The sequence below is a fragment of the Natrinema sp. LJW11 genome, assembly GCF_056135975.1.
Window position 1 is genome coordinate 1 of the sequence record NZ_JBWBDM010000004.1, and the last position, 225279, is coordinate 225279.

Here is a 225279-nt window from a genome sequence, read left to right on the forward strand (position 1 = left end):
GGATGAGCGAGAGAACGAAGTGAACGAGCGAATCGGCTGGGGAGGGCGTGGCGATTCCGTGTTGCCACGATAGCAGGACACTTCTCTCACCGTCTATCCATCAGAACTCACTGCTCCATTCACACGTCTACTGGTCACCGAAGTCGAGACGCGCCGGCGGAGCGGTACCGATGAGAGATCGTCTCACCAACCTTAGATATCGCCGCGAAGAGTCACACCGTTTGAATCTCGAGCGACTCGAGCACCGTCCCGTCCGGTTCCCGAATCGAGCCTTCGAGCCCGCCGTCGCGCTCCTCGAGAGTGGCGAACCCCGGCCGATTCCCGCGCGGATCGGCGTGGCTGCCGGGGTTCAACAGGGTGACGTCGTCGGTTTCGACGACCGTCGGCCGGTGGCTGTGCCCGAAGACGACCACGTCGGCACCTCTCGAGCGGCCGAACATCGCGAGCCCCGTCTCGCCGCCGTCCCGTCGGTGCGTGACGGCGAACCGGACGCCGCCCGCCTCGACGACGCGGGCCGTCGGCAGTCGATCGCACACCGCCGGCTCGTCGGCGTTTCCGTGGACGGCGAACAGCTGGTTGCATTCGTCCTGAAAGGCCTCGAGTGCAACCTCGCTCGTGAAATCACCCGCGTGGAGGACGACGTCCGCGTCTCGCACGGCGGTCAGGGCCTCGCCCTCGAGTTCGTGGCCGCGGCGGCTGTGCGTGTCCGAGAGGATCGCGATCATGGCCGCGCTTCGGTCGCCGCTGACAGGTCCCTTTCGGATGCGACCGATCGGACCGTCCCGATCGCGCGCAGAGACGGTGCTACCGCACGTGGTAGCGAGGCACAACCGGCTCTAGAACGGCTTACACTTTTAGGCCCTCTCTCCGTAGTCGTCGCCGATGGCCAGTAGCACCTCCGTCGTGCTCGCCGCACTGTTCGCGAACGGCGCGATCGCGATTCTGAAGTTCGGCGGATATCTGTTGACCGGGAGTCCCGCGATGCTGTCGGAGACGTATCACTCGATCTCGGACACGGGTAACCAGATCTTCCTGCTGGTCGGAATCAAGTACGGCGCGCAGGAAGCCAATCGGTCTCACCCGTTCGGCCACGGCAAAGCGCAGTTCTTCTACAGCCTCTTAGTGAGCGTCATGCTCTTCGGCATCGCCGGCTGGGAGAGCGCCAGACACGGTTACAGCGCGCTGCAGGAGGGCGGGGTCCACCGGGCCAGCGAGGACGTCACACTGCTCGGAGCGACGTTCGATCCGGTCTACGTCAACTACGCCGTGTTGCTCGGCGCGATCGCCTTCGAGTCCTACGCGCTCTGGAAGGCCTATCAGGGAATGAGCCGCCAGATGGACGAGTACGGCTGGTCGAGCTTCCGCGAGGCGTTCAGCAAGACCAGCGACGTGACGACGCTGACCGCGCTCACCGAGGACACCATCGCGCTCTCCGGTGCGGGGATCGCCCTCTTCGGGATCTACCTCACTCGAACCACCGGCAATCCGATGTACGACGCCGGCGCGGCGCTCGTCATCGGGATCATGCTCATGGGCTTCGCCGTCGCGCTCGCCTGGGAGAACAAGCGGCTCATCATCGGCGAGAGTCTCTCGAAAGACGCCGAGGACGACCTCCGACGGATCGTCGCCGACTGGGACGGCGTGACCGAACTGGTCGATCTTCGGACGGTCTACTTCGGTGCCGAGGAACTGCTCGTCACCGCCGACGTTGCGTTCGAGCCCGATCTCGACACCGAAACGATCGAACAGCGCATCACCCAAATCGAGCTAGCCCTGATGGATCACGACAATCAGGTGCAGAAAGTCTACATCGAACCCGAAACCTGACCGAAATCTGATCGAAACCTGACCGGTCACGTATCTCTCGGTCGTGCTATGCAGTCGATTCAGCGGTCGCGTCGTCCCTATCGTCGTAGCCCGCCACCACCGTCGATCCCGGCGGCCGATCGTTCAACACCGCCGTGACCGTCGTTTCCTCCAAGTCCACCGTCGACTCGAGAGGGTCCCACCCATCGTCGGTTTCGACGGCGACCGCGACGTCGGTCGGACTCGCACCGGGGGGCAGTCTCGAGGGGTCGTAGACGAGCGCGATCCGGACGGCTTCGACCGCTTTCAGTCCGTCGAGGGCCACGAGATCGACGGGATCGGCGAGCGCGTCCACCGGCGGCTCGCGCCCGCTCTTCTCGAGGCCGAACTCGTCGGGGACGACGCCCGCGACGAGGGCGACGCTGGCACCCGCGCTCTCGAGCGTGTAGTCGTTGACGCTACTGGCATCGTATCCGGGAATCGCCATACCGGGGGCAGGCACTCGAGACACATGGCCCTGTACCGCGCGTTCGCCGGCCGGTGGTCGCGCGAGCCGCACGCGATCGCCGGGGTTGTTTAAAGGAGCCGATCGAATCGAGACGAATCCTTTTATCGAAGCGCGAACCTATCACGTACTGTGTCCGAGACCGGGTACATGCGCTTTTTCCCGTACGATCGGCCGTACGAGAATCAGCGCGAGGCGATGGACCGCATCCACAACACCCTGGGGCGGGGGCAAAACGTCCTCTTCGAGGGTGCCTGCGGGACCGGCAAGACGCTCTCGTCGCTCGTGCCGGCCCTCGAGGTGGCCCGCGAGCAAGATAAGACGGTCGTCATCACGACGAACGTCCACCAGCAGATGCGCCAGTTCGTCGCCGAAGCCCGCGCGATAACGCGCGAAGAGCAGATTCGCGCCGTCGTGTTCAAAGGGAAATCGTCGATGTGCCACATCGACGTCGGCTACGAGGAGTGTCAGGCCCTGCGGGACAACACCCGCGCCGTCGTCGACACCGAACGCGACCGCGAGCAACTCGAGCGCCGCCAGCGCGAGTTGCTCGCCGAAAGCCAAGACGGCGACGGGTCGGCGGCAGACGCCCGCAGCGCCGTCATGGACGAACTCGCGGACATCGAGGAGCGACTCGACGACCTCGAGGACCAGAACGTCTGTGACTACTACCGGAACAACCTGACCGAAGACACGGACGACTTCTTCGGCTGGCTCTTCGAGGACGTTCGCACCCCCGACGAAATTTACGAACACGCCGAACAACAGCAGTTTTGCGGCTACGAACTGTTGAAGGAGGGGATCGAGGGCGTCGATCTGGTCGTCTGTAACTACCACCACCTGCTGGACTCGACCATTCGCGAGCAGTTCTTCCGCTGGCTGGGCCGCGATCCCGAGGACGTGATCGCCGTCTTCGACGAGGCGCACAACGTCGAGGACGCCGCCCGCGAGCACGCCACCCGGACCTGCTCCGAACGGACGTTCGACTCCGCGCTGGACGAGTTGGCCGACGCCGACGACCCGCGCTCGGAAGACGCCGCGAACGTCCTCTCGGCCTTCCACCGCGCGCTCGTCGAGACCTACGAGGACTCCTTCGGCTTCGGCGACCGCGAGGGGATCGGCGAGAACTGGGAGGACGTCCCTATCGCCAACGAGGACCGCAAGGACGACCTCACCCTCGAGTTCCTCCAGCGCTACTCCGGGCGGGGAATCGACGAGGACCTCGAGGCCGCGACGAAACTCGGCCAGGAACTCGACGAGCAGTACGAGGAGGCCTACCGCGAGGGGGAAACGGCCACGCGCACGGAGTGTCAGACGCTGGGGGCCGCGGCCTTCGTCAGCGCGTGGATGGCGGAGAGTTCGGCGGAGGGCCTCTACCCGGTCGTCTCCGTCACCCGCGACGCCGGCACGGACGAGGTCTACGGCCGCGCGGAACTGTACTCCTGTCTCCCGCGGCAGGTGACCGGCCAGCTATTCGACGAGATCCACGCGACCGTCCTGATGAGCGCGACCCTCCAGCCGTTCGACGTCACCGAGAACGTGCTGGGCCTCGAGGACGCGGTGACGATGGCCTACGGGCTGCAGTTCCCCGAGGCGAACCGTCGAACGTACGCCGTCGAGACGCCGCCGCTGTTCTCCTCGGATCGCGACGACCCCGCGGTCCAGGAGACGGTAACGGAGACGATCCACGACGCCGTCCGGATGACCCCCGGTAACACGCTCGCCTTCTTCCCCAACTACGGCGAGGCGGGCCGGTACGCCGACCGGCTCGAACGCCGCAGCGATCGGACGGTCTACCTGGACGAGCCCGGGGAGTCCGTCGAGGAACTCCGAACGCAGTTCGTCGCGAACGACGACGCGGTGCTCTGTACCTCGCTGTGGGGGACCCTCGCGGAGGGGGTGAGCTTCGACGGCGACGACGCCAACACGGTACTGGTCGTCGGCGTTCCCTACCCGCACCTGGACGATCGGGCCGAGGCGGTCCAGGAGGCCTACGACGTGGCCTTCGACGGCACCGACACGGGCTGGCGCTACGCCGTCGAGATTCCGACGGTCCGCAAGACCAGACAGGCGCTCGGCCGCGTCATCCGTTCGCCGGAGGAGGTCGGCGTCCGCGCGCTGCTCGATCGGCGCTACTCGCGCTCGGCGAAGTCCGATCTGGGCAAGTACAGCGTCAACGGCACCTTCCCGCACGAGGAACGCGAGGAACTGATCGACATCGGCCCGGAGAAGCTCAAGTTCGCGATGCGCAACTTCTACGGCGACCACGAGGCGTACGACGGCGCGCCGCCGGCGCCCTGACCCTCTCGAGTCAGGCGGGGAGCGAGATCCGACTCACCGGCAGCTTGTAGGTTCCGTCCCAGAACTCGAGCGCGCTGACCGTCCACCGGATCGGCTCGATCTCGCGGTCGGCCAGCCGCTTCGCGGTCTCGAGGTCGCCGCCGCGGGCGAGCGTCACGTGCGGGACGTAGTCGCGTCCCTCGAGTCCCTCGACCGTCTCGAAGGCGTCGGTGAGGTCGGCGTGGATCCCCTCGAGGCCCGGACTCTCGACGGCCAGATAGACGACCGGTGCCGACCCCAGCGGCGGGTCCGCAAAGTAGTCGACGCCCGTGATTTCGGCTTCGACGGCGGGTGCGCCCTCGAGCGCGCGGTGGGCGCGGTGCTGGAGCTGTGCGACGTGGTCGGCCTCGCCGAGGCGCTTGAGAAGACACGAGTGGTCCTCGCGGACGGTCTCGAATCCGATCAGATCGGGGTGAAGCCGGTTCGCGAGTTGGCGGACGCGGCCGGGGACCGGGACGTTGACGCTGTACACTTCGGTGGATAATGGGTCGAGACGGCTATCAGTCTGGTGGTCTCGCGGGCTCCAACGGCCGTGTCGCGTCCGCGTTAGATCCGATCGAGCAACCAGAGGACGATCATCACGGCGATCGCGAGTTGGACGACGAGGACGAACGGGCCGAGTAGCCCCGCGATACTACTGATCACCGCCCCGACGATCTCGAGGACGAGCAGTACGGCCACCAGCGCGAGGACGATCTTCAGCAGCGTTTCGACGTCGAGTTCGCCGCGCGAGTCGATCATACACTCACGTACGGCTGACTGTGTGAAAAACCATCGCTCCCGCGGTCGGAAAGACCTATTTAGACGGCCACGGCATGTTCCCATAATGGACGTGAGGGGGCTACGGGCCCTGATTTGCGTGCTCGTGGTGGTGGCGTGTTCGCTCGCGCTCGTCTCGGTCCCGTCCGCTGTGGCGGCTGACGCCGGGGCACAGCGAGCGGCGCTACAGGACGGACCGGACGACGACGAGACGGACTCGAACGAGAGCGTGCAACTCGAGGACGCCGATCGGATCCACATCGACGTCTTCATCGCCGAGAACGGCTCGGCGCGGGTGATCGCCGACTACCAGTTCGATCTCTACGGCGAGAACAGTTCCGCGGCGGAGTGGGAATCCCTGCGCGGGAACGTTTCGAATAATACGGAGTGGTACGTCGAGGAGGAGCGAGACAGTTGGAACGACACACTCGAGAAGGGAGAAAACCAGACGAGCCGGGAGATGAACATTTCTGGCACGTCCGTCACCACGGAGGAGGACGCGCAACCGCGGGAGATCGGCCACGCGAAAGTCTCCTTCGAGTGGGCGGACTTCGCGCTCGTCGAGATGACCCGAATCAAGGCGGGCACCGCGCTGTCGGGATTCACGCTCGATGACGGAACGACGTTGCAGTTCCACTGGCCGGACGGGTACACCGTCTACGAGAGCGAGGGCGAGCCCCAGATCGATCCGTCACCGAGCGAGCTGGCGGAGGAATCCGTCTCGTGGCGCGGCGAGGAAACCTCGTTTACCGACGACCAGCCCCGGATCGAACTCGCCAAGAACAGCGACTCGAACTCGAGCGCGGAGCAGAGCCCCTCCGACGAGGGACCGGCGATGCCGTGGGTGATCGTCCTCCTCGCGCTCGCGTTGCTGGCAACCGTCGGCGTCGTCGGCTGGTTGGTCGGGCGAAACCGTCCCAGCGGCGGCGGGGGGACCGACGGCGGCTCCGACACGGCGTGGCGGACCGACGGCTCGACCGACGTCGACTCGAGCCCGTCCGCTGATCCGCCGGCGGACGGTCCCCCGCCGGAACTGCTGAGCAACGAGGAACGGGTCCTGCGCCTGCTCAAACAACGCGGCGGGCGAGTGAAACAACAGGAGGTCGTCTCGGAACTGGACTGGACCGAAGCCAAGACGAGCCAGGTCGTCGGCGACCTGCGCGAGAACGACGATATCGACGTGTTCCGGATCGGCCGGGAGAACGTGCTGGCGCTGCCCGAGGACGAGTAGCGGCCGTAGCCGACCCGTTTGTAGTAGCCGCTGAAACGGTTTCCGTACCGATCGCAGCGCCGTCGTTCGATCCGGTTCGCAGTGACGGTCAGCGGCTACCGTACTGTCCTCTCATTCGCCTCGAGATCGGCCGTGTGCCGTCGCGCTGACCGTCGGGAGCGCGATGTAGTAGGATTTAAGTCGATGCATCTGCAGTGTTCGACCAATGAGCCACTCCGTCGGCACGGCGCTCGCCGTTCCCGGTACCGACGGGACCCTCGCTCGGCGGCGACCGCGACGGGCCTTTTGAGCCCATTCTTTATTTCACCCCACGTCCCCGGATCGTTCCACCGTTCCCGAAACTGCAGAATTTTCGGTTAGCAGTGCTTCTACCGTTTATTTTCGTAATTGAAACCAACGGGCTTAAGTCCGTCCTGTGGGTTTACTCGAGTACCATATGACCCGCGTGGCACTTGCGTTTTCGGGCGGCCTGGACACGACTGTCTGTGTCCCGCTGCTCGAGGAAGAATACGGATACGATGACGTGATCGGCGTCACGGTCGACGTCGGCCAGCCGGCCGAAGAGTTCGACGAAGCCGAAGAAACCGCCGAGGCGCTCGGCCTGGACCACTACGTCGTCGACGCGCGAGCGGAATTCGCGCAACTCTGTCTCGAGAGCGTTCGCGCGAACGCGACCTATCAGGGCTACCCGCTGGGAACGGCGCTCGCCCGTCCGGTGATCGCGGAGGCGATCCTCGAGGTCGCGGAGGAACAGAACTGTACCGGCATCGCCCACGGCTGTACGGGCAAAGGTAACGACCAACTGCGCTTCGAGGCCGTCTGGCGCAGCTCGGACCTCGAAGTCATCGCCCCCGTGCGCGAACTCGGGCTCACCCGCGAGTGGGAGCAGGAGTACGCCGCCGAGCGCGACCTGCCCGTCGAGGGCGGCAGCGGCGGCGACTGGTCGATCGACACCAACATCTGGAGCCGTTCGGTCGAGGGCGACGACCTCGAGGACCCCAACTACGTCCCGCCGCGGGACATCTACGAGTGGACTGACGAGCCCGGCAGCGAGACCGAGGAGATCGAGATCACCTTCGAGCAGGGCTACCCCGTCGCCGTCGACGGCGAGGAGCACGAGCCGGTCGCACTCATCGAATCCCTGAACGAACTCGCCGGGAGCTACGGCGTCGGCCGCACCGACACGATGGAAGACCGCATGCTCGGGCTGAAGGTTCGCGAGAACTACGAGCATCCGGCGGCGACGACGCTGCTCAACGCCCACGAGGCCCTCGAGGGGCTCGTCCTCACCCAGGAGGAGCGCCAGTTCAAGAAACAGATCGACCAGCAGTGGTCCCAGAAGGGGTACGAGGGCCTGATCGACGCGCCGCTCGTGAGCGCGCTCGAGGGCTTCATCGCCGAGACCCAAACGCGCGTGACGGGGACCGTCACGATCCGCTTCGAGGGCGGCCAGGCCCGTCCGGTCGCTCGCGACAGCAAATTCGCGGCTTACTCCGCGGAACACGCCTCCTTCGACACCGAGACGGTCGGCAAGATCAAACAGGAGGACGCCACCGGCGTCGCGAAGTACCACGGCTTCCAGCGCCGCCTCGCGAACGAGGCGATCGCGGCCAACGCCGAGGACATCGAGAAGCCGGAACTCGCGACCGACGGAAGCGGAGACGACGAGTAATCATGACCGAGGAGAGCGCTCACGACGGGGCCGAATTCGAGTCGGAGATCGCTACCGACGGCGGTTCCGACGACGAGGGGGTCGTCCGCCGGGACCGCTTCAGCGGCGGCCCCGCCCGGAGCTTCCTCTCCTCGCTCGCGGCGGACGAACGCATCTTCGCGGCCGACCTCGAGGTCGACCGCGCGCACACGGTCATGCTCGCCGAGCAGGGCATCATCGCGGACGACGTGGCCGGACAAATTTTGACCGCGCTGGACGCGGTCGAGGTCGACGGCCACGATTCGCTGCCCGACGGCGAGGACGTCCACGAAGCGATCGAGACGGCCGTCATCGAGCGCATCGGCGCTGACGGCGGGAAGATGCACACCGCGCGCTCGCGCAACGACGAGGTCGCGGCCTGCATCCGCTATCGCCTGCGCGAGGACGTCCTCGAGGCGATCGAGACGACGCTCGCGCTGCGCGAATCGCTGGTCGAGGTCGCGGCGGAGCACACCGAGACGATCATGCCCGGCTACACCCACCTCCAGCCCGCCCAGCCGACCACGGTGGCCCACTGGGCGCTGGCCTACGAGGGTGCGGTTCGTCGCGACACCGAACGCTTGCTCGAGGCCTACGGCCGAATCAACGAGTCGCCGCTGGGCGGAGCCGCGTTCGCGGGGACGACGTTCGACATCGACCGCGAGCGCACGGCTGCACTGCTCGGATTCGAGCACGTCGTCGAGAACTCGATGGACGCCGCCTCGAGCCGGGACTTCCTGCTCGAGACGGTGCAGGCGCTGTCGACGCACGCGACGACGCTGTCGGGACTCGCGGAGGACGTGATCATCTTCGCGAACCGCGGCTTCGTCGACCTGGCGGACGACTACTCCTCGACGTCGTCGATCATGCCCCAGAAGAAGAACCCGGACACGCTCGAACTCGTCCGCGCGGTCGCGGGCGACGCGGCCGGCGGCGTCCAGGGGTTGACGACGACGCTGAAGGGGCTGGCGCGCGCGTACAATCGCGACCTCCAGCGGGCGACGACCCACGCGTGGGAGACCGTCGACGCCGTGACGGAAGCCAGCGAGGTCGCGGCCGGTGCGGTCGCGACGGCGGACTGGAACGAGGAGACGCTGGCCGCGGAAGCCGGCGAGGGCTTCTCGACGGCGACCGGCGTCGCGGACCTGCTCGCGGCGAACGGACTGCCGTTCCGGACCGCACACGAGCTGGTCGCCGTCGCTGCCGAAAACGGGGCCGATTACGACGCCCTCGAGGCCGCCGCGCAGGAAGTGCTCGGCGAGTCGCTCGAGGCCCACGTCGACCCCGCTGCCGTCGAGGACGCGCTCGACCCCGTCGAGAGCGTCGCGAGCCGCGACTCGCGGGGTGGTCCCGCGCCCGAGGCGGTCGCACCCCAGCTCGAGTCGGCCCGCGAGGCGCTCGCGGCCGACGAGGAGACGCTCGCGGACGCGGCCGACGCGATCGAGGCGGCCCACGAAGCGCTCCGTTCGGAGGTGAACGGCTATGTCTGAGGCGGTCGCTCGAGCGAGACGGGGCGGTCGCCCCCCGAAATCGCGGGCCGTCGCTCGACCGGGTCGGCGACGGTCCCCGCGGGGGGACAAGTTGCCTACTTCATGATATGTCAAAGTAAACCTGCGGTAACGTAGCCCCCACGGACCGATAGAGTGGCGTGCAGTTAGTATAATTTTGCTGTTAAGTTCGAAGGCTTTAAGGGATCCCGGCCCCCACGTGCGAGTACAATGACCGAATGCGTCGAGTGTGGGGCCGAGGTGTCCCTGCACGACGATCTGGAAGTCGGAGAGATTGTCGACTGCACGACCTGTGGAGCCGAACTCGAAGTCGTCGACACGGAGCCGCCAGTCCTCGAGCGGGCCCCCGAGCTCGAAGAGGACTGGGGTGAGTGACCTTGCAGACGGGCGCGACTTCGCCGTCCGCTGCTCGCCCGGTTCGCGGAGCGCGTAGCGCTGCCACCCGTACGCAGAGGTGTCTCGCGTGAACGTCGGCATACTCTACTCGCGGATTCGCAAAGACGAGAAACTCCTGCTCAGCGAACTTCGCGAGCGCGACCACGAGGTCACGAAGATCGACGTTCGCAAGCAGACCTTCGACATCTCCGAGGCCCCCGCGGCGTTCGACGGCCTCGACATCGTCGTCGACCGCTGTCTCGCCACGAGCCGGAGCCTGTACGCAACGCAGTTCTTCGAAGCGTACGGGATCCCCGTGGTCAACAGCCACGAGACCGCGGACATCTGCGCCGACAAGGTGAAAAACAGCCTCGCGCTCGAGAAGGCGGGCGTGCCCACGCCCGCGACGAAAGTCGCCTTCACGAAGGAGACGGCCATGGAGGCCATCGAGGACTTCGGCTACCCCTGCGTCCTCAAACCCGTCGTGGGTTCGTGGGGTCGGCTGATGGCCAAGATCGACTCCGAGTCGGCCGCCGAGGCCATCCTCGAGCACAAGGCCACGCTGGGCCACTACGAGCACAAGGTGTTCTACGTCCAGGAGTTCGTCGAGAAACCCGGCCGCGATATTCGCGTGGTCGCGATCGACGGCGAACCGATCGCGGCGATGGTTCGCTCCTCGGATCACTGGATCACCAACGCGGCGAAAGGTGCCGAGGTCGATCCGTTCGACGTCGACGACGAAGCGCGCGAACTCGTCGAGACGGCGAGCGACGCCGTCGGCGGCGGCCTGCTCGGCGTCGACCTCATGGAAACCGGTGACTCCTATACGGTCCACGAGGTCAACCACACGGTCGAGTTCAAGGCCCTCGACGGGGCCGTCGAGACCGATATTGCGGGAACCGTCGTCGACTGGCTCGAGGCGAAAGCCGACGCCGCGGCCGACGAGGAACTCGAGGTGAGCGCCTGATGGCGGTCGGCACCGAGACCGGCGCGGACGAAAACGCCGAGGCGGTCACCGCGAGCGTCATCGGCGGCTCCGGATTCACGGGCGGCGAGCTCCTGCGATTGCTCGCCGGCCATCCGAACTTCGAGATTACGGAGGTCACGAGCCGCTCGAAGGCCGGCAAGAGCGTGGGCTCCGTCCATCCGCCGCTGCGCGGCTCGGACCTGCGCTTTACCGAGCCAGACGACCTCGAGTCCGTCGACGTGCTGTTCGCGGCGACGCCACACGGCGTCTCCATGGGCCGGATCGACGATTTTTTCGACATTGCGGACACCGTCGTCGACCTTTCGGCGGACTTCCGCCTCGAGAGCGAGGCCCAGTACGAGGAGTGGTACGACGGCCACGAGGCACCCGAGTACCTCGAGAAGGCCGAATACGCGCTCCCCGAGATCAATCGCGAGAACCTCGAGGGGGCGGACCTCATCGCGGGCGGGGGCTGTAACGCCACCGCGACCATTTTGGGCCTCTACCCGCTGTTCGAACACGGCATTCTCGAGGGCGGCGAGCAGATCGTCGTCGACGTGAAGGTCGGCTCCTCCGAAGGGGGAGCCGGCGGCGGCGAGGCCTCGAGCCACCCCGAGCGCTCGGGCGTCGTCCGCCCCTACGCGCCGACGGGCCACCGCCACGAGGCCGAGATCGAGCAGTTCCTCGACACCTCGGTCGCCTTCACCTGCCACGCCGTGGACATGATCCGCGGCGCGAGCGCGACGAACCACGTCTTCCCGTCGGGGCCGGTCTCGAAGGGCGACCTCTGGCAGGCCTACCGCGGCTGCTACGAGGACGAGCCGTTCGTCCGCATGGCCGCCGGCGGCTCCGGCGTCTACCGCTACCCCGAACCGAAGGCCGTCGCCGGGACGAACCTGGCCGAGGTCGGCTTCGAACTCGACCCCTCGAACGAGCGCATCGTCGTCTTCTCGGCGATCGACAACATGATGAAAGGCTCCGCGGGCCAGGCGGTCCACGCCGCTAACGTCGCGCTGGGCTTAGAGGAGACGGCCGGACTCGAGTTTACGGGGCTCCACCCCGTGGGGGCACCCTGATGACCACGGTCGTCAAGATCGGCGGCGCTCGAGCCGTCGATCCCGAAGGCGCACTCGCCGATGTCGCTTCGCTCGTCGAGGACGGCGAAGACGTCGTCCTCACGCACGGCGGTTCGACCGCCGTCGACGAGACGCTCGAGGAACTCGGCGAGGAACCGACCTACGTCGAGACCCCCGGCGGCGTCGTCGGCCGATTCACCGACGAACGCACTATGGACGTCTTCAAGATGGTCATGCCCGGCAAGCTCAACACCGATCTGGTGGAGAGCCTGCACAACGAGGGCGTCGACGCGATCGGCCTCTCGGGCACCGACGGCAAACTGCTCGAGGGCAAGCGCAAGTCCGCCGTCCGCGTCAAAGAGGACGGCAAGAAGAAGATCAAGCGCGGCGACCACTCGGGGACGATCGAATCGGTCAACGCCGACCTGCTCGAGACGGTGCTCGCAGGCGGCTACACGCCCGTCGTCTCCGTCCCGGTGCTCGGCCGGGAGAAGGAGGGCGGCTACACCGCGGTCAACGCCGACGCCGACCGCGCAGCGGCCGCGATCGCCGGCGCGCTCGAGGCCGACCTCGTGGTGCTGACTGACGTGTCGGGGATCTACGAGGATCCCGACGACGAGTCGACCAAGATCGATTCGGCGTCGACCCCCGAAGAGTTCGCGGCCGTCAAGGACGCTGCGGAAGGGTTCATGACGAAGAAAGTCATGGCCGCCGAGGAGGCCCTCGCGGGCGGCGCGGCCTCGGTGATCGTCGCGACGGCCAACGCCGACGAACCGATCAGTAGCGCGCTCGCGGGCGAGGGGACGACCCTCGAGTCCGGCGCGCTCGCGGACGAAGCCGACGCGGAAACGGAGGCAGCAAAATGAGTGACCTCGACTTCATCTCCGGCGGTAAGCCGATCAGTATCGAGAGCGGCGAGGGGCCGTATCTCCACGCCACCGACGGCACGGAATACGTCGACGCCGGCGCGAGTTTCGCGTGCACGCCGCTGGGACACTCCCATCCCGCGGTCGTCGACGCGGTACAGGAGCAAGTCGGCGAGCTGACGTTCGTCGACTCCTCGTATCCCGTACAGGCTCGCGAGGACGCCTACGCCTCGTTCGTCGCATCGACGCCGGACGAACTGGAGAGTGCCTGGTTCTGTAACTCCGGGACGGAGGCCAACGAGGCCGCGCTGAAGTTCGCCCGGTCCGCCACGGGGAACTCGAAGATCGTCGCCGCGACCCGCTCGTTCCACGGGCGGACGATGGGGGCGCTCGCGGCCACGTGGAAGGACAAGTACAAGGAGCCCTACGAGCCGCTGGCCGGCGACATGGAGTTCGTCCCCTACGGTGACGGCGAGGAACTCGCGGCCGCCGTCAGCGACGAGACCGCGGCCGTCATCCTCGAGCCCATTCAGGGAGAGGGGGGGATCAACGTCCCGCCCGCGGGCTACCTCGAGACCGCCCGCGAACTCACGGCAGACGCTGGCGCGGCGCTCATCCTCGACGAGGTCCAGACCGGCATGGGCCGCACGGGCCGGATGTGGGCCTGCCAGAACGCGGGCGTCACCCCCGACGTGCTCACGACGGCGAAGGGATTGGGCAACGGCCTGCCCGTCGGCGCGGTCGCGGTCCGCGATTGGATCGCCGACGGCGCGGCCTCGCACAACGCCACGTTCAGCGGCGGCCCCGTCGTCGCCGCGGCGGTCCACGCGACCGTCTCGACGCTGGTCGAAGAGGAGCGGCCCGCCCACGCCGCCGAGGTCGGCGACTATCTCGTCACCGAACTCGAGGCGGCACTGGGCGACGAGATCCGCGAGGTCCGCGGCGAGGGACTGCTCGTCGGCATCGAGTTGAAACGCGGCGCGAACCGCGTCGCCCGCGATCTAGCGATGAACCAGCAGGTACTGGCGCTGCCCGCGGGTCGAACCGTGTTGCGCCTGCTACCGCCGCTCGTAATCGACGAGGCGGAGGCGGACCAACTCGTGGACGCGCTGACCGCGGTCGTCGCATCAGACACCGACTCATAATCATGAACGCGAGCTCGAGCGAATCGGCGGACGTGACCGCGGCGGCTGCCCGGGAGCTGTTGATCGATCTCGTTTCGATTCCCTCGCCCACCCGCGAGGAACGGGAGGCGGCCAAGCGCCTCGTGGACTTCTTCGAGGCCCACGACCGAGAGGTCTGGATCGACGCGGTCGGGAACGTCCGCGCCCCGGCGGACGACGCCGTACTGTTGACCTCGCACATCGACACCGTCCCGGGGGACATCCCCGTCGAGGTCGAGGAGACCGGCGACGACGAGATCCTCTGGGGCCGCGGCAGCGTCGACGCGACGGGACCGCTTGCAGCGATGGCGGCCGCCGCCGTCCGCACCGGCGTCTCCTTCGTCGGCGTCGTCGGCGAGGAGATCGACTCGAAGGGGTCGCGTTACCTGGTCGACGACCGCGAGGAGCCGCCGCAGGCCGTCGTCAACGGCGAGCCCTCCGGCGCCGACGGGATCACGCTGGGATATCGCGGACTGATCGCCGGCACGTACGTCGCGACCAGCGAGTCCGGGCACACCTCCCGGCCGGACCCGAACGCGATCCAACACGCCGTCCGCTGGTGGTCGGCCGTCGAGGACCGCTTCGAAGGCGACGAGTACGAACCGGTCTTCGAGCAGGTGACGACCAAGCCGGTCGACATCGAAGGCGGCGTCAGCGAGGACGGCCTCTCCGTCGAGGCGACGATGGACGTCCAGTTGCGCGTGCCGCCGGCCCTCGACGTCGGAACCGTCCGCGAAGCCGCGGAAGCCGAACTCGAGGTCGGGACCGTGACCTGGAAGGACAAGGTTCCGCCGGTGATGATGAGTTCGCGAACGGAAGTCGCACGAGCGTTTCGCGTCGCGATCCGGAAGGAAGGCGGCGATCCCCGCCTGGTGCGAAAGACCGGAACGAGCGACATGAACATCTACGCCGGGGCCTGGGACTGTCCGATGGTCACCTACGGGCCGGGCAACTCGGACCTCGATCACGCGCCCGACGAACGGCTTCCACTGTCGGAGTTCGACCAGTCGGTATCGGTTCTCGAGCGCGTCGCGCGGACGCTCAGTGAGCAATAGAATGTTCAGACGAGCTATCAGATCATGACAACAGCAACGAACGAGACGCAGCCGAGGCACTTCCTCGACGTCGACGATCTCTCCGAGGAGGAACTGTTCGCGGTTCTCGACAGAGCCGCCGAGTACAAACGCGCGGTCGAAACCGGCGAGGACCACGCGGACCTGTCCGGACGGACCCTGGGGATGCTCTTCCAGAAGGCGAGCACCCGTACCCGAGTCTCCTTCGAGACGGGCATGACCCAACTCGGCGGGCACGCGATCTTCCTCGGAGAAGACGACATCCAGCTCGGGCGGGGCGAACCGCTGAAAGATACCTCGCGTGCGCTCTCGCGGTACGTCGACGCCGTGATGGCTCGCGTCTTCAAACACGAGAACATCGAAGTGCTCGCGGAGTACTCCTCGGTTCCGATCGTCAACGGGCTCACGGATGACGCCCATCCGTGTCAGACGCTCGCGGATCTGCTGACGGTCCGCGAACACGAGGACGGCTTCGAGGACGTCTCCGCGGCCTGGATCGGCGACGGCAACAACGTCGCCCAGTCGTTCGCGCTCGGCTGTGCGCTGACGGACGTCGATCTGACGATCGCGACGCCCGAAGGCTACGAGGTCGACGACCCCGTCCTCGAGCGGGCCCGCGACCTCGGCGGCGATCCGACGACCACGACCGATCCCGTCGAGGCGGTCACCGACGCCGACATCATCTATACGGACGTCTGGATCAGCATGGGCCAGGAGGACGAACGCGACGTCCGCATGGACGATTTCGCGGGCTTTCAGGTCAGTTCGGACCTCCTCGAGCACGCCCCCGAGGCGTCGGTCATGCACTGTCTCCCGGCCCACCGCGGCGAGGAGATCACCGACGACGTCATCGAAGGCGAGCGCTCGATCGTCTTCGATCAGGCCGAAAACCGACTCCACGCCCAGAAGGCGTTGTTGAGCTGGCTGCTCGAGTAGTCGGGCGATCACGAACGGAGCGAGTGATCGGATTTTTCGGTCCAGATTTTTTGCGTGAGTGGTCAGCGCAGCTGACCCGAACGGAAAAAAGGTGGCCACGAAGGCGTTGTTGAGCTGGCTGCTCGAGTAAATCGATTGCTTCCCCGGTTAACCACGTATTGGTTAGCGAAAACTCATGTTCTACCGATTGAACTATCTAGTGTAGTTATATTCAGCTTCGTCAACGCTCCGATCGAATCATGTCGTTCAGACTGATACTCGCCACGCTCCTCATGCTGTTGGGACCGGCGGCACTGATCGCGCTCTACATCCTGTAGAGCGGGGACTGGGTAATCGCCTACCGATCACGGGAGCGGGGCGATCCGTTTCGCGACTCGAGCGACGGACTCACTCGAGCAGCGCGTACACTACGCCGAGGACGAGTCCGTACGCGGCGTGACCGACGAGACTTTCCACGGCGACGTTCGGGACAGTGGGAGCCATCTCGAACCCAACCGTGGAGAGCCAGATCGGCATCACGACGACGGCAAGAACCGCCCAGACGGCGACACCGTAGCCGACTCCGAGAGCGCTACCGGTGCCGAGACCGGGGCTGGCACGTCCCGTTGCGCGCAGCAACGTCGCGAAGACGACGCCGAGAACGGCCCCGTGTGAGACGTGTACGACCATCCCCGCGAGGCCACCCTCGAGGCCGTACATCGCGGGGATCGCAGCCTCGAGGACGCCGGGCGTCTGCATCGCCATCATCGCACCGAACACGAGCGCGCCGACGATGCCGCCGACGGTCCCCGCCTGCCAGGGCTCGAGTACGGTTTCGCTTCGTTCGGGTCGCTGGGTCACCGTTTCTGATGCCATGTGCTATCGTATACCTCGAGCCAGTGTAGCGGTATCCCGGTTCGGTAGCGGCCGCGCACAACCGGTTCCCGGCGCTCGATTCGATCTGTCGGACCGTCCGTCGACCGATCATTCGAGGGGAGTCAGACGCGAAGGTTCTTTGAACCGGCACACCCAGTCTCACTCGATGGCGAACCCGCTCCGTATCTCGGCCGGCGAACTCGAGACGGACGCGATCATGGCCGCGATTCAGGAGGGCCGACGGGTCGTGATTACGACGACGGCGGCGCACAAAGAGTACGAGGTGACGCTGCGTTACGACGGCTCGGTGTACTACTGCGATACGCCGACGCGACTCCACCGCCACGAGAACGAAGGCGAAATGCGAACCTGTATCCGGAAGATGGGCTACGGGACGGCGGCCGAGGACGCCTGACGACGGCGAACGGCCACATCGGCCGACTGCGGCGGATATTTTTACGATCTCGCCCGTACGGGCCGGTATGGCCGATACCCCCCAGCACCGCCTCGGGGAACTGATGGAGGAATCGAATCCGTCGTTCGAGGAGGTGATGAGTTGCGTGTTCGGCATCGAGAATCACGAGACTCGTACCTACCTCGCGCTGTGCGACCAGCCCGGCAGTACGATCGAGGAGCTGGCCGCGACCCTCGAGCGAGACCGGAGTACGGTCAACCGCTCGCTGTCGACGCTGCACGAGCGGGGCCTCGTCCGCCGGGACCGGCGGTTGCTAGACGGTGGCGGCTACATCTACCAGTACACCGCTATCGCGCTGCCGGAGGCAAAGGAGCTGTTACACGAAGCGCTGGACGCTTGGACGGCCACGGTTCACGACGTGATCGACGAGTTCGACGACCGGGCCGACTGAGCTGTCCCACCGGCGAATCCACTCACTTTTTCCCCCTCGCCGCCCTCTCGCCCGACAATGAGTCTCAGTCTCTCGGCCGACCAGCCGGAAGCGCCCGCCGACGCCGACGAGGGCGTCTGGCTCGAGTGCATCGACTGCGGCGAGACGTTCGCCCCCTTCGACGACGTCCGATACACGTGCGACGACTGCGATAGTCTGCTCGAGGTCCGCTACGCCGAACTCCCCACCTTCGACGACTTCGAGGGAGAGGGCGTCTGGCGATACGCCGACGCGCTGCCGTTCGAATCGGGCGTCTCGATTCAGGAAGGGGCGACGCCGCTGTACGAGGTCCCCCGTCTCGAGGACGATATCGGCGTCGAAACGCTGCGGATCAAACACGAGGGGATGAACCCGACCGGCTCGTTCAAGGACCGCGGGATGACCGTCGGCGTGCGAGTCGCGAAAGAACTCGGCGTCGGCCGACTGGCGTGTGCCTCGACGGGCAACACCAGCGCCGCGCTGGCCGCCTACGGCTCCCGCGGCGGGATGCAGACGCTCGTGCTCCTCCCCGCCGGGAAGGTCGCCGCCGGCAAGATCGCTCAGGCGAGCCTCCACGGCGCGCGCATCCTCGAGGTCGACGGCAACTTCGACGCCTGCCTCGACATCGTCCAAGAGCTCGCGGGGCAGGGCGAGGCCTACCTCCTGAACTCGCTGAACCCCTTCCGGCTCGAGGGCCAGAAGACGATCGGCCTCGAGATCCTCGAGGGATTCCTCGCCGATTACGACACCGTCCCGGACCGGATCGTCCTTCCGGTCGGCAACGCGGGTAACACGTCGGCGCTGTACAAGGCCTTCCGCGAACTCGTCCAGGCGGGCGAACTCGAGGAGGACGAGGTCCCGAAACTGACCGGCGTCCAGGCCGAGGGTGCCGCGCCGATGGTCGAGGCGATCGAGAACGGTGCCGACGAGGTGCGACGCTGGGAGGACGTCGAGACGCGCGCGACCGCGATCCGAATCGGGAACCCGGTCAACGCGCCCAAGGCGCTGCCCGGCATCCGCGAGACCGGGGGCACCGCCGTCGCGGTCTCCGACGAAGCGATCACCGAGGCTCAGCGCGATCTCGCCGGCGAAGGGATCGGCGTCGAACCGGCTTCCGCCGCGTCCGTCGCCGGCCTCCGAAAACTCCGCGCCGAGGGGGTCGTCGACGACGACGAGCGCGTCGCCTGCCTCACCACCGGCCACCTGCTCAAGGATCCCGACGCCGCGGCTGCGGCGGGCAGCGAACCCGAGCCCGTGCCGGCCGAGACGCGGGGAGTGCTCGAGCACCTGCAGGGGTAGCGTCGTTCGGACGGACGACCCGCGTCAGACGCGTCTGACGCCCGACTGACTGACCTTTTTCCGGAACGGTATGGTAGGCGTTGGCGAGCCATGTCCGCCGAGCAACGAGGTCCAACGCCCGTCCGCATCAGTGCCGAACGAACCGAACACAGTCACCCGAACCGACCCGCCGGATCGGACCGCCGAGACGGTCGCCCGCTGCAACGGCCCTCCCCGACCTCGGATCGGCGGGAACCGCGCCTCGCCTACGAGATCGAACGCGCGCGGCTTCACGCCCGGATCGCCGCCCTCGAGCAACTGGTCGAAACCAGCGAACGACGCCGACAGGCGGTCATCGATCAGTACGAACGACTGTTGGCCGATCGAGCGGACGACGAGACGGCGACCCGCGAGTCGGAATCGCAGTTACGGTCCCTGCTGGCGCGATTAGTCGACCGATAGCCTCCCCCGTTCTTTCCCGCCGCCCTCCCGATTTCCTTTAGACAATCCAACAGTTTAAATATCAAGCGGAAGCCAGTGGTAGATAGGGAATGAAATAACCAATGGCGAATGCTGATACGTCTGTGGTCTGTCCCGAATGTGACGGCAGATTGCGAAAGAGGGATACTGAAATAGTCTGTGAGGAGTGTGGGCTCGTTTCGGCAGAGGACGCGATCGATCACGGCCCCGAGTGGCGGTCGTTCGACGACGAGGACACCGACCCGAGACGTACCGGAGCCCCGCTGACCCGCTCGAGACACGATCGCGGGCTCTCGACGGAGATCGGATACGGCTCCGGCTCGAGTTCGGGGTACAGTTCTCGGTTGACCGGCAGAAAACGACGGCAGATCGCTCGATTGCGCCGAGAGCACAACCGCGCTCGAATCTCCTCCAAGGCAGAACGAAATCAAGTGTACGGATTCGCAGAGATCAGGCGAATCACCGCCTTACTCTCATTACCGGACTCCGCTCGAGAACAGTCGTGCGCACTCTTCGAGTCCGCCCAGTCCGAAAACCTCCTGCAGGGCCGGTCGCTGGAAGGCTTCGCCGCCGCCGCGATCTACGCGACCTGTCGGACGCGCTCGATCGCCCGGACGACCGACGAAATCGCCGCCGTCGCGCGCGCCGACGGCGACGAACTCACCGTCGCCTACGACGCCTTGAACCGTGAACTCGGTCTGCCGACGGGGCCGATCGATCCCACGCAGTATCTCCCCCGGTACGCGTCGAAACTCGACCTCGGACAGGCGGTCGAACGGCGTGCGCGAGAGCACGTCGACGCCCTGCTCGAGGCCGGGCTGATCGGCGGGCGTAATCCGAGCGGGGTCGCCGCGGGCTGTCTCTACAAGGCCACCGGCGAACGCGACGAGTGGCCCTCGCTAACCCAGACCGCTGCAGCCGAGGTGGCCGATGTCGCTGCCGTCACGATCCGATCGACCGTCATGAATCTCAGAGAACTCTAGCGTCGACTCCAAGCATTTCGATCCGCTACTCGTCCTACGTCGTCCGAAGCGTATCCGTACTCGGCTCGTAGACCTCGCCTTTCTGTTTGAGCTTGTCGATCTCGTGTTCGGCTTTGGACTGCTCCATGCCGACTTCCTCGGCTCGCTCGAGGACGATGTCGACCGGCGCGCCGTCGTCGTACTCCTCCTCGATGTCGCCGATCAGCTGTTTGAGGTTCTTGATCCGGTCGCGCTGGGACTTCGAGGTGCCGGCCTCGACGATGTCCGCGTCGAACTCGCCGGTCTCGGGATCGACGCCGATGTCTTGCAGACACGATCGGACGATCTCGATAACCCGTTCGGCGTCGGCCTGCTCGACCGTATCCGAGAGCCGCACGCGAGCGCTGGCCTCCGACAGTCGAACGAGGGCTTCGAGTTTTCGCGCCGTCACGGGGACCGGCGCGTCCTCGTCGGACCCCTTCGCACGCAGGTCGACGTAGAAGTCTCGGATCGAGTTGCGAGCGCTCTCGGTCATCCGCGGATGGCAGTTCTGTTTCGCGTAGGCGATGTACTTGCGCAGGAGTTCGGCGTCGATCTCCGGATCGACCTGCTCGGTCATCTCGTCGATCTCGCTCTGACTGACGTCCATCGACGTCATCTCCTCGCGCTGCGTGGTCAACTCGCCCGCGTAGTTCGTGGTGATGATGTGTTCCGCGAGGTTGCGATCTTTCTCCTCGTCGGGCTGGTCCGTCACGGTGAAGATCAGGTCGAACCGCGAGATCAGCGCCGGCTCGAGGTCGATCTGCTCGCCGATCGGCTCGTACTGGTCGAAGCGGCCGTACTTGGGATTGGCCGCGCCGAGCAGGGAACAGCGGGACTTGAGCGTCGCGTTGATCCCCGCCTTCGAGACCGATATCTTCTGTTGCTCTAAGGCCTCGTGCATGGCACTCCTGTCTTCCGATCGCATTTTATCTAGCTCGTCAATGGCGGCGATCCCCTGATCGGCGAGGACGAGCGCGCCGGCCTCGAGGGTCCACTGCTGGCCGTCGCCGAAGTCGTCGCGAACGGCGGCGGCGGTGAGACCCGCCGAGGACGAGCCTTTCCCGGAGGTATAGACGGCTCGAGGGGCGATGTTCTGGATGTAGCTCAGCATCTGGCTCTTGCCTGTACCAGGATCACCGATAAGCAGCATGTGCAGGTCTCCCCGAATCCGCGAGCCGTCGGGCAACTGCTTCGTCACGCCGGAAAACAGCTGGAGGATCATCGAGAGCTTCTCCTGATCGTAGCCGTAGATCGAGGGCGCGATGGAGGCGACCATCTGCTCGTAGATGCCCTCGGAGCTCGAGAGCCGGACGATCTCCTCTTTGTCCTCGTCGGTGATGTCCATGTCCTCGAACTGCTCTTCGTCGACCTCGACGGACATCCCCTCCATGTAGAAGTCGAAGACGGGCGACTTCTCCTGCTGGTCGCCCTGTTGCTCGAGCCGGAGGACGCCCGTCGCGGAGACGTGGTCGCCGGGCGTGACCTCGCCGGTGATGTCGTCCTCGATGTGGATGTCGAGCGACTGCGGGGTCTCCCCGCCGCGCAGCCCTTCGGGACTCTCCTGGATGCGCAGCTTCTGTGAGTCGACGAACTCGGACTGGTCGAAGTTGACGCGGAACGGGCCCTGCCGCTCACAGCCCTGGCACTCGTGAGGTTCCTGAAAATCGCCGCTGGACTGGGGGACGCGGGTGAGGGTGCCACAGAGCTGGCACTCGAAGGCGGATTCCTCGATCTTGGGTCGGACGTCGGTAGCCTTGCGGACGATCCCCCGGACCTGGACGAGAGAGTTCATCTCTCGAGCGCGGATCTCCCGGATCTCTGGGGACTCCGTCTCGGGGAGGTTTCGGATTCGGACGTGGGCCTGCCCGAGGCTCACGTCGATCGGGAGGTCGTAGAGGCGCAGCGCCTCTTCGGCGTAGCGCTGGAGCTGTTCGGGCTGGTTCAAAAAATCGTCCGCGAGGTCGGGATCGAACTTGTAGAGGTCCTGCCAGTCGACGTGGAGCGACCGCTGCTCGTTGGGATACTGCTGGGCAAGCTGTTTGATCTCGTTGTCGTAGTAGTTGCGAAAGAACTGCTCGAAAGAGTCGACGAGTTCGGAATTTCCCGCTTGCGCCATTGCACCGTTCTAGGACCGCCATCGGGTATAAATGGTCGTATACCGGGGCGAAACTGAACGGGGGCGAGCCGCGGCCGGTCCCAGCCCTCGAGCCCCTATCGCTCCGTCGGTCGGATGCGAGACGAAGCCGCGTCCGCGCCCTCGAGAAATCGGAAAACCGATTCGGTCCACGTCCAACCCGTCGACCCTGTTTTTGTGACGGGCCGACGCGGACCACACGCCGTGTACTATCTTCCCCTCGGCCGGTTGGCCGCGCGGCCACAGTCGTTCGTTCGACCCCGACAGTATGTAATTACGGCCAATCTGTTTTGGCTATCCGGAGACCGAGAAAGAGAGTAGGCGGCCCCAACGGGGTCGGACGGACTGCTGGCAGTCAGTTCCGGCGCACTCGCGACCCGCCACGCGGGTGCGGCGGGCCACGGTGACAGCGGACCGTCTCAGTCGGCACCGCTTGGGGCCTCTCCGAGGCTATCAGCGGCGACGCCGAGCGTCGCGATCGATCGGAACGCTTCCTCGATGGTCAGATCGACTTCGTGGACTTTCTTGGTGGGCATGTGGATGACGTAGCCGTTCGTCGCCGGGTTCGGCGCGAGCGGGACCATGATAGTCACCAGCTCCGTTTCGTCCGCGCTCGCCTCGACCACGGCGGGCGTCTCCGCGGTGAGAAAGCCGAGCATGTACGCGCCTTTGTGGGAAAACTCCACGAGTTTCACGTCCTGGAACTGGTCCGTGTCGTCATCGACCAGCAGCCGACTGGCCCGACGAACGCTCCCGTAGACGGTGCTTGACGCCGGGGATCGTCTCCATCACCGCGTGCACCCGCTTCGAGATGCATTTGCCGGGGGTGTGCTCCGCGGCGAGGCCGACTAACAGGAAGACCTCGAGCAGCGAGAGCAGCGTCACGAACTCGATCGCCGGAGCCGCGCGGTTCGTCGGCCAAGAGATAGGTGACGCCGGCGGTCACCGGCGAGCTGGCGTTTCGAATGAAGTTGAGAACGACTAACACCACCAGCAGCGTCGCAACCAGCGGAATCGTGATCACGATCCCGTTGACGAGCCAGCGTCGGAACCGCGAGCCGGGAGATGCCATGTCTCCTCACAGCCGAACTGACGCCGAAACCGTGAGGCTTGCGGGCGGTCGCAGCCGTCCGCACGGTCGGTCGGTATCTCTCGCGTTCGCCGGAACTCGAGTGCGACTCACAATCCGGAGCTCCAGTACGGTCGCGAGATGGCCACTACTCTTAATTGATCGCGGTTGGACCGACAGCCATGTCTCGAGAAACACCGACCGAAACGACTGCTGACTCGACTCCCAGACGGGAACCACACGAGCAACGGAACCGTTCCGTCTCGGACGTTCTCTCCGACGATCGAAATAAGGGGTATCTCACCTATACGACATCGATTTTCGCCATCGTCGGTGCCGGGTTCGGACTGACCGGTGCGCTCGGCACCCGGATGCTGTTCGACGGCTCTGAGGAGGGCGGATTCATCGTCGCGTTCTTCACGATCGTCCTGTTCGGCGTCATGGTATTCACCGGGCCGATACTCGGCGCGATCAGCGGGCTTCAGCTCGATCGGCACATCGACGACACGCGCGAAGCGATGATCACCGCCTTCACCAGCGGGACGCTCGGCTACGTCGTGATGACGATCGTCGGCGTCCTCGTCACCGTCGTCTTCTCACCCAGCACCGATAGCGCGGACACCGGCAGCACCGGTGGGGGCGGCGGGACCGATCTCTTCGATCTCGGCGACGTGCTCGTCCCCCTGATCGCGATGGCGATTCCCGTCGGTCTCGTCGCGGCAGGAGTGGTCTACGTCGGGGATCGATTCCTCGAGTAGTCGGGGTGAGAGATCGAGGCGAGGTCGCCTCGGTTCGTCGTTCTACCGACGATCTCGAATCCCGTCTCGAATCGGCTCTGTACGGGCGGTTTCGCCACCTGCTCCGGTCGATACCGAATCGGGGCCTGCCGAACACCTTCGTACGTTGGGGCCGCACTGATAGCGATGTAGCCGCTTCGTCTCATTCCATGGCGACACGATCCACCCAAACGCGAGCCGCGGTCCGCTGTGAGAACTGTGAAGCGATTCTCGTCGCCGAGGTCACGCCGGCGGGTTCGCTCCGCCCGCTGGGCACGAGCGAGGACTGTATCTGCGGTGACGGATCGTTCACTCGGCTCGAGCAGCCAACCCCGTCTCCCTGATCGGTATTGTGCGCTCCGTGGGGGCGGCGATCGAACGGCCGAGGCTGCTCCGCGGCGAGGGCGGATTTGGAAGGCGATCACAAACGCCCCGTGACGACCCGTTTCGAACGTTTGAAATCGAATAAATTTCGATGTTTGGCCCCCATTTGACCACTTCATCTGGCATATTCGATATGATTGCTCCAACAAGAAGCTTTATTATTGAACGTACGCTATGTGGTAGTGAGGTGATGACGACGAATACCAAACCGATCACTACGGCTGTACGAAACTCCTGTGGCCATTGTGACCATACTCCGTGTGGGCCCCGCCACCGGCTAGCACCGGAGAGCGTCACGCCCCGAACCCATATGCCTCGATCCTCGGCACTCAGTTTTCACGACACGTTTTGACACCCCAGCGGAATCACCAGTATTCGAATTAGAAACTGACTGTTCGTCCCAGGTTTATTCGAACGAATGATTCGCATCCTCGAGACCCTCGCGGACACCGATCTGATCCGTTCCCCTCGCGTTCTGGAGGCGAATATCGACTACTCGCGACACTATCAGAGTACGCGGCTCGGAACGCTTCGCGATGCTGGACTCGTCGATCGCGTCGACGAGGGACTGTACCGGATCATCGACCGCGGCCGTGAGTATCTCGAGGGAGAACTCGAGGCCGAAGAGTTGGAAAATAGCGTCCGAAACCGCTCACTCCGCTTCGTCGGGCGAGAGACGGTGTTCGGGTAGGTGACCGAGCGAGCGAGTTGCGTCCGCCGAGATCGTCACCGATTCGTCGCCGGCCGTAACGGGTTCGCCGGCAACCGATTGAATCAACGCTGCCAGCTCTTCGCGGTAGGACTGTGACCGTTCTTCGATAATCTGCATTGATTCGCTCGACGGGTCCGTATACGCACAGTTCACCAGATAGCAGTAGACGAACGTCTCACGGACATCTATGGGCGCATCCTCGAGATGCCACGGAAGTGAAAAACCCTCGAGTTCCGATTTTTCCCGATCGGCGTACCGAGTACGTGGAGTACCCGACCGAGGACCGCGCCATCCTCGACAGGCCGGACGACAGGGCCGCGTATCTCGTCGGCATCCTCGTGAACCGTGTAACCGACACCCGCGAGCTCGAGCACATCGAAACAGTGCGAATTGAAGCCGCGCTCGTTCAGCACGAATAGCGGCTGCCAGTTCTCGCTGTTGATCGAACCGCCCGAATACACGTTCGCGAAGAGCGCGTTGAGCGCGCTAAACTAATCGTCTTCGTCGGTGAGATCGATCCACCCGCGCTCGCGGGCTGCCCGAAGGCCGGCCACCACGTTCGGGGTGCGCTCGTAGTCGATCCACGAGCGGACGTGACCGAGCGAGATCTCGAGTCGGTTCGAGATCGCCGTATACCTGTGTCAGAATGATCGATCCGGCAGGCGGCGACCCGTCGATACTGTTGCACCGCCGTCCATGCGTCGTCGTAGGCCCACCGTCGTCGGTGCGCGCGAAGTCGGCCTCGGTGACGAGCGGTCCGTCAGGTGGCATACCCCCACCGTGTGCTCGAGCCGACAAATTCGCATCGTCTCGGTCGGAAATTATAAAATCGCAAGACTGCGTGGCTTCAAGGACCCACTGGAACCGAGATAGTACCCGCTGATTCTCAGTTCTGAAAGTCTTTTCAGTGGGAATGAGCTTCACTATCCCTTAAACATATATAGGGCTGGTTGACTCGTGGCTATTAGGCATCGGACGACGGCGGCTCGAGAAAGTAAGGCGAGGATGGTTCCAATCCCCCTAACTGCGATCCTCGGTTCCACGAGGTGGTAGATAAGACTTCTCACCGTTCACGGCCGGTGCGTGATTCAAATGATAGATGGGAAATCAGTGCGGCAGAAGCTAATTGGATCGGACGATGAACGTGCAGTGAGCCCAGTTATCGGGGTTATTCTCATGGTTGCGATTACCGTCATTCTGGCGGCAGTGATCGCAGCGTTCGTGCTGGACATGGGTTCGAATCAGAGTGCACCGGCCCAAGCAGGGCTCGACATCAGTAACGATACTAGCGGAAGTTTTGACTACAATGTGACGGTCACTTCGATGGGAGATAACACCCAAACTGTCAAATGTTCGGACAGCAGCCTGAGTGGCCAAGAGACGAGTGAAGTAGGTGGGGAGTTCCACTGCTCTGAAGGTTCGAATATCATCGGTGTGAACGATGAGGGTAAAGAAAACGTCCTTCAGACGGATATCTAACGATGGATCTGAAAAATTACCGTAACAAGCTGGTTGGGAACGACGAGGAGCGAGCCGTTTCACCCGTCATTGGAGTGATATTGATGGTGGCGATAACTGTAATTCTCGCTGCTGTGATCGCGGCGTTCGTGCTAGACATGGGTTCGAATCAGAGCGCACCAGCACAGGCAGGCCTCGATCTTTCAAACAACACTAGTGCCGGAAGTACTAGTAGTTATAATGTGACGGTTACCTCGATGGGAGATAACACTGCAACTGTCAAGTGTTCGGATCCAAATGGTCAAAGTACGGACACAGTTGGCGGAGAGTTCTATTGTAATAAGGGCTCGAATATCATCGGTATCAATGATGATGGCGAAGAGAATGTCCTTCAGACAGATATCTAACTAACTAGTTGATTCTGAGGGGATTATTTTGTCTTCAAACGCTCAGAGCTAAGAACCCCATCCACAGCCTCACTCATCGATTAGCCTTCGTCTCGTCGAGCCTGGCGAGTGCCTAGCGTTGCTCTCGTCTGGCCTCCTCGAGTAAATCATTCATCACGCGTCAATTCCTTCGACGAACTCAACAGTCCACTCACCGTCACCGATGTGGCGGATATGCAGGTAATGCTCTCCCTTGAGACCACCATCTTCGTCAAGTATCCCCTCAACCCGGAGACTGTCTTTCGGCAGGATGATTCCGAGCGAATTCTGGTCCAAGCGTCTGGGTTCGTTCAGCGCCATGCATCGGCGGCAACCCGCCTTGGTACAAACGTTGGTGAACCTTGGTTTTCCGACCTTTTCGACGGGAGGGGGTGACAACCGGTCGGATGGCACTTAGCCTCCCATCAAACGCTGTCCCATCGGCGGTACGGCGCGAAGACGGCATAGATCTGATTGACAGCGTGCTCGCGCCGCTGTTCGTTCCCGCGACGATCTCCGTCGCGGCGGTCGGCACGTTCAGCCTGGGCGCGCCGTTCAACACCGGGTTCGACGGCGTTCTGTACGGTTCGCAGGCCACAGAGATCACCTGCGGGTTCCTCGATGATCACCGTGATCACCGCGTGGGTCACGAACGGCCAAACGACCATCGAGGACTACACGGACATGGAGACGGTCACGCCCCTGCTGAGTTCGGTCTCGAGCGGGCGAGCTGGTACGACGCGAGATTCGGGAACGGGACGCCCGTCGAGGGTAAGAGCACGATGCACGAGCATTCCGACGGCCAGCCCGGTAACTGGAAGATCTATCGGGAGTACCACGAGAAACTCCGGCGTCACGACGGCTGGTACTGTTTCGTCGTCTACCGACCACATGGGCGCTCAGGTTGTACGATCCTCCGTGAGAAGATGGGCTGCTCGAGCGATCGCCCGCTGCTCCGGTGGCACGGTGGCGGTGATCACCGTGGGACCGAACAGGCGAAGATTACACTCGATACCATTTCTTGACAAAACGGCGGGTGGGGGGTGCCTCCGAATGGTGAGGGGAAAGGGGCGGAGGCAATTGGTAATTTTTGGTTATTACTATTGGTTGTTTCGGTAGGTGGCATATTATCAACAAGACTATCTCTGCGTAGCTCGAAGAGGTAGGTGGCGGGGATGAGGATTCGGTCGTCCGACTGAATCCGTCCGACTGCGAGACAGACGGAACCTCGCCGCCCTGAGATCGTTCCGGCTTGAAAGTCACTGGCCAAATCGTCAAAAACGATCTCAAACCTCCCACAACATATCACCTATGGGGTGGGGCTCCGGCGCTGGCCCCTGGCCGGCGCTTCTCGAGACGAGAATTCACTCCGTAGTGGCGGCGATCTCGGTATCCGCTTCGAACGCCACCGCTCGAGTCGAGAGGGGCTCGGCGATCTCCCGGCGCTGCTCGAGCGTGAGGTCGTCGCGCTCGAGGACCTGGCGGGACGCCTGGACGGGCTTCGGCACGTCGTCGCAAGCGCTTACCACAGCTTTCGTCTCGTTACAGTCGTAGAAGTCGGCTGCCTGCTCGATCGCGTCCTGTCGGTTCGCATAGTCGCCGTCGGTTCTGATTCGCATACTCGTACACACGACCCCCGAAATCCTCGTTTTTTCGGCTCACTGGACGGCTCATTTCGGCCCAAAACCAGTGGAACGTGTCGGTCATCCAGAGAAGAACGCGGTCTCGAACGACCGAGCGACTCGAGATATGCACGCGAGGATTCGCGTCTCGTGTGCATATTCGCGGAACGGGATTTGTCGACGTGCGACCCCACGCGGTCACACCGACACGGTATTTCGCGGGGTTCTATTCAGCCACAACTCGTTTGAACGACTCGGTAAGTGCATGTGCGAACGTATCGATGAACGTTCCGTCCGGTTACGTTTTCAATCCATGTCCCGTGAGTGGCATCACCACGTCTGCATCTGGCCCAAGCGTTTCCCGTTCTCGATATACCGAAAGTGCCGCAGGTGCAATCGCTGACGTCGGTTCTACGTAGAATCCGTGATCGTGGAGTCGATCTAACTCCGTTTGCACCGCATCTTCCGTAATCGCAATCGCATCACCGTCGGTCTCAGCAATCGCATCCAGAAGTTGTCGTTTTCGCGTTGGCTCCCGAATCTGGATGCCATCTGCGACATCGTTCTCACCCTCGGGGACCACCTGGAGTTCGCTCGCGATCGGCGCATATCCCGCGGCTTGCGCGCCGAGCAGACGTGGAACCGAATCAATCCACCCCGCATCATACAACGCCTTGAATCCACGGTACACCCCCAGGAACAGGGTTCCATGGCCGAGCGGCATCACGACCGCATCAGGGGCGTTCCAGTCACGTTGGAGTGCGACTTCATACGCGGCCGTCGCCGTCCCTGCAAAGAACGCTGGACTCCACGAATGACTCGCGTACCACGCATCGCCCGATTCAACAGCCTCGATGCATGCATCGGTCACGGCTTGACGTCCGCCTCCGATTCGAACAGGCGTTGCACCGGCCCGTTCGATTGCTCGGAGCTTCGCGTCTTTTACAGAGGCTGGAACGTAAATCTCTGCGTCGAGTCCAGCGCAAGCCGCGTAGGTTGCGATTGCAGCCCCTGCGTTCCCTGATGAATCTTCGACGACTCGATCTGCGCCACACGCGATCGCATGGCTGATCGTCGTGGTTGCACCTCGATCCTTGAAGCTACCCGTTGGCGAGACGTATTCGAGTTTAAACTGAGCATCCCATGTCGATGACGAAATCAGCGGCGTCATCCCTTCGCCGAGAGAGGGACCTTTCTCAACAGGAATGAACATATCGAACGACCAGAGTCCGTCTCGCGTATCGAACTGACCGGGATCTGGCCGGTCGGACGCCGGAAGCGGTTGGTGAGTAAAGTCAAGGACGCCGCCACACTCACACCGCCACTGACCGGTATACGTCCGCCCACACGAAGAACAGACAAGTTCGGGAGTATCCATGCGCTCCCTTAGCTACGTCTCATGGAATAAACTTCGGTGGTAGCAACGTAGCTATCACTGCGCGACGGCAGATAAGTATCCTATATTGAACGCTGACTCGCACTCTGATAGTACAGAACCACTGACCATCGTTTCGTGTGCTACAACTGGAGTTCTGCGTGCGGGGGTGGGGACGGGGCGCTGTGATTTTTTGGCGCTGTCGCACTGGCGACACCCGCCAAGGGTGGTTTTCGCGCGAAGCGCGAAACGACCCCGAAGGCGTTGCGGCGCTGTCGCGGCGATCGCCGCGGCTACCCCGACCGAAAACAACCCAGCTTGTGAAAATCAGTCGATAACGAAAGTGAGGTTGCGCAAACGAAACGAAGGGGTGACGTTACCACTATCCGGGCCGGTTCAGCGATCGGCGACAGCGCCGACGAATCCGGTCTCGGTTCCGCCGGGAGTCTTCCAGGTCAGCTCGATCCCGCGGAGCGCCGTCGGATCGTTGCCCGACTTCGACCACTTCTCGAGGGTCTCACTGGTGATCGTGACGTGATCCTCGAAGCTGTCGGCCTTCAGCCGGGAAAGAGTCGTATCGATCCGCATCCGGCGGGGTTCGCCAGTTCGGTCTCGAGATCACGATCGTCGCTCTCGATATCGACGCTCATAGCGGGCCCTCTCGTGCGTCGCGAATCGTTCGCGTACAGTCCGATTCGAGATAATCGATAAATACCTCGACTCGATCGCACAGAGAGATCCGATTCATTCGCACCAGCAGCGCCCGTTCCAACGTTAGAAACACCGTCATAGCGCTGATGGGTATCGCTCGAGGACTGTCCACCGTCGGCACGAATCTCTCGGTCCTCGAGCGCTCGCCGAACCTCCTCGTCAGTCGCTTGCTGGGCCGGATGGGCTATGGGCGTCCGGCTCCCGACATCGTACAACTGGTTCGCCGGAACGAACCAGCGACACCTCGGTCTCCGCTCCGTGACGACCGGGCGATGTCTCCGGATCCGGAATCGAAACGCCGACGCCAGCAGCGGAGCCGCGGCTCAGTCCCGCGTACGTATCGCAGTCACCGCAGCGGTGGGCTCGGTTGCAGTTGTCACCGAAAACCCGCGAGAAGTGGTCAGTAACGTGGGCTCCGCAGTTACGACAGGTCGAGTTGTCGACCGACGGCCAGGGCGCGACCGTCACGCCGACCTCCACCAGAAAGCGGCTGCTACGTGATGTGAGAACGACTGAAGTAAAGCGGCAAAGACGGCCGCTTTACTTGTATGCAGTATGGGATCGCCCGGATTTGAACCGGGGTCACGGGCACCCAAGGCCCGAAGTATACCAAGCTAACCCACGATCCCGTATTTACTCCAATCGCGCCCACGTCATAAAGCGTTTCGTTCCGGTCCGAACGATTTTGCCCGATGCCGTAATAGCGCCGGTCATGACCGGACTCGAGATGCTGCTGCTGATTCTCGTGTTGGTACTCGTCCTCGTGGCGGCACAACTTATCGAGGTCGCGAGACCCTTCATCGTCAACGCGGTGGGCGGACTCGTGGTGTTGTACCTCGCCCAGGTCGTCTTCGGCGTCGGAGTAGCGGTGACGCCCCTGACAGTGGCGATCGTCGCGATCGGCGGCGTTCCGGGCTCGTTGCTCGTGCTCGCGCTCTCGCTGTTCGGTATCGCCTTCGTTCCGTGAGTCGCGCTGATCGGCGTCGAGCCGTCGACGCAGACGGTCTGGCGTCCCGATACATCGGCGCACCCGTCTGGCGGGTCCCAGGTGCGCCGAAACTGACGGAGCGGAGTCCGTCTCAGTTTCCGAGAAGACGCGCGATGTCCTCGTCGGTCGCTTCGGAGACCGCATCGGATCCGGTGTCGACCGTCGACGCCTCGTCCCACTCGGCCAGTAGTGCGGCGACATCCTCGTCCGTCGCTTCCGGGAGCGACTCGTCGGCGTCGTCGTCTGCGACGACGGCGTCGAAAATCGTCCCGAACGTCGAGACGATCCGGTCCTCGTGGCGCGTCGGATCGAAGTGAAAGTGGGCGTAGGCGTCGACGCTCGAGAGCCGGTTCGTAAGGACGTGCCCGAACTGGAAGACCTCCTTCGGCGAGGTGTGGCGAAGCAGGGCGTCGAGCGAGTCGAAACAGACCGTGATCTCCCCGCCGGTTTCGTCCCAGTGTTTGCAAAACCGACTGATCGAGACGCCGATCGCGGAGAGGTCGGTCGGATCGGTCACTGCATCGGTGACGATCGACCGGGAGAAATCAGGCTCCGATTCGTCGTCGGCGTCGGTCAGGACGTTCCCGATCGTGAGCTGCCCGAGCGGGCCGTCGATCGCATCCTCGTCTGGACAGTCGGGCACCTCGTCGGCGAATGTGACCGCGAGATGTGCCGTGTCGCTATCGTCGTAACACAGCTCCTCGCAGGCGTCCGGCCCCGTCCGTCCCGAGTGGATGAGCAACACGTTCGCGGGCGGATCGATAGCGGCTGGCGTCGTCGTGTCCATAGTGACAGCACCGGGATGAGCCCCGTGTTGGACATCGATTGGGCCCTCCCGTCCTTTACCGTTCCGGCCACCAAGGAGGAGCGAAACCGATTTCGGCCGCGTTCCAGCGCCGTCGACTGGGTATCGCTCGCACTGCGAGCCCGATCAGAGATCCGCGTCGCGGAGTTCGATGTCCGCGACGAGTTCGTAGGGATGGGCGTCCTTCCGGATCCCGTCGAGAAGGGTGAACGCCTGGCCGGGCTCGAGGAAGTGTTCGGTCACGACGCGACCGAGCGGCGTGGGTTCGAAGCCGTCGATGAACTCGTACTGCAGCAGTTTGCCGATAGCGTGTTTCGTGGGAACGTCGCCGAGCATGCGGTCGTTGAGCGCCTTTGCGGCCTTGCCGCCGACCGTGACGTTCGCGAGCGTCTCCTCGACGGCCGCGGCCTCGTCGTAGTGGGTCATCACCGACTCCATCTCGCCTTTGAGGAGTTTGAAGGCGACCTCGTCCTCGCTCATCTCCATCGAGTTGTGGTAGACGGTGTCGGGCTCGACGAGGACGTACACCGTCCCCGCGTCGTGGTAGTCTGGCCGGCCCGCGCGGCCGAGCATCTGGTGGAACTCCTGGACCGAGAGCCACTCGATGCCCATCGCCAGCGAATCGAAGATGACCTGCGAGGCGGGGAAGTCGACTCCGGCGGCCAGCGCGGCGGTCGTGACGACCGCCGAGAGCTCCTGATCGCCGAACTTGCGTTCGACCGTCTTCCGGCGCTTGTAGTCCAGACCGGCGTGGTAGGGGGCGGCCGAGTAGTCGAGCTTCCGCGAAATCTCGTGACAGCGCCGGCGGGAGTTGGTGAAGATGATCGTCTGCCCGCGATACCCCTTCGAGGATTCGGTGTCGAACTCGCGTTTGACGAGTTTGTTCTCGACTCGCACTTTCTCCTGGCCGTCCGCGAAGGTGACGTGGCGCTCGATCGGGATCGGCCGCTCCTCGAACTCGATGAGCGTGGCCTCGAGCGCTTCCGTGAGCTGCGTCGGGTTGCCGACGGTCGCCGAGAGGTAGATCCACTGCGCCCCCTGATAGTCGTCGCGGCGCTTCGCGCGCCGTTCGCACGTGTACTTGAGCCGCGAGATGAGGCCGTCGAGGCGGTGGCCCCGATCCTCCTCTTTGAGGGTGTGGACCTCGTCGATGACGACGGTCCCGATGTCGCCCATCTCCTTGCCCGTCCGCAGGGCGTGGTCGATCCCCTCGTAGGTGCCGACGATGACGTCGGCGTTCGGATCGAACTGGTTGCCGTTGTCGGCGATTCGGCTCGCGCCGACGCGGATGGAGACGTCGACGAGGTGGCCGTACTCGTCCTGAAAGTCCTCGTACTTCTGGTTGGCCAGCGCCACCAGCGGCACCAGAAAGAGCATCGTCCCCTGTCCTTCGAGGACGCGGTCGATGCCGGACATCTCGCCGACGAGGGTCTTCCCGGTCGCCGTCGCGGAGACGACGAGCTGGTCCTCGCCGTCGAAGAGGCCGTTCTCGACCGCGAGGCTCTGGACCGGGAGCAGGGTCTCGAATCGGTCCTCGAGCAAGTTCTGTATGCCCGGGTGAAGGTTCAACGAGTCCGTCCGAACGGGGTCGACCTCCTCGGTCGTCGCCGAGATGGTATCGAACTTCGTCAGATCGGGATCGAGCTGTCCCTTGAGCAGGTTGACGATCCGTTCTAGGTCCTGGACCTCCAGCATGAGGTCTTCGAGGCGTTCCTTGGCGGCACCCGAGACCTCGCCGCCGCCGGAAAAGGAAAGCTGGCGCTCGAGCTCCCGTTTCGCACAGTCCGTACAGATCCAGTCGGTGTCGTCTTTGACGGCGGTCTCGGTCGTGATCGGCGAGTACCGGCCCGCACCGGCGCAGTAGCGGCAAGTGCGGACGGTCTTGACCTTGTCCTCGAGCTGGTAGCCCGCGAGCATTTCCTGAAGGTCACGGCGACCCGCGCTCGAGGTCTGTTCGGAGATGCGGATGCGCTTGGATCGGCGGGCGAGTTCGACGAACTCGTCGGGTTGCCGGGGCTCCTCGCTCGAGCCGTCTTTGAGTCGGAACTTCGCGGGGCGGGGCCCGGCCGAGGTTTCCGAGAGCTCGAGTTTCGCGCGGAACAGTCGCTTCCCGTCACGCTGGACGACGACGAGATAGTCGCCACCAGTTTCGTGACAGAAGATGGTATCGACCTGCTGGACCTGCTTCGACACGAGACAGAATAGTAGCGTGGCGTACTTGAGCGATTCGGACTCGAGCGCGTCGGTCCCGGGCCGATCCGAACGCGCGCCGCCTCGCGGAGTTCGACCGAGCGCTCGCCTAGAAGTCGCCGTTGACGATGTCGCTGACTTCCTGCGGGTCGAACAGGTCGTCCTCGATACCGTAGAGCTGCTGGGCCAACCGCTGCGTGGCGACGAGGTTGATGATCGGGCCCTGATAGAACGGGACGGTCTTGTAGACGTTGTCGTTCTGGACGGCCGTCAGTTTCTGCCCGGCGTTGTGGCTTTGCATCGGTTCGACGAAGTTCTGCTGGAAGTCCGCCTCGCTGAGGTATTGTTCGGTGCGAAGCAGGATGTACTCCGGATCGACGTCGAGGAGCGTCTCGTAGTCGATCGATCCGCGGGTTTCGTGGAAGTTCGCGACGTCGGAGTTTGCGAGCGCATCCTCGACTCCGAGGTCCCGCAGGTGTTTGTAACTCGTCGACTCGTCGATGATGTAGGGGAGGAACGAGTCCTCCGATATCTGCGGGTACAGGACCGCGGCCTCAGGTGGGTCGCTCGAGGGTACGACGGTCTCGAGTTCCGACTTGAACTCCTCGTGTAGCGTCTCGAACTCGTCGTAGCGTTCCTGTTCCTGGAAGACTTCGGCGAGTTTCTCGAAGGCCTCGTACATCGTGAGGTAGTCGTAGTCATCGTGCCACGAGTAGCCCCGAGAGGTGATACTGTTCCCGAAGAACGGCGTCCCCGTCGATTCGATCCGCTCGATGGCGTCGCCGCTCCAGTCGGCCCGTCCCGTGAGGAAGTTCGGATCCATGACGAGGACGTCTACATTCTCGGCAAGGTCGATGAACTTCTCGGGGCCGAAATCGTCGTCCCAAAGCTTTTCGATATCGTCCGGGTCGACGTTCACGTCGGGAATGTCGTCGTAGTACCCCGTATGTAACCGCCCCGCGACATAGAGTCCCACCGGCGGCTCCTGACCCAGTGCGATCCCCATGTCTGCCCAATCCGCGGTGCCGGCGGCCCACGTCTCGGGGATCGACTCGAACTCGACGTCGCCGACCGGCGGCATCGAGACCGTGTACGGATCGACATCGTCCTCGTCGTCCGATCCGTCACCGCTGATACAGCCGGCCAACGCGCTCACGCCCGCGATGGTCCCGCTCGTTCGAAGCACGTTGCGCCGCGTCCACATCCCTTTCTCATTCATCAACCTTTAGGTCAACCTAAAACAGTAAAAGTGTTCCGAAGCCGCCTGACTGATCGGTGTCAGCTGTCGCCGGTAACGATGTCGGCGACGGCCTGCCTGTCGAACAGTTCTTCGTCGCCGAACTCATCGGGGTAGAGCCCCTGTGCTGCCCGCTCGAGCTGGAACAAGTGAATGATCGGCCCCTGGTAGGTCATGCCGCCGTAGACGACGCGGTCGTTCCGGACCGCCCGGAGTTGGCTCGCAACGTCGTGATCGCGCATGAACGAGACGATCCCCTGCTCGAAGTCCGATTCGGTGACCTCCCCCTGCTGTCTGACCGCGATGACGTCGGGATCGATCTCGAGCAACGTCTCGTAGTCGATGGTGCCACTCGCCGCCTGCGCGTCGCCGACGCCGTTCGCGGCGAGCGCGCCGTCGACCTGCAGATCGGCCCAGTGTTTGGACTGGGTATCGTCCTCGATGTGGTACGGGTAGAACGCGTCCGGCTCGGCCGAGGCGGGGACGAGGACCGCGACCTCGGGCCGCTCGTCGGGGAGTCGGGACTGCACGTCGGCCAGCACGTCATCGTGGAGCCGTTCGAACGCCTCGTAGCGCTCTCGCTCCTGAAAGACCTCCGCTACCTTCTCGAAGGCCTCGTAGAGAGTGTAGCGGGGGTAGTCGTGCCACTCGTAACTGGCCGAGAAGACGGTGTTGCCGACGAACGGCGCGACGTTGTCGGCGATTTCGTCGACCTCTTCCTGGCTCCAGCCAAGCCGGTTGATCATGAAATTCGGATCGATGAGGTGGACGTCGGCCTCGAGTTCGTAGAACACCTCCTGCCCGGTCCCGTCGTCCCAGAGTTCGGTCAGGTCGTCCGGGTCGACCGAGACGCCCGGCAGTTCGTCGTAGTAGTGGGTCCCGTACCGGCTCTGCAAGCCGATTCCGACCAGCCCGTCGGCTCGTCCGAGTGCAACGCCCATGTCCGCGTAATCCCCCGTATAGGGGAGCCACGTCTCGGGCACGGAGTCGAACTCGACGGAACCGACGGGCTCCATCGTGACGGAGTACTCGCTCTCGCCGTCTCCCGTCCCCTGCGTGCCGAGACAGCCGGCGGTCACACCGAGCCCGGTGATCGCTGCTCCCGTTTTCATCAGGCGTCGTCTCGTCCGTTTCGATTCGGCGGCCATCGATCTTTAGGTCGGCCTAAAAATACAAAAACGTTCCGGCTGGCGGCGTCACGTCCGGCTGTCCGGAAGCGCCCGCTTCGGCAGTACTTGCAGTTCGGGCTCGTACTCGACGGTGGCCTCGACGCCGAAGACGTCGGCGAGCAACTGTTCCGTCACGACCTCCTCGGGCGGCCCCCAGTCGTAGAGTTCGCCATCGCACATCGCGACCAGATAGTCCGCGAACCGGGCCGCCTGCGAGATATCGTGGAGGATGACGGCAACGGTGACGCCCTTCTCCTCGTTGAGCTGTCGGATCGTCTCGAGGACGCGGAACTGGTGGTGAATGTCCAGAAACGTGGTCGGTTCGTCGAGCAACAGGACGTCGGTATCCTGTGCCAGCACCATGGCGATCCAGGCCAGTTGCTTCTGCCCGCCGCTCAGCTGACCCAGTTCCGACTCCCGGAGGTGGTCGATCCCCGCCAGCTCGATCGCGCGTTCGACCGCTCGATGGTCCTCCTCGGTGACGCCGTCGAAAAAGCCTCGATGCGGGTAGCGGCCGTGATAGATGAGGTCCTCGACCGGGATCGAGCCGAGCGAGTCGTTCTCCTGCGAGAGGACCCCCATTTCGCGCGCCAGCTCCTTGCGACTGAACGTATCGAGGTCCTCGCCGTGTATCTGTACGGATCCCGCGTTCGGCTCGAGGTGCTTCGAGAGCGCCTTCAGAAGCGTACTCTTCCCGCTGCCGTTGGGTCCGACGAGCGCGGTCACCGCTTCCTCGGGGATGTCGAGGCGCGCGCAGTCGACGATGGTCTCCTCGCTCGTCGGATAACTGAGTTCGAGGTCGTCGCCGACCAGTGCGCTCTCGACCGTGTTGCCGTTGTCGTCGGTGATCCGCTCCTGTTCTCGATCCGCGTTCTGCTGTGTGCGTGACATTATAGCTCACCCATCGATTGCTGCTTCCGCATCAGATAGAGGAAATACGGGCCGCCGATCAGTCCGGTGACGACGCCGACGGGCATCTGGGTGCCCCCCAGCGCGAGTCGCGCACCGACGTCGGCGGAAACCATCAGTGCGGGTCCGGCGAAGAGACACCCGATCATCAGGCGTCGGTAGTCCCCACCGACCGTGTTCCGGACGATGTGAGGGACGACGAGGCCGAAGAAGCTGACGATACCGGCGACGGCGATCGCGGCACTCGCGGCCAGAATCGCGACGGCCGAGAGGGAAAACCGGACCCGTTCGACGCGCATCCCGAGCGAGCGAGCGGTGCTCTCGCCCAACATGAGGACGTTCAACTGCCGCGCACCGGCGAGCGCGATCGCGATCGCGACGGCCGCCGGCAGGATCGCGATCCGGACTTCTTCCCAGCCGGTGCCCGTGAGCGATCCCGTCAGCCAGGCGATCGCCGTCTGGACGACGCCCAGATCGTCCGCGAAGAAGAACAGCCCCTGCTGGAGCGACTGAAAGACCATGTTCACGACGACGCCCGCGAGCACGAGCCGGACGGGGCTCGTCCCGCCCTTCCAGGCGATCGTGTAGACGATCACGAACGCGACCGTCCCGCCCAGGGCGGCGATCAGCGGCAGGAACGGCGTGAGGCCGCTAAAGACGACTAACGTCGCCAGCACGGCGAACCCAGCGCCGGAGCTGACCCCGAGCACGAACGGACTCGCCAGTTCGTTCCGCGTCACGGCCTGGAAGATCGCACCGGATATCGCGAGCGTCGCGCCGGCGATGATCGCGACGAATACCCGCGGCATTCGGAGAGTCCAGACGACGATGCTCGCGGTGCTCATCTCCGGCAGATCCGTCCCGAAGAGGAACGCCGACCAGGCGTGGAGGTTGAATATCACGCTGGGTTTGAATACCGCCTGCCAGGCCTCGAGGAACGTCATCGAGTACTCCCCGAAGCTCACCTGTACGAGTCCGGCGACGACGGTGATGACCGTACTCGCCAGACAAAAGAGGACGAGCCGCCCGGTAACCCATCCCTCCCGCTCTCGGGCGGATCTGTGCCCCTCGACCGACTGCGCTTCTCCCATCGTATTTAGGTGTGCCTAAAAGACGTTTAGTAGTTGCGGTTGCAGAACGGTATGACAACCGCTGGCACCAGTCGCAGTCGGATCGATTCTCTCGTCTCGATCCGCCCGACGGGCCGTGTCGTTACTCAAGCAGGTCGATCTCGTCGTCGCCGTTCGGAACCGCACAGATGAACGCGCCGGGTTCGTCGCCCTCGTTGCGATACCAGTGGACCGCCCCGGCTGGGATCAGCAGGGAGTCGCCGGCTTCGACCTCGTGTTCGTCGTCGTCGAGGCCAACCGTGTACTCGCCCTCGAGGACGTACTGCTCGTGTTCGACGTCGTTGGTGTGTTTCGGCACCGCCGCGCCGGGCTCGAGGACGAACCGCCGAATCGCGAAGTTCGGCGCGCCGTGGTCGTCGGCGATCAGGACGCCCTTCGAGAGTCCGTCCGCCGCGTCGACCGACTCGTACTCGATCTCGTCGCCGCGGCGCAGTACCGGGTCCGCCACACCCTCGAGTCCGTGGCGGATCCATAAAACGGTCCGGGTTGACGGCGTCATCGTTCTCGAGCGGCCAGCGCGAGGAATCCGACCCCGAAGCAGCCGGCTATCAGTGCGACGTAGGTGAAGAGGACGAGCGCATCGCCGCCCCGCTCGAGTCCGAAGAACGCAGCGCCGGTCGCACCGACGAGCGCGCCGACGCCGAGGACGACGAGGACGACGCGTTCGGTCCGGCTCCCCCGGGTCGTCCGCTCGGTCTCGCTCGCGGCTGCCTCGAGCAGCGGTCGGGCCTCCTCGTAGACGTCACGGGGCAGCGTGACGTACCCCGGTGCAGTCACCCCCGGCGTCTTGGTCGCGTACGACGGACGGAGAACGACGGTCTCCGTCCCGGGCACGCGGCGGACGCCGACGGCCGCGAGTTCCGCGAGCGCGAACGATTGACCGCCCACGCGCACCGTTCCCCCTTCGGGATCGATCTCTCCGCGGGAGTTCACCAACTGCGTACCGATCGACGTCCCGAACGTGACCACGAGGAACAGCGCGAGCGGCGCCAGCGGAGACACCGCGACCGAGCCGACGGTCGCGATGGCACCGACGAGGACGCTCACCGCCGCGGGGAGCGGACTGAGCCGATCGTAACCGGTGCGGTCCGCCCACGCCCGCACCGAGGAGCGAGTCGTCTCATCGTCGACCAGCGGGAGCACGTAGAGCAACGAGAACGGCCCGCCGATCAGCAGGAACACGACGAGCAGTGCGAGTTGTCCGTACGCGCCGTTTACGGCGGAGAGAACGAGCACTGCGATTCCGACTGTCACCACCAGTAACGCCACCCCACCGAAGAAACCGACCTGAAGGTACAGGCAAAGCCGACCGACCCTCGACGCCGACGCGCGACGCGACCACGTGACAGCGTCGGGACGATCCGTCATCGCCGCACGTACGTGTCACTGGCGGATTAATTTTTCCAAATGTACGTTCCGCGCTTGACGGCGCTGGCGCTCAGTGGGAGTGAAATACTGCAGTCAAGTGCCGATACCAGTTCGAATTCGCCTTACAGGCGCTCGACGTTCGTCGCGCGCGGGCCCTTGGGGGCCTGCTCGATGTCGAACTCGAGCTCCTGTCCTTCCTCAAGGTCCGGGCCGCCGATGTCTTCCATGTGGAAGAACACGTCGTCGTCCGCGTCCTCAGTCTCGATGAATCCGTAGCCGCCAGTGTCGTTGAAGAAATCAACGGTTCCTTTCGCCATTGCTTCTAAAGAGAAGCGCCGGGAAGTAATAAAGGCACCGACTCGTTCCGATCGAGAAATTCGGGGGAACAGGGCCGTTCGCACCGGTATATGCGGGTTCAGCCGCGGCTCGCTCGTTCCGTATTCTCCGGGTACTGCACCGAGATCTGGCTGAAAGAGACGAGGGTGAACGCGAGCGATCCGCACGGAGACTGACGAGTCCGACCGGCCGGACGACGGCGGGATCGATCACGGCGATCGTGCTCAGTCCGAGAACGAATATCGCCATCGGGAGGCCCCCGAACGCGGAGGTGATCGTCGGTGTAACGGTGTTCGCGTGCAGCCGATCAGGACGGCGGTCCCTATTCGGACCGGGTTCCGGGAGCCCAATATTGACTTGGGGGCGCGATCATGAAGGGGTATGGCAGAAACCAGGCAGTGGCAACTCGCTAGTCGTCCGGTCGGCGAACCGACCGCGGAGAACTTCGAACTCGTCACCGTCGATCGGCCCGAACCGGGCGACGGCGAGGTACTGGTCGAGACGCTGTATCAGTCGGTCGATCCCTACATGCGCGGGCGGATGCGCGACGTGGAATCCTACGCCGAGCCGTGGAACGTCGGCGAACCCATGCAGGCCGGCGTCGTCGGCGAAGTCCTCGAGTCCGAGGCCGACGGGTTCGCGGAAGGCGACGTGGTAACCGGCGACCTCCTCTGGGCTGAGCACGCGGTCGCCGACGCGGACGAACTCCAGCCGGTGAATCCGGACCTCGGGCCGGTCTCGACGGCGCTGGGCGTGCTCGGGATGCCCGGCGTGACGGCCTTCTGGGGCCTGCTCGACGTCGGCGACCCGAACCCCGGCGACACCGTCGTCGTCTCCGCCGCCGCGGGGGCGGTCGGCTCCGTCGTCGGCCAACTCGCCCGGATCAACGGCGCGCGCGTGGTCGGCACCGCCGGCAGCGACGAGAAGGTCGACTGGCTCACCGACGAACTCGGCTTCGACGCCGCGATCAACTACAAGACGACCGAGGACCTCGGCAGCGCGATGGACGAGGCCTGTCCCGACGGGATCGACGTCTACTTCGACAACGTCGGCGGCCCGATCACCGACGCCGTCTGGCCCCGCCTGAACGTCCACGCGAGAGTCGCCGTCTGCGGCCAGATCGCGCTGTACAACGAGACGGAGGTGCCGACCGGTCCGCGGAAGCTCGCACAGCTCATCCAGACCCGCGCGACGGTCGAGGGACTGCTCGTCAGCGACTACGAGGACCGCTGGGGCGAGGCGCTCGAGCGCCTCTCGAGGTTCATCGCGGAAGACGAGATCCGCTACCGCGAGAACGTCGTCGAGGGCTTCGAAAATGCGCCGGACGCGTTCCTCGGCCTGTTCGAGGGCGAGAACATCGGCAAGCAACTGGTCAAGGTCGGCGAGCGCGGCGACTGATACGGTCTGCTGGAACGGTTTAGCGGTGCATCCGCAGAACGGTTCGCGGTCGCGCCGGAACCGACTGACAGCAGTCCGTCTGAACGGGGAGCGTCGCGGCTCAGTTCTCCGCTTCGGGACGCGAGTCCGACGACTCGGTCGTCCGCCCCGCTAGAGCGGCGACCGATGCAGTACGCGACGGAAAAGCGGCGCAGGGCGAGCGCGTGCTGTCAGCGGGGACCCGAAAGGGATGTCAGAGGGGCCGGCCGCCCGCAGTCTCCGAGCTGTCAGACGGGAGGCGGCGGACGGCCGGTCGCGGTCGCAGGGGACGGGCGACAGGCCCCGATCTCGAGGACGTGCCTCGGACGGTGGAGGGCCGGCGATCGAGGCCTAATCGAACGGAGGAACTGCCACACGTTATACTCAGCGCAAGCTGAAATATCGGTTTTAGTAATCGATTCTAGCGAGCGGATTCAACCGATCGAGGTCGAAACGGTTAACCACGCTGACAGTGTAGCGGCCGACTATGCTGGATACGCTTACCGGCCTCGTCCCCGACGATCCCGTCATCATCGCGGTCGTCCTGATCCTCCTCTCGCTCGTCTTCTTCGCGTATCTCCTCCTCCGACGGACCGTCCTCGAGTTCCGCGACGGAATGCGCGGCGATCGCTGATTCGAGGCGGGCGCAGGTCGCCGGCCGATCGATCCCCATCACGAACCGTTTTTTCCTCCCCCCGTCAATACCGGGGTATGGACCCGCGAATCCGCGAACACGCCGAGATTATCGCCAATCACTCGGTCGATCTCCAGGACGGTGACAACGTCGTCATCGACGCCCATCCGGTCGCCGAGGACCTCGTTGTCGCCCTCCACGAGGTGATCGGCGATCGAGGGGCGAACCCGATTACGACCAGCCAGCGAACCGGAAAGCGACAGCAGCGCGCGTATCTGCGGGCCGCCGACGACGAGTTCGATACGCCCGAGCACGAACTCGCGCTCGTGAAGAATACGGACGTCTACATCGCCATTCGAGCGACGGACAACGCCACCCAGACCAGCGACGTCGACCCCGAGATCAGCGCGGCCCACCAGCAGGCCCATCGCCCGATTCTCGAGGAGCGCCTCTCCAAGCGCTGGTGTCTCACGCAGTTCCCCGCGCCGGCCAACGCCCAGCTCGCGGAGATGAGCACGGACGGCTACGAGAACTTCGTCTGGGACGCCGTCAACAAGGACTGGGAGGCCCAGCGCGCCCACCAGGAGCACATGGTCGAGATCATGGATCCCGCCGAGGAGATCCGGATCAAGAGCGGCGACGCGACCGACGTGACGATGTCCGTCGCGGGCAACCCGACGCTGAACGATCACGGCGAGCACAACCTCCCGGGAGGCGAGGTCTTCACCGCGCCCCAGCCCGACAGCGTCGAGGGCGAGGTCCTCTTCGACATGCCGCTCTATCATCAGGGCCGGGAGATCACGGACGTCTTCCTCGAGTTCGAGGGCGGCGAGGTCGTCTCCCACTCGGCGGCGAAGAACGAGGACGTGCTGACCGAAGTGCTGAACACCGACGACGGCGCGCGCCGACTCGGCGAACTGGGCATCGGGATGAACCGCGACATCGACCGGTTCACCTATAACATGCTCTTCGACGAGAAGATGGGCGACACCGTCCACATGGCCGTCGGCCGGGCCTACGACGATACCGTCGGCGAGGGCAACGAGGCCAACGACTCCGCGGTCCACGTCGACATGATCGTCGACATGAGCGAGGATTCGGTCATCGAAGTGGACGGGGAGGTCGTGCAGCGAAACGGTACCTTCCGATTCGAGGACGGCTTCGAGGGATAACGACTGTTCGGTTCACTCGATTCAGCTTTTGCAGCGAATCGGGAGTCGAAAACCACGGTTTAGCGAACTGAACGTCCACATGTGGTGGCGCGCGCTGGGCCGCGGTGAACGACAGTGAACCGCGGCACGACCTGTGCGAGGGATGAGCGAACGGAGTGAGCGAATCGGTTGGGGAGGGCGTGGCGACTCCCTGCTGCCAGCGGAGGCAGGACACTCGTCTCCATCTGCGGTCGCTGCTCAGACAGGTTCAACGGAGAGTGCAGTTCGAAGCCGCTCGAACAGTCATAGATCACACCCACTCGAGCCTCGGTTACGGGCCGGCCCCCCGCCGTCGACGCGGTGGTTTCGGTGGTGGCGTCCGGCGACGGGAGACCGGCTGTCCGCCGGGGATCGAGTCCGACGGAGAGCGTAGGTGCCCAGCGGAGATATCACTCACGCTCGAGCAGGCCTGGCGGGACCGAACAGCCACAGGGGGAGGCGAAGCCGGCGTGGGGTCCGGTGACGACCGAGAACAGGACCGGGTCGCCACAGCGCGGACAGGCGGGGAACGGCGAGTCCTCGTCGTCGCTCTCGTCATTCGCGTCCGGACTGGCGGTCATTCCGACCACCGAGAACGGAGTCCGTCGAAACCGGATCCCGGAGCCGGCGCTAGTCGTGGCAGGCGATTCTGCGGTCGTACGGGACGTTTATATCCCGCGAGAATATACGCAATCATGGCTTTCGAACCCTCGTGGGTTGGAAGCCACGTCTCGGGTGGCTCTAGCACCCGGGGCATTTCGGCGCATGCCCCTCGCGACGAATGGAGTGTGGCTTCCGTTCTAATTGTTGTTCTAAATTGGCTTATAACTACTGCAAGATGTATGGAATAGAGTGGGCGAGACCTCGAGCGTGTTCGAAATCGCTTGCTAACGGGCGATCAGTTCGGTTTGATCTGTAGCGTGAGGAGAGCAGCGGGAAGTGCCCTAGTGACACTGGCAACAGGGAGACGCCACGCCCTCCCCAGCCGATTCGCTCACGCCTCCGGCGTTCGCTCATCCCTCGCGCAGCGTCGTGCCGCGGTTCGCTGTCCACTCACCGCGGCCCAGCGCGCGCCACCGCATGTCGGTCGGACAGTCCGAACTGAGACAGCGGTCGCCGGCCCGGAACGATACCGGGGATCGGCGCTCCAATTCGCGAACTGTTGAAGACAGGACAATCGCTCGGTCGGTCGAGTAGACCGGTTGCTATCGACCGGGTTTATACTCTCGCGAGAGCTATCAGACGTATGGACGTACTCGTCGCGTACGACGGCTCGAAGCCCGCGCGGAAGGCGGTCGAACACGCGTTTGCGACGTATCCCGACGCGGAGATCGTGTTGCTGCGCGTCATCGAGGCTGCGGACGGTTCGACCGAGGCGGGGATCAGCATCATCCAGGAGATGCTGCGGGAGCGAGAGGAGGAGATATCCGCGGAGTTCCCCGACGAAATCGACGCGATCACCAGCGATCTCGACGTCGAGTTTCGGACCGAGACCGTCGTCGGGCGGCCCGCACGCGAGATCGTCTCGTTCGCAGAAGAGCACGACATCGATCACATCGTTATCGGCAGCCACGGACGGGCCGGTCTCTCCCGCATCTTGCTCGGCAGCGTCGCCGAGAAAATCGTCCGGCGCGCCCCCATGCCGGTCACCGTTATCCGCTGAGCCGACCCTCGAGCGAAGCGGGACGCAGTTGAGGAGGCCGGGCTCGGTCGACGAGGCCCGCGATCGATCGTCGACGGCGCCCCGATCAGTCGTCGACCAGATCCGCGACCATTTTCGAAACGAACTCGAGTTCGTCCTCGTTGACGCCGTGGCCCATTCCCTCGTAGAGCCGCTCGGTCACGTCGGCGTGCATCGACTCGAGCACGTCGGCCGTCTCGTGGACGCGCTCCTCGGGGATGTGGGGATCGACGTCGCTACAGCCCAGAAAGACGGGGGTCCCCTCGAGGTCCGGATCGTCCGCGAGGTAGTCGTCGGGATCGACGTCTTCGCCGATGAGGCCGCCGCTCAGGGCTGCGAGACCGCCGTACCGGCGCGGATTTCGCGCGACGAACTCGCTGGCGAGGCAGGCCCCCTGCGAGAAGCCGATCAGCATGATCCGCTCGGTCGGAATCCCGGCGTCGTTCGCCGCACCGATCGCGTCGCTGATTGCCTGTAGCCCCGAGCTCCGGCCGGGCTCGTTCCGCTCGACGGGCGCGAGGAAGGAGTTCGGATACCACGTCTGGCGGGCCGCCTGCGGGGCGAGGGCGGCGACCCCCTTCTCGAGGACCTCGTCGGCCAACTGGATCATTCCTCGAGCCGTGGCCCCACGGCCGTGGGTGAGGACGAGCGCCGCGTCGGCGTCCTCGAGGGCGGTTCCGCCCGTCGCGAGTTGCTGATCCTGATGTGGGCCGTCGACGCGGTCGCCCGCGCTCATTCGACACCACCGACGCCGGCGCTGGCCTCGGGCAGGTCGTGTTCGATTAGCTCGAGGCCGAGCGCCTCGATCGCACCGCGGAGGTGTTCGTCCTTGGCGTAGTCTGCGCCGTCGGCCTCGCGGAGTTCCTGCGCTTTCGCCAGGACTTCGCCGCGGCGGTCGTCGGGCACCTCGTACTTGTCCGTCGAGAGCTCGATGACGAGGCCGTTGTTGTCCGTGGTGTAGATCGAGTGGAAGATGCCGCGATCGAAGACGTTGTACTGGTGGCCCGCGTCCTCGAGGGCGTCCATCGTGTCCTCGTACTCGTCGGGATCGATGCTGAAACAGAGGTGGTGGACGGCACCGGTCCCGCCGCGCTGGCCGCGCTGGTTCGAGGGCCGGTCGTCGCTGACGAAGAAGGTCAGGATGCGACCGTCACCGGTATCGAAGAAGAGGTGCGTCTGCGAGGGGTCGTCGAGATTCGGCTGGCGGAGCACGAGCGGCATGCCGAGGAGGTCCTGGTAGAACTCGATCGTCTCGGCCTCGTTGCTCCCCCAGATGGTGATGTGGTCGGTTCCCGTCGTGTGGACGGGGCTGTCGGGCAGTTCCGGCGTGACTGGGTTGGTGGGTTCGGTAGGCATGGTGGGTGAATCGAATCGGTCGTGAATCCGACCGAGGTGTGTTCGAAGGCGATCCGCTCGGTTACGAGTCCGGCGTCTCCGCAGCGACTCCGCGACGACCCGGCGTCGACGCGACTACTCCGCGACGTGTTCGCCGAAGACGCGCGCGGCGTCGTCGGGAACGTCGAAGTCGTGGTAGTGTTCGCCCTTGACGCTCGAGAGGATGTTGAGTGCTGCGGCGGCCCCGTCGCCGACGGCGATGGCGGCCTGCCACTCCTCGGGACGGACCATCGCGCCGGTCGCGTACGCGCCCGAGACGCTCGTCTCCATCTCGACGCCGACGTCGACGGTGTCATCGTCGGTGAACACGACGCCGAGATCCTCGGCCAGTTCGCGGTTCGCACCGGTCGCGAGGACGACGAAATCGGCCTCGTAGCTCCCGTCTTCGGTCTCGACGGTGAAGCCGTCGCCGGCTTCGCTAACGCCGGTCACTTCCTCGCCCTGTCGTCGGTCGGCGCCGAAGTCGTCGACCTGCTGGCGAGCCGTCGCCATGAATTCGCTGCCGCCGACCGAGCCGATGCCGAGGTAGTTGAACAGGTGGGCCTTGTGCATCCACGTCCCGTCACCGTCGAACACCGTCGTCTCGAGCCCGTTCTTCGCGGCGAAGAGGGCCGCACTCAGTCCGGCGGGACCGCCGCCGACAACGATCACTGTCGCATCGTCCGTAGTCGTCTCGTCGCTCATCGTAGTTACATAGTGTTACTGCAGGGGTATCAATCCCCAGCAACCCCGAAGCCACCACGTAACACCGGTGTCAGTGTCGCGAGTTCCCACGGATCGCCGTCGGAACGGTCTCGTGAGCGCTGCCAACGGACGGCACGACCTGCGCACGCAGGCTCAATTCATTCGCGTAACTCGTTCATACTACCATATCCGACGGGAGAACTGTCGGTGGACGGCCCGGTCGACGCGAACTCCCCCGCCCGTCTCGGCCCGCCGCGACGGGCGCTCGCCGACCGCCGTCCGCCAACCGCGGCCCGGTGACGGCTTGCTCGAGGGCCGGATATCGCGCTCCAATAGACACATCCATGAACACCAGCCTCGAGGTGGAGTACTGGGTCGTCGACGACGACGGCGATCTGGTCGCACCCGACACACTGCTCGACGTCTCGGAACAGGTCGATCCCGAATTCGTCGAGCCGATGCTCGAGATCAAGACAACCCCGTGCGGATCGATGGCCGAACTCCGCGAGGAGCTGCACGGTCGGATCGGACGCGTCGTCGACGCGGCACGCGAACGGGACAAGCGGCTCGTCCCGCTGGCGACGCCGCTGTCCGCCTCCCCCGCGGACGTCCCATACCGGGACAAGGAGGGGACCGACCTCCAGCGTCGGATCGTCGGACCGGCGTTCGACGACGCTCGCGTCTGTGCCGGCACGCACGTCCACTTCGAGCGATCGAACGTCGCCGACCAACTCAACGCCCTGACCGCGATCGATCCGGCGTTCGCGCTGGTCACCAGTTCGGCCCACTACCGCGGCGAACGCATCCTCGAGTGTGCCCGCCCGTTCCTCTACCGTCGCTCGTGTTACGAGACCTGCCCGGAACAGGGCCAGCTCCGGTCTTACGTCGACAGCGTCGCCGAGTGGGAGCAGCGTCTCGATGACGCTTACGACTCGTTCCGCGAGCGGGCGGTCGAGCGCGGCGTCGACCCGGCCGCCTTCGAGAACGAATTCGGTCCCTACGACGCGGTCTGGAACCCGGTCCGGTTGCGCAAAGCGATGCCAACGGTCGAGTGGCGCTCGCCGGACGCGGCCCTCCCGAGCCAGGTGCTCCGGCTCGCGGCCGAGGTGCGATCGATCGTCGCCCGCGCGGACGAGCACGGGACGGTCGTCGGCGGCTCGGAGCGGAGTACCTGGCCGGATACAGCCACCGACGGACCGCTCCGCCTCCCCGAGTTCGACACCGTCGAGTCGGTGACGGACGTAGCCATCCACGATGGACTCGAGGGGGCGGGAGTCAGGGACTACCTTCGACGGCTCGGATTCACGCCCGCGGAGTACGATCCGTTCGCGGACCGGATGACCGACTCGCGAATCACCGAGCGGCGCGCGAAGAAACTGCGGCTCCGAGCCGCCGATCGGCTCGAGGCCGACCTGGAACGCCGCCGCGTTCGAGCCTGACGGGAGTCCCTGTTTCCGTAGTAGACGCCGTCCTCGTTTCTCGGAGTGAGTCGCCGATCGCGCAAAAACGGCTGTCCACTACTCGCGCCCGGCAACTATGTCTGGCGAATGATTAACATGGCCATGCGGCTGTTGAGTCGTGTTATCACGATCCCCGCAAACCGTTTAATTGAGCCCCGTATAGACAGTGCACCGACTTTGAAACAGCCACATAATATGAAAATATGATATGACAAAGGCAGAAGACACGTTGTTGTTTGGCGCGCTCGCGTTCGTCTGGGGGACCGCCTTCACCGCGATCGAAATCGGACTGAAAACCCTGCCGCCGCTCCTCTTCGCAGCGGCCCGATTAGACATCGCTGCGTTCATCTTCATCGGAGCGGTTCTACTGAGTCGGCTCCGGTGGCTCCCTCGGACCAAAGCGGACGTGGCGCTCATCCTCTCGAACGGTATCCTCGTCATCGGAGCGCACTTCGCGTTCTCCTTCATCGGCCAGAGCTACGTCACGAGTGGAGTCGCCGCAATCGTCCTGAGTGTCTCACCGATCATCACCCCCATCATCGCTATCCGGATCCTCCCGACGGAACGCATCTACAGTACGGACGTCATCGGACTGGGCGCAGGGCTCGCCGGCGTAATCGCTATCGCAATCGCCGGAGGATCCGTCGGCGGGCAACTTACCGGCGTCGCACTCATCTTGGCGTCCGCGGTCGTCTTCGCGCTCGGCTCCGTGCTGACGGAACGCTGGACGGCGGTTCTCCCGACGATGTCCCTCCACGCGTGGTCGATGATCGCCGGCGCGGTATTCCTCCACGCCATCGCCTACGCCTATTCGGGCGCGTCGTTCCGGAGCGTGACGTGGACGCCGTCAGCCGTCGCCGCACTCGCATACCTCGGCATCTTCGCGACGGCGGGCGGGTTCCTCCTCTACTTCACCTTGCTGAATCGAATCGGTGCAACGAACGTCAGCCTCATCAACTACGCATCGCCCGTTGTGGCGACGATCTTCGGTGCAACCCTCCTCGGTGAACAAATCACCGTCGCGACCGTCGCCGGATTTGCGCTCATCGTTATCGGGTTCGTCTTTTGCAGCCTCCGGCCGCTCTGGCGGCTTACCCGGTCTACCCGGAACACGGCCGGACGCGATCGGCCGCTCGAGCGCGATGAAGTCCGCGTCCGAAGTAACGTCTACAAGACGACGACCAACTCGCGGAATCGCGTGCAGCCGGGAGACTGACTGCCCCTCGCAGGCTGTCTGGACGCCCACAGAGAGCAACGCCATTTCGTGGGCGAGCGACTCGGCTTCAGCCGCCGTTCTGCCTGCGGAAATCGTATTCCCGGTTCCGCTATCGGAGCCGCGTAAGCCACTGACCGCCCGTCCGCAGAGCGGTCGCGGACTCGTCGCCGAACGAACACCGCACCGGCTCGGTCTCGCAGGGGTTGCCCATCACGAGTTCGACCGTCGGCGACCCGCCCTCGAAGACGGCCGCGCTCGCGGTCGTCAACTGACCGAACGCGTGGGCGTCCGTCTCGGCTTCGGGATGCCGGCAGATCGACTCGTTTCCCGGCCCGTGCTCGTGATCCGCCGCGATCCGCCAGAGGGAATCGCGATCGATTTCGTCGCCTCCCGCCTCGAGCAGCGCCGTCGCTCGCTCCCGGCGGCGGCGAGAGCTCTCGGTCGACGCCGAGTGCGACAGCACGAAGTGATTCGTCCGGGCGACGGCCCCGTCGTCGGCGACCGCGATCCGCTCCTCGAGGGGGTTCACCTCGAGCAAGACGGCGTCGCTCCCGTCGGCCAGAAACAGCGTCTGGGCCATCAGCTGTCGCGTCGGGATCGACTCGAGGAGTTCCCGGGCCGCCTCGACGGTGGCGCACTCCTCGAGCACGCGCCGGACGACGGTACCGTTGCGGAACTGCGCCTCGGGCTCGATATCGTCCCGGTTCGCGTCGATGTAGGTGTTCGCCGCGACCAGCCCCCGATCGTTGACGCCCTTGTAGAGCATGACCGTCCCGCAGGTGTCGACGGTCAGAAAGCCGTGGTAGCCGTCGATCGCCGGCTGTTCGACGAGCGATTTGGGGCGGGCACCCCGACCCGCGATGTCGCGGTTCTTGAGCACGAGCGAGCCGTCTCGTCCGGTCCGCGACGGAGACACGAGCGCGTTCGTACAGCCCCGCGAGGGATCGGCCGCCGGCTCGTCGGCCAGTTCGTCACAGAGATCGCTGTACGCGAAGGCGTAGACCTCGTAGATATCGGGATCGACATCGAGCGTCTCGGCCATCGCTTCGCCGGCCCGTACGTGCCGGTCGGGCATGCTCTGCCGACTGCGACGCGAGTACTCGAGCAGAGGCTCGAGGTCGACGTCACGGGCGTCGATCAACGACTCGAGTTCGGCGACGGCCCACTCGATGGCCTCGCGTTCGGTGTCGGCGCGTCGGCGGGCCTGGTCGGCGAACGTGCTCGGTTCGGACGGCGCGTCCGGGCCGGTGAACGCGATCGACTCGCGGTCGGTGTCGTCCATAGCGTCGGAAGGTGATCCAGCGGGTTGTATCGTGGGCCTGAACGCGAAGCCCGGGTCCGGATGAGAGCGGTGATCGTCGGCTCGAGCGGCGAAGAGAGCGAGCACCAGCGGCCGAACGTGGCGGCGGCTACCGAGCGCGGGCGACGGCGAGGGCTATCGGGCAGGTATCGGAGTTCGAAAGGGTGTACACGTGTCGGCAGCGGGGATGGCGATCGTCGTGCGTGCGTCGCGATGATCGGTGCGTCCCCCGTATCCCCTGTGATGCCACGGCTGGCCCTGCCGACATCCTATATAACGTTGGTGGCCGACATTAGTGTATCGGAACAAATCAATTTTCAGACAATGCGGCGCAGAAGTATGTCCCTTCGATCGGTCGTCGTGCTCGAGTGACCGCCGGGAGTCGCGACCGGTCCCGGTTCCCGTCTCGAGCCCGGTCCGTATCCATCGTCGGGCGGCGACCGGGCCGAGAAAAAACGGCTCAGTCGTGTCGGTATCCGAGCGCCAGCACGGCGACGAGTAATCCGACGAGGGAGGCACCGACTCCGAAGCCGGGGACACCGTCATCATCGGTGGAGTCGGACGCCGTGTCGGACCCCGTCTCGGACTCCACGGACAGGACGTTCGGGCTCTCTTCGTGGAGGTGCCACGTGGCGGTGTTTCCATCGACCGACAGCGCGTTCGAGTCCGTTACCGCCCCGGGCATCTCGATGACGTACGTCATCTCGCTAAACGTATCGTCCGCTTCGGGATCTTCGACGTTACCGATTTGCAGGGAGACCGTTCCGTTCTCCGCCGTGAGTTCCGTGTCATCGAAATTCTCCTGATTGAACTCCGTGAATTCCATTTCCATCGCATACCCGTCGTCGAGTTCGGTATCGTCGGCGTTCTCGTAGCCAGCGTACCCGTTCTCTTCGGGCAGCAGTTCCTCCTCGGCGAACCACGCGGCTACGGTATCGTATCCCTGCTCGGATGCAGTCGACTCCAGAGAACTGTAGGTCTGTGCGTCCGTTTCCCACACCATTCGGAGGCTCTCAAATTCGCCGTCTTCCGTTATCGTGGCCTCCACCTCCATCGAATCGCCGTCTTCTTGCGCCACTGCCGACAGTGGCATCGTGGCGAGTCCCAGCGCCACGACGAGCGTCACCGCGAGAATCGTATTCGTTCGTTCCATATGTCGTGATTCACTCGTTATCTGTCATATATAGGAGTTTCTCTCGAGAGTCCCCCTCATCGATCGAGTCCCCCTCGGTGCGTTCGCTATCGCTCGGCGATCGGCTGACCGGGACGGTCGCTCGAGCGGATCGACGCCGTCGAGGTGATCTGCATCCGCGAGACGAACGACGGGGACCCCGAACCGATCAAGGCGAGCGAACGACTTCGGGACCGCCATCGAGAAACGAGCGGCAGAGAAACGGGTTCGATCTCGAGCGGGCGGGACGGGACGACGCGAGATTCGAGAACGGGCCGTCTCTCGAGATCAAATCGACAATGCACGAGCACGCCGACGGTCAGCCCGGTAACTGGATGGTTTGTCGGGAATATCACGAGAAGTTCCGGCGTCACGACGGCTGATACTGGTTCGTGGTCTACCAGCCACGCGGGCGATCGGTCTGCACGATTCTTTGCGGTAAGATGGTCCGCTCGAGCGAGTTCCCGCTGCTCCGGTGGCACGGTGGCGGCGATCACCGCGGGACCGAACAGGCGAAGATCCCAATTAATTCGATTCTTTAGGTTAGAACGGCATATTTTTACCGCCTTCAGCTATTGTAATTTCAATAGAAGAGCGCAATATGGTATCGATATAGCTAATTTCTGGTGTTTTCTAATTGTTATTTTCGTAGTTACGACCAGATATTGCGGACGGTAATTCTATATCGGAGTACCTCAAAATGAGGCCTGTATGCTCAACAATATCAAGCATCTAACCGAAAACGAGCAAGTTTCAGAGACGGTTCTATTTGATGTCCTTTCGCATGAACGACGACAGTATACTCTCTACTGTCTCAACAAATATCAAACGTCGATACCGCTCGAAGACTTAACTGATGAAGTTGTCCAGTTAGAATTTGACGTACAGGATGTCGGAGAAGTACCAGAAGAAGATGTCAAAAAAGTACGCGTCGATTTACACCACTGTCACATTCCAAAGATGGAGAATGCAGGTATCCTCGAATATTCCCAAGAACAGAATTCAGTAGTTTCTCAATGCGATATACCAGAACCTGATTCGATGAAATAATCTGAAAGGGGGCGGGAAAGGGGCTCCGTATAGTATACACTCGTCGAGTGGAAACCAATTCGCATGTAGTTATTGGAGAGTGATCCTTCCGAATCTGTACTGACGACGATACTCGACTTCGAACGTCACTGCTCTCGTCGAGAGCGTCTCGGAGCTCTCCCGGCGCTGCTCGGGCGTGAGGTCGTCGCGCTCGAGGACTTGGCGTGATGCTTAGACGAACTTGGGTACGTCATCGCAAGCGCTTACGACCGCTTTCGTCTTGTTACGGTCATAGAAGTCGGCTGCGCGTTCGATTGCGTCTCGGCGGTACGCATAGTCGCCGTCGGTTCTAATTCGCGTACTCGTACACACGACCCCCCGAGATCCTCGTTTTTTCGGCTCACTGGGCGGCTCATTTCGGCCCAAATCAGGCGGAACGTGTCGGTCATCCAAAGAAGAACGCAGTCTCGAGCGACCGACCGACTCGAGATATGGGGTCGAGGCGATCGCCGCGGCTACCCCCGACCGAAAAACAGCTCAACTTGTGAAAATCAGCTGCTAATGAAAGTATGATTGTACAAACGAAACGAAGGGGGAGCATTGCCACTATACAGGCCCGTTCAGCGATCGGCGACAGTACCGACGAATCCGGTCTCAGTCCCGCCACCGGGAGTCTTCCAGGTCAACTCGATCCCGCGGAGTGCCGTCGGATCGTTCTCTGACTTCGACCACATCTCGAGGGCTTCGCTCGCGATCGTTGCGAGATCCGCGAAGCTGTCGGCCTCACCCGGGGGAGAATCGTATCGATCCGCATCCGACGAGGCTCGTCGTTCTCGTCGAACGCTCGAGGTGGGGGCCAGGTTTCTCGAGTCAGAGTCGATCTCAGCGAGTGCTGTCGCTCACGAATGGGTCGTGACCGTAAGTGGGCACGATGGGATTATGAACTACGCCCGAGAACCTGCGCTTCGCGCAGAACCTCGGTCTCGTTCAAATCCCATCTCGTTGTACTGCTGTCGCTCACGGAGTGTTCGCGACAGCAACGGGCACGATGGGATTTGAACCCACGACCGTCGGATTAGAAGTCCGACGCTCTTTCCGGACTGAGCTACGTGCCCTCGAGTCGGAATCCTCGACGGAACGGCATAAGCGGTTGGGATTCTCGTCGCAATCGCTCGCTCGCTGCGCTATCGGACGGGAAACAGAATTCGACCGCCGTACCCGACGGGAGCCGGGAATTCGCGCGAAAAAGTGAGTGCGTCCTCGTGAGTAGCCGCGTCGCCACCGGCCGGCGTCAGAACTCGACCTCCGCATCGTCGTCGCTCGAGTTCTCGGTGTCGTTGCCGTCGGATTCGTTGGTGGACTCGTTCCCCAGTCCGCCGTCGTCGGACTCGTTATCGGTTTCGTTGCCCGCTCCGCCGTCATCCGACTCGTTGCCGAGCCCGTCGTCGGACTCGTTGCCTTCCTCGTCGGAACCGGGGTTCCCGGAACCGTCCGTTCCGTCCGACTCGTCGTCCGGCGAGTCCTCGTTGGATTCGCCGTCGTCCGAACAACCCGCGACTGCAGCGATCAGTCCCGCGCCGGCTCCGGCCGTGAATCGACGCCTGGTGAGTATCTTGTCTGTCATAGTACGCACCCGTCTCCGCAACGGACTGCCACATAACGGCGTGTCTCCGTTTCAGCGATCAGTCAGGGTTTGATCGAATTACCTCGAATTGGAACGGTTGAGTGCCGTACGACCGTCGAGCGCGTCGGTTCGATGCGAGCGAACTCATCGATAGCGGGCGTATAAGCCGCGCCGGCTCGAGCGAGCCCGAATATCGAGTTCGACCCGGCTCGTGGGGGGGCCCAGCCGGAGTACAACGCGGCAATTGTCGATCCTACAACCGTTGTGCCGGACCGATAGGCGGCCCGCTCGCCGAGCGGAGACGGTGCAGTCCGGACCGAACGGCGAACACAGCGTTTATGCACGTCTCGCCGGTACGTAGTCTCGATGCACGTCATCGGAACGGTCGGACTCCCCGGAAGCGGCAAGGGCGAGGCCGCGACCGTCGCACGCGAGGACGGAATCCCGGTGGTCACGATGGGCGACGTCGTCCGCCAGGAGACGGCCGACCGCGGGCTCGACCCCGCGACGGATCACGGCACGGTCGCGCAGGCGCTGCGCGAGGAAAACGGCCCGGCGGCCATCGCCGAACGATCGCTGCCGATGATCGAGGATCGCCTCGAGGCCCACGAGACGGTGCTGGTCGACGGCATCCGCTCGGGCACCGAGGTCGACGTCTTCGAGGACGAGTTCGCCGACGCGTTCACGCTGGTCAGTATCGAAGCCCCCTTCGAGTTGCGAGCCGAGCGGATCGACGAGCGCGGCCGGGACGCGAGCGAGGCCGACGGCGGCGAGGGGCTGGCCGCCCGCGACGAGCGCGAGCGCGGCTTCGGGATGGACGACGCGATGGAGCGCGCCGACGTGGTCGTCGAGAACACCGGCTCGCTCGAAGCCTTTCACGAGCGGATCCGGTCGATCGTCCGGGGAACCGACGACGAGAAACGTGCCGAGGCCGAAGCGGACCCATGAGCGAGATTTACCGCGTCGACGTGGAGATCACGGCACCGGTCTACGACACCGAGGTCACGAGTCGCGTGATCGATGCCGTTTCGAACGTCTTTCCCACCGCCGAACTCGAGGAGGAGTTCGGCGAGGTCAGGGGCGAGGCGCACGCGCTCGATCACTTCTCGGAGCAGTTACACCGCCAGGAGATCCTCGACACCGCCCGCGGCGAGTTCTTCGCCAACCGCGAGGGACAGACGTTCACCTTCGCGTTGAAAAAGCAGGCGGCCTTCGAGGACTACGTCAACTTCTCGGTCGGCAAACCCGACGAGCTCGGCGAGATCGCCGTCCGGGTCCGGGTCGACGAACCGAGCCTCGAGGAGTACGTCGACCATATCGCCCCGCCGACGGAAGACGGGCGGCCGGTCGACGCCTGAGTCGGTTCGGTTTCGCCGTCCCGTCGATCCGCCGTCACAGGTCGCCTCGAGTCGCTGGCCTCACCGGTCGTACTCGCTGACGCAGAAGCCGTTGCCGGCTGGGTCTTCCAGTATCGTCCAGACGGCCGTGTGCGTCTCGTGGGTCTCGGTCTTCGTGTCGCGTACGGACGCACCGAGCTCGCGGAGCCGGTCGACGGTCGCCTCCCGATCCGCCGTCGACAGGTCGAGATGGATCGGGAGGTCTCGCTCGGTTCCCCTCGGCTGGCGTTTAAATAGCAGGTCCGGCCCCGAACCGGGCCGATCGACGACTTCCGACTCGACCGACGGCGGGAGGTCGCGGCGCTCGCCGTCGATAGCCCGTTCCCAGAACGACGCCAATCGATCCGGATCCGTACAAGCGAAGGTAATAAATTCTATCTCTGCCATGCTTGTGGTGCATACACCAGCACAGAGAAGCCGCTAGCGGCGACGGCAATTGTTGCTATCCCAACCGGAACCGCGTTCGATCGAATCGACTCGCCGGCCGTGTACCGCTCCACGACAGAATCGTCGACCACCCAACGACTGATACCGGCAGACAGTGTATGGCCGTCAGATGCACGACACGATACCCGTCGCGGAAATCATGGTCGAGGACGTCGTCACCGCCCCGCCGAACGCGACCGTCACCGAAGCGGCGACGCTACTACGCGACGAAGCAGTCAGTTCGGTGGTCGTCGTTCGCGACGACGAACCGATCGGCATCGTCACCGAGGGTGACTTCATCACGCAGCTCTGCGAACGACGGGATCTCGGCCACCTCGAGCTGTCAGCGGTCATGTCGACACCGCTGACGACGATCGAGCCGACGGCCTCGATCGTCGACGCCGTGGCGCTGTTGCGGGCGACGGACATCGAACACCTGCCGGTCGTCTCGCGTAGCGAGCGGCCGAGCGAGACGGAGGCGGACGACGCCACCGGCGAGCTCGCGGGAATCGTCACGACGACCGAACTCACCTACTACGTGCCACAGCTCGTCCACCGCGCGACGGAGTCGCACGAGCAACCGCCTCAGCAACGGGTGCGAACCGACACCCTCTACGAGCGCGACGACTGGGAGTTCGAGTACCGCGGCGCGGACGAGACGACCGTCTCGGTCGGCGACGTCGCACGGTTCTCGAAGCCGATCTCCGAAGACGACGTCGAGGGCTTCGCGTCGGTGACCGGCGACACCAACCGGGTCCACCTCGACGCGGCCTACGCCGCCGAAACGCGCTTCGGCGAGCGGATCGTCCACGGCGTCCTCGCGAACGGGATCGTCAGCGCGGCGCTGGCCCGGCTCCCGGGACTGACGATCTATCTCTCACAGGAGAGCAGCTTCCGCGCCCCGCTCTCGATCGGCACCCGCGCCACCGCCGTCTGCGAGGTCGTCGAGGATCTCGGCCGGTCGAAGTACCGGATCGAAACCGACGTGGTCGACGGCGACGGCACGACGGTCCTCGAGGGGGACGCGGTCGTGCTGATCGACGAACTCCCGCCGGCGGCCGCCCGCGAGCGCGACGCCGCGGCGACCGGGTCGTCCGACTAATCGGCACAGGAGCCGACCGCATCGAGCGACGCTTCGCCCTGATCCCTGTGGCTCTCGGCAGCGATCGGGTCTCTGGACGCCGCGGCGGCCGCCGCATCGCCGAACGCCGCCGCCGCGTCTCGCAGGTGGCCGTTCTGACACGACGCCGTCTCGAAGTAGTCGGCGTACCCCTCCGGGGACTCCGACTGCCCGGTTTCGAGCCGGTCCACCGACGCCACGAACGTCGCTTCGGCGGTCTCGAACTCGTCCTGCGCGGATTCGTACTCGTCGTTTTCCAGGTGGTCCCGCCCGCGCTCGAGCGCGCCGAATCCGTCCTCTTCGCTCAGCGTCGCATCGTACGTCTCGGTGAGCGTCTCGAGCGACGTCACCGCATCGCCGAGCGCAACCGCACCGTCCGCGAGATCCGCGAGATCGATGCCGGACAGTTCGGCGAGCCGATCGCCGTCCAGGGCTTCGATCGTCGCCGTCGATTCCTCGTGGCGCTCGCGGGCACCGGTGACGGTCTCGTTGCGTTCGTCGACGGTGTCGTTCGCCGCCTCGAGGTCCCCGTCCTCCTCGAGCGCCGCGTTGACGGTCTCGATATCGTCGGCGATCGTATCGTCGGTAACCGCAACCGTCACCGCGATGAGGCCGTCGAGTGCGTCCGCGTACGAGCGAAGCGTCTCGACGTCGCTCGTCCGGTCGTCGCCCAGTTCCGATTCCGCGGTCTCGAGGTAGTCCCGAGCCGCCGAGAGGTGGTCGCGCGGCACCGTCGGATCGAACTCGACCGCCTCGGGGTTCTCGAGGTCGTCGAGTTCGTTCAGCGACTGGGCGGCCTCGTTCAGGCTCCCCGCCGCGCGGGCGATCGCGCGTTCGCCGGTCCGATCGCTGACCGCGACGTCGTCCGCGTCCGACGAGCCGGTGAGTCCACCGAGACAGCCGGCCATCGCTGCCAGGGTTCCTGTGCTCGCACCGGCCATACCGGTGCGGGCGAGATACTGCCGACGATTCATTTGTACTCGAGGATTCGTCTAGAAGGGCATTAACGTAGTGGCAGTTTGAAAGTCTCTACAATTGACAGTATCGGAGATTTCGTGAGGCGGGTATCGGCGAAACGCGGGCGGGATCTACCCGAACGGTCCCATTCCGCCCATCCCGCCGCCACCGCCACCGCCGCCCTGTTGCATCTGTTTCATCATGCGCTGCATCTCCTGTTCGGAGCCCATACCCTGGAACTGCTTGATGGTGCGTTCCATCATCTTGTACTGCTGGAGCAGTTCCCGGACCTGCTCCTCGCTGGTCCCCGAACCGCGGGCGATGCGCTTGATCTGACTCGCGCCGATGGCCTTGGGGTACTCCTTTTCGGCGTCGGTCATCGAGTCCATGATGACGGAAAACGCCCGCATCCGGTCCTGGGTGACGTCCATCGCGTCGTCGGGCAGCTGATCCTTGATCCCGCCGCCGAGACCGGGGATCATGTCCATCACCTGATCGAGCGGCCCCATGTTGTTCATCGCCTCCATCTGTTTTTGCATGTCGTTCAGGGTGAACTGCCCCTGCAACATGTCCTCGGGGTCCCAGTCCTCCTCCTCCATCTCGGTCTGCTCCATCGCGCGCTCGACGCGCTCGGCGAGCTGACTGAGGTCGCCCATCCCGAGCAGCCGCGAGATGAAGCCGTCGGGCTCGAAGCGCTCGACGTCCTGGACCTCCTCGCCGGTCCCGAGGAAGGCGATCGAGGAGTCGGTCTGGTCCACCGCGGTGAGGGCACCGCCACCCTTCGCCGTCCCGTCTAACTTCGTGATGACGACGCCGTCGATCCCGATCGACTCGTCGAACTGCTGGGCCTGCTCCTTCGCGCCCTGTCCGATCGCCGCGTCGAGGACGAGCAGGGACGTGTCGGGCTCGACGACGCCCTCGATCTGCTCGATCTCGGCGATCAGGTCGTCCTCGAGCGCGTGGCGACCCGCCGTGTCCACGATGTGAACGTCGGCCTCGCTCGTCGCCTCGAGGCCCTCGCGGGCGATTTCGACGGGATCCTCGCCGTCGGGATCGCCGTAGAAGTCGACCTCCGCGCGCTCGGCCATCTCCTGAGCCTGGTCGTACGCGCCGGGCCGAAAGGTGTCCGTCTGAATGACGGCCGGTCGGAGCCCCTTCGTGGAGAACCACCAGGCCATCTTCGCGGCGGACGTGGTTTTACCGGATCCCTGCAAGCCGGCCAGCAAGATGGTCTGTTCCTCGAGGGGCAACTCGGTGGAGTCGCCGATGAGATCGACCAGTTCCTCGTAGACGATGCGGAGGACGAAATCCCGCGCCGGGGTGCCGGCCGGGGGCTCCTCCTCCAAGGCGCGCTCTTTGATGTTGTCCGACAGCGCCATCACGAGCGAGACGTCGACGTCAGCGGAGAGCAGCGAGCGCTGGATCTCCTTGACGATCTCCTCGATGTCTTCCTCGCTGAGTCGCGACTTCCCGCGGAGCTTGTCGAGGGTGCCCCGCAGAGAACTCCCGAGATCGTCGAGTACCATTTGCTGGGTCTACGGGGCGATGGCGTTAAAGGCTTTTTCTACGACCGACGCGACAGAGCCGGTTCGAACGCTCGAGCGCTCATCGCCCGGCGTCGGAGAGTATTTCACTCGACCGCGACAATCCCCACGTATGAGTTCCGACGCAGACGTGGATCCCTCGGAGTACGAGGCCCTCGCCGATGCGAACGTGACCATGCGACAAAACGAGCACGGCCTCCACATCGCCGACGACGAGGAGACCGGCGTCTCGAGCCAGGGACAGACGCCCGAGGAGGCCCTCGCGAACCTCGCGGCGGCGGTCGAGGGGTACGCGGACGCGACGGACGACGATCCGGGCGACGACTGGCTCTGAGATCTGCGTTCGATACTGCGAGCGTCGGTATCAGTACATGTTTTTTCGAGAGGGAGACCAGATCGGATATTACCAGCGGCGATGGATCCGTAAGCGTCGCATGGCAGACACACCGCACGAGCCGTCACGACAGGTGGAATCGACGAAAACGAACGACGCGTTCGGTCGGCGACGCGTTCTCCGAGTCGGAACGGGACTGGTTGCGACGACGCTCGGGATCGCAGCGTTCGGCGGACAGGCCGCCGCACACTTCCCGGCCGACCTCGAGATCGAGATCCGACCGGGCTGCGATCGCGCGCCGATCAATCCGGACAGTCGCGGCGTGATCCCCGTTGCCGTCCGACAGACCGACGAGTTCGATCCGACGAGCGAGCCGGTTCGGTACCGATTCGGTGCGCCCGACGTCGTCGGTGACGGCGGCGGTGCCCGACCGGTCGGCGACGGTCACGTCATCGGCGCGGATCGGGACGGCCGATCGACTCTCCTCCTGTTCTTCCGAGCCGACGAGACCGGGTTCGACGGCGACGAATCGACGGGCAGACTCGAGTGGGAACGCGACGACGAAGGGAATCACGGGCTCGCCGGGACGGCGCAGGTGACGATCGTCGGCCGGCGCGGCAGGGGCTAATCGGAGTTCGCATAGCAGGCCCCCATTTTACGCGGCCGTTCGTAGTTTCGGACGGTATGGACACGTACGACATCGTCGTCCTCGGCGGCGGATCGGGGAGTCAGGTCGCGACCGCGGCGGCCGACCGGGGGCTCGAGGCCGCTGTTGTCGAACCCGGGCCGCTCGGCGGGGCCTGTATCACGCGGGGCTGTGTCCCCTCGAAGGCGCTCATCCACCGAGCGGACGTCGCGGAAGCGGTTCGCGGAGCCGAGGGGGTCGGCGTTCCAGCGCAGTTGGAAGAGATCGACTACGGCGAGATCACGGAATCGGTTCACGACACGGTCTACGAGAAGGCGGACAATCAGGAGTCCAGCCTTCGGGACAGCGAAAACGTCACGCTATACCGCGGCGAGGGCCGGTTCGTCGACGACCGGACGATAGAGATCGAACTGAACGGCGAGGGGAACGAAACGGCGGAGGTCAGCGGCGACACCGTCGTCATCGCCGTGGGGGGGCGACCGATGGTCCCGCCGATCGACGGCCTCGAGGACGTCGACTATCTCACGAGCGACGACGCGCTCTTCCTCGAGGAGCGCCCCGGCGACCTCGTGATCGTCGGCGGCGGCTACATCGGGGCCGAACTGGGCTACTTCTTCGGCGCGCTGGGAGCGGACGTCTCGATCGTCGGCCGGAGCGACCAGTTGGTCCCGCGGGAGGACGACGACGTGAGCAGGGTCGTGACCGAGTCGCTCGAGACCTACTGCGACGTATACACCGGCTACGAGGCTGGATCGGTCGCCGAGACTGACGGCGGCCGCGTCACCGTGACGGCCGAGCCCGCGGGCGAGGATGAGAGCGGCGACGATACCGTCGAACTCACCGCCGACGACCTCCTGCTCGCGACCGGGCGGCGACCGAACACCGACGCGCTCGACCTCGAGGCCACGGGTGTCGAGACGGACGACAAGGGGTACGTCGAGACGGACGATCGGCTCGAGACCGCCGTGGACGGGGTCTGGGCGCTCGGCGACGTCCTCGGCGAGCAGCCGTTCAAGCACGCGGCCGACGACGAGTCGAAAGTCGTCGCGGCGAACGTGCTGGACGATGCCGGGAAGACGATCGACTACGAGGCGATGCCCCACGCGGTCTTCACCGGCCCGCGGGTCGCGAGCGTCGGGCGAACGGAGGGCGAGCTCGAGGACGCGGACCGCGAGTACGAGGCCGTAACCGTTCCCTACGGGGCCGCGCCGCTGGGGATGATCCTCGAGGCCGACGACGGCTTCGTCAAAGCCATCGCGGGGCCGGACGGCGAAATTCTGGGCTGTCACATCGTCGGCCCGCAGGCCCCGACGCTGGTCCACGAGGTGGTCGTCGCGATGGACGGCGGCGGCACGGTCGACGACGTCGCGGAGCCGGTCCACGTCCACCCCGCACTGAACGAAGTGGTCTACGCGGCGTTCGACAAGCTATCGGACGCGAAGTACTCGACGGCACCCGATTGGCGGGACGTCAGTAGGGGGAACTGAGGCGTTCACCGGCGAACAGTACGGCTGGAAACGAGTTCGGTGCGCGCGAAAAAAGCGCGGCCGCAGCGACCAGCGCTGCGCCGGAGTCGACCGCGGCCGCTACTCGACGATGAACCCGCTTGCGAGCTCCAGCACTTCCGAGCGCGACCGCGGCTGATCGAACGCCATCGGGAACCCGATTTCGCCGTTCAGCTCCCGCAGGAACGAGGCGTGTCGCGCCTCGACGCTGTGGATGCTGAGCGCCGGCGCGACGAGTTCGAACGTCTCGATGTACGGCGCTGCACCCGCGTACGCCGAGACGCCGACGTCCTCGAGCGTGGCGGCAGTGGCGATGAACTCCGCCGGGTCCTGAACGGCCGATCCGAAATCGAACTCCGGCGGCTGGACCGGTTCGCCGCCCACCGCTTCCACCGTCTGTCCGAGGACTTCCGCGTGCGTTATCTCGTGGTCTCGAACGACGCGGAGTCGATTGACGACGCCGTCCTGAATCGGCCCCCAGCCCTCGAACTGCTGTTCGAGGGCCGCTTCGTCGATGTTTCGGATCCCGCGGGTGTAGAACGTCGCCTCGAGGTACTCGAGAGTGAGCGCGTAGTTGAGGATGTCGACGTCGTTCTCGAATTCGTTCGGAACCGCTTCTGGCGGTCGATCCGCCTGTTCTTCTTGCGTCGATTCGTCAGGGGTTTCGTCGTGATCGTCCCCTCCAGTCGCCCCAGCACTGCCGACGGCGCCCGTCGTCAGGACGCCGGCGACACCGCCGAGAACCGGCCGTCGGCCGATGTCGAATCGATCTGAATTGTCGTTAGTCATATTGTGGGACGTACCCGGACGGACCCAGTGAGACCAGTCGGTAAGTACCGAGTCATCGTTCCTGCGTCCAACGTACAGTTCCGCCGAATATCTTCGCGATCGCAACAGAGAACGCCGACGGCAATTCACGCGTACGTGAACCCTGTCGATTCGGAGTCGGTGAGAGTCACGCGATCGAGGCGGAGAGGAAACCGATACCCAGTCGGCCGCGAAACGCCATACGGTCTGCTGTACCGATGGACCGGTGCGACCGCAGGCCGTCTCGCGGTCGCACCGGAACTGACTGACAGCAGTCCGTCTCAGTCGTCGTCGGCCGTCGAAACTGGACCCGACTCCACCTCGCCGTCGTTGGCGAGCCACTCCGTCAGACTTCCCTCGTAGAAGGCGACGTTCTCGTAGCCCAGCGCTTTGAGGACGACGTAGGTGTGGCTGATCCGCCGCGCGGTGTTGCAGTAGAGGACGATCTCCCGGTCGGGGGTGATCCCGTGCTCGGCGAGCAGGTCCTCGAGGTCCCCTTCGGGTTTCAACCGCCGGGTTTCGTCGTCGACGACCTCGCGCCAGTCGAAGCGCACCGCGCCGGGCAACCGGGCCTCCTCGAACTCCTCGAGTTCGCGCGTGTCGACGAAGACGGCGTCGCGCTCGCGGGCGTCCGCGACGGCGTCGTAGTCCACCAGCGGGCTCGCCGAGGGCTCGAGCGGATCGGGCTCGTAGTCGGTCGCCTCGATCTCGGGCGCCTCGCTCGTGGTCTCGTACGCCTGGTTCCAGGCGCTGTAATCGCCGTCGAGCAGGCGCACGTCGTCGTGGCCGTACTCGAGGGCGGTGAGCACGAACCGGGCGGCGAAGACGCCGTGGGTGTCGTCGTAGGCGACGATCGTGTCCTCGGGGTCGATCCCCGCATCGCCGAGCAGGTCGGCGAAGGCCTCGGCACCGGGCAAGGTACCGCGGTCGACGTCGCTCTCGTCGCGGTAGCTATCGAAGGGAACGTTCACCGCACCGGGAAGGTGACCGATCCCGTCGTACTCCCAGGCGTCTCTGACGTCGACGATGCGTACGGTCGGATCGTCCAGACGCGCTGCGAGCCAGTCGGGGGAGACGACGACGGATTCGTCCATTAGCGGGCTAGTAGGAACCGCATATCCGAGTACGCACCGATTTCGGCACGATTTCGGCTACCGGGACAGTGGCAACTCTTGCTTGTTTTTGGTGGATCGCCTGACCTGTCCCTCGCACGATGTATAGAGAACACCGCGAATCCGAGGAATACAGCCGGTGTACGAACGGTGATGAGGATTGGCGATCCGAATGGCGGCAATTGTTTCCGCCAGAGTCGACTGGTGTCCGAATTGACCGGTTAAGTAGTCCCTTTGTGTGTCGCCGTTCAAGGAACGGACATGGCAAACGACTACGCCAAAGACGTACTCGTCACGGCTGATTGGGTCGAGGAGAACCTCGACGACTTCCAGAACGACGACTCTGACCGCCGACTGGTCGAGGTCGACGTCGACACGGAAGCCTACGAAGACGCACACGCGCCCGGCGCAATCGGGTTCAACTGGGAGACGCAACTCCAGGACCAGACCCAGCGAGACATCCTCGACAAGGAGGACTTCGAGGAACTGCTCGGCAGCCACGGTATCAGCGAGGACGACACGGTCGTCCTCTACGGCGACAACTCCAACTGGTTCGCCGCCTACACCTACTGGCAGTTCAAGTACTACGGCCACGACGAGGTCTATCTGCTCGACGGCGGCCGCGAATACTGGCTCGAGAACGACTATCCGACCACGGACGAGGAGCCCGACTTCTCCGAAGCCGAGTACGAGGCGGCCGGCCCGCGCGAGAGCATCCGCGCCTACCGCGAGGACGTCGAGAACGCGATCGATCGCGGCGTTCCCCTCGTCGACGTTCGCTCGCCCGAGGAGTACTCCGGCGAAATCCTCGCGCCCCCGGGACTCCAGGAGACCGCCCAGCGCGGCGGTCACATCCCCGGCGCGAAGAACATCTCGTGGGCCGCCGTGACCAACGACGACGGCACCTTCAAGGATCCCGAGGATCTCGAGGAGCTCTACGCCGACGAGGGCATCGACGGCGACGAGACGACCGTCGCCTACTGCCGCATCGGCGAGCGTTCCTCCGTCGCCTGGTTCGCCCTGCACGAACTGCTCGGCTACGAGGACACCGTCAACTACGACGGCTCCTGGACCGAGTGGGGCAACCTCGTCAACGCGCCGATCGAGAAAGGCAACTGAGCAGCGAGACGGCGGATAACCTAGCGGTTCCACCGCATCCATTTCTGTCGCATCCGCAAAAATAGCGTCAGCCACGCTGACGGACGACCGCTCGCCTGAGCGTCTACTCCTCGTAAATGTGGTTCGACGCGATGTCGTCCGGCCCGACGACCTCGATGTCGCCGGCGGACTCGAGGTCGCTGAGATGGGAGAGCGTCTCCTCGAGCGCCGTCCCCGTCGCGCCGGAGAGATCGGCGTAGCTGAGCGTGGTGATCGTCCGGAACTGCGCCGTCCGGTCGAGCAACTGTTTCGCCTCGTCGGCGGACGGGCCGACCGTCCGCGGGGCGGTCGCCGGGTTCAACAGGTCGGCGTGACCGCCGTAGCCGCCGACGAAGCCGACGTCGTGGTGCTCCTCGACGAGGGACATCGTCGTCTCGTCGTAGCGATTGAGCGGATAGGCGAAGTAGCCGGCACCGTCTTCGAACCCGTTGCTCTCGAGCCACTCGATCGCGCCCTCGATGCGGTCTCGCTGTGTCGATTCGGGCCGGCCGGCGAGACTGCCACTGGACGTCCCCTGGCTGGCGATCGTCCACCCCTCGCTCTGGAGGGTCTCGAGTTGCCCCTGACTGACGTAGCCGGAGCCGCCGACGTAGTCGGTGGGAACGAACGCGGTCGCGGGGAAGTCGTACTCCGACAGCGCCGAGCGAGCCCGCGTCGCGGTGGATGCGCGGCCGCCGTCGAACTGGAGGAGGACTTTGCCGGTGTCCGGGCGAGAGACGAAGTGGAGGTCGTCACACCACAGCGTCACCGACTCGCCGTCGCCCGCCAGCGCCGAGATCTTGATGTGGGCGATCGAGCTCAGATCCGGGTCGCCGTCGGTCCCGATGACCCCGAGATCGTAGCGGGCGAACGGCAGTCCCGGCGGGACGTCACACTGGAGGAGGAGCCGGTTGCCGTCCGTATCGGAGAGCTGGACGATCGGGTCGACGTCCTGCTCGGTCGCGAACGCCATCGCGGGGAACTCGTCGGAGAGATCCCGCGGCTGGTCGAACCGCCGTTTGATCATCACTCGTTTCTCGGACTCCGTCGCCTCCATGCGGCCGGACTGCTCGCCGACGTATGCGCGTTCGGCGTCGAGTTCCAGCGAGCCTTCCATCACCGTCCACATCGAGAGGTCGTCGAACTGATCGAACGACCCGGGATCCTCGTCGACCGGATCCGGCGAATCGGAATCGCCGTTGCCGTCGTCATCGTCCGGTTCGTCCGACGTTTCGGAATCGCTCAGGGCGGAACAGCCACCGAGCGTCGCTGCGGCGGCCGTCACGAGATACGCTCGTCGTTTCATTCCGATCGAGGAAATTCCGGACAGGGTAATTGTTATGCCGCCGTTGGCGTTCGGTTCGCGACGGGTAACCGGCGCCTATCGACGGACAACGCGGGGCCGAGGGTGAGCGAGCGGGAGCCGTCTCAACGGCCAGCGCGGACGCCCGCGGCCGGCGTCGCGGGTCGCTGACGACAGACATAACTCGAGCCCGCTCGAAGCACTCCGCATGACCGATCCGGACGCGTTCGTCGAGGCCGTCAGCGAGGACAACCAGACCGCGCTCTCGCGACTCGGCTCCTCGAAGTCGCTGTACGCCGACACCGGCGGGGAGATCGACACCGAGCCCGTCCTCGAGGCGACCGCCGACGCCGAGTACGCCGCCTGGCAGACGTTTCGCGAGTGGGCCGACGACGAGGCCGACGACGAGGCGCGCGCGGCCTTCGAGACGACGGCCGAAGAGGAGCAAAGCCACTACGAGACCGTCGACGGCAAACTCGCCGACGACGAGTACGAGCCGAGCGAGGTGCCCCAGCTTCACGAGTACCTTCGAAGTCGCGAGGATACCGTGGAACGGGCCGGCGCACTCGTCGGCCGGGTTCTCGCGAGCCAACGCTCGAAGGATCAGATCGTCGGCTACTTCGTCGGCGACGCGGACCCCCAGACGGCCAGCCTGTTCCGGGGCTTCGGCGAGGACCTGGACGACCAACTCGAGCGCGCGACCGGGCTGCTCGAGACGGTCTGTGACAGCGACGAGGACTGGGACCGCGCTCGAGATGCCGCGAGCGGCGCGATTCAGGCCGCCTACGACGAGTACGTCGAGACGCTCGAGGGGATGGGCGCGAATCCGAAGCCGGTCTGTTAGGCGGCAGTAGTCGCCGACGGGAGTGTGACTCGCAGTCGGACGAGAGCGAACTCGATCGATCGCCCCGATACTCGTCGACGGGGACCACCCGTCGGCCGAGACCGGGATTCCCACGACGATACTGGAGCGGCGACGCCCCTTCGTCTCGGAGCGTCTCGTCCCAGGACTGTTCCGTCGATCGGTTCCCGAACGGCTACCGTCTGGTTCGCCATAAAAGTTCGCCAGTGTAAATATTTGAAAATATATAAATAGTGAAACCTAGCAGAGAGATTATATCTATGTGTAAGAGGCGAATTATCCGTGAGGCGCTGTCTAGTTTAGCGCTTCCGCAGGCATCTATCCGCGGAGTGACTGATGAGGTCGTTGTGTGTTGTAGTAGTGTGCAAGCTGTTCAAGATTTTCTCTGACGCTCGCCAGACTACCCACCCGCGAGTTATGGAAGCGCTCAACCCGAACCTCGAGGGTGAGAAACCACTTTCCGGTCAGGTTTTGTTCGACGTAGTCGAGTTGCTCTCTCAATCCTGATCGTGAGACGGTAGTCAGATGTCCATAGCCATCGACGAGAAACGCCGTGTCGTCAAGATCGTGTTTCTCGGTCAATTGATGCAGGAATACAGCGGCTGGATCAGCGCCTCGCCGTCCGAACACTGCGACGTCAAGAATGAGCCATGAGTCCAGTGATATTGTATTTCATACCCAATATCAGTCACCGTTAATTTTGACAGCAGTCTCACCAATCACGACCCGCGACGGCTTCGCCGTCCGCAGAACGCGAAGCGTTGTGCTGTCGAGGCGAATCAAAGATTCGCCGACCATTGGAGCGCTTTGCGCTCCAAGAGGCCGCACGAGAGTTTCCCTCTCGTGGATGTCCGCGGGTCTGGCACGCTGTCAGACAGCCGATGTGCCCAGTTCCAGGTTGCTTGATGAGTGCGTTCTACGCCGATCAGGCGAAGAATTGCTCGTCTCTCTCGGGGCGAACAACCGGTCGCGTGGAGCCGGACTGATGCTCGACCGTAACGCGAAACGCCAGCGTGGCCGCCGAGAGAGCGGGTCCCCGCACCTTCTCGAGGGACTCGCTTTCGAAATCCCAGACGGTCGGTGGTGAACGCGCTCTGTCGATCCCTCGCGAGGGACACGAAACCCCGAGAAGATTCGACGATGAGGGCCCGGCTGTCGGCCGTCCGGGTCCGTATCGGGGTCTCGTCGGCGGCGGTACGCTTGCGCGACCGCACCTATCGACGAGACGGGCCCGATTGCACGACCGACATCGAAACGGTGCAAACGCGTCTTCCGAACGAGACGAATTCGAATATATCAGTATTGGTAGTTGTATTTGAAATAGGTACTTTTCCAATTTCGGTGCCGGTGCCAGCGTGTCGATTCGACGGCCGTCCAGACGGTCCCGACGCCGGTCGTAGGCGTCGCGAGCCGCAACGGAATCGAACGGTTCGAAACGCCACCGCCCTCTCGCCCGCCATCGCTCGGGGGGCGAGTCGAACGCAGACACGTTCCGATCTCAACGGATATCGCGACGGTATACGGTGGTGACCGTGTCCGGCGCGGTCATCCGTCGATGGTACGAATCGCTACGGCGGCGCCCTCGTCGGTCCACGGCTCGGCCGGGAGAGGCGACATCCCGTTGCAAGCCGGCTACCATGAGGTGACAGTGACCTCGCGGAGCGGCTGTGAGAGGGGGACGTCGATCGTCCCGTTCGCGTGGTGTGAGAGGTAGAACGCGACGATAATCTCCAGCGATCGGATCGCCTCGCGACCCGGTGATCGATTCTCGGTCTCGCCGTTCAGCAGGGCCTCGACGTGTTCTGCGGCGTTCGCGAACGACTCCTCGTAGTCGTCCTCCCACGTCCACGACCCGTCGATCCCCGGCAGGTCGGTCTCGACGTGCTCACCGTCCTCGAGCGTCCAGTACCGCCACTCCCCGTCGTCGTTGTTCATGTAGAGTTTGCCCTCCGTCCCGACGAACTGGAGCGTCATCGACGAGATGTCGCGAGGGATCGTACAGTCGACGGTGACGAAGGTATCGTCGTCCATCACGACGTAGCCGCCACCCCCGGCGTCGGCGATGTCCTGCGAGACATCGAGGGAGTCGACTGCCTCGTTCTCTCCGGTGATGTAGCCGCTGACCCGCTCCGCGCGCGCGTCGAGCAAGTACACGAGCGTATCGAGCACGTGCGTCGAGTTCCGCAGGAGTTCCATGCGATACTGTGTGCTCACGGAGGCGACGTCGCCGAGGAGGCCCTCCTCTCGAACGAGGGACCGAAGCTTCCGGAGTTTGTCGGTAAATCGGAAGGAGTGATTGACGACGAGTTCGGTATCCGTCTCCGCGCAGACGTCGACCATTCGCTCGGCCGCACTGACTTGCGAGGCGATCGGCTTCTCACACCAGACGACCGCGGGATCCGCGGCGGATCGAGCGGCGTCGATGGTGTGTTGGTCGTGGAGATACGAGGGGGTACAGATCGAGACGACGTCGAGGGACTCGGCGTCGAGCATCGCCTCGTGGCCGGTATATCGGCGATCCGACGGAACGTCCCACGCATCGCCGAACTGTTCGAGCGCCGACTCGTCGACGTCCGCGACGGCGACGAGTTCGATCTCGTCAGTAGCGGCGTATCCGCCGGCGTGGCTGGCCCGAATCTTCTCCGTTCCGATGACGTCCTCGTCGTGCATGCCGAGGATTCCCATTCCTGCGATACCACCGGTGCCGATGATGCCTGCGGTGTATGTCATTCGTGTCTCCGACCGGCAATAATCGTGTCGTTGGGACGCGAGACGCGAATCGAGTGTTCGGCGACTGGTGAGTTCACACCCTGTCGATCGCGATCAGTACGCATATATCTTCTACATTCTTACCTGAACGATCGCTCGTCGTCCGAGGCGGACCGACCGCCGAGGATGCCGCCGTGGGATGTCCGCGCGGGATACCCCAGGGCCGGAGCCGTGGGAGTGCGGCGTCCCGTCGTGGCGTGTTGGACACGGGGTTCGAGCCCAATCACACGGTAATCGTTAGCATGAAACCGTTCGGTAATACCGGAAACCTATCTCGCGGCCGTTCGGCATTTCTTTGGCACCCACACGGGTGTAAACCAAAGGAAGCGAGTACTCGTCTCGCGAGGAGAGCAAGCGATCTGCGCGTCTCGACCGCGGAATATTACATGGGTACGAATGTAATATAACGAGGTCACCGGCTCAGGAGCGGCCTCGGATCGACGAAGAATGCAGTTTTCGAGCGACGCACCTTCGGATACCGACCCACCAGTGTTATCCGGTCACGCCGGACGATCTACGAATAGGTCATATTCACTTCGATGACGTTTGCAGTACTCAGAACGGCTTTCGGAATCTCGGTCGCGAATATCTCATCGTCGAATCGATTCGTCGGCCCCGAGACGCTGATCGCGCCGATCGGATTCGAATCGTCGTCACAGATCGGCGCAGCGACACACCGCATTCCGGACACCCGTTCTTCGTCGTCGATTGCATACCCCTGTTCACGGATCGTCGCCAGTTGGCGCTTCAATTCACCGACGTCGGTGATCGTCTTCTCGGTCACGGCGGGTAGCCCGTGTCGATCGATGATCTCGTCGACGGCCGGTTCGGAGAGTTTCGACAGGATCCCCTTTCCCAGAGCGGTCGTATGGAGATGAACGCGCTTGCCGATGTGGGTATCGAGGTTCACTGCGTCCTGCCCTTTCGCCTTGTTTAGAAAGATCCCCTTGCCGTGTTCTTCGATCATGAGGTTCGCGTGTTCGCCGGTTTCTGCCGCCAGCTTCTTGATCTCCGGAGAGGCGATCTGGTAGAGTTTCATCTGGCTTCGAGCGAACCCGCCTAACTCGAGAAACCGTGCACCGACGTGGTAGGTCCCACCCTCGTTGACGAGATATTCGGTCTCGGTCAGCGTCTGGAGGTGATCGTGAACCGTACTCTTTGGCATCTCGAGTTCGTCTGCGAGGTCGGACACGCCGGCCCCGTCGAGTTCGTGAAGCGTCTCGATGATCCGGAACGTCGTCGCAGCGGCCTGGACCGGATATCGTGATTCGTTCGACATCTACGCCACAGTTGGGACGGGGCCTATTTAATAGTTGTCCGGTGTCGCCGGACGTTTTCCGTCGTCCACTCGGCGCATCGTGACGACCCTCGTGAGACCGGGACTTATCCGAAAGGATCGAACGACGAGTCACAGAGCCGGAACCGTCGCGGGACCGTTTGACGTGAAATCCCGTCCGGCGAAGCGTCAACCCGCTCTTCTCGCCTTTCTGAAAGCGAACGACAGATAAGGAGACTGGTGAATAGATATATTTATATAAGGGCCTACTTATTGGACAACTATGGCAGGTAGACCCAACCATAGGTTAACGAGTAGAGTGCAAACCACGAGTGCGGTTTCCCGTCGACGGTTCCTCGCAGTGGCCGGTGCCACTGGAGCCGTCGGAACCGCCGGTTGTCTCGGCGGCAACAGCGACGACGAAATCGACATCTCGGAGTACGACGGCGAGCCGGCGACGGTCGAGTACAGTACCGCGCCGCTTTTCGGGGACATCGAAGACCAGCTAAAGGAGTCGATGCGAAATGCCGGCCTTCACGAGAACATCGACGTCGAGTTCTCGACCGGCGTCTGGGGTGCGGACGATCAAGAGGACCGGTACAATCAGATCCTACAAGCCGGCCGAAGTACCCCGGACATCATGTTAACCAACTTCTCGTACACGTCCTCGTTCGCGCCGCGGGGATGGCTGGTCGACCTGAACGAGGCGCTCCCGCAGGAGAAACTCGACGAGATCGAGAACGACTACCACCAGGTGATGGTCGATTCGATGCGGTGGGACGGCGGCCTCTACGGCGTACCGCAGTTCGTCGACATCCCCGCGATCCTCTACCGCAAGGACTACGTCGAGAACGCCGGCTACGATCCCGAAGGCGAAAACTGGGCGACGGAGCCGATGGAGTGGGAGCGGTTCGCCGACATCGTCAGCGAGTCGGTGGCGGCAAACGACGTCGATCACGGCTATACGACGACGCTCAACCAGCGGACGATCGGACATCAGACCGGCTACGAGAAGATCGTCACGATGGGCGGCAACTACTTCGGCGACATGGAAAACCAGCACGGCCCCATCGGCGATCGGCCGATCACGATCGACGACGAGGCGGTAATCGAGGGGCTCCGATTGATGCGGACGTTCATGCACGGCTCCGGCGACGAGCACGCGCTGGACGGGATGACCGGTGACATCCTCCCGGCCGAAGCGCTCGGCTGGGACACGCAGCCGTCCCAGGAATCGTTCGCCGCCGGCCAGGCGGTCTTCCATCGGAACTGGTCGTACGCGATCGCACAGTTCGCGGGCGAGGACGCGTTCGGCGACGACATCGGGCTCATGCCGTTCCCCTACGGCGTGACCGAAGACGAAGCGGAGTACGAGGGCACCGGCGGAACGAAGTCGACGCTCGGCGGCTGGCATCTCTCGTTGAATCCCAACTCCGAGACGCTCCCGGCAGCCGTCGAAGTGCTGAAGGCGATGACGTCCGACGAGTTCTACCTCGATATCTTCGAACTCGCCGGATCGACACCACCGAAACCCGAACTGTACGAGTCGGACCAAGCACAGAACGTCCCGGTGATGAACCGGTATCTCGACACGTTGCAGCTCCAGTCGGAAAACCAGTGGGTTCACCCGATCAACCAGATCTGGAGCTCGCAGAAGGACGCGATCGCCGACGAGTTCCACGCCTGTCTCAACCAGGAGCAGTCGCCCGAAGAGGCCGCTGCGAACGCACAGGAGGCCGTCGAGAAAATCGAAAACTCCGACCTCTAGTCGAGATTCGGCGCTCACCCTCGAAACCGGAATAACGAAACTTACAAGATTGTTCGCGAATCTCATGCGAAGTAGGCCACCACAATGTTAGAGAAGGTATCCCGCGCGGCATCGCCCATCCTGTACAGGATTGAACGGTTAGACGAGGACAAATACGGCTATCTCCTCATCGGCCCCATGCTCTTCGTCCTCTCGGTTCTCGCGTTCTATCCGCTCCTTAGAACGCTGTGGGTCTCGCTTCACAGCGACGACCTCTACGGCGAGTACCCGGTCGGCGAGTTCGTCGGGCTCGACACGTACGTCGCGATACTCAACGGCGACATGAACATCATCCTCAGTGATCCGTTCATCAGCCTGAGCGATCCGCTTTCGAGCGCGCTCGTGATCACGCTGCTCATCACGGCGGTGAGCGTCAGCATGGGAACCGGGCTCGGTCTCGGGATGGCGCTTCTCCTCAACAAGGAGTTCCGCGGGCGTGCGGTCGCACGCATGATCGTCCTCCTGCCGTGGTCGATCCCGATCGTCATTCAGGGGATGATCTTCTACCTGATGTTCCAGCCCTCGATCAGTTTCCTCGTCGAGCCGCTGCACAACCTCGGGTTATTGTCGGCGAACCCGCTGGTCAGTACGCGCGATTCGATGCTCGTGATCATGCTGGTCGACGTCTGGCGACGAGTGCCGTTTATGGCGCTCATCATCCTCGCCGGACTCGCCAGCGTGGACCAGAGCCTCTACGACGTTGCCAAAGTCGCCGGCGCATCGAAGTGGCAACAGTTCAAGCTGATCACGTTCCCGCTGATCAAACCGGTCGTGTTCATCGGCATGATCTTCTACACGATCAGTTCTATGAAGGTCTACGGCGTCGTCGAGGCCTCCGCGGGCTGTAGCACGGTTCCGACGCTGACCTGCCTCGTCATCGACACGTTCCGCATGCAGCGGTGGGCGACCGCGTCCGCGATCGCCTTCCTGACGGCGCTCATCATCGCGGGCATCGTGATGGTGTATCTCATCCAGTTCCGCAACGAGGTGACTACCAATGAGTAACGTTCAAGACGAATCGCGGAGTCGCGTGGGTCGGGTTGTCGACCTGCTGATCAACAACCCCCACGACACCTACAGGATACTCTTTTACGTGGGCCTGACGTCGTTCATCACCGTCACGCTGTTCCCGTTTTACTGGCTGTTCGTCCTCGCGATCACGCCGAGCAATCGGCTATACGGGATGGGGATCCTCCCCGAGGGGACCAATATCGGGGTGTTCGTCGAAATCTTCCAGCAGTACCCAATTCACCATTACATTTTCAACAGTATCATCATCGCGCTGCTCACGGTGGTCATCTGCCTGCTGATCGGCAGTCTCGCGGGATACGCGTTCGGGCGCGTCGACTTCCGCGGCAAGGCGCCGCTCATGTTGCTGTTGCTCGTCGTCTCGTATTTCCCCGGGATCGCGTACCTGATCCCGCTGTACGAGATGCTGACGGGGACGCTAACCGTCGGTCCGTTCATGACGCCGGACCTCTACAACACGCCGTGGTCGATGGCATTCCCGTTCACGATGTTGACCCTTCCGCTTACGATATTCATCCTGACGACGTTCTTCAGCCAGATCCCGGACGGGCTGGAAGACGCCGCCAGAGTCGAGGGGACGACGCGGCTCGGGGCGCTATTCCGCGTCATCCTTCCGCTGTCGGCCCCCGGCGTCACGACGGCGGCGATCATCGTCTTCATCAGCGTCTATCGGGAGTTCTTCTTCTCGTTCATGATGACCGACGGTGAAGCCGACAACTGGGCGGTCCTCGTGTACGGGATCCTCGAGTTCGAGCAACAGGGCGGACAGCTGTACAACATGATGGCGGCGGCGAGCATCGCGGGGATCATCCCCGTCGCGCTGCTCGTCGTCTTCGCACAGAAACATATCGTTAGAGGCTTAACTCAAGGCGGACTAAAGGAGTGACAACATGGGACACGTTAACCTAAGAGATACGACAAAGCGATACGACGCCGTCGTCGCGGTCGAGGAGATGAACATCGAGATCGAAGAGGGCGAGTTCCTCTGTCTCGTCGGCCCGTCTGGCTGCGGAAAGTCGACGACGCTGGAAATGGTCTCGGGACTAACGCTGCCGTCGAGCGGCACGGTCGAGATCGCCGGCAAGGACGTAACGAACGAGCCGCCCAAGGACAGGGACATCTCGATGGTCTTCCAGAACATCGCCCTGTTCCCCCACATGGACATCTACGAGAACATCAGTTTCGGGCTTCGGCTGCGGGACTTCGACAAGGACGAGATCGACCGCCGGGTCGAGAAGGCGGCGAAGACCGTCCAGCTCCGAGGGATGCTCGATCGAAGCCCGAGCGAACTCTCCGGCGGTCAACAGCAACGCGTCGGGATCGCCCGCGCGATCGTCCGCGAACCGGAAGTGTTCCTCATGGACGAGCCGCTGGCCAACCTCGACGCGAAGCTGCGGGTCCACATGCGGACGGAGATCCAGCGACTACAAAAGAACCTGGGGATCACGACCGTGTACGTGACCCACGACCAGGAGGAGGCGATGACGATGGCCGACCGCATCGCCATCATCAACCAGGGAACGCTCCAGCAGTGTGCACCGCCCCTCGAGTGCTACAACCGACCGACAAACGAGTTCGTCGCGAGTTTCATCGGCAGCCCGTCGATGAACATCTTCGACGGCAGTATGAACGGGGACGCCATCGATCTCGAGCACTTCCACCTCCGACACGCGCTCGGGGCCGAACACGACGGCAGCGACGTCAGGGTCGGCATCCGGCCGGAAGACGTCTACCTCGCCAAGAGCGACGACGAACCCGCGACGGCCAGCGCCTCGTTCGAGACGGTCGTCGACGTGCTCGAGCCGGTGGGCGATCAGACGTACGCCTATCTGGTTCCCCGGAACGCCACGTCGGATGACGACGACGGCGAACTCATGGGCACGGACGAGGCGGAGTTGCTCGTGACCATCGATCCGGACACCGAGATCGAGGAGGACGAGTTGGTCGAGGTCGTCTTCGATCGGGACAAGGTCCACCTCTTCGAGGAGGCGACGGGCGACGCGATCGCCCACTCGCTCGTCGAGCAGATCGCGATGGATACCGAAGCGAGCTCCTCCGAAGAGATTCAGGGGTGAGAGACCGATGGTGACGACTACCGGCGTCCTGTTCATCGTCGCCGCAGTAGCGCTGTTTTTCTTCTGGATCTACGGAATCGTCTCGTTCTACGTCGATCTGCGGTACCAGTTCATTCCGGCCGCACGGCGGTACCTGCGCGACGACGAGCAAGACGACCGCCCCGATCCGGAAGACTACATCTAGCGGACCCCGGTTTTCGTCGCCGTTTCGCTCCGTTCGTCATCAAAACGTCGCGGTCCCACAGCACGCGCCAGCTCTCGATACGTCACTTCTCAAGTGAGTCGCGTAGATCGCGAAAAAGAGCGTCGACCGTCGGTGGTCGGAAATCGATCTCCAGCTGCCAGCTACAGCCGTTCGAATCGCCAGATCTGGTTGGCTTTGCCCTCCCAGTCGCCGGCGCGGACCGGTGCGCCCGAGGCCGTCGAGGCGTCCGCGACCTCGAGCCGGCCCCCCGGAACGTCGATCTGGAAGCCGGTCTCGTATCGCTCCATCCGGTACTCCGCGACGTTTCCCTGTACCGCTCGCTCGCCGGAGAAGCTGATTCCCTTGTCGCTGTGTGCCGCGGCGAGCGTGAAGGTGCCCTGTCGACCGTCCATGCCGCCGTCGACCACCCATCGCTGATGGGGTTCGTCAGCCCACTCGCCCTGCTGGATCGGCGCGCCCGCGGCCGTCGAGCCGTCCGCGACCTCGAGGACCTTGTCGCTGTGTTCGGCGACGATCCGGTAGGTCCCGGATTCGATCGACTGAACGGCCTCTTCCCAGAGGGCGTCTCGGTCGATCGATCGGCCGATCGTCGCGCGCGGCCGGTCGACGACGTAATCGAGATCGACGTCCGCGCCGGGATCGGTCCGCCACTCGAAGACGAGGTCCCACGAGTCGCCGTTCCACTCGGGGTACTGCTCCCACGCGACCGCCGCGCCCGCCTCGCCGGCGGGCGTCGTGCGGGCCTCGATCGTCGAACGATAGTGCCCGGAGACGTCCGTGACGCGGGCGGCCGGCGAGAAACCGGACTCGAGGGTGACGGTCCCCTGATCGATGCCGCCGCCGACGTTGCCGTGGACGACGGTCGTCTCGGAGGCGACCCGGATGGACCCCTCGGTCCCGCCGCCGCGGACGTCGTTATTGATGAACTGGTTGTGGAGACAGGCGCCGTCCTCCCTGATCGCCCACGGCTGGGCGGGATCGTCGCGGTCGTCGGTGATCCGCAGGTTTGCGAGGGTGATCCCTTCGTTGATCTCCGAGGCGGAGCCCTGCAGCCCGAGCGACCAGAAGTTGACGCCGGGGCCGTCGAAGTTCTTGATAGTGCCCCCGAGGATCTTGACGTTCCTGACGTCGACCAGCAGGATACCAGCTTTCGAACCGCCCCGAATGTTGACCTCGCCGACGGTGACATCCCGCGTCCCGGTGATGATCGACAGCCCGCGGACGCCGCCGCGGCTGACGACGCGGCCGACCGACACGCTCCGACAGCCGTTCGCGAGGCGGAACGTCGCATAGTCGAACGACGGGTTCTGGCCGACGACCTGCCCGACGGTCGCGTCGAACGTTTCGTTCAACAGCAACACGCAACTCCCCGGATCGACGCCGGTCACCTGCCCGATCTGAATCCGCTCGACGTCGTAGGTCTCGATCCCGTGGTGGCCGGTGTTGGTCACGTACGCGGTGTCGATCTGAATATCGGAGCTACCGCCCTGAATCCGGACTCCTTGCACGGTGACGCCGTCGATCCACAGGCGACCGATCGTCAGGTCCGAGCAATCGTCGGCGAAGATCGCCTGACTCGCCGCGCCCGTCACGGTGAGACGCGGAATATCGACGTTCTCGACGCTCTGCAGCGAGAGAACTGCGCCGGTCTCGCCGTCGATTGTCACCGCGCCCGCGATGTCGAGTCGGGTGTGGCTCGGCACGTCGACGCTCGTTCGCTCGTGGTCCTCGCTCACCGCGAGGTCCGCTGCGACGTGAACCGTGGCTTTCGTCGTCCGATCGGCCTCGAGTCCGTCGACGGCCGACTGGACGACCGACATCGGCTCCTCGCCGCTCGCGATCGTCTCGTCCCCGCCGTCCGCGTAGTAGACGCCGTCGTCGTCGCGCCAGACGAGGACATCCGCCTCGCCGGCGTCCGTATACGTGTGCGATACGTCGAGGGCCTCCAGTCCGTAGAGGCCGTTCCCGCCGGCGTGGACATCGGCGTCCCACTCGTACCACGGCTGGTTGCCCGTCTCCGAGCCCTCCCTTTCGTTTGTGCTCCGTGCGCTCGTCGTGCCGGTCAGGGCCGTTCCGAGTCCGGCGGCACCGAGCACCGCCATCGCTCCGCGTCGCCCCATCGAAGTCGAGGCGTTGGTCTCCGCTCGAGACGGCCGTTCCGTTCGCCGCTGATCGCTCTCGTTGCTCATAGCAAACACCGTCGCGCCATTGCGACACGATGACAGTCATCATTCGTGAACTTAGTTCTTTACCATCAGCTATAGCGGAAGTCGATCACCGGCCAAACGGAGTGGCGCCGAGCGGAGGGATTTAGACAGTTCGTACCGATGACTCGGACGAGATGACCGATCGTACCGAGTCGACCCCGCCGTTCCGGATCGAACCCCTCGCCAAATCGAGCGGCGACGCGAAGGCGACGACCCCCCTCGCGACCGAGCGCGTCCAGCACGCGATCGACGCCTGCAACGCCGCTGGCGGCGGGACCGTCACCGTTTCGAGCGGGGAGTACGTCCTCGGGACCGTCCACCTCCGCAGTGACGTGACGCTCCGCCTGGAGGCGGGGGCCCGGCTGTTCCCCGCCGAGTCGAAGTCAGCGTTCGTCGACCGCCACGTCGGCCCCGACGGCGAGCGGCCGTTCGTGCTCGCGGAGGGCGTCGAGAACGTCGCGCTCGTCGGCGAGGGAACGATCGACGGCCGCGGAAGCGAAATCGCGGACACGGCGGAACCGATCCGCCAGCACTCCGGCGAGAGCGAGGGTCACCCGCTCGTGTCGAACGCGCCCCACCGCGCTCGGCAGGGCGACGGCTACCTCGATCGATCGGGAGCGACCGAGGAGTGGCCGGTCGCGAAGCCGTCGTTCCGACCGGGACCGATGGTTCACCTCGTCGACTGCGACGGAGTCTCGATCCGCGACGTCACGCTGCGGGACATGCCCGCATGGACGCTCAGCCTCGACGACTGCGTCGACGTCAACGTCCGCGGCGTGACGATCCGCAACCACATGCGGATCCCGAACTGCGACGGGGTCGCGATCGGCAACTCCCGGAACGTCCGCGTCTCCGATTGCGCGATCGAGGCCTGCGACGACGCGATCACGATCGTTTCCCACGACGACCGCGACCGGCCCTGCGAGCACGTGACCGTTACCAACTGCACGCTGGCCTCGAGCGCGTGCGCGATCAAACTCGGCTCCGAGACGAGCGGCGACATCCGCCACTGTACGATCGACAACTGCGTCGTCTACGGCTCGAATCGGGGGCTGGGGATCCAACACCGCGACGGCGGCTCCATCGAGCACGTCCTGTTCTCGAACGTCACCCTCGAGACGCGCCTGCTGCCGGGGCCGTGGTGGGGGAAGGCCGAACCGATCTACGTAACGTCCGTCCCGCGCGACGGGGAGACCGACCTCGGCGCGGTCAGGGACGTCCGGTTCTCGAACGTCGTCGCCGACGCCGAGAACGGCGCGCTCGTCTACGGCCACGCGGACGCGACGCTCGAGAACGTTCGCCTCGACTCCGTCTCGCTGTCGATCGAGGCGGGCCGTCACGCCGACGCGGTCGGCGGGAACGTCGATCTGCAACCGACCGCGGTCACGGCCCCGATTTACGCGACCGATATCTCGGGGGTTCACTGCGAGCGCGTCGCCGGTCTCGAACTGGCCGACGTCGCGCTCGAGTGGGGCGACGACCTTCCGGACTACTTCGCACACGGCGTTCGCTGCGTCGACGTCGACGGGGTCACGATCGACGGCTTCGAGGGACGGCAGGCGCGGCCGGCGGGGGACGGGGGGACGGCCGCCGCGATCTCCCTCGAGGGAACGACGGCGAGTACGATCAGGAACTGTCGAGCGGGTTCGGACACCGGGACCTTCCTCGCAACGGCGGCCTGCGACGACGCGCGCCTGTTCGCGATCAACGACTGCACCGCCGCCGAGACTGTGATCGACGGCGACTGCGGATACCGGACCGCGGGCAACGTCCCGCCGCTCTGATTCCGGCGCCGAAGCGGATCGCGACTCGAGCCGGTGGCAACGGCTTCCGACGACCGAAATCGTTATGCATCAGTTCGAGTACTATTCGATGATGGCTGTCGAGCAACGCAATTACGTCGACGGAGAGTGGATCGAATCCGAAACTGGCGACACCGTTGCGGTCGAGAACCCGGCCGCGCCGGACGAAGTCGTCGCGCGCTACCAGCAATCGAGTGCGGCCGACGCGGAACGGGCCATCGAGGCCGCGGCGGCGGCGGCGGACGAGTGGGGCGCGACACCGGGGCCCGAGCGAGGACGGATCCTCGCGGAGACGGGTCGTATCCTCGCCGATCGGAAAGACGAACTGACGGAGCTGCTGGTCCGCGAGGAGGGGAAGACGAGGGGCGAGGCCGCTGGCGAGGTACAACGCGCGATCGACATCTTCCGCTACTACGGCTCGAAGACGCACGACCTCGGCGGGACGGTCAAGAGCCCGAGCAGTCGGGACACGACCCTGTATACGGTCAAAGAGCCCCTCGGAGTCGTCGGCCTGATCACGCCGTGGAACTACCCGATCGCCATTCCGGCGTGGAAGCTCGCACCCGCGCTCGCTGCCGGTAACGCCGCCGTTCTCAAGCCGGCATCGATCGCCCCCGGCGTCGCACACGCGATCTTCGAGGCGCTCGACGAAGCGGGGCTCCCCGACGGCGCCGCCAACTTCGTGACCGGCCCCGGCAGCAGCGTCGGCGGAGAACTCGTTACCAGCGACTCGGTCGACGCGATCTCCTTCACCGGCTCCACCGCGGTCGGTACGAGTGTCTACGACCAGGCGACCGAGGACGGCAAGCGCGTCCAGCTCGAGATGGGCGGCAAGAACCCGACGATCGTTTCGGACAGCGCCGACGTCGAGGAGGCCGCCGACATCGTCGCCGCGGGCGCCTTCGGCGTGACCGGCCAGGCCTGTACCGCCTGCTCACGCGCGATCGTCCACGCGGACGTCTACGACGAGTTCGTCGAGGCGGTCGTCGACCGCGCCGCGGCGATCGAGTCCGGTCCGGGACTCGAGGAGTCCGACATGGGCCCCCACGTCAGCGAGTCCGAACTCGAGGGCACCCTCGAGTACGTCGACATCGCCCGGGATGAAGGCGCGACCCTCAAGACCGGCGGGTCGGCGCTCGACCGCGACGGCTATTACGTCGAGCCGACGGTCTTCTCCGACGTCGAGCCGTCGATGCGCCTCGCACAGGAGGAAGTGTTCGGTCCCGTCCTCGCCGTCCTCGCAGTCGAGGACTTCGACGACGCGCTCGCGGTCGCCAACGGCGTCGACTACGGCCTCTCCGCGAGCGTCGTCACGGACGACCACACCGAGGCCAACCGCTTCGTCGACGAGATCGAGGCCGGCGTCGCCAAGGTCAACGCGAAGACGACCGGCCTCGAACTCCATGTCCCCTTCGGCGGGATGAAGGACTCCTCGAGCGAGACCTGGCGAGAACAGGGCGACGAGGGTCTGGAGTTCTACACGATCGAGAAGACCGTCTACGACAACTACTGAGGACCGAAGAGACGCCGTCCCATAGCGATCGCCGCCGCCGACCGCTGCCGAGCGATCGACGGCCGGCACAGCGGTTCTTTTAGCCACCGACGGCACCGACGAGCGCACTGGTTTCGTCCGCGACGACGTGGTGGTCAATGACAAGATCCAAATCCGTGGCACGAGTCAGTGACGACCACGCAATGGCAACACAGCTAGAGACGTTCGAAACGAACCTCGAGAGCGTCCGGACCGCCGTCACTCGGACCTCGCCGGCCGCGTTTCAGGAAACGCTCGCCGACGTCGTCGACCGGCCCGCCGTCGGTGCGCCCCTCCCCTTCGAGGACGCGTCGCTCGCAGGGTCGGACGTCGTCCTCGAGCCGAGGCCCGACCAGCTCCGCGAAGCGGCCTGCGGCGTGACGGCCGCCGCGCTCGGCGTCGCCGACTACGGCTCGGTCGTCCTCGAGTCGACGCCGGAGGGGGCCGAACTCGCCGGCCTCTTTCCCGATCGCCACGTGATCGTCGTGCGCGAACGGGACCTCGTCCCCGACATGGCCGCGGCGTTCGAGCGGCTGGGCGAGCGGTTCCGCGCCGGGAGCGACGACGCCGTGATCGCCACCGGCCCGAGCGCGACCGCCGACATGGGCGAACTCGTCTACGGCGTCCACGGCCCGCGAGAGACCCACGCGATCGTTCTGGAGGCGTAATGGCGAGCGAACGATCCCGGACGGCCAAGGCCGAACGGATCCGCCACATCATGGAGACCGAAGGCGACAGCGTCGAGCGCAACGCCCGCGGGTTCAACGAGGGACGCTACGAGTCCGTCGCCCGACTCGAGGACTACGACGCGTACAAGGACCGAGCGCGCGCGATCAAGGAGGACGCGATCGAACGCCTCCCCGAGCTGATCGAGGGGGTCCGGGAGGCGGTCGAGGAAAACGGCGGGACCGTCTACGTCGCCGACAACGCCGTCGACGCGAACCGATACGTCCGCGAGGTCGCCCGCGAGCGGGCGGCCGAGACCGTCGTCAAGTCGAAATCGATGACGACCGAGGAGATCGACCTCAACGAGGCCCTCGCGGCCGAGGGCTGTGACGTCTGGGAGACCGACCTCGGCGAGTTCGTCCTGCAGGTGGCCGACGAAGCGCCCAGTCACCTCGTCGCGCCGGCGATCCACCAGTCCCGCGAGGAGATCGCCGCCCTGTTCAACGAGTACTTCGAGCCCGAGGAAGAACTCGAGACGGCGGAAGAGCTGACCGCGTTCGCGCGGGAGTACCTCGGCGAGCGGATCGAGGACGCGGACGTCGGCGTGACCGGCGCGAACTTCGTGACGGCGGACACGGGGACGATGGCGCTCGTCACGAGCGAGGGAAACGCTCGCAAGACCGTCGCCGTGCCCGACACGCACGTCGCGGTGGCGGGCGTCGAGAAGATCGTCCCGACGTTCGAGGACCTCCAGCCGTTCGTCGAACTGATCGCGCGCTCGGGAACGGGACAGGACATCACCTCCTACGTCTCGCTGTTCTCGCCGCCGGTCGCGACGCCGACGGTCGATTTCGACGACGACGAACCGATCGCAGACGACCCGGACGACCGGGAGTTCCACCTCGTCTTGCTCGACAACGGCCGGATGGACATGCGCGACGACGACCAGCTTCGGGAGACGCTGTACTGCATCCGGTGTTCGGCCTGCGCGAACTCGTGTGCGAACTTCCAGTCCGTCGGCGGCCACGTCTTCGGCGGCGAGACCTACTCGGGCGGGATCGCGACCGGCTGGGAGGCCGGCGTCCACGGCCAGGAGTCCGCCGACGAGTTCAACGACCTCTGTACCGGCTGCTCGCGGTGCGTCAACCAGTGTCCGGTGAAGATAGACATCCCGTGGATCAATACTGTCGTCCGCGACCGGCGCAATCGCGGGGCTGACGAGGGCGACCTCGACTTCCTCGTCGAGGGGCTCACGCCGGACGAGGAGCCCGCCGGACTCGACCTGCAGAAGCGCTTCTTCGGCAACTTCTCGACGCTGGCGAAACTCGGATCCGCGACCGCGCCCGTGTCGAACTGGGCCGCCGACACGCTCCCATCGCGGCTGCTCATGGAACGGGTCATCGGCGTCGACCGCCGCCGCGACCTGCCCCGATTCGAGCGCGAGACGTTCGTCGAGTGGTTCCGAAGCCGGGACGAGCCCCGACCCGTCGACGCCGACTACCACGCCGTCGTCTACCCCGACCTCTACACGAACTACATCCGGACCGACCGCGGGAAGGCCGCCGTCCGAACGCTCGAGGCGCTGGGGGTCGCAGTCGAGGTTCCCGACGTCGCCTCCTCCGGCCGCGCGCCGCTCTCCCAGGGGATGATCGCCACCGCGGAGAGTCATGCCCGCGACGTCGCCGCCGACCTCGAGTCCCACCTCGAGGCGGGGTACGACGTCGTCGTAATCGAACCCAGCGATCTCGCGATGTTCCGCGGCGAGTACGAGCGCCTCCTCGAGACGGAGCGCTACGAGGCGCTCTCCGAGCGCAGCTACGAGGTCTTCGAGTACGTCTACGGCCTGCTCGAGAACGGGGCCGATCCCGCGCCGCTGCGGGGCGTCGACGGTACCGACGCCGGCGGATCGGACGTCGCCTACCACTCCCACTGCCAGCAGCGCACGCTCGAACTCGAGGCCTACACGACGGACGTCCTCGAGCGACTGGGGTACGACGTCCTCACCTCCGACGTCGAGTGCTGTGGCATGGCGGGGAGCTTCGGCTACAAGAGCGAGTACTACGAACTCAGCGTAGACGTCGGGGACCGGCTCAGGGAACAGTTCGAGGCACCCGAGGCCGCCGATCGAACGGTCGTCGCGAGCGGGACCTCGTGCCTCGAGCAACTGGACGGGCTCCTCGCCCGTCGGCCGCGCCATCCGATCTCGCTCGTCGCACCCGACGAGTCCTGGTGATCGGGGCGAGTGCGGTCCGTCTCCACGATCCGAGAGAAAGATTCAAGACCCAGGACAGGAATCCTGAGATGATGCAATTCGTTCGATTCGCGACCAGCGGTGGCGTCCGCTGGGGCGTTACCGTCGACGACCAGTCGTACGCGCTGGACCGTTTCGGAGAACCGACGATCGAAGACCTCGCGACGCCGGGCTACCGTCGGCGGGTCCGCCGCGCCGTCGAGACGGGGGAACTGCCGGAAATCGACGAGCCCGAGGACCGGCTGGCACCGATCCCGTCGGTCGAACAGATCATTTGTGTCGGGCTGAACTACTACGACCACGCCGAAGAGCAAGACGAGGAGATCCCGGACAAGCCGATGCTCTTCGCGAAGTCGCCCGGGAGCGTCACCGATCCCGACGCGCCGATCGTCCATCCCGAGGACGTCGAGCAGGTCGACTACGAGGTCGAACTCGGCGTCGTCATCGGTCGGACCGCCTGCGACGTCTCGGCCGACGAGGCCGAGGAGTACGTCGCGGGCTACACGGTCGTCAACGACGTCAGCGCGCGCGACGCCCAGTTCGAGGACGGGCAGTTCTTCCGGGGGAAGAGCTACGACACGTTCGCACCGATGGGACCAGCTCTGACCGCACCCGAAGCGATCGATGCCGACGACGTCGACGTCGAACTTCGGGTCAACGGCGAGGTGAAACAGGCGTCCTCGACGGCGGAGTTCATCTTCGACGTCGGCGACGCCATCGAGTACCTCAGTCACAGAATGACGCTGCAGCCGGGCACCGTGATCTCGACCGGCACGCCGGGCGGGGTCGGTATCTTCCGCGATCCGCCGGAGCTGCTCTCGCCGGGCGACACGGTCGAAGCCGAGGTCGAGGGCATCGGGACGCTCGAGAATCACGTCGTCAGCGAGTAGGGCTCAGCGTCCACACAGCCTCCGCATCGAGCGTTCGGTGATCCACTCTCGGTCTTTCTTCGAAAGACAGTCGACGTGCTCGAGCCACCGCAGACTCTCCTCGTAGGTCGCTTCGTCGCTGACGTTCGGAAAGTCCGACCCCCAGACGACGCGCTCGCGGCCGAACGTGTCGAGCAGCCAGCGGACGTGGTCGTGCATGTCGCGGTAGGGAAACGCTTCCTCGGAGCGGTGGACGACTTCGGAGAGTTTCACGGCGACGTCGTACTCGTCGCCGGCGAGGGGCTCGAGCGCGGCGAGCGCTTCTTCGGGCGGGACGTCGGGGCCGGCGTGACAGAAGTGATCGAGCGCATAGGACGGGTCAGGGTGGGTCTCGACGAGGTCGATCACCTGCTCGAGCTGGTCGACGTCGGCGAGGATCTGGACCAGCGCGTCGGTCTCGCGGGCGGCCGCCCAGAACGCCGTCTCGTCGATCGCCTCGCGGAGCCAGTCCGCGTCGGGATCGAACGCCTCCCACATTCGATCGTACGGACAGATCGCCCCGAGGCGAACGCCGAGCACGCCGTCGACGGCCATCGCCTCGCGCAACCGGTCGGCCGCGCCGTCGGCGAAGGGATCGAGCATGACGATCCCCGAGAGCCTGTCGTGATCCGTTACACAGCGGACCGTGTACCGATTGTCGGTCCACTCGCAGATCGGATACCCGACGACGATCGCCTCGTCGACGCCGACGGCGTCCATGTCCGCGAGGAGCTTCTCGGCGGTGTAAACGGTATCGACGTCGAACTCGTCGACGGTCTCGACGAGCGGGCCGTTGACCCACGGCTGGTCTCGCGTCGACCGCGTCCACGCGTGCGTGTGAGTGTCCAGCACCATCGTGTGCGAAACCCGACGCGTCGGGCGATACTAAACGTTGCGTTGCACGCGAGCGGAGCGCAGCGATCGTCCGATCGTGCCAACGGGAATCCGCGCAGCCAGGGGATCACGGCCGCGAGCGGGAAACGGGGGTTGCTATGGGACCCGCCGGTTCGATCCGTTCCCGCGCGAAACCGCGACCTCGAGCGCATCGGTGACCGATCGGTGGACACGCGGCGACGCGCGTTCAGCGGAACCGCACGTTGTCGAGGGCGCCGGTGCTGCGGACGCCGATGCCGCCCTCGGTGAACGTCTCGTCCGTGGCGGCGACCGAGCCGATCGCGTCGCCGGACGGGCCGCGAACCTCGACGTCGATCTCGCCGAACTCGCCCCAGTCGATGACGAAGTCGTACAGCGCGCCCCGTTCGACCGAGACGTTCGCCTTGGCGAGTTCGGTGTACGCGCCGTCGACGCGCTTGTACAGTTGGAGGCGATCGCCCTCGCTCTCCGGATAGATCCGTGCGAAGTAAAAGTTCTCCGTATCCTGTGCGCCGAAGGCGATCCCGAGGTTGTCGTTCGTTCCGGTCCGGGCCGCCTGCGCGGCGAACGCGTCTCCGGCTCGCGGGTACCGTGCCAGCCCGCTCGTCGAGACGACGACCGCGGCGTCACCCGAGGTGTTCTTGAGGCTGTTGTCGCCATGACCGACCGGGTCGGCGTCGTCGACGACGTAGGCGTCCGTCGCGCCCTCGTATGCGTCGAGATCACCGTCCTCGAAGCTCTCGATGATCCCCGTGCGGTCGCCGCCGTCTTTTACCTCCTCGGTGAGAAGGGTCCCCTCGTTGTCGATCCGAACGCGATATCGGCGCTGGCCGTCCGGCGTCGTGAGGACGGCCCCGTCGCCGGCACCGGCGATCCGCACGTCGTCCTCGCCGACGGCGAGCGTGGGTGACCCGCCGGCGTGGAACTCGTGGGACCTGTGCGTCTCGTGTTTCTGCACGCCGTCGTCGAACCAGCGCGTCGACCCGGCCGCGTCGTCGCTCACCTTCGGCGCGGGGCGCAGGTTCTGCTGATCGAAGTACGACGCGTACTCGACGTCGGTGCTGTACTCGGCGTGGAACAGGTCGACGTTCTCGACGAAGATCCCGTTGTGCCGGGGGCCCTCGCCGTCGGTCACGTCGGCGACCCTGACGCCGCTGTGGTAGTCCATCGCGTTGTGGCGCTCGTGGACGTTCGAGATCGACACGCTCCGGGTCTCGTTGACCGAGTTCTCGAGCCTGACGATATCCTCGCTGACCGACTGGAGCGGGTGACCGCCGACCTGAATCGAGTCCAGCGTGATCGACGCGCCGCCGTCGATCCGGATGCTGTGCTCACCCCCGCCGCCGCGCCAGTTGGAGATGTCCAGATCGAACGAGGGACCGTAGGGCACGTCGTCGCTCCCGTACTCGGCGCGGAAGCCGTCGCGACAGCCGGTCACTTCGGTGTCTTTGATCGTCAGTTCGCTCGAGCCGTGGTAGTCCGCGAGCCTGATCCCGGCCGGCACCGCGTTTCGATCCGTCAGGCTCTGGAGATACAGTCGGGAGACGTGCATGTGGCCGACGCCCTGGATGTCGACGAACGACCGCTCCACGTTCCCCTTGGCGTAGAACATCCCACCGTAGAGGTTGATGTTCTCGGTCTTCTCGTCCGGACCGATGACGAAGAAGCTCTCGATCGACTCCGTAGCGTAGATCAGAGTCCATCCCATCTCGAACACCAGTTTGCCGGTGTTGTTCCCGATCTCGACCGGGGACTCGAACCGCCAGGCCGGGAGGCCGTCGGCCGCAGCCGGATCGTCCGGATCGGGCGCGGGAATCACGATTTTGTGTCCCGGCTGCTGGGTCGGGATGCCGTCGCCCTCGGGGAGCGCCTCGAGGACGTTCGCTATCTTCTGATCGAGCGTGTCGCCGGGGTACTCAGTGACGACGTGGACCGAGTCGGGGGAGCTCTCGGCGTTGAGCACCCCGTCGTCGTCGACGCGAAGGTTCTGCCCGGCGAAGTCAGAGATCGGCGCGTCGGTTGCAACCGTCGCGAGCGCGCCGAGTTCGGTCAGATCGTGGCCGCCGGCGTCGACGTCGGCGTCCCACTCGTCCCACGGCTGATCGCCGTTGCCGTTCCCCTGAGCCGATGCGGTACCGGCGAGTACGGCCCCGAGACCGGCGGTACCGAGCAATCCGAGCGCCCCGCGCCGGGGCATCGTCCAGTTCGATTCGTCTCCGTCTGACGGAGTCTCGTCTCCTGTCATGGGTAATTACCACCGCGTGTGGCAATCACACTGTTACAGGAGCAGCTATATATTAGTTAGTGATAAATCCGTTATCGGTCTTACTGGCAAAGCGAACGAACGGAACGGTCGGATACCGCTCGCCTCGTTCTCTCGCGGAGTCGTCGTCCGGTAGTCGTCGTCCGGTCGGCAGCGCTCGCGTCATCGGACCGTACTGCGAACCGAGCGGTCACCGCCGCCTCGCCTCACTCGGAAAACGAGAAGACCGGCTTGCAGGTCTCCGACTCGAGGAACGCCTCGAACGCGGCGGTCGGATCGTCGACGCTGAACGAGCGGTCAATGATCGCGTCGGCGTCGATCGCGCCGGCCGAGAGGAGTCGGATGGCCTGTTCGAAATTCTGCCACGTCGAGCCGTAGGAGGTATTCACGTCGACCTCGCCGCGGACGACCGGCGTCATGAACACTTCGCTGGGCGAGCCGGGAAGACCGACGACGGCGACCTGCCCGCCCTTGCGGACGTTGTCAATGGCCATCTCGACGCCGCTGGAGTGGCCGGTCGTATCGAACACCGTATCGAAACCGATGCCGTCGGTTCGGGCCTCGACGACGTCCGAGAGATCTGTCGTCTCGATGTCGACCGTCTCGATTCCGAGCCGTTCGACGAGCGGTAGCCGATACTCGGTGTCTTTGCCCAGGCCGGAGACGACGACGTTCGCGCCCATCGAGTCCGCGACGGCCGCGACGAGGACGCCGATCGGGCCGGGCCCTTCGACGAGGACGGTGTCGCCGGGCGTCACGGTGGACTGGTCGAACACTGCGCGCGTCGCGATGCTGAGCGGTTCGGTGATGCTCGCGTGTCCGAGCGGGACGTCGTCCGGAATCAGGTGTAGATCTCGCGGTCGGACCGTCGTATACTCGGTGTACGCGCCGTCGTTGTGCATGCCGGTGATCTCGAAGTTCTGGCAGACGTTGGGCTGTCCGTTCTTGCACTGGAAACACGAACCGCAGTCGTGGATCGGCTCCTCGACGACGTGGTCGCCGACCGCGAAGTCGGTGACGTCGTCGCCGACCGCGACGACCTCGCCGGAGTACTCGTGGCCCATGATCCGCGGGATCGGGATCCACTCGTAGCCGTCTTCGTAGGTGTACGCGTGCGCGTCGCTGCCGCATAGCCCCGCCGAATGAACGCGAACGAGCACCTCGTCGACGTCGGGAACTGGCTTCTCACGTTCGCGAATCTCGATGGATCTGGGGCCGGTATGTACTATAGCCTTCATCTAGGGTTACCTCGCTCTGATCGAGCTATCAGTAGGTGGGTGACTCACCTACATATAACTTTAGGTGTGAAATACGGTCGGTCGGGCGGAAACGAGCCGCTCGAGTCCGGCTGGCGATCGCCGGCGGTCGTACACGGCGTCGATGGGCTCGAGACGGGCGGAACGGCGCGAGAGACGATCCAGCGCGGTCGTCTCGCGGTCGGGACACCATAAACACTTATGTGGCTGTTAGACACACGTCGGACTGAGTTCGTCGGAAGTGAATTCAAACTTATGGAGATAACGAATATCACCGTCACGAAGGTCAGCACCGATTCCTGGGGCGAGTTCGTCGAGTTCCCGCTCGTCACCGTTATGAGCAAGTTCGACGAGTACAACAACGCCGACGGCGACAACCCGGAGGCCCGTCGGAAGTGGATGGGACCGGTCGGCGACGTCGTCGTGGAAGTCGAGACCGACGCGGGTACTACCGGCATCGGCGTCGGCAACTGGGCGACGGGCTCGATCGAGACGATCGTCAACGAGACGCTCTCCAAGCTCGTCGTCGGCGAGGACCCCCACCAGCGCGAACGACTGTGGGACATGATGTACCGGGCGACGATCCCCTTCGGTCGGAAGGGCGCGGCCATCGAGGCCATCAGCGCCGTCGACCTCGCGCTCTGGGACATCGCCGGCAAGGAAGCCGGGAAGCCGGTTTACGAACTGCTGGGCGGCCCGGTCACGGACGACATCCCCTGTTACGCGAGCAACCTCCACCCGGTCGACCACGAAACGCTCGCGCGCGAGGCGCAGGACTACGCGGAGCAGGGCTTCGACGCGATGAAGCTACGGTTCCGGTACGGCCCGGAGGCGGGCCGGCAGGGCATGAAGGAAAACGAGAAGATAGTCGAGACGGTTCGCGACGCCGTCGGCGACGAGATCGCGATCGCCGGCGACGCGTACATGGGCTGGAACGTCCGATACGCCAAGAAGATGCTCAAGCGCCTCGAGCGCTACGACATGGAGTGGGTCGAGGAGCCGGTTATCCCCGACGACATCGACGGCTACGCGGAGGTCCGCGAGGCCTCGAACGTTCCCATCTCCGGCGGCGAACACGAGTTTACCCGCTGGGGCCACAAGGAACTGCTCGAGCGCGAGGCAGTCGACATCCTCCAACCCGACATCCACCGCTGTGGCGGCCTGACGGAACTCCGGCGGATCGACGCCATGGCGAGCGCTCGCGACGTGCCGGTGATCCCCCACTCCGGGACGAACCCGACCCTGCATTTCATCGCCGCCTCGACCAACGCGCCGATGGCGGAGTACTTCCCCATCCCGGAGTGGTATCAGGAACGGCAGGGCGAGCAGGAGTCGACCTACGCCGACGCGATCTACGCGAATCCGCCCCAGGCCGAAAACGGGACCGTCCCCCTGCCCGACACCGTCGGGCTGAGTTCGGCGACCAACCCCGAGGCCCTCGAGCACTACAGCGTGGAGTGATCCATGAGCGATATCACGTTCGAATACAACGTCCCGGTGTTCGCGGGAGCGCCGGAGTCGGGAACCGATCCCGTCCACCGCGACACGCCGTGTTACGAGCGACTCGACTGGGAGACGACGAAGGAAGGCGTTCTGAAAGCCGAGGAACTCGGCTTCGACGCCGCGTGGGCACCGGACCACCTCATGCTCGGCCGGGATCACGCCGAGTACGAGTGCTGGACGCTGCTGTCCGCACTGGCCGGCCTCACCGACGACATCAATCTCGGCTCGCTCGTTCTCTGTAACGACTACCGCAGCCCCGCGCTCGTCGCGAAGATGGCCGCGACGCTGGACGTCATCTCCGACGGTCGCCTCGAGCTCGGACTCGGTGCCGGCTGGCACGAACCCGAGTACGAGGCCTACGGCTGGGAGTACCGCGACGGCTTCGAGCGGCTGATGCGGTTAGACGAGGGAATCCGGCTCATGAAGGAACTGTGGGCCACCGAGCCCGGCGAGGCCGCCTCGTTCGCGGGCGAGCGCTACGAGATCGACGGCGCACACTGCGAGCCCGGGCCGGTTCAGGACCCGCACCCGCCGATCCTGGTCGGCGGGCAGGGCGAAGACGTGACGCTGAAACTCGTCGCGAAACACGCCGACGTCTGGAACACGGACGTGTTCAACGGGACGCCGGAGACCCTCGAACACAAGATCGGCGTCATCGAAGACCACTGCGAGACGGTCGGTCGCGATCCCGACGAGATCGAGTACTCCTGGGACGGACACGTCATCTGTACGCGCGATCCCGAGAAATACGAGCGCCTGCTCGAGCTCATGATCCCGATCCAGTTCGAAGAGGAGTACGTCGATCAGGCTGACATCACGACCGAGGAGATCGCGAGCGACTACTTCATCATGGGAACGCCCGAAGAGTGCGCCGAAGCGATCGAGCGGCGGATCGACGCCGGCGTCACGAAGTTTCAGGGTTGGTTCGTCGACTTCCCCGACACCGGCGGCATGGAACTGTTCGCGGACGAAGTCATGCCGCAGTTTCGGTAGTCGGACGGGTGGTCGCTTTCTCGGTATCGTCGTTCTCGATCCGTCCTCTCCGTGCGCCGTCTCCCGCCAGTCAGCCCTCGAGCAGCGCCTCGAGTTCGGCGGCGAGGCGCTCGCCGATCGAGATCATGGCGTCGTCGCCGGGGTGGACCAGATCGGTTGTGAGCCCCGCGACGGTCGGCAGTAGTTCCGGCCCCTCGAGGAGGTGGACGTTCTCGTGGGGCGTCTCGGCGACGACCGCGCGGAGTTCCTCGCGGAACCGCTCGGACGGCCCCTCCGGATCGGCGCTCCGGCGGACGTCTCGGGCGTTGCGGAAGATCGTAATCGCGACGACCGGTTTGTCGGGGTTGGCGCTCGCGATCCGATCGATCATCCGCGCGGCGCGGCCGCGAAATTCGTCGGGAGCGAAGGTCCCGATCATGTTCACCGAGATCGAGAGCGTCGCGATATCCCAGTCGTCGCGCTCGGCGATGTGGTCGGCCATCGCGGCGTCGCAGTAGGCGGTGCCACAGGAGCCGAGATTGATCGGATCGGCGTCGAGCCGTCGGGCCGTCTGACTGACGTAGGTGAGGTGCTCGCCCAGCGGTGCCTCGCCCTCGGTGATCGAGGTCCCGTAGGCGAGATAGCGCCGGTCGGGTAGTTCGTCCGCGCGCGGCGGGCGAACGTCACCCTCGACACCGTGGTAGACCATCGGCCCCCCGCGGTGCTCGCCCGGCAGGCGGAGCCGGCAGACCTGTGGATCGAACGCGAGTGAGTCGCTCACCGCCGGCTCGAGGTCGATCAGTTCGCTCGGCGGCGAGAGCTCGAGCGTCACCGGATCGGTTCCGACGGCCTCGCTCGCTCCTTGAATCGGCCCCCAGAAGACCCGGACGGTCCCGGTTCCGGCGCTCCCGCCGGGTACCGTCGAGAGGGTGACCCGCGCGGGCCCGTCGGGGACGAACCGGAGTTCGACGCCCGCGGGGTGGCGCATCCGCGACTGCGCGCCGTCGTTAAGCTCGGTCCGAACGGCCTCGGGAACGCGTTGCAGTAGCGCTCCGTCCCGCCCGTCGGCCGGCAGAACCTCGCCGACGTTGTGGAACTGGATCCCGTCTCGTTGCATGGCGGCTATCTGCACCGCCCTCCCGTATCAGCCGTTCGGTATCCGGGCCTCGGACGAACCCCTGGCCGAGCCGGGTGCGCTCGAGCGGACGCCGTCGTTCGACCCAGTAGCCCATCTCGAGGCGCAGTCGTCGCGGACCGGCGGCGGGGGCGGTGACGCGAGACGGAGAAGGTATTTCAGGGCGCCCGAAATGGGTACACGTGTCATGGAGATCACTGACCTCGCGGCGATTCCGCTGTCACACGAGCTGGAAGACGGGCGTGCGTTCGGCGGCTCGCGCGGGATGACCGAGTCGCGATCGACGACGCTCGTCCGCCTCGAGACGGACGACGGAACGGTCGGCTGGGGCGAAGCGTTCGCCTCGCCGCGGGCGGTCGCGGCGCTGATCGAGGACGAGTTCGCCGACGCCGTACTCGGGAGTTCGCCGATCGCGGCCGAATCCCTGGCCGACCGCGTCTACACCGGCGACATCGGCGGCTACCACGCCGCTCGCGAGGCCCTCGCACAGTCCGCGCTCTCGGGGATCGAGGTCGCGATGTGGGACCTCCGGGGCAAGGCAGTCGGGAAACCGATCCACGAACTGCTCGGCGGCCGTCGGGTCGAGTCGGTCGTCCCGTACGCGTCGACGATGTACCTCACCGAGTGGGGGGAGGACCCGGCCGACCCCATGGAAGACGCCGTCGCGGAGGGGTTTACCGCGGCGAAGATCAAGCTCGGCGGCGGCCGCGAGGACGACCGCCGGCGCGTCGAGATCGCCCGCGAGATCCTCGGCGACGACGCGCACCTGATGGTCGATTTCAACGGCAACTATACGCCGCGAGGGGCGATCGCGTCGATCCGCGAACTCGAGCCATACGATCTGACGTGGGTCGAAGAGCCGGTCCCGCCTGAGAACTACGAGGGGTACCGCGAGATCGGGTCGCGCGTCGATGTCCCGCTTGCCGCCGGCGAAGCCCACTACGGCCGCTTCGAGTTCGCGCGACTGCTCGAGGAGGAACTGATCGACGTCGTCCAGCCGAACCTCGGGCGCTGTGGCGGCTTCGCCGAGGCCCGGTTCCTCGCGAAGTTGGCGACGACGGCGAACGCGGTCGTTCGACCCCACGTCTGGAACAGCGCGGTCGGGACCGCGGCCGCGCTGCAGTTCGCCGCGAGCCTGTCGACGTACCCCCACGCCGAGGGGATGGAGCCAGATCCCGTCCTCTTCGAGTTCGACCGCAGCGAGAATCCGCTCCGAGACGACCTGCTCGAGTCCCCGCTGGATCCGACCGGCGGCGAACTCGCGGTGCCCCAGGGCCCCGGCCTCGGGATCGACGTCGACGAATCGGTCGTCGACCGCTACCGCCTCGTGTGAACGCTCGAGCGGGAGACGGGGGAATAGCTATGAGGGAGGCGTTCGATGCGATATCCGTATGGCACGCATTGCGTTCCACCTGAAAATCGCTGACGGACAGCGCGAGGCGTATCGCCAGGCGCACGAAAACGTTCCCCAGTGGCTCGAGGACGCCTACCTCGAGTCCGACGCCGGGCTCGAGACCTACAGCGTCTTCGAGTCCGACGGCCACGTCTTCGGCTTCCTCGAACTCGAGGAGCCGGACGCGATTCAAGAAGTAATGGACGAGAGCGACGCGCAGGCCCGCTGGGCCGAGGAGATGGAGGGAATCACCGTCGACGACGACTCAGATCAGTGGATGGACGAAGTGTACCGAATGATCTAACGGGGCCATCGGCGTTCGCCGACTCGAGTCAGCGGGTCGTGGACCGGGTTTTGCGTTCGTTCGATGGGGCAGCGGCGGCGCTATCGCACTGGAAATCCAGTCGGTTTCGGCGACGGATCGTGCCAGAGAACCGCATATTTCGTTCGGCATCACCGGATGCGAGACGGAACGGAACGAAACGGGCCGTTCTCCGCTGAAACCGGTCGTTTCGACCGGTCATATACGGAGTGTCGCTCTAAATTACATCCATAGGAGTGTAACTCTGGGGCAGGAATCAATCGGCGGTCGTGTCTTGGTGTCCGGTGGGACCGGACGCTGGTTCGTCGCTCGCTGCAGAATCGAACCGAACGCGCCCCTGAGAGTCGATGTTCGCCCGCCTCGGGCACCGAAATACGGGCTTCCGACGATGACGGACGACCGCGGAGAGCGAGGACGCGACAACGCGTTCGGTCGTGTGGCGAAACGGACGGTTCGAAGAAATCGCGTCGGAAAAACGGACGGCAGTCGCAGCCCGGCTTCAGAGAAGCCGGTCGAGATCGGACTGGAGTTCCTCGTAAAGCGTTTCGGCTCGTCGCTGGTCGGCCGCCGACAGACCGACGATCGGTTCGCGGACGGCGCCGCCATCGTAGCCCGCGAGCTCGAGCCCGTACTTGACCGCCGGGACGCTGATCGCGTCCGCGAGCGTGTTTTCCTCGCCGGTGCCGTTCCGGAACTGCTGGTACGGGACCGCTGCGTTCTGGAGGTCGCGTGCCCGTTCCCACTCTTCGTCGCGCAGCGCCGTCAGCAACGCCCGCCCGAGCCGCGGTTCGAAGTTCGTCACGCCCGCGGTGAATCCCTCGGCACCCTGTACCCAGAGCGATAGCGCGTGAGGTTCTGCCATGCCGTCGACCCAGACGACATCGTCGTCGCCGGCTGCGACCGCCTGCCCGAACTTGACCGCGTCCGGGATGGCGTACTTGATCCCGGCCACGCCCTCGATCTCGGTCAGCGACGCGAGAAACGAGACGGACGGCTCGAAGCCGCGGATATAGGGGACGATGCCGACCGCTGCCGCGTCAGCGAGCGCCTCGTAGTACTCGAGGAGCCCCTGTTCGTGGACGTACGTGTGATCCGGCGGCATGATCATCATCGCGTCGACGCCGATCTCGTCGTAGGCGGCGATGAGATCGCGTGCGGTCTTCGTGCTGCCTCCGACGCCGGCGAGGACGCACGCGTCGTCGGGCAGCGCCGATACGCCCGTTTCGGTGATGTCGATCCGCTCTTGGTGGGACAGCGAGTGGTACTCGCTGATGTTCGCACACGCGAGGAACGTACTGAGTCCGTCCCTCGAGAGGGCCTCGGCGTTGTCGGCCAGTTGGTCGTGATTGATCGCTCCGTCGTCGTCGAACGGTGTCAGCAGTCCGGCTGCGACGCTTCGCAGACCGTCCTGTAGCTTCTCGGACGCCATGGATGCGAGATCGGAGGGCTGACTCATAAACGTATCGTCATTCTCGCTCTCGACGATCCGACGAATCAGCGAATCACCGATGCGGCGGCGACGCTGCGTGTGACCCGTCAGCAAGATTTATCACCGGTCCAGCGGAGGATTAGCTACCGTCATGACTCCGTCCCTCGACGAGACGATCTCGACTGTCGCAGCGTATACCATCGACAAGGACATGGAAAACGAGGTCTGGCAGAAAGGCATCGCCATCAACGGGCTGCTCGCCGCCGACCGCGACGACTGTACCGAGGCCGCGCGGGCACTGGTCGACCGCGCCGTCGAAACCCAGGACAGCAACGGCCAGCTCTCCTACGGCCCGAGCTACCCGATCGAGGTCTTCCAGCACGGGAAGGAGTACGACGCCCACTGGGAGATCGACGAACGGAAGGCGATGAACACGAACAACACGACCTCGATCGGCCACGGCGTCCTCGAGTTCTATCGCCGGACCGGCAACGAGCGCTACCTCGAGGCCGCGCGCGGCGAGTACGAGAACCTCCAGTCGGTCGAGCGGACCGAAGACGGCGGTATCCCCCACCACGTCCCTGAGCTGTCGGGCGTGAAGGGGCTCTGGATCGACTCGGTCTACATGATGTGTCCGTTCTTCGCCCGGTACGGGGCGGCCGCAGACGAGCCCGAGGCCTTCGACGAGGCCGCCAGACAACTCATCGTTCACGCGAAACACCTCCAGGATCCACACACCGGTCTGTTCCGCCACATCTGGCACGAACAGCCCAACAGCTATCCCCAGAGCACCTTCTGGGCCCGCGGCAACGGCTGGATACAGGCGGCGATCGTCGACGTTCTCGAGTTCCTCCCCGACGGCCATCCCGATCGCGAGGAACTCGTCGAAATCTTCCGGGACGTCGCCTCGGCGGTCGTGGAGCGACAGGACGACAGCGGCATGTGGTACAACATCGTCGACGATCCCCACACCCCCCTCGAGAGTTCGGGCACGCTCATGTACACCTACGCGTTCAAGCGCGCACTCGAACTGGGTATCGTCGAGGACGAGAAATACGAACGGGCGGCGCAAGACGCGATGGACGTGGCGATCGGCCTCGTCGACGACGAGGGGGCCGTCCGCCGCGTCGCCGGGCCGCCGGGCGGTCCCGGCGCACCGCTGACGTCGACGTCGTACGGACAGGGCTTTTTCCTGCTGGCCGCGTCGCAGTTTGCTGACGGTCAGTAACGTCGACCCGTCACGGGACTTCCTCGGATACCACGGTCGCGGCCCCGGATCCCGGTGCGTGATCCGAACAATTATATCACACGCGGCAGACCCAACACCTGTGAACGTCCTACTGACTGGTGCGTACGGACGGTGTGGAACCGCCATCATCGACCACCTTCACGACGACCCCGACTACGACTTCACCTATCTCGACCGGAACGATCCGGACGACGGGGACGAATACGGGGAGTACGAAACCGTCGTCGGCGACGTCGCCGATGCGACCGCCGTTCGGAGCGCGGCCGCCGATCAAGACGCGATGATCCACCTCGCGGGCTATCCCTTCACCGACGGCACGTGGGACGACGTCCACCAGCCCAACGTCATCGGGGTACTAAACGCCCTCGAGGCCGCACGGACTGCGGAACTCGAGACGGTCGTGTTCGCCTCCTCGAATCACGTGATGGGCATGTACGAGTCCGAGAACGCCCCCGAACTCTACTTCGGATCCGAGGCTCCCTTCCAGCTCTCCCACGAGGATCCGGTCCGACCGGACTCGTACTACGGCGTCTCGAAGAGTTTCGGCGAAGACCTCTGTCGGTACTACGTCGAGAACTACGAGTACCCGAAACGAGCCCACGCGATCCGGATCTGTAGCGTGCGGATGCCCGAGTACGACCATCCCTACGGTGACGCCGAACACGACGTCGACGACGGCGAATGCGAACGCGGAAGCGACCAGTACGAACGGCAGGTCGCACGGATGAAAGCCATGTGGCAGTCCCGCCGGGACTTCGCGCACATGATGGATTGCTGTCTCCAGACCGACGACCCCGGCTTCGAAATCTTCAGCGGCGTCAGCGATAACGATCGCCGCTGGTACAGCATCGAAAACGCCCGGGAGACGATCGATTACGAGCCCCAGGACAACGGCGAGACGTGGGACTCCCCGCCGGCGTAATGCGGCGCGGTCCGTGCGACCAGCATCGATCGACATCGATGACACCCCATCACCCCGCCCGCTCGAGATCCGTCGATAAACCGTCCCGCGAGTCCTCGGCGAGTGACGTGGTCGGACCACGACGAGTATCCGACCGGTCCGCGCCCGCGCCACGTTCGCCGAGCCGAAGCTGATTTATACGTGGGCCGACCTCTTTCGGGTGAAATGCAGTCCCACCACTCGGTTTCGTTAGACGAATCGAAAGAGATCCTGGACGCTGCCGAAGCCAAGGCGAACGAACTCGGCGTCCCGATGAACCTCGCCGTAACGAACCACGAGGGAAACCTCCTCGCGTTTCGCCGACAGGACGGCGCGAAGCTCGTCGCGGCGAGTATCGCGCGTGACAAGGCCTACACCGCGGCGGCCGTAAAGAAGCCGACGGAAGACCTGAAGGAGGGGTCCGAACCGGGCGGTGACGTATACGGGCTCCAGTCGACGGACGACAATCGCGTCGTCACGTTCGGCGGCGGCATCCCCCTCGAGTACGACGGGGAGGTCGTCGGTGCGGTCGGTGCCAGCGGCGGTGACGTTTCGGAAGACGTCGCGATCGCGGGTGCGGGGGCCGAAGCGTTCACGCCGTCGGAATGACTGACCGCCCCAGCAGTCGTTGAAACTGACCGGAACAACCGGCCGTCTCGAGGCGGCGACGGACGTATCGCTCGGACGGGACCCCGCTCGAAAGCGAGCGGACTCCGTCGGATCGGTTGTGCCGCGCGAGCGACGAGTAGACGGCTAGTGGTCCCGTGCAACCGACGAAGCGAGCGGCGGTCCGGTCACCGCGCTCCGCAAACCGTCCGGCTACCGCCAGCGGGGGGGAGTTCGACAGACTGCGGTCCTCGTCGGAGCCCCCATCCGACGGCGGTACGGAACGCTGGCTCGCTCGACTGAGACCCGTCCGACACCCTCACGCCACACCGCGCCAGACATATATTTTAAATGATGTATGTAGATGGTACGCGCCGTAGTAGTGTGCAATATCATCAAAATATCCGATTCCGCCCGACCAACTCGCGTTGCTCGAGGAACGAGGGCAATACGCCGTATTCCCGGGCCAAAGAGGACTTTCTGCTCAGATATCTCTCGGCAGGTCCGAACGGTAGTGGAGACGAACCGCGAGAGGAATTAAGTAGCTGCCATCGAGTTTTTCCCGGATAAATGGCGTTATGATCTATTTATGCAGTTTCTATCGTTTATTTGGGAATGAAATCCGGCAATATACTGGTCAAACGGAAATTCGATCCGACATCGATAGTATTCCACCATATATGCAATATATAGTTTCGAGTAAAGTGGTAATTTATCAGAGCGGTTTGCAAATATACGACTCGAGCGATAGCCACCTGTCCGGACGCGAGACGGCCGACCCACTGGTTCGGCTGCCTCGCAACGCTGCAACGTGGGACGCCAATTGAGACATGTCTCGACTCCGCCGCGGGTATGGGAACGCGACGATGGATCCATCGAAGCCGCGGGCTCGTGGCGGCGGTGTCCAGCGAGGGCGTCGAGGCCGTCGCGGTCGGTGTACGTCCACGGAGCGTGGAAAACGGACGCCGGCTCTCGAAAACGACTGTTTTCGAGCCCTACACGCCCTCGAGGTCCGATCGGAACTCGGAGATCGATGCGAGCGCGTCCTCGAGATTCGACGCGACGTCGCCGCCCTCGTCGTCGGCGATCTCGTTGAGAATGTGTTCGTGGCGCGCGAGCTGGCCGTGATCCGGGCCGTGATCGGCCGTCGCGTAGTCCTCGAACTTCGCCGCCTGCGTCTGAAGTCGCTCCTGTACCTCGTCGTCGGCCGTCGCGTCGGCCGCTCGTTCGATCGAGTCGGCCGTACTCTGGAGTTCGTCTCGAGCCATACGCTCCTGTTCACCAGTGGGGACTAAAACGGTTTCAATACAGTTCGGGTATCGGAACGGTGACCGGCGCAATTCGGCCGGGTCAGCGCAACCTGTTCGAGCGTGAGTCGGCGCACCTCTTCGAGCGTGATTCAGTTCACTCGCTCGAGTCGGTCCGCGAGGGGGAGATCCGCGACGGAATCGCCCGTCACGCTGGCGACGGCGTCGCGAAAGTTCGTCCGGTAGCTGCCCGGACCAGCGTACCCCATGTCGGCTGCGCGTTCGCCGGCGAGACCGAACGCGAGCGTGCCGTGGACGGCGGCTTCGGAGTCGTCCTCGAGCGCGCCGCAGAAGGTCGCGACGGTCACGCCGAGCATACAGCCGGTGCCGACGACCTCGCCGAGCATCTCGTGGCCGGCGGTGAGCCGGACCGCGCCGTCGGCGTCCGCGACGACGTCGTCGACGCCCGAAGCGACGACGGTCGCACCGGTCGACTCGGCGAGGGAGCCGGCCGTCCGCTCGATGGCCTCGTAGTCGCCGATGGATTCGACGCCCTTGACCTCGGCCTCGACGCCCGCGAGCGCGCTGATTTCACCGTAGTTGCCGTTGATCACGGTGAAGTCGATCTGCGAAAGCAGGCTCTCGGTGACCGCCTCTCTCGAGGGCGTCGAGCCGACGCCGACGGGATCGAGGACGACCGGAATGCCCCGTTCGTTCGCCTTCTTCCCGGCCTCGTGCATCGCCTCGACGCGGCCGTCCGGCACCTGGCCCGTATTGATCAGGACCGCTCGCGCGAGATCGGCCATCTCGCCGGCGTCGCCGAACGAGTCGGCCATCACCGGGAGCCCGCCCCAGTGGAGGGTCACGTTCGCGACGTCGTTGATCGTCACCGTGTTGGTCAGCGACTGGACGAGCGGCTCCGTCTCCCGAACCGTCCGGACCGATTCCGCGAGGTCGGCGGCGTCGATGTCGGTTACGCTCATTCGCCTCGTCCTCCGGTATCGATCGCCTTCGGCGTTTCGACGGCGGCGGTCAGCGACTCGGTCGCGGCCGCCGGATCCGGAGCCGCCGTGATCGCGCTGATCACGGCCACGCCGGCCGCGCCCGCTTCGACGACCGGCCGAGCGTTGTCGGCCGCGATGCCGCCGATCCCGACGATCGGGATCGAGACCGCGTCGGCGATCGCAGCGATTCGCTCCGGACCGATACCGTCCTCGTCCGCGTCGACGTCCTTCGAGGAAGTCCCGTACACGGCTCCGACGCCGAGGTAGTCCGCCCCCTCGGCTTCCGCCGCCCGCGCCTCCGCGACCGTCGACGCCGAACAGCCGACGATCGCATCCGAACCGAGCAGGTCGCGGGCGACCCCGACCGGCAGGTCCGACTGGCCGACGTGGACGCCGTCGGCGTCGATCGCCCGCGCGATGTCGACGCGGTCGTTGACGAGTAGGTCGACGCCCGCCTCGGCCGTGAGCTCGCGTAACTCGAGCCCCAGTTCGTACCGCGAGCGGGCGCTCGTTTCCTTCTCGCGCAACTGCACGGCGTCGATGCCGCCGTCGACGGCCGCGCGAACGATCTCGGGCGTCGTCCGATCGCCCGACAACGACGCCTGCGTGACGAGGTAGGTCCGCCAGTTCGAGGGATTCACGGGAGATATTAGTCGGTATTCGCACTAAGCGGCTTCGGTCGATTGCTCGTCTCGGACCGGTGTTCGACCGGTCCATCGACGGAACGAACGGTCCACGTTCTTTGCCCGTCGTATCGTAGGGGAGGCATGGCGTTCGACCCCGACCGCGTGACGACGGTCACGTTCGACTCCTACAGCACGCTCGTCGACGTCGACGCGACCGCGGCCGCACTCGCGGAGCACGCGGACGTCGACGATCCCACCCCCATCTCGCAGACCTGGCGGGAACGATCGATGCAGTACACGCTCGTCGCGAACCACCTCGAGGCCTACGAGACGTTCTACGAGATCAACCGGGACGCGCTCGCGTACGCCCTCGCGGCCCACGGAATCGACCTCTCCGCCGACGAGCGAGAGGAAATCCTCGAAGTCTACCACGAACTCGAGGTCTTCGACGACGTCCGGGAGAGCGTCGAGCGATTACACGAGGCCGGCTACGACGCGTACGTCCTCTCGAACGGCAATCCGGCGATGCTCGAGTCGATGGTCGAGCACGCCGGAATCGACGACCTCCTCGTCGATACCATCAGCGCGGACGAACTCGAGACGTTCAAACCCGATTCGGAACTCTACCGCCACGCCGCCGGGCGGACGGGGACGCCGATCGACGAACTCGTCCACGTCTCGGCGCTCTGGTTCGACGTGCAGGGCGCGATCCACGCGGGAATGCAGGGCGTCTGGCTCGACCGGAAGGGAAACCCCTGGGAACCCTTCGGCGCGGAGCCGGACCTGATCACCGAGGGGCTCGAGGAGCTGGCGGATCGACTGGGCTGTTGAGTCGTAGGACGGCTGAATCGGGTCGACCGGAATCAAGACAGCTCGAGCGCGTCCTCGCCCGTCCGAACGAGTGACTCCCAATCGTCGTCCTCGCGGACCGCCGGGAACGGGCGCGGTCGCTCGGGCGTCGCGGATTTCTCGGCGAGCGGCCGCCGCCACCAGGCCACGTCCTGCCACTCCTCCTGCGTGTAACCGATCCCCGGGAAGTCGACCAGTCGCTCGAACCCCAGCCGCTCGTGGAACCGCTCCGTTTCGGGATTGGGGACCGTCGTCACGGCGTAGGCGTCGCGGATTCCCTGTCGCTCGAGGACGGCGAACAGCGACTCGTAGAGCGCGCGGCCGACCCCCGTCCGGCGGGCCGAGTCGGCGACGTATACCGAGAGTTCGACCGTCCACTGGTAGGCCCGACGCTTCCGGAGTCGGCCCGCGTAGGCGTAGCCGACGACCGCGCCGTCGACCTCGCAGACGAGCCAGGGATACGTCTCGAGGGTGGATTCGATCCGATCGGTTATCTCGGCCGTCGACGGGACGGTCTCTTCGAAGGTGACCGCCGTCGACTCGCAGAAGGGCGCGTAGATGTCGCGGACCGCGGTCGCGTTCGCCGGGGTCGCAACGCGAATCAGCGCGTCGGATGCCATGGTCGAGGTTGCCGCGTCCCCGAAATAAGTCCGCTGAAGCGACTCGAGCGGGAGCCGATGACCGAGCCATCGTCAGCGAGAATCGAGAACGCCAGTTCTCCCGATCGTTTGTCGGCGTGGACGCGGTCGCCGTCGCTGAATCGCAACTCCCATATCAGGCGCGGGGAGTAGCTGGCTGCGAATGCAACACGCGACCGTTGCCCGGCCGTTGAATCCCTCGAGTCGCCAGCCCACTGCGAGGTCGAGCGCCGACTGATGGCCGATCTCCTCGGTATCTTCGGCTCCGCGATCGGCCCGATCGTCGCCATCGCGGCCGTCGGCTACGTGCTGGCGACCGTCAAGGAGATCGATCCGGAGCCGCTGAACACGGCCGTCGTCTACGTGTTAGCGCCCGCGCTGGTCTTCCACAGCCTCGCCGTCACCGAACTCGAGGCGGCGACGCTCCTGCGAGTCACCGCCGGGATCGGTCTGTTCACCGCGGCGATGTGGGGGATCGCCGAAATCGCCGGTCGCGCCATCAGCGAGGAAGAGCCGGCGTTGAGCGGACTCGTCCTCGTCGCGATCTTCTGTAACTCGGGGAACCTCGGCATCCCCGTCTCCGACTTCGCGTTCGGCGAGGTCGGCCGCCAGACGGCCGTCCTCTTCCTCTCGGTCCAGTCCGTGCTGATGTACACCGTCGGCGTCTACGTCGCTTCCCGGAGCAGCGGCTCCGCCGGCCTCGAGGGCGTTCGCCGCGTGTTCTACATCCCGCTGGCGTACGCCGTTATCGCCGCGCTGGGCGCGCGAGCGCTGGATATCGTCCCGCCGGCCGACACGGCGGCGATGGAGACGCTGCAACTCGTCGGCGACGCCTCGATCCCGCTCATGCTTTTGATTCTCGGCATTCAGCTCGCGAGAGCCGATACCGCATCCGCAGTCTCTCGGGCCTGGCCCGCGACGGCGCTCAAGATGGGCGTCGCGCCCGTCGTCGGCCTCGGGATCGCGCTTCTGATCGGCTTCGAGAACCCGACCGTCGCGCGCGTGTTCGTGCTCGAGACTGCGATGCCGGCCGCCGTGACGCCGCTGATCCTCGTCATCGAGTTCGCCGGCAGCGCCCGCTCGGAGGGCGTGCTCGTCACCGAATACGTCTCGACGGGCGTATTCGTGACGACGCTGCTCGCGATTCCGGTGCTGACCGTCCTGATCGCGATACTACAGTCCGGTGTGATACTCTGAGGGACCCGATTAGCGCTCGTCAACGGCTCCTGCTCGGCGGGAAACGGCCCGTCACACCCGGACGGTGATTCGAGAAATGGGAGGGGTGGATACACTTGCGGGGTCGCCGTACACCGTCGATGCACCGCAGCGGGACCGTTGCATCCGGGAGCTCATTCACGCTATGCGACCCCGCAAGTGTGATAATATCTAGCACGATACGACATAAATAAGTTAGCCCGAAACGGTTGTGGACCGGAGATCTCGAGAGAGAGTAGTGTGGGTATCGTCCGTATGTATAGGTCGGCCCAAAGCCTCTTCGAACGTTCCGCGCACGTTCGACCGCTCCGCTTCCGGCGTCTACTACCGCCCCGGGGGCGGATCGGGTCGACCCACCGTTTCCGAATCCGCTACCGAGACGAACTGAGGCAGCGAACCGGTGCTTCCCACCCCTTTTCGCGAGTCGTTCCCGGACGAGACCGCGAGCAGCGGCTGGCTCGAGAAGGCGATGGAGAACGAACGCAACAGCGGAGAACGGCGGCTGGAGGCGACGTCGGTCAGTGCCCCTGGTCGTGGGGGTTGAGCGCCGTCCCGTAGTTCTCGGCGTGGTCGGTGTACTCGATGAATCGCGGCGCGTCGGGATCGAACGGCCGCTCGAGGCTCTCGAAGGCCTTCTTCTTGTCCCAGCCCTGGAGTTTGCCGACCGCGGACTTGTCCTCTAAGTCGTGGTAGTCCAGGTTCGGCTCGGTCAGCTCCCAGGCCTTCATCCCCTGCTCGGTCCGGATGATGACGCTCGAGTACTCGTCGCTCGAGCCGACGGAGCCGACGGTGATGTCCGAACAGAAGCCGGTGAAGTCGGCACACTCGTCGCAGCCCTTGAGCGCGGCGTCGTGGAAGTTCTCGATGTCCTCCTCGACGATCATCTCGCCGTCGTGATCGTAGACCATCATCTTGCCGTTGAGGACGTCCATCTTACCGATCTCCGACGGGGAGATGCCGCGTTGTTCCTCCAACTGCTCGCCCATGAGGCTGTGGTAGTTGAAGTTCTTCGTACACATCAGCGCGATCGTGTAGTCGACCGCGCGGATGCCCTCGTCGTGGCCCTGGTAGTCCCACTCGAAGTCCTGCAGGGCGCGGATGCCCTCGATCTCACACGGCGTGCCGACGATCGCGATGCTGAGTTCGTCCCAGGACTTGTCGGGGAGCTTGTGCTCCCACTGTCCGAGATCGAGGTTGCCGAGCGCCATCGTCTGGTTGTAGACGGTGCCGGCGTTCTCGATGAGTTCCTCGGTCGTGGTCGCGAGGTAGCTCTCGGCTTTCCACTCTTCTTCCTCGCTCTCGGTCGCGACGAGCGCGCCGTCGATCTCGCCCGCCTCGAGCAGCGTGGCGAGGACGCCGGTGACGACGCCGCCGTCCTGGGCCTGATCGGTCCAGTCGTCCTCGACCTTCGCCGAGAACTCCGTGATCGGGTCGCCCGCGCCCTTGACGTTGTCCTCGCCGCCAGTGATCTTCCACTGGCGCTCGTAGCGCAGGCCGCCGCGGGGACAGAAGTCCCAACACATCGAACAGCCGGTACACATCTTGACGAGTTCCGGGTGGCCGTCGTCGCCGATGCCGATCGAGTCCGACGGGCAGGCGGCGACGCAGGTCCCACACTGAATACACCGGCCCTCGTCGATGACGGCCTCGTCCAGTTCCATGAACCAGGTCTTCTCGTCCGGCGTCTCGATGTCGTTCATCCGCGAGCGGATCGAGTACTCCGGCGTCTCGAGGTCGACGCCCTCGGGGATCCCGACGCGCGCGTCGGGCGAGCCGTTGTCGACGTCCTGGCTGACGTTCTCGGCCGGCTCGGTGAACTCGAGGTCGCCGAGTTCTCCCATCTCGTCGACGTTTGCCACACCTGCGCCGTCGGTCGCGACCGGCTGCGTCTCCGGCTCGGCGTCGGCAGCCGTCTTCTCGCCGCAGGTGCAGGTGTTCGGCGAGCAGCTCTCGCCGTCACTCCCTACGTCGGAGCTGCGCTCCGACGAGGATCGGGAACCGTCGGTTCCCTCACCGCCGTCGGTGCGAATTGCTCCCTCTCGAGCGTGATCCGTGTTCTCGCGGGAACGGGACGCACCGCCGCTGGCTTCGGGGACCATGACGGCGTCGTCATCGTCGTTCGAGTCGGGAACGCGGGGGAAGCGCTGCTCGTCTTCGTTGCGGCTCGCGGCTTCGCCGCTCGCTCGATCCGAGGACTCACTGCGTTCGTCCTCGCCGTTAGTCCCCATGAGCGACACCTCGTGCGACCGGCGCATCTGCGTCTTGCATGATCGTCCGCAGTTCGCCGTTATCGACGCCGCGACACCACTCGTAGAACTTCTCGCCCTCGTCGCGGTCCGCCGAGTAGGCCTCGAACAGCTGCTCGAGGGCGGGGATCACGGAGTCGGCGGGCACGGCGTTCTCGACCCAATCGAGGAACTCGTTGTCGGCACCCAGCGAGCCGCCGAGGCCGAAGTCCATCCCTTCGACGATGTTGTCGCCCTCGGCGTTGGTACTGTTCTCGTCCTCGAGTTTGACGGTCTCGCCGCGGAAGCCGATGTCGGCGATCTGGGGCTGGGCGCAGGAGGCCGAGCAGCCGGACATGTGCATCCGGATGGCCTCGATGTCGTCGGGCACGTCGATTCGATCGTCGAGTTCGCGGGCCCAGCGCTTGGTGCGCTTTTTGGTTTCGATGATGGCGTAGTTACAGAACTCGCTACCCGTACAGCCGACCGCGCCCCGCGAGAACGGCCCCGGATCGGGGCTGTACTCCTGGGCGAACGGCTCGGCGAGGAGGTCGTCGACGTTCTCCTCGGGGATGTGCGTGATGAGGAAGTTCTGGTCGGTCGCGAGGCGCACGGAGGCGTCCTCGGTCCCGTACTTCTCGGCGGCGCGGGCGGCAGCGGCGAACTCGTCGCCGCCCATGCGGCCGGCGATGACGTTGAAGCCGACGTAGTTGAGCCCGTCCTGTTTCTGCTCGTTGACGCCGACGTGGTCGCCCTGGTAGCCGACGGTTAGGTTCTGGCCGCCGGTGGGCAGATCGATCGTACAGCGGTCGCGGACGGCCTCCTCGAACTTCTCGGGGCCGAGCTGTTCGACGAGGTATCGCATGCGGCAGACGCCGCGGTTGTTCCGGTCGCCGATCTCCTTGAACGTCTGGGCGACGGCGCGGCAGAACTCGACGGCGTCCTCGGGCTGGATGAAGACGTCGAGTTCGGATCCCATCCGGGGACCGTCGGAGAGGCCGCCGCCGACGCGAGCGTGGAAGCCGTAGAGGTGCTCACCGTCGATCTCCTTTTTGGCGGGGACGAGTCCGACGTCGTTGATCTGGGACTGCGCGCAGTCGTGGGCGCAGCCGGTGATCGTGATCTTGAACTTCCGCGGGAGGTTGGCGTACTCGCGGTTCTCGGTGAAGAAGTCCGAGACGGCCTCGATGACCGGCTGTGCGTTGAAGCACTCGTGGTCGTCGAGTCCGGCAGCGGGGCAGCCCAGAACGTTCCGGGCGGAGTCACCGCAGCCCTGAACGGTCGTCAGGCCGACCTCGTCGTAGCGGTCCCACATCTCGGGGACGTCCTCGACGCGGATCCAGTGTTTCTGGATGTCCTGTCGGGTCGTGATGTCGAGATAGGCGTCTCCCCAGAGTTCGTTTTGCTCCTCGCCGCCGTACTCCTCGGGAGCGACCGCGAGGTCATCGGTAACCTCGCCGATCACTTCGGCCTGCTCGGGCGTGAGCTTCCCGCCCGGCACTTTGGTCCGGATCATGAAGTAGCCCTCCTGCTTCTGGGCGTACATCCCGGCCCACTTCAGGCGCTCCCACTCGCCGCCGCCGGCGCGCTCCTCGATTTCCTCGAAGGAGAGATCGTCCTCGGCGTACTCGTAGACGTCGTCGATGACGTCGAGCGGGTGTTTGTTCTGTTTGTATTGTTCCGTCGTATTCACGCGAACCACCGCCGCTGAGGGACCTCGGCAACTACTCGACCTTGCATACTATCGTGAAGGACCATTGGGTAGCGGGTAATAACACCCCACACCTATACACCCCCGCAACTCGGCGAATCATGACGTGGGTCGGCCACTCCAGTAAATATTGCCTCAACGTGCGGCGATGGATGATCGGATCTGTCGGAGTCGGACGGCCAACAGTTCGATACGAACCGACTCGAGCCGAGGCCGGCGACGGTCCCGCCGGTTATACCGGCAATTATATCCGATAACGCGTGATCGCGGCGTCGGGCCGATTCGACCAGCGCGCTGACGAGACGCCCCCGCCGACCGGACTACAAACAGGCGACGAGATCCCCCTGCCGTCGCGGGTCGGGATCGAGCGACAGGTTCTCGGCGACGCCGTCGTATCGCGCCCGGAGAACGATGTTCTGGTCGACGTAGTACGTGACGCGGATATCCCACTCGTCGCGCGGATCGGCGATCGACTGCTGGGTTCCGAGGGTCAGGTCGTAGCGAAGCGCCACCATGACCGCGTCCGCGTTCGTGGACGATCCGATCGCAGCCGTTCGATGGTCACTACGGCGAAGGTCGAACGTCCGCGTCATGTTTCCGAACTGGGCGATAAACGCGTTCCGTCGGTACGCTCGCTCGAACTCGGTCACGTACCCGGCCGCGTTGTTCACCAGCGACGGCGATCGGTCCGACGACTCGCTCGCCTCCTCGGAACTGCTCCCCGACGGCGGTGACGGATACGGCCGAGGCTCGAGCGCGCCGTCATCCGGTGGCGCGACCGGCTCGGGACGCGTCACTGACCGACAGTCGTACCAGTCGGCGGGGACGGTTCCCGACTCGAGCGGCGGTCTGTTCGCGGCGTTCGATACGTGCTCGAAACCGCCCGTCGCGACCGCCGCCGTGGTCACAACCGACGCGAGGAGCGCACGTCGAGACCGAGGGCGGTTCATACGCAAAGATCTCAGACGGTCAATAAGTGTCTTCTGAAATAGTACCGAACTGGAGAGTCGATGATCGCAGGCCGGCGGCCTATTCGTCGGCCAGTAACCGATCGACCATCTCGTCGGGATCGAACCGTTCCAGATCGTCGTACCCCTGTCCGACCCCGAGGAACAGGATCGGTTTCCCGGTGACGTTCGCGACCGAGATGGCCGCGCCGCCGTTGGAGTCGGCGTCGGCTTTCGTCAGAATCGCGCCGTCGATCTCTGCCGCGTCGTTGAACTCGCGGGCCCGGTTGACCGCGTCCTGCCCGGCGACGGCCTCGTCGACGAACAGCGTCATATCGGGATCGACGACGCGACCGATCTTCTCGAGTTGGTCCATCAGGCCCTCGTCGGTGTGGAGTCGGCCCGCGGTGTCACCCAGCACGACGTCGACGTCGTTGGCCTCGGCGTACTCGACGGCGTCGTACAGCACCGCGGCGGGATCGCCGCCCTGTTCGTGGCTGATGCACTTCGTGCCCAGGGCGTCGGCGTGTTCCTGAATCTGCTCGTTCGCTCCCGCACGATAGGTGTCGCCGTTCGCCATCACCGACGAGTAGCCCCGCTCCTCGAAGTAGCGACTCAGTTTGGCGATCGATGTCGTCTTTCCGACGCCGTTGACGCCGGTGAAGATTATGGTGATCGGCTTGTCCGCAACGGCGATCCGCTCGTCGAAGTCGAACTGGCCGACGCTGATCACGTCGTAGATCGCGTTGCGCAGGGCCTCCTCGACGACCGCGCCCGTCGAGGTCGTGAAGGTCCGCGTCTCGCCGACCAGTTCGTCGCGGATGTTATCGAGGATCTCCTCGGCGACGCCCATCTCGACGTCGCTCGAGAGCAGCGCCATCTCGAGTTCGTGGAGCGGTCCCTCGAGGTCCTCTTCCTCGATGACGAACTTTCCCTTGACGAGGGATTTTGCCTTCGTGCCGAACCCGGTCGAGTTGTCGCCATCATCGGTTTCGGTATCCTCAGTCTCGTCGTCGACGGCCGGTTCGTCCTCGTCGACGGCCGATACCTCGTCACCGGCCGCCCCGTCGACCGAGTCCGCCTCGACGACCGACTCCCCGGCGGGCGACGCCGTCTCGGTCGGCTCCTCGTCCGGCGTCGCCCCAGCGGCCTGCTCCGCCTCGGGAGCCGCCTCGTCCGATTCCGGTTCCGGTTCGGCGTCGTCAGACGACCCCGCAAAGAGGGACCTCGCTCTGGCACTGAGGCCGGTCCGTCCGCCGTCGTCGTCGGTATCCCCGTCCTCGTCGGCTTCCTCGGCCTCGTTGGCTTCCTCAGCCTCGTTGGCGGCTCCGCCCTCGTCGACGGCCGGTTCCTCGACGGCAGTCACCGTCTCGGCCGGCTCCGCATCGGGAGCCGACTCGTCGGCGGCCGAATCGGAGTCGTCGGACTCGAGGAAATCGGGGTCGGAATCGGTCGCCGGCTCCTGCCCGGCGGACTCGGCCGCGTCCGCAGTGGCGGATTCGGTCGTCGCGTCCGGCTCCGATTGCGCTTCGGCGTCCGGTTCGACGGCCGCCGACTCGGGCTCGGTCGTCGCAGTCGTCGACGGCTCGGTCGTCTCCGGGGTGGTTTCGGTAGCTTCCGCTGCCGCCTGGTCCGTCGATTCCGCCGACGCCGCGTCGGCGTCGGCCGCCTCGACGTTCTCTTCGTCGACGTCTTCCTCGTCGACCGCCTCGACGTTCTCCTCGGCGGCTTCTTCGGCGTCTTCGCGGAAGCTCCCGAGCTTGTCCTTCAGGTTGTCGAACATGGGTGATGAAAGTCCCTACGGCGCGTTACTCGTCGGGCTGGCCCTGACCCTGGCCCATCCCCTGCATCTGCTGTTGCATCGCCTGCTGCTGGAGCTGCTGGGCCTGCTGCTCGAGTTCGTCGCTCTCGGTCTCGAGCTCGGCGAGTTGCTCGTTGAGCTCCTCGATCTGGTCGTCGAGGTGGTCTTTCTTGTTCTCGAGGGCGTCGACGGCGTCGTCCTCCTCGAACTCCGCGGCGTAGTCGGCGCCGAGTTCGACGATCACTTCGTCGATGTTCTCGATCGTCGTTCGGAGGTACGCGCCGCCGCCGAGGGGCATCTGTACGGTCGAGTCGGTCTCGAGCGTCTCGATGGCTTCGATGGCCTCGTCGACCTCGGTCTTCTCCTGCTGGACGGCCTCGATGTTCGCCTGCAGGCCCTCGATCTGTTCGTCGATCTCCTGGAGTTCCTGGGACAGCTGCTGGAGTTGCTGCTGACTCATTGTTCGGACACCTCGTCCAGTTCGATTTCGCTCCGCTTGAGTCCGTGTTGGCTCCCGAACTGGGAGAGCGTGTGTTCGCGGGCGACGTTCTCGTTCTGGGCGTCGATGGTCGTCTCGAACTCCGCGAAGCCGTCGCGGCTCTTGAACCGACCACTGACCGTAAATTGACTCATACATCACCATCCGGCAGGGAGTCGGAAGAATCTTCCCTTCCCGTTCGACCCCTCGCAACCGACAGGACGGGCCGAGAGACCCATCGTGTGCCGCCGATCTCCCGACGAGCGACGGGTCACCAATTTTTACCGGGTCGCACCGAACCAGCACGCATGAGCGAACGCGACCCCGGCGACCTGTTGCCCAGTGACCGAATGCAACGTCAGGCCCTCGAGGGCGAGGTCACCCAGATCCACCGCGGTCACCGGTACGCCGAGGAAGGGGATACGTTCACGATCGACGGGACGACCTTCGACGTGACCGCGGTCCGGGAACGCACCCTCGGCGAGTTGACCGACGAGGACGCCCGGGCAGAAGGAATGGAAGACCTCGAGGCGTACGAACGCCTCCTCGAGCGCGCCCACGAGAACTTCGAGTGGGACGACGACAGCGAGGTCGTGTTACACCGGTTCGAACGGCGGTAGTCGGCCCGATCGGCCGGTGGACGTAGACCTATACCGCCGCCGATCGATGGGACGATGTATGCGAGTCGCAGCCTTCACCAGCGACGATAGCTCGACGGAACTCGAGGTTCGAGACCGTCCCGACCCGACGCCCGGCCGCGGCGAGGCGGTCGTGCGCGTCGAAGCGGCGGCGCTCAACCACCGAGACCTCTGGAAGATCGAAGACGGCGACAGACTCGACGACGAGGAGTTTCCGTTCGTCCCGGGCGGCGACCTCGCCGGAAGCGTCCTCGAGACGGGATCCGACGTCTCGGCCGTCGAGACAGGCGATCGCGTCGTTCTCTGCCCGCTCGAGAGCTGTGGCGAGTGTCGGTACTGCCGCGAGGGTCCCGAGAACATGTGCGAGCAATACAGCAGCTACGACGGGGCGTTCGCCGAACGGGCGCTGGTCGACGCCAGTCGGCTCATCGTCCTCCCGAACGCCGTCGACGTCGTCGACGCGGCGGCGCTGCCCATCGCATACACGACCGCCTACCGGATGCTCGAGCGCGGCACGGTTCGTGCGGGCGACCGCGTGTTCGTTCCCGGCGCGACCGGCGGCGTCGGACTCGCCGCGGTGCAACTCGCGGGGCTGCTCGGTGCGGAGACGATCGGTACCTCCACGTCCGCGGAGAAGCTCGCTCGCGTCGAGCGAGCGGGAGTCGATCACGCGATCCACTCCGGCGATCCGGACGAGATCCGAGCGGCCGTCGCGGCCATCGGCGACGTCGACGTCACGATCAACCACCTGAGCGGACCCTACACCCGAATCGGCGTCGACGTCCTCCGGACCGACGGCGCGATGGTCGTCTGCGGGCGCACTGCGGGCCGATACACCGAGTTCGACGCTCGAGACCTCTACTTCGGACACAAGCGCATTCTGGGGAGTACGCTCGGCACGCAACCCGACCTCGAGCGACTGGTCTCGTTCGTCGCCGACGGCCGACTGAAGCCGGTCGTCGCGGCTGAGTATCCGCTCGAGGAAACGACGCGGGCGTTCCGGGACATGGACGCTCGGAAGCGAGTCGGAAAACTCGTGATCAGGCCACAGCAGTAACGTCGAATCGACGGTCGACGCGCCGACTAGGTCGCTCGAGAACCGTCACGAACCGAACGGAAAGAGAGGTCGAAGCGATCGGATGGCCGCCGATCAGTCCAGGTAGCCCAGCGCGTCCTCGATCCGACCCAGTTCGGGGCCGGTCGTGTCCTCGCCGATGACGTACCCGGCCTCGTTGGCGATCAGGCCGGAGCCGACCAGCGGCGCGCCGTAGTTGATCGTCCCGACGTCGGCCCGGACGTCCAGGGCGTCCTCGAGGCGATCGAGTTCGTCGTCGGTCGCCTTCGGGTGACAGAGCACGCCGGTGTCGTTCGCCACCGCGGCCGTCCCGACGGTGCGAACGCCCGCGAGGTCGCCGCGTTCGACGGGCACCTCGAGGGTGTCCGCGACGATCTGGACCGCCTCGCGGGGCAGGTCCGGATGGACGTAGGCCCCGTAGTCGTTCGCGAGAACGACGTTGCCGGCGGCGTTGATACTGCCCGGGAGTTCGGCGACGGGCAGGTCGATCTCCTCCTCGAGCGTCTCGCGTTCGTACTCGAGGACGCGCGAACTGACGAGGAGGCCGTTTTCGTTACCGGTCGCTAACGCACCGACCGTCGAGGAGCCGCCGACGGTCGTCCGGACGGCGGGCACCTCGAGTTCGTCGGTCAGGTCGGCGACGACATCGTCGTCGACGTCGGGGCGAACGAGCACGCACGAGTCGGTCGCACGGGCGAAGACGCCGACGTACGCCGACCCGGCGAAGGCGAGGCGTTGCAAGTTTAGTCGGCGACCTCGGCTTCGACGACGGCGTCACCCTCTTCGTCGAAGCGGGCTGCGCGGACGCGCAGCTTTCGCGGCGGGTTGGAGCGACCGTTCTCCCAGACCGTCTCGTTGATCGAGGGATCCAGTCGGATGGCGTCCTCGTCGACCGCGAAGTGTTTCGCGAGGTGTTCGCGGACGAGTCGCATCGCGTAGTCGGCGGCCTCGTGGTTGGGACCCTTCTTGACGTCGCGCAGCGGAACGGTAACGACGCGTTCCTCGAAATCAGTTGCGCTCATCGTTATTCGTCGGTGTCGTTACGCCGCCAGTTGCGTCGCTTCGGGTTGCGCTGGACGTCCATGTCCGTCTTCATCATAACCCAGGCCGGCACGCGGCTGTTCTGGTTCTCGAGTTTGGCAAGACGCTTCTTCTTGCCCTTCGTTTTCTTACCCATAGTAGCCGGACGTAGCCCGCGGTGGCTTAAAATCTTGTCCATCTTGCAGGGATACCCGGACAACGGCTCGCGAGACGACCGATCACCGCGAATCGCCACACGATCGCAACCGAACCCGCCGCGAGGGGTCCGCAACGAGAGGTGGAGGAGGTATCGGGCCGTCCCTCGACGTTACCAGTGGTTCCGAGCGAGCGATGCTCACTCGAGCGGGAACGACTCGACCGTCGAGTAGACCGGTCCCTCGTCCGTGAGTGTGCTCTCTGTCAGTCGAATCTCGTCGACTCGAGCCTCGCCGACCGTCGGTTCGCGCTCCCGGACGAGGTCTTGCACCAGTTCCTTGCCGCCGGCGTGTTCCATCCGCGCGAGCGTGACGTGGGGCGTGAAGTCGTGGTCCTCGGCGTCGAATCCTATCGCTGTCGTCCGGTTCTCGATGGCCTCGTGCAGTTGCGCGAGCCGCTCACCGCCCCGTTCGACGCCCAGCCAGACGACGCTGATGTACTCGAGGCTCGGAAAGACCCCCAGCCCGCCGTAGCGGACGGTGAAGGGGTCGACACCGGCGTCCGCGACGGCCGCGGAGAGCGCTCGCTCGAGGGCGGGCAGCCGATCCTCCTCAACCTCGCCGAGAAACTTCATCGTGATGTGGGCCCGCTCGGGGTCCGTGAAATCGAGCCCGCTCGCGTCCGCGAACTCGTCCTGTAGATCGGCGACCGGTTCGGCGAGGTCGTCGGGCAGGTCGACGCTGACGAACAGTCGCATACGCAGTGCTTCGACCGACCGAATATTGAACGTGTGGCTTCGGTCGACGACGGGGTGGCACGTGCCCGGCAACGGACTCATCACGTTCGGCGTGTGGAACGGACCGAACTGAGAGTACCGCTGTCGACCGAACGGTATCGAACCCTACGGTTCGGCGCGCTCGGGTAGATTCAGGTGGTTGTTCTCCTCGATGGCGCTGGTGAGGAGCTTCGACTGCGCTTTGCGGAGGTGTTCGAGCGCCGTCGTCCGGCTGATGTCCAGTTCGTCGGCGAGTTCCTCGCTGCTGATTCGCCGTGGCCACTCGAAGTATCCCTCCTCGAGGGCGCAGGTGACGACCTCGAGTTGCCGGTCGGTGAGCATCGATTTCGACTTGTTGAACTCCGTGAGCTTGCCCAGCGTGACGGTGCCGATCCGATTGAAATCGTCGATCATGGCCCGCAGGTCCTCCCGGCGGAAGAACAGAACCGTGTAGACGCGGCGGTTCGCGAGAACGCGACTCTGCCGTCGGAGGACGCCGTGGTTGCGGTCGATGGCGGAGTACGCACCGCACGACGTCTTCGTGATCAGGTAGTTCGCTTCGTCGAGTCGCTCGACGTGCTCGACCTGCTCGGAGTCCGTGAAGAACTCGACGTACTCGTCGCGGGGCTCTTCCATCCGAATCGTAAACGTCACGAGGTGGTCGTGGAGCTCCTCGATGTCGACGTCGAACGACGTGTCGAAGTACTCCGCGAAGTCGTTGAGCACGCACGCTTTCTCCTGTTGGAGGTGGATCTCGGCTTGAAACATCGGTGCCGGTCGGTGTCCGTATGGTATCCGTTCGCACGACATAACCCTTGCCGAAATACGACCGACCGGCGGAGGGCCGAGTAACGGCTCGAGCGGCGGACCGATCGTCTCTCAGTCCCCGAACTCCCGCGTCGCGAGGGCAAGCGCCTCGTCCAGATCGAACGGGCCGCGCTCGGCCAACGCCGATTTGAACGACGAAAGGGTCTCGTCGTCGGTCTCGACACCCGCGCGTTCGAGGAGTTTGCGCGCGCCGTCGTTCCCCGTCGCCGTGCCGAACACGAGCCGGCGCTCACCGCCGAACGCGGCGGGATCGAACGGCTCGAGCGTGGCGGGATCGCTGAGCATCGCCGCGGTGTGGATCCCCGACTCGTGTTCCGAGATCGCCTCGCCGAGGATCGCCTTCCGATCGCCGTACTCCTCCCCGAGCGTCTCGAGGACGGTTCGACAGACCGGAACGAGTTCGTCCGTCTCGATGCCGAGGTCGTCGCCGAGATCGACGGCACAGGCGACGACCACTTCCTCGAGCGAACTGTTCCCCGCCCGTTCGCCCAGCGACGCGACGCTCACGTCGGCCTTCTGGACGCCGGCGTGGTACGCCGTCAGCGCGTTCGCCGTGCCACAGCCCATATCGTCGTGGAAGTGGACGCCGACGCGCGAGAAGTCGACGTCGTCCGAGAGCCGTTCGAGGGTCGACGAGACGGTCGCGGGCGTCCGTGCGCCGACGGAGTCCGCGAGCGTGACGAACGGGACGTTCGGGATCGTTTCGAAGACCTCGATCAGCGCTTCGCGATCCGTTCGGAAGGCGTCCGCGAGCGTGACGTGCGGCGTGACGCCGCGATCGGAAATATAGTCGACCGCCTCGGCCAGCATCGATAGCATCTCCTCCCGGGACATCCCGAGGAGGTGCTCGAGGTGTCTGTCCGAAACCGAGACGAACGTTTCGACGACGTCGGCACCGGCGTCGACCGCCGCGTCGATGTCGCCCTCGAGCGCCCGCGCCAGCGCGATGATCTCCGCGTCGGTCGTGCCGCTGAGTTCCGCGACGACGGTCCTGTCCTTCTCGCCCGTAGCCGGAAACGCCGGTTGAACGAACGGAACGCCGAGGTCGTCGAGCGCGCGGACGCACTCGATCTTTTGCTCGGCGGTGTACTCCCGTCCGGGCATCTGGTCGCCTTCCCGGAGCGTCACGTCGTTCAGTTGCATCTAGATGATTCCCTCCGCTTCCAGTTCCGTGTACTCCTCGGCCGTCATCCCGAGTTCGTCCCGGTAAACGTCCTCGTTGTGCTCGCCGTGTTGCGGGCCGAGGAACTCCACCTCGCCCGGCGTTCTGGAGAACTTCGGGACGGGGGCGAACGTCTTGATCGACCCGACGTCCGGGTCGTCGACCTCGACGAAGCTATCGCGGGCCCGAAACTGCTCGTCCGCGAAGATATCCGCCATGTCGTAAACGGGGCCGACGATGGCGTCGTGGGCCTCGAGCGTCTCAGTCGCCTCGGCGGTCGTCCGCTGTTTCGTCCACGCCTCGATCGCCGCGTTGAGCGGTTCGTTGTTCTCGACGCGGGCCGAGTTGTCTTCGAATCGGGGATCGTCGACGAGTTCGGGCTTGTCGATGGCCTCGGCGACGCGCTCGAAGATCTTCTGATTCGAAGCTGACATGGTGATGTGCCCGTCGGCGGTCTCGTAGATGTTCCGGGGGGCCGTACTCGGGTGCTGGTTGCCGGTCCGTTCGCGGACGTGTTCCATCCGGTCGTAGGCCTCGACCTCGCCGAAGAACAGCCGCCAGAGGGGTTCCGTCAGCGACACGTCGATGACCTGTCCCTCGCCGCTTCCGCCGCGGCCGACGTCGCGCTCGAAGATCGCCATCATGGTCGCCTGCAGGGCGAACTGCGCGGCCGTCAGGTCCGCGAGACTGATCGGCGGTAAGAGGGGTTCGCGGTCGGGGAAGCCGTTCGCGTGCGCCCAGCCGGAGATACCCTCCGCGATCGTCCCGAATCCGGGTTTCTGGGACTTCGGGCCCGTTTGTCCGTAGCCGGAGAGCCGAACCATGATCGCCTCCTCGTTGACGTCGCGAACGTCGTCGGGGCCGAGTCCCCAGCGCTCCATCGTCCCCGGACGGAAGTTCTCGAAGACGACGTCGGCGTCTTCGATCAGGACGAGGGCGATCTCGCGACCGCGTTCGGAGCCGAGATCGAGCGTGATACACCGCTTGTTTCGACCCAGCGATTTCCAGGCGAGCGATTCCCCGCTCTCGGTCTTCTGGGGCCACTCGCGGATGGGGTCACCGGTCTGGGGATGTTCGATCATCACGACGTCCGCGCCGAAATCGCCCATCATCGTCGTCGCGAACGCGCCGCTTATCATCCCGGACATGTCGACGACCCGGAGCCCGTCGAGCGGACCCGTTCGTTCTCGTGCTGTCATTTCCGTGTGCTACGACGCGTCGACGAAAGACAGTTGGTCCACCCAGTGTTGGCTGTTTATATACCCCGCCGGACCAGTCGGGGCGGAACGTGTCGGAACAACGGAACCCGAAAATCCCGAAATCACCGCTCCCAGACGAATCAAACGACACCCTCGGCCGGGACCATCAGTCGGAACCGCAACCGGTTCTCGTCGCGATATCGCTCGAGAGCGAGGGACGTATATAAACAGCCACCACTGGTTGGGAGAACGTTTACTCGAGGTGCTGTGGTCGTGATACACGTACGATAACAAATGCCACACAATCTAGGAGTGGACGTGGGTGGGACGTTCACCGACGTCATCGTCTTCGACGAGGACACCCACGAACTCACGATCGACAAGGTGCTATCCACGCCGTCGAACCCGTCGGAGGGCGTCATCAACGGGATCGGAGAAGCCGTCGACAAAGCCGGCACGACCGTCGGCGACCTGAACCTGTTGTTCCACGGCACGACCGTCGTAACGAACATGCTGCTCGAGGAGACCGGCTCGCGAGTCGGTCTGATCACCAGCGAGGGCCACGAGGACGTCCTCCACCTGGCTCGAGCGTGGACGCCGGGGCCGCTCTACGGGTGGATGGACATGGAGAAACCGGCTCCGCTGGCCGATCTCGTCGACACGCGGAGCGTCGGCGGGCGAATCGACTCGCCCGAAGGGAGCGAGCGGGAGCCGATCGACGAGGACGAGGTACGTGCCGCCGTGCGGGAGCTCGCCGATTCGGGCGTCGAGTCGCTGACCGTCGCCCTCCTGAACTCGTACCTGAATCCGACGCACGAACGGCGGGTTCGGGACATCATTCGGGACGAGTGTCCGGCGCTTCCGGTCTCGATCTCCGCCGAAATCGTCCCGGAGTACGGCGAGTACGAACGGACGCTGACGACGGTCATCAACGACTACGCGCGACCGCAGGTCATCGACTATCTCGACGACCTCGACGCCTCGCTCGAGGACGCCGGCTCGACGGCGAAGATGAACGTCGTCCGCTCCGACGGGGGGCTGATGAGTTCCGGCGCCGCGAAACACCGGCCGGTCGAGCTCGCCCTGTCGGGGCCGTCGGGCGGCGTCGTCGGTGCGGCGACCATCGCCGAGAAGAAGGGGGTTCCCGACGTGCTCACGCTGGACATGGGCGGCACCTCGACGGACGTCTCGCTGGTGGAGGACGGCAAGCCGGGGACGACTCGCCAGACGAAGGTCGGCTACAGAGAGTTCAAATCCCGAGCCGTGGACGTGAACACGGTCGGTGCGGGCGGCGGCTCCATCGCTCGAGTGCAGCTGTCCGGTTCGCTCCAGGTCGGCCCCGAGAGCGCCGGGGCGGATCCGGGGCCGGCCTGTTACGGGCAGGGGGGCGACGAGCCCACCGTGACCGACGCGAACGTCGTCCTCGGTCGCATTCCCTCGAACGTCCAGCTCGGCGGTCGAATGGACCTCGACCGCGATGCGGCCCGCGACGCGATCCGGACGGTCGCAGACGAACGCGGCAGTACCGTGGCGGAAGCCGCCCAGGCGATCCTCGACATCGTCAACGAGAACATGTACAGCGCGCTCCGCGTCGTCTCCGTCGAGCGCGGCTACGACCCGCGCGACTTCGGGATCGTCGCCTTCGGCGGTGCCGGTCCGATGCACGCCAACGCGCTGGCGGACGTGATGGACGCGTACCCGCTGATCGTCCCGCCGGGGCCGGGCGTCATGAGCGCCTTCGGTTTCCTGACGAGCGACGTTCAGAACGAGTTCTCCGAAACCTACCTGAAGACGGATCGGGACGTCGAGGGGGAGGCAGTGTACGACGCGTACCAGGAACTGAACGACGAGGCGACCGACTGGCTCGCGTCCGAGGGCGTCGCCGAGGAGAACCACGCCTTCGAGTACTACGCCGACTGCCGGTACTACCGGCAGGACGTGCAGATGTCCATCCCGATCGACCTGTCGACCCTCCGGACGGAGGACGGCATCGCGGCGATCAAAGACGACTTCGAGGCGCGACACGAGCAGCGCTTTGGCTTCTCATTAGACGCGCCACTCGAGATCGCGAACCTCCGCGTCATCGGCAAGGGAACGATGCAGGGGGTAACGCTCGAAGCGAGCGAGCTCGGCGACGAGGACGCCAGCGAGGCTCGAGTCGGGACGCAGGACGTCTTCTTCGACGATGCCTCCCACGACACGCCGATCTACGACCGCGAACGGATGCGGCCCGGGAACGTGATCGGCGGGCCGGCGATCGTCACCGACGACGACTCGACCGTCGTCGTCCAGCCCGATCACGCGGCGACGGTCGATCGGTACGCGAACCTCGAGATAACGCGGAGTGATTCCACATGAGCCAGCACGCAAACGCCACGCCCGACTTCGTGGGGGACCACGATATCGACACGACGACCCTCGATATTATCGAGAACACGCTCTCGAACACGCGCTACGAGATGGATCGCGTCCTCGAGACGACGGCCATCAGCCCGGTCATTCGGGAGCAGTCGGATCAGTTTCCGCTCATCGCCGACCGGAACGGCCGGATGGTGATGGGGCAGTTCGGCAGCGCGATCGACACGATAATCGAGAACGCGCCGTTCGGCTGGGGCGAACTGAACGACGGCGACGTCATCGCCACCAACGATCCTTACATGTGCGCCGGTGCGGTCTCGCATACGCCGGACATGCTGTTGCTCCGACCGATCTTCTACGAGGGCGATCTCGTCGGCTTCGGCAGCCAGTGGGGTAACCTGATGGACGTCGGTGGGAAAACGCCCGGCAGCATGCCCGTCCAGGCCACCACTATCTTCGAAGAGGGCATGCGTCTCCCGCCGGTCAAACTCTACAAGGAAGGCGAGTTCGACGGCGAACTCCTCGAGACGTTCGCGCACAATACGCGCCTTCCCGAACACGCGGAGGCGGACATCAAAGCGCTCGCGGCCGGGACGGCCGCCGCCGAAGCCCGGGTGCAGGAACTCTGTGACCGCTTCGGGAAGGAGACCTACCTGGACGGGTGCGACGCCATCCTCGATCGGACCCGCGACGGAATGATCGATCTCATCCGGGAATTCGTGCCCGAGGGCGAACGCTACACCTTCGAGGATTACGTCGACGACGACGGCATGGGCAACGGCCCGATCAAGCTCCACCTCGAGATCTACCGCGAGGGCGATACGGTCCACCTCGACTGGGAGGGGACCGACGCGCAGGTTCCGGGGACGGTGAACTTCCTGCTGAACGAGAAGATGTTCAAGATGTTCACCGGCGTCTTCCTCATCATGGCGTTCGATCCGCTGCTGACGTTCAACGACGGCTACTACGATCTCTTCGAGGTCAACCTGCCCGAGGGGACCGTCGTCCAACCGGAGTTCCCGGCCGCACTGGGCAACCGCCTGCCACTGATGGCCCGCCAGTTCGACGTCCTGCAGGCGACGTTCTCGAAGCTCATCGACGACTTCAGCGTCGCCGGCAGCTACGGGACCTCCCCGAACCTGGTGTACGCCGGGACGGATTCGGAGGGCAACGACTTCCAGATGCTGGAGATCCTCTACGGCGGCATCCCCGCGCGGCCGGGCGGCGACGGCCTCGACGGCCACTCCTGGTGGCCGCTGTTCCGAACCGTTCCCGCCGAGTATCAGGAGGCCTACTACCCGCTCACCATCGACGAGTACAGCACGCGCGCCGACACCGGCGGTGCGGGAGAGTTCCGCGGCGGCCACGGCATCACGAAGGTATACACCTTCGAGGAGGACGGCGCGATCACGTTCCAGGACGACCGCGCACACACCTATCCGTGGGGCGTCGACGGCGGGAACCACGCACAGACCAGCGAGAAAAACCTCGTCCGAACGGACGGGACCGAGGAGGAACTTCCCTCCAAGGTCGAGAACGTCGCCGTGTCAGCTGGCGACAAGTTGGTCTTCCGGACCGCCGGCGGCGGCGGACTGGGCGATCCGCTCGAGCGGGATCCCGAACTGGTCGCCGAGGAAGTCCGGCAGGGACTCGTCTCCACCGATGCCGCGCGCGAGGAATACGGCGTCATCGTCGGCGACGACGGAACGGTGGATCGGGCCGCGACCGAGGAGGCCCGCGAAACCGGACGCGACGAACGGGACGATCTCGAGGAGTTCGACTACGGCCCCCTCCCGGAGGAGGCCGAACTCGCCGATCGGATCGCCGCCGAACGCCGCGAGTTCGACGACCGTCACAACTGAACTGGCCACCGACTGCTCTCGGAACCATCAGACAGCCCGGGAACCATCGGACGGGAACGCATCCGACAGACTCAGAACGCATCTGACAGACACAATTCATGGACTGGATCGAAGCCACCGAAGACCGCTACGACGAACGAGAATTCGGCGAGACCGTCGGTATGGGAGAGCGGCCGGCACTGGTCGTCATCGACCTGATCAACGCGTTCACCGACCCGGACTCGAATCTCGGGTCGGACGTCGACGACGTCCTCGAGCAGACCGAACGCCTCCTCGAGGCGTTCCGCGAGTACGACCTGCCGCGGTACTTCACCACCGTCGCGTTCGAGGAGTCCTACGGCGATGCGGGAGTGTTCATCGAGAAGGTACCCGCGCTCAGGGAACTCCGACTCGGCACCGAACGCGTCGAGGTGGACGACCGAATCGCACCGCTCGACGACGAGCGCGTCGTCCTCAAAAAGTACGCCAGCGCCTTCTTCGGCACCGACTTGCAATCGGAACTGACCACCAACCGCGTCGACACACTCGTCATCGCGGGCGTGACCACCAGCGGCTGCGTCCGCGCGACTGCGGTCGACAGCCTCCAGCACGGCTATCGAACGATCGTCCCCGCCGACGCCGTCGGCGACAGAGCGGAGGGACCCCACCGTGCGAACCTCTTCGACATCGACGCGAAATACGGCGACGTCGTGACGGCCGACGCCGTCCTCGAGCACCTCGAGACTAGCATCGAGAGCTGCTGAGGGCCGCGAGCGGACCCGCCGCGGTTCGTGGTTAGGGACGGCGGTTATATCGGTCGATCCCGCAGACGGCATAATGACCGACGTTGCCGTACTCGGCGGCGGAATCGGCGGCCTCACCGCGGCACACGAACTCGCCGAGCGCGGGTACGACGTGACCGTCTTCGAGGCGAACGACCGATTCGGCGGGAAAGCACGATCGATGCCGATCGCTGACGGGCCGGCGGCGCTCCACGGCGAGCACGGCTTTCGCTTTTTCCCGGCGTTCTACCGGCACGTCATCGATACGATGAAACGGATCCCCGACGGCGACGGCACCGTCGCGGACAACCTCGTCGAGACCGAAGCGACGCTGATCGCGAGTGCCGACGGACCGGGCCGGATCGCCGAGACCCGCACCCCCGACACGATCCGCAGTTGGCTCGAAGCCCTTCGCCCGGCGTTCGCCGAGGACCTGCCCCGCGAGGACGTTCGCTTCCTGCTCGAGCGGTTGCTGTACCTGTTGACCGCCTGCGAGTCCCGGCGCGATGGCGAACTCGACGACGTCTCCTGGTGGGAGTTCATCGACGCGGAGAACCGCTCGCAGGCGTTTCGCGACCGGGTCGCGTACACCACGCAGGCGCTCGTCGCGCTCCGGCCGCAGGTCGGGAGCGCCCGGACGGTCGGGACGATCTACCTGCAGTTGCTGTTCGGCCAGCTCGATCCGACCCGGCCGACCGAGCGGGTGCTAAACGCTCCGACGAACCAGGCGTGGATCGATCCGTGGGTCCGCCACCTCGAGACGCTGGGCGTCGAGTTCCGACCGACCACCCCTGTCCGGAGTCTCGAGTTCGATGGGCGACGCGTTACCGGCGTCGAGGTAGGGGGAGAAGAGACGGTCACCGCCGACGAGTTCGTGCTGGCCGTGCCGGTCGAAGTCGCGCCTCGAGTTCTCACGCCGGAGCTGCGCCGAGCGGCACCGGAACTGGGACGGATCGGATGGCTCGACACGGCCTGGATGAACGGGATCCAGTTCTACCTCGCCGAGGACGTCGACCTCAGCCGCGGCCACCAGGTCTACGCCGACGCACCGTGGGCGCTGACCTCGATCTCCCAGCGCCAGTTCTGGACGGACTACGACCTCGAGGGGCGCGGACCGGACGAGGTCGAGGGCGTGCTCTCGGTGATCGCCTCGGACTGGGACACGCCGGGGATCGTTCACGAGAAGCCGGCCAGGGACTGTACGCGCGAGGAGATCGCCGAAGAGATCTGGGCGCAGCTGAAAACGCACCTGAACGGGGCCGACGAGCGGTTGACCGACGAGACGCTCGTCGACTGGTTCCTCGATCCGTCGCTCGTCGAGAGCGTTGCGTCTCCGACGCAACGAACAGACGGCGAAGCCGTCGACGCTGGCGGCGTGGAAAACCGCTCGCCGCTGTTGATCAACACCGTGGGATCGCTCCGGAACCGGCCACCGGCGGACGTGGCCGTCGAGAATCTCACGCTGGCGAGTGATTACGTGCGAACGAACTCCGATCTGGCCTCGATGGAGTCGGCCAACGAGGCCGGCCGCCGCGCGGCGAACGCGATCTTCGACCGACGCGGGGCCCGAGGCCGCGCGGATATCTGGGACCTCGAAGAACCGACGGTGTTCGAGCCGTTCAAGCGGCACGACCGGGTCCGATACCGTCTCGGATTGCCCCACCCGGCGGAAGTGACGCAGTCCCTCCGAGGGCTCACCAGTCGCCTCGGCGAGCGGGGCTGAGAAACGCGGCTCGACCGCCGCTCTACTGCCACCGCCGCTACCCGGGTCGCAGGTCTTAACAGTCGTCGCCGCCAATTTACAGTAATGACTGACCGAGACGACGACCGCGATCATCGCTTCTCCGAGGGAGAGGGGTTCGGCGATCCGTACGAGGAGTTCGACCTGGACCCGCCGGAACTCGGCGTCGACCCGTCGAAGGTCGACCCCGTCGACTCCCGCGTCGTCACCGACACGTTAGACCAGCACAACATCGATCAGGACGACGTCGACGCGAACGAACTGCTCGACGTCGGCCTGAACTACATGCAGATCAACCGCTACGAGCAGGCCACCGAGGCCTTCGATCGAACCGCTCACTTCGCCGAGGACGACGGGGTCGCACAGGAAGCGTGGGTGAACAAGGGCGTCGCCCACGGCGAACTCGAGGAGTGGGACGAGGCGATCGGGGCCCACCGCGAGGCCCTGCGGATCGACGACTCGAGCGAGCACGCCGCGACCGCCGAGACGAACCTCGCCTACGCGCTCTGGGAGTTCGGCCGGACGAGCGAAGCGTTAGAGCACGCCGAACGCGCCATCGAGATCGACGAGCGCTTCGCCGCGGGCTGGTTCAACCGCGCGTTTTTCCTCTCGGAGCGCGGGCTCTCCGAGGAGGCGCTCAACTGCGTCGACAACGCGATTCGGCTCGGCCTGCGCAACGCCAAGGTGCTCGAGACGAAAGCCGAGATCCTCGAAGAGCTCGGCGAGTTCGACGAGGCCGAGGAGATCGCCGAGGAGGCAAACCGGATGCGCGAAGACGCCGAACAGGAGATGATGGACGACCGCGAGGAGATGCTCGGACAGGGGCGGGGCGGAGCGGGCGGCCGTCCGGGAGCCGGTCGCGGTGGTGGCGGCGCCGGCGGTCGCGGAATGGGCGGTCAGTCGCCGCCCCGGCGACGGGACGATATCGGTCTGGACGATCTCGGCGTCGCCGATCTCGGTCTCGACGACGGAGCGGCGGACGACGAGGACGAGCGCGAGTGGGAACTCGAGTAATCGAATGATCGTCAACGAACGAGAAACGAAGGAAGGGGTGTTGGTCGCCGTCTGCGACGAGGACGTCCTCGGCGAGACGTTCGAGGAGGGCGAGCTCTCCCTAACCGTCACCGAGGAGTTCTACGGCGGCGACGAGGTCGACGAGAACGCGGTCGTGGAGAGTCTCGCACGGGCGGCCGTCGCCAACATCGTCGGCACCCGCGCCGTCGAACTCGCCGTCGAGGAGGGGTTCGTCGACGAGGCGAACGTCCTCGAGGTTGGAACGACGCTGCACGCGCAGTTACTGCGGATGCAGTAGGCGAGCGAACTACGAGAAGGGTGGCGTTTCTGCGAGCGCTGCGATAGCGCGACAGAGCGACCGGTCCGGCCAGCAGACGGAGTACGCTTCGTCAGTTCCGGCGCACCCGCGACCCGCCGGACAGTCGTTAGGAGAGTTGCTCGCCGACGAGTTCGTCGGCGCGTTCGACGAACGCCTCTTCTTCCCCTTTCGGGACCGTCGCCCCCGCTGCGACGTCGTGTCCGCCGCCGTCGCCGCCGAGGGCTCGAGACGCCTCGCCCATCACGGCCGAGAGATCGAGCCCCTGCCGGACGAGCGAGTGGGTGCCCCGCGAGGAGACCTTGACCTCCTCCGCGTTCTTGTCCGCGAAGGCGATGATCGGCTTCGAGCGGCTGATCCCCGCGTTGCCCATCGCCATTCCCGCGACGATGCCGACGATGGTCTCGCGGATCTCGTCGCTCGCGTGGAACCACTGCACGTGTTCCTCCTGAGTCGCTCCCGCTCGAGTGACCAGATCGATACCGTTCGAGAGGTTCCGACGGTGCTCGCACAAGAGCTGCCGGGCGCGCTCGAGCGCGCTGTCCCGATTACCGAGACAGACGCCGAGTCCCACGTCCGCCCGCTCGTAGCGGGCGGTCGCGTTGAGCAGCGTCGAGAACTCGCTGGCGTCCCGGAGTTCGGTGCCGACGGGCTCCTCGCTGAGGACGTAGGCCGTGCTCACGAGCCCGTCGATCTTTGTCGCGGGGACGCCGCTCGAGACGGCCCGCCGGACGAGCGCGCTGGCGACGGTCCGTTTCTCCTCGTTCGTGAGTCCGGCCCAGCGCCGCCAGTCGCCGTCGCGTTTCAACTCGAGGTCGAGGCCGTCGAGGAACCGCAGCGCGCCGTTCGCGTCGTTCGAGATGCCCGGAATGTGGACGTCGGTCGCGTACTCGAGCAGCTTGGGGAGTGGACGGGTCTGTTTCCCGTAGAGCGCGAGGTCCTTGCCGGTCTCGAGGACGCCGGCGTCGACGCCCTCTTCGACGATCGCCGCGTTCGCGCCGTGGAGTTCGCCGCCGGCGGCCTGCATGTCGCCGACGGCGCCGACGACCGCGAGGGCGGCGAGGTCGCAGTTGTCGGCGCGGGCGTTCGCGGCCCCCGACGCGGTGACCGTTCCGCCGTCAGAGCAAGCCTCTGACGAGGATCGCAGTCCGTCGGACCGCTCACCGCCGTCGGAGCGCGGCTCCGACGTAGATCGCAAACCCGCGGTTTGCTCACCCCCGTCCGCCGCAACCGACGGATCCGGATCGCGGTCCGAAACGTCCGCTAACGCCCGAGCGAGAACGTAACTCGCGCCGGCACCGGAGAGTTCGGAGGCGCCGTTGATTCCGAACAACAGCGGATTGAGATGATACTCGGTCTCCCGGTCGGCGGGCTGGTGGTGATCCGCGATCACCGGGGTGAAGTCGCCGGCGTCCTCGCGGTCGCCGATGATATCGAGCTGGCCGCTCCCGAAGTCCGTAAAGCAGACGGTGTCGTAGTCGGTCGCCGCGATGTCGGCGATCGCGTCCTCGTCGAGTTGCTTCTCGAAGACCGTCTCGAACGGGATTCCGGCCCGCTCGAGGGCTTGCGCGGCGATCGCCGCGCTGGTGAGTCCGTCGGCGTCGATGTGCGAGGCGAGCAGTACTCGGTCGGCCTCGCACAGCCGCTCGGCGCACGCTACCGCACGATCCTCGAGTTCGGGAACCGGCCCTGCCATCGAGGAATGGTGGGTCGGCTTCGCCCATAAACCCGCGGATCGTCCCGTTCGCTCGTCCGCCCGAGAACGGAACGACTCACAGCGAGACCACGAGCCCGTCGCCGTCCCGTTCGTACGTCGTCTCGAACGGAGCGGACCGAGCGCGCATCGTCCCCCGGAGCCACGCCGCGGCCCCCTTGCCGGCCCGGGAGACGCCGTCGTCGATTTCGATCGGAACGAGCCGGACCGCCTCGAGACGCCCCTCCTCGAGCGTGACCTCGAAGAGGTAGCTTCGATCGTTGCCCAGATCGCCTTTGATCCCGAAATCGTCGACGAAGTCGCCGGTGTCGTGGAGGACGACCCCGTCGCCGTAGCGCTCGATCGCCTGAACGACGTGAGCGCTGTGGCCGTGCACGAGGTCGACGCCCCGATCGACGAGCCAGTGACCGAACTCGACGAGCAGCCCGCTGGGGCGCTCGACCCAGTTCGGCCCCCAGTGGACCGACGCGACGAGCAGATCCGGATCGTGCGCTTGCGCGCGCTCGATCGCGTCTCCGACGACCCGTTGAGTGTCGGAATCGGTCGGATCGGGCGTGATGTGGGCGATTCCGGGCCGATCGTCGGTGGCGGCGTAGCCCGCGTAGCGATCCGCAACGGAGACGACGGCGACGTCGACGGCGCCGACGGAAAACGCGGCCGGCTCGCGGGCCGCCGCCGGCGACTCACCGGCGCCCGCGGTGTCGATGTCCGCCGCCTCGAGCGCGTCGATCGTGTCCGTTAGTGCCACCGCTCCGTAATCCATCGCGTGATTGTTCGCCAGCGACGCGAACTGGACGTTCCCGGCGTCGAGTGCCGGCACGGCCCACTCGGGATCGCCACGGAAGTGGTACGTCCGGCCGGGGAACGGCTCGCCCCGCGTCGACAGGCAGCACTCGAGGTTACAGCAGACGCCGTCGAGGGACGCGAGCCGGGGACGGAGGTCGCCCCAGACGGTCGCGGGATCGACGTCGTCTCGCCCGTAGTGTCCGTTGAGGCTCCGTCCGAGCATCGTATCGCCGGCGAACCCGATCGTCGTTTCGGTGCGCTCGCGGTCGGCGGACGCGTCGCGATCGTCGGGAGAGATCGGGTCGGCTCCGGGAACGGTACAGCCACCGACCACTGCCGTTCCCGAGACGGCCAGAAACCGCCGACGGCTCCCGTTCATAGATCCGATATCCTGACTCGCGTATCCCCGCGAGTAGCTCGGTTCGCGATCGCTCGAGTCCGTTCGGGTCGGCGCATCGATTCCCAGTTCGAATTCCAGGTTCAAATAGCCCGTCGGGCCGTCGTTCCTCGGTCCGTCGTACCGCTCACCGTCTCTGTTCGACGAACCGTACAAGTTACAACCCCGTGATAGAAAGAGATCGGTATGGACGTCCTGGTCGCCGGTGGCTCGGGATTCGTCGGTCGGGCGCTGTGTCGCGTCCTGCTCGAGCGCGGGCACGCGGTGACGGTCGCCTCGCGGACGCCCGGCACGGCCGGGTTGCCGGCAGCCGTCGACACGGTCGCCGTCGACGTGACCGTCCCGGGACTCGACGCCGTCTTCGGCGACCGCGATGCGGTCGTGAATCTCGTCGCGCTTCCCTCGCACGTCCAGCCGCGAGGACGGAGCCACGAAGCGGTTCATTTCGAGGGGACCCGTCACCTCGTGGCGGCCGCCGAGCGAACCGGTGTCGAGCGGTTCGTCCAGCTGAGCGGACTGGGAGTCGAGTCGGGTGTCGATACGGCCTACTTCCGCGCGAAGCGGCGGGCCGAACGCGTCGTCCGCGACGCCGACCTCGAGTGGGTGATCTATCGCCCGTCGGTCGTCTTCGGCGACGGCTGTGCGTTCATCTCGTTCGTCGAACGGCTATCACCGCCGTTGGTCACCCCGTTGCCGGGCGGCGAACGGACGCGGCTCCAGCCGATCTGGGTCGACGACCTCGCGCCGATGCTCGCGGACGGCCTCGAGGACGACCGCCACGTCGGCCAGTGCTACGAGATCGGTGGCCCCGAACGGCTCACGCTCGCCGAGACGGTCGGACGGATCCGCGGCGGCGGAGCCGTCGTGCCGATCCCGATGGGGCTGGCCGCGATCGGGGCGATCCTCGTCGACCCCGTCCCCTGGATTCCGTTCGGCCGCGACCAGTATCGCGTGCTGGGGCTGGACAACACGACCGCGGACAACGACATCACGGCATTCGGCGTGTCACCGGATTCGCTCCGGACGCTGTCGGCGTATCTGGCCGACGAGAACCGATAGCGACACGGCACCGATCGAGACATGATTCCGAAACGTACTGAGACCCACCGACTGACGGCGTTCACCGGCGGAACGGAGGGACAGCCGTGACCGGGCTGTTCGAGCGCGAGGTCGGCGACGCGTGGCGGACGCTCCACCCCCGCGTCCGCGATCGGTACGGCCTCGAGTCGGGCGAAGGCCGCGAGGCGGTGGGCGTCGGTCGCATGCACGAACTCGACCGGAGCCCCCTCGCGGTGCCGGCCCTCTGGCTCGGAACGCTCGACGACTTCCTCTTCCCGGAGCGGGGGACCGACGTCCCGTTCGCGATCGTCACGGAGCCGTTCGTCGACGATGCGGGCAACGAAGCGCTCGTTCTTCGCCGGCGCTTCGAGACGTCGCCGCCCCGGACGTTCGTGGATACGCTCCGGTGGAACCCGGCTCGAGGGTGTCTCACCGATCTGTTCGGTCGGCACGGACACGTCGCGGCCGACCTCCACATCACTGCCGAGGACGGCGCGCTGGCGCTCTCGATCGGCACGCAGTGGCTCCGGGTCGGCGGACGGTACCTCGAAATTCCCGCTCCGGTCTCGGCCGGCGGCCACCTTCGTGACTGGTACGACGACGGCGAAGACCGGTTTCGCGTTTCGGCCGCGATCACCAATCCCGTCCTCGGGACCGTCTTCGAATACGAGGGCGCGTTCGAGACCGAGTTTCGACCGCTCGAGGACGACGCAGCGCCGCCGGCGGCCCTCGGCGGAATCGACCTGCCGGGTGAGAGCGCGTGAGTGATATCGAGACGACCGCTGGTCGAGAGCCAGCCCCGTCGACGAGTGCCTGCCCCCGCCCTCGACTCGCCGGTCGGCGCGTTACCGACCTGAGCGCGGTGGCGGGTTGTGTCGTCTGGCTGGGGCTCGTCGCCGGGACGATCGGTGGGGCGATCCCGATCGCTCCCGTCGCGCTGTACGCGGCGCTCGCCGCGCTCGTTCTCGTACCGCTCGGCTTCGGGGTGGTCGAGATTCCTCGAGACGTGACCGCCGTGACGATCCCGTATCGAGTCGCCGGCTTCGGACAGGGGCCGGCCGCGCTGGCACTCGTCGCCGCGCTCACCGCACCGCAGGGGTCGCTCATTGCGGTCGCACTCACCCTTCCGTGGCTCTGCGTTACCGGTGCGATCGCGCTCTGTGGACTCGGGCGGCTCGCCGCCCGCGGCGGCGGTCCGCTGCCCGAACTCGCGATCGACGCCGGCCTGTTGTACGTGCCGGTCGCAGCCGCGTTTCTCTGCATGCACGCGGCCGGCGTCAGTCTCCGGTTCGCGCCGATAATCGTCCTTCTGACGGGCGTCCACTTCCACTACGCCGGATTCGCGCTGCCGCTCGTCGTCGGCCTGGCGGGTCGAACGCTGGCGGGAGACGACGGGAGGTTCCCGGCGACGATCGCGGGACGAGCGACGGCCACGGCGACGGTCGTCATCGTCGTCGGCATCCTCCTGATCGCGGTCGGCATCACGTTCTCCCCGCCGCTCGAGGTCGTCGCCGTCGTCGCCTTCGCGATCGCCGTTACCGGGTTCGCGATCCGTATACTCCGTGACGTCGTTCCCGCCGTGGCGCGACTGCCGGGACTGTTGCTCGCCGTCGCCGCGCTGTCGATCTGCTGGACGATGGCGCTGGCGCTCGCCTTCGCGTTCTCCTCGTTTCCCGGAACGTCGGCGCTCGTCACGATCCCCGAGATGATCCGCTGGCACGGGAGCGTCAACGCCTTCGGGTTCGCGCTCCCCTCCCTACTCGCCGTCAGATTACTCGAGGACGAGCTGTGAAACGCGGCGAAAAAGCGATTGTCGAGGTATCGTTACGGCTCGCGCGCCGACGTTACCGCCACCGTCTCCCGGGCGAGCGCGTCGAACGTCGCATCCTCGGGCACCACGTCGACGTCGATCCCCCGCTCCTCGGCGGTCTCCGCCGTCGGCTGGCCGATGACGCCGACGGTCGCGTCCGCGAGTCCCGCCAGTGCGTCCTCCCGAACGCCCGCCTCCGCGGCCGCCTCGAGGAAGTGATCGACGGTCAGCGACGACGTGAAACAGACGGCGTCGAGCCCGCCCTCGGCAGCCAGCTCGGCCGACTCGCCGCTCCCGTTGGGCCGAACTAACCGGTAGAGGACCGTTTCGTGGACGTACGCGCCCGCGTCCTCGAGCCCCTCGAGCAACACCGGGCTGCCGTGATCGCTGCGGGCGACCTCGACGCGCGCGCCGTCGATCTCTCGCTCCAGTGCGGCGACCAGCCCGCTCGAGGTGAACTCCTCGGGAACGATATCGACCGCGTACCCTTCCGCTCGGAGCGCGTCCGCCGTCGCGGGGCCGATCGCGCAGACGGTCTCGCCGTCCGGCACCCACCCCGCTTCGGAGACGAGTTCGGCCCCGGTCTTGCTCGTGAAAATCACGTACTCGGCGTCGGTTCGCGGCGTCGCGTCGGTCGCTTCCACCGCGAGCATCGGATCCGCGACCGGCTCGGCTCCGAGCGCCTCGAGCAGGGCGACGGCTCGCTCGAGGCGGTCGTCGTCGGGCCGGAAAACGGCCACTGTCGGTGCGTCGCTCATCGGCTCATTCCCCACTCTCGGCCGTTTCGCCGTCATTTGCCACACCATAGTCATTTTGCAGAAAGTCGACGACCGTCTCGCGGGTCCCCGCCACGTCGCCGATCACCGTCACCGCGGGCGGCGAGATGCCCGCCTCATCGCGGGCGTCAACGATAGTCTCGAGGGTGCCCGTCGCGACCTGCTGGCCGGGCCAGGTCCCTCGTTCGACGAGCGCGACCGGCGTCTCGGGAGCCAGTCCGGCCTCGAGCAGTGCTCTCGTGTAGTCCGGTAATCGACCCACACCCATCAGGACGACGAGCGTGCCGCCGGTCGCTGCCAGCGCGTCCCAGTCGACGGCCGACTCCTCCTTGGTCGGATCCTCGTGGCCCGTGACGAAGCTCACCGAGGAGGCGTGATCGCGGTGCGTGACCGGGATGCCGGCGACGGCGGGAGCGGCGATCGCCGACGTGACCGCGGGGACGACTTCGAAGGGGACCTCGCGAGCGGCGAGATACTCCGCTTCCTCGCCGCCGCGGCCGAAGACGAACGAGTCGCCGCCCTTGAGCCGGACGACGGAGTTGCCCTCCCGGGCGAGTTCGACCAGTCGCTCGTTGATCTCGGACTGGGGCGTGCGCTCGCCGCCCGCTCGCTTCCCGACGTCTTCGCGGCGGTCCTCGGGGAGCGTGTCGATGATTTCGGGACCGGGAAGCTTGTCGTGGAGGACCACGTCCGCGGCCTCGAGCAGGCGTTTCGCCTTGACGGTGAGGAGGTCGGGATCGCCGGGGCCGCTGCCGACGAGGTAGACGGTGCCGGGGTCGGCCTCGATATCGGTTCCTGACATTCGGTACTCGCTAGCTACTTCCCCTCGGGTTTATCTTCCTCGGAGACACCGCCGTCGTCACTCTCGGCGTCGTCGCGGGCCGCCTCGATCAGTTCGGCTGCGCCGCGGTCCGCGAGATCGCGCGCGAACTCGCGAGCGGCCTCCACGTGGGTTTCGACCGGCATATCTCGGCTGCCGGTCACCGATTCCTCGCCGTCGCGGTCGAAGACGCTCACGGTCGCGTGAACGTGCTCGCCCTGGACGATCGCGTAGATGCCGACCGGAGCGATACACCCCCCGCCGAGCTCCGCCAGAATCGTCCGCTCGACGGTCGTCTCGACGCGGCTCCGCGGGTAGTCGATCGCGGTCTGGATATCGCGCGCCGTCTCGCCGTCCCGCGCGGTCACCGCGAGCGCTCCCTGTCCAGGCGCGGGAACGAACGTCGCCGTCGGCAGCTCCTGATAGTCGATGGAGTGGGCGAGCCCGCTGCGCTCGAGGCCCGCCTCTGCGAGGACGATCGCATCGTACGCCGTCTCGACCTCGCGGCCGAGCGCGCCCTTCTCGAGTTCCGAGAGGTCGTCGAACCACTCGTCGGTGGTGCGGTCGTACTCGGGCTCGAAGTCCTCGTCCCCGGTATTTCCCTTCCGCTCCTTGTCCGCTTCCGACCGCTCTTGATGTTCTTCCTGGAGCGCGGGCGCGAGCAGTTTCTCGAGGCGCGTGTCGACGTTTCCGCGCAGGGGCTCGACCGCGAGGTCCGGTCGCTCCGAGAGGAGTTGCGCGCGCCGGCGCAGGCTCGAGGTGCCGACGGTCGCGCCGTCGGGCAGTTCCTCGAGCGTCGCCCCGTCGGGCGTGACGAGCGCGTCGCCCGGTCGCCCTCGTTCGGGAACCGCGGCGGTCACGAGTTCCGCGGGCTGTTCGGTCGGCATATCCTTCATCGAGTGGACCGCGCCGTCGAGATCGCCCTCGAGGACGCGCTCGTCGAGTTCGCGGACGAACGCGCCGGTCTTCCCGAGCCGGTGGATCAACTCGTCTCTGATCTGGTCGCCCGTCGTCTCCACGGTGACGAGTTCGACCTCGTACCGGCGGTCTTCCAGGGCTTCCTGTACCAAGGCGGCCTGTCGCCGGGCGAGTGCGGACCCCCTCGTCGCCAGTCGTAGCGTCCCGCGCGTTCTCATGAGAGTCAGTCGGTGCCTCGAGTTGAAAAGCGCACGCTTGTCCGACGCGAGAGGAGCGTGGACCGCCGACACCGAGGGCTATTGTCACGAACATCGTTCCGTGGCGAGTCAGGCCGAACCCGACGCGAAATTTCGATTGTGTGGGTATCACACACAATATTTTTGCGGCACACGTTCGGCATGCTATTTATACTACTTGGGTCGGATAGATCCGATCGAATGGCGACAACCCTCTACGAGCGACTCGGTGGCGAAGACGCGATTACGGCCGTCGTAGACGAATTCTACGACCGCGTCACGGCGGACGAACAGGTCGCAGGCTACTTCGACGATGTCGATATGCAGAAACAGCGCGCACACCAGGCCCAGTTCATCAGCTCGGTCACCGGCGGCCCGGTCGAGTACTCCGGCGGAGAGATGGAAGCCGTCCACGCGGACATGGGCATCACCCCGTCGGACTTTCGAGCGATCGCGACCCACCTCGACGACGCGCTCGCCGAGTTCGACGTCGGCGAGGGCGATCGTGAGGCGGTGCTCGAGGAAATCGCGAGCTACCAGGGCGCGATCGTCACGGCTGCGGACTGAGACGGGTTACTGTGACCTTGTCGCGGTGCGACCGCGGGCCGGATCGCGCTCGCGCCGGAACTGACTGACAGCGGACCGTCTGAGCGCGCCGGCGGATCGGTCCGTGACGGCGAGACGCGACGCTCTTCTTTCGTCGTGAGAGGTAACGGGTATGCGACGGCTACGAGTTCCGGCCCCCTAATCGCCGTCGCGAATCCGTTCGCCCTTTTTTCCAGATTGTTGGAATTCACGGGTCGCTTGAGGGGGCTTTCGGCTCGAACTGTAGTCGTCATGCAGCTATCCAGAAAGCAACTCGCCACGTTCCTCGCGACGATTTTCGTCGTGAATCTCGTCGTCATGGGCGGCGGGGCGTGGCTCTCATACGCGAACGAACCGGAGATTCCGGACACCATCGTCGGCCCGGACGGCGAAACGGTCGCGACGAGCGACGACGTTCGTTCCGGGAAGGCGGTCTTTCAGGAGAACGGATTGATGAACCAGGGCTCGATTCTGGGCCACGGCAGTTACTACGACACCGATTACACCGCCGACGCGCTCGAGTCCAAGACCGAGCACATGCGCGAGTACTACGCGCGCGAGCGCCACGACGAGAACTACACGGCGCTGAACGCGTCGGTCCAGGCCGGAATCGACCGGGAGGTCCGCGACGAGCTCCAGTCGAGCCGGTACGAACCCGACCGGGTCGAGTACTCGGACGCGGAAGTCTACGCCCACCAGCAGGTTCGGGAGGAGTACGTCGAGCGCTACTACGAAGGCGACCGCGAACGCGGGATCCCCGAGGGACAGGTCCCCAGCGCCGAGGAGGCCGAGGAGTTCGCCGACTTCGCGCTGTGGACCGCCTGGATCTCCCACACCGACCGCCCCGGATCCGAGGCGTCGTTCACCAACGACTGGCCGTACTCGCCCGCCGCAGGGAACGCGGCCGGCGGGCCGGTGATGACCTGGAGCGTCATCGCGATGGTCCTGCTGGTCGGCGGTGCGGGGGTCGCGATCTGGCTCTACCAGTCCGTCGAGATCCCCGAGCCCGACGCGGCCGGCGTCTCGATCCCGCATCCCTCCGAGATCGAGCTGACCCCGAGCCAGCTGTTGAGCACGCGTTTCGTCCTGATCGGCGCGCTCCTGTTCGCCGCCCAGACGTTCCTCGGCGGCTTGCTCGCCCACTACTACGTCGAGCGCGACGGCTTCTTCGGCCTCCGCGAACTGATCGGATTCGACATCCTCCAGTGGCTGCCCTGGTCGATCGCCCGGACCTGGCACGTCGACCTCGGAATCCTCTGGATCGCGACGATGTGGCTCGGTGCGGGGCTGTTCCTCGCGCCGTTACTCACCGGTCGTGAACCTCCCGACCAGGCCCGCTACGTGAAGGGGCTGATCGGCGCGTTGCTGGTCATCGTCGTCGGCGGGCTGGCCGGCATCTGGCTCGGGACGAACAACGTCTTCGACGGCCAACTGTGGTGGCTGCTGGGCAACGAGGGCCTCGAGTACCTCGAGATCGGTCGCGTCTGGCAGTTCGGCCTGCTGGTCGGCTTCCTCGGCTGGACCGCACTCGTGGCCCGCGGGTTCAAGCCGCTGTTGGACCGCGAGCCCCGCTTCGGGCTGGCCCACATGATCGTCTACGCGGGCGGTTCGATCGGACTGCTGTTCGTCGCGGGCTTCCTCTACACGCCCCGGACCAACATCGTCACCACCGAGTTCTGGCGCTGGTGGGTCGTCCACATGTGGGTCGAAGGCGTCTTCGAGTTCTTCATCGTCGTCGTCATCGCCCTGACCTTGGTCTCGATGAACCTCCTCTCGAAGAAGTCCGCCGAGAAAGCCGTCATTTTCCAGGCCGCACTCGTCATGGGCAGCGGGATCATCGGCGTCTCGCACCACTACTGGTGGGTCGGCCTCCCGGAAGCCTGGCTCCCGATCGGCAGCGTCTTCTCCACGCTCGAGTTCATTCCCCTCCTCTTCATCCTCTACGAGGCGCTCGGCCAGTACCGCGCGATGGACACCGCGGGGACGGACTTCCCCTACCGGATGGCCTTCTACTTCATCGTCGCCTCGAGCGTCTGGAACTTCTTCGGCGCGGGGGTCATCGGCTTCTTCATCAACCTCCCGCTGATCAGCTACTACCAGACCGGGACCTACCTCACCGTCGCCCACGCCCACGGCGCGATGTTCGGCGCCTTCGGCCTGCTCGCGATGGGGATGGCCGTCTACATCCTCCGGCTCACGACCCGCGACACCCACTGGACGAACCGGCGGCTGCGCTGGTCGTTCTGGCTCTGTAACGTCGGGCTGGCGCTGATGATCTTCCTCTCTTTGCTCCCCATCGGCTTCCTCCAGCTCGAGACCGCGTTCACCCAGGGGTACGCCGCCTCGCGCAGTCTCGAGTTCTACGAGGGCGGGCTGATCCAGACGCTGTTCTGGCTACGCATGCCCGGCGATACGCTCCTGATCGCCGGCGCCGTTCTCTTCGCCTGGGACGTCGCCGCGAAGCTCCTCTTCCAGCGGAAGGCGACCGCGACGGAGACGAGCGGTCACGTCATCGCCGACCGGCTCATCGCGGATCGCGAGTCGCTCGAATCGGTCAGCGACGACGACTGAGACGGTCTGTTGTACCGATGTCCCGGAGCAACCGCGAACCGTCCTGCGGGTGCTCCGGAAACGACTGACAACAGTCCGTATACGGCGAATCGGTTTTCTTTTCGGGTCACGAACGGCCGTTGACGGTCCGTTAGAGGGGGAATGGCCGGAACTACTAACCGATCCGGTGGGTAGTAACGGGGTATGCAATGGGCCGAGAACGCCAGAACGATCGCCGCGGATCGACTGCCGGCGTCCCTGACGGGATTCGGAATGGCACTGGCGTTCGTGTTACTCGCCGAAATCGCGCTCCGAGTGACGTTCCTCTCGGCCGCAGTCACTGAGGGCGGGTTTCTGATCGGGGTCGTAACGACGATTCCGTTTCTCGTGGGAATCGCGTACGCGGGCCGCTGGCTCCGGTCGTCCTCGCTCTCGCCGGCTCGATACCCCCGCATCGCGTGGTGGTTTCTCGGCGCTCTCACCGTGTTTCTGAGCGTCAATGTCGCGCTCATGTTCGTCCTTCCGACCGACTCGTGGGCCCTGATCGGGGCGTGGGTTCGGTGGGCCGTGGCGTTCGGTGCCGGGACCGGATTGCTCATCGGCTGCATCGAAGGCCGCGCCGTCGAACGCGCCTTGCACGCCGAGCGCGCCGTCCTCCACTCAGAACATCTCGAGGAGCAACGCGATTACCTCGATTACCTCAACGGGATCCTCCGCCACGAGGTGTTGAACACGGCGACGATCATCAACGGCTACGCGTCGCAGGTTCTCGAGACGGAGTCGGCGCTGGACGATCGCAGCCGTCGCTGGCTCGAGATCGTCATCGACGAGTCCGAGGAGATGTCGACGGTGATCGACGACGTCCGCGTACTGCTGCAGACGACCGAAGGGAGCTACCGGCCCGAACGCGTCGACGCCGCTCGAGTGCTGGCCGACGAAGTCCGAAAGCTGGAGCACAAGTGGGGCCCGATCGACGTGGAGACCTCGATCCCGGATCACGTCTTCGTCCGCGCGGACGACTTACTCGCCCGTATCTTCGCCAATCTCCTCTCGAACGCGATCGAGCACAACGACGCCGCGACGCCGCGCGTCGAGGTGACGGTCGAACCGGGCCCCGAAACCGTCCGGTTCGAAATCGCGGACAACGGCCCCGGGATCCCCGAATCGAAGGTCGACTCCCTCTTCGAGCGCGTCGAGAGCTACGGGAGCACGCACGGACTCGGCCTCTATCTGGTCTCCCAACTGGTCGCCCGCTACGACGGACGCGTCGAACTCACCGAAACCGGACCCGAAGGAAGTCGCTTCGCGATCGAACTCCCGACGGCCTCGAGCGGACGGGACGACGAATCCCTCGCGGACGCGACGACGACGGCGCTCGTCCTGGAGTAGTGGGTGGAGTCCGCCACCCGCGAGTTACCCGCTCACAGCGCTTCCTTGTACGCCTCGAGCGTTCGCTCGACGTCTTCCTCGGTGTGGCCGTAGCTGACGAACTGGCACTCGAACTGGTTCTGCGAGAGGAAGACGTCCTGGTCCTTCATCTTCCCCCAGAAGATTCGCCGCCAGCGCTCGGTCTCGGCGTTTTTCACGTCGCCGGCGTTCTTCGGGGAGTAGTCGTAGCGCGGACAGGTCGGGTCCTGCCGACAGCCGGCCGGGCACTGCTCCTCGAGCGAGTCCGGACCGGGTCCTTCGCGGGTGAATATCACTTTGAACATGCTGTCGGTGCCGGTGACCGTGTAGCTGGGGGCCTGATCGGCGACGATGTCGGTCAGTCCGCGGCGCAGTCGGTCTCCGAGCCCGTTAACGTGGTCGTAGACGTCGTTTTCCGCGGCGAATTTGAGGGTCTCGAGGCCGGCGGCCATCGTGACGGGGTGGCCCGAAAAGGTGCCGGCCTGGAAGACGTCGCCCGTCGGTGCGAACTGTTCGATGATTTCTGCGCGGCCGCCGATGGCGCCGACAGGGAAGCCGCCGCCGATGATCTTCCCGAATGTCGTCAGATCGGGGGTGACGCCGAACTCGCTTTGCGCGCAGCCGAGGCCGCCGACGCGGAAGCCGGTGATGACCTCGTCGAAGATCAGCAAGGAGCCGTGGTCGTCGGTGATCTCGCGGAGAAACTCGTGGTAGCCCTCTTCGGGGTAGACGATGCCGTAGTTGCCCAGAATCGGTTCGGTGAGGACGGCCGCGATGTCGTCACCGTGTTCCTCGAACACCTCGCGGATCGCGTCCTCGTCGTTAAACGGTACGGGGAGCGTGTGGTCGGCGAACGACTGCGGAATGCCGGCCGAGGAGGGCTTCGGATTCTCGGCGTCGCCCTCGACCAGCGTCGACTCCTGTGCGCCGTGGTAGCCGCCCTGCATGACGACGATCTTGTTCCGGCCGGTGTATCCCCGCGCGAGTCGGACGGCGGAGGTCGTGGCTTCGGTGCCCGAGTTGACGAACCGGATTTTCTCGACGCTGGGGACGTGGCGGACGACGAACTCCGCGAGGTCGACCTCGACCTCCGTCGGGGTGCCGTACATCGGCCCCTCGCTGGCTTTCTGCTGGATACCGGCCCGCACGGGCTCGGGGAGGTCGTGGCCCAGCAACAGCGGGCCGAGTCCCATCACCCAGTCGATGTAGCGGTTGCCGTCGGCGTCGATGACGTGGCCGCCCTCGCCCTTCCGGACGAAGAACGGATACGGCTCGATCGCCGCGCGGACCGCGGAGTTGACGCCCCCGGGCAGCACGGATAGCGCCCGATCGTACAGTTCGCGTGAGTTGTCCTCGGTCATGGGCGGAGGTTGGATTTCGGGCGGGAAAGTTGTACCGAGGTCGATCGCCGAACCGTTGCGGCCAGCCGCCGAACAGCTGGCCGGCCGCGCCGAATCGGCGGTCCCGCGTCGAACGGATTCGGCTCGAGTCCCCTCGATCGCGTGCGAGATTCCGTCAACTATCGGTGAGTAGCGGGTCGCGAGAAAAGCGTCGAACGCCGCGTGAGTTCGGGACGGCGATGCCCGATCGAAACCACAGCGGACTGCACTGTGTCGGCCGCGAGCCGGGAGTGGCCACAGCCGACGTGACGCCCGGTTCGGACGGGCCTCGAGTCGCCGAACCCAGCCCGCGAGACACCGTGGAACGCGGGTCGCGTGAGACGGTTCGCTGTACCGATGTCCCGGCGCGACCGCGATCTGGCATGCGCCGCGCCGGAACTGACTGACAGCAGACCGTCTCAGTCAGCTTCCGTCGCGGTCCGTCGGCGTGCGGACCGCGATCGGTCGACCGCGTGACCCGAACTCAGACGGCATCACGACCGGTTTTGCCGGTGCGGATCTGGGTCGCGCCCTCGACGGGCATAACGAAGATCTTGCCGTCGCCGGGTTCGCCGGTCTCCGCGCCGTCGCGGATGGCATCGACGACCTCCTGGGCCGGGATGTCCGCGACGACGCACTCGATCTTGACCTTCTGGTGGAGGTCGACCGTGTACTCCTCGCCGCGCCACTGCCCCTTCTTCGCGGGTTGGGAGCCGCGGCCGGAGACGTTGGTGACGGTCAGCGACGGCGCGCCGGATTCGGCCAGCGATTGCTTGATCGCGCCGAGACGGTCGGGACGGACGATCGCGGTGACCATCTTGATCTCGCCGTCGTTCGGCTCGCCGCCGTCGGAACGGAGGTTCGACGAGGATCGCGATTCGGTGGATCGCTCACCGCCGTCGGCGCGGATGATCTCATCGCTGCCGCCGTCGGTCGCGACGTCGGGCTGTCCGAACTCGGGGTAGGTGTCGACGCCGTGTTCGGAGACGTCGAGGCCGTCACGCTCGTGTTCGGGCGTGACGCGAGCCTGTCCCATGGCCTTCAACGCGCCGAAGACTGCGGCGGTTGCGACGACCGTCCAGAGGGTGATGACGACGACGCCAGCGAGCTGTGCGATGAACGCATTGGCGATGTTATCGACCACGCCCGGAGCGGCCACGAACGGGAACAGTAGCGTTCCCAGAACGCCCGCGGATCCGTGGACGGGGAAGACCGCACAGACGTCGTCGATCTTGAGTCGCTGTTCGACGAAACTGAAGACGATCGGCAGTTGTGCGCCGGCGAGCAGGCCAACGACCAGTGCACCCCACCACGCGGTGACGTCGGGGATCGCCGTGATGCCGACGAGCCCGGCCAGCAGGCCGTTCGCAACGTAGAGCGTGTCGACTTTGCCGGTTTTCAGGAGGGCGACTGAGCCGGAACCGATGGCACCCATCGCCATCGCTAGCGTCGTCGTCAGCACAACGCGGCCGAGGACGGCTGCGTTGAACACCATCTCGCCGTCGGCGTTCTCGACGAAGATCGAGGCCGTCCCGACGTTGAACCCGTACCAGCCGAAGGCGAGCAAGAGCGTTCCCAGAACCGCGAACGTCATCGAGTGACCGGGAATGACGTTGACGCTCCCGTCGCTGTTGTACCGGTCCATGCGCGGACCGAGTACCCACGCCGCGGTGAGCCCGGCGATGCCGCCCATGCCGTGGACGATCATCCCGCCGGCGAAGTCCTGGAAGCCGGTTCCGACGTACTCGAGAATGTACCCACCGGACCACGTGATCCCGGTAACGACCGGGTAGATGACCGCCGCTAGCAGGACGGTATACGTTACGTACGCGCGGAGCTTCGCGCGTCCGGCGACGGCACCGGAAACGATCGTCGCCGCCGTCATTGCGAAGACGGCCCCGTAAAACCAACCGCTGGCCCAGGAGCCGGGATCCTCACCGGCGATCCAAGTGAAGCCGCCTCCGCCGACGAGACTGCTCACACCGGCTCCGACGAGGAAGAACGCGACGACTCCGACCGACCAGGTCAGCAGGTTCTTCGTCAGCTGGTTGGCGACGTTCTTCGAGCGAACCTGACCGGCCTCCAGCATCGCGAAGCCCGCGTGCATGAAGAAGATCAGGAAACACACCACCAGGATCCACGTGTAATTGAGCGCATCGACGAGGACGCCAACGTCGGCGACCTCTCCGGATTGCAAGAGCGTCGGCTCCATCAGACGGCCACCCCCGTTTCGGTCGTTTCGCTACCGATACATTGTAGACGTATGTCCATGTATGAGTTGCTCGAGCGCATGGTTGTCTTCTGAATCACGTCTGATGCCGATGGACTTGCTGCATATAATGGTTAGTGTTGACGATTGGTCGATATTTCTCGAGTAATAGGGGCAACCGAACAAATCTAAAGGTGATCTAAGGTGTATAAGGCAATTCGATCTTGCGAATTTTTCGAGCCGTGGTTATATATTCTCTCTTTGTAAACCCGGAAAAACTCGAGTCGATGCGGGTCTCCGCCGTAGGGACCCATTACACCCCCTCGAACGGCCCGACGCGCCTCGCGCGCGGCAGATGTTGCCAGTTGTCCGACATTGCTGGGTACGGTGTGGACGTTCGTCCGAATGCAACCGCCCGTTCGCGCGGAGTCGGTCGGTTCGACGGTGCTCTCACCGATTCTCCCGCGGCTCGGTTAGGGATTTCCGGCCATCAATCGCCGGTCAGCCCCTCGGCGACATCCTCGGCGAAGTACGTCAGAATCAGATCCGCACCTGCCCGTTTGATCGAAAGCAACGACTCGAGCGCCGCATCCTCGAGATCCAACCAGCCTTTCTCGGCGGCGGCGTGGAGCATGGCGTACTCGCCGGAGACGTTGTAGGCCGCGACCGGGTGGTCGAACTCCCGACGAACGGCGCTGACGATGTCGAGGTACGGGAGAGCGGGTTTGACCAGCATCACGTCCGCGCCCTGCTCGGCGTCGAGTCGGACTTCCCGCATGGCCTCCCGCGAGTTCGCGGGGTCCATCTGGTAGTGACGGCGGTTGCCGAATGACGGCGCACCGTCAGCGGCGTCCCGGAAGGGGCCGTAGAAGGCGCTCTCGTACTTCGCCGCGTAGCTCATGATCGGGACCTGCTCGTAGCCCGCATCGTCCAGCGCCGATCGGATGACGCCGACCATCCCGTCCATCATCCCGCTCGGCGCGACCATGTCCGCGCCCGCGCGAGCGTGTGAGGTGACGATGCGCTCGAGCGCCTCGAGCGTCGCGTCGTTGTCGACGGTCATCGTCGGTTCGCAGGCCGGTCCGTCCGCCTCGACGACGCTCCCCTCCGCTCGGAGCTCCTCCTCGAGGGGGCCGCAGTGGCCGTGGTCGGTGTACTCGCAGAGACAGACGTCGGTGATGACGTAGGCGTCGGTCTCGCTCGTGACCCTGCGGAGGGCTTCCTGAATGACGCCGTTCTCGGCCCAGGCGCGGCTCCCTTCGGGGTCCTTCGACTCCGGAATCCCAAACAGCATGATCGCCTCGACGCCCGTCTCGAGAACCGCCTCGACGCGAGCGACGATCTCGTCGATCGGGACCCGCTCGTGACCGGGCATCGACTCGATCGGAACGCGTTCGTCGGTCGTCGCGTCGACGAAGACCGGCGCGATGAGATCGGACGGCTCGAGGCTCGTCTCGCTGACGAGGCCGCGAACCCGGTCCTGTCGGAGCCGCCGGGGGCGATGAGTGAGATCCATAGCCGTCTATTCGACGGGAGTCGCAAAAGCGATGCGTTCGCGGACGCGGTGTCCGAGTCGTGACTTCGTCGTTCGAACCGCCTCGCGTCGGCTCGTCGCGCTCGAGGTCCCCCGGTTTCCGGCTGGTACTTCGTCACACCTTCGCTTTCGTTCGGAGCGGCGGCTGCCGGTAGCAGTGTTCTCATCCGTCGGGGCCGGTGACTGTCGAGTGAGTTTTCGCACCGATCGCCGAGCAACGATCCGATGATGAATTTCGACTAATGCGCTGGCGATACGAGGAGACCGTCCTCGCGATGTGTACGCTCGCCTTCCTGGCGACGATGGCCGCCAGGCTGGTGATCAGCCCGGTCGTCCCCCGGATCACCGCCGAGTTCGGCGTCTCGAACTCGGTGATCGGGCTCGCGCTGACGGGGATGTGGACGGCGTACTTTTGCTCGCAGTTCCCCAGCGGCGTCTTCGGCGACCGGTTCGGCGAGCGCCGCGTCATTCTGGTCGCCGTCGGCGGGACGGCAGTCGCGAGTGCGTTCCTCGCGATCGCACCGCTGTTCCCCGTCTTCGTAGTCGGTACCATCGCGCTCGGGGCCGTCGCCGGCCTCCACTACAGCGTCGCCACGTCGCTGCTGACCCGGACCTACGACGAGATCGGAGCCGCGATCGGCGTCCACAACAGCGGCGGTCCCCTCGCTGGACTCGTCGCGCCGCCGATCGCCGCCTGGGTTGCGGTCCGGTACGGCTGGCGGGCCGCGATCGCGGTCGGTGCGGTGGTCGCCGTTCCCATCTTCGTCCTGTTCGCCCGATCGGTCCGGCCGACCGCACCCCAGCGGCCCGACCAGCCGATGGCCGAACGGTTCGAACTCGAGCCGGTCGTCGAACTGCTCTCCCGGCCGGAGATCGCCTTCACGTGCGCGCTCGCGATTCTGGGCGACTTCGTCTGGCAGGCGACGTCCTCGTTTCTGCCGACCTTCCTCGTCGCCCACCGCGGCCAGTCCGCGACGACGGCGAGCCTCGTCTTCGGGGGCTACTTCGTCGTCCAGGGGATCACGCAGGTCGGCGTGGGTGCGGTCTCGGACCGCTACGGTCGCGACGTGACGACGGCGGCCTGTATGGTTCTCTCGGTCGCCGGCTTCGCGCTGTTCGTCGCGGTCCCGGGGACAGTCGCCGTCGCGGCCGGCGTCGTGCTCCTCGGGATCGGTCTCGGCTGGGGTGCGGCGCTGTTGCCCCGTTTCATGGACCACCTCTCGGCGGCCGAACGCGGCGCGGGGTTCGGTCTCGTGCGGACCGTCTACGGCGTCGTCGGCGCGCTGGGCTCGGTCGTCACCGGAACCTTGGCGGATCTGTTCGGCTGGGGCGTCTCCTTCGGATTCCTCGCGGCGTTGCTGGCCCTCGTCTTCGTCGCGCTGGCCGTCAACTGGGCCTTCTCGCTGGGTTACTGATCCGAACTCCGCGGGTCGAACATCGTTGTTACGGCTGGAGCACACGACTCTGCATTCCCGTCGAACTCACGACCGGCTTATATGTTCTCAGGGGGTAGCTCGCTCCATGGCAGCAGAGTCACGGCGGAAGGGCGCGGCACGATGCACGGACTGCGGAAGAGCGTTGGCAGTCTGGCTCTCTCCCGGCGAGATCCGGCCGATCGGGAGCACCGGCGGCTGTCCCTGCGGCGGGGACTCGTTCCGCGCGTTTTCCTGACCGTCGTATAACGGCGTGGCGGTAGAAAGCCGCGTCCTTTCGTCCGCTCTGGCTGTGTGTCAACCGTGTCGAACGCCGAGGAAGCAGTTACAACCCTCGAGGAACTCGGGCTGACGGAGTACGAGGCCCGCTGTCTCGTGGCCCTGGTCCGCGTCTCGAAGGGGACCGCCAAGGAGATCAGTCAGGTCGCGGACGTCCCTCGCTCGCGGGTGTACGACACTATCGAGCGCCTCGACCGGAAGGCCCTGGTCAGCGTCCAGCAGACCGAACCCCGACAGTACAAGGCCGTGCCCGTCGACACGGCCTGTCGGCGACTTCGCGAGGATTTCGACTCCCGGATCAACGCCGCCGAGAACGCGCTCGGCCAACTCGAGGAACCCGAGTCGCGAGACGACGAGGGAATGTGGGAAATCACGCAGAAGGAACACGTCACCGAGCGCGTCGTCCTCTTCCTCGAGGACGCCGACGACACCGTCCACTACCTCGTTCCGGCGACCGAAGTCGTCGATCGGGAGATCCTCTCGGCCCTCGGGTCGACCGCCGATCGCGGCGTCGACGTGTACGTCGAAGTCCCGACCGAGGACGATCGCGAGACGTTCTCGGAGGCGGCTCCCGACGCGAAAATCGTCGTTGCACCCGACCTCCAGACGACCAACAACGTCCAGGACGAGTGGCCGGCGCAGTTGCTCATGGTCGATCAGGAGGCGATCGTCGCGGCCGGAATCAAGGAGAGCAATCTCCCCGACGTGGTCGACGAGATGGCGGTCTGGACCTACGGCCGCGATCACGGCTTCGCCGTCTGGACGCGCGAACTCCTCGACGATCGACTCGAGGGCCGCGAGGGGGGCCGGTCGACGAACGAGTGAGGGTCCCCCTTCGACGGAGTCGGCTGCCCCCAGGAGAACGCTCGTCCCGATCTTCTCCTCCGAGTCCGAAGTGCCGGCGTTGCAGCGAGTACGCACTTTTAAGTACGCGTCTCTCATTTAATCTGCTAGCAATGGCCATAGACCCACAGTTCCACGAGAATCGCGACCAGGTCGACGAACACGAGGGGCACTCGGTCTGGGGTCCCGTCGACGAGCCCGAAGAACTGGGCATTCACGGCACGCACGTGGCAGTCGACTTCGACATCTGCATCGCGGACGGAGCCTGCGTCGAGGACTGTCCGGTCGACGTCTTCGAGTGGATCGACACGCCCGGCCATCCGGAGAGCGAAGAAAAGGCCGATCCAGCCAAGGAAGCACAGTGTATCGATTGTATGCTCTGCGTCGACGTTTGCCCGGTCGACGCCATCGACGTCGACGCCGGACGAACCGCATAACGGTACGCGAGACTATCCTATTCGGCGCGATCGACGTCGACTTTCTCCTTCAGGCTCTCGAGACCGTCCGCTTCGGCGAGCTCCTGTAACCGGGTCCGGAAGTGCTCCTCGCACAGGCCGACTTTGAGTCCGTCGGACTCCGCGGCGAACGCAGCCTCGCGGTCACAGTAGTGGCAGTTCATACTCGTTCGTTAGGACTACGATGCATTGAACCCTCCGCTAGCGGTCAACGTTCGGAGCACTCGGCCGTCAACTCGAGTCGGTCGTAGGCCCGCCGAGAGAGCCCGTCGACGCCGAGGCGCTCGTCGTGGGCGTCGCTGCCACCGGTCGCGAGCAGGCCGTTTCGCTCGATCGCTCGCTCGACTGATTCGCGGTCGACCTCGCGGCCGTAGGGGTAGTGCAGTTCGACCGCGTCGAGCTCGGCCGCGTGTGCGAGGGCATCCTCGGGATCGCGGTACCGAAGCGGATGAGCCAGCGACACGAGCCGACAGGACTCGGCCAGCGCCGCCTGCCCCCGTTCGAACGACGGGACCTCTCGGGGCACGTAGCAGGGACAGTCGGAACCGATGACGTGATCGAACGCGCCCTGATAGTCGTAGTCGGCCTCGGGATGGGCCTCGATCGCCCGCGCGATGTGGGGCCGTCCGAACCCGCCGTCGACCGTCACGTCGAGATCGATGCTCAGCCGCGATTCCACGCAGTCGACGATCGCTCGCCCGCGTTCGATTCGGTTTTCCTGAATCCGCTCGAGGACGGCCTCGAGATCCGCGCTCGGCTCGAGACCGTACCCCAGCAGATCGATCCGTTGCCCGCCCGTCGTCTCGACGCGAAGCTCGATTCCGTGGACGAGCGTCACGCCGTCGCGTTCGACGACCGGCCCGTCGAACGGCTGTACTCGATCGTGATCCGTCACCGCGACGACGTCGACGCCGCCGCGTCGAGCGGCGTCGGGGACCGCCTCGAGCGCGAGGCTGCCGTCCGAGCGCATCGTATGGACGTGCAAATCGGCATATGGCATACGGTATTCGAACGCCCCCGCTCTGAAAGGCGTTTCTCCGGACCGGCTCCCCGGGTCCACGATCTCTAGGGTGATACTAGGAATATTAGGAGTACAGTGCTACTAGGAAACATAGATGGACAATGTTTATAATTATCGTTCACGGAGGATAGGGCGTAATGCTGCTCAATGGCACCGGCGAGGTCATCGACGACCACGAGTACCCAGCGACGACCGAGGAACTGATCGAGGAGTACGGCGATCGAACCCTCGAACTCCCCAACGGCAGTGAGACGGTCGGCGATGTACTCGCCCGCCTCGAGTCCGAAACCTTCGAGAATCCGGAAGAGGCGCGTTTCGCCGTCTACTCCGCCGTCAGCGACAAGGCCGTCGGCCGCGTCGGCTACAGCGACCGCGATCCGACCCCGGTCGGCAGCCCGTACGCGCCCGACGCCGTTTCCTTCTAACCAAACTTTTTACGCGGGGTCCTCCCTCGCTTCGCTCGGTCGAACCCCGCGCAAAAACTTTGATGAAAAAGGCCGAGCGCGCCGACGGCGCGCTCGGTACAGCCACTTGCACTCCACGGGCGGAGTCCACTAATACACCCGTGAGCGACCGTAGGGAGCGAGCGGGCCGACGACTGATGTGAGCGAGAGCGCGGCACGTAGTGCCGCGAAAGCGAGCGGCTTCGCCGCGAGCAGCGCGAGCGAACGGAAGGAGGAGTGCTTTTGAACTAAATTTTGCCGAGGGTGCGGCGAAGCCGCGCCCGCAGAGCAAAATTTAGTTGAAGGTGTCGATGACCGGAATCCCGACGGTCTCGAAGTCCGTCATGGAGTCGAGTTTGTCACTGACGTCCTCGAGGCCGATCGTCTCGGAGACGACCTTCTCGGGCTCGAGTTTCCCGGTCGAAACCATTCGGAAGATCTCGTCGTAGCGGGTCGGCGGCATCCCGAGCGAGCCGATGAACTCGATCTCCTGCATGACCATCGCGTCGGACGGAAGGGGGATCACGCCCTGTTCGTCCTGGGTCGTGAGACCGACCTGGATGTGCTGGCCGCGAGCGTCGAGACTCGAGACGGAGTTCTGACTGGTCGTCGCAATGCCGAGCGCGTCCATCGAGACGTGAGCGCCGCCGTCCGTAATCGACTGGACTTCGCCGGGGACGTCTTCGGCGTCCTCCGCGTTGACCGTCTCGACCGCGCCGAGTCCCTCGGCCTTCTCGAGTTTCTCGTCTTTGAGGTCGACGGCGACGACGTTCGCGCCCAGCGCGTCGGCGATGTGGACCGCCGAGAGGCCGACGCCCCCGCAGCCGTGGATCGACACCCAGTCGCCCGCGCCGACGTCCGCGCGGTGGGCCAGCGCGTGGAACGAGGTCATGAATCGGCAGCCGAGACCGGCCATGTCGACCGACGAGACCCCGTCTGGGAGCGTCACGAGGTTGTGGTCGGCGACGGGGACGTGGACCTGTTCGGCGAACGCACCTTGGGCTTGCTCGATGAATCCGAGCGGCATCACGTTCTCGCAGATGTTGGAGTGGCCGCGCTGACACCGCGGACAGGTTCCGTCGCCGAGGTTGAACGGGACGGCGACGTGATCGCCCTCCGCGACGCCCTCTACCTCGTCGCCGACGGCCGCCACGCGCCCGGCGGGTTCGTGGCCGAGGATCTGTCCGGGCTGGGTCTCGAGGCCGAGCCACCCCCAGTCACCCTGCCAGCCGTGCCAGTCGCTCCGACAGACGCCGCACGCTTCCAGTTCGACGACGGCCCCGTCCGGTGCCGGCTCCGGCGCGTCGACGTCTTCGATCGATAGCGGTTCGCCGTGCTCTTCGAGGACAGCTGCGCGCATGTGTGTGTGTTGCACTATGGCACGGTACAAATAGCTCGTACTCCGTTGCAGCGACTGATCGAGAGGGGAAGCGGGACGGTCGTCGTCGCGTCGGCCGCGCTACTCCAGAAATTCGATCGCGTCGCCCAACTCGAGGGGCACTGCACCTTTCCTGTAGCCCTCGGCGTGCCCGTTCGGCCGGACGCGGTAGACGACCGCGGGGCGGTGGCGAACGTCGGGCTGTTCCCCCCGAACGGCGGACCAGGCGTCGTCCCGGAAGCTCGAGCAGTCGACGAAGAGGACGGCACCGCCGCCGTGTTCGGCCAACTGGCCGTTGGTCTTGGTCTCGGCGGTGTCGCGAACGGCGGCCACGGGACCGGCCGCGGCGCGGTTCTGAGGCGGCTGGGGTCGCGTGACTTCGACGAGGACGTTGGTCTCGTCGTTTTCGGCCCGGAAGTCGAGCGAGTGGCCGGTCGTGACCTCGATCTCCGGCACCACGTCGTAGCCCGCGTCGGTGAGGAGCTTCGCGGCGATGAACTCCGCCATCGCGGCGCTCATTCGGACGCGGTCGACGTGGTTGCTGGTGCCGAGTTTGCCCGACATGACGTGTCGGTACTCGTCGAGCACGCCGGTCTCGAGGAACTCCTCGAAGAAGCGGGTCGTCTCCCGGCGGCCCGCGTCGGGGAAGCCGGCGGCGTGCTCGCGGAAGAACGCGCGCGTCGAGTCGCGGCCGTCTTTGGACATGAACACCGGCAGGAAAAACCACGAGAGGTGCGGGTAGTCGGCGAGCCAGGGATCCTCCTCGTGGAGCGTCGCGGTCAGTTCGCGCTGGGCCCACCGCGAGACGCGATGGGGGACCTCCCGCCAGCCGAACTTGTCGGTTTTCCACAGCGCGGAGGGCGTCTCCGTGTTGCCCATCCAGTAGGCGTCGCCGTCGGTGCGTGCGAAGAGGGCGACGTCCCCGTTTTGCATCTCGAAGCGGTGCGTCTGCCAGTCGCCGCCGATCTTGAACCACGGCGTGACGGACTGCGCGCCGATGTTCGACTGCAGCGGCTGCAGAATCTCGTGTTGTACTCGCCCGTCGCTCCAGGACTGGGGCGAGTAACGGAAGCGAAGCGGCCGTGCCACGGATCGATCTAGGGCACGGGGATGCATATACTGTTCGTTGTCCGCTGTCAACGCGCCGGACGTGAGTCTCCGTCCCGGCCCGATGCGGTCGACGAACTCGATGGCTCCCGACATCGGTGACGGTTCAACGGCTGCAACGTGACGGGTTGTCTCGGTTACACGGACGCAGCTGACCGATAGGTGTGTGCAACCGTTACATTCATAATTGCGCCGCCCCTATCGTGTTCACACTTACCATGTCAATGGGTGCCTATGACGAGGACGAACACGAGCGCCGCGAACAACAGGCCTCGAAGGTCGACACCGATTTCGACGACGAGCGGACGATTTACCACGGCGAAGTCGAGTACGACTCCGGAGACTCCGCCGAAGCGTTGCTAGACACGTTCGAACAGATCAAGTCGGAATAGCGGACACGAGTCGGCCGTTCTTCCTCCATTCGGAGAGCCGATCGAGCCATCGCTATCGGTACTCACTCGAGGGCGTCCCAGCCCGGCGTTTCGGGCGCACCGCGATCGGTCTCGATAGCGTCGGCGACGGCCGGTGACGGTACCGCCTCGCCGGCCGCCCGGCGGCGCCGGTGCCACTCGCGGATCGCTGGCCCGACCCACGACGCGTCGTTTTCGGACTTCGATTCCGCCTCTTCGCCCCCGAGCAGCCGCGCTTTCGCCCGGTCGTAGTGGTGGTCCGAGATCGCGAGCGTCCCCGGGCTCGAGGCCGCGGCGACCGCGATCGCCTCGGCGCGGTCCGGTCGCGTGAGCTCGTCGCTCGCCGCTCGGTCGACCACACCCTCGAGATCGGCCGGCCGCGGATGACAGAAGAGCTTCGCCCCGATCGCCTGCGGGCCCAGGAGCATGCCGTCGGGATCGTCGTGATCGGCCTCGAGCAGGCGGTCGCCGCCGAACGCGGACTCGACGCGTTCGCACTCGGTTTCCCGTGCGAGCGCCAGGGTGTATTCGGGGTACGCGCCGCACTCGTCGGGGTACAGCTCGCTCTCGTGGATCCGACACTGCAGCGTCGTCGGATCGAGGAAGACGCAGGTCGGCAGCCACGTCGGCTCCTCGCGGCCGAACGGGGCGACCGGCTTCGGCGGCTTCCGGAGACCCACGAAGAAGACCGGTCGACCCGCGACGGCGGCGACGCTCACCCCGTCGATCCCGACGCCCTCGGCTTCGTCTCGAGCGTGCCAGAACCGCGGCGTCAGGGCGTCGGCCATCCCCGCCTCGAGGAACCCTCGAACCTCGTCGCGAGTCAGCGGGACGAAGGTGACGTCGTCGTCGAGGGGCTCTCGAGACGATGGCGCCGCGTCCTCGCCGCCGAACGGATCGCGCTGTCGGCGGTGTCGATGTTTGGGATCGGTCTCGGGCTGGCCCTCATCGTCTCGAGCGGCGGTCGGTCCCGTTTCGTCCTCGAGCAGCGATCGCCAGTCCATGCAACAGCCGGCACAGCCCTCGCAGTTCACCTCCATAGCCGGCGGTACGACGCTCGGTCGTATAACCGCTGTGCGGACTTTCGCCGTTCGAGCACTCGCCGTTGACCCGGACGTTTGTCTCCCTCGCGTCGAGCAACCGATCGCCCGGGAGAACGACTTTCATCGTCCGGCACCCACTGGCGCGTATGTCGAAGACTTCCTGTGACGGCTGCGGTCGGACGGTCACGGTCTCCGGCGGGATCGCCAACCTCTGGTCCTTTGGCAGCGACGCCGGGACCGTCGGAACCGCGATCACGCTGGAGCTCGAGGACGGCTCGTCGCATCTGCTCTGTTATCCGTGTCTCGAAGCGATCCCCGACTATCCGACGACCGAGGACGTCGAGCGACTCGAACGGGTGGACGACGAGACCTCGCGGATCGGGGCGCTATAACCGAGGCCGCGTCGCTCTCCTGGCACTCCAGTTCGGGTCGGGACGAGCGCGAAAAATGGGGGTCTCGAGTGGAGGCGATGTGACAGAGACGGTGGCGGTACCGGCCGTGAAACGCGCGAGCACGAGCGACGATCACGGCGCGACCGCAACCGCGAGCGGAAGGGGTGGGATTTGAACGCCACGGGGCGAGATGCCGCCGCGGAACCAGGTGGCACCGCGGTGCTCTACCGCTGAGCGACCCTTCCGCGTCTCCGACCGATGGCGGATATCGTATTTGTAATCGGCCGGCTACCGAGCCGCCGTCCCGCTGGGGGCTCTCGTAGGGCGTCGATACTGACCGATAGCGGGCGATTTCGGTGTCGATCGCGATCGCACACGTGTCGGCGGATTCGCATCGGGAGCGACGGTCCGCAGCCTTTAGGACGCGGCCGCGCCGTGAGTCGAACGGTGAATACCGAGCGGATCTTCGAGGAGTTCCCCGCGCCGAGTTACCGCGGGACCCAACAGCAGGCCCTCCGCGACGTTCGCGACGCCTTCGCGGCCGGCAACGACGTCGTGCTCGTTCGCGCGCCGACGGGCAGCGGCAAGTCCCTGCTCGCCCGCGCTATCGCGGGGTGTGCCCGCCGCGCGGACGAGGGCGACCCCAGCGATGCGACGGGCGCGTACTACACGACCCCGCAGGTCTCCCAGCTCGACGACGTGGCGGCCGACGACCTGCTGGCCGATCTCAACGTCATCCGGGGCAAATCCAACTACTCCTGTATCCTGCCCAACGAGCGAAACACGCCGGTCAATCAGGCACCCTGCGTTCGCGAGCGCGGCTACGATTGTTCCGTCAAACACCGGTGTCCGTACTTCTCCGACCGCGCGATCGCGTCGAATCGGGAGATCGCGGCGATGACGCTCGCCTACTTCATGCAGACCGCCGGCAGCGAGGTCTTCCGCAAACGCGACGTCGTGGTCGTCGACGAGGCCCACGGCCTCGCCGAGTGGGCCGAGATGTACGCGACCATTCAACTGGGGCCCCGAACCGTCCCGTTCTGGGACGAGCTGCGCGTCCCCGAGACGGACTCCATCGAGCGAGCCGTCCGCTACGCCGAGAGCCTCGCACAGACCTGTACGCGCCGCAAGGACGACCTGCTCGAGCAGGACCCGCTCTCCCCCGCCGAGGTGCGCGAACGCGACCGCCTGCAGGAACTCATCGGCGAACTCGAGTGGTTCGTCTCGGACTACCGCGACCCGCAGAGCCCGACGACGTGGCTGGTCGACCAGTCCGAGTCGCGCGGTCGCGACGCCGGTTCCGACGCCAGCGACGCCGACGGCGACGAACCGCAGGGCGGCCCGCTGACGATCAAGCCGATGAACCCCGAGAAGTACCTCCAGCACACCGTCTGGGACCGGGGGAACAAGTTCGCCCTGCTTTCTGCGACGATCCTCAACAAGGCGGCCTTTTGTCGACAGGTCGGACTCGATCCCGACGACGTCGCGCTGGTCGACGTCGACCACACCTTCCCCGTCGAGAACCGGCCGCTGTACGACGTCACGCAGGGGAAGATGACCTACGAGGAGCGCGACGAGACGACGCCGAAGATCGCCCGAACGATCGTCCGGCTGATGCAACACCACCCCGACGAGAAGGGGCTGATCCACGCCCACTCCTACGATATTCAGGAACGGCTGGCCGACCTCCTCGCCGACTTCGGCGTCGACGACCGGATTCGAACGCACGACCGCGACGGCCGCGACGCCGAACTCGAGGCCTGGAAGGCCGGCGACGAGCCCGACGTCTTCCTCTCGGTGAAGATGGAGGAGGCGCTGGATCTCAAGGGCGACCTCTGTCGCTGGCAGGTCCTCTGCAAAGCGCCGTTTCTCAACACCGGCGACTCGCGGGTGGCACATCGCTTGGAGGAGGGGCAGTGGGCGTGGTACTACCGGACGACGCTCCGGACCGTCATTCAGGCCTGCGGTCGCGTCGTTCGCGCGCCCGACGATTACGGGGCGACGTATCTGGCGGACTCGAGTCTGGTCGACTGCTTCGAGCGCGCCCGGACGGACATGCCGGAGTGGTTCGAGGCGCAGGTCGATCGCATGGCCACGCCCGAGCTTCCGGCGTTCGAGCCGCGGGCGGCCCTCGGCGGGACGGCGTCGGGCGGCGGGGCCAGTGCCGCTGACGGATCCTCGCGAACGAGACGAGGCGGGACGACGGGCACCCGGGGCGGCGACGGAACCGATCGGGAATCGTCGCAGTCGCGGCGGTCGCGGCGGTCGTCCCGCTCGAGTCCACTGGCGGACGTCTGGGACACGGACGAGTAGAAATCGGGTACGCGGGAGTGTGACGAAATTCTCGGAAACGGCAAATATGAGTATCGCCAGCGGTGGTTCGAAACCCGCGCGAGCACCTCGAGCGTCTTCACGTTCGCTCGACCGACCGTCCCTAAAAGAGGGACATCGCGCTCCACGCGACCATCGAGGACATCATGAGGAACGCGAAGATGAGCGCGATGATCTGATTCCTGTTCATGGTCGATGTCAGACGGCCCGCAACTATCAATGTCACGACCGGAGTCGGCCGGCCGACGCGGATCGCGTTACAACGCGAGTCTCCCCGTCTCGCTACTCGAACCGCGCGTCGACGACGACGTGGTCGACGCCCGCACTGTGGCTCTTCACCCGCCGTTTCTCGAGCACCTCTAGCTCGCGTCCGGCCTCGTCGGCGGCCGCCGCGAGGCGCTCGAGCGGGCGGTCCCAGAGCCGCGACTCGGGCGTCGCCTCGTGGTAGTGGACGACGCCGCCGAGGACGAGCGCCTCGAGGGCGTCGGGGAGGAAGTCGCGAGCCTCGTCGGTTCGCGTTCCGTGGTCCACCTCGTCGGTTCCGTCGGCGTCCACGGCGTCCGAACTCCCGTAGTAGCCCATGACGACGCGATCGGCGTCGATCTCGCTCGCCAGGTCGCGACAGTCGGTCATGTAGGCGTCGACCCGATCGCTGACGTCGTTGAGGACGGCGTTCTCGAGCAGGTATCGGAACGCGGTCGGGTTGATCTCGGTGGCGGTCACCCGAGCGCCGGCGCGGGCCATCGGGAGGGTGAAGTAGCCGATGCCGGCGAACATGTCGAAGACGTGCTCGTCCGGATCGCCGAGGTCGCCCATTCGGGCGCGCTCGGCCTGGTTTCCCGGAGAGAACATCACGTTTGCCGGATCGAGTCCGTACTCGGTTCCGTGTTCCGTGTGGATCGTCTCCGTCTCACTCTCCCCGGCGATCAGCCGGGTCCGCGGCTCGCGGTAGGTGCCCGCCGCACCCTCGTTTTCGATCCCCTCGTCGGCCAGCACGCTGTCCGCCTCGCCGTGTAACTCGAGCAGGGCCTCCCCGAGCGCGGCCTCGTCAGGGCAGTCTTCGGGCACCGTCACGAGGATCACCGAACCGATCACCGCCCACGAGCCCGGAACCGACTCGAGGTCTGCGTCGCTCCAGCCCCGCTCGGCAAGCAGGTCCTCGAGGTCCGGGTTTCGGGGCTCGGGCTCGAGTTGGCGGACCACCTCTCGCACCCGCGTCTCGGTCGGCGGCTCCGTGATCGGGAGCGCGACCCGCTCGGACCCGTCCTCCCGGTCGCCTCCGGCTCGCGTTGCGGTGGGGTCCTCCCGGTCGCCTCCGGCTCGCGTTGCGGTGGGGTCCTCCCGGTCGCCTCCGGCTCGCGTTGCGGTGGGGTCCTCCCGGTCGCCTCCGGCTCGCGTTGCGGTGGGGTCCTCCCGGTCGCCTCCGGCTCGCGTTGCGGTGGGGTCCTCCCGGTCGCCTCCGGCTCGCGTTGCGGTGGGGTTCGAGGGCGTCGCTTCGCTCCGCCCTCGGGCTTCCCGCACGCGCCTCGAGTCGTCGTAGACGCCCTCGGCGCGCAGCGATTCGATGGCGGTCTCCGCGCGGGGTTTGTCGACGACCGCGGCCAGCGGGGCCTCGGCCCCCGCTCGCTCGAGGACGTCGTCGGCCGCGGGCTCGAGGGCACGGGACTCCCCGTCCGCAGCCCGGTCGTCCCCGTCTGCGCCGTCCGCGTCCTCAGTCATCGCTCTCGTCCGGTAGCACGTGCAATCCGGCGCGGCTCTTCAACACGGGCACGGTCTCGGCCTCGGCGTCGAAGTAGTCCGGCCGCGCGACGGTCGTGGCCCGAAAGGTCTCGGGGTCGAGGACCTGCACGGCGTTGTCGTCCTCGACGGTGACGACCGTCGCCTCGGTCGCGTCCTCGAGCGACCCGAGCCTGCGCGCGTCGGGCGAGTTCCCCTCCTCGTAGCTCGCCTCGTAGCGCTCGCCGGTCGTCACGCGGACGCCCTTGAGGTTGCCGCGGGCGCTGCGGACGAGCACGGGACCGCTGTCGTCCTCGGCGAGGTCGATGACGTCGCCGGGCGTGTACGGCGGCAGGCGGACGGCGAAGGTCACCCGATAGACCTCGTTGCCGTCCTCGTCTTCCGTGACGAGGGTTTCGGCGTCGTTGACGGTGCCGCCGAACTCCTCGATCATCTTGTTCGAGATCTTCTTGCCGATCTTGTTGGTCGAGACCCTGATGTTCAGTCCGTCGTCGGTCTCGCTCGTCTCCGTGACGAAGGCGTTGCGGTCGCCCGTCGCCTCCATGTCGGCGACGATCGCGTTCGCGATCTCCTTCGCCCGTTCGATCTCCTCGCTCGTCGGGGTGCGCTCCTCGGCGCGGATCTGGACGATGCTGGCGTAGTAGTCGCCGGCGATCCGCCCGCAGCGGGTGCAGGTCTGGCGGGCGATCTTGACGGGGACGGTCACCTGTTCGTCAACCGGCGTTCCGCGCACTACGCCCGTGAAGTAACAGTGCATCCGGATCGTGTTCTGATCGACCTGTTCGGGGTCGATCTGCCAGGCGACGTCCTCGACGTCGACGTGGACGCCCAGCGCCTCGCTGACCTCCTCGATGGCGATGTCGGTGTAGTCGTCCGCGCCGACGTCGACCCACCGGTTCCCCCGGTAAACCGCACCGCAGCGGGCGCAGACGCGAACGTCGATCCGATCCGGCGCGTCCACGAAGTCGAAGTCCTCGAAGTAACACGAATCGCAGAGTTCGACCTCCGCGCCGGGCCGCAACGGGCTATTCGCGTCGCTCGCCGACCGCTCGGGCACCGCGTCCCCGCAGCGGGGACAGAACGCACGCGACTCACTCATAGGCCCCGTTTTGGTGCTCACGGAGTTAAGGGACGCGTTCCGACGTTTCGCCGCGGTCGCTCGAGGCGTTCTCCATCGGTCGCTCACGATCCACGACCGGATCCGTTTCCCGGCGTTCGGGTCGTTCTACCCGAAACGAAGGGGTGCCGAATCGAAGTCGTCAGACGCGCGTCAGACATCGTCTCAGAGTCCTGTTGTCAGACGTGACCACGTCACGCGGTCTCCAGCCGAAACGAAGGGGTTCGGCGGGCCGGCCGCCGCGATCACTGACCGGTCAGCGAACGCGGACCGTATTGTCTCGATCTGATACGTCCAGTGTCGGCTGCGGTATCACTATCGCGTCCGCTCTCGAGCGTCCCGTCAGGGCACTTATCTCGCCGGAGCCCCTCGTTTCGGGTATGAACTGGCAGGCGGACTGGGGACTGCGCGCGCGGATGTTCGTGACGATGTTCCTGCTGTTCGCGTTGTACATCGTCTTCGCCGGCGCGCTCGCCCTCTACATCGGTGGTGGGCTGTGGCTGTTCGCGTTGCTGTTCGCGAGCTTTTCGCTCGTCCAGTACTACTTCAGCGACACGCTCACGCTCAAGAGCATGGGCGCGAAAACTGTCTCGGCCGAGGAGTACCCGCAGCTACACGCCTCGATCGAACGGCTCTCACAGCAGGCCGACCTCCCGAAGCCGAAGGTGGCGGTCGTCGATTCGAAGGTCCCGAACGCCTTCGCGACCGGGCGCAACCAGAAAAACGCCGCGGTCTGCGTGACGACCGGAATCATGGACACGCTCGAGCGGGACGAACTCGACGGCGTCCTGGCCCACGAACTCGCCCACGTCAAGAACCGCGACATGATGGTGATGACCATCGCCTCCTTCCTCTCGACGATCGCGTTCATGATCGTCCGCTGGGGGGCCTTTTTCGGCGGGGGACACAGCCGCGGCGGCGGCCGTCAGGGCGGCGGGGGTATCGTCGTCGCGATCCTCGTCTCGCTGGTCGTCTGGATCATCAGCTATCTGCTCATTCGGGCGCTCTCCCGCTACCGCGAGTACGCCGCCGACCGCGGCGCGGCCGCCATCACCGGGAACCCGTCGGCGCTCGCCTCGGCGCTGCTGAAGATCTCCGGCGAGATGGACAAGGTCCCGAAAGACGACATGCGCGAGGAGGCCGAGATGAACGCCTTCTTCATCATCCCGATCAAGTCCGGCATCGTCGGTCGGCTCTTCTCGACGCACCCGCCGACGGAGAAGCGCGTCGAGCAGCTTCGGGGGCTCGAGCGCGAGATGCAATCCTTCTAAGGAACCGGCCCCGTCACTCCACCCATGGGACTGCTGGACGGACTCCGCTCCATCCTCGGCTCGCGCGCCGAGGCCGACGCCGGACGCGACGCCGACCCCGACGACCTCTTCGGGATGAGCACCGCCTACCTCACGATGCAGGCTGATCTGGGCTACGAGTCGCTGGACGTCGGCGCGCTCTGTTTCTCCGGCGTCGACTCGAGCGACTTCCGGGACGCCGTCGACGAGGTCGAAGCGATCCTCGAGGCCGGCCGGGAGGAAACGGGAACCGGGTTCTCGGTCACCGCGGACGATCACGGCTATCACTGGGTGATCCTCGCGGACGACGACCCCGAGGATCTGATTACGAGCATGCACTTCGCCGCTGACACGTTCATCGAACACGGCTACGGTTCGCGGTTGCTGGCCGCCGTGTTCGCCTACGAGGATCGCGACGGGACCGCCTACTGGATCTACTCCTTCCGTCGCGGGCGCTTCTATCCGTTCGTCCCGCGCGACGGTCGGGAGCGCGACTCGAGTTCGGAGTTCACCCTCGAGTCGGCGTTAGACGGGGAACTCGAGATCGAACGCGAGAAGGAGTACTGGTATCCGCTCTGGCCCAGCGAGCGCGGGACCCATCCCTGGGAGTGAGCGTAGCGGCCCTTACCGGCCGGTTATTGGTAGCGTCGTCCGTTGTGCTGTCGCTTCGCGATTCCGTTTTCGTCGCTCGTTCGACGGACTCCCAAACTGTGTAGGAGTCACCGGTATTGCAGTTCTCCGGGTATACAGAAGCACGCGGCAGGAAGCCACATCATCACCACTTCACAACTGCGCCATACACCAGTTGCTTCCTCTTCCTGTCGCTCCCCTCTCTCATCGACGAGCCGTCGGCTCGGTACCGGAGTACGCCGTCAGTTCCGGTACTGGAACGTGTGTGAAACGGTTGTCTACTCCAGTTGTTTGTGTAACAGGTACTTCTGATTGAGTCGTCACGAAAAAGCGTCCTGCTATCGCGGCAACAGTGAATCGCCACGCCCTCCCCAGCCGATTTCTGCTCACGGGCGCTGCGCGCCCGTCTGCTCACGGCGGCGGAGCCGCCGTTCGCATGGTCTGCGAGACCGGAAGTCTCGCACTAATCGCGCCTCGCCGACAGCGCGCGCCACCGCACGTCGGTCGGCCGGGCTGAGTAACACGTTGCTCCCTGCTACTGATCTCGTTTTTCCAGCCAAAGCCGGTGCATCCACCCACTATTATAGCGGTTCGATCGGTATCCGGAGGCAGTGACCGACTGGAACCAGTACAAGGGCGATCCGCACAACTCGGGGCTCCGGCGCGGTCTCGAGGGGCCGTCGTACCCCGCGGAGGCGTGGACGGCCGAGCTCGCCGGGTCGCCGGGCTCGCCGGTGCTCGATCGCGACACCGTCTACGTCGGAACGAGCCGCGGGAACTGCTACGCGGTCGAGCGGGCGACGGGTCGCCGTCGCTGGGTGTTCGAGACGGCGGCGGCGACCGACGCGACGCCGGTCGTCACCCGCGACCGACTCTACGCGGGAACGGCCGAGGGGGTCGTCCGCGCGCTCGATCCCGCGACCGGCGAGGTGGAGTGGCGAGTCGAGCTTCCGGCCGCCCTCGAGACCGCGCTCGCGCTCTCCGACGGTCGGCTCTACGCCGGCCATTCGGACGGGCTGTCCGCGCTCGCAGCCGAGACGGGCGCGGAGCTGTGGACCCACGAAACCGACTCGGCCGCGGTCGGCTGTCCGGCGGTCGCCGACGGGCGGGACGTGGATCGACGTCGATCGTCGCGAAACCCGCTCTCGGAGGCGGACGATCCGGCCCTGCTCGAGGACGAACGGCTGCGAGAGCCGGAGCGGCGGTGGACGGACGAGCGGGTGTTCGCCGGGACCGCGGACGGGACGGTGCTCGCGCTCGCGGCCGAAACGGGCGAAGAAGTCTGGACGGCGCCGACCGGCGGGGCTGTCGCGGCCGGCCCGACGGTTGCCGAGAGCCGGGTCTACGTCGCCGACGACGCCGGGACGATGCTCGCGCTGGACGCCGCCACCGGCCAGTCGTGGTTCACGTACGAGATCCGAGACGGGTTCACCACCTCCCCGACCGTGCTCGCGGACGCGGAGACGACGTTCGCCGGGGCCGCGGACGGCTACGTCCACGTCACCGACACGACCGTCGGCCGGCGAAAACTGCGCGGCTGGCTGTTCTCGCGGAAGGGCGTCGAACTCGACGGTCCCGTCCGTTCGTGCCCCGTCGTCGTCGGGAACGTCCTCTGCGTCGGCGACGCCAGCGGCTCCCTCTACGGAATCGACGTCGACGACCACGAACCGCGCTGGCACGTCGCGCTCAGCGGCGCCGTCACCGGTACTCCGGCGGTCGCTCCCGGCAGATTGTACGTCGGCTCCGAGAACGAACGGCTCTACTCCATCGAGTGGGACGCGGACGAAACCGGGTTTTGAACCGGGGTCGCAGTTCGCCGGCGCTCGGCGTTCGTCGGCGATCGCAGCTCGTCGTTCGGCTCCGTCGACGCGCGCCTTTTCTTCTAAACCCGTCGCTCTCGTGTCGAACTACCCCATCGCCTTCTCCCACTTTCACTTCCACTCCCCTGTTAACGAGGGTTTATGGTGGGTCCGGCACAACGAGGGAGTATGCCCGAAGCAGATCTCGAGGAACTTCCCGGCGTTGGACCGGCAACTGCGGACAAACTTCACGATTCAGGGTTCGACTCCTATCAGAGCCTCGCCGTCGCCGCGCCGTCGGAGCTCTCGAACACGGCGGACGTCGGCGAGTCCACCGCCGCGGACATCGTCAGTGCGGCCCGCGACGCCGCCGACATCGGCGGCTTCGAAACCGGCTCGACGGTGCTCGAGCGACGAAACGAGATCGGGAAACTGAGCTGGCACAACGACGAGGTCGACGACCTGCTCGGCGGCGGAATCGAGACCCAGTCGATCACCGAAGTCTACGGCGAGTTCGGTGCCGGCAAGTCCCAGGTCACCCACCAGATGGCCGTCAACGTCCAGCTTCCGAAGGAGGTCGGCGGCCTCCACGGCTGTGCGATCTTCGTGGACTCCGAGGACACGTTCCGCCCCGAGCGGATCGACGACATGGTCCGCGGACTGCCGGACGACGCCATCAACGCGACGCTCGAGGACCGCGAGATCGAGGGAACGGCCGACGACGAGGCGGCGGTCGACGAACTCGTCGAAGACGTCCTCGAGAAGATCCACGTCGCGAAGGCATTCAACTCCAACCACCAGATGCTGCTCGCCGAGAAGGCGAAGGAACTCGCCAGCGAACACGAGGACTCGGAGTACCCCGTCCGACTGCTCTGCATCGACTCGCTGACCGCGCACTTCCGCGCGGAGTACGTCGGCCGCGGCGAGCTCGCGAACCGCCAGCAGAAGCTCAACAAGCACCTCCACGACATCGACAAGGTCGGCAACCTCTACAACTGCGCCGTCATCGTCACGAATCAGGTCGCGTCGAACCCCGACTCGTTCTTCGGCGATCCGACCCAGCCGATCGGTGGCAACATCCTCGGCCACAAGTCGACGTTCCGGATCTACCTCCGCAAGTCCAAGGGCGACAAGCGGATCGTCCGACTGGTCGACGCGCCGAACCTCGCCGACGGCGAGGCCGTCATGCGCGTCCAGGACGGCGGCCTGAAGCCGGAGTAGAACGCAAACGCCGTACGGTCTCCGATTTCGTTTTCCCGGATCGGTCTCGTCGTTTCATCGAGCGCGAGTAGCCCGCGCTCCCGAACGAGTGCGCGCTGCGTCAGCCACCTCTCGTTTTCCATTCTCGAATCGGCTCTCGAGTCCCTTCCGTACCACCCGAACGCCGTCAGTCAGCCGTTTCGCTGGCTGTCACCGATCGGTGCGTCTCCCGATCGTGCGATCACCCTCGGTGCGTAGCCTCGCTACGCACCAAATTTGTTTCTTTCAGCGACGCGGTTATAAGCTTTAGGTTGGCCTAAAAACCGATACGCTTTTCAAGGTTTAGGTTGGCCTAAAACATGCATGCCGAAGGAACAATTACCATTGGATTCGATCGATGATCGGTCGTCGGAGAGAGGTGTACGGTCGTGACCGACGACGATTCGTCGGCCCGGCGACTCCTCGCACAGCAGGCGCGTCGCGAGTCAAATGCGCGAACCTATCCTCGCTCGCTGCCGCTCGCGATCGAACGCGCACGGGGGGCGATCCTCGAGGACGTCGACGGCAACGAGTACGTGGACTGTTTGGCGGGGGCGGGAACGCTCGCGCTCGGGCACAACCATCCGGCCGTCGTCGAGCGGATGGAAGAACTGCTCGAGCGCGACCGGCCGATTCACACGCTGGATCTGACGACGCCGGTCAAGGAACGGTTCGTCGATCGCTTGCTCGAGAGCCTCCCCGACGAGTTCGCCGAGACCGCGAACGTACAGTTTTGTAGTCCCGCCGGCACGGACGCCGTCGAGGCCGCGCTGAAGCTCGTCAAGACGGCCACGGGCAACCGATCGATGCTGGCGTTCCAGGGGGCCTACCACGGGATGACCCGAGGCGCCCTCGAGCTGATGGGCGACACGGCGCCGCGGGAAGCGGTCGCGGGGACTGAGTCCGACGTCCACCATCTCCCCTACCCCCACGCCTACCGCTGTCCGTTCGGACTCGGCGGCGAGGACTGCTGGCGGACGAGCGCCGAGTACGTCGAACGGACCCTCTCCGATCCAGCCAACGGGATCGTCGACCCCGCGGGGATGATCCTCGAGCCGGTACAGGGTGAGGGCGGCGCGGTGCCGGCACCCGACGAGTGGCTCCGCGAGATGCGACGAGTCACCCGCGAACGGGACATTCCGCTGATCGTCGACGAGATCCAGACCGGGCTCGGCCGTACCGGCGAACTGTACGCGTTCGAGCGCGCCGATATCGTCCCGGACGTGCTGACGCTCTCGAAGGCCGTCGGCGGCGGGCTCCCCCTGTCGGTCGTCGTCTACGACGAGTCGCTGGACGTCTGGGAGCCCGGCGCGCACGCCGGCACGTTCCGCGGGAATCAGCTGGCGATGGCCGCCGGGACCGCGACGATCGAACACGTCCTCGAACACGACCTCGCGGACCGCGCGGCGGCGATGGGCGATCGACTGCGGAGCCGGCTCGAGGAGACGGCGGCGACGTTCGATGCGGTCGGCGACGTCCGCGGCCGCGGCCTGCTGCTCGGGATGGAACTCGTCGATCCCGAGGGCGAGCCCGACTCGCTCGGGCACCACCCCGCGGACGGCGACCTCGCCTCGGCCGTTCAGTCGGCGGCGTTCGATCGCGGGCTCGTCGTCGAGACCGGCGGCCGCCACGGGAGCGTCGTCCGGTTCCTCCCGCCGCTGACGATTTCCGCGTCGCGGATCGACGACGTCGGCGAAATCGTTCACGAGAGCGTTCGGTCGGTCGTCGCGGGCGATCGAAAACGGGCGGAGGCGCCGGCATGACGGGCAACGAACTGGCCGGTCAGTACCGTTCTGAAATCAACGGGTCAACACCGCCCGAGGAGCCGACGCCGCCGGACGCCTCGAGCGCCTTCCTCGGCGATCCGGACGGAAACGCCGCCTACACGGACGCGATCGATCGGGCGCGCGAGTGTCTCCTCGAGTCGTTCGCGACGGCCAACGGTCCCTATGCGGGGACCGATCACGAGACGCTCCGCGAGCGGATGGACGACCTGCCCGTCTTCCCCGACGAGGGCGAGTCGCTCGAGGCGGTCCTCGAGACGGTTGCCGACGAGGTGCTCGCCGATTCGGTTCGCGTCCACGATCCGGGTTGTGTCGCCCACCTTCACTGTCCGCCGGCGATCCCGGCGCTGGCCGCGGAGTTACTGGTGTCGGGGACGAACCAGTCGATGGACTCGTTCGATCAGGCTCCCGCGGCGTCCGTCCTCGAAGAGCGCGTGGTCGACGCTTGCTGTGACTTGTTCGACTATCCGACCGGCGCGGACGGCGTCTTCACGGGCGGCGGCACGGAGTCGAACGTCCTCGGCCTGTTGCTGGCTCGCGACTGGTACTGCGAGACGCGATTCGACCGAGACGTGCAGACTGCGGGACTGCCACCCGAGGCGACGGATCTCCGCCTGCTCTGTTCGGACGCCGCCCATTTCACGGCCAAGCAGGCCGCTCACCACCTCGGGCTCGGCGAGGACGCGGTCGTCACGGTCCGGAGCGACGGGAACCATCGGATCGACCTCGAGGCGCTGGATTCGACCCTCGAGCGCCTCGAGGCCGAGGGCCGCCACCCGTTCGCGATCGTCGGCACCGCCGGCACGACGGACTTCGGGAGCATCGACCCGCTCGAGGCCCTGGCGGATCGCGCCACCGAGCGCGACCTATGGTTCCACGCGGACGCCGCCTACGGCGGGGCGTGTGCGATCAGCGACCGCCTCCGCCCGAAACTTGCGGGGATCGATCGCGCCGACTCGATCGCCGTCGACTTCCACAAGCTGTTCTACCAGCCGATCGGCTGCGGGGCCTTCCTGTTGCGCGACGGCGACCGCTATCGGTTTCTCGAGCGCAACGCGTCCTATCTCAACCCCGAACGGGACGACGCGGCGGGGGTCCCGAACCTCGTCTCGAAGTCCACGCGAACGACCCGCCGGTTCGACGCGCTGAAGCCGTTCGTGACGTTCAACGCGTTGGGCCGGACCGGCGTGGCCGACTGCGTCGAGTACGTCTGCGAGCTGGCCGACGCGGTCGCCGCCGAGATCCGGGCCGAACCGGCGCTGGAACTGTGCTGCGAGCCCGAACTGAGCGCGGTCGTCTTCCGGTATCGGCCGGACCGCCTCGAGCGATCGAACCGACCGACCGAGCGGGTCGACTCCGACGCGTCGGCCGGCGTCGATCGCGTCAATCGTGCGATCCGCGACGAGTTACTGGCCGACGGCGAGGTCGTCCTCGCTCGGACGGAAGTCGACGGCACCGCCGCGCTGAAGGTCACCCTTCTGAATCCTCGAACGACGCTTTCGGACCTCCGGGAGGCCCTCGAGGCGGTTATCGACCGCGGCGAGGCCCTCGAACGCGAACCTGGTGATTCCGCATGACTCCACAACCCACGACACCGACGGCGACGACCGACGAGCGTCGCGTCGATCCGACGCGGATCGCACGCGATGCGACGGTGCACAGCTTCCTGAACTGCTACTGCCACGAGACCGGTGCCGGCGAGTTCGTCGCGACCGCGGACGCGCCCGTCCCCGGCGACCGCGCTCCGGCGACCGGGCTCGTGTTCTCCTGCTCGCTGCCGAATCAGGGGATCGACCTGTTCGCTCCCGTGGACTACCGCTCCCCGACCGGTCGCCACCTGTTCGACCTGCCAGCGTACTTTCGGGCCGGAAGCGACGACGATCCGGTCGAACTGGACTACACCACGCTCGCGACGCTCCTCACGAAGGAACTCGAGATCGAGCGCGGCGCGGACGGGAACCGCGACGACCTCCTCGAGCGGGTCGTCCGCTCGTGCCGAAACGTCGAGCGGTACGTCGATGCCCGCGCGGACGACGAAGAAACGTTGTACGGTCCGGAGTTCACCTTCCGCGAAGCCGAACAATCGCTCGTCTTCGGTCACCTCCGACATCCGACGCCGAAGAGCCGACGGGGGATGGAGCGCGACGCCGAGCGCTACGCGCCCGAACTCGAGGGCTCGTTCCGGCTCCACTACGTCCGTGCCGATCCGGACATCGTCGAGAGCGAGTCCGCTCGCGAGGATTCCGCCGAGGAGTGGGTTCGCGAGGCGCTGCGCGACGATCCGACCGTCGACGAGTCGGCCCTCGAGGGCCACCTCGCGAACGGCGACGAAGACGACGTCCTCCTGCCGGTTCACCCGTGGCAGGCCGATCGGCTGCTCGAGCGCCCCGACGTACAGGCTCTCGTCTCGGCGGGGAAACTCGAGTCGCTCGGCCCGCTGGGCCGCGAGTTCCACCCGACGACGTCCGTTCGGACGCTGTACGCGCCCGAGTCGCCGTTCATGGTCAAGGGATCGCTCGCCGTCGAGATCACCAACTCGCTGCGGACGAACAAGCGCCCCGAACTCGAGCGCGGGGTCGCGATTTCGGACCTGTTGGCGACCGAACTCGGCGACGACCTGCGCGAGCGATTCCCCGCGTTCGACGTGATCCGGGATCCGGCTTACCTGACGATCGACCCGGACGCGCTGGGCGTCGAGGGCGACGAGTCCGGCTTCGAGGTCGTCCTCCGGGAGAACCCGTTCCGGGGCGCGGACGCCCGGCGGACGACGCCCGTCGCGGCGCTCTGTCAGGACGCGATCGGCGACGGGACCTCCCGTCTGGGCCGCATCGTCGGCTCGATCGCCGAGCGCGAGGGCCGCGACGCCGCCGCCGTCAGCGAGGAGTGGTTCCGCCGCTATCTCGCGGTCTCGGTCCGGCCGCTCCTGTGGCTCTACCTCGAGCGGGGGATCGGGCTCGAGGCCCACCAGCAAAACAGCGTGCTCGCACTGGACGAGGCGGGCTACCCCGACGAGTTCCGCTATCGGGACAACCAGGGCTACTACTTCCCCGAGAACGCGTACGACCGAATCGAGGCCGTCCTCCCCGGCGTCGGCGAACGGGCCGGCAGCGTCTGTCCCGACGCGGTCGCCGACGAACGGATCCGCTACTACGTCGTGCTCAACAACGCTCTCGGCGTGATCAACGCCTTCGGAACCGCGGGGCTGGTCGACGAGGATCGGCTGCTCGCCGTCCTCCGCGACGAACTCGAGTCACTCCGGGAGTTCGACCGTCCCGGCACGGCGATCTTAGAGCCGCTCCTCGAGTCGGCGACCGTCCCCTGCAAGGCGAATCTTCTGACTCGGTTCCGCGGGCTGGACGAACTCGAGGCTCCCTCGATCGACGAGCAGTCGGTCTACGCCGACGTGCGGAATCCGCTCGTCGACGCGCCGGAGTCGGTCGATCGAGTCGATTCGGTCGGTTCGGCCGACCCGTCCGAGACGGTGGAGTCGGAGGTGAACCGATGACGGCGTGGGAGCCGTCCCGTGGCCCACACGCCACGGTCGTTTCGGACTACGACTTCGAGTACTACGACGAGACGATCGATCGCCACATCGGCTTCCGGCCGGTCTCGCTCGAGCGCGACCTCGGCCGCCTGCACACGTGGCTCGGCTCGGATCACGTCAAGCCCTACTGGGATCTCGACCAGCCGATGCCGGAGTTTCGGGAGACGCTTCGGGAGAAACTCGCGGACGATCACCAGACGCTGTATATCGGCTGTCTGGATCACGTCCCGATGAGCTACTGGGAACGCTACTGGGTCGCCGAGGACGACCTGGCGGCGTACTACGACGCCGACCCGGCCGATCAGGGAATCCATCTCCTGATCGGACCCGAGGAGTACCTCGCCGAAGGCTATGCGGTGCCGTTGTTTCGAGCGATGATGGCACTCCAGTTCAGCCACCCGGAAACCGATCGGGTCGTCGGCGAACCCGACGCCCGTAACGACGCGGTCCTCGCAGTGACCGAGCGGTGCGGTCTGGAGCCTCGCCGCGAGTTCGCGTTCGAAGAGGAGGGGAAAACGGCACAGCTCGCCATCTGTGAGCGCGACCGGTTCGAACGCGAGATCTGGCCGCCGACTGCCGACGAAACGGCCGCGCTCTCGGCCGAGGTGAACGACGATGACTGAGGACAACATCGGCACCGATCTCGATAGCGGTGACGGCGGTGGCGGCACCGACGGCGTCGACGACACTGCCGTCCTCGATGGCGACGACGCCGATTCCATCATCGACCGCGGCTCGTACGACGTGCTCGGCGTCGGCCTCGGCCCGTTCAACCTCGGGCTCGCGGCGCTGCTCGACGGGGCCGACCCCGACCTCGAGTGCGATGCCGTCTTCCTCGAGCGCGAGCCCGAGTTCGCCTGGCACGAGGGGATGCTGATCGAGGGCGTCACGCTCGAGGTGCCGTTCCTCGCCGATCTGGTGACGATGGCCGACCCCACCAATCCCTACAGCTTCCTCAACTACGTCCGCGAGCGCGACCGCATCTACGAGTTCTACTTCTACGAGACGTTCCAGCTCCCCCGCCGCGAGTACGACGAGTACCTGCGCTGGGTCGCCGAGACCGTCCCGACGACGCAGTTCGGACGGGAAGTGACGAGCGTCGAGTACGTCGAGGCGGACGCGGGCGGTGGGCGTGACGAGTCCGACGAGACGGGCACCGACGGAACGGACGCCGGGAGGTTCGTCGTCGAAGCTATCGACCCCGAGACGGGCCAGCGCTACCGCTATCGCGCCGACGACCTCGTCATGGGCGTCGGCTCCCGGCCCGCGCTGCCGGAGTTCGCCCGCGACCGCGCCGACGGGGAGGAGCCGTTGTTCCACACCGCCGACTACCTCGAGCGCCGCGACGACGCCCTCGCGGCCGACGCGATCACCGTCGTCGGCTCCGGACAGAGCGCCGCCGAGGTCGTGTTGGACCTGCTCGAGCGCCAGTCCGTCCACGACTACCGACTCGACTGGCTCACCCGCTCGGACGGCTTCTTCCCGATGGAGTACTCGAAGCTCGGCCTCCAGCACTTCACGCCCGAGTACGCGCGGTACTTCTACGACCTGCCGCAGTCGCGCAAGGACGACCTGCTGGCCGAGCAGGATCTGCTCTACAAGGGGATCGACCCCGAGACCAGCGAGCGGATCTACGATACCCTCTACGAGCGCTCCATCGGCGACCGCGAGCCCGACTTCGGCATGCTCGCGACGACCGCGGTCCGCGACCTCGAGCGCCTCGAGGGGAGTTACTGGCTCGAGTGCGAGCAGCGCCAGCAGGAAACGGCGTTCGCGCTCGAGACGGACGCCGTGATCTTCGGGACGGGGTATCAGCGGCCGACGCCGACGTTCCTCGAACCGATCGCCGATCGGATCGCGTTCGACGACCGGGGCCGGTTCCGCGTGAGCGAGGACTACCGCCTCGAAGGGGAGTTCGGGAGTCCGGACGACGACGGCGGCCGCGCGTTCGTCCAGAACGCCGAGGTGCACACCCACGGCGTCGGCGCGCCGGACCTCGGCCTGGGCTGTTACCGGAACACGGTGATCATCGACCGACTCGTCGGCCGCGAGGTGTACCCCATCGATCGCGACACCGTCTTCCAGCATTTCGACGTCGAATCGTTCGCCGACCACGCGCCGGTTCGGACCGGTGCGGCGCAATCGCCGTCACTCACCACGGAGTAATTCATGCAAAACGCACGACACACGACGGAGACGGAGTACGGACTCGACGGAATCGACGCGCTAGACGACGTGCTGACCGAAGACCGCTGGAACGACGCGGGGCAGGAGTTGCTCGCGAAGATCCTGCAGGAGTTCACCTACGAGGACGTCATCGAACCCGAACCGGTCGACGACGACCGATCCGGTGACGGATCGAACGGCGAGTGGACAACCTACGAGATCGATCTCGAGGGGACTCGCTACCGCTTCGACGCCGTCGAGCGGTTCTGGGATAGCCTCAGCGTTCGCGTCGAGTCGATCGAACGCGACGCGGGCGACGGGTTCGGGCCCGCCGACGACCCCTTGCAGTTCGTCGTCGACCTCGAGCAGGCGGTCGAGATGGACTCGATCACGGCCGGCCACCTCGTCCGCGAGTACACGAACACGCTGCTCGCGGACGCCCACATCGACTCGGCCGACGCCGACCGGTCCGTGCTCGACATGTCATACGGCGAAATCGAAGGCGAGATGACCGGCCACCCGTGGCTCACGTTCAACAAGGGCCGGGTCGGCTGGGGGTACGACGACTACCGGGACTACGCGCCCGAGCGCGCCGAGCCGATCCGGCTCTCGTGGTGTGCCGTCTCCCGGGCGGCGGCCGAGTTCGTCAGCGTCGAGGACCTCGAGCACGAGGCGCTGCTCGAGTCGGAGCTCGGGAGTCACGCCGAGGAGTTCCGCGCGGAACTCGAGGAGCGCGGGCTCGACCCCGACGACTATCTCTTCGTGCCGGTCCACGACTGGCAGTGGGAGAACGCGATCGTCCCCATGTTCGGCAAACAGCTCGCGACGGACGAGATCGTGCCGCTGGGGGCGGGGCCGGACGAGTACCTGCCCATGCAGTCGGTCCGGACGTTCGTCAACGCCGACGAGCCCGCCAAACGCAACGTGAAGCTCCCGATGATGATCACCAACACGCTCGTCTGGCGCGGCCTCCCCGGCGAGCGCACCGAGGCCGCACCGCTCGTCACGGAGTACGTGAAGGACGTTCGCGACTCGGACCCGTTCCTGCGCGACGACTGCGAGGTCGTCCTGCCCGGCGAAATCGCCGGCGTGAACTTCGATCACCCGACGTTTGACGCGCTCGAGGGCCCGGCCTACCAGTACAACGAACTGCTGGGCTGCGTCTGGCGCGAGAGCGTCACGGACCTCATCGACGACGGCGAGCGGGCGATGACCCTCTCCGCACTGTTGCACGTCGAAGACGGCGAGCCAGTGATCTCGAAGCTGGTCGAGCGCTCCGACCTCGCGCTCTCCGAGTGGCTCGACGAGCTGTTCGCCGCGATGCTCCCGCCGCTGCTACACTACCTCTACCGGTACGGAACCGCGTTCTCGCCACACGGGGAGAACACGATCCTCGTCCTCGAGGACGACCGGCCGTCCCGGCTCGCCGTCAAGGACTTCGTCGACGACGTCAACGTCGCCGAGGCGCCGCTCGAGGAGCTGCAGGGACTGCCCGACGACCTCGATGACGTGTTGCTGTCCGTGCCGCCCGAAGAGCTGCGACTGTTCGTCGTCTACGGCCTGTTCGTCGGCGTCTATCGCTACCTCGCGGACCTGCTGGTCCGCCACCACGACTACTCGGAGGACCGCTTCTGGGGACAGGTTCGGACTGCGATCGAGGACTATCAGGCGCGCTTCCCCGACCTCGAGGAGCGGTTCGAGCTGTTCGACCTGCTCGAGCCGACGGTCCCGAAGCTGACGCTGAACCGCAACCGGATACTCGATATCGGCTACGGCGACCTCCCGGAGCGACCGCACGCGGTCGAGCACGGAACCGTGCCGAACCCGCTCTCCGAGGTCGAACCCGAGCGGTAACGGCGACGCTCGAGGGATTCATCGACGAGCGGTAGCAGAGAACGCGGCTCCTGCGTTTCGGGGTTCGTCGGAGGTGAAGCGGCCTCGGTCGTCCTCAGTCGTCCTCGGTCGTCGTCTTGTCGACGTCGAGTTCGCCCTGATAGATCTCCGCGCCGTCCTGTGCGACCTTCTCGGCGAGAACGGCGCACTTGACTCGCATCGGAGAGATGTCGACGCCGAGCATGTCGATCACGTCGTCGCGATCCATCTCGTGTAGTTCCTCGAGGCTCTTGCCGGCGAGTTCGCCCGAGAGCATGCTGGCGGAAGCCTGACTGATCGCACAGCCGTCGCCGGAGAAGGCGACCCGCTCGATCGTCTCGTCGTCGTCCGCGAGCGTGACGTCCATCCGGATCTCGTCGCCGCACATCGGGTTCTCGCCGACGTGGGTGAACGTCGGATCCTCGAGTTTCCCGTAGTTGCGGGGGTTCTTGTAGTGGTCGAGGATCTGCTGTCGGTACATATCGGAGCCCAGTCCCATCGTTGGATACGGATAGGCCAGTGAGTTGTAAAAGGGTTCCGGGGGCGAAACGGCCGCTCCGGTCCGGTTTCAACGGGTTCTGTGCTATCGTCGGGCACTCCCACGCATCGAGCCGGCGCTCGGATTCCGTACTCGTCACGCGTCGCCCGCCACCTCGCCGTCGAAGCGCTCGAGGAACTCCCGAACGAACGCCGCGCGGTCGACGGCGAGGTCGCGACCCGCGTCGGTGTACATCCGCTCCGGCAGGTCGAGAATCTTCGCGAAGAAGTGGTTGTACTGGGTCGCGCCGGCCTCGGTGTCGTCCTCGGCGGCGGGCCGGGCGGGATCGTGGATCGGCGACCCCGTCTCGCCGCCGTGAGCGAACGTCCGAGCGATGCCGACCGCGCCGAGTGCGTCGAGGTCGTCCGCGTCGGAGACGAGTTTCGCCTCGAGCGTCGCGGGCTCGATGTCGTTCGAATACCGGTGTGCGCGGATAGAGTGTTGAACGCGCTCGATCGTGTCCGCCTTCGCGCCGAGTTCGCGCAGAATTTTCCCGGCTTCCCGCGCGCCCCACGCCGCGTGATCGTCGACCTCGCCGCGGTCCTCCCGAGCCCGACCGATGTCGTGGAGGACGACGGCGAGTCGGACCACGCGCTCGTCGACCGGTTTCGGCTGCCGTTCGACGAGCGTCTCGGCGAGCGCCTCGACCCGCTGGACGTGGTGCCAGTCGTGGGCCGGCGGCGCGTCCGCGAAGTACGGCCGCGCACGGTCCCGAACTGCATCGAGCATTGTCACTCTCGTTTCGACGGTGGAGTAATAAGCGCCGTCCTCGAGCGATTACGTGCGCAGTCGAGACGGATTCGAGAGCGCGGTCACTGCGACTGCTTCTCGACGATCGCGAACCAGAAGTCCTCGATCGATTGCACGAACTCGACGAAGTCCTCGGGTTCGATCGGTTTCTGGATGTAGGTGTCCGCCTCGAGCCCGTGGGACTGGACGATTCGCTCTCCGGCGTCCGAACTCGTGAGGACGACGACCGAGATATCGTCCAGTTCCGGTTCGTTTTTCAGTTCCGAGAGAACGTCGATTCCGCTCTTGCCGGGTAACTGCGGCTCGAGCAGGACGATATCCGGCTGCGGTTCGCTCGAGTACTCGTTGCGCTGGTGGACGAAATCGAGCGCTGACTGGCCGTCACCGACGGTGTGAACTGTGTTCAGGAGCTTCGCGTCTCTGAAATTTTCTTCGAAGAGACGACTATCGCCGGGGTTCGGCTCGACTAATAGAATATCGATCGGTTCGTTCAACTCCTCGCCTTCCGTGGCCATCTATACCACGTTTCGTGTGCGCCGGTAAAACACCGTGGATCTCCGCATTGAACAGTCTCTTCCGTTGGCCACTGTCGCAGCGTCGGCCCCGGCAGTCAGTATCCGCTCACGCGAACAGCCGACGCGCATCATCGATCGCAGCGACTAGCTCGTCGACCTCTTCTCTCGTGTTGTAGACGTAGAACGAGGCGCGAGCGGACGCTGCGACCCCCAGCTTGTCGTGGAGCGGCTGGGTACAGTGGTCGCCGGCGCGGATCGCGACCGCGTGGTCGTTCATGATCGAGGCCAGGTCGTGAGCGTGGACGCTCTCGAGGTTGAAGCCGACGAGGCCGCCGCGTTCGGGGCCGGGTTCGGGGCCGTAGATCTCCACGTCCGGCTCCGCCGCGAGTTGCTCGTAGGCGTAGCGCGCCAGCTCCTCCTCGTGGGCCTCGATTCGCTCCATCCCGAGCTCCTCGAGCCAGTCGATCGCGGCGACGAGGCCGACGGCCTCGGCGATCGGCGGCGTGCCGGGTTCGAACTTCCAGGGGAGGTCGTCCCAGGTGGAGTCCTCGAAGGTGACCTTGCGGATCATGCCGCCGCCGTAGAGGTAGGGCTCCATCGACTCGAGCAGCTCTTTTTTGCCGTAGAGGACGCCGATACCGGTGGGCCCGGCCATCTTGTGGCCGGAGAAGGCGTAGAAGTCGGCGTCGATTGCCTCGACGTCGACGGGGCGGTTGGGGACGGCCTGCGCGCCGTCGATGAAGGCCAGCGCGTCGTGGTCGTGGGCGATATCCACCAGCTCGGAGACGGGGTTGACGGTGCCGAGCGTGTTCGAGACGTGGACCGCCGAGAGCATCGCGGTGTCGTCCGTAACGAGTTCGCGGGCGTGATCCATATCGAGGGTGCCGTCGTCCGTAATTCGGATGTACTTGACGTCGGCGCCGGTGCGCTTGCCGATCTGTTGCCACGTGACCAGCGAAGCGTGGTGTTCCATCTCCGTCAGCACGATCTCGTCTTCGGGACCGAGTTCGTTCAGGCCCCACGAGTAGGCGACCAGGTTCTCGGCTTCGGTCGTGTGCTTCGTGAAAATCACTTCCTCGCGGCCGCCGCTCGCGCCGACGAACTCGGCGACGCGGTCGTGGGCTTCCTCGTAGAGGATGGAAGCCTCCTGGCTCAGGTGGTGGATCCCGCGGTGGACGTTGGCGTTGGACTCGCGGTAGTAGTCGCTCATCGCGTCGACGACCGGATCGGGCGTCTGGGTCGTCGCCGCGTTGTCGAGATAGACGACCTGCTGGTCGTCGAACTCCCGCTGGAGGATCGGGAACTCCTCCCGGATCGCCTCGACGTCGAGCGACTCGAGGTTCTGTTGACTCATTGGTGACTAGGACGGACCGCACACAAAACACTCCTTCGGTCCGACCGTGGCCGATCTTTCCGGGATCGCTGCGAACCGGCCCGTATTGCCTGTTCGGGCCTGACCGAGCGCCGGCTCGGGTCCGAAATTCGGTGGTAACGTGCCGATCTGACGGGACAGGCGGAAAGAGGGGTGGGGTCGGGAAGGGGGGTCGGGAAGGGGGGTCGGGAAGGGGGAGATGGGGTGGAGACGAGGTTGGGGAGTGAACGGCAGGGGGGGGAGAGTGGTGGGGTGCCCTGGTGGGTGCCCCTGCCGCAATAATTGCTTCGAGCGCTTCCCGGAAACCGGTATCCCCAAACTGTGTTGGTATCGACGAGGAGCTGAGAGCGATGCGGTCAGCGCGTCAATCGCGTCGGCGACTACTGTCCCGTCCCGGCGGTTCGCTGAAGATCGACGGCTGTGTGTTCCGTAAGATGAGTTCCGTGTATCGCACGAAGAGCCACGCGACGGCGTTGAACAGGTGCAAGACGACGAGTCCGACGAGGACGCCGACCGCCGAAACGGCCAGCGCCGCCGCCAGCGAGTCGACGTACAGCGAGAGCAATTCGCCGTCGGCGATCGAGAGCGTGATCGGGGAGATGTCGACGGTCCAGCCATCGTGCTGGTACGTGAACTCCGGAACGAACTCGATCGGATCGCCGATGTGGATACCGACCGTCTCGTTCCGGTAATGAAGCGGTGCGGCGACCAGCGCGTACGTGAACGTGATTCCGAGGACGAGGAGGACGAACGAAACGGTCCCGAGCACGAACTTGCTGAACAGGTAGCCGACCCCTTTCCACGTCCCGCGATCGAAGGCGAGCCGTCGCGCCCGCTCGCGGACGGTTGCGGCGGGTTCGGACGTCGGAATCTCCGCGTCGAGCAACCGACCGGCGAGGAGTCGCTCGAGCGCGCTCAACTCGATCGAGGCGAACAGGGCGCAGAGCGCGCTCGGGAGCCCGATACACGCCATGACGAGAACCAACGGGATCACGACGATCGGGAGCGCACCCGGTTCAGTTCTGGCGATATCGACCAGCGCGAACGGGAGGCCGACCGGTATCGCGAAGCCGGTAACGAGGACCGTGAAGTAGCCGATACCGAGGGGAAACGCGAGGAAGAGATACGCGACGTTGGCGTAGGTTTGCCGCCGAGTGGCGACGCCGAAGAACCAGCGACACCAGGTTCGAATGCGCTCGAGTGCGGTTCCAGCCGTGGATCGTGGGGAAGGCATGGGTGTAGCTCTCATTTCGAATCGGGTCTCTTGAACGAGCGAACGATCGCGAGCAGTCCGAGCAGGTGACAGACGGTGACGACGAGCAACACCGCCGCGTCCGTCGCGTCGGTCGTCCAGTCGATCAGGTGTGCGAGCACGAACGGGACGGCGGTGAGGAAGGCGACCCCGACGGCCAGGAACAGCATCGGTTGGCTGTCGTTGCGGGCGTAACCCCGATACGCCGTCCACGTGACGACCGAGCCGAGCGCGGCGCTCGCCATTCCGACGAAGAAAATCGTCGTCGCCTCGTCGAGGCCCAGCGCCGTCGTCTCGAGGAGGAGCGTGACGACGCGGTCGGCCTCGAGGTGCGCACCGCTGCTCGCGCTCATCGATCCCACCTCGGGCGGTCGGCGTACGCGGCGTCGAACGGAACGGGTCTCATCTGTGTCGTCGTTGTCGGAGTCGGCATAATCGGTACTCTCGCACCCGGCGTGATCGGTGTACTCGACGCGTTCGATTCGATCGGTGCGATCGTGTCACGGTCGACCGTAGACGGTGTAGAGGATCGCGGCGAGTCCGGCGATTTCGCTCGCGGTCGCGAGGACGGTCGTCGTCAGCGACGACGCGCCGAGCAGCGTCGGGAGGAGGAATCGGACGACCGTCGGTACCGCTGCCAGCAGCGCGATGCCGAGCGCGAGCCAGAGCAACGGCGATCGGCGGGCGTCCCGGTAGCCGTCGTAGGACCGCTTTGCGATCCAGCAGGCGATCACGAACGCGACCGCCTGTCCGACGAGGACGGCGATCGCGATCGTGGTTCCGCCACCCGTACCGGTCTGGAGTGAGGTCCCGAGCATCGCGATCACAGATCTTCGAAGAGCCGGGTGAACCGGTCGGCGGGATCTTCGTCGAGGCGGTACACGTCCAGCTCCATGGAGCCCTCGGCGATCTCGATCGCGACGCGCTCGAGTCGCGTGCTGTAGGTCTTGTAGTGGTGTCCATCGGGATCGAACTCCTGATATTCGTCGAGGTAGCCCGCCGCTGTGAGCCGGTCGATCCGCCGGTAGACCGTCGGCGGCGACGCGTCACAGCGCTCGGTGAGGCGTTCGACGGACATCGGTTCCTCGCTGGCCGCGATGAGGATGCGGCGCGCGTACTCGTCATCGAGCAACGCGAGCAGTTCTCGCTCCTCATCGTCGGTCATTCGATCGTTCGTACGAACGGATGATATAAAAGATCCCACAGTTTCTGACCGTGAAATCGTGATTGTTGCATTATGTGCACCCGCCGTGTAGTAGCCACCGAGATGACCGCGATCGATACGTCAGGCTTGACGAAGGAGTACGGCGACCTCACCGCCGTCGACGACCTCGATCTCACCGTCGACGACGGCGAGGTGTTCGGCTTTCTGGGCCCGAACGGGGCGGGGAAGTCGACGACGATCAACATGCTACTGGATTTCGCGCGCCCGACGGCGGGGTCGGCGACGGTGCTGGGCTACGACGCACAGACCGAGGCCGACGAGATCAGTCCCCGCGTGGGCGTCCTCCCCGAGGGGTTCGACATCTACCCGCGCCTCTCGGGTCGGCGCCACATCGAGTTCGCCAGCAAGACGAAGGCCGCCGGCGACGATCCGGACGAAATCCTCGAGCGGGTCGGTCTCTCGGCCGAGGACGCCGGCCGGCCGGCCGGCGACTACTCGAAGGGGATGCGCCAGCGGCTCGCGACCGGCATGGCGCTGGTCGGCGACCCCGACCTGCTGATCATGGACGAGCCCTCGAGCGGGCTCGACCCCCACGGGATACGCGAGATGCAGGAACTCGTCCGCAGCGAGGCAGAACGGGGGACGACCGTCTTCTTCTCGAGTCACATCTTGGAGCACGTCGAGGCGGTCTGTGACCGGATCGGCGTGTTGAACGAGGGGGAACTCGTCGCCGTCGACACGATCGAAGGACTCCGCGACGAGATCGGCGGCGGCGCCACGATGACGCTCGCGCTCTCGGGTCCCGCCGCCGAGTTGCGAGCGGTGGCCGCCGACGTTCGAGGCCTCACCGACGTCACCGCGTCCGGGCGAACCCTCGAGTGTACGATCACCGATCCGACCGCGAAGGCCGGCGTCGTGACCGCGCTCGACGACGCGGGCGCGACGATCGAGGATCTCCGGATCGAGGAAGTCTCGCTCGAGTCGCTGTTCACGGCGCTGACGAACGGCGAGGGGAGCGAAACCGGGAACGGAGCCGATACGCGGTCCGGGACGGCCGATGAGGGTGCGCTCGAGACGAAAACGGAGGCGGCGCGATGACCTCGCACATCACCACCGTCGCCCGCAAGGAGTTCGACGACGCCGGCCGGTCGAAGCTCCTCTGGTCGCTGATCGGGCTGCTCGTCGGACTCGTCGCGATCGGCTACGTCGCGATCTGGTACACGATGGACGACGTCAGCGCGGCCGAGGTGCTCAGCTTCCTCGGCACGCCGCTGCAGGTGATCCTCCCGGTCGCGGCGCTAATCGCCGGCTACATGGCCGTCGTGGGAGAGCGCCGGTCGGGCAGCATCAAGCTCCTGCTCGGCCTGCCGCCGAACCGAACCGATATCATCTTCGGCAAGTTGCTCGGTCGAACGGGTGTCGTCGGCCTCGCCGTCGCCCTCGCGTTCCTCGTCTCGCTGATCCTCGGTGGCCTCCTCTTCGGCTCGATTCCGTTCGTCGACTGGCTGGGATTCGCCGCGGTGTCGCTGCTCTTCGGGACGACCTTCGCCGGCCTGGCCGTCGGTGTTTCCGCCGCCGTCTCCACGCGTGGGAAGGCGATGGCCATCGTCGTCGGCCTCTACATGGTGTTCATCGCATTGTGGGAACTGCTCACCGCAGGCCCCTACTACCTCCTCTACGACGAAGGGCCGCCGGTCGCGGCCGAAACGTGGTATCTCTTCCTCCAACAGCTCAATCCGATCTTCGCGTACGCGAACCTCTCGAGCGTGGTCGTCGATGGACTGGTCTATCCCTTCCAGTTCCAGTACGGGCTCCAGTCGATGGAGGCGTACGGAATGACGCCGGCCGAACGCTACCCCGGCGACGTGCCGTTCTATCTGCAGGAGTGGTTCGGCGTCGTCGTCCTGCTGTTCTGGCTGGCCGTCCCCGTCGCGATCGGCTACTACCGGTTCGGACGAACCGATCTCTGAGACGGCCTGCCGTACCGACGTCCCGGCGCACTCGTCTGCCGGGTCGCGGGTGCGCCGGAGCCGACGGAGCGGAGTCAGTCTGAGTCGTCGGGGAGGACTCGGCGCACCCTTCGCCGGCCTGAGCAGGCGCTCGGCGGGTACTACGGACGTGATACGACGGTCAAGCGGACCGTCCGTCGATTCAGGTCGATCTGTCCATCGATGCCGGCACCGTCGGCACCAGCGGCGCGCGCGAGGTGAACATGTACGCCGTCTTGCGCACCGCTCCCTTCCCGTACTGGACGGCGCTCTTGCGAATCGGCGTGCGCTTGCCGCGGATCTGGGTTCGCCCCTCGAGGATGGCCTCGATGAGTTCGTCGCCGTCGATATCCGCCTTCGTCGGGGCCGCCGTGTCGGGCGTCACGATGACCTCGGTGAAGGCTTTACCCACGTTGGGGAGGTAGTGAGCGTCGCTGGCACCGATCTGGGGATAGTCCCGGCGGCTGGCGAACGTGCGGGCCCGCCGGTTGCGGTAGCCCGTAAAGACCATCGAGTTGTAGGTCTCGATCGCGTCGGCGTCGTCGATGTGGCGTTTCCGGACGCCGTGGCGACTGCGCTGGAAGGGATGGGGAACGATCGCCACCCCGCCCAGGTCGCGGACGGTCTCGACGGTCTCCATGAACGGCTGCCCCGGATCGGGGCGCTTCTCGACGCCGATCGCCAGCAGGTGGCCGTGTCGCGTCGACACTTCGACGCCGGGGATGCCGATCAGTCCGTACTTGGGCGCGAGGTCGGCGGCGCGCCGCGATTCGTCGATCTCGTCGTGGTCGGTGATGACCACCCCGTCGAGTCCGATATCCGCGGCGTGCTCGAGAATGAGTTCGATCGGTTCGTGCCCGTCGTAGGAGTCGTCGGAGTGGACGTGAAAGTCGATCGCGAACGGAATCTGCGTGGTCATAGAGGGTTCCAGGGTCGGGGTATCGGAGTCGCTACCACCAATACCTCGTTGGCGCGCTTAAAGACTATGCTACCGGTCGCACCCGGATCGCAGTTCGCCGGTCGACACCGCTCAGAACGCAGTACACTGGGGTCGCTGACGGTAAGCGTGTACTACTTCGGGAGAACCGCCCGCAGTTACGGCCGTCTCGAGGGACGAACGCGATCGGCTCTCTCGGCGACCGTACATTCCCTCTCTCGGCGAGTACCGGCCACGGAATCGCCGTAATCGGCATATCGGCGCGTAGTGGTTCCCGCAATAGACGACTGCGAAAGCGGACGGCGAGACGAACGGTAGCTGACCTGCGGAACCGATACGTTGGTATACGCTCTCACCCTGTCACGTCACAGGGAGAATATGTACAGTTACGTGACGTTCTCGGTTCTGTTATCGGCGACCGTCGGCACGAGCGTCGCCGTCTGGTTGCTCGTCCGGAACGAGTCGGGTCGACCGGCCTTCGCGTTCGGCCTGTTCATGCTCACGATGGCGGTCTGGTCGGCCACCCACGTCGGAACGCTCATGTCGGAAACGGTGCGCTGGCAACTGCGATTCACCCAACTATCGTACGTGTGCGTCGTCTTCGCGCCGATCACCTGGCTCGTATTCTCGCTTCGATACACCGACCGAAGCGGATGGGGTTCCGGACGGCGCATCGCGTTGCTCTCAGTCGTTCCCGTTCTAACGCTCGGATTCGTCTTCACCGCACGGCATCACTCGCTGTTTTACAGTTCGATTTCGCTCACCGAGGTCGGCGGCCGGCCGTTCCTCGAGACGGAGCCCGGCCCGTGGCACGTCGTCAACGTCGCCTACTCGTATACGCTGCTACTGATCGGGACGGGGCTTCTGGTCGATGCGGCGCTCACGAACAACCGGCTCTACAGACGCCAATCCGCCGTCCTTCTGACCTGCGCGCTCACACCGTGGCTCGTCAACGGTGCCTACCACATCGGTGTCAGGCCGGTGCCCGAAATCGATCCGACGCCGCTCGCGTTCACGCTCGTCGGGATCCCGCTCGCGGCCCTCGTCTTGCGGACGGACCTGACGACGTTCGTGCCGATCGCACACGAGCGCGTGTTCCGAACGCTCGACGACCCCGTTCTCGTCATCAGCCCGGACGACCGGGTCCTCGAGGCCAACGCCAGCGCACAATCGGTCCTCGGCGCGGATCGACCGCTCGAGGGAGTGGCTGCCGAAGCCGTCCTTCCCGCCGAACTCTCCGACGGTGAACCGTTTCACCTCCCCCTCGAGGCCACCGTCTCGTGCTCGATTCCGGTCGAGGGCGAGACGCGGCGGTTTCTCGCGCAGTGTCGAGCTATCGATCCGGAGCGAGCGGCCGGCTCTCGTGGGGCTATCGTCTCGCTGACCGATGTCACCGTACAGCTGAACCAGCGGGACGCACTCGCCGCCAAGAACGACGCGCTCGAGACGCAGACGGCGAAACTGGAGCTGAAAAACGAACAGCTCGAACGGCTCGCGAGCGTCGTCTCCCACGATCTCGCGACCCCGCTGGCCACCGGCGAGAGCCTGTTGCAACTCGTTCGCGCGGACCTCGAGGGGACGGATCCGGAACTCGAGCAGTCTCTCGACGAACTCGAAACGGTCCACGACCGCCTCCGAGAGTTCTCGGCGGCGCTCCCCGAACTCGCCAGGGAGAGCACCGACGTCGAATCGCCCATCGAGTGCGACCTCGAGACCGTCGCCGAGGCCGCGTGGAGCGTCGTGGACACCCGCGATCTCACCCTCGTCGTCGAATCGACGCGCGCGGTGAGAGCCGATCCGCGTCGGCTCCAGCAGGCGTTCGAGAACCTGTTTCAGAACTGTGTAGAGCACGGTTCCGCGAGCAGTCGATCTCGGGTCGACGACGGTATCGAACGCGGTTCGACGAGCGGTCAGCGCGGGGAAGCAACGGGGAACGGCGTGACGACGGTCCGCGTCGGGACGCTCGAAGCGGACGACGCTCCCCGGGCGACCGCGAGACCGGACACCGCGAGCCCGCCGCCCGACCGAGTCGGCTTCTACGTCGAAGACGACGGACCGGGGATTCCGTTCGAGCGGCGGGAGTACGTCCTCCGTTTCGGCGTCAGTACCGGCTCCGGTTCCGGATACGGACTCGCGATCGTGCGGACGATCGTCGAAGCCCACGGCTGGTCGCTCGCAGTCGCCGATTCATCGCAGGGCGGGGCGCGGTTCGAGGTGCTCGATGTCGAGTGAACGAGCCGGGGCGGTTCGCGGAACTGTTGGTCGACCTTATCGCAGAGAGGACTGACAAGACGGAGTCGCGTACACCCGAAAACCGGCGGCGCGGCCGCCCGTTGCGTTCAGTCCGCAGCCGTACCCGCTCGAGTGATTCGATATAGCCACAAATGGTTTATCCAACGGCGAGTCGTGTGGACGCGAGGATGGGTGCAACAGGGATCGAAACGCAGCTGAGCGGCCGATTGACGCGTGATTCGTACCCGAAACCCAGTCGCGATCGGACGGACCGGTCGGTTGGGGACTCTCCCCACGGGAGTTCGTGATCGGACTCCAGAACGGCACGTTCACGGAACGACTGCCGTCCGTTGCGTGTCCAACTTCACGCTGAGATAGCTCGTCGGTTGACAGAGAGGGACGGCCACCGTCCGCGAGAGCATTCACGGAGTCGGATTTTCGACCAGATCCACGGTTCGGGTTCGAGCGCGACGGTCCAAGCGCTGATCGACTCGAGGGGAGGGATGGCCTGCGAATAGCCGAGCGGATCCGTACGAACTGGGGTACTCGGCGACGCTACCGCAGGGTCGACCGAGAGCCCGCCCGTTTCTATCATCGTACACACGCGTTCGGCGCGAGGCACGTTCGGCGGTAAACCCACAGGTAGCGGTGAAATAGCGGGTATAGCACTGAGTACTCCGATTCAGTACCATCGATCGGTCCGCGCGTTGCGGCGACGCGCTCCCGCGTAGTCGGCACAGACAGGACCGCCGTCGAGAGGTGCTACATCATACGTTCCGACCCTAATTGACGACACTCAAGGTCGACGCGGCCTGCCGGTTCGCTGCGTGGACAGCGAAGCACAGACGGTTTCGTCTCCGAGTCGCCGACTCGGAGAGGGTGAAACGGAGTACGTCCGGTTTAGATAATGGAGCTTCGATGAACGATCACGGAGTGACGAGAACGCGGCTGGCTACGGTAACCGATGAATCCCCCCACATCGACTGCGATGGGAACAAGTTCAGCGGCGGGAAGGCACCTTCTTCGCGTAGTTGCGCACCCACCCTTAAAAGGTGAATTCTATAGTGCTATATCGAATGGCGAGATTCCTCTCAAACGCCGGTCCACGGTGGCAAAAGGATGTCGAGACTCCGATGGGCTTATTGTGTTTTAGGCTAGCCTAAACAATGACGCGTCCGTCTGCGATACCGCGGAGACGAACCGTTCGACGGCGACTGCTCGGCCTCGCGCGCCGGTTCGCAAACGGAGATCCGCAGTCCCACGACGGACCAGTGGAGAAACCCATGGTCGGAACGACACTCAGAGAGATTCGCCAGCACATCGAACGACTGGCCAGTGACGACGGTACGTACTACGTCGTTTGCGCCCGCTCCGGCGAACGGCCCGTCCCGGTCGCCGGCCAGCGGTTTGCGACCCGCCCGGACGCGGCGGACGCCGCGCAGGCGACCGAACAGTATCGCGCCGCGCTCAGGCGGTACGATCCGCGACTCCCGTTTTACGACCCGATCGCCTGTCAGGCTCGAGCGGCGGATGCGAATTCCACCGCGAACGGTGATCGGCGGCGCTCGAGCCGACGGGTCGCGAACACGGGGGCGCAGTCGCAGAATGGTCGTGCGAAACCGGGCCAGGACGGATCCCCGCTGATCAGCTTCTGCCACGACGTCTCCGGTGCCGTCTTCGAGGCCCTCTCGGCCCGCGACCACGACGACGCCGAGGGCGCGATCATGGAGACGTATCTGGCCGCGGCCGAAGCGACGACCGACCGGGACACGCTCTGTCTGGTATTGCTCGAGACGATGACGTCGGAGCTCGAGCGCCACCTCGACGCGGTCGAACGAATGCGGGTACTGCAAGCGGCTGCGGCGAATCTCTCGCCGGTCGACTCGGCAGCCGATCCGGTCGCGGCGAGTCTCGAGTTCCTGGACTCGCTCTCGCTGATCCGGACGTACGGCGTTACGCGCGACTCGAGCGACGCGACCGGCGGCGACACCTGGACCGTCTCCCTGCGGGGATACGCCATCGAGTGCGGGGAGCGGCGGTTTCCGACGCTACCGATCGGGATCGACATCCTGCGTCGGACGGCAACGTCGACCGACGAACTCGGCGTGACGGACGTCACCGCGCTCGGCGACGGCGACTGGCGGTTCGTCCTGACGAACGACGAGGAGGCGACGGGTGGACTCGTCTGTGCGCGAGGTGAGCCGTGACGATCGTCGACTGGCTGCGGGCGACGGCCGACGAATCGCTCCTGCAGTGTGACTTCGACGCGTTGCGGGCGACACGAGCGGCTCGAGGCGTACCGGGAGCGACTCGAGACGAGCGTCGAACGGCGGCAATCGCAGCTTACCGAGTCGACCGATCGCTACGGCCCGGGCGGAAGCCGATACCGTTCGGTAGTCACATCGATTTATTCGAATCTCTCGGTTCGATATCCGCTGCTGTCGACCGTAGCGCGACTGTACGGCATCTGCGAGGAGTGTCAACGGGACGGTGCGCTCGCAGCTGACGCGCGCGTTTAGACGGGAAACTGCGAGGTGTTACGGCGACGCTGACGGCCGGGAGAGCCCGTCCGGGATGAGACCGGCGAGGGAGACGTTCTCGAGGACCTGTCCGACCGCAACCGGGTCGTCGGCCGCCGAGACGGTCTCGTGGATACTGCGCATGCACTCGAGCAGGCCATCGACGGCGGCTCGGCGGGTCGAGACGCGGCCGATCGATCGGCAAATCGTGCGATCCGTGAGAAAGTACCGGTAGCGAAGCTCCCAGCACCGACAGAGGCCGAGTCCCGGATGGGATCGATCGGCGAGGGTGCAATCCGCGATCAGTTCGATCGGCGGCCGGCTGTGCCGGTAAACGAACTGATCGTCACAGAGTTCCGCCAGTCCCCACCTCGGTGGCAACGCCTCGGGGGGAATGGGGTCCTTGTCAGTGACCATATTCTCGGAGTCGCCGAGAACGAGAGTGTCCGTTCCGCTTGCGCAAGCCGGCTCCTATATAGGGCACCCCTACAGTATCAGCTAGCTGGCATACGGTCTCGCTACCGGGTTCCAATGGGTCGAAGACGGCTCGAGCTACGGCCTCTCCGATGAACCAGTTCGAGCGGAGCAGTGCGCCGGAGACGGCCCCGGGGCGACGGACAGTCTCCAAAGGGGATGATCGTCCGACTTTTGTCGTCGCTTCCCCTCGGTTCGGATATGGCCGATTTCGATCCCGAGAAGTTCGAGGACAAGTACGCCAACTACTTCCCCGAGCTCCAGCAGGCGTACAAGAACGCGTTCAACCGGATGAACGACCGCTACGACTCCCAGCTCGTCCACGCGATCGACCAGCAGGTGTTGAACGAGAGCGAACCGTTCTACGAGGGCGACGGCGAGTTCCGTATCGAACTCCCCGACGATCCTCACGGGCGACTCTCCGACGTGCTCGTCGACGAGGAGCGCTTCGAGACCGTGCTCGAGGCCCACATCGAGGAGATCGAAACGGAACTGCAGCGCGTCTTCGGGTTCGCCTGATCGGGGAGAGAGCCGTCACCGACGCCGGCGGCCGAACGTGAAGGACGGAAGGTTTAGGGGGGCTGATACCCAAGGGAGTTTCATGAGCACCGAGACCCAGAACGACGGGGACGACCTCGAGGAGCGCGTGACGAACTTCCTGCGACGGAACTTCCCGCAGATTCAGATGCACGGCGGCAGCGCGGCGATTCAGGACATCGATCGCGAGAGCGGCGAAGTCAGCATCGCCCTCGGTGGCGCCTGCAGCGGCTGCGGGATCTCGCCGATGACGATTCAGGCGATCAAGAGCCGGATGGTCAAGGAAATTCCCGAGATCGAGAAGGTCAACGCCTCCACCGGTATGGACGGCGGCGAAGAAGAGATGGGCGGCATGAGTCCGTCCTTCCCCGGCGAGACCGTCGACGACGACGGTGAAGCCGACGAAGGTCCGGAAGCACCGTTCTGAGCCGTCTCCCCACGAATTCGAACTGGTATTTTGCAATTTTCGACGCGCGAGCCAGCCGACGGTCTCGGAACCGCGTCGGACTCGTTCGCACGCCGGTCGACGCCAAGGTCCGCATCGGTCGGCACGCACGACCGATGACCTCACCGAAGGTCGCGCCCGCGTTCCCACGTTCGAACCAGCGCCGTGAGCGTCCGGTTCGTCGGCACCTCGAGTCCGGTGTGGGCGGCGCGGTCGACGACGTAGCCGTTGATCGCATCGACTTCGGTGCGCCGCTCGCTCCGGATATCCTGGCGCATCGAGGACGTGTTCGCGGCCGTATCGGTCGCGACGGACTCGAGTGCGGCCAGTGCCGCGCGGTTCGACAGGTCGACATCGCGAGCGCGGGCGACCCGCGCCGTCTCGCGAGCGGCCGCCCGGGCGAGGTCGTCGGCCGGCGCCTCGAGGACGGCCCCGTTGTCGACGTCCGCCAGCGCCGTGACGGGGTTAATCCCGGCGTTGACGGCGAGCTTCTCCCATAGACGACGGGGCATGTCCTCGGCGACGGTCGTCTCGAGACCGGCCGCGGCGACGGCCTCGCCGACCCGGTCCGCGAGCGCGGAGGTCCCGCCGGTTCGAGCGCCCAGAACGACGTCGCCACGGCCCGTGCACTCGACGACGCCCGGCTCCCGCAGGATCGCGCCGTATGTCGCCGTGCCGGCGAGGACCGGGACCTCGAGTCGCGACGCGAGCGTCGCTTCGTTTCCCACGCCGTTTTGCAGCGAGAGTATCGCGTCGACGGTGCCCGTCGCGAGCGTTTCGGCGGCTGATTCGGTGTCGAAGGATTTGACAGTCACGACGACGAGATCGGCCTCGAGGCCGGCCCCGTCGGTCGTCACGGTGGGGAAGACGCGGGAGGGACCGCCGTCTATCTCCCCCTCGAGCCACAGTCCCGCCTCACGGACGGCGCGAGCGTGCTCTTCGCGCGCGACGAGAGTCACGTCGTGCTCGCGTGCGAGCAGCCCGCCGACGAGGCTGCCGAGGCTGCCGGCCCCGAAGACGACGATTTCCATGACTCGAGGTGGAACGAGCGGGGTGAAAACGGTTATCGTCCGATGATCGGCCGCGGCTCGCGGTTCCGGAAGCCGCGCTCAGTCCTCCGTCCAGTAGTACAGGTCCTCGCGGTCTGCCCCGCAGTTCGGGCATTCGTCGGGAACGTCGCGATCGAGTCGCCCCAGTTCGCCACACTCCCAGCAGCGCCACATGAGCTCGGCTTCGCCGAATTTCTGGCCCGAGCGGACGTGTTCGACGCTCAGTCCCTCGATCCCCTCTCGAAGCGTGATGTAGGCTCCGTTCTCGTCGACCCCGCGAATTCGACCGATTTCCGTCCCGTCTTCGGTGTAGACCGTCGTTCCGAACCCCAGTCGTGGTCGTTCTTTCGCCATGCTAAGTACCCACACACCCATACGCCGCGAGTGGTGATAAATCCCCATATGCTATATAGAATGGGGCGAGTCTGCTACATCTAGAGTTTCGGAGGATGAGGGAGTTTTAGATTCGTTTTATCCTGATCGCCGATATCATTCACCAGTAAGGAACAATTTTGAACGTCTAGAGGCGTGTTGGAGCGACAAATATGAGAAAAGGATCGGATTATGACGCTGCTGAATAGCGTTTCCACTCCTGTACAGCTAACTCAGCGAGAGCGCAGCCGATCAGTCAGGCGGAATCAACGCCGAGGCGATTAGTTCTACACACTCTCCGGCAGTCGAGATCGGTGCGTAGTCCACCCCTCCGTCAACACCAGCTTTCAGCGGAAAGTCGGTGAGCCGCCAGATATCGTATAAGAGCACGGCGACCGAGAAACGAGTCCCCGAGCGGTGTCACTCTGGGGAGCTATCATTGAGAGATTCGGTTCGAATCGTACTGTTAGCGATGCTCAATGGCAGCGAGTTGCCTATTTGAAGCTGTTGAATGGGTTCGATGGCCGTGTGGGTCTCAGTCATTCGGCAGGTACAGTCCGAGAGCGGGTCCAGCGAGTCCGTCATTTATTCTCGGATGTCCCGTCAGGAAACACAACATATACAACCTAGGTTTCACTAAGTAAATTCAAATTGATGTCGACACACACCGATCCCGAATCCCCGTGTGCACCGCGCTCCGTCGAGACGCCCGAAACGAGTCGGCTGCGAGCGATCTCGCACAACCGATCGAGCGGTCGCGGAGCGGCGACAGCCGATCGACGTCAGTTCCGCCCCTCGAGTCCCGAACGGTCCGGCGATTCCAACGGTGGTGAAGACGGCTGACGGCGCTGCCATGATACGAACGCTCCTCGCTCGACTCGGTTCACTGACGGCCGTCATGACGTTCGTGTCGCTGATCACGTACGGGTTCGTCATCCTCACGCCTGGCGATCCGGCCCGTACGATCCTGCGAGAGCAGCGACGGAGCCCGCCGTCGGAGCGCGAAGTCGAGGCCTTTCGGGCCGAACACGGGCTCGACGAACCGTTCGTTACCCAGTATCTCTCGTGGCTCGGCGACGCCCTCCGCGGTGATCTCGGGACGTCGTACTACCGGTCCGAACCCGTCACGTCGCTGTTGCTCGAGTACCTGCCGAACACGCTCGAACTCGCGCTGGCGGCGATCGCCGTCTCGTTGCTGCTTGCCGTCCCGACGGGCGTTTTGAGCGCCGTCTACCAGGGCACCTGGATCGACCGTACCAGCCAATGCGCCGCGCTCATCGGTGTCTCGATGCCGAACTTCTGGCTCGGGTACGTGCTGATCCTCGTGTGTTCGCTCTGGCTCGGGCTGACGCCGGTCTCCGGCGTCGGCACGCTCGGCCATCTCGTACTCCCCGCGATCACCCTCGGCACCGGCATGGCCGCGATACTCACTCGCCTCGTCCGCGCGTCGATGCTCGACGTTCTCGAGGCCGACTACGTCGCGACCGCGCGCTCGAAGGGGGTCCGCGAGCGTCTCGTCGTCTCCAAGCACGCGCTGCGAAACGCGTTGGTCCCCGTCGTGACGATGGTCGGCCTCCAGTTCGGCTTCGTGCTCAACGGGGCCGTCGTGGTCGAGGTCGTCTTCCAGCGACCCGGCCTCGGCACGCTGCTGGTCGACTCCGTCTTCGCACGCGATTACCCGATCGTTCAGGGAATCGTACTCGTGACCGCCTTCGCCTTCGTCGTGACGAATCACCTCGTCGACCTCGCGTACGTCGCGCTCGACCCGCGGATCGAACGCGGACGGGGTGAGCGGCGATGAGCGACCGCGAGAGCGGACACGCCGACTCGAGTCACCACTTGCGGACGATCCTCGAGTACAGTCGCCGACTGTTCCGCCGTCGGTTCGTTTCCGGCCGCGGACTCCGGACGAACGCGCAACTCCGCCTCGGCGGCGGGGTCGTCTGCCTGCTGGCGCTCGCCGCGCTCGTCGGACCGGTGTTCTCGCCGTACGATCCGACCACTCAGGCTCTCGGCGCTCGCCTCGAGGGGCCGTCGCTCGCCCACCCGCTGGGAACCGACGCGCTCGGTCGAGACGTCGCGACTCGACTCGTCTACGGGGCGCGGATCTCGCTCGGACTGGCGGTCGTCGCGACGCTCCTCCGGCTCACCGTCGGAACGACGATCGGGTTGCTCGCGGCGACAGGGAGCCGACTGGTCGACGCCGCCCTGATGCGGTTGGCCGACGCCCAACTCGCGTTTCCGGGACTCGTCCTGGCCCTCGTGATCGCCGGCGTGCTCGGGCCGAGCCTGACGAACGTCGTCATCGCGCTCTCGGTCGTCGGCTGGGCGACGTACGCGCGAGTCGTTCGAGGAAGCGCCCTCGCCGTCACAAACCGCCCGTACGTCGAGTTGGCCCGGCTCTACGGCACGCCGCGGCGACGGATCGTCACTCGACACCTGCTGCCAAACATCGCCGGTCCCGTCGTCGTCCTCGCGACGCTTAACCTCGGGACCGTCGTCCTCGCGGCCGCGGGGCTGTCTTTCCTCGGTCTCGGCGCACAGCCGCCGACGGCGGAGTGGGGAACGATGATCGCCGACGGCCGAAACTACCTGCGGTCGGCTCCGTGGCTTATCACCGCCCCGGGCGTCGCGATCGCGCTGACCGTCGTCGGCTTCAACGTTCTCGGCGACGGTCTGCGAGACGTCTTGGATCCGGATCACATAGACGACGGCGAACGGAGGCGAACCTGAGTGACGGGATCGCTCGAGGTCGAGAATCTCCGCGTGCGCTTCAGAACGGAGTCGGAGCCGGTCCACGCGGTCAACGGCGCGTCGTTCCGGATCGAGTCGGGCGAGATCGTCGGCCTCGTCGGCGAGAGCGGCTGTGGCAAGTCCGTCACCGCGAGATCGATCGTCCGGCTCGAGGATCCGGGCGAGATCGTCGGCGGGAGCGTCCGGTACGACGGGCGGGAACTGACGACCGCCGACGACCGGACGTTGCGACGGCTCCGTGGCCGAGAGCTCGCGATGGTGTTTCAGGACCCGTCGACGACGCTCAATCCCGTCTACACCGTCGGCGAGCAGATCGCCGAAGCCCGTCGAGTCCACCGCGATCCGGACCGCCAGCCGTTTTTCAGGGAGCTCGCACTCGGCGCGAGTTCGCGGTTGCGATCGCGGGCGCGACGCGGGGAGGTTCTGGATCTGATGGAGACGGTCGGTATCCCCCAGCCGGAGGCGCGAATCGACGCCTACCCCCACCAGTTCAGCGGCGGGATGCGCCAGCGGGCGATGCTCGCGATCGCACTCGCCAGACGGCCGTCGATGTTGATCGCAGACGAGCCGACGACCGCACTGGACACGACGACTCAGGCGGCGATCCTCGAGCGGCTCGCCGAACTCAACGACGAGCGCGACATGTGCGTGTTGCTGATCAGCCACGATCTGGCCGTCGTCTCGGCGGTGTGCGACCGGATCGTCGTCATGTACGACGGCGTAGTCGTCGAGCAGGGGCCGGCCGACCGGATCCGTTCGAACCCGGCTCATCCCTACACGAAAGCGCTGGTGGGCTGTCTCCCCCGTCGGTCGGAGCCGCAGTCACGGCTACCGACGGTGGCTGGGACGCCATCCGGTGGCTCCCCGCCGTCTACGGGCTGTGTGTTCGCCGATCGCTGTCCGTCGGCGACGCCCGACTGTCACACCGCAGCCCAGCCGATCGTCTCGGTCGGCGACGACCACACGGCCCGGTGTGGCATTCCCGCCGCCCGCGAACGTTCGCTCGAGTCGGTGATGGGCGCGACAGAGCGAGCCTCGACGGACGACGAACCGATGGCCGTCGACGGTGGAGCGGACACGACCGCTCACACGACGAACGACGCCGCGGGCACCGCGACGACCGACCGACCGATCGTCTCCCTCGAAGCCGTCGATAAGTCGTTCCGACGGTCGGATGCGCTCGTGGATCGACTCCTCGGGAACGACGACCGCGTCCCGGCCGTCGACGGCGTCTCCCTCGAGCTTCGACCCGGGGAGACCCTCGGCCTCGTCGGCGAGAGCGGCTGTGGCAAGTCGACGCTCGCGCGAGTAATCGCCGGCCTCGAGGAACCCACTGCGGGGACGGTCCGTCTCCGGGATCGTTCCGTCGGGGAAATAGAGACGCGAACGGGCGACCAACTGTCCGAAATCGGCGTCGTCTTCCAGAACCCCGGCGCGAGCCTCAATCCGAAACGGACGGTTCGCGAGTCGATCGCCGAGCCGTTGCTCGAGGCCGGCTGGGACTCGAATCGCCGCGAGGACCGCATCGACGACCTGTGCTCGCTCGTCGGGCTCTCACTCGCATCCGCCGACCGGTACCCACACCAGCTATCGGGCGGCCAGCGCCAGCGGGTCGCGCTCGCTCGGGCGCTGGCGCTCGAGCCGTCCGTACTCGTTCTGGACGAACCGACGGCCGGCCTCGACGTCTCGACGCAGGCGACGATTTGCAACCTGCTCGCCGACCTGCAGGCCGACCTCGGCCTCGCGTACCTGTTCGTCTCCCACGACCTCGACGTCGTTCGCCACGTTGCGGACCGGGTTGCGGTGATGTACCTCGGGAAACTCGTCGAGGTCGGCCCCGCGGATCGGACGCTGTCGACGCCGACGCATCCGTACACGCAAACGCTGCTCGACTCGTCACCGGCCGAGCGGTTCGACACCGATCGGACCGAGATCGCGGATCGAGACGCCCTCGCCGGCGAACCGCCGAGCCCGACCGACCCGCCGTCGGGCTGTGTCTTTCACCCGCGCTGTCCCGTCGCCACGGACGAGTGTGCCCGTCGCGAACCGGCACTCGAGTCCGTGGGCGAAACACACTCGCGGTGTCTGTACGCCGACGAATTCGCGGACGCGGGGGAGACGGGGGTCGAGGGGACTGTGGAGACCGAAGCCGACGGGTCCGAGTCCGACGGCCGCGACGAATCGACCGATCGACTGACCGACTCACGACGCTGATCGAAACATGACTCACGACTCGCGAGACGCTATGAACCGACGCACCGCGCTGAAAACGACGTTCGGAGCCGCGACGCTGGCCGTCGCCGGCTGCCTCTCGAACGAACCGACGACGGCCGATTTCCGGATCGGTGGCCCGTGGAAGCCGGCTCGAGATCCACTCGACGGCGGCACGATGCTACGCCGGATCGGGATCACCGAGGCGCTGGTCACCGTCGGCTATGACGCGACTCCGGCACCGGGGCTCGCGACCGACTGGGAGCGACTCGACGACCGACGGTGGCAGTTCGACCTGCGCGAGGACGTGACGTTTCACGACGGCGCGTCGTTCGACGCGTCGGCGGCCGTCGAGTCGCTCCGGCGGACCGCCGACGCCTCGGCGTTTGCGCCCATCCCGATCGAAACCGTCGAGGCCGTCGACGAGTCGACCGTCGCCGTCGAGACCGAGACGCCGTTCTCGCCGCTTCTGGCCCATCTCTCGCGCAATGAGGCAGTCATCATCAGTCCGGACGCAATTGACGACAGCTCGGTTACCGATCCGGTCAGCACCGGCCCGTTCGCACTCGACTCGTTCCGGTCCGGGTCGCGGGTCAGAGGCGAGCGCCACGACGAGTACCACGGCGAGACGCCGTCGTTCGAGTCCGTCCGCTACGAAGTCGTCGAGGACGACCAGACCCGCCGGATGAAACTCGAGAACGACGAACTGGAGATGGCGACCGTTCTCCCTCACGAGACGGTCGGCGACCTCGAGTCTCAGGACGATATCGAGGTGTACACGCCAGAAATTCCCCGGATCAGGTTCCTCACGTTCGATACGACCGCCGAGCCGTTCGACGACCAGCGCGTTCGGCGGGCCGTCCACCACGCCGTCGACCGCGAGGCGATCACCGAGTCGATCCTCGACGGCATCGACGACCCCGCAGTCGGCCCGTTCTCGTCCGACGTGACCGAGTGGGCGAACCCGGACCTCGAGGTCACCGGGGCCGACCCCGACCGCGCTCGATCGCTGCTCTCGGATGCCGGGTGGACGGCCGACGCCGACGTTCGGACGCGCGACGGCGAGGAACTGTCCGTCGAGTTCCTCACGTTCGACGCCAGAAGCCTTCCGCTGATCGCTCAGGCGATCCAGAACCAACTCGCCGCGGTCGGGGTCGACGTCGAGGTGACGACGATGGGGTACAGCGCGATGAGCGACCGCGTCAGCCAGCACTCGTTCGACGGCTATTTCACCTCCTGGGGGACGCTCTGGTATCCAGATCCGGACCGGCTCACCGAGATGTTTCACTCGACGGACGCGACGCTTCATCACGGCTACGAGAACGACCGGGTCGACGAATTGCTCGAGGAAGCCCGCGAACTCGCCGACCGCGAGGAGCGATTGGAACGCTACTACGAAGTTCAGGAGATCGTCGTCGAGGAAGCGCCGATCGCCGTTATCACCGACTACGCGAACGTGTACGCGACGGCAACTGGCGTGAGCGGCTTCGAGCCCCACCCGACCGAACTGCGGTTCGGTCTCGAATCGATCGAAGTCGACTCGTAGGAGGACTCACACAGCAGTCGGTCGTCGGTTGGCCCGATCCAGAAACGAACAGAGCGCGTCGACGGCCGTTTCGAATACCCGTTCGCCCTGTTCGGCGGATGCCGCCGTCGCATCACCGACCGCACCGTTCTCGCTGAACGCTTCCGTGAACCGGTGGACGACCCCGCCGTCGACAGTGTCTTCCCACGCCGCGGCGTCGCCGTCGACCGGCTCGCCGACATCGTCGGGACGGAGGAAAAGGAGCACGGACATCTCGAGTTCGCCCGCGTGACCGACGTTGTCGTCGACGGCGCGCATCCACTCCCAGAGGAACGCGTCGAGGCCGACCGTCGAGTCATCGGCAATATCGCGGGCCAAGTTGCCAAGCGTCCCGCCGTTCCCGCCGTGGCCGTTGACGAACACGACCGTCTCGACGCTCGAATCCGACAACGAGTCGAGAACGTCCCGGATGTACCGTCGAAGCGTCTCCGCGGAGACCGATAGCGTTCCCGGGAAGTGACCGTGATACGGCGCGATGCCAACCGGAAGCGTCGGTAGGACGATCGAATCGTGCTCGCTGCACTGGTCGGCTTCCGCAGCCATCGCCCGCGCGATGATCGTGTCTGTACCGACGGGTGCGTGTGGCCCGTGTTGCTCCGTGCTTCCGACGGGAAGCAGTGCTACCGTCGGTTTCGCGTCTTCGACATCGGTCCAGGAACTCGTCTCGAGATGCATCGTCGTTCGGTACTCGCGACGCTACATAATGGATAGCGATCCGGACGCTCGGAGAAATATCGAGTCGGCCCCAGGCTAATACCGTAGTGGCGTAATCAAACACGGCGTTCAGTCCGCACGCATACTGGCGGGTGATACATATATGGCTGCGATGGAACAAAGGAGCGCATCAAAATTATCCTCCGAGGTTGTGACTACGATCGATCCTCCCGACGATTCAATCTTCGGTCCAGTACATCAGATCCTCGCGTTCGGTGCCGCAGTTCGGACACTCGTCGGGGAGCCCGCCCTCGATATCGCCCATTTCGCCACACTCCATGCAGCGCCACATGAGTTCCGCCTCGCCGAACGACTGCCCCGACCGGGCGTGCTCGACGCTCATCGCCTCGGCACCCTCGCGAGTGGTGACGAAGAAGCCGCTTCGTTCGAAGCCCCGAATGCGGCCGATTTCGTTGCCGTCCTCGTCGTATACCGTCTGCCCGAAGTTGAGTTCCCGTACCTCTTCGAGGGCCTCCTCGTCGCCTTCCGTCGTCGGTGTCTCGCCAGTTTCGACCATAAACGATGCTTCCCGGCGACGGAGATAAAGTCACAGCGCGCATTGTGCGAGCGGCCGCTCGAGGGAGCGGAACGGACGATATCGGGAAGCCAGATCGCAGCGATCCATGCGAGACGTATCCACGGTAATAGAAAACAATATACACCGTCCGGATAGAGACACGTGATATGATAGTTCGTCTCACATCTGGTTTCCCTAACGGTGCCGTCGCCGTCGGGTCACGCGACCTCGAGTCGCGCGACTCGAGGAAAACGCCGGGTACTATCGCAGCAATCGACGACGGAAGCCCTGGCCGGCCGGTCGCTCCGAATCCGGCGCGGTCGGCGGACGCACCCCTCAGGTGCAATGCGATCCCTCATACGGTCGCGAGCCCTGAAACGGATACCGTGATCCGATCATGAGCGGGACCGGCGTCGCGACGATCGGTGACTGTCGGATCGCCTACCGGCGCGCGGGGACGAGCGGCCCGCCCGTCGTCCTCTGCCACGGCGCGGGAATCGACGACGCGACCGTCTCGTGGCGACACGCGATCGACGCGCTGGCCGACGACTACCGCGTCTACGCGATCGACTGGCCGGAGTACGGGAACAGCTCCGGGGACGTCGAGCACACCGTCGAAACGTACGTCGATATCCTCGCGGGCTTCCTCGAGACGCTCCCCTTCGAGCGCGTCTCGCTCGCCGGGATCTCGATGGGCGGCGGCGTCGCGCTCGGCTACGCGCTCGACAACCCCGACCGAGTCGACCGCCTCGCGCTCGTCGACAGCTACGGGCTCGGTGGCCGACTCCCCAGCGCCCTCCAGTGGAAGTTCCTCTCGCAGATCCCCGGGATGACCGAGTTCGGGAAAATCGCCGCCAGTACGAGTACGCGGAGCGTTCGCAGAGTCCTCGGCTCGCTCGTCGCGGATGCCGACGCACTGCCCGAGCCCTTCGTCGACGACGTCAGGGAGAAACTGATGGAGCCGGGCTCGATTCGGGCGTTCACGGAGTTCCAGAACAACGAACTCTCCTTCAGCGGCCGCGTCGCGACGAACTTCGTCGACGACCTCGAGTCGCTGTCGGTCCCGACGCTGCTCGTCCACGGCGAGGATGACCCGCTGGTGCCCCTCGAGTGGTCGGAGCGAGCGGCGGAACTGATTCCGAACGCGGAACTCGACGTGATCGAGGACTGCGGTCACTGGACGCCTCGAGAGCGACCCGATCGGTTCAACGAGCGCCTTCGAAACTGGCTGCCCGACCCACAGCGGGTGCCGACCCCACAATATACCAAGGCGGGGATGCCCGGCGTCACTCGAGTCAGCGGCGATTAGGGCCGTCTCGTTCGTTCTCCACTTTTCATTCACCATCTGGCCGGGAGTACGGCTCGAGCGACGCGAGAGTCGTACGACCCGGGGGAGGGCAGGCCGTTGCCCGAACACCGACCGCGAGCGAAGCCGTGCGCGGCGCTACGCGCCGCGAGAAGTCGAACGGCCGGAGGCTGTGAGACCGGGTGAGCGAGCGGGCCGACGACTGACGTGAACGAACGACCAACGGGAGTGAGAGAACGGAAGGAGGAGTGCTTTTGATCGAAATTTTGCCGAGGGCCGCCGAAGGCGGCCCGCAGAGGAAAATTTCGTTACATGAAATCCTCGATCCCGCTCTGCTTGTTCTTGTCGTTCTCGAAGACGCTCTCGAGGGATTTCTCGAGCACCTCGAGTCGCTGTTTCGTGTAGGGGCGACAGTCGTACTCGTCGGCGACCTGGATGGCCGTCTGCATGTACTTGTTCACCGACCCCTTGTGGACGGTGAGGTTGACGCGGCCACCGCACTCCCGGCAGTCGCCGGTCAGGGGCATCCGGCGGAACTTCTCGCCGCAGTCGAGGCAGCGGGTTTCCTGCCGGGAGAACGCTCGGAGGTTCCCGATGAGGTCCGGCAGGAAGTGATACTCGATGACCCGCTCGGCGACGTCGGTCTCGTCGACGGCCGCGAGCTTGCGCGAGAGCTCGAGCTGGGCGTCCATCTTGTCCATCATCGAGCCCAGCGTCTTGTACGCCGAGAGGTCCGGCCCCATCGCGATGTTGGTGGTGTCGTGGGTGTGGTCGAAGCCGGTGTACTCGGTATCCGTGCCGAGCGTGTCCTCGGCGATCTCGACGTCGACGTCCTCCGGGTCGGCCTGCTCGCGGGTGGCGAGGTAGAAGTCTCGAGGGTACTGCCTGACGACGTCCATGTTGTGGGCCTCGTCGTCGATCTCGGAGGGATCGATGCGGGAGGACATGACGAGGGGTGCGTCCATCTTCCCGCCGCGCTGATCGGGCAAGAACGATTTGCTAAAGTTGAGAAGTCCGTCGAGAAGGAGCATAACGCAATCTTCGTCACCGTCACAATTGCGACGCTTAGCCGCATGAAAGTACGGATGGGCGTATCCGACGGCGGCGCTCGTGAACCCTATCACCCTCCCGACAGTTGCCGCGGAGGTGTGGGGTGCCATGCCGAAGACGAGTTCCCCCACGAGATCCTGGCGGTCCTCGAACTCGTAGTAGGGCTCGAGGCCGTAGTACTGCTCGAGCAGGTCGTCGATGAAGTCCGCGGTCTGGAGCATGTGCTCGGCCGCGCCGTTCGAGAGGACGATGTCCTGCACGCGGAGTTCGACCAGCTGGTCCTCGTGGGTGAGCGGTTCACCGTGGATGTCCGCCTCGTAGTCCAGCGCCTGCAGCTGGCCGACGTCGACGTCGAGTTCGCTCGCGCGGACGGACGTCACCGGCAGGTCGGTCATGTCGTAGCGGACGGTGCCGTCCTTGAACGTGGAGACGTCGTGTTTCGCGCGCAGGATCCCCTTCTCGATCGGTTCGGGGACCTTGGTCTGCGAGGAGAGCCCCTTGACGCCTTTGAGGATCTCGAAGGCGTTCTCGCGCTCGCCGACCGACTCGAGGGCGTCGCGATACTCCTCGTGAATGTCGATCTCGCGGGTGTCCACGCAGGTCGCCTGGCGCTCGCAGCGGGGACACTCGACGCGGCCGGCCTCGTCGGGGTCGACCTGGATATCGCAGTCGTAACAGCGGTAGTCCGGCGTCGTGCGGGCGTTGCAGTCGGGACAGCGGTTCTTGAACGTCTCCGTCCCGCAGGACTCACAGCGCTGGCGACCGATCTGGACGTCGACGACGCCGGGCGTGTCCGACATCGTCTCGGCGTGTTTGGCGGCGTCGGCGACGTTGCGCTGCGTGCCGCCCGCCTCGCCGATCGGGAACAGGGTGTGGACCGCCGGGCTCAGATCGCGACTCTCGGATTTCTCCGGCCGACCCATCCGGTTGCCGATCCGGGTCGGGGCCCGCTCGCGGACCCGAAAGGGAGCGACTTCGTTGACCGCCTCGATGGCGTTGTCGCCCTCGGTCTCGTGGCCCCACGTTCGCGCCCGCTCCGAGAGGTCGTCGTCGGACCACGTTCGCTCGAGTTCGACGGTCGACAGCCGTTCTCGTTCCTCGGCCTCGAGCGCGGAGCCGTCGGCGACCGCCCGTCGCGGCTCGCAGCCCAGCGTGCGGACGAACGGTCGCCAGCCGTCGATCTCGAGGCGGTCCTCGTCCGGCCGCTGGCGGTGCTCGATGACGACCGTCTCGAGGGCCTCCCGGACGGGCTCCGCGTACTCGAGCACGAGCGTCGCGTCACCGTCGACATCGCCCTCGATCCGTCCGTCCGCGACGGCGTCGGCGAGCGTACGGAAGGCGTCGACCGAGATGTCGTGCCAGAGGACGGTGTACTCGGGATGGAGCGGCGCGTCGTACTCGACGGCCCACTCCAGCGCGTCCTCGGCGTCGGGGAACTCGAGGTCGATTCGAGGGTCGTCCTCGAGCGCCTGTACGTCCGCGCCGGCGGCTTCGAGATCCTGGACCCACCACTCGTAGGTGTAGGAGGCGGGGGCGAGCGGGTGGTTGTTCTCGACGAACTCGCCGTAGTTGACCAGGTACTCGCCGAGGTCGAGGATCGCCTCGACGCCGTTTCTGATCTCGAGGGCGTCCTCGGGGTCGTCGATCCGGCGGACGTCGCCGTTGGCGAGTTTGACCGTCGGTCCCTCCAGCGAGTCGACGGGGACGACGCCGGCGGCCTTGCCGGGCCGTTCGGTCTTGATCTGGGTCCCAGTCGCGAGGAAGTCGTCGACGAGGTGCATCGCGGCGGGGTGGACGCCGGCGGTCGCGAAGCCGTGGTTGCGCGCCCGGCCGTATCGGAGGCGAAAACCGCCCTTCGCACACGGGTGGGAGAAGACGGGGCGGCCGGCGATCAGGTCCCGGAGGAACTTCTCGGAGGTTTCCACGCGCGGGGGCCCCTCGGAGTCGGCGTCGGGAGCGCCGCCGTCGTCCGGTTCGTTCGCGTCGGTTTCGGCCGACGCATCGCCGTCCTCGTCGCCCTCGCCGGATTCGACGGCTTCGTCGCCCGCGGCGTCCGCCTCCGCGCCATCGTCGTCGTAGTAGTTGCCGTCGATGAGGTCCTGCAGCCACGGCCAGTCGACCTCGTCGAGGTTGCGGGTGTAGCGCTGGATCTTCGGCGCTTTCAGCGCGATCCCCTCGGCCATGACGAGACACATCCCGCCGCGGGCGCTGTTGGTGTCGACTCGCTCGAGGTCGCGAAAACCCGAAACCTCCTCGTCGCCGGTGGCCTCCCCGTCGAGCATGATCGGGAGGTTCTTCGCGATGAATTTGGCCTCCGAGTCCTTCGGGGAGTACTGCAGTCCCGTCTCCTTGTCGTAGAGGCCGAGCTCCTCGGCGTAGCGTTCGACCTCCTCCTGGCGGGCGTCGTACTGTTCGATGCCCACGAGTGCGCGCGTGTAGTCGGCGACGAGCACCGAGAGGGCCTGCGCCGTCCCGCCCGCGGAGCGAATCGGACCGGCGTAGTAAACGTTGACGAACTCCGTCCCGTCGTCGTTCGTGAGAATCTCGACCCTGTCGATCCCCTCGATGGGCGCGGCGACGACACCTTCCGTCAGGAGCGCGACCGCGGTGCGGACCGCTCCCTCGATCTTGCCGGCGTTCGTCTCGTAGTCGCCCACGCGTCCCTCGGCGAAGTCCTCGGCGAGTTCGAGGGCGGCCTCCTCCCTGCTCATCTGCCCCTCGAGTTCGCGGACCCGCTCGGCGACGCCGTCGATGCCGAGAATGTTCTCGACGCGGTCTGCCATGTCCTTGGCGACCGGAATCTCGACCTCGGGTTTCGGATCGCCGCCCCGTTCCTTGGCCCGCTCGGCGACGTCGAGAGCGTCCTCGAGCTGGTCCTCGAGCCCCTGAAAGTACCGTTCGTCTTCCGTGCGCATCTTACAGCCAGAGGTCGAGTTCGGTGGTGTCGTCGTACTCGCGCTCGAGGGGCTCCTCGAAGACGCGCAGGTGAACCTCGCCGGCCCAGACGGTCGCCTCGTTCAGGTGGCCGGCGTAGGCGGTTCCCTCGTCGTCCGAGAGGACCGCGTGGGTGTGGGCGAACCGTTCGCCATCCAACCGAGAGACGTTCCCGACGCAGCTGGCGACCTCGAGCGGCTCGTCGAACTCGATCGGGTAGTACTCGCACTCGTCCTGATCGTAGAACCAGAGTTCCGCGTCCTGGACCGCGCCGAGCGCGCTAAACCAGGCGGCGTCGGCGTCGACCGCATCCGCGAGCGACTCGATCTCGGCCCGCCAGTCGGCACCCGTCTCGAGGCGGGCGACGAACTCGTCCGTGGTCTCGACGGCGCGATAGTTCATACGCAACTACTGTGACGGCCGAGAGAAAAAACGCACCGGTCCCGCCCGGCTACACCTGCGGTCGTTCACCGGGCGGAATGATGTAAGTTAATTGGGAGATGTGGAAGCGGACAGGAGGAGCAATAATATAAATTAGTTGTCTGGGAAGGATCGGCAGTAATGGACACTGAGGAGCAATAATGTACAGGTGACGTGGTCTATAGAACTGGTATTGTGCGTGTTCTTCGCGGTAACAACCGATTTGGACGCATTAGACTGATGATACTAAAATGGGTGGGTTGGTACCATTCAGCAAGATGGTGCGAGACCAGACTGGCCTCACGCGACGGCGGCTCCTCGCTTCGGGTGCCGCCGTCTCCGCGGCAACGATCGCAGGGTGCATCGGTGGTGGTGGTAGCGGTGATGGGGAACGCTTCCACTTCACCCAAGAGCAATCGCGCGAAGAGCAGTACGATCCCGTCGTCTCGAACGACGCCTACAGCTTTCAGGTGATTCAGCTCGTCTTCGACGGGCTCTACGAGTACGACGAGGGACTCGAGTTGCAGCCGAAACTCGCGACGGGCGAACCGACCGTCGAACGCGACGGGACGCGGTACATCTTCGAGATCGAGGAGGCGGCCGAGTTCCACAACGGCGACGACGTGACGGCGTCGGACGTCGCCCACTCCTTTACCGCGCCGGTCGAGGAGGAGACGGAGAACGCCTCGGAGTACGACATGATCGAGAGCACCGAGGTCATCGACGACTACCAGCTGCAGGTCGACCTCGGGGACGATCCGTACGGACCGTTCGAACTCGCGACGATGGGCGTGACGGTGGTGCCCGAGAGCGTCCGGACCGACGACCGCGATGCGTTCAACAGCGATCCGGTCGGCTCCGGACCGTTCACCTTCGCGGAACTACAGGAGAACGAGTACGTCGAGATCGAACGGTGGGACGACTACTGGGACGACCTCGAGCCGAACCTCGAGCAGATCCGCTTCGAGGCGCACGAGGACCCGGCGGGTCGCGTCTCCGACATTCGGGCGTCGAACACGGACGTCATCGCGGGCATCCCCAACGACGACTGGGACGTCCTCGAGAACGAGGACGGCGTGAATCTGCACTCGGCGGAGAGTCCGACGTTCATGTACATGGCCTTTAACTGTAACGAGGGGCCGACGACCACCCCCGAAGTGCGACGGGGCATCGCCCACTCGTTTTCGATGCAGGACTTCATCGAGTCCAACGGCGCGAACGTGACGTCGCCGATGTACAGTCCGATTCCGCCGGTCGTCAACGAAGTCTGGGAGTTCCCCGAAGACGAGTATCAGGAGCTGTTACCGTCGTACGATCCCGATCAGGCCCAGTCGCTGCTCGACGAGCACGCGCCCGACGACTTCGCGCCGACGATCATCACGCCGGAGGGGATCCGAGCCCAACTCGCCGAACGGATCGCCACTCGGCTGGACGAGATCGGCTACGGGGCCGACGTGCAGGTGCTCGACTTCGCGACGCTCGTCGACACGTACACCAGCGGGAACGCCGACGACTACCAGATGTACCTGCTGGGCTGGACCGGCGGTCCGGACCCCGATTACTACCTCTACCCGCTCTTCCACGAGAGTCAGGCGGGGACGAATCAGGGCCACTATTACGGGGGAAGCGACGGCTTCCACGACGCGATCGCCGAGGGGCGAAACTCGGCCGGTCAGGAGGAGCGCTACGACCTCTACGAGCCCGTCATCCGGGAGATCGTCGAGCAGCTCCCCGCGCTGCCCGCGTTCACGCAGGACAACACGATGGCCTCTCGCGACTACGTTCAGGACCTCCAGGCCCACCCGGAGGTGACGAGAAACCCGACCCTCGTCGCGGACTACACGAACGTGTCGATGGAGTGAGCCGGCGGACGGCGATAGCTGGATCGGCGGGAAACGAATTCCCGCCGGTTCAGGGACAGCGGCATCGAATCGGGATGGATCGACGAGCGAACGGACTGACTCGCGGACCAATGAAGCTACTCAAGTACACCATACACAGGCTCTTGCAGGCGATCCCCGTCCTGATCGGGATCTCCGTCATCACGTTCCTGCTCGCGAACCTCGGTCCGGGCGATCCGGTCAGCCTCATGCTGCAGGGGCAGGAACACAGCGAGGAACTGGTCAGAACGATCGAACGGCGATACGGGCTCGACAGACCGCTACACGAACGGTACGTGACGTACATGGCCGGCCTTCTGCAGGGCGATCTCGGCCAGAGCATCCACTACCAGCGACCGGTCGCCGCGCTGATGATGGAGCGGCTCGGTCCGACGCTCCTGTTGGTCCTCTCGGCGTACGCGTTCGCGCTGGTGACGGCGATTCCGCTCGGCATCGTGGCCGCCGACCGACGCAACGAATCCGCCGATCACGCCTCGCGGATCGCCGCGCTCGTCGGCGTCAGCACCCCGTCGTTCTGGATCGGGATCGTCCTGATCCTGATCTTCGCGGTCCAGCTGGGGTGGCTCCCCTCGAGCGGGCTCTACTACCCCTGGCGACCGCCCAGCGCCTATCCGGGCATCGACGGTCACCTCGAGCTGTACTACGAGTCGGCGAGACACCTGCTGTTGCCGATGGTCGCGTTGGGAACGTTGCAGATGGCGACGATCATGCGCGTCGAGCGCACGCAGATGATCGAGTCGCTGCAGGGCGAGTACGTCAAACTGGCTCGCGCGTACGGCGTGCCCGAGCGGACGATCCTGCGAAAGCACGCTTTCCAGGTGGCCCAGCTGCCGATCATCACGATCGTCGGACTCAACCTTTCGACGGCACTCGGCGGCGCGGTCCTCATCGAGACGGTGTTCAATATCAACGGCATGGGACGACTGTTCATCAACGCGATTTCGACCAACGACTACCAGCTCGTGATGGGAATTACGATGATGCTCGGTTTCCTGTTCGTGATCGGCGTCATCATCACCGACATCTCGTACGCGTACGTCGACCCGCGAGTCACCTACGGAGAGAGGGAGTAATTCATGGCAGTCAGTGAATCACAGTACGAGAGCGGACGGGAACCGGCGTCCGAGGACGAGGAGTCGGTCGAGGCCCGCGTCGGCTGGCGCTACACCGTGGCGCGGATCAAACGAGACACGACGGCCCGCTGGGGACTGTACATCGTAACGGTCGTGCTGTTCGTCGCGGTGTACGCCGCGGTGGACAGCAACCTCTCGCGACTCACTTTCGGAGTCGCGTCGGATTACACGTTCGCACAGTTGCTTCCCATCTTCGACCACCCCACGCACATCCCGCCGCCGGGCGAGGGGACACAGCACATGCCGCCCTACTTCCCGCTGGCCGAGCAGTCGTGGAACCCGCTTCCGGCGGGCGGTACCATCGAGCACCCGCTCGGGACCGACCACACCGGCCGGGATTACTTCACCAGGATCGTCTACGGGACGCAAGTGTCGGTGTTCGTCGGGCTCGTCTCGACGTTCATCGGGCTGACCGGTGGGACGCTCATCGGTGCCGTCGCCGGCTACTACGGCGGCCGGATCGACGACGGGCTGATGCGGCTGGTGGAGACGGTCTACTCGATTCCGCCGCTGATCCTCATCATCGTCTTCACCGTCTTCGTCGGCGGTGCGAACATCTGGTACGCCGTCCTCGGCGTCGGAATCGCGTTCATTCCCGTCTTCGCCCGAATCATCCGGAGCCGGGTGCTGAGCATCCGCGAAATGGATTACATCGAAGCCGCGCGGGCGGCCGGCGTCAAGGATCGCAACATCATCATGCGACACGTCGTACCGAACAGCTTCGCGCCGGTGTTAGTGTACGCGACGCTCCAGATCGGCGTGACGATCCTCATCGTCGCCGGCCTCTCCTTTCTGGGGTACGGCGCACAGCCGCCGACCCCCGACTGGGGCCAGATGCTCAACATCGCACACGGCTACATGCACTCGAACGTCTGGCTCTCGATCTGGCCGGGAATCGCGATCATGATCACCATCATGGGCTTCAACCTGTTCGGCGACGGCTTGCAAGACGCCCTCGACCCCAGAATCGACGACTAACAATGAACTCGGAACCACTCCTTCGCGTCGAGAACCTCGAGACGCAGTTCTTCACGGAAACTGGTACAGTACGCGCCGTCGACGGCATCTCCTTCGAGGTCCGCGAGGGCGAAATCGTCGGCCTCGTCGGCGAGAGCGGCGCCGGCAAATCGGTCGCCTCGATGAGCCTGCTCCGGCTCGTCGAGAGCCCCGGCGAGATCGTCGCCGGCGAAATTACCTATAGGGGCGAAACGATCGTCGGCTTCGAAGAGGGGCCCGACGGCGAGCGTCGAGAGCGCGACGACGTGCTCTCGAACGAGGAGATCCGGACCCGGATCCGGGGCAACGAGATCGCGGTGATCTTCCAGGATCCGATGGAGTCGCTCAACCCCGTCTTCACCGTCGGCGGCCAACTGCGGGAGTTCATCGAACTCAACCGCGGGCTCTCCGAAGGCGAGGCGAAAGCCGAGGCGATCGACATGCTCCGGGAGGTCGGCATCCCCGATCCCGAGCAGCGCTACGGGGAGTATCCCCACCAGTTCTCCGGCGGGATGCGCCAGCGCGTGCTGATCGCGATGGCGCTGGCCTGCGAACCCAGCCTCATCATCGCCGACGAACCGACGACCGCCCTGGACGTCACCGTCGAGGGACAGATCATCGACCTCGTCGACGAGCTCCAGGCGAAGTACGGGACGAGCTTCCTCTGGGTCACCCACGACCTCGGCGTCGTCGCCGAGATCTGCGACCGGGTGAACGTCATGTACCTCGGCGAGATCGTCGAGCAAGCGCCGGTGGACGAGCTGTTCTACGACACGAAACACCCGTATACGAACGCGCTGCTGAACTCGATCCCCCGGCCCGATCGAACCGTCACGGAACTCGAGGCGATCGAGGGGGTGATGCCCGAAGCGATCGACCCGCCCTCCGGCTGTCGGTTCCACCCCCGCTGTCCCGACGCGCGGGCGGTCTGCAAGCGGGTTCATCCCGACGCGAGGAGAGTCGCCGACGCCGACGGCGAACCGCATCGGGCGGCCTGCGTGAAACACGACGTCTTCGACGTCGGCTACGACGAGAGCCCGCCGCTCGAGGGGGCGGCGGCCGAAGATGTCGACGAGCCGGAATCGATCGCACCGAACCCGGTCAGCGACGAGAGCGGAGGTGATGGTCGTGAGTAGCGGTATTCGGATGGACGAGGAGAGCGGCTACGACGGCGACGAAACGCTGCTCGAACTCGAGGGCGTCTCGAAGTACTTCGCACAGGAGTCGGGGCTGTTCGCGGGCGTGCAGTTCGATCCGAGTCAGTTTCCGCCGATCAGCGTCGACCGGGAGACCGTCGAGGCGGTCGACGACGTCTCCCTCGAGATCCAGCCCGGCGAGACGCTCGGACTCGTCGGCGAGTCCGGCTGCGGCAAGAGCACGCTCGGGCGGACGATCCTGCGCCTGCTCGAGCCCACGGATGGAAACATCTACTTCAAAGGGGAAAACCTGGCCGACCTCGGCGGCGAGGAACTCCGGCGGACGCGTTCGGACATGCAGATGATCTTCCAGGATCCCCAGTCCTCGCTCGATCCCCGGATGAAGGTCGGCCAGATCATCGAGGAACCGATGCGGGCCCACGGGATGCTCGACGACGAGGGCCGCGAGGCGCGGGCGAAGGAACTCCTCGAGAAGGTGGGGCTCGATCCGCGCCACTACAACCGCTTCCCCCACGCGTTCTCGGGCGGGCAGCGCCAGCGCATCAACCTCGCGCGAGCGCTGTCGGTCGACCCCGATTTCGTCGTCTGCGACGAACCCGTCTCGGCGCTGGACGTTTCGATCCAGGCGCAGGTGCTGAACACGATGGAAAAGCTTCAGGAGGAGTTCGGCCTCACCTACCTCTTCATCGCCCACGACCTCTCGGTAATTCGCCACATCAGCGACCGCGTGGCGGTGATGTACCTCGGTCACGTCGTCGAGTTGGCGGAGAAAGAGGAACTGTTCGAGAATCCCCAACATCCCTACACCCGCGCGTTGCTCGAGTCGATCCCCGTCCCCGACCCGCGGGAAAACGGCGCGCGCGGCGTGCTCGAGGGCGAGGTGCCGAGCCCGGCCAATCCGCCTTCCGGCTGCCGATTTCGAACGCGGTGTCCGCGGCTAATCGCCCCCGACGCATACGACTGGACCGACGAAAAGTGGGCGCAGACGCGGGCGTTCATGCGGGCGGTCAAACGGCGGACGTTCGAACCGATGCCGGCCGACCGGATCGAGGCCGAGTTCTTCGGCGGGACTCCCCCGCGTGGCGAAGCGGGAGCGATCGTCAGTGACGCAATCGAACTCGTCGCCACCGATGGTAAACGGAGTGCGGGAGGCGAAGCGGGTGACGATGGTGACGACCAATCCGATCGATGGGCGGCGGCGACGGACCTGTTGCTCGAGTCCGTCGCCGAACGGAGCATCTGTGCGCGCGAGCGGCCGGCGTACGAGTTCGAGGCCGAGTACGGCGACGGGGAGCACCTGGCGGCCTGTCACCTGCATCGGTGACGGCCGAGACGCGCTCGAGTCGTCCCTCCGAACGGGTCTATCGGCCGTTCGGGGACGAGTGTCGAGACGCGACGCATCTGTGAGAGTCGTTCACTAATAGATCGAGCGGCGATCATCCAACACGGTCGATCATCGCAATAATCCTTAAAGGGTTGTCGGGACTATTAACTCGTGTATGAGTAAGATACTCGCCATTCTGGCAACGCACACGAAAGCCGGCGCGAAGGTACAGCGAACGATCGAACACTCGCCCTCGTTCTCGGGCGTCCAGACGAGCGAGAACGGCCGTCCCGAGACGCAGGTCTCTCCGGGCGGGTTCCTGACGGGGTAGTCCCGGTAACCCGATAGTGACCACTCAGTACGGCTACCGGTGCGCGGATCCGGCACCGAAACGATCGGGAGTTTTCTCCGAGACCGACGCTGCGAGCGATTATCCGACTCAGTCGAACGCCGACGAGGACTGCTTGAAGTACAACTCCTGGTCGGTCACCCGCTGGTAGAGTTCGTAGAGCGTCTCGACCGCCGCATCGTCGGGGTCGAACCGAAGGTGGGGGGCGGCGTAATAGCCGCGGCAACTGACGAGGAAGAAGTACAGCGTCCGATGGTGGTCCGGCGTCGCGTCGACGACGCCGATCGATCGACCGCCGAGATCGTCCGAAAAGTCGTTGAGCATCGCCGCGATATCGTCTTGCAACTGCTCGTCCGGCCGATACTGCGGCAGTCCGAACGTCCGTTGCATGTACGTCGTCGCCGCCTCGAGAACCGAGTTCGAGTCCCAGCCGGTCGGATCGACGCCCTGGAAGGTTTCGTACAGCGCGAGCGTTCGCGAGAGTTCCTCCCGGGTAATCGCGATCGGCATGACCGGCTCGCCGCGCGAGAGCGAGTAGTCGGGGAACGTATGCGAACTCGGAGCCGGAAGCTGCGCGAACACCTGCTCGAGTGACATATGCTATCGTATATCACGGGCGGTGAAACAGTTATCGGTGCGCAACTGTTCGCCAATGAGATCTGTATCGAATCGCGGAGATGACCGGCAGGCGCTGGGTCGAACGCCCGCTGTCCCGCCGTGAATCGGACGGTTTGCTGTACCGATGGACCGACGCGACCGCAACCGGCCTGCGGTCGCGCCGAGACTGACGGACAGCAGACCCTATCAGACGATTCGAGACGTCCCTAGATCTCCCTGTCGGCGGCCCACTCGAGCAGCGGTCGGAGTCGGCGACAGAGTTCGTCGCCGTCGTCGGTGAGCGCGTACTCGACGCGCGGTGGGATCTCGGCGTACTGCTCCCGAGAGAGGTAGCCGGCCTCGACGAGTTCGTCGAGTCGACTCGAGAGCGTCGAACTGCTCACGTCCGCGAAGGCGTCCTCGATCTCGCCGTAGCGGGCCGGTCCGAGCGCGCCGACGACGCAGATCAGTTGCATCGCGTACCGTCGGCTGAGTAGTTCCATCAGTCCATCGAGTCGGCAGTAACAGTCGATGTCACAGGGCGAATCGAACGGCTCGGATCGGTCGTCGGTAGTCTCTGCCATAGCTTTGGTTCACCGCAGTTACTCCGATACTTCGGACTCAACAGCATAAGTACTTCGTGGGTCGAAGTAACGGTGTATGACGGACGAAGCCTGCGCGTGCTGCGGAACAGTTGACAGCCAATCGGTAGAGACGGAGCGCGAGAACGAGCCGTCAGTCGATCGGTGGCTCGGCGAGACGGCCGTGATGGAGACACCCCTCCCCGACGACGTCCGGGCGGCGATGGAGCAGTTCTTCGGCGACGCGTCGATTGCGACGCTCGAGGACTGGGTTAGCGTGCTCCGAGAGCGAACCGGCGGCGGCTCGATCGGCGTCGACGACCTCTGTCACGCCGACGGGGAGACGGCTCACTGGGGCGAACTCGACGACGAGCGCTCTCACTTCCAGTGTTTCTACGACGCGGTCGCGCTCGCCGAGTTAGTGTCGGAACCGGTTGAGCTCCACACCGAGAGCCCGAACGGGACGATCATCGAGGCTCGAGCGACGGGTGACGGCGACGTGATCGCGACGCCGTCGACGGCGGTCGTCTCGTTCGGCATCGTGACTGACGAGTCGGTATCCGACGGAGACCCGACGCTCGAGGATGTGTACGCTGCGATCTGTCCGTCGGTCAGAGCCTTTCCGACGCGGAACGCGTACGAACAGTGGGCGGCGCGGACGGCAGCAGCGACCGTTGGCGTGCCGTTGTCGGCCGCGACAGGGGTTGCGACCGGACTCGCGACGGAATGATTCCATTTCCCACCCCCAGTTATCGCCAGGCCGGCAGCGTCGGTGCGTCGTCCGCCTGCATCGAAAGCCAGGCGCCGTCCGCGGAAATATCCGCGATAACGTACTCGTCGCTCGCGGCCGTCGAATCGATCGAACCGACGATGGTATCGTCGGACGTCATGGCGTGGGGGTTCGTCGCCATGTTAGTGAGTGACAACCACCGATATATAAACTCATCGAATCCGACTGTCCGCTCACGATACTAATCTGAAACTGAACGACGGCCGGCGATCGAAACACTGGGTTTATACTCATTTTCGCCGTATCGGGGAGATATGAACGTAGCCGACGCGATGACGCCCCGCGAGGACGTGGTGACCGTCGACCTGCCGGGCACCCGAACCGACGTGCTCGAGTATCTGCAAGAACGATCGTTCTCGTCCGTGCCGGTCGTCGAGGAGACCGACGACGGGCCCGGGTACCGGGGGCTGATCTCGCGGGAAACGCTGATCGAACGGCCGGACGAGGACCAGCTGGTCATCCTGATGGACGAGGACGTGCCGACGACGACCGCCGGGACGAGCCTCGCGGACGTCGCGCGAACGATGGTCGAGGCGGGCGCGCGTCGCGTCCCGGTCGTCGATGGGGAATTCGAGGGGATCGTGACCGTGACGGACGTCATTCACGCGATCGCGACGGGCGATCAGGCGACCGACGGCACCGTCGAGTCCCACGCCAGCGAGAACGTGAACACGACCTACGAGGGCGCACCCCTCCCCGTCGCCGAGCGGGAACTCTCCTACGCGAACGTCCCCTACACGATCGCGCTGGACGACGAGGGCCGGATGAACGGCGTCCTCACGGAAGTCGACATCATCGACGTCGCCCGGATCGTCGAGGGCGAGGAGGAGACGGGCGACAACTTCGGCGATCAGGACGACGACTGGTCCTGGGAGGGAATCAAGGCCGTCGGCAGCCGCTATCTCCCCACGCGGGACATCGAGATTCCGACGGGGCCGGTCCGAGGGTTCATGAGCGACGACGTCGTGACGGTCTCGAGCCAGACGACGATTCAGGAGGCCGCACAGCGGATGATCAGCAACGATATCGAACAGATTCCGCTGGTCTCGGGCGAGGATCTCGCCGGCGTCGTCTGCGACGTCGATCTCCTGGAGGCGCTGTATGAGTGACCGCGACGGCGCGGACGAAAGCGCCGACGAGCCGACGAGCGAGAAACTGGTCGAACTGGCCAAACGGCGGGGCTACTTCTTCCAGTCCTCCGGCGCGTACGGCGGCGTCGGCGGCTTCTACACGTTCGGTCCGCAGGGCGCGGCCCTGAAGGGCAACGTCGAGGACGCCTGGCGCGACCGCTTCGCGCTCGCCGAGGGTAACATGGAGATCGACGCGCCGACGATCATGCCCGAACCCGTCTTCGAGGCGTCGGGCCACCTCGAGGGGTTCGACGACATGCTCGTCGAGTGTCCCGACTGTGGCGAAAGTCACCGCGCGGATCACGTCGTCGAGGACAGTACCGAGTACGAGGACGCCGAGAGCCTCCCCATTCCCGAAGTCGAGGACGTCATCGCCGAGTACGAACTCGTCTGCCCGAACTGCGGCGCGGGGCTGGCGGGGCAAGCCGTCGACTCGTTCAACCTCATGTTCGCGACGAACATCGGCCCCGGCGACTCCGATCCCGGCTACCTGCGACCCGAGACCGCACAGGGCATCTTCGTCGAGTTCCCCCGGCTCAAGGAGTACGCGCGCAACCAGCTCCCCTTCGGCGTGACCCAGATCGGCCGCGCCTACCGCAACGAGATCAGCCCTCGGCGCTCGATCATCCGCACGCGGGAGTTCACGCAGGCCGAGCTCGAGTACTTCGTCGATCCCGAGGCCGACGAGCCGGACCTCTCGAGCGTCGGAGACATCGAGGTCACGCTCTACCCGGCCAGCGAGCAGAACGAAGACGGCGGGGAGGCGTTCGAGACGACGATCGGCGACGCCGTCGAGCAAGGTATCATCACCGACCGGTGGGTGGCGTACTTCCTCGGCGTCGCGAAGCCGTGGTACGAATCGGTCGGCGTCGACATGGACCGGTTCCGGTTCCGTCAGCACCTCGCGGGCGAACGGGCCCACTACGCCAGCGACTGCTGGGACGCCGAGAGCGAAATAGACGGAAACTGGATCGAGATGGCCGGCTTCGCCCACCGGGGCAACTACGACCTCTCGAAACACGCCGAACACTCCGGCGACCGATTCACGGTCTTCCGACAGTACGACGAACCGAAGACCGTCGAACGAGCGACGGTCGATCCCGACATGAGCTATCTCGGACCGGAGTTCGGCGGCGACGCGCAGGCCGTGGTCCAGAAACTCGAGGACTTGGCGGCTCGCGATCGATCGGCGTTCGAGAGCGCGGCGCAACGCGCCGCGGAAGAGTCGAGTAGCGCGGAACGAAGTTCCGCGGACAGTCGAGCGGCAGAGCCGCGAGACGACGGCGACGACGGGGAGCCGCGAGACGGGGAGAGCGTCGAGATCGATCTCGAGGGCGAAACCCGCGAAATCCCGGTCGACAAGACTGGCTTCGCGGTCGAGGAACAGACGGAGGCGGGCGAGCACGTCACGCCCCACGTCGTCGAGCCCTCCTTCGGCGTCGACCGGACGGTTTACACCGTCCTCCACCACGCCTATCGCGAGGACGAGGTCGCCGACGAGGAGCGCACCTTCCTCGAACTTGAGCCGGAGGTCGCGCCCACGTTCGTCGGCGTCTTCCCGCTGCAAAACGACGACGCGCTCGAGGCGCAGGCGGGCGAAATCGTCGACGACCTGCGCGAAGTCGGTCTCTCGGTCACCTACGACGACTCGGGGAACATCGGCCGGCGCTACCGGCGGCAGGACGAGGTCGGCACGCCGTTCTGCGTGACCGTCGACTACGAGACCGTCGAGGACGAAGAGACGACCGTAACGGTTCGAGAGCGGGACACGACCGACCAGAAACGGCTACCCGTCGACGATCTGGCCGAGGCGCTGTCGGCGCTGCGTGCCGGCGACCTCGCGTTCGACGAGTTGTAAGCGGGCGCGCTGGTGTCGATCGGACGACCGGCTCGAGGTGGGAGACCGCGTTCGAGAGCTCCCGCGCGATTCGATGGCTCGAGCCGCCAAGCGAGGTCTGACGGCCACTTCCGGGCGGATCCGCCCACAAGCTTTATTCCCTATACATCACTTGGCTGTCATGTGTCATTGCAAGATGCAAACACGACATCGAAGGGGACCAGTCAGCCGATAAAAGAGGGGTTCCGACCCATTGGTGGGTTAATTTACGGTGTCATCTCGTTCGTGTCAGTGTTCATAATTACGACCGGATATTTTATTTGCCGGATTTATGATACGGTCGACGGGAACGTCGACCTCGAGGAGATGTTCCCGGTTCCGGAGTTCGTCGGCTTCCCGTTCTACAACTCGCATCGGGTCGATACGCCCATCGAGATCAGTTCGGGCGGGGATTTCGTCTCCGAGACGGTCGTTACCGGCTACTTCGAGCTGTTCAACGAGTTCCCCGGTGTCAGCGGCCCCGAGTTCAACCCGCTCGTGTTCAACGCGATCGCCGCCGGGATCCTGTGTTGTACCGGCTACGTGATCGCCAGTCGAGCGTCGGCGCTGGCGTCGCCCGAGAGCAGCGCCGCCGCCGGCGCTAGCGTCGCCGTCGGCTATCTCCCGCTGTTCGTGCTCGGTACGTTCCTGTTCTCCGTCGACGACCAGAACATCGTCGCGGGACCGGAACTCGGAGTCGGGCTCCTGTTTTTCGGTGCGCTGTTTACCGTCGGGTTCGGCGGGCTCGGCGGCTACGTACGCGGGAAACGGTAAAACGAACCCGACAGCCATCGCACCGATCCCGACGGTGGATTCCCCGCCGTCGAGAGCGCGTTCCGACGGCGGGAGACAGCGGCGGGAGTCGGTGGTGACGCGGGAGTTGCCGCCGTCATTTATATAATATATAGTAGTAGGGAGAACTAACCGACGGACTGAAGGTCACCTCCCCCGAGGCACGAAGTGATGGCCGACGAACTGAAGCGGCGACTCGTCCACGCCAGTGGCTCCGGGTTGGTCGCCCTCTATCTGCTCGCCGACTATCTCGAGGCCGGGCTCACGTGGCCCCGATTTAAGGTTCTCATGATCGCCATCGCGACCGGCGCGCTCGTCCTCGAGTTCCTGCGGCTTCGGGTCGGACTCGACTGGCGACTCTACGACGTGCTGACTCGCGAGTACGAACAGGACAACCCCGCCGGCTACGCCCTGTACATGATCAGCATGGCTATCGTCGTGGTGGTCTTCGAGCCGGATATCGCCCTCCCCGCGATGTTGATGCTCTCGCTCGGCGATCCGATCAGCGGGGCCGTCTCGGACAACAGCCTCCAGCGGGTCAAGCCGCCGAAGGTGCTCATCACGATGTTCCTCGTCTCGACGGTGATCGCGATCCCGTTCCTCCCGATCGGCGTGGCGCTGGTCGCCGCCCTGGGCGCGACGCTGGCCGACGGCGTCACGCTCGAGATCCGCACCTACATCATCGACGACAACCTGACGATTCCGATCTACGCCGCCTGTCTGGCGTGGCTGGTGCTCGAGTTCGCGCCGTTGTGACCGCGCGAACCGTCGACGGCGACGATGGCGGCAGCGACCGGTTCCGATATCGGCAAGACCGTTTCGTTCTGGGCCGCTCAAGACCGTCGCCGACGAATGGACGAGCCGACACGTGTCTCCCCCGGAAACGAGGAATCGACCGTCGACCTTGCGGTCCTTCCTGACGGACGGCCGCGGCGAGATTCTGGTCGCCGTCGCCGCCGGCTGGTTCCTCTCGATCGGCGTCCGACTGGCCTACCCCGTCCTGTTACCCTATCTCCGAGAATCGTACGGGCTCGACCTGACCACGGCCGGGCTCCTGTTGACCGCGCTCTGGCTCTGTTACGCGCTGGGGCAACTCCCGGGCGGTCTGCTCGCCGACCGCTTCGGCGAGGGAAACGTACTCGTCGCGAGTACCCTGATCTCGGCGGTGACGCTCGGGCTCGTCGCCGTCGCCGGCTCCGCGCCGGTCGTCTACCTCGCAACCGGGGCGTTCGGCTTCGGAACGGCGCTGTACGGCGTCGCCCGTTTCACGGCGCTCTCGGACGTCTACCCGGACAACGACGGCACCGCGATCGGCGTGACGATGGCGGCGGGACAGGTCGGAAACACGCTCTTGCCGCTCGCGGCCGGCGGGATCGCCTCGGCGTTCGCCTGGCAGTACGGCTTCGGACTCGCCGTCCCCGCCTTCGCACTCGTGGCGATCGGTCTCCGGTTCGTCGTTCCCGCACGAACCTCGGGCGCGACCAGCGCCGTCGACAGCGTCTCCCTCGAGACGGTCCGGTACGTTCTCTCGGAGCTTCGCCGACCCGAGATCGTCACCGTGACCGCGATCCAGATCCTGACCTACTGCGTCTGGCAGGCGTTCACGGGCTTCTATCCGACCTATCTGATCCAGATTAAGGGATTTTCCCAAGGTGTCGCCACCGGGCTCTTCAGCGCGTTCTTCGCGATGGGGATCCTCGTCCAGCCGCTGACGGGCCAGCTCTACGACCGGTTCGGGATCCGGAAATCGCTCCCGCCCGTACTGGGCGTCGTCGTGGTCTCGCTGGTCGCGCTGCCCGTCCTCGAGGGGTTCTGGCCGATCGTCGTCGGCACGGTCTTCCTCTCGAGCATCCTGGGCTACGGCACGATCACCCTGCCGTACATGACCTCGGCGTTCCCGGCAGATATGCAGGGGACCGGGTTGGGCTTCCTGCGGACCGTCTACATGACCGTCGGCGCGATCAGTCCGGTCCTGTTCGGGGCGCTCGCCGACCGGGGATTCTTCGACGAGGCCTACCTCATGCTCGCCGGGTTCGTCGCCGTCGCGGTAGTGTTGACCTGGTGGCTGCCCGAACTGTCGGAGGGGTGATCGCTCGCGTCGGCCTCGAGGCACATCGTTTTCACGCCCTCACGCGTTCAACCGCCAGAGTTCGAAATTGAGCGCGGCCGCGAACGTTACCCACGCGAGATACGGCACCAGCAACGCCGCGGCGCGGCGGTCGACCCGCCGAAACGCGAGAATCGTCCCGGCGACGAGCACCCAGAGCACGACGATGATCCCCAGCGCGACCAGCGGTGCCTCGAGCGTGAAAAAAGCGGGCGTCCAGGCGACGTTAAACAGCATCTGACCGACGAACAACCCGAGCGCGAAGCGGCGGCCGTCGGCGTCGCTTCGCCAGACGAGCCACAGCGCGACGCCCAGCAGGGTAAAGAGGAGCGTCCAGACGACCGGAAACGCGATTCCCGGCGGGTAGAACCACGGCTTCTCGAGCGCGCGAAACCACGGCGTGTCGGGCGAGGAAAATACGCCCGGAAGCCCGCCGACGAGATTGACCAGCAGGACGAAGGCGACGGCGGTCAGAATCGCCTTTCCGTCCGGGAGGCGCTGGGATATCGATCGGGTTGCCATACGCGCTCTACGTCAGCAGCGGGTTTATATCGCCGACCTGCCGGAACCCGGCGACGCCGCCGTCGCGGTCGTGAGACCACTTTCACCGCGGTACGGGAACCCTTATTCGCGGCGGCGATGAACGGCCGGTAATGGCAACGACGGACGAGGAGATCGCGTCTATCGAGCACCCGCTGCTCGAGCCCGAGTTCCTCGAGCGCCGACTCTATCAGCTGAAACTCGCGGGCACGGCCGCGAACCACCACACGCTCGTCTGTCTCCCGACGGGACTCGGGAAGACGACGGTCAGCCTGCTCGTGACGGCGCGGCGACTCGAGGAGGTCGGCGGAACGTCGCTGATGCTCGCGCCGACGAAACCCCTCGTCCAACAGCACGCGGATTTTTACCGGGAAGCGCTCCAGATACCCGACGACGAGATCGTCGTCTTCACCGGCGACGTGAGTCCGGACGACCGCGCCGAGCTGTGGGAGTCGGCGACGGTCGTGATGGCGACTCCCCAGGTGATCGAGAACGACCTCGTCGGGAGTCGGATTTCGCTCGCGGACGTGACCCACATCACCTTCGACGAGTGCCACCGCGCGACCGGCGACTACGCCTACAACTACATCGCCGAGCGCTACCACGCCGACGCGAAGCGGCCGCTCGTCACCGGGATGAGCGCCTCGCCCGGCGGCGACGAGGAGGCTATCCTCGAGGTCTGTGAGAACCTCGGGCTGGACGAAGTCGAGGTGATGACGGAGGAGGACGCCGACGTCGAGGAGTTCACCCACGACACTGACGTCGAGTGGGAGCGCATCGACCTCCCCGAGGAAGTCCTCGAGATCCGGGACGCGTTAAACGAGGTGATCAAGGAACGCCTCGAGAAGCTCAAGGAACTGGGCGTCGCGAGTTCGACCCAACCCGATCAGTCCCAGAAGGACCTGAATCGGATGCGGGCCGAACTCCAGGAGCTGATCAACAACGACCAGTCGGAGGGGTTCGAGGGGATGTCGATCCACGCCGAGGTGATGAAACTCCGGCAGGCCGTCACCCTCGTGGAGACCCAGAGCGTCGAGGCCCTCTGTCGGTATTTCGAACGGCAGCGCAATCAGGCCCGCTCGTCGGGCGCGTCGAAGGCGAGCCAGCGAATGGTCTCGGACCCGCGTGTGCGCGAGGCCATGCGGAAGGCCGAGAGCTTCGACGAGATCCACCCCAAGTACAGCAAGACTCGGATGCTGCTCGCCGAGACGCTGGGCCTCGAGGGCGGCGAGCGGGTGATCGTCTTCACCGAGTCCCGCGACACGGCCGAGGCGCTCACCGAGTTCCTGTGCCAGAGTTTCGACGCGAAGCGGTTCGTCGGGCAGGGTGACCGAGAGGGCTCCGACGGGATGACCCAGACGCAACAACAGGAGGTGTTAGACGAGTTCCGGGCTGGCGAGTTCGAGGTGCTCGTCTCCACCTCGGTCGCCGAGGAGGGGCTGGACGTCCCGGAGGTCGACCTCGTCCTCTTCTACGAACCCGTCCCGACCGCGATCCGGTCGATTCAGCGGAAGGGGCGGACCGGTCGCCAGTCCGAGGGTCGCGTCGTCGTCCTCATGGCCGAGGACACCCGCGACGAGGCCTACTTCTGGATCTCGCGGCGCCGCGAGAAGGAGATGGAGTCGGAGCTGCGCGAGCTGAAGGGGATGGCCGACGACCTCGCGGCCGAACTCGACGACTCCCAGCAGTCGCTGGCCGATTTCGAGGTGGCCGGGGAGAGCGAAGCGAAAGTGGACGACAGCGTCGCTGACCCCGACGCAGTCGGCGGGTCTTCCAGCGGAAGCGAGGGGGTTGCGAGCCAGCCCGGATTGCAGGAGTTCGGGCCCGAGAACTCGGAACCGAGTAGTGATGGCGGCACTGGAGACGAGTCCGATGCCGACGAGACGGTCGAAACACACGAACCCCACGCCGAGGGCGAGACGGTCGCGGTCGTCGCAGACCAGCGCGAGATGGACGCGAACATCGCCCGCGACCTCTCGCGACGCGAGGAGTACGAGATCAGCCTCGAGACGCTCGACGTGGGAGACTACGTCCTGTCGGATCGGGTCGTCGTCGAACGCAAGTCCGTCGCTGATTTCGTCGACTCGCTCGTCGGGGGTGATCGATCGGTTTTCGAACAGGTCGGCGCGATGGCTCGCCACTACTCGCGGCCGATCGTCGTCGTCGAGGGCGAGGGGCTGTACGAACAGCGGGACGTCCACCCGAACGCGATTCGGGGGGCGCTCTCGAGTCTCGCCGTCGACTTCGGTGCGAGCGTGTTGCGGACCGAAAGCGAGGACGACACGACCGAACTGCTCGCGGTGATCGCCGGCCGGGAGCAGTCGACCGCCGACCGGGAGGTGTCGGTCCACGGCGAGAAGGGGAGCAAGACCCTGAGCGAGCAACAGGAGTACGTCGTCGCCTCGATCGCCGAGATCGGTCCCGTCACCGCGCGCTCGTTGCTCGAGGAGTTCGGGACGGTCGAAGGCGTGATGATCGCGACAGAAGACGAGTTACAGGCGGCCGACGGCGTCGGGCGGGTGACCGCCGAGCGGATTCGGGAGGTCATCGGCAGCGACTACACCGGCTAACTCCGATTCGACCCGCGGCTCAGTCGCTCGCTTCGGAGGTGACCCCGTCCTCGCTCTCGCCGATTGGAACGGGACCGGAGCGTCCTTCCGCGCGGGTGACGATCCAGTCGGCGATCCAGACGGCACCGACGCCGAGGACGATGCCCGCGAGGACGTCGATCAGCCAGTGGATCCCGAGGTACATCGTCGAGAAGACGACGCACGCGGTCACGAACGATGCGATCGGGAACCACCGCGGATACTCCCCGCGCGAACGCCAGGCCAACAGCAAGACGACGACCGCCAGCGACGTGTGCAGCGAAGGGAACACGTTCGTGTTCGACGACACTGCTGACGTCATCGTCTGGGCCTGCGGATAGAAGTCGTACATCAGCCCGGAGACGGACGACAGGTGGTTTCGCGGCCCGTACGCGATGAACAGCGTGTAAAAGATCGTCCCGATCAAGTAATTCAACAGGTACGCGATGAGGAGTTCCTTGAGGTGGCGCTGGGACGGTAACAGGAAGTAGAGGATCGGTGCGGTCACCAGCAGATACGGGAATCCGAACATGTACATCGCCGAGAAGAACTCCAGCGTGGCCTTGGGGACGATATCCTGGAGAACCGCCACGAACTCCCCTTCGACGGCGTATATCTCCGCGGTGATGTCCCAGTCGAGAGCGTGCGAGATCCGTTCACTATGGCCGGTCGTCGCCCGCTTTGCCAGGAAGAACAGGGCCGCCGCGCCGAGATACGGCGCGACCTCGAGGAATCGGTGATCGAGTTCAGCCGCCGTCCGACTGATCCCTGTCCGATCGAGACAGATCGCACAGGTCCCTATGAGTCCGATGCAAACGACGAGTACCGTGAGCATGACGACGAATCCAAGTGCCATCGTTAGTTTCTCGTAAGTTCGTGGTTCGACGGGTAACTTCGGTCTGCGGGCCGGTAGCGCGGAGGGCGGAGGGAAATGGCTACCTGAAATGCGACGCACGCAAGCGGCCGATCAGGCCCGTCGATGAGTGTCATCAGAGTATACGTTTTTTGCTAAATATATATCTATTGGTGTACAGATCTAGGTCCGGATCGACTCTCACACTGGAACGGGACGCGACGACACCTAGGGAAGGACCGAAAAGTGAGATTCGGTCGATAGTACCGTCAGTCGAGAGCTGTCAGCTCAGAGCCGGCAGTACCGTCCAGCGCCATCAGCGGAGGGTCGACAGCGTCTCGCCGGCCTCGCGTGCCGCCTCGAGACAGTCCCGCGCGTACCGGGGGTCGTCCGCGGCGGCGGCCTCCGCGGCGAACTTCTCGAGCGTGCGGACGAGCGCGTCGCGTGCGGCCTCGAGGTCGCCGTCGACCGGCGGAGGGCTCGCTGCAGGGCTACGATGGGGCGGTCCGGTGTCGATCGACCGGTCATCGGACGCCCGGTTCGATTCGTCGGGCGCGGCCGAAGCGGCATCGGGCCGGGACGCGGGCTGGTGGTCGCTCCGAGTCGGCCTTGCCGCCGACTGGGATCGCGGTTCGGCGCTCGAGGCGGACGTCGCGGCGCGATGGTGAGGGGACTCACCGTCGGTCTGGTGTTTGTCTACAGCGGCCGATGTTGCGTCGGCGTCGGCTGCCGGATCGATGTCGGTAGCGTCCGGCGTGGCGTTCGTCGGCTCGGTCCGTG

General features: G+C 65.4%; 211 protein-coding genes, 3 tRNA genes and 9 pseudogenes (1 of these 223 only partly in view). 120 read left to right on the forward strand and 103 right to left on the reverse strand.

From position 1 onward, the window contains the following. Positions 1–212: 212 nt before the first annotated feature. Complete coding sequence (locus tag AC0QDI_RS11810) at positions 213–725, reverse strand: metallophosphoesterase (RefSeq protein WP_474668365.1); 513 nt, start codon at positions 723–725, stop codon at positions 213–215. Between the two features lie 157 nt (positions 726–882). On the opposite strand from AC0QDI_RS11810, the gene AC0QDI_RS11815 reads away from it, so the two are divergent. Continuing rightward, a complete protein-coding gene (locus AC0QDI_RS11815; RefSeq protein WP_474668367.1) occupies positions 883–1827 on the forward strand; it encodes a cation diffusion facilitator family transporter in 945 nt (314 codons plus the stop codon). Positions 1828–1873: 46 nt separating this feature from the next. Here the strand turns inward: AC0QDI_RS11815 and AC0QDI_RS11820 are convergent, their stop codons facing one another. Beyond that, entirely contained in the window at positions 1874–2293 is a 420-nt protein-coding gene (locus AC0QDI_RS11820; protein WP_474668369.1) for a hypothetical protein, read from the reverse strand. A gap of 168 nt (positions 2294–2461) precedes the next feature. On the opposite strand from AC0QDI_RS11820, the gene AC0QDI_RS11825 reads away from it, so the two are divergent. Next, the gene (locus tag AC0QDI_RS11825) at positions 2462–4612 is read left to right on the forward strand and encodes an ATP-dependent DNA helicase (protein ID WP_474669223.1); all 2151 of its coding nucleotides are present in this window, start codon (positions 2462–2464) and stop codon (positions 4610–4612) included. 10 nt (positions 4613–4622) lie between these two features. On the opposite strand, the gene AC0QDI_RS11830 is transcribed toward AC0QDI_RS11825, so the two are convergent. Then, on the reverse strand, positions 4623–5123 hold the full coding sequence (locus AC0QDI_RS11830; RefSeq protein WP_474668371.1) for a 2'-5' RNA ligase family protein: 501 nt from the start codon (positions 5121–5123) through the stop codon (positions 4623–4625). A gap of 74 nt (positions 5124–5197) precedes the next feature. Further along, positions 5198–5392: a DUF7554 family protein gene (locus tag AC0QDI_RS11835; protein ID WP_474668373.1), complete on the reverse strand. Its 195-nt coding sequence runs from the start codon at positions 5390–5392 to the stop codon at positions 5198–5200. Between the two features lie 85 nt (positions 5393–5477). Here AC0QDI_RS11835 and AC0QDI_RS11840 point away from each other — a divergent pair, with 85 nt between their 5' ends. From AC0QDI_RS11840 to argF, 10 genes are all read left to right on the forward strand, one after another. Next, positions 5478–6641 carry a helix-turn-helix transcriptional regulator gene (locus tag AC0QDI_RS11840; RefSeq protein ID WP_474668375.1) on the forward strand — a complete coding sequence of 388 codons (1164 nt, stop codon included), beginning with the start codon at positions 5478–5480 and terminating at the stop codon, positions 6639–6641. 436 nt (positions 6642–7077) lie between these two features. Then, positions 7078–8313, forward strand: a complete 1236-nt coding sequence (locus AC0QDI_RS11845) for an argininosuccinate synthase (RefSeq protein ID WP_474668377.1) — start codon at positions 7078–7080, stop codon at positions 8311–8313. Positions 8314–8315: 2 nt separating this feature from the next. Then, positions 8316–9821, forward strand: a complete 1506-nt coding sequence (gene argH / locus AC0QDI_RS11850; RefSeq protein ID WP_474668379.1) for an argininosuccinate lyase — start codon at positions 8316–8318, stop codon at positions 9819–9821. Positions 9822–10049: 228 nt separating this feature from the next. Further along, positions 10050–10214 (forward strand): lysine biosynthesis protein LysW, encoded by a 165-nt coding sequence (gene lysW / locus AC0QDI_RS11855; protein WP_005554620.1) that lies wholly within the window; start codon positions 10050–10052, stop codon positions 10212–10214. Between the two features lie 88 nt (positions 10215–10302). Then, positions 10303–11181, forward strand: coding sequence for a lysine biosynthesis protein LysX (gene lysX / locus AC0QDI_RS11860; RefSeq protein ID WP_474668382.1), 879 nt, complete (start codon positions 10303–10305; stop codon positions 11179–11181). Continuing rightward, entirely contained in the window at positions 11181–12257 is a 1077-nt protein-coding gene (gene argC, locus AC0QDI_RS11865) for an N-acetyl-gamma-glutamyl-phosphate reductase (protein WP_474668384.1), read from the forward strand. Before lysX ends, argC begins: the two co-directional genes overlap by 1 nt. After that, positions 12257–13123: an acetylglutamate/acetylaminoadipate kinase gene (locus AC0QDI_RS11870; RefSeq protein WP_474668386.1), complete on the forward strand. Its 867-nt coding sequence runs from the start codon at positions 12257–12259 to the stop codon at positions 13121–13123. Before argC ends, AC0QDI_RS11870 begins: the two co-directional genes overlap by 1 nt. Further along, a complete protein-coding gene (locus AC0QDI_RS11875) occupies positions 13120–14268 on the forward strand; it encodes an aspartate aminotransferase family protein (RefSeq protein ID WP_474668388.1) in 1149 nt (382 codons plus the stop codon). Before AC0QDI_RS11870 ends, AC0QDI_RS11875 begins: the two co-directional genes overlap by 4 nt. Positions 14269–14270: 2 nt before the next feature. Then, on the forward strand, positions 14271–15341 hold the full coding sequence (locus AC0QDI_RS11880) for a [LysW]-lysine hydrolase (protein WP_474668390.1): 1071 nt from the start codon (positions 14271–14273) through the stop codon (positions 15339–15341). 24 nt (positions 15342–15365) lie between these two features. Further along, positions 15366–16295 carry an ornithine carbamoyltransferase gene (gene argF / locus AC0QDI_RS11885; RefSeq protein ID WP_474668392.1) on the forward strand — a complete coding sequence of 310 codons (930 nt, stop codon included), beginning with the start codon at positions 15366–15368 and terminating at the stop codon, positions 16293–16295. Positions 16296–16682: 387 nt separating this feature from the next. On the opposite strand, the gene AC0QDI_RS11890 is transcribed toward argF, so the two are convergent. Beyond that, entirely contained in the window at positions 16683–17150 is a 468-nt protein-coding gene (locus AC0QDI_RS11890; protein WP_474668394.1) for a histidine kinase, read from the reverse strand. A 166-nt stretch (positions 17151–17316) separates the two neighbouring features. On the opposite strand from AC0QDI_RS11890, the gene AC0QDI_RS11895 reads away from it, so the two are divergent. From AC0QDI_RS11895 to AC0QDI_RS11915, 5 genes are all read left to right on the forward strand, one after another. Then, positions 17317–17565: a DUF8001 family protein gene (locus tag AC0QDI_RS11895; protein WP_474668396.1), complete on the forward strand. Its 249-nt coding sequence runs from the start codon at positions 17317–17319 to the stop codon at positions 17563–17565. Positions 17566–17632: 67 nt separating this feature from the next. Next, positions 17633–18016 carry a helix-turn-helix domain-containing protein gene (locus tag AC0QDI_RS11900; protein WP_474668398.1) on the forward strand — a complete coding sequence of 128 codons (384 nt, stop codon included), beginning with the start codon at positions 17633–17635 and terminating at the stop codon, positions 18014–18016. A gap of 57 nt (positions 18017–18073) precedes the next feature. Further along, the gene (thrC, locus tag AC0QDI_RS11905; RefSeq protein WP_474668400.1) at positions 18074–19333 is read left to right on the forward strand and encodes a threonine synthase; all 1260 of its coding nucleotides are present in this window, start codon (positions 18074–18076) and stop codon (positions 19331–19333) included. A 90-nt stretch (positions 19334–19423) separates the two neighbouring features. Beyond that, a complete protein-coding gene (locus tag AC0QDI_RS11910; protein ID WP_474668402.1) occupies positions 19424–19774 on the forward strand; it encodes a hypothetical protein in 351 nt (116 codons plus the stop codon). A 101-nt stretch (positions 19775–19875) separates the two neighbouring features. Continuing rightward, positions 19876–20775: a transcription initiation factor IIB gene (locus tag AC0QDI_RS11915; protein ID WP_474668404.1), complete on the forward strand. Its 900-nt coding sequence runs from the start codon at positions 19876–19878 to the stop codon at positions 20773–20775. 34 nt (positions 20776–20809) lie between these two features. On the opposite strand, the gene AC0QDI_RS11920 is transcribed toward AC0QDI_RS11915, so the two are convergent. Both AC0QDI_RS11920 and AC0QDI_RS11925 read right to left on the reverse strand, forming a co-directional pair. After that, complete coding sequence (locus AC0QDI_RS11920; protein ID WP_474668406.1) at positions 20810–22912, reverse strand: minichromosome maintenance protein MCM; 2103 nt, start codon at positions 22910–22912, stop codon at positions 20810–20812. 437 nt (positions 22913–23349) lie between these two features. Further along, positions 23350–24002, reverse strand: a pseudogene (locus tag AC0QDI_RS11925) (DUF502 domain-containing protein). Between the two features lie 179 nt (positions 24003–24181). Between AC0QDI_RS11925 and AC0QDI_RS11930 the strand changes: the two are divergent. From AC0QDI_RS11930 to AC0QDI_RS11955, 6 genes are all read left to right on the forward strand, one after another. Continuing rightward, positions 24182–24757 (forward strand): hypothetical protein, encoded by a 576-nt coding sequence (locus AC0QDI_RS11930; RefSeq protein WP_474668408.1) that lies wholly within the window; start codon positions 24182–24184, stop codon positions 24755–24757. A gap of 188 nt (positions 24758–24945) precedes the next feature. Next, complete coding sequence (locus AC0QDI_RS11935) at positions 24946–25119, forward strand: hypothetical protein (RefSeq protein WP_474668410.1); 174 nt, start codon at positions 24946–24948, stop codon at positions 25117–25119. 458 nt (positions 25120–25577) lie between these two features. Further along, a complete protein-coding gene (locus tag AC0QDI_RS11940; RefSeq protein WP_474668412.1) occupies positions 25578–25850 on the forward strand; it encodes a MarR family transcriptional regulator in 273 nt (90 codons plus the stop codon). Between the two features lie 284 nt (positions 25851–26134). After that, positions 26135–26290 carry a hypothetical protein gene (locus AC0QDI_RS11945; protein WP_474668414.1) on the forward strand — a complete coding sequence of 52 codons (156 nt, stop codon included), beginning with the start codon at positions 26135–26137 and terminating at the stop codon, positions 26288–26290. Between the two features lie 673 nt (positions 26291–26963). After that, a complete protein-coding gene (locus AC0QDI_RS11950; RefSeq protein ID WP_474668416.1) occupies positions 26964–27350 on the forward strand; it encodes a type IV pilin domain-containing protein in 387 nt (128 codons plus the stop codon). 2 nt (positions 27351–27352) lie between these two features. Further along, entirely contained in the window at positions 27353–27736 is a 384-nt protein-coding gene (locus AC0QDI_RS11955) for a type IV pilin domain-containing protein (protein WP_474668418.1), read from the forward strand. A 153-nt stretch (positions 27737–27889) separates the two neighbouring features. Here the strand turns inward: AC0QDI_RS11955 and AC0QDI_RS11960 are convergent, their stop codons facing one another. Continuing rightward, positions 27890–28075: a DUF8053 family protein gene (locus tag AC0QDI_RS11960; RefSeq protein WP_474668420.1), complete on the reverse strand. Its 186-nt coding sequence runs from the start codon at positions 28073–28075 to the stop codon at positions 27890–27892. A gap of 86 nt (positions 28076–28161) precedes the next feature. On the opposite strand from AC0QDI_RS11960, the pseudogene AC0QDI_RS11965 reads away from it, so the two are divergent. Both AC0QDI_RS11965 and AC0QDI_RS11970 read left to right on the forward strand, forming a co-directional pair. Further along, positions 28162–28314 (forward strand): annotated as a pseudogene (locus AC0QDI_RS11965) (hypothetical protein); the annotation flags it as partial. Positions 28315–28464: 150 nt separating this feature from the next. Continuing rightward, positions 28465–28779, forward strand: a pseudogene (locus AC0QDI_RS11970) (PD-(D/E)XK family putative nuclease); the annotation flags it as partial. Positions 28780–29118: 339 nt separating this feature from the next. Here AC0QDI_RS11970 and AC0QDI_RS11975 read toward each other — a convergent pair. The 5 genes and pseudogenes from AC0QDI_RS11975 to AC0QDI_RS11995 all read right to left on the reverse strand — a co-directional run bounded on the left by AC0QDI_RS11975 (position 29119) and on the right by AC0QDI_RS11995 (position 32091). Continuing rightward, on the reverse strand, positions 29119–29373 hold the full coding sequence (locus AC0QDI_RS11975; RefSeq protein ID WP_474668422.1) for a DUF7692 domain-containing protein: 255 nt from the start codon (positions 29371–29373) through the stop codon (positions 29119–29121). Between the two features lie 301 nt (positions 29374–29674). Next, entirely contained in the window at positions 29675–30754 is a 1080-nt protein-coding gene (locus AC0QDI_RS11980; protein ID WP_474668424.1) for a pyridoxal-phosphate dependent enzyme, read from the reverse strand. Between the two features lie 393 nt (positions 30755–31147). After that, positions 31148–31363, reverse strand: a pseudogene (locus AC0QDI_RS11985) (DUF7845 domain-containing protein); the annotation flags it as partial. A gap of 258 nt (positions 31364–31621) precedes the next feature. Then, complete coding sequence (locus AC0QDI_RS11990; RefSeq protein WP_474668426.1) at positions 31622–31930, reverse strand: DUF7563 family protein; 309 nt, start codon at positions 31928–31930, stop codon at positions 31622–31624. An 88-nt stretch (positions 31931–32018) separates the two neighbouring features. Continuing rightward, positions 32019–32091 (reverse strand) — tRNA-Pro (locus tag AC0QDI_RS11995). Positions 32092–32174: 83 nt separating this feature from the next. Between AC0QDI_RS11995 and AC0QDI_RS12000 the strand changes: the two genes are divergently transcribed. Beyond that, complete coding sequence (locus AC0QDI_RS12000; RefSeq protein ID WP_474668428.1) at positions 32175–32429, forward strand: pro-sigmaK processing inhibitor BofA family protein; 255 nt, start codon at positions 32175–32177, stop codon at positions 32427–32429. Positions 32430–32541: 112 nt separating this feature from the next. Here the strand turns inward: AC0QDI_RS12000 and AC0QDI_RS12005 are convergent, their stop codons facing one another. The 9 genes from AC0QDI_RS12005 to AC0QDI_RS12045 all read right to left on the reverse strand — a co-directional run bounded on the left by AC0QDI_RS12005 (position 32542) and on the right by AC0QDI_RS12045 (position 41575). Next, positions 32542–33237, reverse strand: coding sequence for a DUF7504 family protein (locus AC0QDI_RS12005; protein WP_474668430.1), 696 nt, complete (start codon positions 33235–33237; stop codon positions 32542–32544). 144 nt (positions 33238–33381) lie between these two features. Next, complete coding sequence (locus AC0QDI_RS12010; protein ID WP_474668432.1) at positions 33382–35448, reverse strand: DEAD/DEAH box helicase; 2067 nt, start codon at positions 35446–35448, stop codon at positions 33382–33384. Between the two features lie 106 nt (positions 35449–35554). Further along, positions 35555–36664, reverse strand: a complete 1110-nt coding sequence (locus AC0QDI_RS12015) for an ABC transporter substrate-binding protein (RefSeq protein WP_474668434.1) — start codon at positions 36662–36664, stop codon at positions 35555–35557. A gap of 59 nt (positions 36665–36723) precedes the next feature. Further along, the gene (locus tag AC0QDI_RS12020) at positions 36724–37830 is read right to left on the reverse strand and encodes an ABC transporter substrate-binding protein (RefSeq protein WP_474668436.1); all 1107 of its coding nucleotides are present in this window, start codon (positions 37828–37830) and stop codon (positions 36724–36726) included. Between the two features lie 48 nt (positions 37831–37878). After that, positions 37879–38742, reverse strand: a complete 864-nt coding sequence (locus AC0QDI_RS12025; protein ID WP_474668438.1) for an ABC transporter ATP-binding protein — start codon at positions 38740–38742, stop codon at positions 37879–37881. Next, a complete protein-coding gene (locus tag AC0QDI_RS12030) occupies positions 38742–39851 on the reverse strand; it encodes a FecCD family ABC transporter permease (protein WP_474668440.1) in 1110 nt (369 codons plus the stop codon). Before AC0QDI_RS12030 ends, AC0QDI_RS12025 begins: the two co-directional genes overlap by 1 nt. Before the next feature lie 121 nt (positions 39852–39972). Next, a complete protein-coding gene (locus AC0QDI_RS12035) occupies positions 39973–40338 on the reverse strand; it encodes a cupin domain-containing protein (protein ID WP_474668442.1) in 366 nt (121 codons plus the stop codon). Positions 40339–40385: 47 nt separating this feature from the next. Beyond that, positions 40386–41144, reverse strand: a complete 759-nt coding sequence (locus AC0QDI_RS12040; protein ID WP_474668444.1) for a hypothetical protein — start codon at positions 41142–41144, stop codon at positions 40386–40388. A 236-nt stretch (positions 41145–41380) separates the two neighbouring features. Beyond that, entirely contained in the window at positions 41381–41575 is a 195-nt protein-coding gene (locus tag AC0QDI_RS12045; protein ID WP_005554588.1) for a cold-shock protein, read from the reverse strand. Between the two features lie 400 nt (positions 41576–41975). Between AC0QDI_RS12045 and AC0QDI_RS12050 the strand changes: the two genes are divergently transcribed. The 3 genes from AC0QDI_RS12050 (at position 41976) to AC0QDI_RS12060 (ending at position 44816) form a co-directional block, all read left to right on the forward strand. After that, positions 41976–42992 carry an NADP-dependent oxidoreductase gene (locus tag AC0QDI_RS12050; RefSeq protein WP_474668446.1) on the forward strand — a complete coding sequence of 339 codons (1017 nt, stop codon included), beginning with the start codon at positions 41976–41978 and terminating at the stop codon, positions 42990–42992. A gap of 505 nt (positions 42993–43497) precedes the next feature. Continuing rightward, positions 43498–43644, forward strand: coding sequence for a DUF7859 family protein (locus tag AC0QDI_RS12055; RefSeq protein ID WP_474668448.1), 147 nt, complete (start codon positions 43498–43500; stop codon positions 43642–43644). Positions 43645–43721: 77 nt separating this feature from the next. Then, a complete protein-coding gene (locus AC0QDI_RS12060) occupies positions 43722–44816 on the forward strand; it encodes an aminopeptidase (RefSeq protein ID WP_474668450.1) in 1095 nt (364 codons plus the stop codon). Positions 44817–45244: 428 nt separating this feature from the next. Here AC0QDI_RS12060 and AC0QDI_RS12065 read toward each other — a convergent pair whose 3' ends face one another. Further along, the gene (locus tag AC0QDI_RS12065) at positions 45245–45415 is read right to left on the reverse strand and encodes a hypothetical protein (protein WP_474668452.1); all 171 of its coding nucleotides are present in this window, start codon (positions 45413–45415) and stop codon (positions 45245–45247) included. A gap of 665 nt (positions 45416–46080) precedes the next feature. Between AC0QDI_RS12065 and AC0QDI_RS12070 the strand changes: the two genes are divergently transcribed. Beyond that, entirely contained in the window at positions 46081–46497 is a 417-nt protein-coding gene (locus AC0QDI_RS12070; RefSeq protein WP_474668454.1) for a universal stress protein, read from the forward strand. A gap of 85 nt (positions 46498–46582) precedes the next feature. Here the strand turns inward: AC0QDI_RS12070 and AC0QDI_RS12075 are convergent, their stop codons facing one another. From AC0QDI_RS12075 to AC0QDI_RS12085, 3 genes are all read right to left on the reverse strand, one after another. Continuing rightward, positions 46583–47251: an alpha/beta hydrolase gene (locus AC0QDI_RS12075; RefSeq protein WP_474668456.1), complete on the reverse strand. Its 669-nt coding sequence runs from the start codon at positions 47249–47251 to the stop codon at positions 46583–46585. Beyond that, positions 47248–47871, reverse strand: a complete 624-nt coding sequence (locus AC0QDI_RS12080; protein WP_474668458.1) for a VOC family protein — start codon at positions 47869–47871, stop codon at positions 47248–47250. Before AC0QDI_RS12080 ends, AC0QDI_RS12075 begins: the two co-directional genes overlap by 4 nt. Before the next feature lie 114 nt (positions 47872–47985). Next, on the reverse strand, positions 47986–48594 hold the full coding sequence (locus tag AC0QDI_RS12085; RefSeq protein ID WP_474668460.1) for an NAD(P)/FAD-dependent oxidoreductase: 609 nt from the start codon (positions 48592–48594) through the stop codon (positions 47986–47988). Positions 48595–48938: 344 nt separating this feature from the next. On the opposite strand from AC0QDI_RS12085, the gene AC0QDI_RS12090 reads away from it, so the two are divergent. Together AC0QDI_RS12090 and AC0QDI_RS12095 are read left to right on the forward strand one after the other, a co-directional pair. Then, entirely contained in the window at positions 48939–50033 is a 1095-nt protein-coding gene (locus AC0QDI_RS12090; RefSeq protein ID WP_474668462.1) for a glutamate-cysteine ligase family protein, read from the forward strand. Between the two features lie 229 nt (positions 50034–50262). Next, positions 50263–51270 (forward strand): DMT family transporter, encoded by a 1008-nt coding sequence (locus tag AC0QDI_RS12095; RefSeq protein WP_474668464.1) that lies wholly within the window; start codon positions 50263–50265, stop codon positions 51268–51270. 109 nt (positions 51271–51379) lie between these two features. On the opposite strand, the gene AC0QDI_RS12100 is transcribed toward AC0QDI_RS12095, so the two are convergent. Then, the gene (locus AC0QDI_RS12100; RefSeq protein WP_474668466.1) at positions 51380–52552 is read right to left on the reverse strand and encodes a C45 family autoproteolytic acyltransferase/hydolase; all 1173 of its coding nucleotides are present in this window, start codon (positions 52550–52552) and stop codon (positions 51380–51382) included. 478 nt (positions 52553–53030) lie between these two features. Next, a complete protein-coding gene (locus AC0QDI_RS12105) occupies positions 53031–53723 on the reverse strand; it encodes a hypothetical protein (RefSeq protein WP_474668467.1) in 693 nt (230 codons plus the stop codon). Between the two features lie 217 nt (positions 53724–53940). On the opposite strand from AC0QDI_RS12105, the pseudogene AC0QDI_RS12110 reads away from it, so the two are divergent. Continuing rightward, positions 53941–54283 (forward strand): annotated as a pseudogene (locus AC0QDI_RS12110) (PD-(D/E)XK family putative nuclease). 169 nt (positions 54284–54452) lie between these two features. Beyond that, positions 54453–54791, forward strand: coding sequence for a DUF7344 domain-containing protein (locus AC0QDI_RS12115; RefSeq protein ID WP_474668469.1), 339 nt, complete (start codon positions 54453–54455; stop codon positions 54789–54791). A gap of 69 nt (positions 54792–54860) precedes the next feature. On the opposite strand, the pseudogene AC0QDI_RS12120 reads toward AC0QDI_RS12115, so the two are convergent. From AC0QDI_RS12120 to AC0QDI_RS12135, 4 genes and pseudogenes are all read right to left on the reverse strand, one after another. Next, positions 54861–55142 (reverse strand): annotated as a pseudogene (locus AC0QDI_RS12120) (DUF7692 domain-containing protein). Between the two features lie 248 nt (positions 55143–55390). Then, positions 55391–55611: pseudogene (locus AC0QDI_RS12125) on the reverse strand (DUF7845 domain-containing protein); the annotation flags it as partial. A gap of 199 nt (positions 55612–55810) precedes the next feature. After that, positions 55811–55885, reverse strand: a tRNA-Arg gene (locus tag AC0QDI_RS12130). Positions 55886–56061: 176 nt separating this feature from the next. Continuing rightward, entirely contained in the window at positions 56062–56394 is a 333-nt protein-coding gene (locus tag AC0QDI_RS12135) for a hypothetical protein (protein WP_474668471.1), read from the reverse strand. 366 nt (positions 56395–56760) lie between these two features. Between AC0QDI_RS12135 and AC0QDI_RS12140 the strand changes: the two genes are divergently transcribed. Both AC0QDI_RS12140 and AC0QDI_RS12145 read left to right on the forward strand, forming a co-directional pair. Next, on the forward strand, positions 56761–57342 hold the full coding sequence (locus AC0QDI_RS12140; RefSeq protein WP_474668473.1) for an AAA family ATPase: 582 nt from the start codon (positions 56761–56763) through the stop codon (positions 57340–57342). Beyond that, positions 57339–57752, forward strand: a complete 414-nt coding sequence (locus AC0QDI_RS12145) for an RNA-binding domain-containing protein (RefSeq protein ID WP_474668475.1) — start codon at positions 57339–57341, stop codon at positions 57750–57752. Before AC0QDI_RS12140 ends, AC0QDI_RS12145 begins: the two co-directional genes overlap by 4 nt. Before the next feature lie 60 nt (positions 57753–57812). Here the strand turns inward: AC0QDI_RS12145 and AC0QDI_RS12150 are convergent, their stop codons facing one another. Continuing rightward, positions 57813–58178 carry a VOC family protein gene (locus AC0QDI_RS12150; RefSeq protein ID WP_474668476.1) on the reverse strand — a complete coding sequence of 122 codons (366 nt, stop codon included), beginning with the start codon at positions 58176–58178 and terminating at the stop codon, positions 57813–57815. Between the two features lie 169 nt (positions 58179–58347). Here AC0QDI_RS12150 and AC0QDI_RS12155 point away from each other — a divergent pair, with 169 nt between their 5' ends. Next, a complete protein-coding gene (locus AC0QDI_RS12155; RefSeq protein ID WP_474668478.1) occupies positions 58348–59319 on the forward strand; it encodes a CBS domain-containing protein in 972 nt (323 codons plus the stop codon). Here AC0QDI_RS12155 and AC0QDI_RS12160 read toward each other — a convergent pair. Continuing rightward, positions 59316–60311 (reverse strand): hypothetical protein, encoded by a 996-nt coding sequence (locus AC0QDI_RS12160; RefSeq protein WP_474668480.1) that lies wholly within the window; start codon positions 60309–60311, stop codon positions 59316–59318. The two genes, AC0QDI_RS12155 and AC0QDI_RS12160, sit on opposite strands and share 4 nt — an antisense overlap. Positions 60312–60425: 114 nt before the next feature. After that, on the reverse strand, positions 60426–61820 hold the full coding sequence (locus tag AC0QDI_RS12165; RefSeq protein WP_474668482.1) for a signal recognition particle protein Srp54: 1395 nt from the start codon (positions 61818–61820) through the stop codon (positions 60426–60428). Positions 61821–61950: 130 nt separating this feature from the next. On the opposite strand from AC0QDI_RS12165, the gene AC0QDI_RS12170 reads away from it, so the two are divergent. The 3 genes from AC0QDI_RS12170 to AC0QDI_RS12180 all read left to right on the forward strand — a co-directional run bounded on the left by AC0QDI_RS12170 (position 61951) and on the right by AC0QDI_RS12180 (position 64305). Then, positions 61951–62172, forward strand: a complete 222-nt coding sequence (locus AC0QDI_RS12170) for a type II toxin-antitoxin system HicB family antitoxin (RefSeq protein ID WP_474668484.1) — start codon at positions 61951–61953, stop codon at positions 62170–62172. 100 nt (positions 62173–62272) lie between these two features. Further along, positions 62273–62800, forward strand: coding sequence for a hypothetical protein (locus AC0QDI_RS12175; protein ID WP_474668485.1), 528 nt, complete (start codon positions 62273–62275; stop codon positions 62798–62800). Between the two features lie 56 nt (positions 62801–62856). Further along, a complete protein-coding gene (locus AC0QDI_RS12180; protein ID WP_474668487.1) occupies positions 62857–64305 on the forward strand; it encodes a dihydrolipoyl dehydrogenase in 1449 nt (482 codons plus the stop codon). 99 nt (positions 64306–64404) lie between these two features. On the opposite strand, the gene AC0QDI_RS12185 is transcribed toward AC0QDI_RS12180, so the two are convergent. Then, positions 64405–65112, reverse strand: coding sequence for a ferritin-like domain-containing protein (locus tag AC0QDI_RS12185; protein WP_474668489.1), 708 nt, complete (start codon positions 65110–65112; stop codon positions 64405–64407). Between the two features lie 299 nt (positions 65113–65411). After that, complete coding sequence (locus AC0QDI_RS12190) at positions 65412–66224, reverse strand: sulfurtransferase (RefSeq protein WP_474668491.1); 813 nt, start codon at positions 66222–66224, stop codon at positions 65412–65414. Positions 66225–66503: 279 nt separating this feature from the next. Here AC0QDI_RS12190 and AC0QDI_RS12195 point away from each other — a divergent pair, with 279 nt between their 5' ends. Then, positions 66504–67361, forward strand: a complete 858-nt coding sequence (locus tag AC0QDI_RS12195; protein ID WP_474668493.1) for a sulfurtransferase — start codon at positions 66504–66506, stop codon at positions 67359–67361. A 103-nt stretch (positions 67362–67464) separates the two neighbouring features. On the opposite strand, the gene AC0QDI_RS12200 is transcribed toward AC0QDI_RS12195, so the two are convergent. Further along, on the reverse strand, positions 67465–68685 hold the full coding sequence (locus tag AC0QDI_RS12200) for a polysaccharide deacetylase family protein (RefSeq protein WP_474668495.1): 1221 nt from the start codon (positions 68683–68685) through the stop codon (positions 67465–67467). 205 nt (positions 68686–68890) lie between these two features. Here AC0QDI_RS12200 and AC0QDI_RS12205 point away from each other — a divergent pair, with 205 nt between their 5' ends. Then, the gene (locus AC0QDI_RS12205; RefSeq protein WP_474668497.1) at positions 68891–69526 is read left to right on the forward strand and encodes a rubrerythrin family protein; all 636 of its coding nucleotides are present in this window, start codon (positions 68891–68893) and stop codon (positions 69524–69526) included. Positions 69527–69862: 336 nt separating this feature from the next. On the opposite strand, the pseudogene AC0QDI_RS12210 reads toward AC0QDI_RS12205, so the two are convergent. The 4 genes and pseudogenes from AC0QDI_RS12210 to AC0QDI_RS12225 form a co-directional block, all read right to left on the reverse strand. Next, positions 69863–70288 (reverse strand): annotated as a pseudogene (locus tag AC0QDI_RS12210) (integrase core domain-containing protein); the annotation flags it as partial. A gap of 105 nt (positions 70289–70393) precedes the next feature. Continuing rightward, positions 70394–70530, reverse strand: a pseudogene (locus tag AC0QDI_RS12215) (IS6 family transposase); the annotation flags it as partial. A gap of 646 nt (positions 70531–71176) precedes the next feature. Further along, positions 71177–72274, reverse strand: a complete 1098-nt coding sequence (locus AC0QDI_RS12220; RefSeq protein WP_474668498.1) for a Gfo/Idh/MocA family protein — start codon at positions 72272–72274, stop codon at positions 71177–71179. Between the two features lie 553 nt (positions 72275–72827). Continuing rightward, positions 72828–73592 (reverse strand): IclR family transcriptional regulator, encoded by a 765-nt coding sequence (locus tag AC0QDI_RS12225; protein WP_474668500.1) that lies wholly within the window; start codon positions 73590–73592, stop codon positions 72828–72830. A 358-nt stretch (positions 73593–73950) separates the two neighbouring features. Between AC0QDI_RS12225 and AC0QDI_RS12230 the strand changes: the two genes are divergently transcribed. From AC0QDI_RS12230 to AC0QDI_RS12250, 5 genes are all read left to right on the forward strand, one after another. Next, entirely contained in the window at positions 73951–75357 is a 1407-nt protein-coding gene (locus AC0QDI_RS12230) for an ABC transporter substrate-binding protein (RefSeq protein WP_474668502.1), read from the forward strand. Positions 75358–75441: 84 nt separating this feature from the next. Beyond that, positions 75442–76401 (forward strand): carbohydrate ABC transporter permease, encoded by a 960-nt coding sequence (locus tag AC0QDI_RS12235; protein WP_474668504.1) that lies wholly within the window; start codon positions 75442–75444, stop codon positions 76399–76401. Continuing rightward, positions 76394–77311 carry a carbohydrate ABC transporter permease gene (locus AC0QDI_RS12240; RefSeq protein ID WP_474668506.1) on the forward strand — a complete coding sequence of 306 codons (918 nt, stop codon included), beginning with the start codon at positions 76394–76396 and terminating at the stop codon, positions 77309–77311. Before AC0QDI_RS12235 ends, AC0QDI_RS12240 begins: the two co-directional genes overlap by 8 nt. Positions 77312–77315: 4 nt before the next feature. Further along, positions 77316–78500 carry an ABC transporter ATP-binding protein gene (locus tag AC0QDI_RS12245; protein WP_474668508.1) on the forward strand — a complete coding sequence of 395 codons (1185 nt, stop codon included), beginning with the start codon at positions 77316–77318 and terminating at the stop codon, positions 78498–78500. Between the two features lie 7 nt (positions 78501–78507). Then, complete coding sequence (locus AC0QDI_RS12250; RefSeq protein WP_474668510.1) at positions 78508–78684, forward strand: DUF8005 family protein; 177 nt, start codon at positions 78508–78510, stop codon at positions 78682–78684. 161 nt (positions 78685–78845) lie between these two features. Here AC0QDI_RS12250 and AC0QDI_RS12255 read toward each other — a convergent pair whose 3' ends face one another. After that, positions 78846–80894 (reverse strand): RICIN domain-containing protein, encoded by a 2049-nt coding sequence (locus AC0QDI_RS12255; RefSeq protein ID WP_474668512.1) that lies wholly within the window; start codon positions 80892–80894, stop codon positions 78846–78848. 152 nt (positions 80895–81046) lie between these two features. Between AC0QDI_RS12255 and AC0QDI_RS12260 the strand changes: the two genes are divergently transcribed. From AC0QDI_RS12260 to AC0QDI_RS12280, 5 genes are all read left to right on the forward strand, one after another. Then, on the forward strand, positions 81047–82696 hold the full coding sequence (locus tag AC0QDI_RS12260) for a glycoside hydrolase family 28 protein (protein WP_474668514.1): 1650 nt from the start codon (positions 81047–81049) through the stop codon (positions 82694–82696). A gap of 91 nt (positions 82697–82787) precedes the next feature. Continuing rightward, positions 82788–84227, forward strand: coding sequence for a 2,5-dioxovalerate dehydrogenase (gene xacF, locus AC0QDI_RS12265; RefSeq protein WP_474668516.1), 1440 nt, complete (start codon positions 82788–82790; stop codon positions 84225–84227). Between the two features lie 182 nt (positions 84228–84409). Next, entirely contained in the window at positions 84410–84913 is a 504-nt protein-coding gene (locus AC0QDI_RS12270; protein WP_474668518.1) for a LutC/YkgG family protein, read from the forward strand. Then, positions 84913–87144: an LUD domain-containing protein gene (locus AC0QDI_RS12275; protein WP_474668520.1), complete on the forward strand. Its 2232-nt coding sequence runs from the start codon at positions 84913–84915 to the stop codon at positions 87142–87144. Before AC0QDI_RS12270 ends, AC0QDI_RS12275 begins: the two co-directional genes overlap by 1 nt. Positions 87145–87215: 71 nt before the next feature. Continuing rightward, positions 87216–88052, forward strand: coding sequence for a fumarylacetoacetate hydrolase family protein (locus tag AC0QDI_RS12280; protein ID WP_474668522.1), 837 nt, complete (start codon positions 87216–87218; stop codon positions 88050–88052). A 3-nt stretch (positions 88053–88055) separates the two neighbouring features. On the opposite strand, the gene AC0QDI_RS12285 is transcribed toward AC0QDI_RS12280, so the two are convergent. The 3 genes from AC0QDI_RS12285 to AC0QDI_RS12295 all read right to left on the reverse strand — a co-directional run bounded on the left by AC0QDI_RS12285 (position 88056) and on the right by AC0QDI_RS12295 (position 92444). Beyond that, a complete protein-coding gene (locus AC0QDI_RS12285; protein ID WP_474669225.1) occupies positions 88056–88922 on the reverse strand; it encodes an amidohydrolase family protein in 867 nt (288 codons plus the stop codon). A gap of 229 nt (positions 88923–89151) precedes the next feature. Beyond that, on the reverse strand, positions 89152–91188 hold the full coding sequence (locus AC0QDI_RS12290) for a hypothetical protein (protein ID WP_474668524.1): 2037 nt from the start codon (positions 91186–91188) through the stop codon (positions 89152–89154). 224 nt (positions 91189–91412) lie between these two features. After that, a complete protein-coding gene (locus AC0QDI_RS12295; RefSeq protein WP_474668526.1) occupies positions 91413–92444 on the reverse strand; it encodes a zinc-dependent alcohol dehydrogenase in 1032 nt (343 codons plus the stop codon). Between the two features lie 66 nt (positions 92445–92510). Between AC0QDI_RS12295 and AC0QDI_RS12300 the strand changes: the two genes are divergently transcribed. Genes AC0QDI_RS12300 through AC0QDI_RS12310 form a run of 3 tightly spaced genes read left to right on the forward strand, consistent with a single transcriptional unit; the run spans position 92511 to position 94958 of the window. Beyond that, positions 92511–92657, forward strand: a complete 147-nt coding sequence (locus AC0QDI_RS12300) for a hypothetical protein (RefSeq protein ID WP_474668528.1) — start codon at positions 92511–92513, stop codon at positions 92655–92657. A 60-nt stretch (positions 92658–92717) separates the two neighbouring features. Beyond that, on the forward strand, positions 92718–93923 hold the full coding sequence (locus AC0QDI_RS12305; protein WP_474668530.1) for an enolase C-terminal domain-like protein: 1206 nt from the start codon (positions 92718–92720) through the stop codon (positions 93921–93923). A gap of 3 nt (positions 93924–93926) precedes the next feature. After that, positions 93927–94958: an LLM class flavin-dependent oxidoreductase gene (locus tag AC0QDI_RS12310; protein WP_474668532.1), complete on the forward strand. Its 1032-nt coding sequence runs from the start codon at positions 93927–93929 to the stop codon at positions 94956–94958. 70 nt (positions 94959–95028) lie between these two features. On the opposite strand, the gene AC0QDI_RS12315 is transcribed toward AC0QDI_RS12310, so the two are convergent. Further along, positions 95029–96054, reverse strand: coding sequence for a GDSL-type esterase/lipase family protein (locus tag AC0QDI_RS12315; protein WP_474668534.1), 1026 nt, complete (start codon positions 96052–96054; stop codon positions 95029–95031). Between the two features lie 205 nt (positions 96055–96259). On the opposite strand from AC0QDI_RS12315, the gene AC0QDI_RS12320 reads away from it, so the two are divergent. Both AC0QDI_RS12320 and AC0QDI_RS12325 read left to right on the forward strand, forming a co-directional pair. Next, complete coding sequence (locus AC0QDI_RS12320) at positions 96260–97405, forward strand: mandelate racemase/muconate lactonizing enzyme family protein (RefSeq protein WP_474669227.1); 1146 nt, start codon at positions 96260–96262, stop codon at positions 97403–97405. Positions 97406–97463: 58 nt separating this feature from the next. Next, positions 97464–97769 carry an L-rhamnose mutarotase gene (locus tag AC0QDI_RS12325; protein ID WP_474668536.1) on the forward strand — a complete coding sequence of 102 codons (306 nt, stop codon included), beginning with the start codon at positions 97464–97466 and terminating at the stop codon, positions 97767–97769. 517 nt (positions 97770–98286) lie between these two features. Here the strand turns inward: AC0QDI_RS12325 and AC0QDI_RS12330 are convergent. Beyond that, complete coding sequence (locus AC0QDI_RS12330) at positions 98287–99216, reverse strand: dihydrodipicolinate synthase family protein (RefSeq protein ID WP_474668538.1); 930 nt, start codon at positions 99214–99216, stop codon at positions 98287–98289. A 151-nt stretch (positions 99217–99367) separates the two neighbouring features. Between AC0QDI_RS12330 and AC0QDI_RS12335 the strand changes: the two genes are divergently transcribed. From AC0QDI_RS12335 to AC0QDI_RS12345, 3 genes are all read left to right on the forward strand, one after another. After that, a complete protein-coding gene (locus AC0QDI_RS12335) occupies positions 99368–100444 on the forward strand; it encodes a glycoside hydrolase family 88/105 protein (protein WP_474668540.1) in 1077 nt (358 codons plus the stop codon). Between the two features lie 100 nt (positions 100445–100544). Further along, positions 100545–101387 (forward strand): NAD-dependent epimerase/dehydratase family protein, encoded by an 843-nt coding sequence (locus tag AC0QDI_RS12340; RefSeq protein WP_474668542.1) that lies wholly within the window; start codon positions 100545–100547, stop codon positions 101385–101387. A 204-nt stretch (positions 101388–101591) separates the two neighbouring features. Then, entirely contained in the window at positions 101592–102014 is a 423-nt protein-coding gene (locus AC0QDI_RS12345) for a GlcG/HbpS family heme-binding protein (RefSeq protein WP_474668544.1), read from the forward strand. 992 nt (positions 102015–103006) lie between these two features. Here AC0QDI_RS12345 and AC0QDI_RS12350 read toward each other — a convergent pair. The 3 genes from AC0QDI_RS12350 to thiE form a co-directional block, all read right to left on the reverse strand. After that, the gene (locus tag AC0QDI_RS12350; protein WP_474668546.1) at positions 103007–103279 is read right to left on the reverse strand and encodes a DUF7553 family protein; all 273 of its coding nucleotides are present in this window, start codon (positions 103277–103279) and stop codon (positions 103007–103009) included. Between the two features lie 131 nt (positions 103280–103410). Then, positions 103411–104241 carry a hydroxyethylthiazole kinase gene (thiM, locus tag AC0QDI_RS12355; RefSeq protein WP_474668548.1) on the reverse strand — a complete coding sequence of 277 codons (831 nt, stop codon included), beginning with the start codon at positions 104239–104241 and terminating at the stop codon, positions 103411–103413. Further along, positions 104238–104903 carry a thiamine phosphate synthase gene (gene thiE / locus AC0QDI_RS12360; RefSeq protein WP_474668550.1) on the reverse strand — a complete coding sequence of 222 codons (666 nt, stop codon included), beginning with the start codon at positions 104901–104903 and terminating at the stop codon, positions 104238–104240. The genes thiM and thiE overlap by 4 nt, the downstream gene beginning before the upstream one ends. A gap of 126 nt (positions 104904–105029) precedes the next feature. On the opposite strand from thiE, the gene AC0QDI_RS12365 reads away from it, so the two are divergent. Then, positions 105030–105719: a haloacid dehalogenase type II gene (locus AC0QDI_RS12365; RefSeq protein WP_474668552.1), complete on the forward strand. Its 690-nt coding sequence runs from the start codon at positions 105030–105032 to the stop codon at positions 105717–105719. Positions 105720–105751: 32 nt separating this feature from the next. On the opposite strand, the gene AC0QDI_RS12370 is transcribed toward AC0QDI_RS12365, so the two are convergent. Further along, positions 105752–106357: an N-acetyltransferase family protein gene (locus AC0QDI_RS12370; protein ID WP_474668554.1), complete on the reverse strand. Its 606-nt coding sequence runs from the start codon at positions 106355–106357 to the stop codon at positions 105752–105754. A gap of 255 nt (positions 106358–106612) precedes the next feature. On the opposite strand from AC0QDI_RS12370, the gene AC0QDI_RS12375 reads away from it, so the two are divergent. Next, entirely contained in the window at positions 106613–107572 is a 960-nt protein-coding gene (locus AC0QDI_RS12375; protein ID WP_474668556.1) for an AEC family transporter, read from the forward strand. 536 nt (positions 107573–108108) lie between these two features. Here the strand turns inward: AC0QDI_RS12375 and AC0QDI_RS12380 are convergent. The 6 genes from AC0QDI_RS12380 to rpl18a all read right to left on the reverse strand — a co-directional run bounded on the left by AC0QDI_RS12380 (position 108109) and on the right by rpl18a (position 114907). After that, positions 108109–109818, reverse strand: a complete 1710-nt coding sequence (locus AC0QDI_RS12380; protein WP_474669229.1) for a Coenzyme F420 hydrogenase/dehydrogenase, beta subunit C-terminal domain — start codon at positions 109816–109818, stop codon at positions 108109–108111. Next, on the reverse strand, positions 109808–111508 hold the full coding sequence (locus AC0QDI_RS12385) for a nitrite/sulfite reductase (RefSeq protein WP_474668557.1): 1701 nt from the start codon (positions 111506–111508) through the stop codon (positions 109808–109810). The genes AC0QDI_RS12380 and AC0QDI_RS12385 overlap by 11 nt, the downstream gene beginning before the upstream one ends. 338 nt (positions 111509–111846) lie before the next feature. After that, positions 111847–112476 (reverse strand): hypothetical protein, encoded by a 630-nt coding sequence (locus AC0QDI_RS12390; RefSeq protein WP_474668559.1) that lies wholly within the window; start codon positions 112474–112476, stop codon positions 111847–111849. A 79-nt stretch (positions 112477–112555) separates the two neighbouring features. Continuing rightward, positions 112556–114256: a signal recognition particle-docking protein FtsY gene (gene ftsY / locus AC0QDI_RS12395; RefSeq protein WP_474668561.1), complete on the reverse strand. Its 1701-nt coding sequence runs from the start codon at positions 114254–114256 to the stop codon at positions 112556–112558. A gap of 25 nt (positions 114257–114281) precedes the next feature. Further along, positions 114282–114734, reverse strand: coding sequence for a prefoldin subunit alpha (gene pfdA / locus AC0QDI_RS12400; RefSeq protein WP_474668563.1), 453 nt, complete (start codon positions 114732–114734; stop codon positions 114282–114284). Beyond that, a complete protein-coding gene (gene rpl18a, locus AC0QDI_RS12405; protein ID WP_180839771.1) occupies positions 114731–114907 on the reverse strand; it encodes a 50S ribosomal protein L18Ae in 177 nt (58 codons plus the stop codon). The genes pfdA and rpl18a overlap by 4 nt, the downstream gene beginning before the upstream one ends. Positions 114908–115060: 153 nt before the next feature. Here rpl18a and AC0QDI_RS12410 point away from each other — a divergent pair, with 153 nt between their 5' ends. Continuing rightward, on the forward strand, positions 115061–115372 hold the full coding sequence (locus AC0QDI_RS12410) for an ASCH domain-containing protein (RefSeq protein WP_474668565.1): 312 nt from the start codon (positions 115061–115063) through the stop codon (positions 115370–115372). A gap of 58 nt (positions 115373–115430) precedes the next feature. Then, on the forward strand, positions 115431–116447 hold the full coding sequence (locus tag AC0QDI_RS12415; protein ID WP_474668567.1) for an alcohol dehydrogenase catalytic domain-containing protein: 1017 nt from the start codon (positions 115431–115433) through the stop codon (positions 116445–116447). Positions 116448–116540: 93 nt separating this feature from the next. On the opposite strand, the gene AC0QDI_RS12420 is transcribed toward AC0QDI_RS12415, so the two are convergent. The 7 genes from AC0QDI_RS12420 to AC0QDI_RS12450 all read right to left on the reverse strand — a co-directional run bounded on the left by AC0QDI_RS12420 (position 116541) and on the right by AC0QDI_RS12450 (position 121605). Then, a complete protein-coding gene (locus tag AC0QDI_RS12420) occupies positions 116541–117206 on the reverse strand; it encodes a translation initiation factor IF-6 (protein ID WP_474668569.1) in 666 nt (221 codons plus the stop codon). Positions 117207–117208: 2 nt separating this feature from the next. After that, complete coding sequence (locus AC0QDI_RS12425) at positions 117209–117487, reverse strand: 50S ribosomal protein L31e (protein WP_474668571.1); 279 nt, start codon at positions 117485–117487, stop codon at positions 117209–117211. A 2-nt stretch (positions 117488–117489) separates the two neighbouring features. Beyond that, positions 117490–117642, reverse strand: coding sequence for a 50S ribosomal protein L39e (locus AC0QDI_RS12430; RefSeq protein WP_207290529.1), 153 nt, complete (start codon positions 117640–117642; stop codon positions 117490–117492). A 198-nt stretch (positions 117643–117840) separates the two neighbouring features. Next, entirely contained in the window at positions 117841–118398 is a 558-nt protein-coding gene (gene thpR / locus AC0QDI_RS12435; protein WP_474668573.1) for an RNA 2',3'-cyclic phosphodiesterase, read from the reverse strand. A 144-nt stretch (positions 118399–118542) separates the two neighbouring features. Continuing rightward, positions 118543–119184: a helix-turn-helix domain-containing protein gene (locus AC0QDI_RS12440; RefSeq protein WP_474668575.1), complete on the reverse strand. Its 642-nt coding sequence runs from the start codon at positions 119182–119184 to the stop codon at positions 118543–118545. A gap of 111 nt (positions 119185–119295) precedes the next feature. Further along, positions 119296–120387 (reverse strand): LeuA family protein, encoded by a 1092-nt coding sequence (locus AC0QDI_RS12445; RefSeq protein WP_474668577.1) that lies wholly within the window; start codon positions 120385–120387, stop codon positions 119296–119298. After that, entirely contained in the window at positions 120388–121605 is a 1218-nt protein-coding gene (locus AC0QDI_RS12450) for a CaiB/BaiF CoA transferase family protein (RefSeq protein WP_474668579.1), read from the reverse strand. Positions 121606–121899: 294 nt separating this feature from the next. Between AC0QDI_RS12450 and AC0QDI_RS12455 the strand changes: the two genes are divergently transcribed. From AC0QDI_RS12455 to AC0QDI_RS12480, 6 genes are all read left to right on the forward strand, one after another. Beyond that, positions 121900–123963, forward strand: coding sequence for a hydantoinase/oxoprolinase family protein (locus AC0QDI_RS12455; RefSeq protein WP_474668581.1), 2064 nt, complete (start codon positions 121900–121902; stop codon positions 123961–123963). Then, entirely contained in the window at positions 123960–125825 is a 1866-nt protein-coding gene (locus AC0QDI_RS12460) for a hydantoinase B/oxoprolinase family protein (protein ID WP_474668583.1), read from the forward strand. Before AC0QDI_RS12455 ends, AC0QDI_RS12460 begins: the two co-directional genes overlap by 4 nt. 98 nt (positions 125826–125923) lie before the next feature. After that, entirely contained in the window at positions 125924–126568 is a 645-nt protein-coding gene (locus AC0QDI_RS12465; protein ID WP_474668585.1) for an isochorismatase family protein, read from the forward strand. A 73-nt stretch (positions 126569–126641) separates the two neighbouring features. Further along, a complete protein-coding gene (locus tag AC0QDI_RS12470; protein WP_474668587.1) occupies positions 126642–128309 on the forward strand; it encodes a hydroxysqualene dehydroxylase in 1668 nt (555 codons plus the stop codon). A gap of 84 nt (positions 128310–128393) precedes the next feature. After that, the gene (locus AC0QDI_RS12475) at positions 128394–129341 is read left to right on the forward strand and encodes a tetratricopeptide repeat protein (RefSeq protein WP_474668589.1); all 948 of its coding nucleotides are present in this window, start codon (positions 128394–128396) and stop codon (positions 129339–129341) included. A gap of 4 nt (positions 129342–129345) precedes the next feature. Beyond that, the gene (locus AC0QDI_RS12480; RefSeq protein WP_474668591.1) at positions 129346–129639 is read left to right on the forward strand and encodes a DUF424 domain-containing protein; all 294 of its coding nucleotides are present in this window, start codon (positions 129346–129348) and stop codon (positions 129637–129639) included. 127 nt (positions 129640–129766) lie between these two features. On the opposite strand, the gene recJ is transcribed toward AC0QDI_RS12480, so the two are convergent. Both recJ and AC0QDI_RS12490 read right to left on the reverse strand, forming a co-directional pair. Further along, positions 129767–131353 (reverse strand): RecJ family nuclease, encoded by a 1587-nt coding sequence (gene recJ, locus AC0QDI_RS12485; RefSeq protein WP_474668593.1) that lies wholly within the window; start codon positions 131351–131353, stop codon positions 129767–129769. Between the two features lie 76 nt (positions 131354–131429). Continuing rightward, positions 131430–132536 carry a CapA family protein gene (locus AC0QDI_RS12490; protein WP_474669231.1) on the reverse strand — a complete coding sequence of 369 codons (1107 nt, stop codon included), beginning with the start codon at positions 132534–132536 and terminating at the stop codon, positions 131430–131432. 204 nt (positions 132537–132740) lie between these two features. Between AC0QDI_RS12490 and AC0QDI_RS12495 the strand changes: the two genes are divergently transcribed. The 3 genes from AC0QDI_RS12495 (at position 132741) to AC0QDI_RS12505 (ending at position 135405) form a co-directional block, all read left to right on the forward strand. After that, positions 132741–133613, forward strand: coding sequence for a complex I NDUFA9 subunit family protein (locus AC0QDI_RS12495; RefSeq protein WP_474668595.1), 873 nt, complete (start codon positions 132741–132743; stop codon positions 133611–133613). A gap of 86 nt (positions 133614–133699) precedes the next feature. Further along, a complete protein-coding gene (locus tag AC0QDI_RS12500; protein WP_474668597.1) occupies positions 133700–134377 on the forward strand; it encodes a DUF4166 domain-containing protein in 678 nt (225 codons plus the stop codon). Continuing rightward, positions 134374–135405 carry a YndJ family transporter gene (locus tag AC0QDI_RS12505; RefSeq protein ID WP_474668599.1) on the forward strand — a complete coding sequence of 344 codons (1032 nt, stop codon included), beginning with the start codon at positions 134374–134376 and terminating at the stop codon, positions 135403–135405. The genes AC0QDI_RS12500 and AC0QDI_RS12505 overlap by 4 nt, the downstream gene beginning before the upstream one ends. Positions 135406–135437: 32 nt before the next feature. On the opposite strand, the gene AC0QDI_RS12510 is transcribed toward AC0QDI_RS12505, so the two are convergent. The 3 genes from AC0QDI_RS12510 to hemC are packed head-to-tail and all read right to left on the reverse strand — an operon-like array spanning position 135438 to position 138155. Continuing rightward, positions 135438–136181 (reverse strand): uroporphyrinogen-III synthase, encoded by a 744-nt coding sequence (locus tag AC0QDI_RS12510; protein WP_474668601.1) that lies wholly within the window; start codon positions 136179–136181, stop codon positions 135438–135440. Positions 136182–136185: 4 nt separating this feature from the next. Next, positions 136186–137001 carry a uroporphyrinogen-III C-methyltransferase gene (gene cobA / locus AC0QDI_RS12515; RefSeq protein WP_474668603.1) on the reverse strand — a complete coding sequence of 272 codons (816 nt, stop codon included), beginning with the start codon at positions 136999–137001 and terminating at the stop codon, positions 136186–136188. 14 nt (positions 137002–137015) lie between these two features. Next, on the reverse strand, positions 137016–138155 hold the full coding sequence (hemC, locus tag AC0QDI_RS12520; protein ID WP_474668605.1) for a hydroxymethylbilane synthase: 1140 nt from the start codon (positions 138153–138155) through the stop codon (positions 137016–137018). Positions 138156–138374: 219 nt separating this feature from the next. Between hemC and AC0QDI_RS12525 the strand changes: the two genes are divergently transcribed. The 3 genes from AC0QDI_RS12525 to AC0QDI_RS12535 all read left to right on the forward strand — a co-directional run bounded on the left by AC0QDI_RS12525 (position 138375) and on the right by AC0QDI_RS12535 (position 142697). After that, entirely contained in the window at positions 138375–138740 is a 366-nt protein-coding gene (locus tag AC0QDI_RS12525; RefSeq protein WP_474668607.1) for a group I truncated hemoglobin, read from the forward strand. Between the two features lie 270 nt (positions 138741–139010). Then, positions 139011–141329, forward strand: coding sequence for a nitric-oxide reductase large subunit (locus tag AC0QDI_RS12530; protein ID WP_474668608.1), 2319 nt, complete (start codon positions 139011–139013; stop codon positions 141327–141329). A 183-nt stretch (positions 141330–141512) separates the two neighbouring features. After that, positions 141513–142697, forward strand: coding sequence for a sensor histidine kinase (locus AC0QDI_RS12535; RefSeq protein ID WP_474668609.1), 1185 nt, complete (start codon positions 141513–141515; stop codon positions 142695–142697). A gap of 32 nt (positions 142698–142729) precedes the next feature. On the opposite strand, the gene hemL is transcribed toward AC0QDI_RS12535, so the two are convergent. From hemL to hemB, 3 genes are all read right to left on the reverse strand, one after another. Then, the gene (gene hemL, locus AC0QDI_RS12540; protein WP_474668611.1) at positions 142730–144076 is read right to left on the reverse strand and encodes a glutamate-1-semialdehyde 2,1-aminomutase; all 1347 of its coding nucleotides are present in this window, start codon (positions 144074–144076) and stop codon (positions 142730–142732) included. A gap of 502 nt (positions 144077–144578) precedes the next feature. Then, positions 144579–146306 (reverse strand): ammonium transporter, encoded by a 1728-nt coding sequence (locus tag AC0QDI_RS12545; protein ID WP_474668613.1) that lies wholly within the window; start codon positions 146304–146306, stop codon positions 144579–144581. Positions 146307–146793: 487 nt separating this feature from the next. After that, positions 146794–147819, reverse strand: a complete 1026-nt coding sequence (gene hemB / locus AC0QDI_RS12550) for a porphobilinogen synthase (RefSeq protein WP_474668615.1) — start codon at positions 147817–147819, stop codon at positions 146794–146796. Positions 147820–148079: 260 nt separating this feature from the next. Here hemB and AC0QDI_RS12555 point away from each other — a divergent pair, with 260 nt between their 5' ends. The 4 genes from AC0QDI_RS12555 to AC0QDI_RS12570 all read left to right on the forward strand — a co-directional run bounded on the left by AC0QDI_RS12555 (position 148080) and on the right by AC0QDI_RS12570 (position 150829). Continuing rightward, on the forward strand, positions 148080–149252 hold the full coding sequence (locus AC0QDI_RS12555; protein ID WP_474668617.1) for an MFS transporter: 1173 nt from the start codon (positions 148080–148082) through the stop codon (positions 149250–149252). A 106-nt stretch (positions 149253–149358) separates the two neighbouring features. Next, positions 149359–149508: a hypothetical protein gene (locus AC0QDI_RS12560; RefSeq protein WP_474668619.1), complete on the forward strand. Its 150-nt coding sequence runs from the start codon at positions 149359–149361 to the stop codon at positions 149506–149508. A 65-nt stretch (positions 149509–149573) separates the two neighbouring features. Beyond that, positions 149574–150374 carry a TrmB family transcriptional regulator gene (locus tag AC0QDI_RS12565; protein ID WP_474668621.1) on the forward strand — a complete coding sequence of 267 codons (801 nt, stop codon included), beginning with the start codon at positions 149574–149576 and terminating at the stop codon, positions 150372–150374. Positions 150375–150505: 131 nt separating this feature from the next. Then, on the forward strand, positions 150506–150829 hold the full coding sequence (locus AC0QDI_RS12570) for a 4Fe-4S dicluster domain-containing protein (RefSeq protein WP_098724945.1): 324 nt from the start codon (positions 150506–150508) through the stop codon (positions 150827–150829). Between the two features lie 17 nt (positions 150830–150846). On the opposite strand, the gene AC0QDI_RS12575 is transcribed toward AC0QDI_RS12570, so the two are convergent. Both AC0QDI_RS12575 and AC0QDI_RS12580 read right to left on the reverse strand, forming a co-directional pair. Further along, positions 150847–151011: a DUF6757 family protein gene (locus tag AC0QDI_RS12575; RefSeq protein WP_176548143.1), complete on the reverse strand. Its 165-nt coding sequence runs from the start codon at positions 151009–151011 to the stop codon at positions 150847–150849. A 44-nt stretch (positions 151012–151055) separates the two neighbouring features. Beyond that, on the reverse strand, positions 151056–151847 hold the full coding sequence (locus tag AC0QDI_RS12580; protein WP_474668624.1) for a PHP domain-containing protein: 792 nt from the start codon (positions 151845–151847) through the stop codon (positions 151056–151058). 158 nt (positions 151848–152005) lie between these two features. Here AC0QDI_RS12580 and AC0QDI_RS12585 point away from each other — a divergent pair, with 158 nt between their 5' ends. Continuing rightward, complete coding sequence (locus AC0QDI_RS12585) at positions 152006–152293, forward strand: DUF5789 family protein (protein WP_180839737.1); 288 nt, start codon at positions 152006–152008, stop codon at positions 152291–152293. 313 nt (positions 152294–152606) lie between these two features. On the opposite strand, the gene AC0QDI_RS12590 is transcribed toward AC0QDI_RS12585, so the two are convergent. Continuing rightward, positions 152607–153671, reverse strand: a complete 1065-nt coding sequence (locus AC0QDI_RS12590; RefSeq protein WP_474668626.1) for a zinc-dependent alcohol dehydrogenase family protein — start codon at positions 153669–153671, stop codon at positions 152607–152609. Between the two features lie 99 nt (positions 153672–153770). After that, positions 153771–154778, reverse strand: coding sequence for a DUF5784 family protein (locus AC0QDI_RS12595; protein ID WP_474668628.1), 1008 nt, complete (start codon positions 154776–154778; stop codon positions 153771–153773). Between the two features lie 236 nt (positions 154779–155014). On the opposite strand from AC0QDI_RS12595, the gene AC0QDI_RS12600 reads away from it, so the two are divergent. After that, a complete protein-coding gene (locus tag AC0QDI_RS12600; RefSeq protein WP_474669233.1) occupies positions 155015–155188 on the forward strand; it encodes a DUF5786 family protein in 174 nt (57 codons plus the stop codon). A gap of 62 nt (positions 155189–155250) precedes the next feature. On the opposite strand, the gene AC0QDI_RS12605 is transcribed toward AC0QDI_RS12600, so the two are convergent. Beyond that, positions 155251–156246 (reverse strand): YkgJ family cysteine cluster protein, encoded by a 996-nt coding sequence (locus AC0QDI_RS12605; protein WP_474668630.1) that lies wholly within the window; start codon positions 156244–156246, stop codon positions 155251–155253. Between the two features lie 149 nt (positions 156247–156395). Between AC0QDI_RS12605 and AC0QDI_RS12610 the strand changes: the two genes are divergently transcribed. Next, on the forward strand, positions 156396–156641 hold the full coding sequence (locus AC0QDI_RS12610; protein ID WP_474668632.1) for a DUF7561 family protein: 246 nt from the start codon (positions 156396–156398) through the stop codon (positions 156639–156641). 156 nt (positions 156642–156797) lie between these two features. On the opposite strand, the gene AC0QDI_RS12615 is transcribed toward AC0QDI_RS12610, so the two are convergent. Continuing rightward, positions 156798–156886 (reverse strand) — tRNA-Gly (locus AC0QDI_RS12615). Positions 156887–157088: 202 nt separating this feature from the next. On the opposite strand from AC0QDI_RS12615, the gene AC0QDI_RS12620 reads away from it, so the two are divergent. Continuing rightward, on the forward strand, positions 157089–158954 hold the full coding sequence (locus AC0QDI_RS12620) for a helicase C-terminal domain-containing protein (RefSeq protein WP_474668634.1): 1866 nt from the start codon (positions 157089–157091) through the stop codon (positions 158952–158954). A gap of 300 nt (positions 158955–159254) precedes the next feature. On the opposite strand, the gene AC0QDI_RS12625 is transcribed toward AC0QDI_RS12620, so the two are convergent. Next, positions 159255–160691, reverse strand: coding sequence for a class I SAM-dependent methyltransferase (locus tag AC0QDI_RS12625; RefSeq protein WP_474668636.1), 1437 nt, complete (start codon positions 160689–160691; stop codon positions 159255–159257). Next, a complete protein-coding gene (locus AC0QDI_RS12630) occupies positions 160684–161808 on the reverse strand; it encodes a 60S ribosomal export protein NMD3 (RefSeq protein WP_474668638.1) in 1125 nt (374 codons plus the stop codon). The genes AC0QDI_RS12625 and AC0QDI_RS12630 overlap by 8 nt, the downstream gene beginning before the upstream one ends. A 398-nt stretch (positions 161809–162206) precedes the next feature. Between AC0QDI_RS12630 and htpX the strand changes: the two genes are divergently transcribed. The 10 genes from htpX to AC0QDI_RS12680 all read left to right on the forward strand — a co-directional run bounded on the left by htpX (position 162207) and on the right by AC0QDI_RS12680 (position 176131). Continuing rightward, a complete protein-coding gene (gene htpX / locus AC0QDI_RS12635) occupies positions 162207–163097 on the forward strand; it encodes a zinc metalloprotease HtpX (RefSeq protein ID WP_474668640.1) in 891 nt (296 codons plus the stop codon). Between the two features lie 24 nt (positions 163098–163121). After that, entirely contained in the window at positions 163122–163727 is a 606-nt protein-coding gene (gene pspAB, locus AC0QDI_RS12640; RefSeq protein ID WP_474668642.1) for a PspA-associated protein PspAB, read from the forward strand. Positions 163728–164356: 629 nt separating this feature from the next. Continuing rightward, positions 164357–165544 (forward strand): outer membrane protein assembly factor BamB family protein, encoded by a 1188-nt coding sequence (locus AC0QDI_RS12645; RefSeq protein WP_474668644.1) that lies wholly within the window; start codon positions 164357–164359, stop codon positions 165542–165544. 189 nt (positions 165545–165733) lie between these two features. Next, a complete protein-coding gene (gene radA / locus AC0QDI_RS12650; RefSeq protein WP_226039959.1) occupies positions 165734–166765 on the forward strand; it encodes a DNA repair and recombination protein RadA in 1032 nt (343 codons plus the stop codon). Positions 166766–167172: 407 nt separating this feature from the next. After that, positions 167173–168546: a diaminobutyrate--2-oxoglutarate transaminase gene (locus AC0QDI_RS12655; protein WP_474668646.1), complete on the forward strand. Its 1374-nt coding sequence runs from the start codon at positions 167173–167175 to the stop codon at positions 168544–168546. After that, on the forward strand, positions 168543–170144 hold the full coding sequence (locus AC0QDI_RS12660; protein ID WP_474668648.1) for a pyridoxal phosphate-dependent decarboxylase family protein: 1602 nt from the start codon (positions 168543–168545) through the stop codon (positions 170142–170144). Before AC0QDI_RS12655 ends, AC0QDI_RS12660 begins: the two co-directional genes overlap by 4 nt. Further along, positions 170141–172072, forward strand: a complete 1932-nt coding sequence (locus AC0QDI_RS12665; protein WP_474668650.1) for an IucA/IucC family protein — start codon at positions 170141–170143, stop codon at positions 172070–172072. The genes AC0QDI_RS12660 and AC0QDI_RS12665 overlap by 4 nt, the downstream gene beginning before the upstream one ends. Next, entirely contained in the window at positions 172069–172734 is a 666-nt protein-coding gene (locus AC0QDI_RS12670; protein WP_474668652.1) for a GNAT family N-acetyltransferase, read from the forward strand. The genes AC0QDI_RS12665 and AC0QDI_RS12670 overlap by 4 nt, the downstream gene beginning before the upstream one ends. Then, on the forward strand, positions 172727–174277 hold the full coding sequence (locus AC0QDI_RS12675) for a lysine N(6)-hydroxylase/L-ornithine N(5)-oxygenase family protein (RefSeq protein ID WP_474668654.1): 1551 nt from the start codon (positions 172727–172729) through the stop codon (positions 174275–174277). The genes AC0QDI_RS12670 and AC0QDI_RS12675 overlap by 8 nt, the downstream gene beginning before the upstream one ends. Before the next feature lie 3 nt (positions 174278–174280). Then, complete coding sequence (locus AC0QDI_RS12680; RefSeq protein ID WP_474668656.1) at positions 174281–176131, forward strand: IucA/IucC family protein; 1851 nt, start codon at positions 174281–174283, stop codon at positions 176129–176131. A gap of 94 nt (positions 176132–176225) precedes the next feature. Here AC0QDI_RS12680 and sufU read toward each other — a convergent pair whose 3' ends face one another. The 8 genes from sufU to AC0QDI_RS12720 all read right to left on the reverse strand — a co-directional run bounded on the left by sufU (position 176226) and on the right by AC0QDI_RS12720 (position 181741). After that, the gene (gene sufU, locus AC0QDI_RS12685) at positions 176226–176648 is read right to left on the reverse strand and encodes a Fe-S cluster assembly sulfur transfer protein SufU (RefSeq protein ID WP_226039966.1); all 423 of its coding nucleotides are present in this window, start codon (positions 176646–176648) and stop codon (positions 176226–176228) included. A gap of 135 nt (positions 176649–176783) precedes the next feature. Further along, entirely contained in the window at positions 176784–177416 is a 633-nt protein-coding gene (locus AC0QDI_RS12690; protein WP_474668658.1) for an HD domain-containing protein, read from the reverse strand. 83 nt (positions 177417–177499) lie between these two features. Beyond that, a complete protein-coding gene (locus AC0QDI_RS12695) occupies positions 177500–177952 on the reverse strand; it encodes a response regulator (RefSeq protein WP_474668660.1) in 453 nt (150 codons plus the stop codon). A 106-nt stretch (positions 177953–178058) separates the two neighbouring features. Continuing rightward, positions 178059–179306: an aminotransferase class V-fold PLP-dependent enzyme gene (locus AC0QDI_RS12700; protein WP_474668662.1), complete on the reverse strand. Its 1248-nt coding sequence runs from the start codon at positions 179304–179306 to the stop codon at positions 178059–178061. A 382-nt stretch (positions 179307–179688) separates the two neighbouring features. Beyond that, positions 179689–180558, reverse strand: coding sequence for a sensor domain-containing protein (locus AC0QDI_RS12705; protein ID WP_474668664.1), 870 nt, complete (start codon positions 180556–180558; stop codon positions 179689–179691). Between the two features lie 11 nt (positions 180559–180569). Beyond that, entirely contained in the window at positions 180570–180929 is a 360-nt protein-coding gene (locus tag AC0QDI_RS12710; RefSeq protein WP_474668666.1) for a DUF7521 family protein, read from the reverse strand. Positions 180930–181076: 147 nt separating this feature from the next. Beyond that, positions 181077–181394: a DUF7521 family protein gene (locus AC0QDI_RS12715; protein WP_474668668.1), complete on the reverse strand. Its 318-nt coding sequence runs from the start codon at positions 181392–181394 to the stop codon at positions 181077–181079. A 5-nt stretch (positions 181395–181399) separates the two neighbouring features. Continuing rightward, on the reverse strand, positions 181400–181741 hold the full coding sequence (locus AC0QDI_RS12720) for an ArsR/SmtB family transcription factor (RefSeq protein ID WP_474668670.1): 342 nt from the start codon (positions 181739–181741) through the stop codon (positions 181400–181402). A 102-nt stretch (positions 181742–181843) separates the two neighbouring features. On the opposite strand from AC0QDI_RS12720, the gene AC0QDI_RS12725 reads away from it, so the two are divergent. Together AC0QDI_RS12725 and AC0QDI_RS12730 are read left to right on the forward strand one after the other, a co-directional pair. Further along, positions 181844–182839, forward strand: coding sequence for an ABC transporter ATP-binding protein (locus AC0QDI_RS12725; RefSeq protein ID WP_474668672.1), 996 nt, complete (start codon positions 181844–181846; stop codon positions 182837–182839). Next, a complete protein-coding gene (locus AC0QDI_RS12730; protein ID WP_474668674.1) occupies positions 182836–183711 on the forward strand; it encodes an ABC transporter permease subunit in 876 nt (291 codons plus the stop codon). The genes AC0QDI_RS12725 and AC0QDI_RS12730 overlap by 4 nt, the downstream gene beginning before the upstream one ends. Positions 183712–183892: 181 nt before the next feature. Here the strand turns inward: AC0QDI_RS12730 and AC0QDI_RS12735 are convergent, their stop codons facing one another. Then, complete coding sequence (locus tag AC0QDI_RS12735) at positions 183893–184648, reverse strand: PHP-associated domain-containing protein (RefSeq protein WP_474668676.1); 756 nt, start codon at positions 184646–184648, stop codon at positions 183893–183895. Positions 184649–185044: 396 nt separating this feature from the next. Between AC0QDI_RS12735 and AC0QDI_RS12740 the strand changes: the two genes are divergently transcribed. The 3 genes from AC0QDI_RS12740 to AC0QDI_RS12750 all read left to right on the forward strand — a co-directional run bounded on the left by AC0QDI_RS12740 (position 185045) and on the right by AC0QDI_RS12750 (position 189417). After that, on the forward strand, positions 185045–186898 hold the full coding sequence (locus AC0QDI_RS12740; protein ID WP_474668678.1) for a sensor histidine kinase: 1854 nt from the start codon (positions 185045–185047) through the stop codon (positions 186896–186898). A gap of 1283 nt (positions 186899–188181) precedes the next feature. Next, positions 188182–189105: a DUF7551 domain-containing protein gene (locus tag AC0QDI_RS12745; RefSeq protein WP_474668680.1), complete on the forward strand. Its 924-nt coding sequence runs from the start codon at positions 188182–188184 to the stop codon at positions 189103–189105. A gap of 48 nt (positions 189106–189153) precedes the next feature. Continuing rightward, entirely contained in the window at positions 189154–189417 is a 264-nt protein-coding gene (locus AC0QDI_RS12750; protein ID WP_474668682.1) for a DUF7260 family protein, read from the forward strand. Between the two features lie 18 nt (positions 189418–189435). Here AC0QDI_RS12750 and AC0QDI_RS12755 read toward each other — a convergent pair whose 3' ends face one another. Continuing rightward, complete coding sequence (locus AC0QDI_RS12755) at positions 189436–189834, reverse strand: hypothetical protein (RefSeq protein ID WP_474668683.1); 399 nt, start codon at positions 189832–189834, stop codon at positions 189436–189438. Positions 189835–190092: 258 nt separating this feature from the next. Here AC0QDI_RS12755 and AC0QDI_RS12760 point away from each other — a divergent pair, with 258 nt between their 5' ends. Both AC0QDI_RS12760 and AC0QDI_RS12765 read left to right on the forward strand, forming a co-directional pair. Next, a complete protein-coding gene (locus AC0QDI_RS12760) occupies positions 190093–190410 on the forward strand; it encodes a DUF5783 family protein (RefSeq protein WP_474668685.1) in 318 nt (105 codons plus the stop codon). 82 nt (positions 190411–190492) lie between these two features. Beyond that, positions 190493–190855 carry a NifU family protein gene (locus AC0QDI_RS12765; protein ID WP_474668687.1) on the forward strand — a complete coding sequence of 121 codons (363 nt, stop codon included), beginning with the start codon at positions 190493–190495 and terminating at the stop codon, positions 190853–190855. A gap of 140 nt (positions 190856–190995) precedes the next feature. Here AC0QDI_RS12765 and AC0QDI_RS12770 read toward each other — a convergent pair whose 3' ends face one another. Both AC0QDI_RS12770 and AC0QDI_RS12775 read right to left on the reverse strand, forming a co-directional pair. After that, on the reverse strand, positions 190996–191904 hold the full coding sequence (locus tag AC0QDI_RS12770; RefSeq protein WP_474668689.1) for a ketopantoate reductase family protein: 909 nt from the start codon (positions 191902–191904) through the stop codon (positions 190996–190998). A gap of 78 nt (positions 191905–191982) precedes the next feature. Next, positions 191983–192276, reverse strand: coding sequence for a DUF7130 family rubredoxin-like protein (locus AC0QDI_RS12775; protein WP_474668691.1), 294 nt, complete (start codon positions 192274–192276; stop codon positions 191983–191985). A gap of 672 nt (positions 192277–192948) precedes the next feature. Between AC0QDI_RS12775 and AC0QDI_RS12780 the strand changes: the two genes are divergently transcribed. The 5 genes from AC0QDI_RS12780 to AC0QDI_RS12800 are packed head-to-tail and all read left to right on the forward strand — an operon-like array spanning position 192949 to position 198805. Then, a complete protein-coding gene (locus AC0QDI_RS12780) occupies positions 192949–193137 on the forward strand; it encodes a hypothetical protein (protein WP_474668693.1) in 189 nt (62 codons plus the stop codon). 10 nt (positions 193138–193147) lie between these two features. Next, positions 193148–194095: a nickel ABC transporter permease gene (gene nikB / locus AC0QDI_RS12785; RefSeq protein WP_474668695.1), complete on the forward strand. Its 948-nt coding sequence runs from the start codon at positions 193148–193150 to the stop codon at positions 194093–194095. Continuing rightward, the gene (gene nikC, locus AC0QDI_RS12790; protein ID WP_474668697.1) at positions 194092–195027 is read left to right on the forward strand and encodes a nickel transporter permease; all 936 of its coding nucleotides are present in this window, start codon (positions 194092–194094) and stop codon (positions 195025–195027) included. The genes nikB and nikC overlap by 4 nt, the downstream gene beginning before the upstream one ends. Then, entirely contained in the window at positions 195028–197262 is a 2235-nt protein-coding gene (locus AC0QDI_RS12795; RefSeq protein ID WP_474668699.1) for a dipeptide ABC transporter ATP-binding protein, read from the forward strand. 31 nt (positions 197263–197293) lie between these two features. Beyond that, entirely contained in the window at positions 197294–198805 is a 1512-nt protein-coding gene (locus AC0QDI_RS12800; protein WP_474668701.1) for an ABC transporter substrate-binding protein, read from the forward strand. A 6-nt stretch (positions 198806–198811) separates the two neighbouring features. On the opposite strand, the gene AC0QDI_RS12805 is transcribed toward AC0QDI_RS12800, so the two are convergent. Beyond that, positions 198812–199519, reverse strand: a complete 708-nt coding sequence (locus tag AC0QDI_RS12805) for a creatininase family protein (RefSeq protein ID WP_474668703.1) — start codon at positions 199517–199519, stop codon at positions 198812–198814. Between the two features lie 217 nt (positions 199520–199736). After that, the gene (locus tag AC0QDI_RS12810) at positions 199737–200075 is read right to left on the reverse strand and encodes a DUF7130 family rubredoxin-like protein (protein WP_474668705.1); all 339 of its coding nucleotides are present in this window, start codon (positions 200073–200075) and stop codon (positions 199737–199739) included. A 397-nt stretch (positions 200076–200472) separates the two neighbouring features. Between AC0QDI_RS12810 and AC0QDI_RS12815 the strand changes: the two genes are divergently transcribed. Next, positions 200473–201384 carry an alpha/beta fold hydrolase gene (locus AC0QDI_RS12815; protein ID WP_474668707.1) on the forward strand — a complete coding sequence of 304 codons (912 nt, stop codon included), beginning with the start codon at positions 200473–200475 and terminating at the stop codon, positions 201382–201384. Positions 201385–201689: 305 nt separating this feature from the next. Here the strand turns inward: AC0QDI_RS12815 and AC0QDI_RS12820 are convergent, their stop codons facing one another. Both AC0QDI_RS12820 and AC0QDI_RS12825 read right to left on the reverse strand, forming a co-directional pair. Beyond that, positions 201690–205346, reverse strand: a complete 3657-nt coding sequence (locus AC0QDI_RS12820; protein ID WP_474668709.1) for a DNA polymerase II large subunit — start codon at positions 205344–205346, stop codon at positions 201690–201692. 1 nt (position 205347) lies between these two features. Next, positions 205348–205767 (reverse strand): PPC domain-containing DNA-binding protein, encoded by a 420-nt coding sequence (locus AC0QDI_RS12825; RefSeq protein WP_474668711.1) that lies wholly within the window; start codon positions 205765–205767, stop codon positions 205348–205350. A gap of 296 nt (positions 205768–206063) precedes the next feature. Here AC0QDI_RS12825 and AC0QDI_RS12830 point away from each other — a divergent pair, with 296 nt between their 5' ends. The 6 genes from AC0QDI_RS12830 to AC0QDI_RS12855 all read left to right on the forward strand — a co-directional run bounded on the left by AC0QDI_RS12830 (position 206064) and on the right by AC0QDI_RS12855 (position 212627). Then, on the forward strand, positions 206064–207647 hold the full coding sequence (locus AC0QDI_RS12830; protein WP_474668713.1) for an ABC transporter substrate-binding protein: 1584 nt from the start codon (positions 206064–206066) through the stop codon (positions 207645–207647). 110 nt (positions 207648–207757) lie between these two features. Next, positions 207758–208759 carry an ABC transporter permease gene (locus tag AC0QDI_RS12835; protein ID WP_474668715.1) on the forward strand — a complete coding sequence of 334 codons (1002 nt, stop codon included), beginning with the start codon at positions 207758–207760 and terminating at the stop codon, positions 208757–208759. 3 nt (positions 208760–208762) lie between these two features. Beyond that, entirely contained in the window at positions 208763–209797 is a 1035-nt protein-coding gene (locus tag AC0QDI_RS12840; protein ID WP_474668716.1) for an ABC transporter permease, read from the forward strand. Positions 209798–209799: 2 nt separating this feature from the next. After that, positions 209800–210951 carry an ABC transporter ATP-binding protein gene (locus AC0QDI_RS12845; RefSeq protein WP_474668718.1) on the forward strand — a complete coding sequence of 384 codons (1152 nt, stop codon included), beginning with the start codon at positions 209800–209802 and terminating at the stop codon, positions 210949–210951. A 10-nt stretch (positions 210952–210961) separates the two neighbouring features. Further along, positions 210962–212296: an ABC transporter ATP-binding protein gene (locus AC0QDI_RS12850; protein WP_474669235.1), complete on the forward strand. Its 1335-nt coding sequence runs from the start codon at positions 210962–210964 to the stop codon at positions 212294–212296. A 175-nt stretch (positions 212297–212471) separates the two neighbouring features. Then, complete coding sequence (locus AC0QDI_RS12855) at positions 212472–212627, forward strand: hypothetical protein (RefSeq protein ID WP_474668720.1); 156 nt, start codon at positions 212472–212474, stop codon at positions 212625–212627. Between the two features lie 108 nt (positions 212628–212735). On the opposite strand, the gene AC0QDI_RS12860 is transcribed toward AC0QDI_RS12855, so the two are convergent. Both AC0QDI_RS12860 and AC0QDI_RS12865 read right to left on the reverse strand, forming a co-directional pair. Continuing rightward, on the reverse strand, positions 212736–213242 hold the full coding sequence (locus tag AC0QDI_RS12860) for a hypothetical protein (protein WP_474668722.1): 507 nt from the start codon (positions 213240–213242) through the stop codon (positions 212736–212738). Positions 213243–213469: 227 nt separating this feature from the next. Continuing rightward, on the reverse strand, positions 213470–213826 hold the full coding sequence (locus AC0QDI_RS12865) for a winged helix-turn-helix transcriptional regulator (protein ID WP_474668723.1): 357 nt from the start codon (positions 213824–213826) through the stop codon (positions 213470–213472). 76 nt (positions 213827–213902) lie between these two features. Here AC0QDI_RS12865 and merB point away from each other — a divergent pair, with 76 nt between their 5' ends. Further along, positions 213903–214553, forward strand: coding sequence for an organomercurial lyase (gene merB / locus AC0QDI_RS12870; RefSeq protein WP_474668725.1), 651 nt, complete (start codon positions 213903–213905; stop codon positions 214551–214553). Between the two features lie 19 nt (positions 214554–214572). Here merB and AC0QDI_RS12875 read toward each other — a convergent pair whose 3' ends face one another. Beyond that, complete coding sequence (locus tag AC0QDI_RS12875; protein WP_176548145.1) at positions 214573–214734, reverse strand: DUF7556 family protein; 162 nt, start codon at positions 214732–214734, stop codon at positions 214573–214575. 133 nt (positions 214735–214867) lie between these two features. Between AC0QDI_RS12875 and AC0QDI_RS12880 the strand changes: the two genes are divergently transcribed. The 5 genes from AC0QDI_RS12880 (at position 214868) to AC0QDI_RS12900 (ending at position 220500) form a co-directional block, all read left to right on the forward strand. Continuing rightward, on the forward strand, positions 214868–215722 hold the full coding sequence (locus tag AC0QDI_RS12880) for a CBS domain-containing protein (protein ID WP_474668727.1): 855 nt from the start codon (positions 214868–214870) through the stop codon (positions 215720–215722). Next, the gene (gene glyS / locus AC0QDI_RS12885) at positions 215715–217601 is read left to right on the forward strand and encodes a glycine--tRNA ligase (RefSeq protein ID WP_474668729.1); all 1887 of its coding nucleotides are present in this window, start codon (positions 215715–215717) and stop codon (positions 217599–217601) included. Before AC0QDI_RS12880 ends, glyS begins: the two co-directional genes overlap by 8 nt. A gap of 162 nt (positions 217602–217763) precedes the next feature. Beyond that, complete coding sequence (locus AC0QDI_RS12890) at positions 217764–218393, forward strand: DUF7978 family protein (protein WP_474668731.1); 630 nt, start codon at positions 217764–217766, stop codon at positions 218391–218393. Positions 218394–218582: 189 nt separating this feature from the next. Next, the gene (locus AC0QDI_RS12895; protein WP_474668733.1) at positions 218583–219167 is read left to right on the forward strand and encodes a dolichol kinase; all 585 of its coding nucleotides are present in this window, start codon (positions 218583–218585) and stop codon (positions 219165–219167) included. A 148-nt stretch (positions 219168–219315) separates the two neighbouring features. Further along, positions 219316–220500 carry an MFS transporter gene (locus AC0QDI_RS12900; RefSeq protein ID WP_474668735.1) on the forward strand — a complete coding sequence of 395 codons (1185 nt, stop codon included), beginning with the start codon at positions 219316–219318 and terminating at the stop codon, positions 220498–220500. Positions 220501–220539: 39 nt separating this feature from the next. Here AC0QDI_RS12900 and AC0QDI_RS12905 read toward each other — a convergent pair whose 3' ends face one another. After that, entirely contained in the window at positions 220540–221040 is a 501-nt protein-coding gene (locus AC0QDI_RS12905) for a TspO/MBR family protein (RefSeq protein WP_474668737.1), read from the reverse strand. A gap of 131 nt (positions 221041–221171) precedes the next feature. Between AC0QDI_RS12905 and AC0QDI_RS12910 the strand changes: the two genes are divergently transcribed. Further along, complete coding sequence (locus tag AC0QDI_RS12910; RefSeq protein ID WP_474668739.1) at positions 221172–223628, forward strand: DEAD/DEAH box helicase; 2457 nt, start codon at positions 221172–221174, stop codon at positions 223626–223628. A gap of 19 nt (positions 223629–223647) precedes the next feature. On the opposite strand, the gene AC0QDI_RS12915 is transcribed toward AC0QDI_RS12910, so the two are convergent. Together AC0QDI_RS12915 and AC0QDI_RS12920 are read right to left on the reverse strand one after the other, a co-directional pair. After that, a complete protein-coding gene (locus tag AC0QDI_RS12915) occupies positions 223648–224502 on the reverse strand; it encodes a phosphatase PAP2 family protein (protein WP_474668741.1) in 855 nt (284 codons plus the stop codon). A gap of 313 nt (positions 224503–224815) precedes the next feature. Continuing rightward, a protein-coding gene (locus AC0QDI_RS12920) for an Sjogren's syndrome/scleroderma autoantigen 1 family protein (RefSeq protein ID WP_474668743.1) crosses the window boundary here: on the reverse strand, positions 224816–225279 show its 3' portion. Its footprint extends 310 nt past the window's final position; 464 of the gene's 774 nt are visible here — the last part of the coding sequence; its start codon lies beyond the right edge, outside the window; the stop codon is at positions 224816–224818.

Excerpts from the sequence above, each read along its gene's own strand:
- AC0QDI_RS12470 (WP_474668587.1), top strand. The coding sequence starts at position 126,642 with ATGACCGACGTTGCCGTACTCGGCGGCGGAATCGGCGGCCTCACCGCG.
- htpX (WP_474668640.1), top strand. The coding sequence starts at position 162,207 with ATGAACTGGCAGGCGGACTGGGGACTGCGCGCGCGGATGTTCGTGACG.
- AC0QDI_RS12065 (WP_474668452.1), bottom strand. The coding sequence starts at position 45,415 with ATGACCGCCAGTCCGGACGCGAATGACGAGAGCGACGACGAGGACTCG.
- cobA (WP_474668603.1), bottom strand. The coding sequence starts at position 137,001 with ATGTCAGGAACCGATATCGAGGCCGACCCCGGCACCGTCTACCTCGTC.
- AC0QDI_RS12100 (WP_474668466.1), bottom strand. The coding sequence starts at position 52,552 with ATGGACGACACCGACCGCGAGTCGATCGCGTTCACCGGCCCGGACGCG.
- AC0QDI_RS12140 (WP_474668473.1), top strand. The coding sequence starts at position 56,761 with ATGCACGTCATCGGAACGGTCGGACTCCCCGGAAGCGGCAAGGGCGAG.
- AC0QDI_RS11950 (WP_474668416.1), top strand. The coding sequence starts at position 26,964 with ATGATAGATGGGAAATCAGTGCGGCAGAAGCTAATTGGATCGGACGAT.
- AC0QDI_RS12545 (WP_474668613.1), bottom strand. The coding sequence starts at position 146,306 with ATGGAGCCGACGCTCTTGCAATCCGGAGAGGTCGCCGACGTTGGCGTC.
- AC0QDI_RS12105 (WP_474668467.1), bottom strand. The coding sequence starts at position 53,723 with ATGGAACGAACGAATACGATTCTCGCGGTGACGCTCGTCGTGGCGCTG.
- AC0QDI_RS12820 (WP_474668709.1), bottom strand. The coding sequence starts at position 205,346 with ATGCGCACGGAAGACGAACGGTACTTTCAGGGGCTCGAGGACCAGCTC.
- AC0QDI_RS12905 (WP_474668737.1), bottom strand. The coding sequence starts at position 221,040 with ATGGCAACCCGATCGATATCCCAGCGCCTCCCGGACGGAAAGGCGATT.
- AC0QDI_RS12370 (WP_474668554.1), bottom strand. The coding sequence starts at position 106,357 with ATGGCATCCGACGCGCTGATTCGCGTTGCGACCCCGGCGAACGCGACC.
- hemL (WP_474668611.1), bottom strand. The coding sequence starts at position 144,076 with ATGACCGAGGACAACTCACGCGAACTGTACGATCGGGCGCTATCCGTG.
- AC0QDI_RS12600 (WP_474669233.1), top strand. The coding sequence starts at position 155,015 with ATGTCAATGGGTGCCTATGACGAGGACGAACACGAGCGCCGCGAACAA.
- AC0QDI_RS12535 (WP_474668609.1), top strand. The coding sequence starts at position 141,513 with ATGCAATGGGCCGAGAACGCCAGAACGATCGCCGCGGATCGACTGCCG.
- AC0QDI_RS12555 (WP_474668617.1), top strand. The coding sequence starts at position 148,080 with ATGCGCTGGCGATACGAGGAGACCGTCCTCGCGATGTGTACGCTCGCC.
- AC0QDI_RS12865 (WP_474668723.1), bottom strand. The coding sequence starts at position 213,826 with ATGGCAGAGACTACCGACGACCGATCCGAGCCGTTCGATTCGCCCTGT.
- recJ (WP_474668593.1), bottom strand. The coding sequence starts at position 131,353 with ATGGCAGGGCCGGTTCCCGAACTCGAGGATCGTGCGGTAGCGTGCGCC.
- AC0QDI_RS11895 (WP_474668396.1), top strand. The coding sequence starts at position 17,317 with ATGGCGAACCCGCTCCGTATCTCGGCCGGCGAACTCGAGACGGACGCG.
- AC0QDI_RS11935 (WP_474668410.1), top strand. The coding sequence starts at position 24,946 with ATGGCGACACGATCCACCCAAACGCGAGCCGCGGTCCGCTGTGAGAAC.
- AC0QDI_RS12250 (WP_474668510.1), top strand. The coding sequence starts at position 78,508 with ATGGTGACGACTACCGGCGTCCTGTTCATCGTCGCCGCAGTAGCGCTG.
- AC0QDI_RS12815 (WP_474668707.1), top strand. The coding sequence starts at position 200,473 with ATGAGCGGGACCGGCGTCGCGACGATCGGTGACTGTCGGATCGCCTAC.
- AC0QDI_RS12770 (WP_474668689.1), bottom strand. The coding sequence starts at position 191,904 with ATGGAAATCGTCGTCTTCGGGGCCGGCAGCCTCGGCAGCCTCGTCGGC.
- AC0QDI_RS12150 (WP_474668476.1), bottom strand. The coding sequence starts at position 58,178 with ATGGCAGAGATAGAATTTATTACCTTCGCTTGTACGGATCCGGATCGA.
- AC0QDI_RS11890 (WP_474668394.1), bottom strand. The coding sequence starts at position 17,150 with ATGGCATCAGAAACGGTGACCCAGCGACCCGAACGAAGCGAAACCGTA.
- AC0QDI_RS12045 (WP_005554588.1), bottom strand. The coding sequence starts at position 41,575 with ATGGCGAAAGGAACCGTTGATTTCTTCAACGACACTGGCGGCTACGGA.
- AC0QDI_RS12235 (WP_474668504.1), top strand. The coding sequence starts at position 75,442 with ATGTTAGAGAAGGTATCCCGCGCGGCATCGCCCATCCTGTACAGGATT.
- sufU (WP_226039966.1), bottom strand. The coding sequence starts at position 176,648 with ATGGGACTGGGCTCCGATATGTACCGACAGCAGATCCTCGACCACTAC.
- AC0QDI_RS12415 (WP_474668567.1), top strand. The coding sequence starts at position 115,431 with ATGCGAGTCGCAGCCTTCACCAGCGACGATAGCTCGACGGAACTCGAG.
- AC0QDI_RS11880 (WP_474668390.1), top strand. The coding sequence starts at position 14,271 with ATGAACGCGAGCTCGAGCGAATCGGCGGACGTGACCGCGGCGGCTGCC.
- AC0QDI_RS12115 (WP_474668469.1), top strand. The coding sequence starts at position 54,453 with ATGCTCAACAATATCAAGCATCTAACCGAAAACGAGCAAGTTTCAGAG.
- AC0QDI_RS12765 (WP_474668687.1), top strand. The coding sequence starts at position 190,493 with ATGAGCACCGAGACCCAGAACGACGGGGACGACCTCGAGGAGCGCGTG.
- AC0QDI_RS12860 (WP_474668722.1), bottom strand. The coding sequence starts at position 213,242 with ATGTCACTCGAGCAGGTGTTCGCGCAGCTTCCGGCTCCGAGTTCGCAT.
- AC0QDI_RS12580 (WP_474668624.1), bottom strand. The coding sequence starts at position 151,847 with ATGCCATATGCCGATTTGCACGTCCATACGATGCGCTCGGACGGCAGC.
- AC0QDI_RS12490 (WP_474669231.1), bottom strand. The coding sequence starts at position 132,536 with ATGAACGGGAGCCGTCGGCGGTTTCTGGCCGTCTCGGGAACGGCAGTG.
- AC0QDI_RS12015 (WP_474668434.1), bottom strand. The coding sequence starts at position 36,664 with ATGAATGAGAAAGGGATGTGGACGCGGCGCAACGTGCTTCGAACGAGC.
- AC0QDI_RS12525 (WP_474668607.1), top strand. The coding sequence starts at position 138,375 with ATGGCGACAACCCTCTACGAGCGACTCGGTGGCGAAGACGCGATTACG.
- AC0QDI_RS12850 (WP_474669235.1), top strand. The coding sequence starts at position 210,962 with ATGGACGAGGAGAGCGGCTACGACGGCGACGAAACGCTGCTCGAACTC.
- thpR (WP_474668573.1), bottom strand. The coding sequence starts at position 118,398 with ATGCGACTGTTCGTCAGCGTCGACCTGCCCGACGACCTCGCCGAACCG.
- AC0QDI_RS12610 (WP_474668632.1), top strand. The coding sequence starts at position 156,396 with ATGTCGAAGACTTCCTGTGACGGCTGCGGTCGGACGGTCACGGTCTCC.
- AC0QDI_RS12080 (WP_474668458.1), bottom strand. The coding sequence starts at position 47,871 with ATGCCTACCGAACCCACCAACCCAGTCACGCCGGAACTGCCCGACAGC.
- AC0QDI_RS12430 (WP_207290529.1), bottom strand. The coding sequence starts at position 117,642 with ATGGGTAAGAAAACGAAGGGCAAGAAGAAGCGTCTTGCCAAACTCGAG.
- ftsY (WP_474668561.1), bottom strand. The coding sequence starts at position 114,256 with ATGTTCGACAACCTGAAGGACAAGCTCGGGAGCTTCCGCGAAGACGCC.
- AC0QDI_RS12800 (WP_474668701.1), top strand. The coding sequence starts at position 197,294 with ATGAACCGACGCACCGCGCTGAAAACGACGTTCGGAGCCGCGACGCTG.
- AC0QDI_RS12190 (WP_474668491.1), bottom strand. The coding sequence starts at position 66,224 with ATGGACGAATCCGTCGTCGTCTCCCCCGACTGGCTCGCAGCGCGTCTG.
- AC0QDI_RS12280 (WP_474668522.1), top strand. The coding sequence starts at position 87,216 with ATGCAATTCGTTCGATTCGCGACCAGCGGTGGCGTCCGCTGGGGCGTT.
- AC0QDI_RS12270 (WP_474668518.1), top strand. The coding sequence starts at position 84,410 with ATGGCAACACAGCTAGAGACGTTCGAAACGAACCTCGAGAGCGTCCGG.
- AC0QDI_RS12660 (WP_474668648.1), top strand. The coding sequence starts at position 168,543 with ATGACGGGCAACGAACTGGCCGGTCAGTACCGTTCTGAAATCAACGGG.
- thiM (WP_474668548.1), bottom strand. The coding sequence starts at position 104,241 with ATGAGCGTAACCGACATCGACGCCGCCGACCTCGCGGAATCGGTCCGG.
- AC0QDI_RS12330 (WP_474668538.1), bottom strand. The coding sequence starts at position 99,216 with ATGGCGTCCGAGAAGCTACAGGACGGTCTGCGAAGCGTCGCAGCCGGA.
- AC0QDI_RS12680 (WP_474668656.1), top strand. The coding sequence starts at position 174,281 with ATGCAAAACGCACGACACACGACGGAGACGGAGTACGGACTCGACGGA.
- argC (WP_474668384.1), top strand. The coding sequence starts at position 11,181 with ATGGCGGTCGGCACCGAGACCGGCGCGGACGAAAACGCCGAGGCGGTC.
- AC0QDI_RS12220 (WP_474668498.1), bottom strand. The coding sequence starts at position 72,274 with ATGACATACACCGCAGGCATCATCGGCACCGGTGGTATCGCAGGAATG.
- AC0QDI_RS12135 (WP_474668471.1), bottom strand. The coding sequence starts at position 56,394 with ATGACAGACAAGATACTCACCAGGCGTCGATTCACGGCCGGAGCCGGC.
- argF (WP_474668392.1), top strand. The coding sequence starts at position 15,366 with ATGACAACAGCAACGAACGAGACGCAGCCGAGGCACTTCCTCGACGTC.
- AC0QDI_RS12455 (WP_474668581.1), top strand. The coding sequence starts at position 121,900 with ATGCCACACAATCTAGGAGTGGACGTGGGTGGGACGTTCACCGACGTC.
- AC0QDI_RS12170 (WP_474668484.1), top strand. The coding sequence starts at position 61,951 with ATGAGTTCCGACGCAGACGTGGATCCCTCGGAGTACGAGGCCCTCGCC.
- AC0QDI_RS12665 (WP_474668650.1), top strand. The coding sequence starts at position 170,141 with ATGACTCCACAACCCACGACACCGACGGCGACGACCGACGAGCGTCGC.
- AC0QDI_RS11955 (WP_474668418.1), top strand. The coding sequence starts at position 27,353 with ATGGATCTGAAAAATTACCGTAACAAGCTGGTTGGGAACGACGAGGAG.
- radA (WP_226039959.1), top strand. The coding sequence starts at position 165,734 with ATGCCCGAAGCAGATCTCGAGGAACTTCCCGGCGTTGGACCGGCAACT.
- AC0QDI_RS12425 (WP_474668571.1), bottom strand. The coding sequence starts at position 117,487 with ATGAGCGCAACTGATTTCGAGGAACGCGTCGTTACCGTTCCGCTGCGC.
- AC0QDI_RS12745 (WP_474668680.1), top strand. The coding sequence starts at position 188,182 with ATGGTCGGAACGACACTCAGAGAGATTCGCCAGCACATCGAACGACTG.
- AC0QDI_RS12735 (WP_474668676.1), bottom strand. The coding sequence starts at position 184,648 with ATGACCACGCAGATTCCGTTCGCGATCGACTTTCACGTCCACTCCGAC.
- AC0QDI_RS12630 (WP_474668638.1), bottom strand. The coding sequence starts at position 161,808 with ATGAGTGAGTCGCGTGCGTTCTGTCCCCGCTGCGGGGACGCGGTGCCC.
- AC0QDI_RS12755 (WP_474668683.1), bottom strand. The coding sequence starts at position 189,834 with ATGGTCACTGACAAGGACCCCATTCCCCCCGAGGCGTTGCCACCGAGG.
- AC0QDI_RS11870 (WP_474668386.1), top strand. The coding sequence starts at position 12,257 with ATGACCACGGTCGTCAAGATCGGCGGCGCTCGAGCCGTCGATCCCGAA.
- AC0QDI_RS12895 (WP_474668733.1), top strand. The coding sequence starts at position 218,583 with ATGGCCGACGAACTGAAGCGGCGACTCGTCCACGCCAGTGGCTCCGGG.
- AC0QDI_RS12350 (WP_474668546.1), bottom strand. The coding sequence starts at position 103,279 with ATGGCTCGAGACGAACTCCAGAGTACGGCCGACTCGATCGAACGAGCG.
- AC0QDI_RS12780 (WP_474668693.1), top strand. The coding sequence starts at position 192,949 with ATGTCGACACACACCGATCCCGAATCCCCGTGTGCACCGCGCTCCGTC.
- AC0QDI_RS11835 (WP_474668373.1), bottom strand. The coding sequence starts at position 5,392 with ATGATCGACTCGCGCGGCGAACTCGACGTCGAAACGCTGCTGAAGATC.
- AC0QDI_RS12060 (WP_474668450.1), top strand. The coding sequence starts at position 43,722 with ATGGACCCGCGAATCCGCGAACACGCCGAGATTATCGCCAATCACTCG.
- AC0QDI_RS12160 (WP_474668480.1), bottom strand. The coding sequence starts at position 60,311 with ATGAATCGTCGGCAGTATCTCGCCCGCACCGGTATGGCCGGTGCGAGC.
- AC0QDI_RS12480 (WP_474668591.1), top strand. The coding sequence starts at position 129,346 with ATGATCGTCAACGAACGAGAAACGAAGGAAGGGGTGTTGGTCGCCGTC.
- AC0QDI_RS12495 (WP_474668595.1), top strand. The coding sequence starts at position 132,741 with ATGGACGTCCTGGTCGCCGGTGGCTCGGGATTCGTCGGTCGGGCGCTG.
- AC0QDI_RS12530 (WP_474668608.1), top strand. The coding sequence starts at position 139,011 with ATGCAGCTATCCAGAAAGCAACTCGCCACGTTCCTCGCGACGATTTTC.
- AC0QDI_RS11960 (WP_474668420.1), bottom strand. The coding sequence starts at position 28,075 with ATGGCGCTGAACGAACCCAGACGCTTGGACCAGAATTCGCTCGGAATC.
- AC0QDI_RS12475 (WP_474668589.1), top strand. The coding sequence starts at position 128,394 with ATGACTGACCGAGACGACGACCGCGATCATCGCTTCTCCGAGGGAGAG.
- AC0QDI_RS12720 (WP_474668670.1), bottom strand. The coding sequence starts at position 181,741 with ATGACCGACGATGAGGAGCGAGAACTGCTCGCGTTGCTCGATGACGAG.
- AC0QDI_RS12775 (WP_474668691.1), bottom strand. The coding sequence starts at position 192,276 with ATGGCGAAAGAACGACCACGACTGGGGTTCGGAACGACGGTCTACACC.
- AC0QDI_RS12560 (WP_474668619.1), top strand. The coding sequence starts at position 149,359 with ATGGCAGCAGAGTCACGGCGGAAGGGCGCGGCACGATGCACGGACTGC.
- AC0QDI_RS12570 (WP_098724945.1), top strand. The coding sequence starts at position 150,506 with ATGGCCATAGACCCACAGTTCCACGAGAATCGCGACCAGGTCGACGAA.
- AC0QDI_RS11815 (WP_474668367.1), top strand. The coding sequence starts at position 883 with ATGGCCAGTAGCACCTCCGTCGTGCTCGCCGCACTGTTCGCGAACGGC.
- AC0QDI_RS12670 (WP_474668652.1), top strand. The coding sequence starts at position 172,069 with ATGACGGCGTGGGAGCCGTCCCGTGGCCCACACGCCACGGTCGTTTCG.
- AC0QDI_RS12225 (WP_474668500.1), bottom strand. The coding sequence starts at position 73,592 with ATGTCGAACGAATCACGATATCCGGTCCAGGCCGCTGCGACGACGTTC.
- AC0QDI_RS11915 (WP_474668404.1), top strand. The coding sequence starts at position 19,876 with ATGGCGAATGCTGATACGTCTGTGGTCTGTCCCGAATGTGACGGCAGA.
- AC0QDI_RS12915 (WP_474668741.1), bottom strand. The coding sequence starts at position 224,502 with ATGGCACTTGGATTCGTCGTCATGCTCACGGTACTCGTCGTTTGCATC.
- AC0QDI_RS12830 (WP_474668713.1), top strand. The coding sequence starts at position 206,064 with ATGGTGCGAGACCAGACTGGCCTCACGCGACGGCGGCTCCTCGCTTCG.
- AC0QDI_RS12260 (WP_474668514.1), top strand. The coding sequence starts at position 81,047 with ATGACCGATCGTACCGAGTCGACCCCGCCGTTCCGGATCGAACCCCTC.
- AC0QDI_RS11900 (WP_474668398.1), top strand. The coding sequence starts at position 17,633 with ATGGCCGATACCCCCCAGCACCGCCTCGGGGAACTGATGGAGGAATCG.
- AC0QDI_RS12575 (WP_176548143.1), bottom strand. The coding sequence starts at position 151,011 with ATGAACTGCCACTACTGTGACCGCGAGGCTGCGTTCGCCGCGGAGTCC.
- AC0QDI_RS11920 (WP_474668406.1), bottom strand. The coding sequence starts at position 22,912 with ATGGCGCAAGCGGGAAATTCCGAACTCGTCGACTCTTTCGAGCAGTTC.
- AC0QDI_RS12715 (WP_474668668.1), bottom strand. The coding sequence starts at position 181,394 with ATGCTCGGGACCTCACTCCAGACCGGTACGGGTGGCGGAACCACGATC.
- AC0QDI_RS12910 (WP_474668739.1), top strand. The coding sequence starts at position 221,172 with ATGGCAACGACGGACGAGGAGATCGCGTCTATCGAGCACCCGCTGCTC.
- AC0QDI_RS11825 (WP_474669223.1), top strand. The coding sequence starts at position 2,462 with ATGCGCTTTTTCCCGTACGATCGGCCGTACGAGAATCAGCGCGAGGCG.
- AC0QDI_RS12880 (WP_474668727.1), top strand. The coding sequence starts at position 214,868 with ATGAACGTAGCCGACGCGATGACGCCCCGCGAGGACGTGGTGACCGTC.
- AC0QDI_RS12335 (WP_474668540.1), top strand. The coding sequence starts at position 99,368 with ATGACTCCGTCCCTCGACGAGACGATCTCGACTGTCGCAGCGTATACC.
- AC0QDI_RS12205 (WP_474668497.1), top strand. The coding sequence starts at position 68,891 with ATGACCGATCCGGACGCGTTCGTCGAGGCCGTCAGCGAGGACAACCAG.
- AC0QDI_RS12290 (WP_474668524.1), bottom strand. The coding sequence starts at position 91,188 with ATGACAGGAGACGAGACTCCGTCAGACGGAGACGAATCGAACTGGACG.
- AC0QDI_RS12730 (WP_474668674.1), top strand. The coding sequence starts at position 182,836 with ATGACCTCGCACATCACCACCGTCGCCCGCAAGGAGTTCGACGACGCC.
- AC0QDI_RS12365 (WP_474668552.1), top strand. The coding sequence starts at position 105,030 with ATGGCGTTCGACCCCGACCGCGTGACGACGGTCACGTTCGACTCCTAC.
- AC0QDI_RS12445 (WP_474668577.1), bottom strand. The coding sequence starts at position 120,387 with ATGCAACTGAACGACGTGACGCTCCGGGAAGGCGACCAGATGCCCGGA.
- AC0QDI_RS12095 (WP_474668464.1), top strand. The coding sequence starts at position 50,263 with ATGACAAAGGCAGAAGACACGTTGTTGTTTGGCGCGCTCGCGTTCGTC.
- AC0QDI_RS12725 (WP_474668672.1), top strand. The coding sequence starts at position 181,844 with ATGACCGCGATCGATACGTCAGGCTTGACGAAGGAGTACGGCGACCTC.
- AC0QDI_RS12840 (WP_474668716.1), top strand. The coding sequence starts at position 208,763 with ATGGCAGTCAGTGAATCACAGTACGAGAGCGGACGGGAACCGGCGTCC.
- AC0QDI_RS12590 (WP_474668626.1), bottom strand. The coding sequence starts at position 153,671 with ATGCGCGCAGCTGTCCTCGAAGAGCACGGCGAACCGCTATCGATCGAA.
- AC0QDI_RS11875 (WP_474668388.1), top strand. The coding sequence starts at position 13,120 with ATGAGTGACCTCGACTTCATCTCCGGCGGTAAGCCGATCAGTATCGAG.
- AC0QDI_RS12325 (WP_474668536.1), top strand. The coding sequence starts at position 97,464 with ATGGCACGCATTGCGTTCCACCTGAAAATCGCTGACGGACAGCGCGAG.
- AC0QDI_RS12375 (WP_474668556.1), top strand. The coding sequence starts at position 106,613 with ATGGCCGATCTCCTCGGTATCTTCGGCTCCGCGATCGGCCCGATCGTC.
- AC0QDI_RS12255 (WP_474668512.1), bottom strand. The coding sequence starts at position 80,894 with ATGAGCAACGAGAGCGATCAGCGGCGAACGGAACGGCCGTCTCGAGCG.
- AC0QDI_RS12690 (WP_474668658.1), bottom strand. The coding sequence starts at position 177,416 with ATGCTCGATGCAGTTCGGGACCGTGCGCGGCCGTACTTCGCGGACGCG.
- AC0QDI_RS12185 (WP_474668489.1), bottom strand. The coding sequence starts at position 65,112 with ATGACTAACGACAATTCAGATCGATTCGACATCGGCCGACGGCCGGTT.
- xacF (WP_474668516.1), top strand. The coding sequence starts at position 82,788 with ATGGCTGTCGAGCAACGCAATTACGTCGACGGAGAGTGGATCGAATCC.
- nikB (WP_474668695.1), top strand. The coding sequence starts at position 193,148 with ATGATACGAACGCTCCTCGCTCGACTCGGTTCACTGACGGCCGTCATG.
- AC0QDI_RS12410 (WP_474668565.1), top strand. The coding sequence starts at position 115,061 with ATGAGCGAACGCGACCCCGGCGACCTGTTGCCCAGTGACCGAATGCAA.
- AC0QDI_RS12585 (WP_180839737.1), top strand. The coding sequence starts at position 152,006 with ATGCTGCTCAATGGCACCGGCGAGGTCATCGACGACCACGAGTACCCA.
- AC0QDI_RS11820 (WP_474668369.1), bottom strand. The coding sequence starts at position 2,293 with ATGGCGATTCCCGGATACGATGCCAGTAGCGTCAACGACTACACGCTC.
- AC0QDI_RS12090 (WP_474668462.1), top strand. The coding sequence starts at position 48,939 with ATGAACACCAGCCTCGAGGTGGAGTACTGGGTCGTCGACGACGACGGC.
- AC0QDI_RS11980 (WP_474668424.1), bottom strand. The coding sequence starts at position 30,754 with ATGGATACTCCCGAACTTGTCTGTTCTTCGTGTGGGCGGACGTATACC.
- AC0QDI_RS12760 (WP_474668685.1), top strand. The coding sequence starts at position 190,093 with ATGGCCGATTTCGATCCCGAGAAGTTCGAGGACAAGTACGCCAACTAC.
- hemC (WP_474668605.1), bottom strand. The coding sequence starts at position 138,155 with ATGAGAACGCGCGGGACGCTACGACTGGCGACGAGGGGGTCCGCACTC.
- AC0QDI_RS12845 (WP_474668718.1), top strand. The coding sequence starts at position 209,800 with ATGAACTCGGAACCACTCCTTCGCGTCGAGAACCTCGAGACGCAGTTC.
- glyS (WP_474668729.1), top strand. The coding sequence starts at position 215,715 with ATGAGTGACCGCGACGGCGCGGACGAAAGCGCCGACGAGCCGACGAGC.
- AC0QDI_RS12710 (WP_474668666.1), bottom strand. The coding sequence starts at position 180,929 with ATGAGCGCGAGCAGCGGTGCGCACCTCGAGGCCGACCGCGTCGTCACG.
- AC0QDI_RS12005 (WP_474668430.1), bottom strand. The coding sequence starts at position 33,237 with ATGGACACGACGACGCCAGCCGCTATCGATCCGCCCGCGAACGTGTTG.
- AC0QDI_RS12825 (WP_474668711.1), bottom strand. The coding sequence starts at position 205,767 with ATGAACTATCGCGCCGTCGAGACCACGGACGAGTTCGTCGCCCGCCTC.
- AC0QDI_RS12085 (WP_474668460.1), bottom strand. The coding sequence starts at position 48,594 with ATGAGCGACGAGACGACTACGGACGATGCGACAGTGATCGTTGTCGGC.
- AC0QDI_RS12805 (WP_474668703.1), bottom strand. The coding sequence starts at position 199,519 with ATGCATCTCGAGACGAGTTCCTGGACCGATGTCGAAGACGCGAAACCG.
- AC0QDI_RS12025 (WP_474668438.1), bottom strand. The coding sequence starts at position 38,742 with ATGTCACGCACACAGCAGAACGCGGATCGAGAACAGGAGCGGATCACC.
- hemB (WP_474668615.1), bottom strand. The coding sequence starts at position 147,819 with ATGGATCTCACTCATCGCCCCCGGCGGCTCCGACAGGACCGGGTTCGC.
- AC0QDI_RS12075 (WP_474668456.1), bottom strand. The coding sequence starts at position 47,251 with ATGAGCGCGGGCGACCGCGTCGACGGCCCACATCAGGATCAGCAACTC.
- AC0QDI_RS12320 (WP_474669227.1), top strand. The coding sequence starts at position 96,260 with ATGGAGATCACTGACCTCGCGGCGATTCCGCTGTCACACGAGCTGGAA.
- AC0QDI_RS11930 (WP_474668408.1), top strand. The coding sequence starts at position 24,182 with ATGTCTCGAGAAACACCGACCGAAACGACTGCTGACTCGACTCCCAGA.
- AC0QDI_RS11840 (WP_474668375.1), top strand. The coding sequence starts at position 5,478 with ATGGACGTGAGGGGGCTACGGGCCCTGATTTGCGTGCTCGTGGTGGTG.
- AC0QDI_RS12165 (WP_474668482.1), bottom strand. The coding sequence starts at position 61,820 with ATGGTACTCGACGATCTCGGGAGTTCTCTGCGGGGCACCCTCGACAAG.
- AC0QDI_RS12175 (WP_474668485.1), top strand. The coding sequence starts at position 62,273 with ATGGCAGACACACCGCACGAGCCGTCACGACAGGTGGAATCGACGAAA.
- AC0QDI_RS12050 (WP_474668446.1), top strand. The coding sequence starts at position 41,976 with ATGGCAGAAACCAGGCAGTGGCAACTCGCTAGTCGTCCGGTCGGCGAA.
- AC0QDI_RS11810 (WP_474668365.1), bottom strand. The coding sequence starts at position 725 with ATGATCGCGATCCTCTCGGACACGCACAGCCGCCGCGGCCACGAACTC.
- AC0QDI_RS12675 (WP_474668654.1), top strand. The coding sequence starts at position 172,727 with ATGACTGAGGACAACATCGGCACCGATCTCGATAGCGGTGACGGCGGT.
- AC0QDI_RS12030 (WP_474668440.1), bottom strand. The coding sequence starts at position 39,851 with ATGGGAGAAGCGCAGTCGGTCGAGGGGCACAGATCCGCCCGAGAGCGG.
- AC0QDI_RS12295 (WP_474668526.1), bottom strand. The coding sequence starts at position 92,444 with ATGAAGGCTATAGTACATACCGGCCCCAGATCCATCGAGATTCGCGAA.
- AC0QDI_RS12070 (WP_474668454.1), top strand. The coding sequence starts at position 46,081 with ATGGACGTACTCGTCGCGTACGACGGCTCGAAGCCCGCGCGGAAGGCG.
- AC0QDI_RS12345 (WP_474668544.1), top strand. The coding sequence starts at position 101,592 with ATGCAGTCCCACCACTCGGTTTCGTTAGACGAATCGAAAGAGATCCTG.
- AC0QDI_RS12855 (WP_474668720.1), top strand. The coding sequence starts at position 212,472 with ATGAGTAAGATACTCGCCATTCTGGCAACGCACACGAAAGCCGGCGCG.
- argH (WP_474668379.1), top strand. The coding sequence starts at position 8,316 with ATGACCGAGGAGAGCGCTCACGACGGGGCCGAATTCGAGTCGGAGATC.
- AC0QDI_RS12380 (WP_474669229.1), bottom strand. The coding sequence starts at position 109,818 with ATGGGGACTAACGGCGAGGACGAACGCAGTGAGTCCTCGGATCGAGCG.
- AC0QDI_RS12000 (WP_474668428.1), top strand. The coding sequence starts at position 32,175 with ATGACCGGACTCGAGATGCTGCTGCTGATTCTCGTGTTGGTACTCGTC.
- AC0QDI_RS11910 (WP_474668402.1), top strand. The coding sequence starts at position 19,424 with ATGTCCGCCGAGCAACGAGGTCCAACGCCCGTCCGCATCAGTGCCGAA.
- thrC (WP_474668400.1), top strand. The coding sequence starts at position 18,074 with ATGAGTCTCAGTCTCTCGGCCGACCAGCCGGAAGCGCCCGCCGACGCC.
- AC0QDI_RS12835 (WP_474668715.1), top strand. The coding sequence starts at position 207,758 with ATGAAGCTACTCAAGTACACCATACACAGGCTCTTGCAGGCGATCCCC.
- AC0QDI_RS12740 (WP_474668678.1), top strand. The coding sequence starts at position 185,045 with ATGTACAGTTACGTGACGTTCTCGGTTCTGTTATCGGCGACCGTCGGC.
- AC0QDI_RS12625 (WP_474668636.1), bottom strand. The coding sequence starts at position 160,691 with ATGACTGAGGACGCGGACGGCGCAGACGGGGACGACCGGGCTGCGGAC.
- AC0QDI_RS12390 (WP_474668559.1), bottom strand. The coding sequence starts at position 112,476 with ATGAACCGCCCTCGGTCTCGACGTGCGCTCCTCGCGTCGGTTGTGACC.
- AC0QDI_RS12305 (WP_474668530.1), top strand. The coding sequence starts at position 92,718 with ATGGAGATAACGAATATCACCGTCACGAAGGTCAGCACCGATTCCTGG.
- merB (WP_474668725.1), top strand. The coding sequence starts at position 213,903 with ATGACGGACGAAGCCTGCGCGTGCTGCGGAACAGTTGACAGCCAATCG.
- AC0QDI_RS12510 (WP_474668601.1), bottom strand. The coding sequence starts at position 136,181 with ATGAGCGACGCACCGACAGTGGCCGTTTTCCGGCCCGACGACGACCGC.
- AC0QDI_RS11975 (WP_474668422.1), bottom strand. The coding sequence starts at position 29,373 with ATGCGAATCAGAACCGACGGCGACTATGCGAACCGACAGGACGCGATC.
- AC0QDI_RS12460 (WP_474668583.1), top strand. The coding sequence starts at position 123,960 with ATGAGCCAGCACGCAAACGCCACGCCCGACTTCGTGGGGGACCACGAT.
- AC0QDI_RS12145 (WP_474668475.1), top strand. The coding sequence starts at position 57,339 with ATGAGCGAGATTTACCGCGTCGACGTGGAGATCACGGCACCGGTCTAC.
- AC0QDI_RS12875 (WP_176548145.1), bottom strand. The coding sequence starts at position 214,734 with ATGGCGACGAACCCCCACGCCATGACGTCCGACGATACCATCGTCGGT.
- AC0QDI_RS12810 (WP_474668705.1), bottom strand. The coding sequence starts at position 200,075 with ATGGTCGAAACTGGCGAGACACCGACGACGGAAGGCGACGAGGAGGCC.
- AC0QDI_RS12605 (WP_474668630.1), bottom strand. The coding sequence starts at position 156,246 with ATGGAGGTGAACTGCGAGGGCTGTGCCGGCTGTTGCATGGACTGGCGA.
- AC0QDI_RS12020 (WP_474668436.1), bottom strand. The coding sequence starts at position 37,830 with ATGGCCGCCGAATCGAAACGGACGAGACGACGCCTGATGAAAACGGGA.
- AC0QDI_RS12245 (WP_474668508.1), top strand. The coding sequence starts at position 77,316 with ATGGGACACGTTAACCTAAGAGATACGACAAAGCGATACGACGCCGTC.
- rpl18a (WP_180839771.1), bottom strand. The coding sequence starts at position 114,907 with ATGAGTCAATTTACGGTCAGTGGTCGGTTCAAGAGCCGCGACGGCTTC.
- AC0QDI_RS11845 (WP_474668377.1), top strand. The coding sequence starts at position 7,078 with ATGACCCGCGTGGCACTTGCGTTTTCGGGCGGCCTGGACACGACTGTC.
- lysW (WP_005554620.1), top strand. The coding sequence starts at position 10,050 with ATGACCGAATGCGTCGAGTGTGGGGCCGAGGTGTCCCTGCACGACGAT.
- AC0QDI_RS12700 (WP_474668662.1), bottom strand. The coding sequence starts at position 179,306 with ATGAGTCAACAGAACCTCGAGTCGCTCGACGTCGAGGCGATCCGGGAG.
- AC0QDI_RS12195 (WP_474668493.1), top strand. The coding sequence starts at position 66,504 with ATGGCAAACGACTACGCCAAAGACGTACTCGTCACGGCTGATTGGGTC.
- AC0QDI_RS11940 (WP_474668412.1), top strand. The coding sequence starts at position 25,578 with ATGATTCGCATCCTCGAGACCCTCGCGGACACCGATCTGATCCGTTCC.
- AC0QDI_RS12240 (WP_474668506.1), top strand. The coding sequence starts at position 76,394 with ATGAGTAACGTTCAAGACGAATCGCGGAGTCGCGTGGGTCGGGTTGTC.
- AC0QDI_RS12275 (WP_474668520.1), top strand. The coding sequence starts at position 84,913 with ATGGCGAGCGAACGATCCCGGACGGCCAAGGCCGAACGGATCCGCCAC.
- AC0QDI_RS12310 (WP_474668532.1), top strand. The coding sequence starts at position 93,927 with ATGAGCGATATCACGTTCGAATACAACGTCCCGGTGTTCGCGGGAGCG.
- pspAB (WP_474668642.1), top strand. The coding sequence starts at position 163,122 with ATGGGACTGCTGGACGGACTCCGCTCCATCCTCGGCTCGCGCGCCGAG.
- AC0QDI_RS12055 (WP_474668448.1), top strand. The coding sequence starts at position 43,498 with ATGCTGGATACGCTTACCGGCCTCGTCCCCGACGATCCCGTCATCATC.
- AC0QDI_RS12315 (WP_474668534.1), bottom strand. The coding sequence starts at position 96,054 with ATGCAACGAGACGGGATCCAGTTCCACAACGTCGGCGAGGTTCTGCCG.
- AC0QDI_RS12155 (WP_474668478.1), top strand. The coding sequence starts at position 58,348 with ATGCACGACACGATACCCGTCGCGGAAATCATGGTCGAGGACGTCGTC.
- AC0QDI_RS12440 (WP_474668575.1), bottom strand. The coding sequence starts at position 119,184 with ATGTTTCAAGCCGAGATCCACCTCCAACAGGAGAAAGCGTGCGTGCTC.
- AC0QDI_RS12180 (WP_474668487.1), top strand. The coding sequence starts at position 62,857 with ATGGACACGTACGACATCGTCGTCCTCGGCGGCGGATCGGGGAGTCAG.
- pfdA (WP_474668563.1), bottom strand. The coding sequence starts at position 114,734 with ATGAGTCAGCAGCAACTCCAGCAGCTGTCCCAGGAACTCCAGGAGATC.
- nikC (WP_474668697.1), top strand. The coding sequence starts at position 194,092 with ATGAGCGACCGCGAGAGCGGACACGCCGACTCGAGTCACCACTTGCGG.
- AC0QDI_RS12200 (WP_474668495.1), bottom strand. The coding sequence starts at position 68,685 with ATGAAACGACGAGCGTATCTCGTGACGGCCGCCGCAGCGACGCTCGGT.
- AC0QDI_RS12695 (WP_474668660.1), bottom strand. The coding sequence starts at position 177,952 with ATGGCCACGGAAGGCGAGGAGTTGAACGAACCGATCGATATTCTATTA.
- AC0QDI_RS12450 (WP_474668579.1), bottom strand. The coding sequence starts at position 121,605 with ATGACAGCACGAGAACGAACGGGTCCGCTCGACGGGCTCCGGGTCGTC.
- AC0QDI_RS12705 (WP_474668664.1), bottom strand. The coding sequence starts at position 180,558 with ATGCCTTCCCCACGATCCACGGCTGGAACCGCACTCGAGCGCATTCGA.
- AC0QDI_RS12465 (WP_474668585.1), top strand. The coding sequence starts at position 125,924 with ATGGACTGGATCGAAGCCACCGAAGACCGCTACGACGAACGAGAATTC.